The following is a 229247-nucleotide window of genomic DNA, read 5'->3' as shown; positions in this document are numbered from 1 at the left end:
ACGTGCGCGTGCCACCTTGGGCTTGAGGGTGTTGAGCGCCGCGATGACGGCGGTGGTATGGCGCTTGGCGCGCGACTTGAGCCATTTGCCCAGCAGAACCAGTGTGACGATCACCGCTGCGGCTTCGAAGTACGGGTGCGGCGTGCCGTGCTCCGCGTGCTTGAACAGCAGATAGACGCTCAGGCCGTATCCGGCGCTGGTACCCTGGGCCACCAACAGGTCCATGTTGCCGGCACCTGCTCGCACGGCATTCCAGCCCGCGCGGTAGAGGCGCGCGTCCAGCCAGTACTGCACCGGTGTGGCCAGTGCCAGCCTTCCAGTCTGTTCGGTGGCGAACCGACCATCGTGCTGCGCCGCCGCACACTTTATTGGTCGGGGACCGTCTTCCGGCCAGCTTTCTTGATTTGCATCAAGACGGCTTGAGCCCACATGTTTAGCCTTGAATTGTTTCCACAGTTCGTCTGACCAAGATGCACATTCACCGCCGCTCGCTGCGCCATGCCACCAGGATCATCCTGGCGGTGTGGCTGTTTGCATTGGGCGCCGGGGTGGCCAATGCCTGCCTCTTGAGCGAGCCTGACCACGGCGGTCACGATTCTTCAACGGTGTCACCACACCATGAATCGGTTGCACAAGGCCATCACCGCGCACAAAGCGACCCTGTTGATGCGGGATGCTTGAGGTTCTGTGATGAAGCACCGCTGGCCATCACCAAAGTCGATCAGCCCCTCGCCGACGGCAGTTCGGGTTGGGTGGGCGTGCTTTCGCGGACTGGGGCGCCAACCATGGCCACACCCACCGCAGTTCAGCTGCGGGTACACGCCACCAGACCCCCGCACATGGCTTCGCCCATCGCTGCGCGACCCCATCGTTTGACCTTGTAGACCGCTTCGCAGCCCATTGCGAAGAGCGCTCTTGCTCTCTGGGTCACCCAGATGGCGTCCCATCTCCTGTCTGGCATCCCCTTTGTTGCCGCCTGCGGCGGCTCCCCCATTCCTTCAAGAACACCATCATGAAAACCATCCACACCCTTCTCACGCTTTCGACCGCCGTCTTGCTGACCGCTTGCGCGAACCCCAACGCCCCGGCAGCGGGTCCCATGTCGGCGGCCAATGCAGATCAACACGCTGCGCATCTAGCAGCTGTGGCACCGTCTGGGGCGCCGTCAGCCATGCACGACCACATGAAAGACATGCAGGCCATGCGCGACAAGATGATGAATGCCAAGACGCCAGCAGAGCGCCAGGCCTTGATGGCCGAGCACATGAAAACCATGCACGAAGGCATGGCCATGATGAAAGGCATGAAGGACATGAAGGGGATGGGCAGCATGCACGGCAAGGCGGGCATGCCGGGAATGGCGGGCATGAAGGACATGCCCATGGACATGTCCAAGCACCATCAGATGATGGAGATGCGCATGGACCTGATGCAGACCATGATGGAAATGATGATGCAGCGCATGCCGGATGGAACCATGCCGCCCGCCGGCAAGTGAAGGAGATCACGATGAACATCATCGATCTCGATGTGCAGGGCATGACCTGCGGTGCCTGCGTCCAGCGCGTCACGACGGCCCTGGCTCCAATCGACGGTGTGCAAGACGTCGCAGTGGATCTGCGAGCTGGCCGTGTGAGGGTCACAGCTGAGGCGAACGTGGCGCCATCGCAGCTGATTTCTGCATTGGCGGCAAGGCGCTACGAAAGCGAGGTGGTCACAAATGGCGCCCCGTCGGGTCAGGCAACCGACAGTCCGCCACCGCCAGCTGCGCCCAAGGGCGGTTGCTGCTGCAGTTGACCCCACCACGGGCTTGGCAAAGCCAGCCTGAAGATTGGAGCCATGCCATGGAGTCACATCGTCATCACGAACACCGTCACGCTGGAGGCCCGGGTGCGCCGGCCTCTCTACCTGTGACATCTCCGCTGGAGGGCACGGTCTACACCTGTCCGATGCACCCGGAGATCCGCCAGGACCACCCGGGCAACTGTCCAAAATGCGGTATGTCGCTGGAGCCGGTCATGCCGGCGCTGGACGAGGCCGAGAACCCCGAACTGCTGGATTTCCAGCGCCGCTTCTGGTGGACCCTGCCGCTCACGGTGGTGGTGGCCGTGTTGGCGATGTTCGGCCACAGCTTCGGCTGGTTCGAGATGGCGACCCAGAGCTGGATCGAACTCGTGCTCACCGTGCCCATCGTGCTGTGGGCCGGCTGGCCGTTTTTTGTGCGGGGCGCACAGTCGGTGCTGAACCGCAGCCCCAACATGTGGATCCTCATCAGCCTGGGCACGGGTTCGGCGTTTGTCTACAGCGTGGTGGCCACGGTGGCGCCCCAGGTGTTTCCCGATTCGTTCGTTTCGATGGGGCGCGTGTCGGTGTACTTCGAGGCGGCGGCGGTGATCATCTCGCTCACCTTGCTGGGCCAGCTGCTGGAACTCAAGGCGCGTGCGCAAACCTCGGCGGCCATTCGCTCGCTGCTGGGGCTGGCGCCCAAGACCGCGCGGCGCATCCAGCCCGACGGGCAGGAGGAAGACGTGCCGTTGGCCCATGTCCATGTAGGCGATAAATCTCGACCTCTTCATTGCTTCTCCTTGCGCCCCTTCGGGCTTGCCGGAAAGCAACCGTGCCTCTAGTTTTGAAAAGTCCGGAATTCGGGGGAGACGTCAGAATTAAAGGAAGAGGGCGAGTAGCCCAATAAAAGCGCACGAACTGGACCAAAGCTACTGACAACGGGCGTTCAGCAGTCGGGTTGCGACGTCAAACGCAACAAGGTCCTCTTCAGTACGCGCTGCGAGATGGGCACCTTCCAGCATGGCCAGGGTCGCGGGCGCCTCGTATGCCGGATCAAGGATTGCCGATATGGACCCGTCCCTTTGGCCGAGTTCGAACGTCGCAGTGATCCATTGCAGGATCATTGCGCGGACGGCGCTGACTTTGGCGATGACCACTTCAGACAAGCTTTCCCGGCTGGTTGAAAAGGCAACGCACAGACAAACGGTGCGGCCATCATCCAGGGCTGCTCGGTACAGGGCAATCAGGGCCTTGAGGCGTGCACCGGCGGTGGCGTGGGTTGCTTCGATCTCGGCCAGGCGATGCTGCAGGTTGGTCTGATATCGCTCGATCAATGCTTCGGAAAGATTGGCCTTGGTCGGAAAATGGTGGTGGATCGACGCTTTTCGAATGCCGATCGCCTCTGCCATATCGCCATAGCTGAAGCCGTCGAAACCCCGTGACCGGGCTGCGTGTTCAGCAAAATCCATCAGGGCGACTCTGGTGTCTCTGTTCGTTGTCATTTCACCTTTCTATGTGTCCTAGGTTTGCCAGCGCCAGCTCCGATGCTTCCAGCGCCCCCTCAAGGTATCCTCCGAATTTAGGCGCCACCTCGGTCCCGGCAAGGATCAAATCGCCATCCCAAAGTCCATTGAGAACGCGGGGCAAACCGTATTGCGAGTTGACATGTGGCGCCTGTGCGTCCAGTTCGGTCGCTGTCAAGCGGTCATAAGCCCAGTCCTTGAGACACAGAATACTTGGTGTGGCGGCTTCTGGTCCGAACAGACGGATCAACTGGGCCTGTATCTGTCGGCGCAGGGCCTGTTGGTCGGATCGCGCCCTGGGCGGCACGCCGATGAACCCGAAAAGGGCATAAGGCCCGCCTGAGGCCGGGCTGGCATCATGGATTTCGACCACCGGACCATGACGACTCATGGCATCACCGGAAAGGCCAGCCTCAAGCCAAAAAGGCCGATCATAGACAGCCACGGCCTTGGCATGGCCTGCCATCCAGGTTGCGATTCCCTCCAGCTCTGTCAACGCAGCGATTGGCAGCGTCGGCGTAAAGGACATTCTTACGGCCATGCGCGGGGGCAGGGCCAGAACCACCCGCCGTGCCTGGATGCTCACGCCATCCTCAGACGTTGCGATGATCCCCGGTGCTGCCCGGGTTAGCATACGGATCGTTGTCGAAACACGGCGTCGTTGCGCCGGAACCTCATTCTCAAGGGCCGCGATCAAGGCGCCCAACCCCCCCTCCAGCCGCCAGGCCCCCTGCATTGAGGCATACCCTCGTCCACGATGAACACGGCCCTGCTCATTCTCGAAGATCACATCGCCCTGACAGAACTGATCGAACCGGGACAGCCCTAAGCGTTCGGTGAGCGCTGCGATCCTGGGTTGTCCTGGCCAAAACCACGTGGGACCCAGATCAAAATGAGCGGCACCCTCGCGCACGGTCAGGATGCGACCGCCCAAGCGGTCACGCGCCTCGACCAAAAGGAAATCGCGGCCTTGTGCAGCAAGCTTTGCAGCCAAGGCCAGCCCGGACAGGCCACCACCGATGATCAGGGTATCGGTCAGCATCGCTCAAGACACCTCGCCAGCGAAGGACAACCGATTCGTCTTTGTTGGCCACACAGTCGTCACGATAGACACCCGCGGGTCGGTAGCGGTGGTGCTGTAAGCTCTGCCGGGGAATCTGCCGTAGCCATGGCTAAGCAGCGGGTGCTTTGGCAAATGGCAGGTGTCCTGTCTTCATCCAGATTTTCGCGCCATCGCCCGTCGCCATCGCGGACAAGCTTTGGCCTTCGGGCAGGCGCAGCCAAGTGTGCTTTCCCAGTATCTCGCCTTCCACGGTGAGAGCGCCGTTTATCACCAGCAGCTCTATCCCGCCGGACACCTCAGACTTCAGAGTTGCGCCCGCCTCAAGCCTGCTGTAAGTGACGGTCTCACGATGGTCCTCATATAGCATTGCGCTGGCAATGCCATCCACCGGGGTGCCCAGTTCGGCTTCCATGTCCTTGCGAAACTGTGTGCGATCCGCCATGTCGAATTGCCATAATTTCACAAAGATCGTGCATCCCTCGTCAGAGCCTGGCGTATGGGACGTCGTTGGGGGGTTGCGCACATAGGTGCCGACAGGAAAATCACCGTGCTCGTCTTGAAACACTCCATCGAGCACGATGAACTCCTCGCCCCCCATATGGGTATGTGCCGAGAACTTGCTGTCCGGCGCATACCGCACGATGGTCGTGGCGCGGGCAACTTCGCCCCCAATTCGGTCCAGCATGCGCCGCTCTACCCCCTTCATGGGCGAGGGTCGCCATTCCAACTCGCGCGAATGCACCACAACACGCTTGGAAAAATCTGCGTTGATCTCCATGAAACCCACTCCTTTGACCCCTACAACCCGGAGATCGCGCATTATCCGGCAATCGAAGGACGGGCTGCAACCTTTGCACGCCAAGCATGGAGATTGACCAGGGACTCGGGGATTTCAACCTTGGCGAAATCCGCAAACGCCAGACCCGCAAAGGCAGTGATGTCAGCGATAGAGAAGTTGTCGCCTGCGAGAAACTCATTTTCCGACAGAACGCTATCCAGATAGGCCATGGTAGCGCTAGCAACTTCCCTCTGCTTGTTGCCCCATTCGGCGCATTGCCAGGTCTCCAGATCCGGACCAAGGCCGAGAGTAGCGTGATGGAAATAGGCGCCGACCGCGTTCATCAAACCGTTTTCTGCCCGCAGATTCATCATCGTGATGCGGGCACGCTCCTTTGGGGTTGCGCCGGTTAGGGAAGGACCATCGAAAACGCCATCGATATATTCAGTGATGGCGTTGCACTGGGCGATACAGGTGCCGTCGTCAAGCTCCAGCAGGGGCACGGTAGCATCCGGATTTTTCGCTTTGAAAGCATCGCAGCGGTGCTCGCCGCTCATCACATCCACTGGGACGAATTCAACCTTGTCCGTTGCATCCTTTTCTGCCAGAGCGATGCGGACTCGCAGTGGGTTTGGAAAGCCTTTGATGTCGTAGATTTTCATTGAGTGTTCTATTGACGATTTTTGTAACGCGTCATTGTACTACCTATCGGTAGGTTGTCAATTCTTATGTGCGGCTTTACAAACAGGCCCCAGGACCAAGCGAAATTCGCTGCTTCAGCTGAGCTGAACCGTTCGCGACATTCACATGATCGGCAGGATCAGCGCGACCCAGCGACGTCAAGTGGAACACCTTCTGCGCTGTTCGGCTCTACGACTGTGACTCGCTTTCAGGTAGTGTCATGGCGCGATCTTCTTGTCTCCACCTTGTTGTGGTGGTTGCGGCCGACAGTCATGCCGTATCTCCGCCATGGAGAAGAACGCCGGGCGCCAATGAAGACTACCGCTGATTGGAGTAGTTCGCGTAGGACGTAGTCGTGGCTGGCCAGTCCGAGAAAACGCCAATCACACCCGCCTCGCGGACGAGCACGTCGAGCACACGCATCATGTCGCCTTAGGTCTTGATGGCCGAATCGAACGTCTGGTAATACAGGCCGTTGTCGCCATCGGCCAGCAGACCCGAGCGCTCCAGGGTCCAGGCAATGATGTCCAGACCGGCCGAGCGGGCGTTTCGCGCGTACTGCGAGGGCGCGATCCACTCTGAAGTGTCGGTGCTCAGCAGGGCGAAGATCGGCGGCGCCATGATGTTGATGCCCTGGCTCTTGTACTTCACGAGTTCGGCCTAGCTGGGCAGATCGGCCACGGTGTTGGCGTCGTCCGGATACACCGCCTGACGCCCAAAGGCGCGTTCAACATCAAGTCCGGCTTTGCCGGGGGGACGTGTATGCACAGGGCCACCACTGCGTCGGTCAGGTCATCAATCGAGATTCCCATTTCAGACTTGAACCACTGCGCTGACCCGTTCAGCACACCAAAGATCAAATGGCGCGCAACCGGAACCTCGACTTGCAAGCAGCCAGTCAACGAGAGCTCTTGGAGCACGGACGTCCATGTCGCTTCGTATTCACCTTGCAGCTTCGCGATGACTTTGTGCTGCATAGCATTGAGGTAGCGCGACTCGTAGAGCACCACATGCATGAAGTCGCTGTTTGGTCCCAGAATCGTTTCGAAATGCGATCGGATCAATTGCCGCAGCGTGGTCACAGCGTCATGCTCGGCAAGTAGCACGATCATCTGGCGCGCCATCGCGCTGCGCATGCCTTCCTGAATCACTTCATGCAATAGCGCATCCTTGCTTTTGAAGTGACAAAACAGTGATCCGGAATGCATGCCGACGGCGCAGGCGATGTCGCGCGTGCTCGTGCCGTTGAAGCCGTAGCGTCGAAACAGTTTGGCCGCGGCCTTGACGACATCTTGGCGGCGATTGCCTTCATTTCGCTCCTGCGGCGTCTTGCGTGGGCGGCCTCGCGGCCGCTTGGCTGCTTCGAAAGTGGGGAGGGAGCGCACGGCACACATCATCCGAAAACGAGTAGCGAGGCCTGCCAATGATGTCGGGTCGAAAGCTCAGACGACCCCGAAAACGGCGGACGGAGGCCTCGACCGTATTGCGAACATCGGTCTCGGTCTGGGTGGTCGGTACCGGGGATGACGGCCATCGGCTCAGTATGACTTAGGCAAGCCCAATACATGTTCGCCGATGTAGTTGAGCAGCATCTCGTTGTTGATGGGCGCGATTTCCAGCAGGCGCACCATGGGCCACAACGTGATGATGTCGTAGTCGCGGTCGAATCCGTAGCCGCCGTGGGTTTGCAGCGCGGCCTCTACGGCGGCCACCGCCGCTTGCGAGCCCAGCAGCTTGGCCATGTTGGCGTGGGCACCAGCATCCTCGCCGGCGTCGAAGCGCTCGGCGGCGTTGTAGGTCATCAGCCGCGCTGCCTCGATCTGCGCCTTGGCCTGCGCCATACGGTGCTGCAGTGCCTGGTAGGAGCCAATTGGCTTGCCGAAGGGCTTACGCTCCTTCGAATAGGCTACCGCCTTGGCCAGCGCATAGTCGCCCAAGCCGATTGCGGCTCCAGCGGCCAGCAGGCGCTCCGAGTTCAGGCCTTCGAACATCAGCTTGGCGCCCTTGCCGGCTTCGCCGATCAGTGCGTCGGCGGGCAGCTTGACGTTGTCAAAGAACACCATGTACTGGCGCTCGGCGGTTTCGACCTGGATGTTGAGTTGCGTCAGCTGGATTCCGGGCGTTTTCATGTCAAGCACGAACAGCGAGATGCCGTCGGTGCGATGCTTCACCTCGCCTGCCTTGGTGGTGCGTGCGATCACCAGCATGTAGTCGGCATCGCGCGCGCCAGAAATGAAGACCTTTTGGCCATTGAGCACCCAGCCATCGCCGTCCGGTGTGGCCAGTGTGGTCATGGCAAAGCTGTTGGTGCCGGCATTGGGCTCGGTGATGGCAAAACACAACTTCTTCTCGCCGGTGCAAGTCGGCGTGACGTATTTCCTGATCTGCTCGGGTGTGCCGTGGCGCATGATCGGTACCCGGCCCAGCCCTGTGACGACCAGGAACAGCGTGGGCACGCCGGCCAAAGCCAGCGCTTCATTGAGCGCGGTGATCTCCAGTACGCCGCCTCCGGAGCCGCCATACTCTTCCGGGACGGACAGGCCGAGCAGGCCGAACTCGCCGAGCTTTTGCCACAGCTCGTCGGGGAAGCGATCTTCCTTGATGCACTGGAGGATGTAGCTGCGCGGGTACAGGGTGGTGACGCCGCGGGTGGCTTCCTGCACGTCGCGGATACGCGCGCTCAAGGCGGTGGAAGCCGTGTTGGCTATCGCGGTAGTGGCCGAGGTGTTCATGGTGTATTTCTCTGTCTTGGATTGGGGGCAGGGGCGAAAGTTGTCAAAGTGCCAAGTCGGCTGGGATCGGGACTGGAAAATCGAGCAGCATCTGCGCAAAGGCTTTGCCCTGCGAGTCCATGCGAACCGAAGCGATGCCGCCGCCGCCCAGGGCTTCGTGCATCAGAAAGTTCAGCGCGTGCGTGCCGGGCAGGTCAAAGCGCTGCACGCTGCCCTTGACGAGGTGGGCGAACCAGGCCGCCACGGCCTGCTCGGTCAGGGCGGCGCGGATGAAAGGCAGGTAGCCGGGTTGACGCGCCAGGACGCCGATGTTGGCGGCGTCGCCCTTGTCGCCGCTGCGGCCCCAGGCCAGCTTCACCAGCGGCACTATGCGCGTGCCGCGCGCATAGGCGTCGGCGGCAGGCAGCGGGCCGCCGACCTGGGGCAGGGTCGCCGGATCAAACGCCTGGCCGTGCCATGGCGGTGCCGCCACGGTCTTGTCGCCCATGTCGATGCTCGCGGCCAGCTGGGTCTTGGGGATCAGGCAGGAAAACAGCCGAACCACCGGTTGCACCTTGGGTCGACCACCGGTGAAGCCCGTGATGGCCGGGGCCGACATCAGGGCCATCGGCGCCACTTCGCGCGAAAACAGTTCGAGTGCGTCCTTGACCGGGTGGCGCACGCCGACCTTGAGCATCACTTCGCGCGCATCGGGCCGAGCGTGGGGGCCGTAGGTGTCTTCAGCGCCGATGGCCTCGACACAAGTTTCGGTGAAGTCGGGCCAACCGCGCTGTGCATAGTGTCGCCGCATGCGCGCCAGCATTGCGGCGCCGACGCGCTGCCCCTTGGCGCCGGCATTGATGCCGCCGATCATGAACAAGCTCATGGCCCGAAAGCCGTCGGCGTAGGTGACGCTGACTTTGGCCTGATCGGTCGGCGGGAGGCCGCGCGCGCCCTTGACCTCGACGCGGTCGGGGCCGATCTGCGTCAGCGTGACGCTGGTGAAGTCGCACACCACATCGGGCAGGATGTAGGCGCGCGGGTCGCCGATTTCATAGAGCATCTGCTCGCCCACCGTGGAGTGGCAGACCAGCCCGCCAGTGCCTTCGGGCTTGGTGATGACGAAGCTGCCGTCGGCGCGGCACTCGGCGATGGGAAAGCCCATGTCGTCCCAGCCCGGCACCGAATCCCAGTCAGTGTAGTTGCCGCCGGTGGCCTGCGTGCCGCACTCGATCAGGTGACCAGCCAGGCTGCCCTGCGCGAGCAGATCGTGGTCGGCGGCGGTCCAGCCAAAGGCATGGATAAGCGGCGCCAGTGTGACCGCGCTGTCGACGCAGCGGCCAGTGACCACGACGTCGGCGCCGGCATCGAGCGCCGCGGCGATCGGGAAGGCGCCCAGATAGGCGTTGGCGCTCATGACTTTTTGTGGAAAGGGGCTGCCCGCGAACATCTCTTGGATGTTGGCCGAGCGCAGGGCCTCAACCTGGGGCATCAGGTCGTCGCCCAGCACGGCGGCGATGTTCAGATCGACACCTTCGGCCTGGGCTGCAGCCACCAGCGCAGCGCGACAGGCAGACGGGTTGACACCGCCCGCGTTGGCAATGACCTTGATGCCGCGCGACTTCAGTTCCTTCATCAGGGGCTGGAGGGTGGTCACGAAATCCGGTGCATAGCCCTGTGCCGGGTCTTTGGCCTTGGCGCGGCTGAGCAGCGACATGGTGATTTCGGCCAAGTAGTCGAACACCAGGACGTCGATGTTGCCGCGCTGCACCAGTTGGGCGGCGGCGAACTCGGAGTCGCCCCAGAAGCCCGAGGCGCTGCCAATACGAAGGGTTATTTTTTTCATGGATGTCTCCGGGTTATTCGGGGGAGCGGGGTCAGCGCGGGGTGGATGCAATACTGCGCGGCCAGAACACGCGCCAGATACCCTTGGCGGTGGCGCAAACTGTGCCATTGGCATCCAGGAACTCCCCTTCGGCAAATGCCGTCGTGCGGCTGATGCGCACCACCTTGCCGCGTGCTTCGAAGCTATCGCCCACGGCGGCATTGAGGAAGGTGATGTCGAGGTTGATCGTGAACTGGCGAAGCTCGAAGGGATCAATGTCGGACGCCTCGGGCATGGCCAGCAGCGAGGAGATGATGGCCCAGCCAAGCGCACCGTCGAACATATAGGAGATGACGCCGCCATTGAGCACGGTGTCCGAACCGCCGCCGCCGCGTTGGGTGGGAAGGGCCTTAGGAAGTCGTACAACAGCTCGGCCTACAGCTGTTTCTTCAACTTCAAGCCCTTGCGCCTTCAGAAAAGGGCTATCGTTCCAGCCTTGCTTGCAAGCTGCGATGCGGTCAAGGTTGGGGGCGTTGGTATTCATATTGAGCTCCTGTGGGTTGTCTAAAAAGCGTATGGGGTTCAAAGCATCGCGAGTTGCTCGATGCGTTGCACATGGGCCGCCAACGAACGGCGCGCCAGTGGCCAGAGCGCTGCGGGGGTGTCGTCATAGGCCAGAGTTAGCCAGTCGTCCAAGCCGCCTTGCGGGACGGCGCGCATGGCCGCTAGCACCCTGGCCTCGCGCCGCAGGCGGTGCGCCTTTAGCTGCGCAATGGACTGCGCCGCCCAGCCAATGACGTGACCGTGCGCCGGCAGGATGAACTCGATACCGTCCTTCTCGCAGATCTGCGCCAGGCGGTCCAGCGAATCGAGATAGGCGCTCATGTCGCCATCGGGCGGGTCGATGATGGTGGTACTTCCGCTGAGGATGTGGTCGCCCGAAAACAGCAGACCGTCTTCTTCGAGGATGAGGCAGAGGTGGTTGGCTGCGTACCCTGGTGTATGGACCACGCGCAGGGTGCTTTTGTGCTCGCCATCGTGCAGCATCAGGCGCTCGCCGTCGGCCAGAGCTCGGTCGGGGGCGAAGACAGCCGTGGAGCGGGCAGTGGCGGCGCAAGCCAGGCCCAGCACCGGCGGAGTATGGCCTGCCAGGCGGGCGCAGGCCTGGGCCAGCGGCTGCGCGGCGGGGGAGTGGTCCGGGTGCGAGTGGGTGCAGACGATGGCCGTGATCTGGCCTGCCGTGAAAGCGAGCAGGCGCTCGATATGGTCGTTCAGCAAGGGGCCCGGATCAATGACGATGTAGCCGCTGGACGCGTCTCCAAGGATGTAGCTGTTGGTGCCGGGGCCGGTCATGATGCTGGCGTTGGGGGCGGTGAGACGATGCAGGTGCCGCAACAAGGGCACCGGCCGCTCGTGTTGCCAGTCCAGCGGGTGCTCGAGCTGGCCGTCCGGGCAGACCAGCGCGAGTTCGCCGTACGGCGCTTCATGCTCCATGAAACGCTGAAGTTGACCGCTGACCAGACCACCCCGAGGGCAGGAGTTCCACAGTGGCACGTCTTCGGTACAGGCCGCCAGGGCCTGCTCGGCTTGCTCGAAATCCGCCAACCAGTGCAGGGTGCGGATGGTTGGAAAGATCATGAAAAAGTTGCCGGCTTGGTGTTTCGTCAGCGCATCCTCGGGCCTGACCCAGACGGGCTCGAACTGTTCCATTTCGTCGGCCACCGGCTCCTGCTGGTCGGGCATCAGCGCAACGAAGAAGGCGGTGTTGAAACGCTTGGGCACGCTGCGATCGGTGGTCCAGCAGGCCAGCATGCGCGCCCGATCGAGCGTTAGTGACCAGCCCTGGCTTTGCAGTTGCGGGTACAGCGCTTCACTGCGGTCCAGCGCTTGAAGGTGGGTGCGGGTGATGGGCTTGTCATCGGCCTGCACCGCCAGCAGGATGCCCAATTCCTCGAAGGTTTCCCTCAGTGCAGCCAGTGCTGCCGTGCGGTAGCGTCCGCCCGCGTTGGGGGCGCGTGCCAGTGTATGCGCCTGGTGGTCGTCAGCGTCCACTCGCCCGCCGGGGAAAACATAGGCGCCAGGCAAGAAGCTGGCTTTTGGCGAGCGCCGGGTCATCAACACTTCGACGCCAAGCGCACCATCACGCAGCAGCAGCAGGGTGGCGGCCGGGTGCGCGGTGACCGGCTCTCTGTGGGGGTGGAGCTGCAATGTGGGGCGGACCATGGGCAGTGTCTGTTGAGCGAGGATGTGGGTTTGGGCTTCAGGCGCTGGCAGAGTGGGTGCGCAGCAAGGCGTCGAGCGTGCTTTCCAGGTGTGCGAGGGAATTGCATTCGCGCGCGATGTGGCAATAAGGGGCGTAGCGCTTCATCTCCGAATCGCCCAGGCCCCAGAACGACACCGGCTCGGGGTTGAGCCAGATGACCCGGCGCGCGCGCTGGTAGAGCAGTTGCATGACTTGAGCCTGGGCTTGACCGCGGTTGTTGCGCGCGTCGCCGAGAATCAGCACGGTGGTGCGGCGATCGATGTCCTCGAGCAACTGCGCCTCGATGTCGAGCAGCGTCTGCCCATAGTCGGTGCCACTGCCGCCCACCGCCTGCATCACTTTGTCGACCGCCTGTTCGACCGGCAGCGACTCAAAGGTGTCGCTCACCTCGACCAGGTGGTTGGTGAAAGCGAAGCTGCGCAGGTCGCTCACCTGCTCACCCAGACTGTGCAGGAACAGCAACAAAAAACGCGCGTACTGGCGCACCGAGCCGCTGACGTCGCAGATCGCCACCACGCGTGGCCGGTCCACCACTTTGGAGCGCCAGAAGGTCTCGAACATTACGCCATCGTAGGCAGCGTTTTTGCGCAGGGTCTTGCGAAAGTCGAGCTGGCCGCGCACCCGCTTCTTCTTGCGCCGCGAGTGGCGATCGGCCAGTCGCTTGGCGATTTTGCTGACGATGACGTGCATGCGCGCGAAATCACGCTTTTCGATGTTGGAGAGCTTTTGCGATTGCAGGAAGTCGTCGTGCAACTGGCGCGTCGGTGCCGTGCCGTAGAGCGCGAGTTTGCGTTCGACAAAATTGCGCACCTCCTCGAACAATTTCTTGCGCATCCGTTCGAGGTCTTTGGCACGCTCGGGCGCCAGCGTCTGGCGTTTGGCGTCAGAGATTTCGCGGTCCAGCAGCTCCAGCCCCATGGCCTGCTGGATCTTTTGGGTGTAGTAGCCCTTTTGGGTGAAAAACCAGATGTCGGTCAGGCCCACCTCGCGCGCGGCTTCCTGCATGCGCTTTGCCAGTGCCGCAGAGTCACCCGACAGCAACAACTGCGACAAGGCCTGGCCACCGCTGCCCTGACAGCCGCCCGGCCCACCGGAACCGGTTGCGGTCTGTTTGTTTTGGGCTGGGTCCGGCAGGTCTTGCGCGGCCATGGCGTCTGAAGCGGGGTTGGCGTTGGGGTCGGTGTCGGGCCTGAAGGAGGGCTTGGCCGGACTGCCTTGCGCGGCCATGTTTTCGAAGGAATTGAAACGGAAGAAGCGGTCAAAGGCCTCGTCGTACAGGGCGCGATCCGGGGTGGTTTTCGCCAGTGTCGTGCCCAGTGCGCTTTTCAGGAGGGTGCGGTCGCTCCAGCCGACCAGCGCCACGGCGCGCGCCGCATCGACCTGGGCGTTGAGGCTGATCTCGAGGTCGCTGCCGCGCAGCGCCTTGAAGAAATCCTCAAGCGTGGCTTGCACGGGGAATCTCCGCATCCTTGCGCGCTTGTTGCAGCAGGGCCGGCAGTTGCTCGCTGGCCGAGGCGATGTCCTGCTCGAACTTGAGGAAGACACTGAGCGTGCCCTTCACCATGTCCAGGCTCAAGTGTTCGGCGTGCAGCAGCAGCAGCGTTTTGGCCCAGTCGATGGTCTCGCTGACCGAGGGCTGCTTTTTCAGGTCCATCTGCCGCACCGCCTGAATGAAAGCGACCAGTTCGCGGTTCAGTGTTTCCGACAGGCCTGGCACGCGGCGCTCCAGAATGCGCCGCTCCAGCTTCGCCTCGGGGAATGGAATGTGCAAGTGCAGGCAGCGGCGCTTGAGCGCGTCGCTCATCTCGCGCGTGTTGTTGCTGGTGAGAAAAACGATGGGCTTTACCTTGGCCTTGATGGTGCCGAGTTCGGGCACCGAGACCTGAAAGTCGGACAGCACTTCGAGCAGGAAAGCCTCGAACTCGGGGTCGGACTTGTCAACCTCGTCCACCAACAGCACGCAGCCGCGCTCCTGGTGCAAGGCCTGATAGAGCGGGCGCGGCTCAAGAAAGTGCTCGGAAAAGAACAGATCGTCGTGCGCATGCAGCCGCTCGATGGAGGCCGCGAGTCCCACCGCGCCTTGCATCATCTCCCCCAGTTTGTCCTTGAGGAGTTGCGTATAGAGCAATTGCTTGCCGTATTTCCACTCGTACAAGGCCTTGGATTCGTCCAGGCCTTCGTAACACTGCATGCGGATCAGGGGCACGTCGAGAATCTCGGCCATGCCCTTGGCCAGTTCGGTCTTGCCGACGCCGGCCGGGCCTTCGACAAGGATCGGCTTTTCCAGATTGAAGCCCAGATAGACCGAGGTGGCGATTTCGCGGCTGGCAATGTAGTCGACCGCAGCCAGCCGCTGCGCCAGGCCATCGATGGAGTCAAAGTGGGGTTGGTGTAGTGTTTTCACGGGGTTCCTTGGAGAGCAGCATTTTTTCGCCGGTTTGAAGTTGTCGGGATTCGGCGATGCCGCGGGCTATGCCCTGCACCAGGCGCAGATCGCGCGCCAGGTTGAGCAGGGTCGGTTCACGGTCGTCCAGGGCCGCGGCAAAGGATTCACAGGTGCCTTGCCAGCGATCAAGCAGGCGGCGCGCGCCCAGATTGAATGCCGCCAACGCCTCGTTGGGTCCGTGCTGGTCCAGGTGCTGGGCGGCATGACGTGCAACGGGCGAGAGGGCATCGAGTTCGAGTTGCAAGCCACCCAGGTCCCGGGTCAATGCAGGGGTCCGGGCGGAGCTTTGGAACCAGCGCGCCAATGTATCCAGCTCGGCTTGCATGGCGCCGAGCATGGGGCCCAGCAGCAGGGCGTCTTCGATCGCGCGCAGCGGCCGAGCGATGGTGTCGAAAGCCTGTCCAGGCTCGCCAAGGCGCTGGCTTTCCGGCACCCGGCAGCCGACAAGTTGCATGCCGCAATGGCCGAGCGGCGCCAGTCCGCGCACTTTGTCGTCCAGTTGGCGGGTCAGGCCCGGTGTGTTGACCTCAACGACGAAAGCATCGAAGCGCCTGCGCCCCTCGTGTTCGCCGCTCACGGCCAGCACGATGACGGCATCGGCTGCCGGGCCGTTGCTGACAAAGGCCTTGTGGCCGTCAAGGAGCCAGTCGCTGCCGTCCTGAATCGCCCGGCAGCTCAGGTGTTTGGGGTGTGCGCCGGTGCCGGGCTCGGAGATCGCGAGTGCCAGTAATGTGTCGCCAAGCGCCATGGATCGCAGCAGCGCACGATGCCGGTCGCTGCGCAGATTCGGCGCCAGCACGAAGCGTCCCAGCATCTGCTGCATCATCCACGCCATGCCCAGACCCAGGCTGGCGGATTCCCGGGCGACGATGCCGGCCACAGCGCTGACCTGCACGGCGTCCGTGACGGGCGCCCCGCCGTCGCTGTCGAAGCCCACACCGAGCAGGCCGCTGGCGCCGAGATGACGCCACCAGGCACGGGGGAAGCCGTGCGCGCAGTCAGGCGCTGGCGCGCCCGACAAGGCCAGGCGCATGGCCTCGGGCAGCGCCGAAGGCGGCATGTGCTGTGTGGGTGAGGCGGCGGACTTCATCCAGGGCTTCCGGCGTAAAACCCGAGCTGGCGCGCCGCCAGGTCGCGCATCACCTCTTCGGCGCCGCCACCGATGGCGTTGACCTTGACTTCGCGGTAAATGCGCTCCACCTTGACGCCGCGCATGAAACCGGCGCCGCCGTGCAGTTGCACCGCCTCGCTGGCGCAATAGGCCATGGTCTGGGTGGCCTGGTTCTTCAGCAGGCAGATTTCGCCCACCGGCGTATCGCCCTGTTCGACGCGCCAGGCGAGCAATTCCAGCATGGCCTGGGTCGCCTCGACGCGCATGGCCATGTCGGCGAGTTTGTGGCGGGTGACCTGCTGGTCGATCAGGCGGCCGCCGAACATCTCGCGCTCACGCGACCAGGCCAGCGCCTCGTCCAGGCAGACGCGGGCAAAGCCGTTGGCGCCGGCGGCGAGAAAGATGCGCTCGCGGTTGAAATTCTTCATGATGGCCTTGAAGCCCTGGTTTTCCACCCCCACCAGGTTCTCCACTGGCACGCGGCAATGGTCGAAATACAGGGCGGCGGTGTCGGAGCACCACCAGCCCATTTTTCTCAAAGGCGTTTGCGTAAAGCCGGGCGTGCCTTTCTCGATCAGCAGCAGCGACACGCCGCCTGGCCCCGGCCCGCCAGTGCGCACCGCCACGGTGTAGAAGTCGGCGCGCATGCCGGAGGTGATGAACGTTTTCGAGCCGTTGACGACATAGTGATCACCATCCCTGCGCGCCGTGGTCTTGAGGTTGGCCACGTCCGAGCCGCCGGAGGGTTCGGTGATGCCGAGTGCGCTGATCTTCTCGCCCCGCAGCACCGGCGGCAAGACGCGCTGCTTCAGCGCCTCGCTGCCCACGTTGACGATGGGCGGGCAGCCGATGGTGTGCGACAGCAGACTCGCCAGGACACCACCAGCACCGCAACGCGCCAGTTCCTGCGCGGCGATGATGGTCATGAACAGGTCGCCGTCGTTGCCGCCGAAGGCTTCAGGAAAACCCAGGCCCAGCAGGCCGATTTCGGCCGCCTTGCGGTACAACGCGACAGGAAAGGACTCGGCTTCGTCCCAGGCATCCACGTGCGGACTGATTTCTCTGGCGACGAAGCGGCGCATCGCGTCGCGGAACGCCAGATGCTCGGGCGTATAGAAGGGACTCTTGGCAGGCAGGGTTTCGGCAGGCATGCGTTTTACTCTCCGTGGATGTGGCGTGTGTCGCGCGTGCCGAGCGGTGCGCGCCTCAATCAGGCTGCTCGACCAGTGACACCAACAATGCGCGCGTGGCAACCTGGTCGCCAGCGCGCACAGCTACCTGGTCCACCACGCCATCGCGACGGGCCAGCAGTTGATGCTCCATCTTCATGGCTTCGAGCACCGCCAGGCGTTGCCCCTTGGTGACCGTGTCGCCATGTTGGACGTCAACGGCCAGCACCCGTCCATTCATGGGTGCGAGCACGCGTGACTCCGTACTGCCTGCCGCCGCGGCCGGGGGGTCATAGGTCAGGTCTTCAAAGCTGGCACTCAGGTCGCCCAGCTCCAAGTGCAACACGCCGCCGGCAAACACCGCAGCCGCGTGCTGCTGCACGCCATCGGCGATCAGGTGCAGGCACTCGCCTTCGCGCCCGCTGAGGGTGATGTGGTGCAGCGCCGCGCCCACTTCGAGCGTGTAGCTGTGGGTGCCAGTGACCGTGATGTGCACGGCATGGCGGTGTTCGCCCTCGCCGATCAGCATCGGCCAGCGTGCCGGTCCGCTGGAGCGCCAGGGCGCGGCTGCGACCGGCGTGGCGCTGGCTTCAAACCACAGCGTGCCGGCCAGCGCCAGCGCCAGCGAGTCGGGCTGGGGCCGCACCAGCGCCGCAGCGCCGAAGTGCTGGGCGATAAAGGCAGTGGTCGTTTCGCCAGCGGCGAAGGCCGGGTGGCTGGCCACGGCTTCGAGGAAGGCACGGTTGTGGGGCAGGCCGAGCAGGCGGGTGCGTTGCAGCGCACCGATCAGGCGCCGTCGGGCTTCGTCGCGGGTCGCGCCGTGCACAATGATTTTGGCGATCATGGGGTCGTAGTGCGGGCTGACGGTCTGGCCTGATGCCAAGCCGTGGTCAACGCGCACGCCTTCGCCCGTGGGCGGGCACCAGAGCGCAACATCGCCACTTTGCGGCAGGAAGCCGTTGTACGGATCTTCGGCGTACAGGCGCACTTCGATGGCGTGCCCGTTCAAGTGCACTTGCTCCTGCGTCAGCGGCAAGTGCTCGCCACGGGCCACGGCGATCTGCCAGGCCACCAGGTCCAGCCCGGTGATGCACTCGGTCACCGGGTGTTCGACCTGCAGCCGCGTGTTCATCTCCAGAAAGTAGAAGCGCCCTTCGCTGTCGAGCAGAAACTCCACCGTGCCGGCGCCGACGTAGTTCACGGTGCGCGCAGCCGCCACCGCCGCCGCGCCCATTTGCTCGCGCAGCTGGGGCGTGACCGCCGGGGAGGGCGCTTCCTCGAACACCTTCTGGTGCCGGCGCTGGATCGAGCAGTCGCGTTCGCCCAGGTGGATGATGTGGCCGTGCTGGTCGCCGAAGACCTGGATTTCGACATGGCGCGGCTCAATCACCGCGCGCTCCAGGATGAGCTCTTCGCTGCCGAAGGCGTTGCCTGCTTCCGAGCGGGCGCTGGCCAGGGCGACCGCGAGGTCTTGCGGGTGTTCGACCAGTCGCATGCCTCGCCCGCCACCGCCCGCCGCCGCCTTGACCATGATCGGGAAACCGATCTCGGCAGCCTTCGTGAGCAGCGTGGCATCGGACTGGTCGGTGCCCTGATAGCCCGGCACGCAGGGCACGCCCGCCGCCAGCATCAGGCGTTTGGCGCCGGCCTTGTTGCCCATTTTCAGGATGGCCTGCGGGTCCGGGCCGATGAACACCAGCCCGGCGTCCAGGCAAGCTTGCGCAAAGCCGTCGTTCTCGGACAGGAAGCCGTAGCCGGGGTGTACCGCGTCGGCACCGGTGCTGCGCGCCGCCGCCAGCAGCGCCGCAACGTTGAGGTAGCTCTCCCGTACCGGCGCCGGGCCGATGCACACTGCCTCGTCGGCCAGGGCAACATGCAGCGCTTGGGCATCTGCTTCGCTGTAAACGGCCACCGTGCGGTAGCCCAGCGCCTGGGCCGTGCGGATGATCCGGCAGGCGATCTCGCCGCGGTTGGCAATCAGGATTTTGGTGAAGTTCATCAGGGTTCTCACATCCGTGCCACGCCAAAGGTGTTCGAAAGCAAGGGCCGCAACCCGGCTTCCCGACACACCGCCAGGGTGGTGGCGAGCGCGCGGCGGGTGTCGCGCGGGTCGATGATGCCGTCGTCCCACAGGCGCGCGGTGGCAAACAGCGAATGCGATTCGAGGTCAAAACGTGCCAGGATCTCGCTTTTCATGGTGGCCATGGTTTCGGCGGGTGGCTCCTTGCCGGTGCGGGCAAATTTTTCTTCGGTGACGATGCGCATCACGGTGGCGGCCTGCTCGCCGCCCATCACAGCCACCCGCGCGTTGGGCCAGGCGAACACGAAGCGCGGATCGTAGGCGCGGCCACACATGCCGTAGTTGCCGGCACCGAAGGAGGCACCTGTCATCACGGTGATTTGCGGCACGGTGGCATTGGCCACGGCCTGGATCATCTTGGCGCCATGCTTGATCATGCCGACCTGCTCCACATCCTTGCCGACCATGAAGCCGGTGGTGTTCTGCAGATAGACGATCGGGGTGCCCGACTGGCAGCACAACTGGATGAACTGGGTCGCCTTGGTGGCGCCTTGCGGATCAATGGGCCCGTTGTTGCCGATGAAGCCGCAAGGGTATCCCTCGATGGCACCATGGCCGCACACGGTACTGGAGCCGTACAACGATTTGAATTCGAGGAAGTCGGAGTCGTCGATCACCCGCGCCAGCACTTCGCGCATGTCGTAGGGCTGGCGAAAGTCAACCGGCACCACGCCCGCCAGTTGCTCGACCGGATAACGCGGCTCTTTCCAGGTCTTCACCGCGCGCATCGGCAAGCGGTCGTTCCACGGCAGCCGCGCCAAGATGTCGCGTGCGATGCGGATGCCGTCCGCATCGTCCTCGGCCAGGTACTCGGCCACGCCCGACATCGAACAGTGCATCTCGGCGCCGCCCAGCTCTTCGTCGGTGGCGATCTCGCCGGTGGCGGCTTTTAGCAAGGGTGGGCCGGCCAGGAAAGCCTTTGCACGGCCGCGCACCATGATCACATAGTCGGACATGCCCGGAAGGTAGGCGCCGCCGGCAGTTGAGTGGCCGTGCATCACGCAGACCTGTGGAATGCCCCTGGCCGATAGCCGCGCCTGGTTGGCGAAGCCGCGGCCGCCTTCAATGAACACCTCGCCCACATGCATCAGGTTGGCGCCGCCGGACTCGACCAGTCGCACCACTGGCAGTTTGTTCTCCAGTGCGATGGCTTCGGCGCGAAGGCTCTTCTTCATGCCCATCGGTGTGATGGTGCCGCCCTTGATCGCGCTGTCGGATGCGATCACCACGCAACGGATGCCCGACACCACCCCGATGCCGCAGATGATCCCGCCCCCCAGCACGTTCTTCTCGCCGTCGTCGTCGTGCATCCTGAAGCCGGCCAGGGTCGAAAACTCCAGCCACGACGAGCCGCGGTCGAGCAGCAGCGCGATGCGCTCACGCGGCAGCAGCTGTTTGCGGGCGCGGAACTTGGCTTCTTGGCTGTTCGACGTGTTGCGCACACGGTCTTCGAGCGTGCGGAAACTGTCGATCAGCGCGAGCATCTGTGCGCGCTCGCGCTGGAAGCTCTCTGACTGCGGGTCGACTTGACTTTGAATGGCGGGCATGGGCGGTTCTCGCTGAAAGGTCGCAGTGAACGAATGGGGTCACAGGCCTGCTTACAGGTCGTAAAAACGCTCACCCTGGGCGGCCATGCGGCGCAGCAACTGCGGCGGCGCGAAGCGCGCACCGTGCCGCTCTGCCAGGCTCTCGCAGACTTTGACAAAGGCGGACACCCCCTGGCTGTGGATCTGGCCGATCGGGCCACCCAGGTAGGCTGGGAAGCCCCAGCCCAGGATCGCGCCGACATCGGCATCGATTGGTGCCAGCAGAACTTTTTCTTCGAGGCAGCGTGCTGTTTCGACGGACTGGATGAACATCAGGCGCTGCTTGACCTCTTCGACCGTGGGTTGCGTGGCCGCCAGCGGGAACGCCTGCGCCAGGCCTGCCCACAGTTGTTTCTGGCCATCTTGTGGGTAGTCGTAGAAACCTTTGCCGGTTTTTTTACCCAGTCGTCCCAGCTGGTCCACCATGCGGTCGCAGACGTCGTCGACGGCGCTGCGCTGGTAGGCCTTGCCGAGGTCGGTGGCGGTCTGTTTCCTGATGCGCGCCATCAATTCGAGCGAGACTTCGTCGGCCAGCGCCAGCGGCCCCACCGGCATGCCGGCCATGCGCCCGGCGTTGTCGATCAGCGCCGGCTTCACGCCTTCGGCCAGCAGCGCCAGGCCTTCGCCGACGTAGGTCGAGAACACCCGGCTGGTGTAGAAGCCGCGGCTGTCATTGACGACGATGGGCGTCTTGCGGATCGCCTTGACGAAGTCCATGGCACGGGCCAGGCATTCGTCACTGGTGGCCTGGCCGCGAATGATCTCCACCAGCGGCATCTTGTCGACTGGCGAGAAAAAATGCAGGCCGATGAAGTTGGCCGGACGTGCGGACGCCTCGGCCAGCCCGCTGATGGGCAGGGTGCTGGTGTTGGAGGCGAAGAGGGCGCCGGGGGCGATCACCGCCTCGGCCTTGCGCGTCACGTCGGCCTTGATGGCGCGGTCTTCAAACACCGCTTCGACCACAATGTCACAGCCTGTCAGGTCGGCGAAGTCGGTGGTCGGCTTGATCAGGGTTAGCTTGGCAGTGCACTCGGCCTCGGTCATGCGCTTGGCGGCCACGCGCTTGTTCCACAGGTTCTCGCTGTAGGCCTTGCCCTTGGCCGCGCTGTCGGTGCTGCTGTCGAGCAGCACCACTTCCATGCCGACCTCGGCGGCGGCGAAGGCAATGCCCGCGCCCATCATGCCAGCCCCCAGAATGCCGACCTTGCGGTAGCTGGCCTGAGGCACGCCCTTGGGCCGGGAGGCCAGCTTGCTGGCGGCGGGGATGCCAAAGAACAGCGAGCGGATCATGTTCTTGGCCTCTTTGCCGGTCGTCAGCTTGACGAACTCGCGCATCTCGACCTTGCAGCCGGTGTCGATGTCGATCTGGCAGCCGTTGTAGACGCAGTTCAAGATCGCCTCAGGTGCGGGATAGTTGCCAAAGGTCTTGGCGCGCAGCATGGCGTTGCCAGCGGTCAAAGTGTCGTAGCCCATGGGGCTTTGCACGGCGCCGCCCGGCAGCTTGAAACCCTTGCGGTCCCAGGGCTGAACAGCGGCAGCGGCACCGTCAGTCAGCAGCCACTGCCTGGCGCGGGCCAGCAGTTGGTCGGCCGGCACGACTTCATCGACCAGACCCGCATCCAGGGCTTTTTGCGGGGCGAGCTTTTTGCCTTCGAGCAGGAAGGGCAGCGCGTTGCGCACACCGATCATGCGCGGCAGACGCTGCGTGCCGCCGCCGCCGGGCAGCAGGCCAAGGCCCACCTCGGGCAGGCCGATCTGGGCCTTGGGGTTGTCGGCGGCGATGCGTCGGTGGCAGGCCAGCGCGACCTCGTAGCCGCCGCCCAGCGTGGTGCCGTTGAGGGCCGCGACGAAGGGCTTGCCGCTTTTCTCAATGCCGCGCATCAGGGCGTGCAACTGGGTGACGAAGTCCATCATTTCGGCAACGTCCGTGATGGCGAGCATCATGTTGAGGTCGGCACCGGCGATGAACTCGGGCTTGGAAGAGGTGACGATCACGCCCTTGACGGCAGCGTCCGCGACGGCCCTGCGCACGGCGTCGGAGAAGGCAGGAATGGATTGCTCGTTGAGGACGTTCATGGGCACGTCCTGCATGGCCCAGGTGATGGTGGCGATGCCATCGGCATCAAGCTTGTAGTCAATCGTCATGTTGGTGATCCAGGTCTGTGATGAGGTTCACGTCGTGCCGAGGCTTCAGACGCGCTCGATGATGGTGGCTGTGCCCATGCCGGCGCCCACGCACAGCGTGACCAGGCCGGTCGACAGGTTGCGCCGCTCGAGTTCGTCGAGCAGGGTGCCCAGAATCATCGCGCCAGTCGCGCCCAGGGGGTGCCCCATCGCAATCGCCCCGCCGTTGACGTTCATCTTGTCGTGCGTGACTTTCATCACTTCCATGAAACGCAGCACGACTGAGGCGAAGGCTTCGTTCAGTTCATAGAGGTCGATGTCGCTGGCCTTCATGCCAGCGAGCTTGAGCGCCTTTTCCGCCGAATAGGAGGGGCCGGTCAGCATGATGGTGGGCTCGCTGCCGATGGAGGCGAACGAGCGGATGCGGGCACGGGCTTTCAGGCCCAGCCGTTTGCCGACTTCGGCGTTGCCGACCAGCACCGCAGCCGCGCCGTCAACAATGCCCGATGAGTTGCCGGCATGGTGCACGTGCACCATGCGCTCGATCTCGGGATAACGCTGAATGGCCACCGCGTCGAAGCCGTATTTCTCGCCCTGCACCTTGAAAGCAGGCTCCAGCTTGGCCAGCGACTCCAGCGTGGTTTCGGCGCGCATGTGTTCGTCGCGCTCAAGCACGATGCAACCGTTCACATCCTTCACGGGAACGATCGAATTGGCGAAGCGGCTCTCGGCCCAGGCGAGTGCGGCGCGGCGCTGGCTTTCGACCGCGTAGCTGTCGACGTCGCTGCGGCTGTGGCCGTAAAGCGTGGCAATCAGATCGGCCGAAATGCCCTGCGGCACGAAATAGGTCGGAATCGCCACCGCTGGGTCAATCGCCCAGGCACCGCCGCTGGTGCCCATGGGCACACGGCTCATGCTCTCCACGCCGCCGCCGATGACCAGTGGCGACTGACCCGACATCACCTTGGCGGCGGCCATGTTGCAGGCCTCCAGGCCCGAGGCGCAAAAGCGATTGACCTGCACGCCGGCAGCGCTTTCGTGGTACCCGGCGGCAATGGCCGCAACGCGCGCGATGTTGGCGCCTTGCTCACCGGCGGGTTCGACGCAGCCGAGGATGATGTCGTCCACGAAGGCGGTGTCCAGGGTGTTGCGGTCGCGTAGTGCCTGCAGCGCGGTAATGGCCAAACTGATGGGCGTGGTGCCGTGCAGCGCACCCGAGCTGCGGCCCTTGCCGCGCGGCGTGCGCACGGCGTCGAAAATGAATGCTTCGGTCATATTGGGTTTCCTTCTTTCTGAATCTGGGGATGCGATAGGCAAGAGGGCGGAAGAGCGGCAGGCGGCTGGCAGCAGTTGCTACAGCGTGCGGCTGATGATTTCCTTCATGATTTCGTTGGCGCCACCGTAGATGCGCGCGACGCGCGCATCCGCATAGGCGCGGGCAATCGGGTACTCCCACATGTAGCCGAAGCCGCCGAACATCTGCAGGCATTGGTCGATCACCTTGCAGTGCAGGTCGGTGGTCCAGTACTTGGCCATCGCGGCGGTGGCGGCATCAAGTTGACCGTCCATCAGCAGGCCGAGCAGACGGTCGACAAAGACCTGTGCGATCTGCACCTCGGTTTTCATTTCGGCGAGCTTGAAGCGGTTGTGCTGGAAATCGATCACGCGCTGGCCGAAGGCCTTGCGATCCTTGGTGTAGGCCAGGGTCCATTCGAGCGCGGCCTCGGCGCCCGCCACCGCGCCGATGGCGATCTGCATGCGCTCCCAGGCCAGTTCCTGCATCAGCAGGAAAAAGCCCTTGCCATCCCCGCCGAGGATGTTGCTGGCCGGCACGCGCACGTCTTCGAAGAAGAGTTCCGAGGTGTCCTGCGCCTTCATGCCGATTTTTTCGAGATTGCGCCCGCGCGTGAAGCCGGGGCGATTGGTCTCGACCAGCACCAGCGAGGTTCCCTTGGCGCCTTGCGTCGGGTCGGTCTTGGCGACAACGATCACCACGTCGGCGTTCTGGCCGTTGGTGATAAAGGTCTTTTGACCATTGATCACAAGTTCGTCGCCGTCACGGACCGCACTGGTGCGCACGCTTTGCAGGTCGCTGCCCGCGCCCGGCTCAGTCATGGCGATGGCGCCAATCACTTCGCCGGTGGCCATCTTCGGCAGCCAGTTGCGCTTTTGCGCCTCGGTGCCGTAGGCCAGGATGTAGGGTGCCACGATGTCGGAGTGCAGGCCGAAGCCAATGCCGCTGGTGCCGGCGCGCGAGACTTCTTCAATGAGCACAGCACTGTGCAGGCGCGTACCGCCACCGCCTCCGTATTGCTCGGGTATGGCGGGGCACAGCAGGCCGGCGGCGCCGGCCTTGCGCCAGACGGCGCGCGGCACGATGCCATCGTTTTCCCAGCCGGCGTGATGAGGTATGACTTCTTCTTCCAGAAAGCGACGTGCCTGGTCCCGGAAGAGTTCGTGTTCTTCACCGAAGAGGGTGCGGTTGAGCATGGGTCTGTCCATGAAGTTCGATTGGCATTGGCACTGGCATGGCCGACGGTCGCGAAGAGTTGCTCGTCCACGTGGGAAAGCGCCGGAAGCACCCAACGCACGATAGACAAACCAATCGACCAAACGCTTGTTAGATGATATAGTATACGGCATGGCAAAGGAGCAAGACAACCCACTCTCGCGCAGAGATGCGATCCTGGCGGCCGCGGCGAGCCGGTTCCGGCGCCAGGGTTTTGAGCGCACTTCGGTGCGCGAGATTGCCCAAGCCATGGGCATGACTTCAGGCTCGCTCTTCTACCATTTCGCGACCAAGGAGGATCTGCTGGTGGCGATCATGGAGGAGGGTGTTCGCGACATCATGCGGTCGGTGCGCGACGGGCTGGCTGGCGAAGTTCGCTTGCCCGAGCGGCTGCTGTCGATGGTGCGCAGCCACCTGAAGGCTTTGCTGGGTACGAGGCTCGACGCCATGACCGTGCTGCTCTATGAGTGGCGCAGCCTTTCGCCGGCCGCCCTGACCCGGGTGATGGCATCGCGCGACGCCTACGAGACCTTGTGGATGACGCCGATCAGCGAGGCTGCGGCGCTGGGCCTGGTCGATACAGATGTCGTGTTGGTGCGCCAGACAGTTCTCGGTGCCCTCAACTGGACGGCGCAGTGGTACCGGCCTGGCGGGCGTCTGGACATCGATGCGTTGGCGCAGCGCATGTACGCGATGCTGTTTCCTCGTGTGGCCGCATCGGGAGTGAGCCGTGATTGAACGGGCCGGATTCGGCTTTCATCTTACCGTTTTCAATTGTTTATTTTTAGTCACATGGAGATAAAGTGAAGATATTGGTCGCCGTCAAGCGGGTGCTGGACTACAACGTCAAGGCCCGCGTCAAGTCCGACGGTTCGGGAGTCGATCTCGCGAACCAGAAGTTGTCCATGAACCCTTTCGACGAGATCGCCTGCGAAGAGGCGGTGCGCCTCAGGGAGGCCGGTGTCGCTTCTGAAGTGATCGTTGTTTCCTGTGGCCCGGCGGCTTGCCAGGAAACGCTGCGCAGCGCCATGGCCATCGGCGCTGATCGCGCCGTGCTGGTTGAAACTGACGCCGCGCTCGAACCGCTCGCGGTGGCCAAGCTGATGCAGCATGTGGCCCAAAAAGAAGGTGTGCAGTTCGCCATCTTCGGCAAGCAGGCGATTGATGACGACGCTGGCCAGACTGGCCAGATGTTTGGCGCGCTGATGGGCTGGGCCCAGGCCAGCTTCGCCTCCAAGGTGCAGATCAGCGGCGACACGGCCACCATCACTCGCGAGATCGACGGTGGCCTGGAAACCCTGGCCATGAAGCTGCCGGCCGTGATCACGACCGACCTGCGCCTGAACGAGCCGCGCTTCATCACGCTGCCCAACATCATGAAGGCCAAGAAAAAGCCGATGGAGGTGATCAAGGCGGCCGAGCTCGGCATCGACATTGCGCCACGCACCGTGACCCTGCACGTCAGCGAGCCGCCGACCCGCAAGGCCGGCATCAAGGTGGCCGACCCGGCCGAACTCGTCAAACGACTCAAAGAAGAAGCGAAGGTGATCTGATGACAACCCTGATCATTGCGGAACACGACAACGCCGTACTCAAAGCGGCCACGCTGAACACGATTGCCGCCGCCACGCGCATCGGCGGCGACATTCATGTGCTGGTGGCGGGCCGCAACTGCGCTGCCGTGGCCCAGACTGCGGCGGCGGTTGCGGGCGTGAGCAAGGTGCTGCACGTTGACGCGGCGCACCTAGAGGCCCACCTGGCCGAGAACCTGGCCGAGCTGGTGCGCTCACGCGTGCGCGCCGATGTCGGCTACACCCATGTGCTGGCGCCAGCCACCGCCTTTGGCAAGAACGTGCTGCCGCGCGTGGCGGCCTTGCTGGACGCCTCCCAGGTGTCGGACGTGATCGCGATCGAGTCGCCCGACACCTTCCTGCGCCCGTTCTATGCCGGCAACGCGCTGGCCCGCGTGCAATCGAAGGATGCCATCAAGGTGCTGAGCATTCGCACCACCGCCTTCGACCCGGTCGGTGCGGGCGGCACGGCAGCGGTCGAGACGCTGGACGCGGCTGGCGATCTCGGCTTGACCACCCTGGTCGGGCGTGAGGTGGTGAAGCTGGAGCGCCCGGAACTCGCCGCTGCATCGGTCATCGTATCGGGCGGACGCGGACTGGGCGCGGCCGACAAGTTTCACGCCGTGCTGGAGCCGCTGGCCGACAAGCTTGGCGCGGCGATAGGCGCCTCGCGCGCCGCCGTCGACGCCGGCTACGCGCCCAACGACTACCAGGTCGGCCAGACCGGCAAGATCGTGGCACCCCAGTTGTACGTGGCGGTTGGCATCTCGGGCGCCATCCAGCACCTGGCCGGCATGAAGGACAGCAAGGTGATCGTTGCGATCAACAAGGACGCCGAAGCGCCGATCTTCCAGGTGGCCGACTATGGGCTGGTGGCGGATCTGTTCACAGCGGTGCCCGAATTGGTGACTGCGTTATAGGTTGCAGCGGATGCCGAGGTAAAGCAGAGGCCAGGCCTGTTCCTGGCAGTATGGTCGGCGGCACCGGCCAAACAATTCAAAAAGTAGGAGACATCGATCATGAGCCCATCAACCTCCGTCATCGCTGATGTGCCATCCCCTGGCGCAATTGCCCGCGTGGCCATCGGCGACTTCCTGCGCCGCTCGGCAGCGCGAGACCGCGCCAAGACGGCGTTCGTGCTCGGCGATCAGAGCATGAGCTACGGTGAGCTCGATGAGCGCGTGACCCGCTGCGCCAATGCCTTGCTGGCCGCTGGCTTGGTGCGAGGTGACCGCGTGACCACGCTATGCAATAACTCGCTTGAGTTCCTGGTGGCCATGTTCGGCATCCATCGCGCCGGCCTGATCTGGGTGCCGATCAACACCGGCCTGGGGCTGGATGACGTTCGCTACATCATCGACCACTCTGAGGCGCGCTTCCTGCTGGTGGATGCCGCTCTGCTGGTGCGCCCGGAGTTGCGTGCAGCCATCGAGGCGCAGCCCGGTCGCGGATGGGTGCTGGAAGGCGAGGGGGCTGGGGCTTTCTGCAGCTTCGCTGCAGCGATTGCTGCGCAGTCTGCCACTGAGTCCGAGGTCGAAATTCATGACCGCGACGTAGCCCAGATCATGTACACCAGCGGAACCACCGGCCGCCCTAAAGGGGTGATGCAAAGCCATTTGTCGGTGGTGATGGCAGCGATGAACAACGCGCTTGAGTTGGGGGTGTGGCGCGATGCCGTGAACATTGCCGTGCTGCCCCTCTTTCATTGCGCCCAGCACACGCTGATGTGCGGCGTGCTGGCGGGCGGCGGCACGGTGATTGTGATGCGCGCTTTCGAACCCGCCGCCATGCTCGACGCCATCGAGCGTGAACGGGTGACCTTGCTGGTGGGCTTGCCGCTGATGCACCAGGCCATGCTCGATCATCCCTCGCGCCCGGGGCGCGACCTGTCGAGCCTGCGCATGTGCGTGTACGCCATGGCGCCCATGGCCGAGACCCTGCTGCGCCGCCTGATCGCCGAGTTCTGCCCGAATTACTCATTGGCCACCGGCCAGACCGAGATGTACCCGCTCACCATGGCCTTCCGGCCCGAAGAGCAGCTTAAACGCTTTGGTTCCTACTGGGGCGCCAGTGCATTGATCAACGACACGGCGGTGATGGACGACGCGGGCCAGCTGCTCGGCCCCGGCGAGGTCGGCGAGATCGTGCACCGCGGTCCGAACGTGATGGAGGGCTACTACAAAAATCCCGAAGCCACCGCCGAGGCACGCGCTTTCGGCTGGCACCACACCGGTGACCTCGGCATGTGGGTCGATGGCCAGATGATGTTCAGGGACCGCAAGAAGGACATGATCAAGACCGGCGGAGAAAACGTGCCGTCCATCAAGGTCGAGGCCACGTTGCTGCGCCACCCGGCGGTGGCCAATGTGGCGGCGGTAGGTTTGCCGCACCCGCGCTGGGTCGAGGCGGTCACCGCCTTCGTGGTGCTCAAGCCAGGGGCGCAGGCCGACGAGGCCGAGTTGATCAACCACTGCAAGGAGCATCTCGGTGGCTTTGAGGTGCCCAAGGCGATCCGCATCGTCGATGCCTTGCCGATGACCTCCACCGGCAAGATTCAAAAGCATCCGCTGCGTGACAGCTATCGCGCCCTGTACGAGGACATTGAACGATAGGTGTCGGGAAGGTCATGGGGTGTGCAACACACGCCCGCGCCTGTGACCAGGCTGCTTGCAAGGCGTGCTTCGGCTTGAGGTCCTAACTAACCACCGTTCTGTCAATATGTTCGCATGACCTTTATCGAAACCAGCCGGTTTCCGGCAGGCGCGGACAGTCGCCCTTGATCCTTGATCCTTGATCCTTGTTCATCCCACCGTCAGAAAGGTTTTCCATGTCCGTCGTTCCTGCCATCTTGCTTGCGGTTGATGCCGACGGCATTGCGACCCTGACCCTCAACCGGCCCGATCAGCTCAATGCCTTCGATCTTGAGATGGTGGATGCTTGGCGCGCAGCACTTGAGCAGGCCGAAGCTGATGAGCGAGTCAAGGTCATCGTCGTCACCGGTGCCGGTCGTGCTTTTTGTGCCGGCGGCGATTTCGAGGAGATGGCCAAATTCAGCGAAATGGACAGCATGGGACGCAAGGATTTTCTGTACCGCCACGTGCATCGCATTGCGCTCACGCTGGAGCGGATGGAAAAACCGGTCATTGCCGCTGTCAACGGCGCTGCGCGAGGCGCTGGCTGCGACATGGCTTTGATGTGCGATATCCGTTTGATGGCCAGCTCAGCCACGCTTGCCGAGAGTTATATCAACATCGGACTGATGGCTGGTGATGCCGGTGCCTGGTACTTGCCGCGCCTGATTGGCACCGCGCGCGCGCTTGAGTTGTTCTGGACCGGTCGCGTGGTGGGGGCGGAAGAGGCCGAACGCATTGGCATGGTCAATCGCGTGGTGCCCGATGCCGAACTGATGACCGCCACCTACGATATGGCGCGCACCATTGCCGCCAAGCCGCAGCAGGCGGTACGCTTTTTTCGCCGCGCCGTCTACCAAAGCCAGACCATGGCGCTCGCCACGCACTTGGACATGGTGTCCTCGCACATGGCGGTGCTCGAAGACACGCCTGAGCATCGCGCCGGCATTGCGGCTTTCCGCACCCGCTCGCGCGCCAGCAAGTAAAAAAGGGCGGCGCCGTGCAAGGCATTCTGAGTGGCATCACCGTCATCGATCTGTCCCGCTTGATTGCCGGGCCTTACGCGGCCATGGTGCTGGCCGATCTGGGCGCGCGCGTCATCAAGGTCGAGGCGATCACCGGCGAGGAGGGGCGGCATTTTGGCCCGCCGTTTTATGGCGACTCCAGCGTCGCTTTCATGACCTGCAACCGGGGCAAGGAGTCGATCGCGCTGGACATACGCACCCCTGCCGGGCGCTCGGTGCTGGAGCGGCTGATTTCAAAAGCCCAGGTTCTGGTGCACAACTTTCGCCCCGACTTTGCCGAGACACATGCGCTGACCTACGACGCGGTGCGGCGCATCAACCCGACGCTGGTGTACTACATGGTCAGCGCCTTCGGTGAGCAGGGCGACTACCGGCTCAGGCCCTCGGTCGACAGCGTGGTGCAGGGCATGACGGGGGCCTTCTACGCCAGCGGGGAAGAGGGCAATCCACCGGTTCGTATCGGCTTGCCGATCATCGATGTGGCGTCCGGCATGTGCGGCGCGTTGGGCGTGCTGGCCGCGGTGATGCATTGGCAGCAGACCGGTCAGGGGCAGCGCGTGGAGTTGTCCCTGGTGGACACCATGTTCAATTTTCTTGCCAGCAAGGTGGGTGAATATGCGGTTGAGCAGCGCGAGCCGGTTCGTGCGGTGAACCTGCCGATTGCTGTGCCGAGCCGTCACTTTCGAGGCTCCGACGGTGCCTGGTTCAGCGTGTCGGTGGTGAATGAAGGTGCGTTCAAGCGGTTTTGCGCCGTCATCGAGCGGCTGGAGTGGCTCAACGATCCGCGTTACCAGCGCAATGCGGTGCGCATTGCCAACCGGCCGGCGCTGCTGGCTGAACTGGAGGCGATTTTCATCACCCGTTCGGCGGCTACCTGGGTGGCAGCCTTCGAGGCCGCCGATATTCCCTGTGGTCCGGTGAACACGGTGTCCGAGGCCATGGCCGACCCGGTGCTGGTCGCCCGTTTCGTGGAGCATCCTGAGATGCCGGGGCTGCCGCTAATCCCTTTTCCGGCGCAGCTTGCCGCGGGCATGCGCAAGATCGGTGACATGCTGGCACCTCCCGCGCTGGGGCAGCATACCGGGCCGGTGTTGGGCGAACTGGGCTATGGTGGGCCGGAGATTGCCCAACTGGTGCGCGACGGGGTCGTGCGCCTGCACGAAACTGCCATGGCAACCGCAGCAGTAGGGAAACCATGAGCAAAACTTCGCCCGACATTCTGTGGATCCCCAGCGCGGATCGCATCGCGGGTGCCGAGTTGACCTGTTTCCAACAATGGCTGGAACGCGAAAAAGGCGTGCGCTTTGCCGGCTACGAGGCCTTGTGGCAATGGTCCGTGGATGACTTGGAGGGTTTCTGGGGCGCCATCGTCGGCTATTTTGAGCTTCCGCTCGACGACTGGAATGGCCCGGTTCTGAGCGATCGGCAGATGCCGGGCGCGCAATGGTTTGTGGGCGCGCGCACCAACTATGCGCGGCAGGTGTTCCGGCACGCTACGGATGCCAGACCGGCCATCGTTTTTCGCAATGAAGCGGGCGAGCGGGCGGACATGTCTTGGCGCACGCTGCAGGACCAAGTGGCGGCGCTGGCGCAGTGGCTGCGCGCAGCGGGCGTGGGGCCGGGCGACCGCGTGGTGGCCTACCTGCCCAATATTCCGCAATCCATCGTGGCTTTTCTGGCCACGGTTTCCGTGGGGGCGATCTGGTCGGTGTGCTCGCCCGACATGGGGGCGCCCACGGTGCTGGACCGTTTCCGGCAAATCGATCCGAAGGTGTTGATCGCGGTCGATGGCTACCGCTGGGGTGGCAAGCGCTTCGACCGGCGCGACACCGTGGCCATGCTGCTCGACGGGCTGCCCAGCGTCGAGCGCTGCGTGCTCCTGCCCTACCTGGAGCGCAGCGCCAGCGTGGGCGCGCTGCGCGGTGGCGTGCTCTGGAGCGAGGTGGTCAGCGGCCCAGCTGAACTGCGCATTGAGTCAATGCCTTTCGACCACCCGCTGTGGGTGGTGTATTCATCGGGCACCACCGGCTTGCCCAAACCCATCGTGCACGGCCATGGCGGCATCGTGCTGGAGCAGGTCAAGCTGATGCGCCTGCACAACGACCTCGGTCCCGAAGACCGCTTCCACTGGTTTTCCACCACGGGCTGGATCATGTGGAACTGCCAGGTGGGTGGCTTGCTGGTGGGGGCGACGGTCTGCCTGTACGACGGCGCCCCGGCCTGGCCCGACTACACCACGCTGTGGCGCTTCGCGGGGGAAGTCGGCGTGACGTTTCTGGGTGCCGGTGCGGCGTTTTATGCGGCCTGCCAGAAAACAGGCGTAGAGCCGCGCGAGGTGGGCGCGCTGGGGCCGCTGCGCACCGTGGGTTCGACCGGCTCGCCACTGTCCCTGGAAAGCTACCAGTGGATTGCCAAGCATGTCGGGCGCGATGTCTGGATCAACCCGATCTCCGGCGGCACCGACTTCGCAGGGGCCTTCGTCGGCGGCGTGCCGACCCTGCCCGTTGTCGTGGGAGAAATGCAGGGGCGCTGCCTCGGGGCGCGCGTCGAGGCCTTCAACGAGCAGGGCCAGCCGGTCGTGGACGAGGTGGGTGAGTTGGTCTGCACCGCGCCCATGCCGTCCATGCCCCTCTACTTCTGGAACGACCCCGGCAACCGGCGCTATCTGGACAGTTATTTCGACATGTACCCCGGCGTCTGGCGGCATGGCGACTGGCTTCGCATCACACCGCGCGGCGGCGCAATCATCTACGGCCGCAGCGACACCACCATCAACCGCCACGGCGTGCGCATGGGCACGAGCGACATCTACAGCGTGGTCGAGGCGCTGCCCGAAGTGCTCGACAGTTTGGTGGTCGATCTTGAGTTTCTGGGGCGCGAAAGCTATATGCCGATGTTCGTCGTGCTGCGCCAGGGCGTGGCGCTGGACGCGCCGCTGATCGGGCGCATCAAGAGCGCCATCCGCGCGGCCGCGTCGCCGCGCCATGTGCCGGACGAGGTGTTTCCCGTGGCCGAGGTGCCGCGCACGCTCACCGGCAAGAAGCTCGAACTGCCGATCAAGAAGCTGCTGCTCGGCCAGCCCATCGACAAAGTGGTCAACCGCGATGCGCTGGCCAACCCCGCCAGCCTTGACTGGTTTCTTGAGTTTGCGCGCGTGCGTGCCACGCAGACCCGATAGTTTCCCCCAACCAATATCACGAAGAAACACCATGAGCGATCAGGAAGTCATTTACGACGTCAAAAATTACGTTGCCACCATCACCATCAATCGGCCCAAGACGCTCAACGCTTTCACTGGTGACACCATCAAGGACATGGAGCGACTGCTGGCCCAGGCCGGCGACGATCCGAAGGTCGGCGTGATCGTGCTGACCGGTGCTGGCGAGCGCGCCTTTTGTGTCGGCGGTGATGTCAACTGGGAAAAGGGCGAAGGTGGCAAGAGCGGCCTGCAGGACCTGGAATTCAACTTCAACCGCCAGATCGCCGAATGTCCCAAGCCGGTGATCGCGCGCGTCAACGGCTATGCCATTGGTGCCGGTCACCACATTGCCTACTTTTGTGACTTCACGATTGCCGCCGAGCATGCGATCTTTGGTCAGAACGGGCCACGCGTCGGCTCACCGGCCGGTGGCTATATCGTCTCGCACGCGGCCAATGTGCTTGGCCACAAGCGGGCGCGCGAACTGTGGATGCTGTGCCGCCGCTACAGCGCGAAGCAGGCGTTCGACTGGGGTCTGGCCAACTCGGTGGTGCCCATGGCCCAACTCGACGAAGAGGTGCAGAAGTACTGCGACGAATTGCTGTCGCTGTCGCCGACCTGCCTGAAGATTGTCAAGCGTTCGTTCTACCACCACATGGCCCCGATCATGGGCAAGGACATGAACGACCTGATCCAGGAAGTGGCACCTAACTATTTCAGTACCGGCGAGCAGCAGGAAGGGGCCAGCGCCTTTCTTGAGAAGCGCAAGCCCGACTTCAGCAAATTCCGCTAACCGGTAACCTTTGTCCTGCGCGGCTCGGCGGGGAACTTTTAGAGACTGAAAATGATGAACCAAGAACGTTACCCCGAGTTGCGTGCCGCGCTGCGCGATCTTTTCAAACGCTTCCCTGACGAGTACTTTCGCAAGATTGACGATGCCCGTGCTTACCCCGAGGCGTGTGTGGACGCGCTGACCAGGGCCGGCTGGCTGGCGGTGATGATTCCGCAGGAGTACGGCGGAGCTGGCTTGGGTCTGGCCGAAGCCTCGGTGGTGATGGAAGAGGTCAACCGCTGCGGCGGCAATGCCGGCGCCTGTCACGGCCAGATGTACAACATGGGCACCTTGCTGCGCCATGGCTCGGACGAGCAAAAGCGCCGCTACCTGCCAAAAATCGCGAGCGGCGATCTGCGCCTGCAGTCCATGGGCGTGACCGAGCCAACCACAGGCACCGACACCACCAAGATCAAGACCACCGCAGTCAAGCAGGGCGACCGCTATGTGGTCAATGGCCAGAAGGTCTGGATCTCGCGGATTCAGCACTCCGATCTGATGATTTTGCTGGCACGCACCACCCCGCTCAAGGATGTGAAGCGCAAGTCAGAGGGCATGTCGATCTTTATCGTTGACCTGCACCAGGCCATTGGCCAGGGCATGACTGTGAACCCGATCCGCAACATGGTCAACCACGAGACCAATGAGCTGTTCTTCGACAACCTCGAAATCCCGGCCGAGAACCTGATCGGCGAGGAGGGCAAAGGTTTCAAGTACATCCTGGACGGCCTGAACGCCGAGCGCACGCTGATTGCCGCCGAGTGCATTGGCGACGCCCGCTGGTTCGTCGAGCGCAGCGCCCGCTATGCCCGCGAGCGCCGCGTGTTTGACCGCCCGATTGGGCAGAACCAGGGCGTGCAGTTTCCCTTGGCCGAGGCCCACATCGAGACCGAAGCCGCTGACCTGATGCGCTGGCGTGCCTGCGAGCTGTTTGACGCCCACCAACCGTGTGGCGCAGAGGCCAATATGGCCAAGTACCTGGCCGCCAAAGCCTCCTGGGAGGCGGCCAACACCGCCATTCAGACCCATGGCGGCTTTGGCTTTGCCTGCGAATACGACATCGAGCGCAAGTTCCGCGAAACCCGGCTGTACCAAGTGGCGCCGATCTCCACCAACCTGATTCTGAGTTACGTGGCCGAGCATGTGCTCGAGTTGCCGCGCTCATTCTGAAAGAAATTGCCATGCGTCCATTGGAAGGAATGCTGATTGTCACGCTGGAGCACGCGATTGCCGCGCCGTTCTGCACCCGCCAGTTGGCCGATCTCGGCGCGCGCGTCATCAAGGTCGAGCGTCCGGGCGAGGGCGACTTCGCCCGCGCCTACGACAGCCGGGCCCACGGCTCGGCTTCCCACTTCGTCTGGTGCAACCGCTCCAAGGAAAGCCTGACGCTCGACCTCAAACACCCGGCCGCACGCGCCGTACTGCAAAAGCTGGTGGAGCGCGCCGACGTGCTGGTGCAGAATCTGGCGCCCGGTGCTGCCGCGCGCATGGGACTGGACCATGCCAGCCTGGCGCCGGTCAACCCGCGCATCGTGGTGTGCGACATCTCGGGCTACGGCGACGGCGGCCCCTACACCGCGAAAAAGGCCTATGACCTGCTGATCCAGAGCGAAGCCGGTTTTGTGTCGGTGACCGGAACGCCGGAGACGCCATCCAAGGCCGGACTGTCGATTGCCGACATCGCCGCTGGCATGTACGCCTACAGCAGCGTGCTGGCCGCTTTGCTGGAGCGCGGGCGCACGGGGCGTGGCCAACGGCTCGAAATCTCCATGCTCGAAGCCATGTCCGAATGGATGGGCTTCCCGCTCTACTACACGCTGGATGGCCAGCCGCCGCCGCTGCGTGCTGGCGCCTCGCACGCCGCCATTTACCCCTACGGCCCTTTTACCTGCGGCGACGGCAAGCAGGTGGTGCTGGCGGTGCAGCACGACCGCGAATGGGCCACCTTCTGCAACCAGGTGTTGCAATTGCCCGAGCTGACCGCACAGTACCTGGGCAACGCCAACCGGCTGGCCCAGCGCGAGAAACTGCGCGGCATCATCGAAGGTGTCTGCGCCACCCTGACCGCGGCGCAACTGGTGGCGCGGCTGGATGCGGCGCAAATCGCCAACGGCCAGCTCAACGAGATGGCCGACCTGTGGAAGCACCCGCAACTCGCGGCGCGTGGGCGCTGGACCGAGATCGATTCGCCAGGCGGCACGCTGCCGGCGCTGTACCCGCCGCACCACGTCCAGGGCAGCGAGCCGCCGCCGCCCATGGGGCCGGTGCCTGCGCTGGGTCAGCACACCGAAGCCATCCTGACCGAGCTCGGCTACGGCGAGACTGACATCGCCCGGCTGCGTGCAGACCAAGCCATCTGACTGCGAGATCGATGCCATGACCCCAGATACAAACCCGAGCGCGACGCTGGCTGCCTTTGCCGCCGATCTGTCATTCGACACCATTCCGGCGCCGGTGCTGCGCCGAACCGAAGACCTGTTCCTCGACTGGTACGCCTCCGCGTTGGCGGGCAAGGGCGCCCGGCCGGTCGAGGCCATCGAAGCCTATGCCCGCACCATGGGGCCGGCCTCCGGCCGCGCCGAGGTGCTGATCTCGCGCCGCACCACCTCGCCCCATTTCGCTGCGATGGTCAACGCGGCCGCCTCGCATTTCGCCGAGCAGGATGACGTCCACAACGGCTCGGTGTTTCATCCCGCAGCCGTCGTGTTCCCGGCGGCGCTGGCCATCGCGCAGGACATCGGTGCCAGCGGCCGCGAGTTCCTGGCCGCCGTAGTGGCGGGCTATGAAGTCGGCATTCGGGTGGGCGAGTTCCTGGGCCGCTCGCACTACCGCATCTTTCACACCACGGCCACCGCCGGCACGCTGGCCGCCGCTGCGGCGGCCGGACGGCTGCTCAAGCTCGATGCGACCACCATGCTGCATGCCTTCGGCAGCGCCGGCACACAAGCCGCCGGGCTGTGGGAGTTTTTGCGCGACGCCGCTGACTCCAAGCAACTGCACACCGCGCATGCGGCGTCCAGCGGCTTGGCCTGCGCCTACTTGGCGCGCGAGGGGCTGACCGGCGCGCGCCAGATTCTGGAAGGCGCGCAAGGCATGGCTGCGGGCATGTCGAACGACGCCGATCCGGCGCGCCTGACCGACCGCCTGGGCCAGCGCTGGGCCACGGCGGAAACCTCGTTCAAATACCACGCCTCGTGCCGCCACACCCACCCCAGCGCCGACGCGCTGCTGGCGCTGATGCAGACGCATGGGCTCAAGGCCGACGATATTGCCGCGGTGACCACCCATGTGCACCAGGGCGCCATCGACGTGCTGGGCCGCGTCACCGTGCCCGCCACCGTGCACCAGGCCAAATTCTCAATGGGCACGGTGCTGGCGCTGGCCGCCGAATACGGCTTTGCCGGGCTGAATGAATTTGAAGCGCATTACCTCGCGCCGCGCGTGGCCGCCTTGCGCGACCGCGTGACGATGCAGCTCGACGCCGAGGTCGATAAGGCCTACCCGCAGCGCTGGATCGGCAAGGTAACGGTGAGCACGCGCGATGGCCACACCTTTGGCGCGCGGGTCGATGAGCCCAAAGGCGACCCTGGCAACACCCTGACACGTGCCGAGCTGGAAGACAAGGCGCAGCGCCTGGCGGCCTACGGCAAGGGGGCCACGCCTGCAGAGGTGGAGGCACTGATCGCGCGCGTCTGGGCGGTCGCCGAGGCGCCGCACATCGAGCGCTGGTTGGCGGCATGAGCATGGCGACCAGCACCCCCGGCCTCCATGTCCTGCGGCGTGCCTATCTTTTTGTGCCCGCAGACAGGCCTGAGCGTTTTGCCAAGGCGCGCGCCAGCGGCGCCGACGCGGTGATTGTTGATCTGGAAGACGCGGTTGCCCCCGAGGCGAAGGCGAGCGCACGCGACGCGCTGGCGACGGCGCTTGATGCGTCGGCACCGCTGGTTGTGCGCATCAATGCCGCTGGCACGCCCTGGTTTGAAGACGATCTCGAACTGTGTCGCCATCCTGGTGTGGCGGCGGTGATGCTGCCCAAGGCCGAGGGTATCGATGCCGTGTGCACCGTGGTCGAGATCACCTATAAGGACGTGTTGCCGATCATCGAGTCGGCGCGCGGCCTTAGGGAAATCCACAGCATTGCGAGCGTGCCGGGCGTGATCCGCCTGGCTTTTGGCAGCGTCGATCTGGCGCTCGATCTGGGCATTGACTGTGCGCCCGATGGCGCGGAGTCAGAGCTGCTGGCTTTCCGCTCACAAGTGGTGCTGGCCTCGCGGCTGGCCGGGCTGGCCGCGCCGGTTGATGGTGTCAGCACCGCGATCGAGGACCTGCAACGCTTGCAGGCGGACACTGAACGCTCACGTCGACTCGGCTTTGGTGCCAAGCTGTGCATCCACCCGAAGCAGCTTGCCATCGTCCAGGCGGTGTTCACGCCGACCCCCGAACGGCTTGACTGGGCGCGCCGCGTCTGCAAAGCATTTGAAACGGCGGGTGGTTCCGCCGTGGCGGTTGACAGCCAGATGGTCGATCTGCCGGTGTACCAGCGTGCACAAGCCGTGCTGCGCGACGCGGGTCTGAGCGCCTGATTTTTTAAGCCCACCCCAAACCGACTGGAATTTCTCATGACCCGCAAGAACAAACCCATCCGCTCCGACATTGCGTGGAGTACCCCCGACCGCATCGAGGTGCACGGCAAAAGCCTGCCCGACGAAATTCTTGGCCATCTCAACCTGGGTGATATGGCCTTCCTGCAGATCGTCGGGCGCATGCCGACGCCGCAGGAGTCCAACGTATTCAACGCGATCGCGGTGACGCTGGTCGAACACGGCATCACGCCGAGTGCGCTGGTCGCGCGACTGACTTACGCCGGTGCGCCCGAATCGCTGCAGGCGGCGGTGGCGGCCGGATTGTGCGGCCTGGGCAGCGTGTTCGTCGGCAGCACCGAAGGCACCGCCAAAATGCTGTACGAGGCGCTGCCGCCGGGCACACGCGACGCCGATCTGGAGCGCATTGCGCGCGAAACCGTGGCGGCCTACCGAGAGCGTGGCCAGATCATTCCGGGGCTCGGCCATCCGCTGCACAAGCCGGTCGATCCGCGTGCCCCGCGCCTGTTCCAGATCGCCAAAGACAACGGCTTTTCCGGCGACTACATCCGCCTGGAACAACTGATCTGCGACGAGGCCGAACGCGCCGCTGGCAAGTCGCTTCCCGTCAACGCGACCGGCGCCATCGGCGCCATCAGCTGCGAACTCGGGCTGCCATGGAAAATCGTGCGCGGCATCGGCGTCCTGGCGCGTGCCATCGGGCTGGTAGGGCACATCCTGGAAGAGAGCAAGAACCCGATGGCGGTCGAGATCTGGCAGCGGGTCGAAGACGAGGCCACCCAGCACATCAGGCCGCAAGGCGCCTGAAGCGCTGTGGCTGGCCTTGCAGGCACGATTCGCCCGCGTCGATCTATCGATTGAATTTTGCTGGACACCACTGGAGTATTGCGCGATGAATGACACGATCCTGAGAGAAGAACCCATTCACTGGGTGCAATCACCTTCGCAGACTGCCGAGGCATCGAGCGTGGGAGCCTGGTCGACCGAAGCCGTAGTGGCGCTGTTCGATCAGCCGTTTACCGAGCTTCTGTTTCGCGCGCAGACCGTTCACCGCGAGCACTTCGACCCGACCGAGGTCGAGCTTGCCACGCTGCTGTCGATCAAGACCGGTGGCTGCCCGGAAGACTGTGGCTACTGCCCGCAGTCGGTGCACTACGACACCGGCGTAGCGGCCAGCAAGCTCATGGCGGTGGAAGAGGTGCGCGACGCGGCCGTGCGCGCCAAGGCGGCCGGCGCCACACGCTTCTGCATGGGCGCGGCCTGGCGCGCGCCCAAGGACCGCGACGTGCAAGCCGTGGCCGAGCTGGTGCGCGCGGTCAAGGACGTGGGCCTGGAGGCCTGCGCCACCCTGGGCATGCTCAACGAGGGCCACGCCGAAACCCTGCGCGACGCCGGGCTCGACTACTACAACCACAACCTGGACAGCGCCCCCGACTTTTACGGCGACATCATCACCACGCGCGATTACCAGGACCGGCTCGACACCCTGCAACGCGTGCGCGGGGCGGGCGTCCGGGTCTGCAGTGGCGGGATCGTGGGCATGGGCGAGACGCGGGTGCAGCGTGCGGCGCTGATCGCCCAGCTGGCCAACCTGGCGCCCGATTACCCCGAATCGGTGCCGATCAACAACCTGGTCAAGGTCGAAGGCACGCCGCTGGCCGATCAGGCCGAACTGGACCCGCTGGAGTTCGTGCGCATGATCGCGGTCGCCCGCATCACCATGCCGCGGGCCCGGGTGCGCCTGTCGGCCGGGCGCCAGCAGATGAGCGATGCGGTGCAGGCCCTGTGTTTTGCGGCCGGCGCCAACTCCATCTTTTATGGCGAGAAGCTGCTGACCACCGGCAACCCCGACATCGAACGCGACCGGGCGCTGATGCAGCGCCTGGGCCTGCATGCGCGCCACACTTTGGGCGCCTGAGGACCACGACCATGTTTCGCACCCTGCTGAAATCCAAAATCCACCGCGCCACCGTCACCCACTGCGAGCTGCACTACGAAGGGTCCTGCGGCATCGACGAAGACCTGCTTGAGGCGAGCAACATCCGCCCCAACGAACAGGTGCACATCTGGAACGTCAACAACGGCGAACGTTTCATCACCTACGCCATCAAGTCGCCGCGCGGCAGCGGCATCATTTCGCTCAACGGCTCGGCCGCCCGGCGCGCCAGTGTGGGCGACCTGGTGATCATCGCGGCCTTTGGCATGGTTCACGAGGACAAGCTCGACGAGGCCGTGCCGAAGCTGGTGTTCCCCGACGCCGCCAACCGCATCGTCGAGACCCGCAGCGAGCCCGCCGGTCCGCAGTCCGGCGATCCGGTCATCCTGCCCCTAGGCGCCGAGCTTTGATGCTACCTGTGTCGGCCAACGACGCCTGGCGCTAGCGCAGCCCGGCTGGGGTTTGGCACCCCTGCACCCAGATGAAGCTGCACGCGTCCGAGGGTGCTGCGCTGCCGCTGATTCCCGTGGCGCGGGCCCAGGAGTGTGGCTGCGCGACCACGGAGGCTGGTGCCATCTGAATGCGATCAGCTCCTGGTGGGTCAACCTGTTCGGGCACAACCACCCCGCCATCCGCACCGCGCTGATCGATCAGTTGCACACGCTCGACCACGTGATGCTGGCTGGTTTCACCCACGGGCCGGCGGTTGAACTGTCCGAGCGCCTGGCTGCGCTCACTGGCCTGGGCCACGCCTTCAACGGGAGCGACGGCGCCAGCGCCACCGAGAGCGTCAAAGTGATCCGCGCGGAACTGGCTTTCGGCGACGCAAAAGAACAGTGTCACCGTTTTGAGGAGGGTTCTCTTCCAACATCTGCCGGAAACGCTGTGCAGCGCTACCGTCGGCGCTCGGCTGCATTGCCACGCCGAGCGCTACCGCGAGCGATGCTTCTGACGACACATCGCGAAACTCCACTCGCCTGGTGGAACCTGTGCTGCATGCTGCAGGGACCAATGCCACCCCGATGCCGCTTTCCACAAGACTGACCAACGTCTGAACCTGCACGGCTTCCTGCGTGACCCGGGGAGTAAAGCCAGCGGTCTGGCAGACCAGCATCACCTGTGCTCTAAGGTTTACCGCGCTCGACGCTGAGTACATGATGAAAGCTTCATTGGCCAAGTCCGATAGCGCCACGCGTTTGCGCCGGGTCAGCGGATGGTGCATCGGCAAGGCGACCACCAGCCTGTCCCATTCCACCGGTCTGATTTCGATCGGTGTGGCTTCTGCCACGGGGTATCGAACGAGCCCTAGGTCCAGCGCACCAGCCTCCAGGTCGCGAAGTATCTGTGTGGTCGTGCCTTCGCGCAAGTCGAGCACCACATTCGGGTAGCGCTCGCGAAAAAGCGGCAGTACGCGTGGCAGCATCGCATAGGTGGCGGAGCCTACAAAGCCAATGCGCAATCGCCCGCCAACGCCGTTACGCAGAGCGACGACAGCGCTGCGTAACTGCTCAGCATGGAAGGCAATCTGCTGCGCATCCACCAGAATGATACGACCTGCGTCGGTAAGACGCACGCCGCGCTTGCTGCGCTCGAAAAGTGGTGCGCCGAGGTCTGCTTCCAAGCGCCGGATGCCCGTTGACAGGGGCGGTTGCGCAATGTGCAGCCGTTCCGCCGCCTTGCGAAAGCTCTGCGTTTCCACCACGGCCAGGAACTGGGTGATCTGCCGGAAGTTCATTATCAAAAGGATATCACTGACGTCTCATTTGGTATTGGACGTGGAATCTATCGATTCGTACAGTGAAGTCCATATCAACAGGAGACAACCCAACATGAAGGTTATCGTCCCCGTCAAACGCGTGGTGGATTACAACGTCAAGGTGCGCGTGAAGAGCGACGGCAGTGGCGTGGACATCGCCAACGTCAAGATGAGCATGAACCCGTTTGACGAAATCGCGGTGGAAGAAGCCGTGCGCCTGAGAGAGAAAGGCGTGGTCACCGAGGTGATCGCCGTCTCCTGCGGTGTCACCCAGTGCCAGGAAACCCTGCGCACCGCCATGGCCATTGGTGCGGACCGCGCCATCCTGGTGGAGACCAACTTGGAGCTGCAGCCCCTGGCCGTGGCCAAGCTCTTGAAGGCCCTGGTGGACAAGGAGCAACCCGGTCTCATCATCCTGGGCAAACAGGCGATCGACGACGACTGCAACCAGACCGGCCAGATGCTGGCCGCGCTCGCCGGCCTGCCACAAGCCACCTTCGCCAGCAAGGTGGAAGTCGCTGACGGTAGAGCCACCGTCACGCGCGAAGTCGACGGTGGCCTGGAGACGCTCTCCATCACGCTGCCCGCCGTCATCACCACCGACCTTCGTTTGAACGAGCCGCGTTACGTGACGCTGCCCAACATCATGAAGGCCAAGAAGAAGACGCTGGACATCGTCAAGCCCGAAGACCTCGGTGTGGACGTGACGCCGCGCATCAAGACCCTGAAGGTCAGCGAGCCGCCCAAGCGCGGCGCGGGCATCAAGGTGGCCGATGTCGCTGCCCTGGTGGACAAACTCAAAAATGAAGCCAAAGTGATCTGAGGACCGACAAATGACTGCACTCGTAATTGCCGAACACGACAACGCCTCCATCAAGGGCGCCACGCTCAACACCGTGGCTGCCGCCACCCAATGTGGCGGTGAGGTGCACGTGCTCATCGCCGGCCACAACGCCGCTGCAGCAGCCGCCGCGGCCGCACAGATCGCGGGCGTGGCCAAGGTGATCCACGCCGACGCCCCGGGCTTCGAACACGGCCTGGCCGAGAACGTGGCAGCCCAGGTGCTGATCATCGCGGCGAACTACAGCCACATCCTGTTCCCCGCCACCGCCAGCGGCAAGAACGTGGCGCCCCGTGTGGCCGCCGCAATCGATGTGGCCCAGCTCTCCGACATCACCAAGGTCATCGCAGCCGACACCTTCGAGCGCCCGATCTACGCCGGCAACGCCATTGCCACGGTGCAGGGCCTGGACGCCACGCACGTGATCACCGTGCGCACCACGGGATTCGACCCCGCAGCGGCCACCGGTGGCAGCGCCACGGTGGAAACGGCAGCAGCAGCAGCCGCCGACGACGGTAAGTCCAAATTCATGGGCAGCGAGATCGCCAAGAGCGACCGCCCCGAGCTCACGGCGGCCAAGATCATCGTCTCCGGTGGCCGGGCACTCGGCAGCGCGGAGAAGTTCAACGAGGTGATGACGCCGCTGGCCGACAAGCTGGGCGCAGCACTCGGAGCGAGCCGCGCCGCGGTGGACGCGGGCTACGCACCGAACGACTGGCAGGTGGGCCAGACCGGCAAGATCGTGGCCCCGCAGCTCTACATTGCTGCGGGCATCTCGGGCGCGATCCAGCACCTGGCCGGCATGAAGGACTCCAAGGTCATCGTGGCGATCAACAAGGACCCCGAGGCCCCGATCTTCTCGGTGGCCGACTACGGCCTGGAGGCCGATCTGTTCGTGGCCGTGCCCCAGTTGATCAAAGTGGTCTGAAATTTACATCCTCTCTCTTTACGAACGACTCCACGGAAATACCCATGACAGAACGCGAACAGACACTCGAGCTTCTCATCGATGCCGCCCGCCGCTTCACGCGCGAGGTGCTTCTACCCGCCGAGACGGTGGTGGAGGAGACGCAGGAGATTCCCCCCCACGTGGTGAAGGGCCTGCGGGAACTCGGCCTCTTCGGCATGACCATCCCCGAGGAATACGGGGGCCTCGGCCTCAGCATGTTCGAGGAGGCAAGCCTCGTTTTCGAAATCGCCTACGCGCAGCCCGCCTTCCGCTCCTACTTCGGCACCACCAATGGCGTGGGCACGTTGGGCATCGTCAACGATGGTACCGAAGAGCAGAAGCGAAAGTACCTGCCCAAACTCGCGACCGGCGAGATGATGGCGTCCTTCTGTCTCACCGAACCCGACTCCGGCTCCGATTCCGCTGCTCTGATCACCAAAGCTGTGCGCGATGGCAATCACTACGTCATCAACGGCACCAAGCGCTTCATCACCAACGCCATCCATGCCGGCGTGTTCACCGTCTTCGCGCGCACGGCTCCGAAGGAGGTCGGTTCGAAGGGTATCTCCGCTTTTCTGGTCGATCGTGACACACCCGGCATCACTGTGGCCAAGCCGTACAAGAAGATGGGGTTCGCGGGCTCTCATGAGTCCGACGTGATCTTCGAGAACTGCCGTGTTCCTGCCAGCGCCTTGCTCGGCGCGGAAGGCACGGGATTTCGCAACGCGATGATGTCGCTGGACCACGCACGGCTGCACATGGCCGCAGTGGCCACCGGACTGTGCGAGCGCCTTCTTGACGAAGGAACGCGCTACGCGATGGAGCGCAAGCAGTTCGGCCAGCCCATTGCCAATTTCCAGATGATCCAGTCCATGCTGGCTGAGAGTCAAACCGAGCTGTTCGCTGCGCGCGCCATGGTCGAGAAGGCCTCGCGGGAGAAAGATGCTGGAAAGAAGACCACCAAGGAGGCCGCATGCTGCAAGTACTACGCGACCGAGGCGGCAGGCCGCATCGCCGACCGCATGCTGCAGGTGCACGGAGGCAATGGCTACATCAAGGAATACGCCATCGAGCGCCTTTACCGCGACGCGCGCCTGCTTCGCATCTACGAGGGAAGCAGCCAGATCATGCAGCTCATCATCGCGCGCGAACTGCTCCGCGAGCACGCCTAAGGATCACACGCAACACCAACAGGAGGGCGAATTCATGAGCACATGAAAGAAGCCCATAACCTTGATTCGCCGCGACAAGACCATAACCCTAGGAGACAAGACAATGACCCCGATTCGAACCGTGCTGGGCCTCACCCTTTCTGGCCTGTTTCTCGCCGTCCCTCTTGCGAGCTTTGCGCAGGACTACCCATCAAAGCCCATCCGTATGATCGTGCCATTCTCTGCAGGCGGGCCGACCGACGTACTGGCACGGTCCCTCGCCAAGAGCATGGGGGAAGTGCTCGGCCAGCCCATCATCGTGGACAACCGCCCAGGGGCCGGAGGCAGCATCGGCATCGACGGGGTGGCCAAGGCAGCACCCGACGGCTACACCATCGGAATGGCTCACACCGGCACGACCGCGATCAATCCACACCTCTACCCACGCCACCCCTACGATCCGCGCACCGATCTGACTCCGATCACTCCCATCGTTTCGTACACCAACGTGCTGGTCATCAACCCCAAGGTGCCAGCCAACACGCTGGCCGAGTTCATTGCATGGACCAAGCGTAGTGGTGTTTCGGCCAACTACGCATCGGGCGGCAACGGCGCAACCAACCACCTCTCCGGAGAGCTGCTCAAAGCGTTGACAGGCGCGAAGCTCGAGCACATTCCTTATAAGGGCAGTGCACCCGCCCTGGTGGACGTCATGGGCGGCAGCGTCTCGGCCATGTTCGATATCCCCATCACCTCGCTGCCTCAAATCCGTGCCGGCCATGTCAGGCCGCTTGCCGTGACCAGTGTCAAGCGCAGCAGTTATCTGCCCGACGTGCCCACCATGCGCGAGTCCGGTGTGCCAGGCTTCGACGAAGCGGGTAGCGACCTGTGGTTCGGTCTGGTGGCCCCTGCCAAACTCCCTCAACCCGTCGTCGACCGGCTGTATCAGGCCGCTCTCAAAGCGATGCAGACCCCAGAACTTCAGCAGGCCATTCGTGGCATGGCCTACGAGGCATGGACCTTGCCCCCCACCGAGTTCAAGTCCTTCATGAACATCGAGTATGACAAGTGGGGAAAGGTCGTCAAACTCTCCGGCGCGAAAGTCGATTGAAAATGAGCGGACCTCTTTCTGGCATTCGCGTTCTCGATCTGACGAGTGTGATCATGGGCCCATATGCCAGCCAGCAGTTGGCTGACTTGGGTGCCGATGTGATCAAGGTCGAACCGCCTGGCGGGGACGTGATGCGTCAAGCCGGCCCTATGCGAAATCCTGGCATGGGCCACTTCTACCTGACGACCAACCGCAACAAGCGCTCCATCGTTCTCGACCTCAAGAAGCCTTCAGGTCGCGACGCGCTGCTGCACATGGCAGCCAGCTCAGATGTGCTGCTCTACAACATCCGGCCGCAGGCTATGGCTCGCCTGGGCCTCGGGTACGAAGACCTGAAGAAGGTGTCTCCGAAGATCGTCTACGCTGGCGCCTACGGATTCAGTCAGCGTGGCCCCTACGCCGCAAAACCCGCCTACGACGATCTCATCCAAGGCATGTGCGGCATCCCTTGGCTTACGGGTCAGGCCACTGGAGAGACGCCCCGGTATGCCCCCATGGTATTGGTCGACCGCGTGGTCGGTCTGCAACTGTGCAACGCCATCACCGCTGCACTGTTCTATCGCGAGCGTTCCGGCATTGGACAGCGGATTGATGTGCCCATGTTTGAAGGCATGCTTTCCATAGTGCTTGGTGAGCACCTTGCCGGGCACCTCTATAGACCGTCGACGGGACCTTCCGGATATCAACGTAGTCTCGCACGTGATCGCCGACCCTACGAGACAAGCGATGGCCATATCTGCGTCCTGGTGTACAACGACAAGCATTGGCGTAGCTTCTTCGATGCCATTGGCAAGTCCGAGGTATTTGCGCAGGACGTGCGCTTCAGCAGCCAGGGCAAGCGCCTCGAGCACATTGACCACGTCTACGGCTTTCTCGGCGAAATCTTTCGAACACGAAGCACTGGGGAGTGGCTTGCGCTGCTGGAGCACGCAGATATTCCCGCAGCACGCATGTACAGCATTGACGACATCCTGGCCGACCCTCATCTTGCGGAAACCGGATACATCCAGCAGGTCACTCATCCAAGCGAAGGGGAAATGCTAGATGTAAGCATCCCTACCGAGTGGTCGCATTCAGTACCGGAAAAGAGGCACCATGCACCCAAATTGGGGGAGAACACGGTGGAACTGTTGCGCGAATTTGGCTATTCCGACGAACACATCCGAGCGTTGTTGTCTGAGGCAGCGGTTCAACAATGAGCCTATTGCTGTTAAATTTCACTGATCTCTGATCCAAGACTACAAACGGGCAAAGAACACTTGGTCGCGCCAGGAGGCGTCGAGGCCCACCCGCACGGGGTCGGCGTCTTTGCAAGCGCGAAACCATCCTCCCATCAATGTCGTCTTGCTGTAGCCGACCGGTGCAAAGATTGCCACGATCCAATCGTGCATTGACAAGGGCTCAATCGCCCGCCGCGCAACCGTGGTCATCGTCAGGTCAGAGCCCCCTCGACTACAGTCTGGGAGGACGACGCAGCGAAATGGGGTCAGCGAAATCTCGCATTGAGTTGAATCATTTGTTCAGACACGCTCAGAAGGCGCGCAAAGACGCTGTTTCACGCTTGAAGTCCGGCCGCCCGGAATCGCGGCAGCGTCACACCGCCACCGACGGGCTCGCAAACCAGCTCGACGGCCATGTCGAAGGTGACCACCGAAGGATCTGGACCGACGAAGGCGCTGATCATCCGCGGACCTTCTTCGAGTTCTACCAGCAGCACGGCATAGGGCGTGTCCTGTTTGAAGGCCGGCCCGGGCGCCCGGTGAACCACGCTGAACGAATGCACCTTGGCGCGACCGCTGGAGGCGCGGTGCTCAAGGCGCTCGCTACCGCACTCACGGCAGATCGCCTGTTGGTAGAGCTGCACGTGGTCGCACGCTGGGCAGTGCTGCAGCAGCAGCTTGCCCCCCTGAATGCCGCGCCAATAGATTTCCGAATCCGAATCCGGCATCGGCTGCGGCTTGAGGTGGGCGTCTTTTTGGTTGATCACAGCGTGGCCTCCGTTCCCAGGATGGTGGTGGCGTTGGTCGCAAAACCGGCACCCAGGCTGTGCACCAGGCCGAGTTCAGCGTCCGCGACCTGGCGCTCGCCGCAGTTTCCGCGCAGCTGGTTGACTACCTCGTAGAAATGAAACAGCGAGCCCGGCATGCCCGAGTGCGCGAACGACAGCAGGCCGCCATGGGTGTTGCAGGGGATGGCTCCGCCGTAGGTGATCTGCCCGTCCTCGACGAAGCGCCCACCCTCGCCCTTGGGGCAGAAACCGAGGTCCTCCAGCATCATGATCACCGTGCCGGTGAAGCAGTCATAGACGCCGGCCACGTCGATGTCCTTCGGCCTGCAGCCCGCCATGTCGTAGGCCCTGGCACTCGACTGCACCGCGCCCGTGGTGGTCAGCGAGGGCATCAGGAAGATGTGCTCGTGCGTGTAGCATTCGCCGCCGCCGAGGATGTAAATGGGCTTGGCAATTCCCAGCGCCCTGGCGCGCTTGGCCGACGTGACGATGAAGGCTGCTGCGCCGTCGGAGATGAGAGAGCAGTCGAGCTTGTGGTAAGGCGTTGTCACCCAGCCGGAATTCAGCACGTCATCGACGCTCAGCGGATCGGTCATCTGCGCCCCCGGCGTGCGGCGTGCGTGTTCGCGGTGGATCACCGCCACCTTGGCAAACTGCTCGGAGGTGGTGCCGAACTCTTTCATGTGCCGATGCGCGGTCATGGCGAAGGTGTTGGCCACGGGAATGCCGAAGGGCATTTCGTATTGCTGGTCCCGGCTTTCGGTCATCGAGCGCAGGGCAAGGTCGGGGGACAGACCGGTCAGCAGGCTGTCGCCCCCCACCACCAGCACCGTCTCGGCCAGGCCGCCGGCAATGGCGGCGGCGGCGATGTTGAACATGGTGGCCGCCGTGGCGCCGGAGACCTGCAGCGTGTTGGAAAACGTTGGCTGGATGCCCAGGTATTCACTGAAAGCCACGCTGAAGCGGTGGAACGGCGAGGCAAAGGCGGAGCTTGAGAGCACGCCATCGACCTCGTGCTTGCCGATGCCGGCCTCGGCCAGCGCCTTGCCCGCTGCGTCGGCGGCCAGCGCGAGCGCGCTCTTGCCCGGCACGCGGCCGACGGCGGAAATGCCCGCACCGATGATCGCGGTTTTACCGCGAAGCGTATGCGACGAGGGTGCGGATTTGATGTTTGCCATAACTGGGTTCGTGGGTCGGAGTGGGCTCAGGCAGCCGCGGGGCGCAGGTGCTTGCGCAGTTCTGCCTTCAGGATTTTTCCTACCGGGTTGCGCGGGATGGCGTCAAGGTACTCGATGCGCTCGGGCAGCTTGTAAGCCGCCACGCCGATCTGCTTCAGGTGGCCGACGATATCCTCCAGCGCCGGCGGCTGGGCCTTGTCCTTCGGAACGACGAAGATACAGGTCTTCTCGCCCATGATCTCGTCGGGCACCGCCACCGCCGCCACCTCCTGCACGCCGGGATGGGTGAGAACCAGGTTCTCGACCTCGGCTGCGCTAACGTTGAAGCCACCGCGAATGATGATGTCTTTCTTGCGGTCAAAGAAACCGATGTGGTGAACGTCCCGCACGATGAAAAAGTCACCTGTGCGGCAAAAGCCGTCTGGGGTGAACGTGCTTATCTCCAGGTCCGGCCGCTGGTAATAGCCAGCAAACACATTGGGTCCGCGGTAGACCAGCTCGCCCACCTGGCCGGGCTGCGTGCATTCTGCACCGCTCTCATCGAGCAGCTTCATCTCTACACCCTGGATGTCCGAGGGCCACTCGACGCCCGGGCGACCCCACCACGGAAAGTGATCTGCCCGCTTGGCGAAATCGGGCACGTCTCGCGCCCCTGCAAACACCGCGGTGCCTTCGGTCTGTCCCCAGGCGTGCAGGATTTCGATGTTCCAGCGCCGCTTGAACTCCTCCATGCTCCAGCGCGAGGGTTGCGCCGAACCCGAGGCGATGCAGCGCACGCTGGAGAAGTCAAGCTGATCGACGTTGGGCAACTTGAGGATCATGTTCAGCAGGGCAGGCACCAGCAGGGTGAAATGCACCTGGTCATGCATCAACTGCTTGAGAAGCAGCGGCATGTTCAGCGGGTGATGCAAGAGCGTCGTGCCCCCGATGGCCAGCGAAGCCAGCCAGGTTGCCACACCGGTCATGTTGACCACCGGCGCGGTCGCCAGCACCCGGTCCCCTTCGTGCAGCCCGGCCGTCAGCGGGATCAGGTTCATCTGAAAGAGCCAGTTGTTGTGAGACATCGGGCAGCCCTTGGAAAGGGCTTCGGTGCCGGACGACCAGCATAGGCTGAAAATGTCGTTGGCGTCGACACCGATGGCGTCGAGCCTGGCCACGTCGGCCGCACCACGCGCCATCTCGGCAATACGCTCGATCGGCAGCGCGACAAATCCGGTCTTCTCGGCGATGGCGAGTTGATCGGCACCCTTGAAATCGCGCATCCCGAAGAAGAAGCGCGCCTCGGTGAGTTTCTTGACATTCTGGAACTCGTTGTCGCGCCACTGAATCGGCATCGGCGAGAGCACGCCGCCGGCGCGGCTGACCGCAAGAAACATGGCAACCAGTTCCCATACGTTGGGCAGTTGCACGACGACGATTTCATCCTTGCGCAAACCCATGTCCAGCAGCCCGGTCGCGATGGCGTCGACGGCCGCGGCGAACTCCCGATAGCTCAGGTTCTGTGCTGCTGTTCCGGTCAGATCAGGCCGATCAGCCGGGTCGACCACGGCGGGCCGCTCCGGCGCCTTGGCCGCCGTCTCGCGCAGCAAATCGAGCAGGGTGCGCCGGCCCCAGTGGCCGCTTTCGGTGTAACGCTTCAAGGTCTCAGCAGTGTGCAGAATCATCGCTCGGCTCCTTTGGGTGTGCTTGTCGGAATGAATCAAAGGTTCAATCGCTGGCGCGTGAGCTCAGCGAGCCGCGTCGAAACCATGGAAGCTGGAAAACGTCTCCACATCGGTTCGTTCGGTGATGAAGGCGTTCTCCGGGGCCGACAGGTCCTCGTGTCCCAGGGCGATGCCGCAAGCGAGGATTTCGTGGTCGCTGATAGGCAGTTGGGCACGCGCCACTTTGTGGTACCAAGCAAGCGCCGCCTGCGCACAGGTGTGCAGGCCCTGTGCGCGGGCGGCCACCAGAATGTTCTGGATGAACATGCCCAGATCCATGAAGCTGCCGGTGTTCAGGCGGCGATCGAGCGTGACGAGCAGGCCCACCGGCGCGTCGAAGAACAGGTAGTTGCGCAGCATCTGATGCGCGCGCGCCGCCGCATCGTCGCGGGCGATGCCCAGGCTGGCATATAGGCCAAAGCCGCAGCGCCGCCGACGATCCAGGTAGGGCTCGACCCAGGTGGTGGGGTAGTAGGCGTATTCAGGCTGGTGGCGGTCTGGCTCGTGCGTGGCCGCCTCAATGAAGGCATCGCACAGACGCTGCCGGGACTCGCCCGCCACCGCATATACCTTCCACGGCTGCACGTTGTTGCCACTCGGGGCTCGCGCCGCCACGTTCAAAATGTGCTGCACAACCGAGGAAGGAACGGACGTGGGTAGAAACCGCCTGACCGATTTTCGACTGCGAATCGCTTCATCAACATGCACGGACGGACTGCCTTTCTGACTGCGTAGAGCTACGGAGAAGAAACGACGCGGTGAGACCAGCACCGCTGGACTCCCATACTACGTTCGGATAGGATGGCAGCATGAATTCTACCAAACAACCGTTTGAATGGAGGCCCGCTCCTGAACTGATGGCGCGGTCCAACCTGACCGCCTTCTTGCACAAAGTGGGCGAATCGAGCTTCGAGAACCTGAGCGCTCGCGCCGATGCCGATCCGGCCTGGTTGATGCAAGAGGTGTTCGAGTTTTGCGACATGCGCTTCTATCAACCTTACACGCAGATGCTTGACACCTCGCGCGGCATCGAGTGGGCGCGCTGGTGTGTCGGCGGTACCACCAACATCGTGCTGAACTGCCTGGACCGGCACCGCGGAACGCCGGTGTGGGACCAGCCTTTCCTGGTGTGGGAGGGCGAAGACCCGAAAAACCGCAAGTCCTTGAGTTACCGCGAGTTTGATGCCGAGGTTTGCCGCCTGGCCGGAGCGTTGCAGTCGCTGGGCATTGCTCGGGGCGACAGGGTCGGCCTGTACATGCCCAACCTGCCGGAGACCTTTGTCGCGTTCTTTGCGGTCCTGAAGATCGGCGCCGTGTTGATGCCCTTGTTTTCGGGCTTCGGGCCGCAACCCATTGTCGCCCGTTTGAACGACGGACAAGCCAAGGCGGTGCTGACGGTGGATGGCACCTGGAGACGCGGCACCCCCGGCGTCATGAAGTCGGTGCTGGACGAAGCCCTGCGCGAGGTACCCAGCGTGCAGCACGTGGTGGTGCTGCGCCACCTGGGTGAAGCGTCCCCATGCCCGATGACGCCGGAACGCGACCACGACTGGGCCAGCCTGATCGCCGCCCAACCCCGTGACATGCCGACCGCCGAGATGGCCGCCGAGGCACCCGCCGTATTGCTCTACACCTCGGGCACCACCGGCAAGCCCAAGGGCTGCATCTGGACCCACGTGAGTTTCCTGGGCTCGATGGTCACGCGCGACATGCACATCTGCGCCGATTTCAAGCAGAGCGACCGCTTCTTCTTCATGAGCGACATGGGCTGGATGGTGGGTGCCATGTGCGCCTGCATCCCGAGCTATTTCGGCGGCAGCCTGCTGGTGGCCGAAGGCACGCCCGACTACCCCGACACAGGACGCTTCTGGCGTCTGGTGCAGGATCACAAAGTCACCTATCTGGGTGTCGCGCCCACGCTGATCCGCAGCCTGATGCGCTACGGCGACACAGAGGTCGAAAGCTACGACTTGTCTGCATTGCGCATCACCTGCTCCGGTGGCGAGGCATGGACCGAGGCGCCCTGGCGCTGGTTCTTCAAGCACATCTGCAAAGAGCGTCTGCCGTTCCTCAACATTGTCGGCGGCACCGAGGTGGGCGGCTGCAACTTCACCGGCACCCTGCACCACCCCTTGCGACCAGGCTCGTTCGGCGCGCGCGGGCTTGGCGCCGGGGTCGACATCGTGAACGACAACGGTCAGCCGGTCGGCGCGGGCCAGGTCGGCGAGTTGGTGCTGCGCAACCCCAACATCGGCTTCACCAAGAGCCTGTGGCGCGACGACGAGCGCTACCTCGACAGCTACTGGCGCACGCTGCCCGGCGTCTGGGTGCATGGCGACTTTGCGATGCACGATGCGGACGGCTTGTTCTACATCCTCGGCCGCAGCGACGACACGATCAAGGTCTCAGGCAAGCGCACCGGCCCGTCGGAGATTGAAACCCTGCTCACCGGCACCGGCAAGGTGTCAGAGGCGGCGGTGATCGGCGTGCCCGACGAGATCAAGGGCTCGGCCATCGTCTGCGTCTGCGTGCCCATGCCCGGCGTGGCGGCGGACGCGGCGCTGCAAGCTGAACTGTCTCAAGCGGTTGTCCATGGCATGGGCGCCTCCTACCGACCCAGACAGGTGCTGCTGGTCAGCGACCTGCCCAAAACACGCAACATGAAAATCATGCGTCGCGTCGTGCGGGCCGTGTACCGGGGCGACGGTCCGGGCGACCTGTCCTCGCTGGTCAACCCGGAGGCGGTGACCGAGCTGCAGGGCAAGCTGGCAGGGTAGTGGCTGGGCTGGCGAGGCCGCTCGCCCGCTAAACCGACCGTACAAAATCGGCAATAGACGCGTCTGAAGCCAGCACGCTATTGCCGATCAATGCGTTCCAGTGCGCTTCCGAGCCATGGGCAATGCGCCATTCATGCAAACGCCGGGTCAGCAATTGCAGATCGTATTCTTCGGCAATGCCAATGGCACCGTGCAGCGCGTGGGCAATGGAGGCAACCAGCACCGCCGCCTCGCTGGTGCGGGATTTGGCCATGGCAGCGGCGAGCAAGGAGGGCGTGGTCGTGTCGGTACGGAACGCTGCTTCGGCGGCTATCGAGGCAGCAGCCACATGTTCGGCCATGACGCTCAACTGGTGCTGCACCGCCTGGAACTTGCCCAGGGTTTTGCCGAACTGGATGCGGTCATTGCAGAATTGGAGTGTCATTTCGAAGACCCGTGTCATGGCCCCGCTGAGCAGGGCGGCGTGCAAGGCCGCGGCGAATGTCGGCAGCAGTGGGCCAGCGCCGGGCACGTGCGTCGCGATGCGCTCATCGGGCCAGCGCAGGTTGGCGGCAAGGCTCCCATGCACGCCGCTTGCTTCACGCTGCGCCGCTGCGCAAGGCAGCAGCAACAAGGCATCACCATCTTGGGCCAGCACGAAATCGGCCACCCGGCCGTAAGGTGTGAATGAGCACACGATGGCGCCATCGGCCTCGCGCCGCAACGCAGCGCCCAGCGTAATCATGCCGTTGGGCATCGCAAACTGCGACCCCAGCAGCGCTCGCGCCACAATCGTCTGAGCCACCGGCACCGGCACCGTGTAGCGGCCGAAGCTGCACAGTATCGGGAACAGATCGGCCAGCGGGAGGCCGGCACCGCCAGCGTCCTCGGACGCCAGCAGTTCGAGGAAGCCGGCGCCTTGCAGCGCCTGCCACAGCGCAGCGGTCGAGCCGCCCGCCTCAATCGCGCGCACCACGGCGGGCGTGCACTGATCCTCGAGGATATCTTCAATCGCTTGTGCAAACATGGAATGCTCTCGTTTTCAACGCAGGCCCAGACCGCGCGCGATCATGCCGCGCAGGATCTCGCGCGTGCCGCCGCGCAGGGAATAGGTGGGCGCAATCTGGCTTACATAAGCCACGGCGCGGTACAACTCGGCATCGACCAGGGCGTCCGGGTCCATAGCGATGGCGGCTCCGATCACGGCGGGAATGCTCTGCTCGAATTCGGTGCCTATATCCTTTACCAAGGCCGCTTCGACCAACGGGCTTTCCCCGTTGTCGAGCTTGGCCGTGACGGCGATCGACATGTTGCGCAGCGTGGCCAGGTGCGTGGCGAAACGCCCGATGGTGGCGGCATGGGCCGAGACCGCCGGTGTACTGCGCAGGCAGGTGATCCAGTGCTCCAGCAGCACGATGCTGGAGTACACCCGCTCCGGGCCGCTGCGCTCGAAGGCCAGTTCGGCATTGACTTGCGCCCAGCCGCTGCCTTCATTGCCGATCAGCGCGTCGTCGGCCAGTAGCACGTTGTCGAAAAACACTTCTGAGAAATGCGCGTCCCCCGTTAGATCCCGGATCGGGCGCACCGTCACGCCGGGCAATGCCAAGTCGACAATGAACTGCGACAGGCCCTTTTGCCGATCCTGCGACTCGCCCGACGAGCGCACCAGCGCGATCATGTAGTGGCAGTGCTGCGCATTGGTGGTCCATATCTTGTGGCCGTTCAAACGCCAGCCACCTTCGCAGCGGCTGGCCCGTGTGCCAACGCTGGCGAGGTCGGAGCCGGCATTGGGCTCGCTCATGCCGATACAAAAGAAGGCCTCGGCGGCACAAATTTTGGGCAGATAGAACTGGCGTTGCGCCTCGGTTCCGAACTTGAGGATCTGGGGCCCGCTCTGGCGGTCGGCGATCCAGTGTGCGGAAACCGGGGCACCGGCGGCCAGCAGTTCTTCCACCAGCACGAAGCGCGAGAAGGCGTCCAGGCTGGCGCCACCGTATTGCGCTGGCAAGGTCACGCCGACCCAGCCCCGTGCGGCCAGCTTCTTGCTGAAAGCGGCATTGAAACCCATCCATGAACGGGCCCGGATGTCGGCGGGCATTGGCTCAAAGCTGGATTGGAGAAAGGCCTTTACCTCGGCGCGAAATGAATTCGTCCCGGCGGGCAGGGCGGCGAACCGGAAAGCGGACAGCAGGTTGTTCAAGAAATTTTCCTCCGAGGGGTTCATTCACCGCCGAGTTGAGGCGCCGCCCCAGGCGATACATCAGATCGGGCTGCGTTCCACCAGCTGGGCGGAAATGATCAAGCGCTGCAATTCGTTGGTGCCTTCGCCAATGCACAGCAGAGGCGCGTCTCGGTAGTAGCGCTCGACGTTCATTTCCTTCGAGTAGCCATAAGCCCCGTGGATGCGCAAGGCCTCCATCGAGTTCTCGACCGCCGCCTCGCTGGCGAACAGCTTGGCCATGCCGGCTTCCATGTCGCAACGCTGGCCAGCGTCATAAGCCCGCGCGGCCTGTTCAACCAGCAGACGCGCCGCCTCCGCCCGAGTGGCCATGTCGGCCAGCTTGAGCTGGATCGCCTGGTGTTCGCAGATCGGCTTGCCGAAGGTGCGACGCAGTTGGGCATAGGCTACCGACTCCTCCAGGCAGGCGCGCGCCACACCCACGCCGCGCGCAGCCACATTGATGCGCCCAAGTTCCAGTCCGCCCATCACGTGCTTGAAACCCTGTCCTTCCACGCCACCGACCAAGTTGGCGGCCGACACGCGAAAGTTGTCGAACACCAGCTCGGCGCTGTCGATGCCTTTGTAGCCGAGCTTTTCGAGCTTGCGAGTGGACGTGAAGCCGGGGCCTTTTTCGCAGATGAACAGGCTCATGCCGCGATGGCGCGGTTGCGCTGCGGGGTCGGTCTTGACCAGCACGGCAAAGGCCTGGCCATGGACGCCGTTGGAGATCCAGGTCTTGGTGCCGTTGATGACGTAGTGGCAGCCGTCACGGCGCGCCACCGTGCGCACCGCCTGCAAGTCGGTGCCGCAGTCGGGCTCGGTCAGCGCCAGCCCGCCGCGCAGTTCGCCGCTGGCAAAGCGCGGCAGGAAACGCTGGCGCTGCGCCTCGGTGCCGTTGCGCTGCACGCAGGCGGCCATGATGAGGTGCGAGTTGATGATGCCCGAAACCGACATCCATACCCGCGCGATGCGCTCCACGACCTTGGCATAGGTGCTGGCCGACAGGCCGAGGCCGCCATATTCCTCGCGGATGATGCAGCCGAACAGGCCCATCTCGCGCATGCCGGCCACAATGTCGGCCGGCCATTCGTCGGCGTGCTCGAGCCGCTGCGCCACCGGCTTGATCTCGCGGTCGACAAAGCGCTCGACGGCGTCGAGCACCAGAGTTTCTTTTTCCGCATCAAAGGCGATGGGCGGGCTGGTAGTCATTAAAGGGATCCGGAGGTGTTGGAATGGGTCAGGGTATGCGCCAGAGTGGCGGCGTCTTCGGCGCGATCGGCCGACAGCAGCGCATCGCGCAGGCGCAGCGCCTGATCGCGCGGCAATGCCAGTAGTGCATTGCCCATGAATTTGGCCTCGATGTCAGCGGCCGTGATCGGCCGGCCCGGTGCGCCGCGGTGCGCTGACTCGCGCCAGCGCAGCTCGCGCCCGTCGTTCGTGCGCACGTGCAGTTCGCCGGAAAAGAAGGTGGGGTAATCGGCATCGGGGTCGGCCGCGTGTTCGATGCGGTCAGCCAGCGCCTGCACCTGCGGGTCGCTCAGGTTGGCGGCATCCAGTTCGGCCAGCCCCAGCTCGCCGCGCAGCAGGGCCAGCGCGACCAGGTGGTGAATGCTGAACTGCGATTCATAGACGTTGGCCGGTCGTCGCTTGGCCGCCACCGGCTCGCACACCACCGGGTGCACCCCTGGCGGCAGCAGCACCTGCACCGATGCCACCTCCTCGGCACGCAGCCCCGTCGCCCGCAGCGCCAGCGCGGCATCGATGCTGGCGTGCGTGAAGTGGCAGGTTGGGTACAGCTTTACCGCCACTTCGAGCAGCTCCCAGCGCTCGCCCAAGCCGCGCGTGCACAACGACAAATCGGCCAACAAGCCGCGCGCGGCCAAGTGACTGGCGTACAGACCAAAGCGCCCTTCATAAGGCTGTGAAGGCCCCCGAAAACCGGCACCGGCCAGCGCCGTGGCGGTCAGCCCGCTGACACCGGCCCAGCCCGGGTGCATGCGCTTGGTCCAGGCGCCGTCGCTCAGAAATTCCATGCTACCGGATGCCATCGACAGCACCACGCCTTGCGCATGCTCCAAGCCCACCTGATCCAGCCCCATCAGCTTGCCGGCCGCCAGCGCGCACCCAAAAGCTCCCACCAGGCCGGTCGAATGAAAGCCAACGTCGTGGAAGCCGCCCCCGGCCGCCGCACCCAGACGGGCAGCAACCTCAATCGCGAGCACATAGGCCGTGATCATCTCGGGCCCCGTGGCATGCCGTTGCGCTGCCAGACCCAGCGCCAACGGAAAGGCGCTGGCACTGGGGTGTGTGATCGCGCCGGGGTGGGTGTCGTCGAAGTCCAGCCCGTGGACCAGGATGCCATTCATCAGCACCGCATCGCGCAGCGGCAGGGGTGCAAAGGCGCCCATGACGGCGCTGTCACCCGCGCCACCCAGGGCGCGCAAGCCGCGGTAAGCGCAGTGCGCGAAGTCGTGCTGAGACGAGGCCAGGGCGATGCCCAGAGCGTCGAGCATCAGCAGCTTGGCCTGTTCCACCACGACTGCGGGCAACATGCCAGGCTTGAGACCGTGTGCAAAGGCGGCCAACTGGGTGGCAATGTTGTCGGTCGCGGGGTCTGTCGTGTCGGTTGGCACAGGGATTTTCCTTCTTTCTTGATGCGATCAAACGGCCGGGCCGGCGTCCAGCATGGCCAATGAAAGGGTGTACTGCTCTTGCAACTCGCTGACCCCATTGACGCTGCCCCCGACTGGCCGCAGCAAGCCGTCGCGCAGGCCGTAAACCAGCCCGTGCACCTCGACTTGCTGCCCGCGCTCCCAGGCGCGGCGCAGGGTGGTGGTGCGACACACGTTGCTGACCTGCTCAATCACGTTCATCTCGCAAAGCCGCGCCGCGCGCTCGTCAACGCCGGAAATGCCGTCGAGCCGATCAATGTGTTTCCGCGCCACGTCCTCCAGATGGCGCAGCCAGTTCTCGGCCAGACCGGTGCGGCGCTGTTCTATCACCGCCTGCACGCCGCCGCAGCCGTAGTGACCCACCACGAGAACATGCTCGACTTTCAACACCTCGACCGCATACTGCAGCACCGTCAGGCAGTTCAGGTCGGAGTGCACTACCAGGTTGCCGACGTTGCGGTGCACGAACACCTCGCCAGGCCGCAGCCCCAGGATTTCGTTGGCCGGTACCCGGCTGTCGGAACAGCCGATCCACAGGTAGCGCGGCATCTGCTGGTGCGCCAGTCGCTCGAAGTACTGCGGATCTTCCGCAGCGCAGCGCGCCGACCAGGCACGGTTGTTCTCCAAAAGAGGGGCCAGGCTGGAGATGGCATCTCCCCGCAGCGACATCAGCACCCCTTCCAAACCGGCTTGCGCTTCTCGGCGAAGGCACGCGGACCCTCCTGCGCGTCCTCGCTGGCGTAGGCGGTGCGATAAATGTTGTGCGCCAGCGCCATGCCGGCCTCACAACCGGCGCTCATCGCCGTCATGATCGATTCCTTGCCCGCCATCACCGACAGCGGAGCGTTGTCGCGGATGCGTTCGGCCAGCGCGGTGGCCCGAGCGCGCACCGCATCAGGCGTGTCTTCCAGGTAATTGATGAAACCCAGCCCATGGAAGGTTTCGATCGGATACAGGTCGCCGGTCAGCACCATCTCCATCAGCAGCGGCTGCGGCAGCATCCACAGGAGGGGAATGGCCCAGGGGCTGCCGCGCCCGGCGATACGGGTTTCTGTGATGCCGACCTGCGTGCCCTTGAGGCCTACGCGCAAATCCGAGTTCAGGCTCAGCATCATGCCGCCGGCAATCAGGTGCCCGGTCATGGCCGCGATGATGGGCTTGGCCACACGGCGCTGGCGACCGTGAAACGGGTCCCTCATCTTGGTCAGGATGTCCACGCCCTCGTCCTTCTTGACACGAGAAGCCTCGCGCAGGTCGAGCCCGGCGCAGAAAGTGCCGCAGTCGGCAGAAGTCAGGATGGCCACGTGCACATTTTTATCGGCATCGACTTCGCACCACAGATCGTGCAGCCGATTGGCAGCGGCCGGTGACAGCGCGTTACGCATCTCGGGGCGGTTGATCTTGACGGTGGCGATACCATCGCGCACGTGATACAAAACGGTTTCTGCTTCACTCATGTTTATCTCCAGGTTAAAAGATGGCTTGGCTTTCGCATGCGGCCGCTGGTTTTTGTCAGGGCCCTGGTTCAGTGGCTCACGACGGGGTCCATTTCACGCGTTGTAGACCCTGTTGCCGTCTCTGCGCGCAGCGGTGGAACGCACCAGCTCCTGAGTCAACTGCTCCATCCACTGGTCGATGGGAACCGAAGGAACAAACCTCTGGTGAATGAGCCGCAAGTAGCGTGTGTTGGCGGCCCACTCGACAAAATCAGCAAAAGGCAGTTGCTGCTGCTCCAGCAGTCTGAACTTCAGCAACACCTTGACCGCGTGATGCGCATGCCGCTCAGGGTTCTTGACAAAGGCGTTGAGGCGCTCGCGCGCGTAGGCCAGCACCTCGGCACGGTAGCGGAATACCGGGCCGTGGCCGGGAATGACCCAGCGCGGGTCAAGCCGCTCGATCAGGTCGAATGTGGCGGCCACTTCATCGAACGCGGTTTCACCATCGAGTTCCGGAAACACCACGCCGAAGCCTTTTTCCCACAAGGCATCGGCCGAAATCAGGGTTCGGGACTGCGGCTCAAACAGAATGACTGAATGGGGATCATGGCCCGGTGCCGCATGGATTTGCCACGCGGTATCGGCCAGCTGGATGTCCGTGCCCGGCGACAGAAGGCCATCGAACTTGAACCGGGGGCAGTGTTGCCCGGATGGCACATAGTTCAGGGCGACGGGGTCCCACGGCGAGACAAGTGATGCATGGCCTGGCGGAATGAGGGTTTGAAGTTCTGGGTAATTGCCCTGGAGGGCGGCATTGCCGCCGCAGTGGTCGCTGTGCAGATGGGTATTGAGCAGCAAGTCCAGCGGCCGCTGCTGCAAAGCGGCGCTGACCAGCCCGGCCGTTAGTTCCGCGTGTGTGCTGTAGCCACTGTCAACGAGTGCGCTGGATGCCGATCCAAGGAACAGAATGTTGTTGGAGGACAGCCAACCGCGCTCAAAAACCTGAATACCGTTCGGAAGTTGGATGCTGGTCATGGGCCGTCTCGGACACGTCATTTTTAACGGTGGATAACACCAGGTTTGTAAAGATGGGCGCGCATGCGGGGTTTGCCGCCGCTTATTCCGCAGTGCCCTCGGACTCAACCACGGCCACCACCAGGCCGCGCTCGACCATTTGTCCGTTCTGCACCGACAGCGAGCGCACCACCCCATCGTGGTCGGCATTGATGCGCAGCTCCATCTTCATCGACTCCATCGTTGCCACCACGTCGCCGGAACGTACGCGCTCGCCAACCGCCACATGGATCTTCAGGATCATCCCCATCATCGGCGTGCGCAACTGGCCACTGGTCTGGCGTCCGGTGATGGCCTGGTTGAGGTAAGGGGTCACGCCGATGGCGTGGGCAGTGCCGCTGCTCTGCACAAACACGGTATCGACGCTGCGCACGATGGTCAGCACCTCATGTCGATCCCCCATGCGCAAACGCCAATTGCCCCCGGCGATGGCGGTCAGTGCCAAGCGGACTCGTTCTGTGCCGATTTGCACCGTCACCTCGGACTCGGGCGAGACGGCGCCGAACCGGGCCTCGTGCGTTGTGCCGCCCGAGCGCAGCAACAGCGCCGGAACCGGCGTGAGCCGATCGTCGCCGGCGTGCATCTGCCAACCCGTCACGTCCAGGGCCGACCAGGCCCCGAATTGATTGCCGTTGCACCGCGCGTCGAGCAACCACCAAGCCGCTGCAGCGGCCAGCCGCTCCAGCGGCGCACTGCTCGCGCCCTGACTCCCCTCGGCCAGCACCTCGTCAATCAGACGGGTGTGGAAGCTGGCGTCGCGCGTGGCGGGCAGGGCCAGCAGGCGCTGCAGAAAGGCGCAGTTGGTTTCGACGCCGTGCACCTGGGTTTCGCCCAGCGCCCCACTCAGACGGTCCAGCGCCGCCTCGCGCGTGGGCGCATGCGCAATCAGCTTGGCCAGCATCGAGTCGTAGTACGGCGTGACCGCCATGCCGGCGCGCACACCCGATTCAACCCGCACGACAGAAGTTGGGAACCGAACAGCGATCAGTTCACCGGTGGAGGGAAGGAAATTTTGTGCTGAATCTTCAGCGCAGACCCGCGCCTCAATCGCGTGGCCGCGCACCTGCACTTCGCTCTGGCGCAAGGGCAAGCCCTCGCCGGCGGCAATGCGCAGCATGATCTCGACCACATCCAGCCCGGTCACCTCCTCGGTCACCGGATGCTCGACTTGCAGCCGTGGATTGACTTCGAGAAAGTGGTGATTGTCGCCCTGCACGATGAATTCCACCGTGCCGACACCGCGATAGCGCAGCCGCTGTCCCAAGCGCACCGCGTCACCGAGCATCGCCTCGCGCAGCGCCGGGGCGAGGTTCACCGCTGGAGCCTCTTCGATGACTTTCTGATGGCGCCGCTGCAGCGTGCATTCGCGCTCGAACAAGTGAATCACTTCGCCATGGCCGTCGCCGACGATCTGCACCTCGATGTGGCGCCCGCGCTCGACAAAGGCTTCGACGATCAACGCAGTGTCGCCAAAGGAACTCCCGGCCTCGCGCATGGCCGCCTCGATGGTCTCCATCAACCCGTCCAACTGCTGCACCACCCGCATGCCCTTGCCGCCGCCACCGGCGGCCGCCTTCAGAATCACCGGTAGCGGTAGTCCGCGCACGGTGGCTGCCACTTCGGCCGCATCGCGGCTCGGCAGCTCGCTGCCGCCGAGCACGGCCACGCCAGCGGCGCGGGCCTCGCGCTTGGCCGACGCCTTGTCGCCCAGGCGCTCAATGACCTCGGGCGTCGGGCCGACGAAGACGAGGCCGGCTGCCTCGACCGCGCGCGCGAAGACCGCGTTTTCGGCCAGAAAGCCAAAACCAGGATGAATGGCCTGCGACCCGGTCCGCCGGGCCGCATCAATGACCGCATCGATGCGCAGGTAGCTCTCGGCCGGCGCTGCCCCACCGATTTCGATCGACTCGCCGATCAGGTCAACGTGCAGCGCATCGCGATCAGCACTCGAATGCACACCGGCCACCGCAATACCGAGGCGCCGGCAGGTGCGTGCGATGCGGCAGGCGATTTCGCCGCGGTTGGCGATCAGGATTTTTTTGAACATGTCAGAGTCCGCTCCAGCGCGGTGGGCGCTTTTCATTGAAGGCCTTCACGCCCTCCAGCCTGTCGGCCGAGGACACCAGCACGTTGTAGGCGGCGACGTCGAGCATGTAGCCGCTGTGGAAGTCAATCTCGCCGCCGCGCGATGCGGCGAGTTTGGCGTAGTGGGTGGCCATCGGTGCGGCCAGTACGATGTCGCGCGCGTCGGCGACTGCGGCGGCCAGCGCCGTACCCGGCTCGGCCAGGTCTGTGACCATGCCCCATTCGGTGGCTTCTTCGGCCGAGAAGCGGCGCGCGGTGAACAGCAGCTTCTTGGCGCGCCGCGCGCCGACGGCGCGCACGAGGTTCTGGATACCGCCGCCGCCGGGCATGATGCCGCGCCGCAGCTCGGGCAGCGAAAATACCGCAGCGCGCGAAGCGACGATGTAGTCACACATCAACGCCAGTTCGCAGCCGCCGCCATGCGCGTGGCCTTCGACGGCGGCGATCACCGGTTGCGGGAAATCCTTGACAGCCAGCAACACCTCTTCGGCGAGCTGGTGTTGGCGCCGCCATTGACCGTCGGTCATACCGTCGCGCTGCTTGAGGTCTCCGCCGGCCGAGAATGCACGCTCACCGGCGCCGGTGATGATCAGCACACGCAGGCCGTCGTCGAAGGCCAGTTCGTGCAGGGCGTTGCGCAGGTCGATGAACATCTGCGTGTTCATCGCGTTCATCACCTCGGGGCGGTTGAGCACCAGGGTGCGGATGCCATCAGCGAGCTCGGTGCCAGGCGCGGCTTCAACGCGTAGTGTCGTGTAGTCCATGGTGCTTCAGTAAGAGCGGGGCATGCCCAGCAGGTGCTCGGCCACCTGCGCCAGCACCAGGTTGTTGGAGATCGGCGCGGTGCGGAACAGCCGGCTCTCCTTCCATTTGCGCTCGATGTCGTATTCGCAGGCCACGCCGTAGCCGCCGAAGGTGGTCATGGCCGCCTCGGCGGCTTCCCAAGCAGCCTCGCTGGCCAGGTACTTGACCATCGTCGCCTCGCGCCCGCAGGGCAGGCTGGCGTCGAACAGCGTCGCTGCCTTGTTGCGCATCAGTTCGGCAGCCTCGATGTTCATGTGGGCGCGCGCGATCGGGAACTGCACGCCCTGGTTGGCGCCGATCGGGCGGTCGAAGACGACACGCTCGCTGCCGTAGCGCGCGGCCTTGCCGACGAACCAGTGGCCGTCGCCGATGGCCTCGCTGGCCACCAGCAGACGCTCGGAATGCAGCGAATCCAGCAGGTAGTGGAAGCCCTTGCCTTCCTCGCCGATGCGGTCGTCGTCGGTGAGCTCCAGGTTGTCGATGAAGACCTGGAAGGTGTGGTGATTGATCATCGTGCGAATCGGCGTGGCCTTCAGCGACGCGCCGGCCTTCGCTATGTCGATCAGGAACAGGCTAAGGCCATCGGTCTTCTTCTTCACCGCGTCGGTCGGCGTGGTGCGCGCGACCAAAAGGTACATGTGCGAGTGGCTGTAGCGCGAAGTCCAGATCTTCTGGCCGTTGACGACGTAGCCACTTGGCACCTTGCGCGCGAATGTCTTGATCGCCAGCGTGTTGGAGCCCGCGTCGGGCTCGGTCACGCCGAAGGCCTGCAGCCGCAGGCTACCGTCGGCGATGCGCGGGAGCGTCGCGCGCTTCTGCGCTTCGCTGCCATGGCGCAGGATCGACGCCATCGTGTACATCTGCGCATGGCAGTGCACCGCGCTACCGCCGTTCTGGTTGATCTCCTGCAGGATCAGGCAGGCGTCGAGCAGGGGCAGCCCGGCGCCGCCGTATTCCTCCGGAATCAGCGCGGCCAGCCAGCCGGCCTTGGCCATCGCGTCGACGAAGGCTTCCGGATAGGCGCCGTCCTGGGCGCACTGGCGCCAGTACTCGGGGCCGAAGCCCTTGCACAGCTCCTTGACGGCGGCGCGGATCTGACCCTGGGTCTCGGTGTAGTCGAAGTTCATGGGGATCTCGGCCTTGTCTCTGTCAATCGACGACGCGTTGCTGTCGCAGCGCCGCCAGTTCATCGGCATGCAGGCCCAGCGCCGTCAACACCTCGTCGGTGTTCCCGCCCAGCACTGGCGGCGGCGGGCCGCTGCGCCCGCGACGGCCCTGCGAACTGATGGGCAGGCCCATCGTCTGGTGTTGCGGTGCGCCCGGCAGCGGCAGCGCGCCCAGCATGCCGACCGCTTGCACCTGTTCGTGCGCCAGCATCTGGGCCACGTCGTGCATCTCGCTGCAGGGCGCACCGGCCGCTCGCAGCGCCGCCGCGCAGTCTGCGGTGCTGCGCTGCCGGGTGCGCGCCTCGAGCTCGGCGTGCAGCGCCTTGCGGTGGCCGATGCGCGCCGACATGTCGATGAAGCGCGGATCCTGCGCCAGCTCTGGACAAGCCAGCGCGCTGCAGATGCGGCCAAACAGCCGGTCGTTGGCCGCAGCGATGAAGACCTTGCCGTCGGCGCTTTCGAAGAGCTCGTAGGGCGCCATCATCGCCATCGCCGAACCCATCTTGCGCGGTAGGCGCTGGGTGGCCAGATAGTTCGCGACTGGCACCATCATCCACGACAGCCCGGTCTCGAGCAGGCTGGCGTGCACGCGCATGCCTTCGCCCGTGGTGGCGCGGCGCAGCAGCGCGGCCAGGATCGCCATCGTGGCCCACATGCCGGTGCCCATGTCGATCAGCGACACGCCGACGCGCGCCGGCTCGTCACCTTCGTGGCCGCTGACGCTCATGATGCCGGCGAAGGCCTGCATCAGCGGGTCGTAGCCGGGCAGCGCGCGCATCGGGCCGACCTCGCCGAAGGCGCTGATCGCGCAATACACGAGGCGCGGATTGGTCGGCAGCAGGTGTCCGTCGCCGAGGCCGCGCGCTTCGGCGCTGCCGGGTTTGAGCGAATGCACCAGCACGTCGGCACCGGCCGCCAGGCGCGCGACCAGCTGCTGACCAATCGCGCTGTCGAGGTCAATGCAGACGCTCTTCTTGCTGCGGTTCAGCGCCGCGAAGCCGGTCGAGACGCCGGCCACTTCGGGCGGCTTCCACTGGCGCGCATCGTCGCCGCTGCCCGGGCGTTCGATCTTGATGACCTCGGCGCCGAGGTCGCCGAGGATATGGGTGCAGAACGGGCCGGCCACGTTCTGCGTCAGGCCGAGCACGCGGCAGCCGGAGAGAATGGCTTCGAGCATGTTCAATACTGTGGACTAAAAGATCACATGCGGAACACGCCGAAGTGCGTGTCGCGCGCCGGCACACGGCCCGCCAGCTCCAGCAGCAAAGCCATGGTGTCGCGCGTTTCCAGCGGGTCAATCACCATGTCGCACCACAGATTGGAGGCGTAGTTGTAGGGACTGGAAAAGCTCTCGAACTGCTCGCGTATCGGTTGCTTGAATTGCTCGCGTTCTTCGTCGCTCCAGCTTGTGCCCTCGCGCCGGTGGATGTTCTCGCGCACCAGGCCCAGCGTGGTGGCGGCCTGCTCGGGGCCCATCAGCGCGGCGCGGCCGGTAGGCCACATCATCATCACGTTGGGCTTGAACGGGCGCCCGCACATCGCCAGGTAGGCCGCTGCGTACGAGCCTCCGGTGATCAGCGTGTAGCGCGGCACGTTGGCCGAGGCCATGGCCGTCATGAACTTGGCGCCGTGCTTGGCAATGCCCTGCTGCTCCACCGCTTTGCCGACCATGAAGCCCGACACATCGGCCATGAACAGCAGCGGAATGTCGCGCTGGCAGCACAACTCGATGAAGTGCGCGCCCTTGAGCGCGCTCTCGGAGAAGATCACGCCGTTGTTGGCCAGAATGCCGATCTGGAAACCCTTGATGCGGGCGAAGCCGCAGATCATGGTGTCGCCGTACAGGGGTTTGAACTCCTGTAGTTCGCTGTCGTCGATCAGCCGCAGCAGCACTTCGCGGTTGTCGGTCGGATGCCGGTTGTCGGCGCTGACGATGCCGTAAATCTCGCGCGGGTCATGGCGGGGCGGCAGCGGCGGAACCACGTCCCAGCGTTGCTTGGCCACGGTACCTAGGTTGGCCACGATGCCGCGCACGATGGAGATGGCATGGCCATCGTTCTCGGCCAGATGGTCAGTGACGCCGCTGATGCGGCTGTGCATCTCGCCGCCGCCCAGGGTTTCAATGTCAACCTCTTCCTTGGTGGCGGCATACACCAGTTCGGGCCCGGCGAGGAACATCGCACCCTGGTTGCGCACGATCACCGCCTCGTCGCACAGCGCCGGGAGATAGGCGCCGCCAGCGGTTGAGGGCCCATGCACGGTCGCGATCTGGGTGATGCCCTCGGCCGACATGCGGATCTGGTTGTAAAAAATGGAGCCGAACTGGCCGTCGTCGGGGAAAATATGCGCCTGCTCCGGCAGGTTGGCGCCGCCCGACTGGACCATGGTGATGCACGGCAGCCGGTGCTGCCAGGCGAACATCTGGGCCCGCACATGTTTTTTTGCGGTGATGCCGTAGTAGGTGCCGCCCTTGACCGTGGCATCGTGGATCATCAGCATGCATGCGCGCCCGCACACCAGCCCCACCCCGGTGATGATGCTGCCGCCCGGCGGCACGCCCTCGTACAGGCCGTCGCCGGCAAGCTGCCCGAACTCGAGGAAGGGCGAGCCGGGGTCGAGCACGGCAGCCAGGCGCTCGCGCGGCAGCAACTGCTTGCGCTTCTTGTGCAGCAGGCGCGCCTTTTCGGGGCCGCCGATCAGGGCACGTTCGCGGCGTTCATGCAAGTCGTCAATGCGCAGCTCATAGGCTTCGCGGTTGCGCTGAAATTCGGGCGAGTTCGGCGTGGCGGTGGATGTCATCAAACTCATTTGGGCAGCCCTTCCAGTGACTCGGTATGGGTCGGTCATCAGGCAATCAGGCCACCACACGCAGCGTCGCAAAGCGCTGCAGGTGGTGGTCGGTGCTGCCCAACAGGTTGCAAAAGAGCGTCAGGCGGCGAAAGTAATGGCCGATGTCAAGCTCCTCGGTCATGCCCACGCCGCCGTGCAGCTGCACCGCTTGCTGCGCCACGAAGCGGGCTCGCTCACCAATGGCGGCCTTGGCGGCCGAGACGGCGCGCGAACGGGTGACTGCGTCGGGATGCTCGGCATGCAGGGCCGCCATCAACACCAGGGAGCGGCTGGCCTCGACCGCGGCGAACATGTCGACCAGCCGGTGCTGGATGACCTGGAAACTGGCAATCGGCACGTCAAATTGTTTGCGCGTGCCGACGTACTCGCCGGTTTTCCTCAACAGCGCGCCCATGGCACCCAGGGCGTCGGCACAGGCGGCAACAATGCCAAGATCAACCAGGTGCTCGAGCAGTCCCAGGCTTTCGCCTTCCATGCCCAGCAATGCGTCCGGGCCCAGCACGACAGCATCAAGCTGCAGATCACCAGCCCGACTGCCGTCGTAGACCTTGTAGCCCGCCACCTGCACCCCCGGCGTGTGGGCTTCGACCAGAAACAAGCTGATTCCCCGGCGTTCACTGACGGCGCCCGAGGTTCTGGCGGCCACAACAAAGCCGTCGGCCCAGGGCGCGCCCAGCACACCGCTTTTGCGGCCCGACAGCACCCAGCGGCCGCCCTTGGCCATGGCGCTGGTGTGAACATGGGCGAGGTCGTGGCGCGCATCGGCCTCGGTGTGCGCTAGGCTGACAATGCGCTGGCCCGAGACCAGCCCGGGCAGCCAGGTCGCGCGCTGCGCCGCGGTGCCCGCGCGTGCCACCGCCTGCGCGCCGAGCACGGCGCTGACGAGGTAGGGTTCGACCACCAGCGCGGCGCCCAGGGCCTCGGCGACCTGGATCGTCTCGAGCATGCCGCCGCCAAAACCGCCATCGGCCTCGGGCAGTCCGAGCCCAAGCCAGCCGAATTCCCCGAATCGCTGCCAGTGCTTGTGGCTCATGCCGGACGCCGACGCGACGATCTGGTTGCGCGCATCGAAGCGGTATTCGGCGCGCAGAAATTTCTGTGCCGCGTCGCGCAGCATCTTTTGTTCTTCGGAGAGATCAAAGTTCATGACGATCCTTACCGCGTGCCGCCGGCCAGCAGCATCTTGGCCAATACATTCTTTTGCACCTCGTCGCTGCCGCCGTAAATCGTGGCGGCGCGCGAAAAACAGTAGTGCGGCATCGCATGGGCATGGCGTCCGCTTCCAAACTCGCCGCCGTCATGCCAGGGCCAGGCTTGCTCGGCGGCGATCTCGACGCCCAGCTCGGCCAAGGTCTGTTGCACCGCCGTGCCCATGGTCTTGAGCAGCGAGGATTCCGGCCCCGGCGCCTTGCCCGAGGCGGTGGCGGCCAGCACGCGAAAGTTGGTGTGTTCGAGCGCCATCAGTTCGATCTCGGCGCGCGCCAGCTTGAGCCGCATCGCCGCGTCCTCCATCAGCGGTTGGCCACCCGAGCGGCGCTCACCTGCCGCGGCATACAAGTTGGCTAAATGCGCCTTGCAGTCGGCCACGCCGGCGATGCTGGTGCGCTCGTGTGTGAGCAGGTACTTGGCAATGTCCCAACCCTGGCCTTCGCGACCGACCAGGTTTTTTCTGGGCACCCGAACGTCGGTGAGAAACACCTGGTTCAGGTGGTGTTCGCCGTCGATCGAGACAATGGGTTTGACATCGATGCCGGAGCGGTCCATCTCGATCAGCAGGAAGGAGATGCCTTCCTGCTTCTTGCCGGTGTTGGCGGTACGCACCAGGCAGAACATGTGCGTGGCCCAATGCGCATAAGTGGTCCAGATCTTGGAGCCGTTGATGATGTAATCGCTGCCATCGGCCACGGCCGTGGTCTTCAGGCTGGCCAAGTCGGAGCCTGCACCCGGCTCGGAATAGCCTTGGCACCACCAGTCCTCGCAGCGACGGATGCGCGGCAGGTACTGCGCCTTTTGCTCTGGCGTGCCGAAGGCAATCAGCACCGGCCCGAGCATGATGACGCCCATCGACAGCCCCACCGGCGCACTGGCCGCCGCGCGCTCAAGGTCGAAAATATAGCGCTGCGTCGGCGTCCAGCCCGGCCCCCCATGCTCCTTGGGCCAGCCGGTGACCAGCCAGCCCTGGCCATCGAGTCGGCGCTGCCAATGAACGATGTCGTTCTTCTGCAGCATTTCCCCGGTGACGGTCTTGCGCTTGAGATCGGACGGTGTGTGGCCTTTGAACCAAGTGCGAACCTCTTGCTGGAACGCCATGTCTTCCGGGCTGAAATCGATGTCCATCGTGGGCCTTTATGCGTTCGGCTTGCGCTTTAGATCGAGATGCCGCCGCCGCAGATCAGCGTCTGGCCGCTTACGTAGTTCGACTCGGGAATACACAGCAGGTAGACCGATCCGGCCGCTTCCTCGGGCGTGCCGCCGCGACCCAGCGGAATGGTGCGCTCCATCATTTCCAGCAGATCAGGGTTGACGCCGACCTTGATCTTTTGGCCCTGGATGTCAATGGATGCGTCGCCGCTGGCCGAAGCTTCGGTCAGCCGCGTTTTGATCATGCCAAAAGCGACGGCGTTGACGTTCACCTTGTAACGCCCCCACTCCTTGGAGAGCGCCTTGGTCAGGCCAATGATGCCGGCCTTGCCCGCTGAGTAGTTAGCCTGGCCGGCGTTGCCGCCGGTGCCGGCGATAGACGAGATGTTGACCACCTTGCGGAACACCTCCTGCCCGGCTTCGGCTTCCTTGCGCGAGGCGACGCGAATGAACTCTGCGGCAGCGCGCAAAATTTTGAACGGCGCGGTCAGATGCACGTCGATGATCGCGTTCCATTGCTCGTCCGTCATCTTCTGAACCACGTTGTCCCAGGTGTAGCCGGCGTTGTTGATGATGATGTCCAGGCCGCCGAAGCTGTCAATCGCGGTCTTGACGAAGCGATCAGCAAAATCGCCGGCAGTGACGCTGCCCACGCAGGCCACGGCCATGCCGCCTGCCTTCTTGATGTCGGCCACGGTCTGCTCTGCTGGAGCTGCGTCGAGGTCGTTGACCACGATCTTGGCGCCTTCGATGGCCAACTTCATGGCGATCGCACGGCCGATGCCGCGGCCCGAACCTGAAACGATGGCCACTTTGCCTTCGAGTTTTTTCATGATGTGTGTCCTTGTTTTTGATGAAAAGGAAATGAAAGGGAAAAGAATAAGGAGCCGGGCTGCCAAACGGCGGTCTCAGCCTCTCAGTTCAGGGCAACCAGCGCCTCGCCGGACAGCGTGATTTCGCCTGTCGCTTTCGTAGCGCTGATTTGAACGCGCACGCAGGGTCGGCCTGCATGCTCAATCTGTTCAAGCACCTTGCCGGTGCAGCGCACGCGGTCGCCGAGATGGGTCAGGGCCGCGAAGCGCACGCCATAGCTGAGGATCTGGCGCTGCGGCACCCATTCGGTGAGCGCGCGCCCGAGGTAGGCCATCGACAGCATGCCGTGCGCGAACACATCCTTCATCCCCGCACCGTGGGCGAAGTCGATGTCGATGTGGATCGGGTTGTGGTCGCCCGACGCACCGGCGAACAGTGCCAGGGTGGTGCGGCTGATCGGCGGCAATTCCAGCACGGGCATGTCGGCACCGACATCCATGATTTTTACTTGAGCGTTCATGAATATTCCTTCAGGCGTGGCGCACGACGATCACTGAGTGCATGTCGGAGACATGCTCGCCAAGTTGATTGGTGACCTTCGTGTCGTTGACGACAAACTCGAGCGCGCCGCCCTTCTTGTCGTAGATGTCGGCGACCCGGGTCTGAAAACGCAGCGTGTCGCCAGCGCACACCGGGGCGTGGTAGTCGAAGCGCTGCTCACCGTGCAAGACCTCCCGCAGATCGATCTTGAGCGTGTCGAGCAACGTCATCAACACCCCCGAATCGCTCTCGGCGCCAAAGATGAAAGTCGGTGGCGCCACGACGTCGCGGTAGCCAGCGGCCTTGGCGGCAGTCGTGTCGAAGTAGATCGGGTCGGTGGCACCGATCACCTGGGCGAAAAAGCGGATGCGGCCCTTCTCCACATCCCACAGCGTGGGCGGCACCTCGTAGCCGATGAATTGCTTGTCAATCATGGGACTCCAGATCCTGGTCTTCTGCGCCTGTGCTCAGGCGGCCTGGTAAAGCGTGACAACACAAGCGCCGCCCAGCCCGAGGTTGTGCTGCAAGGCCACACGTGCGCCTTGAACTTGGCGTTTGTCCGCCGTGCCGCGCAGTTGGTGAGTCAGCTCATAACATTGCGCCAGGCCGGTGGCGCCCAGAGGGTGCCCTTTCGACAACAGGCCGCCCGACGGGTTGGTCACAACCTTGCCGCCATAGGTGTTGTCGCCGTCCAGCACAAACTTTTCCGCACCGCCGGGCGGGCACAGGCCCAGCGCCTCATAGGTGATCAACTCGTTCTGTGCAAAGCAGTCGTGCAGCTCAACCACGTTCACGTCCTGCGGGCCGATGCCGGCTTGCTGATAGACCTTTTGCGCCGCATCGCGCGCCATATCGAAGCCGACCACGCGCATCATGTCGTGCGACTCGAAGGTACTGGGAAGATCGGTTGCCATCGCCTGGGCGACAATGGAAACGCGAGTGTCGAGCCCGTGCTTCTTGGCGAAGGCTTCGGAGCAGATCACCGCAGCAGCGGCGCCGCAGGTCGGTGGGCAAGCCATCAGGCGGGTCATCACGCCCTCCCACAGCACAGGTGCGTTCATCACGTCGTCGACCGAGATCTCCTTGCGCAACAGCGCCAGAGGGTTGTTCGCAGCATGACGGCTGGCCTTGGCGCGAATGCTGGCAAAGGTCTCCAGTTTGGTGCCGTACTTGTCCATGTGCGCCTTGCCGGCACCGCCGAAGTAACGGATAGCCAACGGAATTTCCGGGCGCCCGACGAGTTCGGCGGTGGCCCGGTCAAACTCCTCGAACGGCGTCGGCCTGTCCTCGAACTGGGCCTTGATGGCACCTGCGGCCATCTGCTCGAAGCCCAGGGCCAGAACACACTCGACGGCACCACTTTCGACTGCCTGGCGCGCCAGAAACAGAGCCGTCGAACCGGTGGAGCAGTTGTTGTTGACGTTGACGATGGGGATGCCGCTCATGCCCACGGGGTAGAGCGCCCGCTGGCCGCAGGTGGAATCGCCATATACATAGCCGACATAGGCTTGCTGGATCATGGCGTACTCAACGCGCGCATCGGCAAGGGCCTGGCGCACTGCCCTCTCTCCCATCACGTGATAGGGTTCACTGGCGCCCGGTTTGGTGAACGGGACCATCCCGACACCGGCAACAACGACTTTCTGGTTCATCGCACTAACTCCTTGGGTTGAAATATTTCGGACGCCGACACTGAGAGGCCATCGGCCTCAACCGCCCTTGGCCTCATCGGCGTACTCGGTCTTGAGACCCCGCTTGAGGATCTTGTTGGCCACGCTGATCGGCAGCGAGCTGCGAAAGTGGATCCGCTTCGGCGCCTTGAAGCCGGGCAGGCGGCCACGACAGAACTCGATCAGTTCGGCCTCGGTCACCATGGTTCCTGGCCTGGCGATGACGGTGGCCGTCACGGCCTCGCCCCAGTGCTCGTTGGGCAGCCCGAACTCGGCGCACGGCATCGCGCCTGCGTGGGCGCCCAGGACGCTTTCGACCTCCCGGCAATAAACGTTCTCTCTGCCGGTCTTGATCCATGTCCTTCTTGCGGTCGGCGAAGAAGTAGTTGCCGGCCGCGTCGCGGAACAGGATGTCGCCGGTATGGAACCAGCCGTCGCGGCACACACGGCGGTTGGCCTCGTCGTTCTTGTAGTAGCCATTCATGATGACCGGGCCGCGCACGATCTGCTCGCCCGATTCACCGTCGGCTACGTCCTTGCCTTCATCGTTGACCAGACGCACGTCGGCGGCCACCGAGGCGACGCAGCCCACCCAGCGGCCGTCCTGGTCGGGCATCTGCTCCCAACCGTCCACGCAGCCACCGGTCAACAAAGAGGCTGTCAATTCGCTGAACCCCTGCACCGAAAAGAAGCGCGACGACGGCGCCGCCTGCTTCCATCCATCGATCATTGACTTGGGGATCGTCGAGGCCCAAGTGCCCAGCTTGGTCGCGCAGCGAAGATCCGACGCGCCGAAGTTGGGGCCAGCGGCCTTCGCCGCGCGGCGAAGGTTGTCGCTCACGTTCTGGCGGCGCAGCAGGTTCATCTCGAGTACATGGGTCAAGGCTGTCTCGTTAGGTTGAAGCTCGTTTGACGCTGATGAATGGTCTCGCCGCGAGCGGCACGACCCGATAGGTCTCACGGGTGAATGCGTCACGGACGGCTACCGTCAATGAATACGCACCAATTCCGTCCTCCGCTTACGCCGCCTCCAGTTCTGGCACAACAAATGAATGTCAGCGATGAATCATACCTAACGCTTGACAGTTTTGCAATGCCCAATTAAATTGGGTAAGCCCAAAGAGATCTTGTCCGCGCAGCTTTGGTGCGCGCCGCGGCCCGTTGACCCAACCCACGCATTGATAGGCATCCCTATATGGCCGCCACTCGCAGTTTTGCTCTCTCCGCCGACGACCGCGCCGTACTCGAAGCCGCCGACAAGTTCGCGCGCAAGGAATTCGTACCACTCGCCCGCCGCATGGACGACGAGGAGTGGTGGCCGTCGGATATCTTCCAGAAAATTGGCGCGGCTGGCTTCATGGGGGCCACCGTGCCTGCCGAGCATGGCGGCGCGGGTATGGACCTGTTCAGCTCGGGCCTGATCTGCCAAGCCTTTGCACGCTGGAACCCCGCCATCGCCTTGTCCTGGGCGGCGCACGACAACCTGTGCGTTAACAACATCTTCCGCAACGCCAACGAGGCGCAGCGCCGCCAATACCTGCCCGATCTGTGCAACGGCACAAAAATCGGCGCGCTCGGCCTGACCGAACCCGGCGCCGGCTCGGATGCGCTGGGCGCCATGCGCACCAGCGCGCGCCGCGAGGGCGATCATTACATCCTCAACGGCACCAAGATCTACATCACCAACGGCCCGGTGGCCGATGTGCTGTTGGTTTACGCCAAGACCGCGCCAGAGTTAGGTGCCAAGGGCATTTCAGCCTTCATCGTCGAGAAGAATTTCCCCGGCTTCAAGGTGGCTCAAAAACTCATCAAGATGGGTTTTCGCGGCAGCCAGACTGGCGAGCTGGTGTTCGACAACTGCCGCGTGCCGGCAGCCAACCTGGTGGGCAAGGAAAACGAAGGCGTCAAAATCGTCATGAGCGGGCTCGATCTGGAGCGCGCGCTGGTGGCTGGCTTATGCGTGGGCATCTGCGAACGTGCACTCGAATTGAGCGTCGAGTACGCCAGGACGCGCGTGCAGTTCGGCAAGCCCATCGGCAGCTTCCAGATGGTGCAGGCCATGCTGGCCGAGATGTACACCGAGATCGAAGCCATGAAAACCCTGGTCTGGCGCACCCTGGCCGAGGTCAATGATCTGGAGGTGGGCGGCGGAGGCCGCGGCGATGTGCACAAGCTCACCGCAGCGTCCATCCTCTACGCTGGCGAAGCCTGCAACCGGGTGCTCAACAAGGCCGTGCAAGTGCATGGCGGTAGCGGCTACATCTGGGAGTCCGAAATCAACCGGCTGTTCCGTTGCATCAAGATCCTCGAGATCGGTGCAGGCACATCCGAGGTGCGCAAGATGATCATCGCCGAAGAGCTGCTGCGCGGTTGATTCCCAGACCCGCATGGCAAGCGCAGCTGACCACCACACAAACAAGCAGGCCTTGAAGATGCAACCCTCGTTGACCATCCGCTTTGAGCAACGTGGTGCCGTGGCGTGGATCACGCTGAATCGGCCCGATGCGATGAATGCGCTGTCGGAGACAATGTGCGCCGAATTGCGCGATGCGACCGCGCATTGCGAGCGTGACCCGACCATCCGCGTCATCGTGCTGACCGGTGCGGGCCGTGCCTTCTGCGCCGGCGCCGACCTCAAAGGCGTGTTCGAGAGCAGCGCTGGCGGCCCCGGCCCGAGCGACCCGATGGGCGAGTTTCTCGATCTCGTCGGCGGCATGATGGATCGGCTGCGCATGTGCCCCAAACCCACCATCGCCGCGCTGAACGGTCTGACGATGGCTGGCGGACTGGAGCTGGCCATGGCCTGCGACCTCATCATCGCCGCCGAAAGTGCCCGCATCGGCGACGCACATGCCAACTTCGGCGTGTTTCCGGGCGCGGGCGGCGCGGCGATCCTGCCACGGCGCATCGGCCCCACCGCCGCCAAATACCTGCTGTTCACCGGCGACACCATGCCCGCACGCGAACTGGTTCCGCTGGGCCTGGTGAACCGTGTTGTGCCGGATGCCGAGCTGGTGTCCGAGGTCGAAAAATTCGCCTTGCGCATCGCCAGTAAAAGCCCGCTGGTGCTGCGCCGCATGAAACAGGCCGTGGCCGACGGGCTGGAGCAGCCACAGGCTTCGGCGCTGCGGCTGGAGCGACTGGTGCTCGACGCGCACCGCCATTCGCACGACATACAAGAGGGCCTCGCGGCTTTCGTCGACAAGCGCACGCCCGATTTCAAGGGCTACTGATTTCACCCACTTGTTCTAATGGACGCATTTCCATGACCAGCCCGCAAGCCGCCGTCTACGTAGTCGGCGTCGGCATGACGCCGACCGGCAAGTTTATTGACCGCGATATCAAGCAACTGACCGCCGCTGCTGTGAATGCCGCGCTGGCCGATGCCGGACTGTCCATCAGCGACATCCAGTCGGCATACTTTTCTAACGCAACCCAGGGCGCGCTCGAAGGCCAGACCATGATCCGTGGCCAGATTGTGTTGCGTTCGATGGGCTTCGAGTCCATCCCGATCTTCAACATTGAGAACGCCTGCGCCAGTGCCAGCTCGGCTTTCAACCTGGCGGTGCAGTACGTGCGCTCGGGGGCAGGCGAGATCGCGCTGGCCATTGGTGCCGAGAAAATGTTTTGCGCCGACAAAGCCAAAATGTTCAGCGTCTTCGACGGCGCCTGGGACGTGGCCACGGTCGAGGAGAACAAACGCAGGCTGCTGCAAATGGGGCACGGTATTGAGCCGCCGGAAGGGTCCATGTCCAAGGCGCCCTACAGCCTGTTCATGGACATTTACGCCGCCTTTGGTCGCTTTCACATGCGCGAGTTCGGCACCACGCAGCGACAAATTGCCGCCGTGTCGGCCAAGAATCATGGCCATTCGGTGCACAACCCGCTGGCGCAATACCGCAATGCATACACCATTGACGAGGTACTGGCCGCGCCCCCCATCGCCTACCCATTGACGCTGCCGATGTGCGCACCCATCAGCGACGGGGCTGCCGCAGTCGTCGTGTGTTCCGAAGCAGCACTGGCGCGCCTGGCAAAGCGTGGGCGCGCCATCAAGGTGTTGGCATCGGTCATTGCCACCGGCAGCACCCGCCGCCCTGAAGACCTGGATCAACACATCACCGTCAAGGCTGCCAAACAAGCCTACGAACTCGCAGGCGTTGGCCCGCAAGACATTTCGCTGGCCGAGGTCCACGATGCCACCGCCATCGGCGAAATCGTGCAGAGTGAAAACCTTGGCTTCTGTGCGTTCGGCGAAGGCGGGCCGCTCGCCGAGCGCGGCGACACCACGATTGGCGGACGCATCCCGATCAACACCTCGGGCGGACTGGAGTCCAAGGGGCACCCGATCGGCGCCACCGGGCTGGGTCAGTTGCACGAACTGGTCGTGCAGTTGCGCGGCGAAGCGGGGGCCCGCCAGGTGCAAGGGGCCCGCCTTGCCATTGCAGAAAACGGTGGGGGCCTGTTCGGAATTGAAGAAGCCGTGGCCGCCATCACCATTCTCGGTCGCTGAAGGGCAAAAATGATTGTTCACGACAAGGTGGCCACTATCACAGGTGGTGCTTCAGGCCTGGGACGCGCGGTGGCTGATGCGCTCGCCGAAGGCGGCGCGCGGTTGTCATTGTTCGACCGCGACAGCGAGCGTGGTGTACAGGCAGCCAACGAACTGGGTTCTGCCGCCATGTTCGAGCAGGTGGATGTCACCAGTGAGTCACAGGTGCAGGCGGGCATCGACGCAACCCTGGCCCGTTTTGGCGCCATTCACATTTGCATCAACTGCGCTGGCGTGCCCGACGCAGCCAAGACCTTGTCCGATGGAAAACCCTTTCCCCTGGCACTGTGGGACAAGGTGATTGCCGTCAACCTGACCGGCACGTTCAACGTGCTGCGCCTGGCAGCCGTGGCGATGGCGCGCAATGAGCCTGAGGGTGATGAGCGCGGCGTCATCATCAACCTGTCGTCCGGTGCCGCACAGGACGGCCAGATGGGACAGGCGGCCTACGCCGCCAGCAAGGCCGGGGTGATCGGCCTCACGCTGCCGGTGGCACGGGACCTGGCCGATCTGGGCATCCGCTGCGTAGCGGTTGCGCCGGGCTTGTTCGAAACGCCGATGGTCGCGGGCCTGCCAAAGAAGGTCGCACTGGCCATCGTTGACCGCATGATTCTGTTCCCGCGCCGCATGGGTCAAGCCAGCGAGCTGGCCCACCTGGTGCGCTCCATCGTCGAGAACCCCTATATCAATGCGACCTGTTTGCACATTGATGCCGGTGCACGCATGAGCACTCGCTGAACGAGACCGACAACACACCGAGACCAGCACCATGAATTTCCTCCCCACCGAAGAACAGCGCATGGCCGTGGAAGGCTTCACTCGCTTCCTGGAGACCGAACTGCGTCCGATTGTCGAACGCTACCAGCCCGACAAGCTAATTGAAAAAGAGGTGATGCTGGAGATCTTCCAGAAGATGCTGCCCTACGGCATGGGCGGCAACGGCATCATTGCCGAGGAACATGGTGGTCTGGGCATGCCCTGGCTCACCTATGCACTGATGTATGAGCAACTCGCTCGCATCTCCGGCGACGTGGCAATCTCGCTGTTGATTCAGCAGCTCGGCGCCTATTCGCTGGAGGTCTGCACGAACGTGGCCATGCGTGAGAAATATTTGCCACGCATGGTACGCGCCGAAATCATTGCCTGCAGCGGCATCAGCGAGCCCGGGGTCGGCTCCAACGTGGCTGAAGTCACCTGCCGTGCCCAGCGCGATGGCGACCACTACATTGTCACCGGGGAGAAAACCTGGATATCCAACGGCCACTACTCCGACTTTTGCATGGTCATCGTGCGTACCTCACAAGAAGGTTCTGGCGCCATCTCGATGATCTTGGTGGACCGCGCCGAACACGGCTACGAAAGCCGCAACATCGACAAGCTCGGGCTCAACAGCACCTCGACCGCTCAGCTGTTCTTCGATGGCGCGCGCGTGCCGGCCGCCAACATGATGATAGCCCCCGGCACCGGCCTGAAGAACACCATGGTGCTGTTCGAGAAAGCGCGTCCTATGGTCGGTCTTACCTCGGTGGGCATCGCACAGGCGGCGCTCGACAAGGCGGTGGCCTATTCGAAGGAACGCCGCCAGCATGGCAAGCCCATCGGCGGCCATCAATTGATCCAGGGCATGCTTGCCGAAGCCGCGACCGAACTCGACGCCGCGCGTCTGCTGGTCTACCGCGCCTTCAACCTGATCGACCACGGCGTGCGCAGCGAGGTGCAAAGCGCCATGGCCAAATGGTACGCGACCGAGATGGCGGTCAATGTCACGTCGAAAGCAGTGCAGATTCACGGCGGCAACGGCATAACCAAAGACTTCGGCGTTGAATTGTTGTTCAGAAACGCACGCATGATGCCGATTCCCGACGGCACCACCGAAATCCAGAAACTCATCATTGGCCGCGCCCTGACCGGCATCAACGCCTTCTCCTAACCCATGACCTCTAACTCCTCGATTAGCCCATCCAGCGAGGCTTCGGTGCTGCAGGCGCGGGACATCACCTTGCGCTTTGGCGGTGTCACCGCGCTGGCCGAGGTCGCCATCGATGTGCGTGACAACGAGCTGCTGGCCATCATTGGGCCCAACGGCGCGGGCAAGAGCTCTTTGATGAACGTGCTCAGCGGCTTCTATCTGCCGCAACAAGGCAGCGTTCACTACCGTGGTCAAGACATCAAAGGCCGCGCGGTGCACCAGATCGCGCGCGAAGGCGTGGTGCGCACTTTTCAGGGCACCCATTTGTTCTCCAACATGAGCGTGATCGACAACATCCTGGTCGGCCGCTACAGCAAGATGCGATCAAATCTGGCGCAGGCATTTCTCTACTTTCCCTGGACCCAGCGTGAAGAAACGCTGCACCGGGAAGCAGTCGAGGAAATCATCGACTTCCTTGAAATTGAGAATATCCGCCACCAGCCGGTAGGCGCGCTCGGCTACGGTCTTCGCAAGCGCGTTGACCTGGGCCGTGCGTTGGCGATGGAACCCAAGGTTCTGTTAATGGATGAACCCATGGCCGGCATGAACACCGAAGAAAAAGAAGATCTGGCCCGTTTCATCATAGACGTGCGCGAGGCCAAGCGCATCCCGGTTGTGCTAGTGGAGCACGACATGGGGGTGGTCATGGATCTGGCAGACCGCGTGGCGGTGCTCGACTTTGGCCGCAAGATCGCCGACGGCACGCCTGCACAAGTGCAGGCCGACCCGGCCGTGATCCAGGCCTACTTGGGAGCAGCGGCATGAGTGCGACCGACCCCGCCCCAGAAGTCGTCATGACCCTGCCGCAGAAGTTGTTCGCCCACGCCCGGGAACATCCACAGTTGCTGGCGCAGCGCGTCAAGCGCAAAGGTATGTGGCGCTGCCATACATGGGCCGACGTGTTTGATCGAACGCGCAGCATTGCGCTTGGCGCGGCGGCGCAGGGCCTGCAGCGTGGCGAAACCGCGATTGTGATCGGCGAGAACGAACCAGAGCACTACTGGGCGCTGTTTGCGGCCCAGTCACTGGGCGTCAAAATCGTATCGGTCTACCCTGACGCCACCGTCGACGAGTTGCACTACCTGTGCGAGGATTCAAAGGCCCGCTTCATCTTCGCGCAGGATCAGGAGCAGGTTGACAAGGCGCTTGCGCTGCTGGAGCGGCTGCCCGACATCCGGGGCATCGCCTACTGGGACAACTCGGGCATGTGGTCGTACCGGCATACGCTGCTGCAATCCTTTGATGACCTGACCGCTGAAGGTCGGCGCCAGCACGAGAGGCACCCGCAGCGCTTCGAACGTGAAGTCAACGCCGGCCAAGCGGACGATTTGGCACTACTGACCTACACCTCCGGCACCACCAGCAAGCCCAAGGGCGTGATGATCAGCCACCGCTGGCTGATGGACAACGCGGTTCGGATGAGGAGCGCGTTGCCGCTGGAAGCCGGCATGGAATATTTGTCTTACACGCCGCTGGCCTGGATCACCGAGCAGTTGCTGGGCGTGACCCTCGGGCTGATCACGCCGCTGGTGGTCAACTTCCCGGAAGGCCCCGACCAGGTCTTGCCCAACGTGCGCGAACTTGCGCCGCACATCGTGCTGTTTGGCCCGCGCCAATGGGAGAACATCGCCGCCACCATCGAGGCGCGCATGCTCGCCGCGAGTTGGATGGCACGCGGCATCTACCGCTGGGGCATCCGCATCGGCCATGACGTGCATGTGGCGCGACTCGAAGGGCGCGCGGCACCGTGGCTGTCGCGCCTGCTGCTGCCTGTGGCCGAGGCGCTGGCCCTGCGCCCGGTGCGCGATCAGTTCGGCTTTATTCGCAGCGATGTCGCGGTTTCAGGCGGCACCGCCATGGCACCCGACGTGTTTCGCTTATTTCACGCCATGGGCGTCCACTTGCGCAATATTTATGGCTGCTCGGAGTTTGGTCTGATTGCTGGCCACCGCGGCGAGCGCTGCGACCTCGAAACCGTGGGCCCGCTACTGGATGTGGACCCTGCCTTCGGCGCGCCGCTGGAATCGCGCATTGAGGACAATGGCGAACTGTTGCTGCGCGGAGGTACCGGCTTTCTCGGCTACTGGGGCAAGCCCGAGAAGACCGCCACCATCCAGCGCGACGGCTGGTACGTCAGCGGTGACGCAGTGCGCAAGACCGAGCGCGGAGAACTTGTCTACCTCGACCGGGTGGAACACTTGGTCAAACTCGCCAGCGGTCACCCGTATCCCCCGCAGTTCATCGAGACCCGGTTGCGCTTTTCGCCCTTTATCAAGGACGTGATGGTGCTGGGCGACGCCACCCGGCCCTGGGTTGGCGCGCTGATCAACATCGACATGGCTGTGACCAGCCGCTGGGCCGAGGAGCGGCGCATCGCATTCTCCACCTTCACCGACCTATCGCAGCGGCCCGAGGTGCGGCAACTGGTGCAGGGCGAAATCCGCCGCATCAACAAACTGCTGCCCGAAGGCTCGCGGGTGGTGCGTTTTGCCAATTTTCCGAAGGAGCTTGATCCCGACGAAGGCGAACTGACGCGCACGCGCAAGCTGCGTCGAGAGTTTCTCGAGGTGCGCTACGGGGCGCTGATTGACGGACTGTATGCAGGTGCCGCCGACATTGCCTGCGAAATAGCCGTGACCTACCAGGACGGCCGCCAGGGTGTGTTGCGCGCAACCGTGGTGGCCACCGACATCGACCAGACACACACACCATGATCATCGAATTCATCAACTACACCATCAACGGCGCGCTGCTTGGCCTGCTGTATTCGCTGGTGGCCATGGGCTTTGTCGTCATCTACCGCGCCAGCAAGGTCTTCAATATGGCAATTGGCGAGATGATCGTGCTGGGCGCCTTTCTGCTGTGGTGGGCCATCCAGTCGCGCGGCATGCATCCGGTGCTGGGCATCGCTGTTGCACTGTGCATTTCGGTGCTGATCGGGCTAGTGATTGAACGCCTGCTGTTCAGGCGCCTGATTGGCGAGTCGGTGTTCTCTATGATCATGGTCACCATCGGGCTACTGATCCTGATGCGTGGACTGGTGCTGGCGATCTGGGGTCCGCAGGAGCGTCAGTTCCCCGCCATCTTTCCCCTCACGCCAATCATCTTGGGCGAGATGATCATCCCGCGCTCGCTCGCCATTGGTGGCCTCATCGCGGTGCTGGCGGCCGTGGCGCTGCACTGGTTCTTCAACCGCAGTCGCAGCGGGCTGGCGATGTCGGCGGTGGCCGAAGACCACCAGATCGCTCTGGCCATGGGCATCAGCGTGCGCCGCTCCATCGCCTTCGCTTGGGCGCTTGGCGGCGTTCTGTCGGTCATCACTTCGATGGTCTACCTGAGCGGCAAGTCGCTGACCTTCCTGTCCTCTGAAATCGGCTTCGCCGCCCTGCCGGTGGCCCTGCTGGCCGGGCTCGAGTCCATCGGCGGTCTGCTGCTGGCGGGCATTATCGTCGGGGTCGTGCAGGGACTGACCGCCGCCTACATCGACCCGCTGATCGGCGGCAATGCCGCCGCCGTCGTCCCCTATATCTTCATGCTGGTGGTGCTGGTGGTTCGTCCGACCGGCATGTTCGGCTGGAAACGCATTGAAAGAGTCTGACCCATGGATCCCTCCGGCATTTTTTCCACCAGTTATGCGCGCGACCGCGCGCTGATCCGTACGCGCGCCCAATGGGTCACCCTGGGACTGTTCATCGCAATTCTCCTGTTCCTCCCCTGGTTCGCCTCGGCGCGTCTGGTAGCCGTAGCCAACCTGATGCTGGTCACGTCCATCGTGGTGGTCGGGCTGCAGATCACCACCGGCTACGCCGGGCAAATCAACCTGGGCCAGGCCGCCTTCATGGGCGTCGGCGCCTACGCCGCCAGCGTGGTCGAGGTCAAGGCCGGGCTGCCGTTCTGGGTGGCGGTGCCGGTGGCGGGCCTGGTAGCGGCGCTGGCCGGCTGGTTGTTTGGCATGACGGCGGCGCGCATCAAGGGCTTTTACCTCGCGCTGACCACCATCGCGGCCCAGTTCATCTTTCACTTCATTGTGCTGAATCTGCCTTCAGCCTGGCTCGGCGGCGTGAATGGCTTCAGCCTGGAGCCGGCGCGGATGGGCACATTTTTGTTCAACACCGACCGCTCGCTGTACTACCTGTTTCTTGTCGTCACCATGGTGATGGTCATCGGCGCTTTCGGTATCCTGCGCAGCCGCCACGGGCGCGCCTTTGTCGCCGTGCGCGACGACGATGTGGCCGCCGGCATGATGGGCGTTGACGTGGCCGGCGCCAAGTCGCGCGCCTTCGTGCTCGGCGCTTTTTACGCTGGCATCGGTGGTGCCCTGTGGGCCTACCAGGTGCGCTTCGTCTCGGTCGATCAGTTCACGCTGTTCAACTCGATCTGGTTCATTGCCATGATGATCGTCGGCGGGCTCGGCTCGATCGTCGGGGCACTGATAGGCACCGTGCTCATCCGTGGTGTGCAGGAAACCATCACCAGCCTCGGGCCCGACCTGGTCGAGCGCATCCCCAGCCTGAGCAGCGACCTGATCTTCGCCAGCATGAATGTGTTTCTCGGCCTCATCATCACGCTGTTCCTGCTGCTTGAACCGAAAGGCCTGATGCACCGCTGGAACATCCTGAAAACCAACTACCGGCTCTGGCCGTTTCACCACTGAGCCCGCCCGGCACAGCGAGTCGCAATCCCCCGCCCCTTTTCCTCACCACCACCACAATTGGAGACAAGCATGCAACGCAATACCTTTCTCAAACTCACGGCCGCCCTGGCCTCTGGTCTGCTGCTGAATGCGCCCGCCCATGCGCAATCGACGACGATCAACGTGGCCGCCTTTGCCGACTTCGCCGGCCCCTACGCCAACGTCATGTCCCAGATGCAGGGCGGGCGACTCGCAGTGATCGAGTGGTGGAACAAGGAAGTCGGCAGCAAACTCAACGTGCAGATCGTCGTCAAAACCTTCGACACCCGCTACGACGTGGCGCAAACCGCCAGCCTGTGGCCCGGCATCAAGGCCGAAGTCAAACCCGCGATCCTGCTCGGCCTCGGTGGCCCGGATGCCGCCGCGTTGCAGCAGCGCTTGCCGGAAGACAAGATTCCCATGGTCATGGCCACCGCCACCTACGGCTTCGGCTGGAAACCCAACCAATGGGCCCTGAACCTGCGCCCCACCTACGCCCACGAGGCGGGCGGATTCCTGGAATGGTTCCGCACCACCAAACTCGATGGCAAGCGCCCTGTCAAGGTGGCGATCATCACCTCCGAAGCCACCCCCGCTTATGCCGACATGGCCAAGGGCCTGCAAAGCTACACCAAGGCCAACCCGGACAAAGCCACCTTCGTCGAGGCGATCTGGACCGAAGTGCAACCGGCCGACCTGACCCTGGCGGTGCGTCGCCTGGTCAATGCTGGCACCGATGTGATCGTGATCCAGACCAACACCGCCCAGGCCGTGGCCACCAAACGTGCGCTGCAGGCGCTGGGCAAAAACGTCCCGATCATGCTCTCGCTGCACAACGGCGTGGTGGGATCATCTAAGGCACTGGGCGACCCGAATGGCTTTGCCGGTGATTTCGAAGTGGGCGCCATCGCCGATGCCAGCGAAGACGACACGACCGCACGCAAGTTCTACAGCATGTTGCAGGAAAAGCATGGCCTGAAATCGGGCTGGAATGCCATGACCATCATGGGCCTGGGCCAAAGCGTCGTGGCAGTGCGCGCGATTGAGGCCACCATCAAGGCCAAGGGTGCCGGCAAAGTCACTGGCGAAGCGGTGCGCGAGACCTTGATGAACAGCCAGTTCACCAGCAACGACCTGATGGGCATACTGCCAGGCGTGGACTTCAGCAACGACACCCCCTTTCCCACCGGCACCGCCAAGGTCAACATCGCGACCATGAAGGACGGCAAGGTCGTTCGGGCTGCAGCCGATGTGAACGTGCCAGTGGTGCCTAAATGGTGAATTCAGCCATTGCTGCAGCACCGGATCAACGGACCACGCCCCATGCGGCTGCCGATCCGGCGGTGCTGACTCTATCCAACGTTGAGGTGTTGTATGCCGAGGTGATCCTGGCGCTCAAGGGCGTGTCGATGAAGGTCCCCGAAGGCGGGTGCGTGGCGCTGCTGGGCGCCAACGGCGCAGGTAAGAGCACCACCCTGAAAGCCATCTCCGGCGTCATTGACTCGGAAGATGGCCGCGTCTCGGGCGGGTCGATCACCTTCGACGGCCGACCGATTCAGGGGCACGATCCGGCGACCGTGGTGCGCGGTGGTCTGGTTCATGTGATGGAAGGGCGGCGCGTGCTGCAGCACATGACGGTCGAGCAAAACCTCATCATCGGCGGCCACATGTTTCCATCGGCGCAGGCGATGCGCCAGGCGATGGACAGCGTGTACGAAGCGATTCCGCGCCTGGCCGAACTGCGAAAACGCACGGCCGGCTATCTGTCGGGCGGCGAGCAGCAGATGCTGGTGATCGGGCGCGCAATCATGGCCGAGCCCAAACTCATGCTGATCGACGAGCCGTCACTCGGGCTGGCGCCGCGCATGGTCGAGGAAGTCTTCAGCGTGCTGCGCCACCTGCGTGAGCAGGGGCTGTCGCTGCTCATCGTCGAGCAAAACACACGCGTCGCCCTGGAGATCGCCGACTATGGTTATGTCATGGAGAGCGGTCGCATCGTGCTGGAGGGGCAGGCCCAGGAACTCCGCGACAACGAGGATGTGCGCGAGTTTTATCTCGGCCTGGACCGCGAGGGGGTGCGCAAGAGCTTTCGCGAGGTAAAGCACTACAAGCGACGCAAGCGCTGGTTGGGGTAGCAGTCGGTTGGCTGGTGGTTTTAGTTCGGTTTGAGGAGCAACAACAAATGAGTGGTCCCTTGCAAGGTTTGAAAGTGATCGAGTTCGGCGGCATTGGCCCCGGACCGTTCTGCGCAATGTTGCTGTCCGACATGGGCGCCGACGTGATCCGCCTGGATCGCAAGGCCGACAAGGGAAAAGACCGCGGAGATGGCACCTTCCTTGCCAGTGGGCGGCGCAGCGTGTTGCACCGCGGTCGCCGTTCGGTGGCGGTCGACCTGAAGTCGCCCGCAGACGTGCAGCGGGTGCTGGCACTTGTCGACGGGGCCGACGCGATCATTGAAGGTTTTCGCCCGGGCGTGATGGAGCGGCTGGGTTTGGGCCCAGACGTGCTGCTGGCACGCCACCCACGACTCGTCTACGGGCGCATGACCGGCTGGGGCCAGGACGGCCCGCTCGCGCAGGCCGCCGGTCATGACATCAACTACATCGCGCTGTCGGGCGCGCTCAGCATGATTGGCCGCTCGGACGGCGGGCCAGTAGCGCCGCCGGCGATGGTCGGCGACCTGGGCGGCGGCGGCATGATGCTTGCCTTTGGCATCGTTTGCGCTTTGCTTGAAGCGCGCACCTCTGGCCGTGGTCAGGTGGTCGATGCTGCGATCACCGACGGCGCGGCGCTGCTGACCTCCATCGTCTGCGACCTCAAAGCGCTGGGAATGTGGAAGAATGAACGGCAGGCCAATCTGTTGGATGGCGGATCGCATTTCTACGACACCTATGAGTGCGCTGACGGGAAATGGATCTCGATCGCATCACTGGAACCCCAATTCTATGTGTTGCTGCTGGAGAAGCTAGGCATCAACGATCCCGAGTTTCAACGGCAACGCGATCCGGCCGTCTGGCCGACGCTCAAACGCCAGATCGCCGACATCTTCCGCATCCAGCCGAGAGCGCACTGGTGTGCGTTGCTGGAAGGGACCGACGTGTGCTTTGCACCGGTGCTGACTCTGGAAGAGGCTGCACATCATCCACACAACAGTGCGCGCGGCACTTTCTTTGAGCGAGACGGCGTGCTCCAACCTTCACCGGCACCGAGGTTCAGCCGGACGGTGACTGATCGCCCAAGCCCCGCGCCGTTCATTGGCGAACACGACGACGAACTCTTGTAGTCGAAGAATGGTGGGGGCTGGGGAAAATGGACCACAGGCATTCGACGCAGTTTCAGCCCGACCAAATCGAACGCATCAACCGCGAGCTGAAAATCCTTCCGCCGCCCGATGATCATTTGCATTGAGCCGCAGTGCTTTGCCGGGCGGTCTCCGCCGAGCACCGATCAGACCGCTTTGACCAGTGACTTGGTGTAGATGCGGTAGGTGCCGATGCCGCGCGACACGATGTCTCCGTCGAGTGCGTCGAGCGTGACCTTCACCGACACATAGGCCACCGTCTTGCCGATGTGGTCAGGCGTTGCCGATGCAAACAGGATTCCTGTGCCGACCGCACGCATGAAATCCACAGTGAGCGTGACCGTTACCGACGACTGGATGAGCTGGCCGCTGCCCGGGATCGGCCGGTCGATCAGGGTTCTGCCCCCGACCGCATCGAGCAAGGTCAGGGGCACGCCGCCGTGGAGCACGCCGTGGGGGTTGAGGTGGTCGCGCCGGATCGGCAGCCGGAAATACAGGCCGCGCTCGTTGTGCAGGATGTCGTACCCGACGAGCTGCTGAAAAGGCCCGTGGGAGTACGTTGCCGACGGAAGAGGAGGCTGCGAGGTCACTCTTGATCGACCTTGAAGTAGTCGGGCTTTCCGGCTGGCCAGAACTCGCCCCACAGCAGCATCCCGCCTTCGACGTTGAGCACCTCGCCGGTGATGAACTTGCCCGAGGGTGCGGCGAGGTAGACCACCGCCTCCGCGATGTCCTGCACGTCGCCGGCCCGTTTCATCGGATTGCACGAGTAGAAAGTGGAAACGTTTTCCTCGCGGTAGTTGTTGAAACCGTTGCTCTCGATGGCGCCTGCGCCAATGCAGTTCAGGCGGATGCCGTGCTCTGCCCACTCGATGGCCAGCGTGCGGGACAGCGCAATGACGCCCGCGCGCGAGGCGGTGGTGTGCGCCATGCCCGTGAGGCCGCGGTCGATGGCGGCGGTGATGTTGACGATGTTGCCGGGCCGGCCTTGCTCCACCCAGCGCCTGGCCGCGCCCTGCATCATGTACCAGCTGCCATTGAGGTTGGTGTCGATCACCGCGTTCCAGCCCTTGACGTTGAAGTCCATCGCATGGGCGGCAAACTGGCCGCCAGCGTTGTTGACCAGCACGTCGACGCCGCCCAAACGTTCCCACACGGCACTGAGCATGGCGTCCACCTGCTCGGGGTCGCGGATGGTCATCGGGTAGGTGATTACCTCACGGCCCGACAGCGCGCGCAGTTTTTCGGCGCAGTCCTCGAGTTTGTCGGCCTTGCGCCCGCAGATGGCGAGCGTGGCACCCAGCCGCGCGAACAGGAAGGCAATCGCCTTGCCGATGCCACTGCCGGCGCCCGACACCAGCACCACTTTGCCGGCGAAAAGGTCGTCGCGATATACCGTCGGGAGTGCGGCCAGGGCCTCGTCGCCCGGGCCGAACTTGGGGTGTTGCGAGTCAGCCGAATTCATGTGTTCACCTTGAAGTAATCGGGTTTGGCGATGGTCCAGACTTCGCCCCAGAGCACGCCGCCGCCATCCACCGTGAGCAGTTCGCCGGTGACGAACTTGCCGCTGGGCGCGCTGAGGTAGACCGCGGCCTCGGCCACGTCCTGCACGTCACCGACATGTTTCATCGGGTTGGCTCCGGCGAAGGCCTTCACCGCCTCGGGGGAGTACTGACGAAAGCCGGTGCTGGCGATCGCTCCAGGCGCTATGCAATTGACGCGGATGCCATGCTGCGCCCACTCCACTGCAACAGTTTTAGACAGGTGAGTCACCGCGGCGCGCGCAGCGCAGGTGTGCGCCACGCCCGGCATGCCCCGCTGGAAGGTGGCGACGATGTTGACGATGTTGCCCCGCGTGCCGGTGCCCTGCCAGCGGCGCGCCATCGCATGCATCATGTACCAGGTTCCGTTCAGGTTGGTGTCGATCACCGCCTTCCAGCCCTTGACGCTGTAGTCCAGCGCCCGCTGCGGGAATTGCCCGCCGGCGTTGTTGACGAGCACGTCGATGCGTCCGAAGTGCAGCCAGGCCACGTCGATCAACTGTTCCACCTGCTCGGGATCACGGATCGTCATGGGGTGCACCAGCACATCAGGGCTGCCGAGCCGGCGCAGCCATTCGGCGCAGCTCTCTAGCTTGGCTGGGTCGCGCCCGCAGATGACCAGCTTGGCGCCCAGGCGCGCGTACAGGAAGGCGATGGCTTTGCCGATGCCGCTGCCGGCGCCGCTGACCATCACCACCTGGCCTTCGAAGAGTCCGCTCTGGTAGACGGTGGGGCGGGTTGCGAGGGCTTCATCGTCGAAGCCGAAGGTGGTGTCTTCTGTCATGTTGTCCCTTCAGAATCGGAAAATTCCGTAGTGCGGGTCGGCGATCGGGGCGTGTGCGGCGGCTGAGAGTGCCATGCCCAGTGCGTTGCGGGTGTCAGTGGGCGCCAGCAGACCGTCGTCCCACAAGCGCGAGGTGGCAAAGTAGGCGTTGGATTCGCGTTCGGCCTTTTCGTACACGCGCTGGCGCAATTGCGCCATCTCGGCCTCATCGGGCGTGTGGCCCTTGCGGCGCAACTGGGCGATTTTCACGTCGGCGAAGGTGTTGGCGGCCTGATCGGGGCCCATCACCCCCATGTGCACGTTCGGCCAGGCCCAGATCATCCGTGGATCCCACGCCCGTCCGCACATGCCGTAATAGCCCGCACCGAAAGCTGCGCTGGTGATGACGGTGAACTTGGGCACCTCGCTGCCAGCCTGCGCCATCAACATCTTGGCGCCGTCCTTGGTGATGCCTTCCATTTCGTAGTTGCGGCCGATCATGTAGCCGGTGGTGTTTTGAAGAAACACGAGCGGTGTACGGTTCTGATTGCACAGCGAGATGAAGTGCGCCGCTTTCTTGGAACTGTCGCTGAACAACACGCCGTTGTTGGCGAGGATGCCCACGCGGTACCCCCAGATGTAGGCGTAGCCGCAGATCAGCGTGGTGCCATAAGCGGGTTGGTATTCGTGGAAGCGGCTGCCGTCGACGATGCGGGCAATGAGTTCGCGCTGGTCAAACTGCACCCGGTGGTCGGGCGAGACGATGCCCAGCATTTCGTCGGGGTCGTAGTAGGGTGGCTCGGCATCGCGTTCTGGCAGGTAGCTTTTCGTCGCGGGCTTGAACTGCGCAACGATCTCGCGGCAAATCGCGATGGCGTGGGCCTCATTGTCAGCCGGGTAGTCGACCGTGCCGGATACCTGGGTGTGTAAATCACAGCCTCCGATCTCGTCGGCGGTGTGCTCCTCACCGGTGGCGGCCTTCACGAGCGGTGGCCCGCCGAGGAACACGCCGCCGGTGCCACGCACGATGATGCTGTAATCGCACAGCGCCGGGATGTAGGCACCGCCGGCGGTGCAGTTGCCGAACACCATCGCGACCTGCGGCACGCCGGCCTTGGACAGCAGGCATTGGTTGCGGAACACCCGGCCACCCTCGATGTACACGCCTGACAGTTCTTCAAGGAAGGCGCCGCCGCTGTCGCACAAATGCAGGACCGGCAACTGGTTCTCCAGCGCGATGTCCAGCAGTCGTGCCAGCTTGCGTGGCGTGAGCGTGTACCAGACACCGCCCTTGACGCTGGAATCGTCGGCGTGGATCAGCACCTCGCGGCCACTGACCACGCCCAGGCCAGTGACCACGTTGGCACCCGGGACCTCGCCGTTGTAGTCCTCGCAGGCAGCCAGCGCCGAGAACTCAAGAAAGGGCGTACCGGGATCTAGTAGCAGGTCCAGCCGTTCACGTACCAGTAATTTGCCCTGCGCGCGCACGCGCTTGATCTCATGCGGCGGACGTTGGTGGCGCGTGATTTCCATGCGCTCGCGAAAATTCGCGACGATGGCGCTCATGGCTTGATGGTTTCGCCGGAACGCTTCGGATGCGGTGTCGATGCGGGAGTCGATGCGTTTCATCAATCGGTTCTCAGGGGTCTTGCAGCGTCACGAGGGTGGACTTGAGAGCGAAGGTGTTGCCAACGGCAAAGTACACAGTCTTGACCCGGGCGTCGCGCGGTGCCGTCAGCGTGGTTTCCAGCTTCATGCTTTCGATCACGATGAGCGGTTGGCCCGTGTGCACGGCATCGCCGGCTGCCACATGAACCGCGATCACCGTGCCGGGCATTGGCGCCTGCAGCAAGTCGGAAGCGGCACCGGCCCGGTCGCCGCCGGAGGCTGCGCTGAGATCGATCACCTCGACTTCAAGGGCACCGGTGGCCGCACTGTGCACGAATCGACTGTCGCCTTGCGCGGCGATCCAGACGGCTTGCGGGCGCTGATCCACGGTGACCCGCCAACGGCCATCAGGCAGCGTCTTCCCCTGCATCTCGAATTTGCGTTCGCCATGGCTGACGTGGAACACGCCATTCGCTCCACGTGTTACCACGAGGTCATGGACCTTGCCATTGATGACATAGCGGCGGCGCATCGTCAATTCCTCCAGGGTCCCATGGCGGCGTGCATCGCGGGAATGGAGTGAACGGCGCGCAACAGTTCGCGGTCGGCGAGCACCGCCGATGCCAGTACCAGGTCGATGTCATCGGGGGTGAGAGACTCGCGCAGCTCGTCGGCGCAGCGTGCCAGCATGCCGGTGTCGGCCTGCCCAGCACGGAACTCGGCATGGCGCAGTACCCGCGTGAGGTAGCGTGCGTTGGTGGTCAGACCCAACAGCACCGATTGCTCAAGCGCCAGGATGGAGCGTTCGATAGCCTGTGCACGCGTGTTTCCATGGCAAATAATTTTGGCGATCATGGGGTCAAATGCGGCAGTTACCGCCTGTCCTTCGCGCACGCCGGCATCAACCCGCACGCCGGAACCAGAGGGTGGTCGCCAGCACAGGATGTCACCGGTGGAGGGGCGAAAATCATGCTCGGCGTCTTCGGCGTAAAGCCTGCATTCGATGGCGTGACCAAGCTGCACGATGTCCGCCTGGGTGTAGCCGAGCGGCTCACCCTGGGCGACGCGTACCTGTTCGCGAACGAGGTCAAAGCCCGTCACCATTTCGGTGACCGGGTGTTCGACCTGCAGACGCGTGTTCATCTCAAGAAAGTAAAACTCGCCACCGGCGCCGTAGATGAACTCCACGGTGCCGGCGCCGCGATAGTTGGCGGCGCGGGCAATGCCGGCTGCGGCTTCGCAAATATCGTGGCGCTGCACCGGTGAAAGGGCCGGGGAGGGGGTTTCTTCAATGATTTTCTGGAAGCGTCGCTGCACTGAACATTCACGCTCCCAGAAATGCACCAACTGGCCATGCGCGTCGCCCATCACCTGCACCTCGATGTGCCGCGGGCGCTCCACATAGCGCTCGACAAACAGCCGACCGTCGCCAAAATAGCGCTCACCTTCGCGCCGTGCGGTCTCGATCTCGCGATCCAACACGGCGAGGTCACGCACGATGCGCATGCCCTTGCCGCCACCGCCGGCTGAAGGCTTGATCAGCAGCGGCGCGCCGAGCGCCCTGGCGCGCTCGACGAAGCTGGCCGGGTCATCGTCCTCGATGGCGCTCGGTGCCACCGGAAAGCCGCGTTGGGCGACGAAGCTGCGCGCGCGCACCTTGTCGCCCATCAGTTCGATGCTGTCCGGACGCGGGCCAATGAAGACGATGCCAGCAGCTTCCAGCGCACGCGCAAACGCCGCGTTTTCAGACAGGAAGCCGTAACCGGGATGCAGCGCCTGTGCCCCAATGCGCCGACACGCTTCAACCAACTGCGCGATATCGAGGTAGGCCGCCACGGGCGTCAAGCCGTGCAATTCGACCGACTCGTCAGCCTCCAGCACGGCCGGGCTATCGGCGTCCACCGCGTGGTGGGCCACCACGGTGGCGAGCCCCATGCCCTTGAGTGTGTGCAGGATCCGCAGCGCGATCTCGCCACGGTTGGCGATCAGAACTTTTTGAAACACGGGCGGAACCAGTTGTACGGCGGGTGACGAACGGCGTCTGGTGTCAATCGAGCACGGGGATGGGTTCGGACACGCGCTCGAAGCGGGAGTTTTTGGCGTCCGAGCGCAACACGAGCACGCTGCTCGGCGAGTGCCGGTCATTGGGGCCGAAACTGATGGGAGAAGCCAGCCCATCGGTGCTGAAGTTCTTGGTTGTCTCCAGCTTCTCGACGACACAGGCGCGGGTCAGCGCCTTGCCACAGCGGCGGATCGCGTCTTCCATTAGCAGCGCACCGACGTAGGCTGTGATCGAATAGCGGTTGAGCGACTTCAACTCGTCGGCTGACAGATATTTCTGTGCCAACCCCATGAACTTGGCCATGCCTGGCACCGACAGGTCGGTCAGAGGCGGGACATAGTCTGCGACGAAGTAGCCGTCGCCCGCGGCACCGGCGAGCGCCTGAACAGGGGTCAGGTGGGCCGAATGCACGGCAAGGAAGGTCAGCGACATCTGGTTTTTAGCGGATTCCTTCATCAGCATCGAATGCTCGGCTACCACGCCGCCCGACGCGAGAAAGGTCGCTCCCACCTGCTTCAGACTCAGCATCTCAGCCGAGAAGTCCTTGGTGCCACGCTTGAAGGAGATCTCGGACACGCTGTTAAGCCCCAGATCCTTGATCGCCTTCTGGTAGCCGCAACGCACGTCGCTGCCAAACTCGTCATCCTGATAGACCAGCGCAAACTTCTCCTTTTGCAACTTCTTGCTAGCGACCATGTTTTTCATGGCGGAGCTCAACTCCTGACAATAGGTTGGCCCGATCACAAATACCGTTTTGTTCGGTGGAGTGAAGTGCGCTGCTGCCACGGCCATCGCGTTGATAGTTGGCAAGCCTTGCTCGTTGATGTAGGGCAGCATGGCTTGCAGCATCGCTGAGCCCGAGGTGCCGATGAGGCCGAAGATGCCTTCCACGTCGACCAGTCGCTTGACGCCTTGCACAGCACGCTGAGGCACATAGCCGTCATCTTCCTGGCGAATTTCCACCTTGCGGCCGTTGATGCCACCACGGGCGTTGACATCCTGCTCCCATACCCGCAAGGCAAGCATGTGGGCCTTGCCCAGCAGGCTAGGTGGGCCGCTGACGGGCGTCACCGAGCCGAGGACGATTTTGGCGTCGGTCACACCGGGGTCGGCAGCAGCGGCGGTCGTGGCCGTCAGGCTGATAACCATGCTGAGCAGACTGGTGGCGGCATATCGAAAGTATTTGCGTGTCATGAAAAGGCACTCTTGGTTGAGTAATGGGGGAGGGGCTGGTGGCACGTCGTCTTGATTACTTGGAACTCAGAAATTCAGAGGCTCGCTCGAATTTCCCGGCGCTGGCATTCGCCTTGAGCAAAATGGGGCGGGTCCCCGACTGTCGAATATTGGGCCCGAAGGTCAATGGGGCCATGATGCCGTCGCTGGTGAAATTTTTGGTCTGCTCGAGCTTTTCGACCACGCAGGCACGTGTGAGGTTTTTGGCACATGCGTTGAGCGCTGATTCGAGCAACTGGACACCTACATAGGCGGTCAATGAATACCGGTTCATGTCCTTGACCTCATTGGCTGAAAAATATTTGTAGGTCAGTGCGGTGAGTTTGCCAATGCCCTGTGTTTGTATGTCGGTCACTGGAGGCACATACTCGGCGACGTACACGCCGTCTGCTGCCGGGCCGGCCAGGGCCAGTACCGCAGGCAGATGCGAAGGGTGAGCGGCCAGGCGCACGGCTTGCATCTGGTTCTTCGCGATCTCTTTGAGCATGGCGGCGGTTTCGGTGATGATGCCGCCGGTCAGCACGAAGGTGGCGCCGGCGCGCTGCACGCTCAACACCTCGGCGGAAAAATCCTTCGCCCCGCGTTTGTAGGCAACTTCGATGCTGCTTTTCAAGCCGAGCTCTTTCAGGGCCTGTTCGTAGCCGCATTTGACGTCGGTGCCGTAATCGTCTTCCTGGAAGATCAGGCCGAACTTCGATCCCTGCAGCTTCTGGGATGTGACCAGATGCTTCATGCTGGCAGAGACCTCCTGGCAGTAAGTTGCCCCGATATTGAACAGCGTCTTGTGCGGTGGGTTGAAGTGGGCGCTGTTGACGGCGATATGGTTGATGGCGGGAATTTTCTGCTCGTCGATGATGGGCAGCATGGCCAGCAACTGCGACGAGCCGGAGGTGCCGATCAATGCAAAGATCTGTTCGACATCAATCAGTTTTTTCAGACCCTGGACAGCGCGCTGCGGCACATAGCCGTCGTCCTCAATGCGAATGTCGACTTTGCGTCCGCCGATGCCGCCGCGCGAATTGACGTCCTGCTCCCAAACTTTCAGGGTCGTGGCAATGGCCTTGCCAATGATGCTGGGCGGGCCGCTCAGCGGGATGACCGCGCCAAGCACGAGTTTCTCGTTCGTGACCCCGGGATCTGCCGCCAGTGCGCTGCCGAAGGTCAGTGCGGCGAGGGCGCCGAGGCAAAAGCGCTGGGTCAGCTTCGGTAGTGTTCGCATCGCAGGTCTCCTATGGAATAAGCAGCGCGTGTGCTGCGGGGTCAGAATCGGAAGGGCCAATGGGTCCAGTAATGCTTGATGTCGCGCCATCGCCCCATCAGGCCATCGGGCTCAAAACGCAGGAACAACACAATCGCGAGTCCATAAATGACGCCTTTGATCTCATAGGCGGCAGTGGAGCCCGACCCGCCGAAGCTGGCGCCGATCATGCCGAACACGAAGCCCAGGCTTTCGTTGAGCAGGACGATGAAAGCCGTTCCGAGCAAGGCGCCGGCTACAGAACCCAGGCCGCCGACGATGAGCATGGAGAGCGCCTCGATCGATATCAGCAGGCTGAAGCTGTCGACATTCAGGTAGCGTGTGTAGTAGGCCAGCAAGCCCCCGGCGATGCCGGTGTAGAAGGCGCTGACCATGAACGCCAGCAACTTGTAGCGCACCAGGTTGACGCCCATGGCCTTGGCTGCGATGTCGTGCTCCCGAATCGCCTGGAACGCCCGGCCAATGCGGCTGCGCAGGATGTTCAGGGTGATGAAGGTGAACACCACCACAAAGCACAGCACCACGTAGTAGTAGCCACGTTCTGCCCCCAGCGCCTGACCGAACAGCGAGGGTTGCGGCACCGTCAAGCCTTCCGAGCCTCCGGTCAGGTCGCCACCGTTGAGGATCAGGTGGTTGATGATCACGGCAAATGCCATCGTCGTGATGGCCAGGTACAGCCCTTTGAGACGCAGCGAGGGTATGCCCACGATGATCCCGGCGATGGCCGCGCTCACGCCACCGGCAAAGATGGACGCCAGCATTGGCCAGCCAAGTTTGCTGGCCACGATGCCGGCCGTGTAGGCGCCGACCGCCAGAAACCCCGAGTGCCCGAGCGAGATCAGCCCGGTGGTCCCGGTCAGCAGGTTCAGGCCCAACACCCCCACCGCTGTGATCAGCAGCAGCAGAATGACGGAGACATAGTACTTGGCCAGCAGCAGTGGCGCGGCCGCCAGCAGCGCCACCAGCAGACACGACCAGACGATGACAGGAACCGAGTCGGTCAGTGCCAGCAGCTGACGATAGTTTTGTTTGAAGTTTCCGCTACGCATCAGACACGCTCGATTTCAGGTTTGCCGAACAGGCCATAGGGTCTGACCATAAGGACGACGAGGATCAAAACAAAACCGGCGATCTCCTTCATGCCGCGGCCGATATAGCCTTCCGACAGATTCTCGACCACCCCGATCAGGATGCCGCCGAGTGCGGCGCCGAACACCGAGTCCAGCCCGCCCAAGATGACCGCGGGAAAGCTGCGCAGACCTGTCGTCCACATGCCGGGATTCACGTCGTAGATCACGCCGATCAACACGCCCGCAATGGCGGCGAGCCCCGCCGACAGGGCCCAGGACAAGGCGAAAATGCGCTTGACATTGATGCCCATCAGCAGGGCTGCAGTTTGCACGTTGGCGGTGGCACGCATGGCGATACCGACCCGCGAATAGCGAAAGAAGGTCCACAGGCCGAGCAGTACGGCCGCCATCAGCCCAACGGAATACAGCTGCGCCGGGTACAGGCCGGCCGGGCCGATCTTGATGACCTCCGTTGGCAGGCCGGCATTGAGCGGCATGGGGTCTGCGCCCCAGATCAGCACCACCACCGAGCGCAGGATCACGGCCAGGCCAATGGTCACCATCACCGTGGAAAACACCGGCTGACCAAGCATCGGACGGATCAGCAAGACCTCGATCAGAAGGCCAATCAGCACCGAGGCCGCGACAGTTGCTGCCAGCATGAGCCAGAAGCCAAATTGGAAGGTGCCGGCCAGGGTGAAGGCGATGTAGGACACCAGCATCATCAGCTCGCCCTGGGCGAAGTTCACCACGCCGGTGGCGCGGTAAATCATCGCAAAGCCCATGCCGATGAAGCCGTAGAGCAGGCCCACGGCGATGCCGGAAATGACCAGTTGCAGAAAATAGTCCATCAGCCCGCTCCTGCGCCGTAGATGATCGCGATCTCTTTCGCGAAGGTTTTTTCGATGACGTTGCGGCGCACCTTCTGGGTGGCGGTGAGTTCGCCGTCGTCGTGGTCGAGTTCTTTTTCCAGGATCAGGAACTTGCGGATGTTCTCGACCCGGGCAAACAGCTTGTTCACACGCTTGACGTCCTCGTCGATCAGTTCGCGCACCTCGGGCAGCGCGGCCAGGCTCTTGTAGGTGGTGTAGGCCAGTTTGCGTTCTTGTGCCCACTTGCCGACCGTTTCGTAGTCGACCTGGATCAGCGCCGCCAAATAGTGGCGTCCGTCGCCCAGGATGATCGCCTCGCGCACATACAGGCTGTCCTTGAGCGCGTTTTCGATCTCCGAGGGCGCGATGTTCTTGCCGCCGCTGGTGATGATGATGGCCTTCTTGCGGTCAACGATCATCAGCTCGCCGTTGTCAGCCAGCGCCACGATGTCGCCCGTGTGCAGCCAGCCGTCCACCACGGTCTTGGCGGTGGCGCCTTCGTCGTGGATGTAGCCCTTGAACACGGCGGGGTGCTTGACGACGAGCTCGCCGTCCTCCGCGATCTTCCAGTTCAGGCCGTCGATGGGCAGGCCGGTGGCGCCCAGTTTGATCGCTTTTTCATGCTGGAAGAAGATCACCCCGCCGGACTCGGTCATGCCGTAGACCTGGTACACCGGAATGCCGAGGATGCGGAAGAACTTCAGTACCTCGGGCGAGACGCTGGCGCCGCCACAGAAGCCGCACTGCATGCGGTCCAGGCCGACGAATTTCTGCAGATTGCGAAACATCAGCAACCACAGAACGAAGAAGTGCAGGCGATCCAACAGACTGCGCTGGCCCCCTTGCGCCTCGACCTTTTCGAACAGACGGCGCCCGGCATCGAAGCAGCGCTGGAAAGCCCAGCGCTGAAAGCGCGAGGCGTCCTGCATGCGGATCAAAATGCCTTGCTGCAGCTTCTCCCAGATGCGCGGCACGCCCAAAAACACCGTGGGTGCGATCTCGCGCAGATTGACGGCTACCGTGTCGATCGATTCGGCGTAATTGACCACGCCACCGGTGAGCAGGTGCATGACCGTCGAGAAGGCACGCTCGGCCACGTGGCACAACGGCAGGTAGCAGACCACTTCGTAGTTGTGCCGGTCGAGCTTGAAATGGGTTTTGAGCTTGTCAACGGTGACGATCAGGTTGCGGTGCGACAGCATCGCGCCCTTGGGCGGCCCGGTGGTGCCCGAGGTGTAGACCAGCATGCAGGTGTCATCGGGCTGGGTGTCCTCGATGGCACGATCAAAGGCGCTCGCGTGCTGGGGCGATGCCGCGGCGTTTTGGTCTCCTAGCTCAAGCACGTCCTCGAACGACATCAGCTTGTCGTGTTTGTAGCCGCGCATCCCCTTCATGTCGACGCAGATGATCTTCACCAGGTCGGGCAGGCCGGTGTCGTGCTTGGCCATGGCGTCGAGCACCTTGTCGACCTGTTCCTGATCGCCGCAGACCACGAACTTGCTGTTCGAGTGGTGCACGATGTACTGCAGTTCCGGCCACGGGTTGGTGGGGTAGATGCCCACCACGACACCGCCGATGGCTTGCGTGGCCAGGTCGGTGAACATCCACTGCGGACTGTCCTCGCTGGCAATCGCCAGCCGGTCGCCCTTGTCGAAGCCCAGAGACTTGAGACCGAGGGCGAAGCGGCGCGCCGTTTCGAAATAGTGCTGCCAGGTCATCCGGTTCCAGATGCCGTAATCTTTCTCGCGAAACGCGAGCGCATCCGGAAAGCGCTGTGCCCAGTGCTGGAGCAGCTTGGGGAATGTGGTGTTGCCGTCGCGCAGTAACGCGTCCAGGTTGTCGATCACGCGGCCTCCTTGGTTTTGCTGCCCAGGTAGGCGTCGATCACGGCCGGGTTGGCCGATATCTCGGCCGGCGTGCCCTCGCCGATCTTGCGGCCGAAGTTGAGCACGCAGACGCGGTCGGAGATGTCCATCACGATGCCCATGTCATGCTCGACCATGAGGACCGAAATGCCGAGTTCGTCGCGGATGTCCAGCACGAAGCGGGCAATGTCTTCGGTCTCCTCGCTGTTCATGCCCGACACCATTTCGTCCAGCAGCAGCAACTTGGGCTCGGTGGCCAGTGCGCGTCCCAACTCGACCCGCTTTTGCAGGCCATAGGACAGGGTGCCCACCGGCATGTCGCGAATTTCCTCGATTTCGAGAAAATCGATGATCTCTTCCACCTTGCGACGGTGTTCGAGCTCCTCGCGCCGCGCCCGTCCGAAGAACCACGAGGCATCCAGCACGTTGGTGGCCATGTGGCAGTGGCGGCCGACCAGCAGGTTGTCCACCACGCTGGCATGTTTGAACACCGCCAGATTCTGGAAGGTCCGACCGATGCCGATGGCGGCCAGGCGGTGTGCCGGCATGCCGGTGATGTCGCTGCCATCGAAATGCACGGTGCCGCTGCTGGGCTTGACGACGCCGCTGATCATGTTGAAGGTGGTCGTCTTGCCGGCCCCGTTGGGGCCGATCAGGGAATAGATTTCACCGCGCCGAACGTGAAAACTGACACCGGCAACGGCTTCGACGCCGCCGAAGCGCTTGGACAGGGTTTCGACCCTTAACAATGTGTCGTTCATGTTTTTTTTCTCAGGACAGCCAGCGTTTGCGCCGCTTGTAATGCTTCACCTCGCGCATGTTCTTGCGCGATCCACCTTCGCCGAAGCCTAGGTAGAACTCGCGCACGTCGTCGTTGCGCAGCATCTTGTCGGCCTCACCGTCGAGCACCACGCGGCCGTTTTCCATGATGTAGCCATAGTCGGCAATGGCCAGCGCCATCTGTGCGTTCTGCTCCACCAGGAGAATGCCCATGCCTTCCTGGCGGCACAGGCGGGTGATGATGTCGAAAATCTCTTCGCTGATCTGTGGCGCCAGACCGAGCGTGGGCTCGTCGAGCATCAGCAGTTTCGGGGACGACATCAGCGCGCGGCCGATGGCCACCATCTGCTGTTCGCCGCCCGACAGGTAGCCCGACACCGTGCTGCGTTTTTGCACCAGACGCGGGAACAGCCCATACACCATCTCCATCTGGCGCCTGGCGTCGGTCAGACTGCGTGTGTAGCCGCCCATCACGAGGTTTTCCTCGACCGTCAACTGGTCGAACAGGCGGCGCCCCTCGGGCACCATGACCACGCCGGCGCGCACGATTTCGTCCGGCGCCAGGCCGGTCAGCTGGCGGTTTTCAAACGTGATCTGGCCACCCTTGATCTCACCGTCTTCCGGATACAGAACGCCCGAAATGCCTTTGAGCGTGGTTGATTTCCCGGCCCCGTTGGAACCGAGCAGGGCGACTATGCGACCTTTGCCGACGGCCAATGAGACCTCTCGCACCGCCTCGATGGTGTTGTCGTAAACGATCTGGACATTGGTGAGATTCAGCATGACAGGCCGCTACTTGCACTGTGCTGCGGCGACTTAACCATTGAACGGGTTTGCCGGTCGAGCGTAGTGGAGGGGTGCGCCAGGATGGCAGCCGCAGTCGTGCAGACCTTCGGCTCGGATGGGCCGGGTGCATGGGCGCGACCATGGTCTCTGGTTGCCAGGGTGCCGTTCGAGGGGGCAGTTAATTTTCTCAAAGGTTGTCTCGTGTTGGCCGTGTTGGGCAGCGTGCCTGCCATGTGCCTTGCCGTTCGGTAGGCGCGATGCCTTGTTTGCATGGCGTTAATCTAACGGTAGTTAGTCTGGCTTCAACTCGGGAAATCCCTATGCAGGTGCCATCAAGTCCGGGTGCGAGTGCGGGCGGGAACTTCTGGCCAGGTTCGCTTCAGCATGAATGCCGGTGATTCACCGTCAGCGGATTCAAGACTGAAGTGCAACACCTGCCCCCGAGTACGGTCCGCAGATGCAAAGCAGCCCACCCAAGCGCAAACGACTACCTCGCAACAAAGGAAAAGGCCGAAGAGCTCAGATACTATTGCTCCGGCCCCATGAATTTTGAACTTTCGTGGATCGTTTGCCTGTGGCAGTCGGTCCACGACTCGCGACTTCAAAGGGCCGGAACAATAGATGGACATGGTGAGCATCCATGTGCGTCCGCCCGAGATTGAAGACCGGCAGTTGCCCGGGCACGGGGAGGGTGACCTGATCAAGGGTGCTGCGAACGCCAGCGCGGTGGGCACCCTGGTGGAGTGCACCAGTCGGGCTGCTCATGCTCATCAAGCTGCACGGGTTCAAGCCCGCCAGCGCGGTCAATGTCCTGCAGGCCTTTTCTGACAAGCTGCTGAGGCTCGCTGAGCCTATGTGCCAGAGCATGACGTACGACCAGTGCCGGGAGAAGGCGATGCGCAGGGAACTGAGCCGACGCACGGACATTGCGGTGTACTTCTGTTACCCCCACAGCCCTTGGCAGCGAGGCTCTAACGAGAACTCCAACGAGCTGGTGCGCCAGTACCAGCCCAAGGGCTCGGACCTCTCAGGGTACAGCCAGGAGCAGCTCGATGCGATTGCCGATCAGATCAACAACCCGCCCTGGAAGGGGTAGGGCGCACGATCCCCCTCTGGCAGTCTATCGGGACCTCCTGCTCAATAGCACGCAACACCCACCCTCGTTCATTGAAACCCAGGGTATTGCACTTTAGATTTGAATCACTCTCGGCTACATTCCCGCGTAGTTCGGCCCGCCGCCGCCTTCGGGCGTCACCCAGACGATGTTCTGCGTCGGATCCTTGATGTCGCAGGTTTTGCAGTGCACGCAGTTCTGCGCGTTGATCTGCAGCCGGTCCGAGCCGTCGTCGTTCTTTACGAATTCGTAAACGCCGGCCGGGCAGTAACGGCTCTCGGGGCCGGCGTATTTCGCCAGATTGATCTGCACCGGCACGCTGGCGTCCTTGAGCGTCAGGTGCGCGGGCTGGTTTTCTTCGTGGTTGGTGTTGCTGACGAACACGCTGGAGAGCCGGTCGAAGGTGAGCTTGCCGTCGGGCTTAGGGTAGCTGATCTGCGGCATCTCGGCGGCCGGGCGCAGGCTGGCGTGGTCGGCCTGGGTGCGGTGGATCGTCCAGGGCGGACGCTTGATGCCAAGCCTGGGCAGCAGCCACTGTTCAATGCCGGTCATCAGGGCTCCGACGAGGCTGCCCTTCTTGAACCACTGTTTGAAGTTGCGCGACTGGTCGAGTTCGGTGTGCAGCCAGCTGTTTTCGAACGCAGCGGGGTAGGCGCTGAGTTCGTCGCCGCTGCGTCCGGCGGCCAGGGCTTCAAACGCGGCTTCGGCGGCCAGCATGCCGCTCTTGATGGCGGCGTGGCTGCCTTTGATGCGTGCGGCGTTCAGGTAGCCGGCATCACAGCCGATCAGCGCGCCGCCCGGGAACACGGTCTTGGGCAGGCTGAGCAGGCCACCGGCGGTGATGGCGCGCGCGCCGTAGCCGATGCGCTTGCCGCCTTCGATGTGGGCGCGAATGGCGGGGTGGGCCTTCCAGCGCTGCATTTCCTCAAAGGGGCTGAGCCATGGGTTCTTGTAGTCGAGCCCGGTGACGAAGCCAAGCGTGACCTTGTTTCCTTCCAAGTGGTAGAGAAAACCGCCGCCGTAGGTCTGGGTGTCCATTGGCCAGCCGGCCGTGTGTACCACACGGCCGGGTTGGGCGCGGGTCGGGTCGATCTCCCAAAGTTCCTTGATGCCGATGGCATGGCTTTGCGGATCGCGGCCTTCGTCAAGCTTGTATTTAGCGATGAGTTGCTTGCCCAGGTGGCCGCGCGCGCCTTCGGCAAAGATGGTGTATTTGGCATGCAACTCCATGCCGAGCTGGAAGCCGTCGTGCGGCAGGCCGTCCTTGCCAATGCCAAGGTTGCCGGTAGCTACTCCTTTGACCGAATCGTTGTCGTCGTACAGAACCTCGGTGGCTGTGAAGCCCGGGAAGATTTCCACGCCCAAGCCTTCAGCCTGCTCGCCCAGCCATTGGGTCAGGGCGCCCAGGCTGATGACGTAGTTGTCCTCGTTGTGGAAGCAGTCGGGCACCAGGAAGTTGGGTGTGCGCCTGGCACCGGTTTCGCTCAGGAAAAGCACGTCGTCGCCGGTAACGGGTTGGTTCAGCGGTGCGCCCAGATCCTTCCAGTTGGGGAATAGTTCGTTCAGTGCGATTGGGTCCATGACCGCGCCGGAAAGAATGTGAGCGCCGGGCGCGGAGCCTTTTTCCAGCAGCACCACCGAGACGTCCTCGCCCTTTCCAGCCGCGAGCTGCTTGAGGTGGATGGCCGTGGCCAAACCTCCGGGGCCGGCGCCCACCACCACCACGTCATACTCCATCGCTTCGCGGGGACCGTATTGTTCGAGCAGGGAGGTGGGCTTCATGCGGAGAGGGTCAAAAAGGTGGCGACCCTGGGGCCGAAGTTGACGAAAAAAAGGGGGGGGTCAGGGTCGGTTGTCGACCGGCAGCGGCGGTGCGGTGCGCGGTGCGCCGTCACGTTTGTAGACCATCACCGTGCGTTTGAAGGTGCAGACAATGACGCCGCTCTGGTTATAGCCTTCGGTGCGCACCGTGACGACGCCGACATTGGTTCGCGACCGCGACTCGCGCCTGTCCAGCACCGTGGAACGTGAATAGAGCGTGTCGCCTTCAAACACCGGATTCGGAAGTCGAACTTCGTCCCACCCCAGGTTGGCCATGACGTTTTGCGAGACATCGCTCACCGTCTGCCCCGTCACGAGGGCCAGCGTGAGGCAGGAATTGATGAGCGGACGGCCGAACTCCGTCTGCGCGGCGTAGTGGGCATCGAAGTGCAGCGGAGCCGTGTTTTGCGTCAGCAACGTGAACCAGATGTTGTCGTTCTGGGTCAGTGTGCGACCGAGGCCATGCCGATACTCGTCGCCGACCTCGAAGTCTTCATAGAATCGGCCGCGCCAGCCTTCTTTGATGGTCATTTGCTGCTCCTGCGGCGGGTTGTCCAATTTGGGAGTCCCCAGACGCAGCCGGTCAGCGTGCCACTGCGCAATGTAGGCGACATGTGGACTATTGCTGTCAGTTTCTCGGCCCGGCTTGTTGAAGTTGCCGGCAATGCATCGCGACTATGCTTTGTCATGCGTGAGAATTCCATCGAACACGATCCCCGTTATTTGACGCGAGAAGTCACGAAAAGAGCCGCGTTGGGGGTTGTACCATTCGACGGTCCAGTTCAATGCCCCAATCACGAAAAGCCGAATCATGGCCGTGCTGGTGTCGTCGCGCAATTCGCCACTGGCGAGCGCTGATTCGAGAAGCTGATCCCAATAGTCTGCGTAAGCCCGCCGCACGACCCGGTGGCGATTTTTTGCGCTGGTCGGGATTTGGCCGTAGATGCGGATGTTGGCTGACGTGAAGTCGCCATAATGCAGCATTCCCCAGAGATGGCCTTCAATGCCAGCGGCGATTCGATCTCGCCAGGGTGCACTTTCGGGAAGAGCCGCAACACGGGTGCGTACGGCATCTGCGACGATGGTGATGCCTTTGTCCAATACCTCGCCCAGGATCTGCTCTTTCGATTCGAAGTGATAGTAGATACTGCCGGCTTTGACGCCGGCAGCATCCGCAACCTCGCGCAAAGTAGTTGCTGCATAACCATGATGCCTGAATAGCCTTGCAGCTTCGAGCAGCACGCGTTCGCGTGTGGCGGGACCATCCACCTCATTTTTGCTGGGTTTTGCGTCTGTATTTGACATCATTTGACCGTTTGGTAGATCCAAATTTCGAATCGTATCAAACCTAGCTTTGGTCGAAGGGGCGGCCTTGAGCAACGTCTCGTCGCGCGGGGTTGCTCACTTGCGACCATTCGCCCACTGCCTGAAATCAGGCCGGCGTTTTTCCAGGAAAGCGCTCACGCCTTCTTTGGACTCTGCCGTGTCGTAGTACAGGCTCAGCGCTTGAAGTCCCAGGCTGCCGATCCCGCGAATGTGCTCGGTGGATGCATTGAACGAACGTTTCGCGATCGCCAGAGCCGTCGGACTTTTTTCGACAATTTCCTTGCACCAGCGGGCGACTTCGGCGTCGAGCTGGTCGTGGGGCACGACGGTGTTGCACAGACCCATGGCCAAGGCCTCCTGTGCACTGTAGCGGCGGCACATGTACCAGATCTCGCGGGCTTTCTTTTCGCCAACCACATGGCTCAGGTAAGCTGTGCCCCAGCCAGGGTCGACCGAGCCTACTTTCGGGCCGACTTGGCCAAACACGGCCTTTTCCGAGGCAATGGTCATGTCGCACAAGGTGGCCAGGACATTGCCGCCGCCAATGGCGTAACCCTGCACGCGGGCGATCACGGGCTTGGGCACGTCACGAATGGCGCTGTGAAACTCTTCCACCGGGATACCGATGGTGCCCCGGCCGTCGTACTGGCCGGCATGAGCCGACTGATCGCCGCCGGTGCAGAAAGCACGGTCACCCGTCCCGGTGAGCACAATGGCGGCGATTCGCTTGTCCCAGCCTGCTTTCATGAATGCCTGCAGCAGTTCCTCGACGGTCTGGCCGCGAAACGCATTCATCACTTCGGGGCGGTTGATCGCGATGTAGGCCACCGAGTCGAGTTCTTCGTAGAGGATGTCCTTGAATTCCATGGGTTTTCCTTTTTGTCTGTTATTTCAATGCCGCATGTCTTTCGACCGTGCCCGGGCGTTTACCCAATCATGCTGTAACCACCAGACACTGAAAGAACCTGCCCGGTGACATGGCCCGCAGCCTTCGCTGAAGACAGGAAGACGACGGCATTGGCAATATCCTGCGGCCGTCCCACCTTGCGCAACGGCAGCGCCTTGGCGACTTTTTCCAGTTGCTCCGGCGTGAACATACTGTCGGCATCAATCCACATGCTGCTTCCGCCCACTTCGTCGGTGGTACTGGGGATAGTGACGCCGGGGCATACCACGTTGCAGCGGATGCCGTAACGCCCGTTTTCCTTGGCGATCGTTTTCATGAAGCTGTTGATGGCAGCCTTGACGCCGCCATACACCGCTTCACGTGGCTCACCTTGCCGACTGGCATCAGAGCTGATGGAGACGATTGAGCCGGCGTTGCGAGGAACCATGACTTCAAGCGCGGTCTTGGTGCAGTTGAGAACGCCGAGGTAGTTGATGTTGATGATCTTTTGCCACAGATCGGGGGTCGTCTGCGTGAAGAACATCAACTGGTCCCAGCCGACGTTGTTGACGAGGACATCGACGCCGCCGAACTTGTCCGAGGCTGCCTTGAACATGGCTTGCACCTGGTCAAGTTGGGTGACATCGGTCTTGACAACCTGCGCCGACGCCGCGCCGCTCGCCAGCGCGAGTTCTGCCGTCTTTTGCGCCTGACTTTCGTCGATGTCGCCGATGGTGATGTTGGCGCCTTCCGCGGCGAAGCCGAGCACGATGCCGCGGCCAATGTTCGAGCCGCCACCCGTGACGATGACCGATTTTCCTTTTAGTTCGAGATCCATACTGATTGCTCCTTGCGCTTTAGGCGCCACATTGGTGAGGATGAAATTATGACTATCTAACGATAGTTAGATAGCGGGCGAGATTTCCTGTGTTGGATGGTGCGCCTGGCAGCTACCACTGCAATCCACTGTGGCATAGGCTGCCACCTGTCGATTCAAGAGAGGGATGAAAATCCGAGAAACAAGATGGGATGGTTCACTATCAGTGCGCAACGCGTCTGACCGTGATCCATCCCAAGGGAAGGCAATTACTGTTTGTTCTTGGCGAACTCGCCAGATTCTTTCTTCACGATGTCCTGGACCACATCGTCATACGCCGAGAACCAGTCAGTCTGGGGCACCCACTTGGCGCCGTCCCACATGTCGATGCGGGTTTTGCCGCCGCCGCCATGGTCTTTGGCGGTCACCGTCACGGGGGCGATCAGGCCTTCGGCATCAAAGTTTTTCAAGCTTTCCAGTCCGCGCTTCATTTTGTCAGGGTTGAGGGGCCAGCCACTTTGTTTGATGGCTAGGCGAGCGCCTTCGAAAACGCTGGCATAGATGGCCAGACCGGTGTTGTAGTAAACATCGTTGAGATGCTTGCGGTCACCGCTGCCCTTGTTTTTCTCATACAGGTCCTTGATGATCTGCTGAATCAGCGGGTGGCTCTGTCCACCCGTCACGTTGGTGCCGCGCTTGAGGCCTTTTGCGTTTTCCAGACCAATGTTGGCAAGGTCAACTTCGTTGAGCCAATTGACGGAAATGTACTTGTCCATCGGGATGCCGTTGCGCTTCATTTCGCGCGAGGCGACGACGTGCATGCCGGCCAGGTTCCAGCTGATCACCCAGTCGGGGTTGTTGCGGCGGATCTGGGACCAAGCGGCGGCCTGGTCATTGCCCGGCATCGGGTTGGGAACCAACTGCAGGTCAAAGCCCTCTTTGGCCGCAAGTGTCGTCAACACGCCGATCGGTTCCTGCCCGAACGGATAGTCGGGGTAGATGAACGAAATCTTCACGCCCTTGAGGTTGTTGTTGGACTTGGTTTTGATGTAGTGGATATTGTTGGCCATTTGACCCCAGTAGGTGGGCCCAATGGGGAAAATCCACTTGAACACATCACCATCGACCGCATCGCCACGACCTACAAAGGATTGCACCATCACATTGCCATCCGCCATGGCGCGCGGCAGAACGGCGCGGGAAACCGGCGTGGACAGGAAATCAAAGGCAACGGCGCCTTCGCGTTTCATCTTTTCGTAGCACTCAATGCCACGCTGCGGCTCGTTGCCATGGTCTTGAACCAGTATCTCGATTGGGTGGCCTTCAATGCCGCCTTTCTGATTCAATATCTTGGCATAGTCATTCGCCGCCTGGGCAATTTGTGGCGTCACAAAGCCGTAGGATTTACTCAGGTCATAACAAAGCGCGAATTTGACGGGCTGGGCTGGTGCCTGCGCCTGCGCGGACTGCAGACCGGCCAGCGCCAATCCCAGGCCAGCAAGAATGGAAAGCTGTTTGATTTTCATGATGATGTTTCCTGTTTAGTTATTACGGGGTGAAATGCAGTCTGTAGAAGGCACGCCGTACAGTCGTGCCCGAGGCCTGACCGAGGCGTATCGCTACTGCTTCGACTTGGCGAACTCCGCCGATTCCTTCTTGGCGCTTTCCTGGACTACATCGTCGTATGCGGAGAACCAGCCAGTCTCTGGCACCCACTTCGCGCCATCCCACATGTCGATGCGCGTCTTGCCGCCGCCGCCATGGTCCTTGGCCGTCACAGTTACAGGGGCGATGAGGCCGTTAGCGTCGAAGTTGCGCAGGCTCTCCAGCCCGCGCTTCATCTTGTCGGATGTCAGAGGCCAGCCATACTGCTTGATTGCCAGACGCGCGCCTTCGAAAACAGGAGCGTAGGTGGCCAGCCCAGTGTTGTAGAAGATGTCATTGGTATGCTTGCGGTCGCCGTTGCCCTTTCCCTTGTCATACAGATCCTTCAGGATCTGCTGGATCAGCGGGTGCTCCTGACCGCCCACCACATTAGTGCCGCGCTTGATGCCCTTGGCTGCGTCGGCGCCAATGTTCGCGATGTCCACTTCGTTGAACCAATTGACGGCGATGTACTTGTCCATCGGCATGGCGTTGCGTTTCATTTCGCGCGAGGCAACAACGTGCATGTTGCCCAGATTCCAGCTGATGACCCAATCGGGGTTGAAGCGGCGGATCTGGGACCACGCCCCTGACTGATTGTTACCAGGCAGCGGGTTCGGGAACAATTGGAGGTCGAAGCCTTCCTTTGCCGCGAGTGTCTTCAACACGCCGATGGGTTCCAACCCAAACGCGGTGTCCAGGTAAAAGAATGCGATCTTCACCCCCTTGAGGTTGTTGTTCGACTTGGACTTGATGTACTGGATGTTATTGGCTGCTTGGCTCCAATAGGTGGGCCCGATGGGGAATATCCACTTGAACACATCGCCGTCGACTGCATCGCTGCGGCCAGTAAAGGATGAAATCATCACATTGTTGTCCTGCATTGCGCGCGGCAGCAGCGCGCGCCCGACCGGCGTGGAAAAGAAGTCGAAGGTGATCGCACCCTCGCGCTTCATCTTTTCATAGCACTCGATGCCCCGCTGCGGTTCGTTGCCATGGTCTTGAACCAGAATCTCGACCGGATGGCCTTCGATGCCGCCTTTCTGGTTGAGTATCTGCGCATAGTCGCGCGCGGCCTGGGCAACTTGCGGTACGGCGAAGGCGTAAACCTTGCTCAGGTCGTAACATAGCGCAAATTTAATCGGTTCGGTCTGGGCTTGGGCCAGCGCGGGCTGGACGTTGGACATCGCCATCCCCACGCCAGCAAGAATTGAAAGCAGTTTGATTTTCATGGTGATGTCTCCTGTTTAGCTAGCACGGGGTGAAATGCAGTCTGTAGTAGGAATGCCGGTCGTGCCCAAGACTTAATGCGAGAGCTCGACGCGATGTGGAGGTGTCCATGCTACGAGAAACTAGTTTCAGGTGAGCCAGCGTTTGCGCCGACTATAGTGTTTGATGTCATGGAAGCTTCGCCCTTCGGTGCCTCCTAGATAGAACTCCTGGATGTCCGGGTTTTTCTTCATGGCTTCTGCGCTGTCATGCATCACCACGCGTCCGTTCTCGATCAGATAGCCATGCGAGACGACCTCTAAAGCTGCAATTGCGTTTTGTTCCACCAGCAGAACGGACAGGCCTTCTTCCTTGTTGATGCGCCGAACAATGTCGAAAATCTCGGCCACCAGAAAAGGCGCGAGACCAAGACTCGGCTCGTCAAGCATCAGCAGCTTGGGTTGCGTCATCAAGGCACGGCCAATGGCCAGCATCTGCTGCTCGCCGCCTGACAGGTAGCCGGACTGCGCGGTGCGCCGCTGATGCAAGCGCGGGAAATAGCTGTAAACCATATCCTTGTTACGCAGCATGTCTTGGCGGGTGCCACGAACCGCCGAGGCCGCCACCAGGTTTTCGTCAGGCGTCATGTGTTCGAACACACGCCGCCCTTCCAGCACATGCACGATACCGAGCTTGACGCGCTCCTGCGGCGCCAGTGCATCGATGTTCTGACCCAGGAATTGCACCTCACCGCGGGTTACCAGGCCGCGCTCAGGGCGCAGCAGGCCGCTGATCGACTTCAGCGTCGTGCTTTTGCCAGCGCCGTTGGCGCCCAGCAGTGCCACCATGGCGCCTTGCGGCACATCGATCGAAACGCCCTTGATGGCGAGCGATACATGATCGTAGATGACCTCGACATTGTTCAGTGACAATATCAATGCAGGTTCCGCAGTCTGGTTTTGCATCAGCGTTGGGTTGGAAGTCAAGTTGTCAGTCGCCATGATGTCGTTTTTACTTTCGGGCGTAGCCGAAGGGCCAGACCAGCAGGTAGTTGCGCAGATTGGTGTACATCTTGCCCAGCCCCATAGGCTCAACCAGCAGGAAAATAATGATCAGTGCGCCATAAACCGCATGTGGAATGTGGGCCAGCGTTTCGATCCCGAGCGAGATGCCCAGGAGCTGCGCCAGCCAGCCGATCAGACTGTTCATCAGGCCGGGCATCAACAGAATGAAGGCGGCCCCAAAATAGCTGCCGATGATGCTGCCCAGTCCGCCGACGATCACCATGGCCAGCAACTCGATGGAGACATTGACGGCAAATTGCTCCGGTGTGGCTGCTCGGTAGAAGGTGAAGATCAGGATGGCGCCGCTGATGCCGCCAATGAAGGACGAGGTGGCGAACGCCACCAGCTTGTAATACAGGCTGTGCACGCCAATGACCGCCGCAGCGAAGTCCTTTTCACGCACCGCAATGAGCGCGCGGCCAAGCCCGGTGCGGCGCAAGTTGAGCATGAACACGGTGACGATCAGGCACCAGCCCAGCGCCACGTAATAGAGTCCGGTATCCGAGGTGATGGCCTGGCCGAGCAGGCTGATGTCAGGTGCCTGCAGTGTGGCCTGGGTGCCGCCGCTGATGGCCGGCACGTGGGAGATCACCCAGTCCATCACGAACTGCAGGGCCAGCGTGCTGAGCGCCAGATACAGGCCTTTCACGCGCAGCGCCGCGAAAGCGAAAACGATGCCGATCACAGCGGCCATCACGCCGCCGAGCACCATCGCGATCTCCCAGGGAATGCCGTTGCGTACGCCGTGCACCGCCGTGTAGGCGCCGATGCCCATGATGGCGGCATAGCCGAAGTGGAACTGTCCGGTCCAGCCCAGGATCAGGTTCAAGCCGAGCACGGCCGCAGTCCACACCAGCCACGGTAACAACTGGGTGCTGAGGACGAGCGTGCTCATGGTGAATGGCGCAGTTAACGCAAAGGCCAGCAACAAGCCGATCATCCAGCGATCCGCGGGGAGCGGAAAAAGCGAGCGCGCGTTGGCGTAATTGGTATGGAAAATTCCTGATTGACGAAATAGCATGACCTTCAGATCCTTTCAATGTCGTGGCGCCCGAACAGGCCATGCGGCCGAATCAGGATGGTCAGAATCAGTATTGTGGCAACCACCAGGTCGCGGCTACCACCGCCAACCAAGGGGTCGAGATAGCCAGATGCAACGCCTTCAAGAAGGCCCAGCAGCAAGCCGGCCAGAATGGCGCCGCCGATGCTGTCAAGACCGCCCAAAACGGCGACGGTCAAGCCCTTGAGCAAAAGCAGCGCCAGCGCCTGGCTGACCCCTTGAACCGAGCCCCACAACACGCCGGCCGTGGTGGCCAGAACCGAGGACATGGCCCAGGAAAACGCCACCCCGCGTTCAACCGAAATACCGATCGACCACGATGCGATGTAATCGTCGGAGATGGCGCGCAGAACAATGCCCCTGCGCGTGCGAAAGAAGAACATCAAGACCAAAAACAGCGCGATGGCCACCACGGCGCCGACCACATAAGCCCGACTGAGCAGCACCGGCCCTAGAAACAGCGGGTCGTCGCTGATGCCAATGGACAGCGGAAGGCCAGAGCCGCCCCAGATGGCCATTGTTGTCGCGCGTATAAAGATGTCCAGCCCCAGTGTCATCATCAGGATCATGATGATGGGGCGGCCCGCCAGCCGGCGCAACGCCACCCGCTCGATGCCCATTCCGACAAAGAACATCGTTCCCATGGCCAGCGGGATGGCGACCCACATCGACACGCCCAATCCATTGGCGATGGCCAGCACGACATAGGCACCCAGCATGGTCATCGCACCTTGCGCCAGGTTAGGCACCGAGGATGACTTGTAGATGATCACGATGCCCATGGCGACCAGTGAATACATGAGCCCCGACAGCGCGCCATTGATGGCCAATTCGGCAAACAGTGAAAAATCCATAATTTAAATCTCCTGCACCGAGAGTTGGCGCTCGATGGTGCCGACTTCACCGGATTCATACGTGATCTGCGCCTTCATCGTGACCGTCTGCTGGCCGCCGTAGATCGCATCAATGATGGGCGCATAACGCTCCTCGACCACGTTGCGGCGCAGCTTGCGGGTTCGCGTGACCTCTCCGTCGTCGGGGTCGAACTCCTTGTGTAAGGACACGAAGTGATGCAGTTTCAACCCGTCTGGCAGGATGCTGTTGACGCGCTTGACCGCTGCCGTGACCAGTTCGATCACCTCGGGTTTTTGCGACAGGTCGGCATAGGACATGTAGGAAATGCCCCGTACCTCAGCCCAATGGCCCACCGGCTCCATGTCGATGCAGATGATGGCCGCCAGCGTGTCGCGGCCGCTCCCGAGCACGGCCACATCCTTGATGTACGGACTGAATTTGAGGCGGTTCTCAATGTAGTTCGGAATGTAGCGTTCGCCTTTGGAGGTATACACCACCTCCGACAACCGTCCGAGCACCACCATGTGTCCATCAGGCTCGATATAACCTGCATCGCCCGTGTACAGCCAGCCGTCCTCAAGTGCTTCACGGGTGGCATTTTCAAGTTTGTAGTAACCGGAAAACACGCTCCCGGAGCGAATCAAGACCTCTCCGTTGTCGCCGATCTTGACTTCCACACCGGGCAGCGGTTTGCCGACCGTGTGCAGGCGTACTTCTTCGGTGTCCTGCAAGGCAGTGAAGGCGCTGCTTTCAGTTTGACCATAAAACTGTCGCAATTTCACGCCCAGTGCGCGGTAAAAAACAAAAGTGTCTTCGCCAATGGCCTCGCCGCCGGTGAAAGCACCTCGCAGGCGGGTGAGGCCCAACTGGTCCTTGATCGGTCCGAAGATCAACCACTCTCCCAGTTGCCGCATCAGACGCTCTGTCAGGCTGGGCTGTTTTCCCTCGAGCTTGCGTCGTTCGGACGCCAGCGCCGAGTTCATGAAAACATCGTAGAGCCATTTCTTGAGCGGCGTCGAATCCTCCATGCGAACCTGGATGGTGGTCAGCATGTTGTCCCAGCTGCGGGGTGCGGCCAGATAGAAAGTGGGAGCCACCTCGCGCAGGTCGTGCAGCACCGTTTCCTGGCGTTCGGGGATATTGATGGTGAAGTGCAGCGCAACACCGGCGCCGACCGTGATGGCAAAGTCGCCCACCCAAGCCATGGGCAGATAGGCGAGGATGGTCTCGCCAAATGTGAAGGCGCCCCCGCGATGGGCGTTACGCACCCCCGCGAGGAAATTGCGGTGGCTCAGTACCACGCCCTTCGGCTTGCCCGTGGTCCCCGACGAGTGCACGAACACCGCCGGTCCGTCGGGCAGCGCCCGTTCGATCAAGGCATTTCGCAGTTTCGGCTCGGCACGCAAGCGATCTGCACCGATGGCCTGCAACTTTTCCCACGAAATCAGTCCGGGATTCGAATAGTTGGTCAAGCCGCGTGGCTCGTCGTAAATGATGTTCTTGATCGTTGCACCCTGATCGCCCAGATCAAGCACCTTGTCGACTTGCTCCTGGTCTTCGGCCAGGACAAAGCGGACATGCGTCTCATGCATGAAGTGACGGATTTCGTCGGGTGTTGCAGTAGAGTAGACGGGCATCGCGTAGCCGCCCAGCACGCCGGCCGCGAGCATGCCCATGTAGAGCCGGGGTCGGTTGTCGCCCAGGACCAGCAAGGCATCCTCTGCGCTAAAACCCAGGCTTTCCATGCCGGCCGCGTAGGCGAGCGTGGTGTCCAGCATCTGCGACCAGGTGGTCTCCTGCCATATTCCCAGGTGCTTTTCGCGCATGGCCACGCGATTGCCCAGTAACTCGGCGTTGCGAGCCAGAATGTGGATGAGGGTGGTGTCGGTGCCCATATCCCATGTGGTGTTGCTGCCCTTGGCAGCATCGGTTTCAGTGCTTTGCATGCGCACCCCCCAGGTAGGCCTTGATCACACGTTCATCCTTCATCACGTCGGCAGGAATACCGGTTCCGATGGTTTCACCATAGCTGAGCACCATCATGCGGTCGCAGATACCGGTGATCACATCCATGTGGTGCTCGATCAGCAGCACAGTGACATTGCGCTCGGCACGCGCATCGAGGATAAAACGGGCCATGTATTCCTTTTCCTCCTGGTTCATGCCAGCCATCGGTTCGTCAAGAACCAGAAAGCTGGGTTCGGCCACCAACGCGCGTGCCAGTTCGACGCGCTTTTTCAGCCCGATCGGAATGCTGTCCACCAGCTCGTCGCGCACGCTCTGCAGCTGCAGGAAATCGATAATCTCTTCGACCTTGAGCCGGCTCGCCATCTCATCCTTGCGACCCAGCCACCAGTAGAGGGCGGTTTTTGCCACGCCGGGCTTCATGTGGATGTGACGCCCCAGCAGGATGTTGTCAAGCACGCTCATGCCGTTGAAGAGCGCCAGGTTCTGGAACGTGCGCGCGACGCCCAGAGCTGCGACCTTGTGCGGCGCCATGCCGGTGATGTCGCGGCCATTGAGCCATATGCTGCCGACCTGGGGTGGAAAGAAGCCGGTGATGGCGTTGGTCATGGTCGTCTTGCCGCTGCCGTTGGGGCCGACCAAGCCGAAGATCTCCCCACGCTCAATGCGCAAATTGGCATCCTTCAACGCGACGAGGCCGCCGAATCGCCGCTCCAGCCCTCGGCATTCGAGGGCGGGCACTGCCGCCGCGTTGCTGGCTTTCATCGGAGTTGGCCGCTGCTCTTTGGTACTGATGGTGTTTATCACTGAGGGTGCCTATGACATAGCACGGTCGACCACCTGCCTGTGCGCAGCTTGCCGATCCGATTTTCTGTTCTGCATAAAGGCTTTCATTTTCTCACCTAACATTAGTTAGGTATATGGGGTTTCCCCTAGTCTCTGGCAGGCAGAGTTCATGTCGCAACGTGTTCTACGATGCTTCCCCGTGCGATCAGGGCATCAATGGTGGCGGCGCCGTAGCCGTGCTCCGTCAGCAGCTCACGTGTGTGTTGGCCGAAGCGCGGCGGCGCGCTGTGGGCGCGCCCCGGTGTGCGTGACAGCTTGACCGGGATGCCGATGCCAGGCACACCCTCGACCTGCACCACCATGTCCCGATGCAGGGTGTGGGGGTCCGTCAATACCTGCGGAATGGCCCTGACGGCGCCGGCCGGAATACCGGCGGCCAGTAGGTCACGGCACAGCTGTTCGCCATCCACCTCTTGCAACTGCGCCTCTAGCAAGGCGCGCAGTTCGTCGCGATGGCGAAAACGCTCGGCGTTGGTGGCAAAGCGCGGCTCGCTGGCCATGTCGGGATGGCCGAGGAACTCGCACAGTTTTTTCCACTGCCCGTTGTTGCCGATGCCCAGGAAGACCTCGCAGGTCCGGGTCGGAAACTTGTCGTAGGGCACGATGTTGGAGTGCGCATTGCCGCTGAGCCTGGGTGTCTGGCCCGACTGCAACCAGTTTGCACTTTGCGGATGCAGCAGCGACACGGCGGTGTCGTACAGCGTGGCCTCGACGAACTGCCCGCGCCCGGAGCGCTGCCGCTCGATCACCGCCAGTAGCACGCCTATCACGGCCGACAGGCCGGTGGTGATGTCGACCACCGGGACACCGACCCGCAGCGGGCCGGTGTCCGGCGTGCCGTTGACGCTCATCAGGCCGCCCAGTGCCTGTGCCACCGCGTCGTAGCCAGGCGCGCCGCCGAGCGGCCCATCGGCGCCGAAGCCGCTGACCCGGCAGTGGATCAGGCGCGGGAAGCGCTCGCGCAGCGTCTGTTCATAGCCGATGCCCCAGCGCTCCAGCGTGCCGATCTTGAAGTTCTCGATCAGCACGTCAGCGTCTGCCAGCAACTTGAGCACAATCTCGCGCCCTTCGGGCTTGGACAGGTCGATCACGATGTCGCGCTTGTTGCGGTTCAGGCCGTTGTAGTAGGCCGCCGTGCCGTCGTCGGCAAAGGGTGGGCCCCAGGCGCGGGTCTCGTCGCCAGCGGGCGGCTCGACCTTGATGACCTGCGCGCCGTGGTCGGCCAAAATCTGTCCGCAGTACGGGCCACCGAGCACGCGTGAGAGGTCAATCACCTTCAGGCCGGCCAGGGCACCAAAGGCGGGCAGGGGAGCGTTGTTACCCATGGTGGCCTGTCAATAGGAGCGCGGCAGGCCCATCACATGCTCCGCGATGTAGTTCAACACCAGCTCGCGGTTCAACGGGGCCGTGCGCAGCAACCGCACCAGACCGTACAGGTCGTAAATGCCGTATTCCTTGGTGAAACCGTTGCCGCCATGGGTCTGGATCGCCGCGTCAACGGCGTGGATGCCGGCTTCGGCACCCGCGTACTTGGCGATGTTGGAAAACTCCCCGGCAGGCAGGCCCTGGTCGAAGGCCCAGGCGGCCTTTAGCGCCATCAGTGAGGCCATCTCGATCTCGCAGCGGGCAATCGCCAGCGGGTGCTGCACGCCCTGGTAGGCGCCGATGGGGGTGTTGTTGAACACCTTGCGGTCGTTGGCATAGGCCACGGCCTTCTTCAAGGCAAAGCGTCCGACGCCGGTACACAAGCCCGACAGGATGATGCGCTCGGGGTTGAGCGTGTCGAACAGGATGTTGAAGCCTTTGCCGACTTCGCCCAGCACATCGGCCTCGGTGAGCTCCACGTTGTCAAAGAACAGCTGCCACTGCGTTTCTGGCACCGGGAAGGCAATCGGAATCAGTGTCTTGCTGATGCCTTTTTTTTTCATGTCGACCATGAAGATGGTGAAGCCGTCGGTCTTTTTCTTCACGTCAGCGCGCGCTGTGGTGCGGGTCACGACCATGGCGTAGTCGGCGCAGTTGGCGTCGGTGATGTAGACCTTCTGGCCGTTGAGCTTGAAGCCGCCCTGGCCATCGGACTTGGCGATGCTGGTGATCTCGATCGAGTTGGAGCCGGCGTTCGGTTCGGTGATGGCGAAGCAGAACTTGATGTCGCCGGAGCAGCCGCCCGGCAGAAAGCGGCGCTTCATGTCCTCGCTGGCGTGCTTGGCCAGCAGACCCATGGTCATGGTCGGGCCGACCACCAGGTTCAGCAGCGGAATGCCGTTGTTGGCCAGTCCCTCCATGAACAGCAGCATCTCGGTCATGCCCTGGCCGGCACCGCCATAGGCCTCGGGCACCATGATGCCGAGAAAACCGTCGTTGGTGATCTGCTGGTACAGCTCGGTGGGGCGCTCGTTCTTGTCGGCGTAGCCGCGCCAGTAATTGTGGTCGAACTGCTTCGAGATACGGTCGCCGTACTCGTAGATCATCCGTTGTTCTTGGGTCAGTGCGAAATCCATGGGGTGTTCTCCTGTGTGGTGGGGCGTTTTGGCTCCTTCCCCCAGCGGGAGAAGGAGCGAACTCAATCAGACCTGGGCCGAGGGGAACTTGGGCGCGCGCTTCTCGCGCACCGAGGCCACGCCCTCCTTGGCGTCTTCGCCCAGGAAGCACAGCATTTCCATCGCCAGCGAGCTCTCGAAGATCGGGCGCGCCACGTTCATCCAGCCGTTGAGCGAGCGCTTGGTGAAGCGGATCGCCTGCTGGCTGCCATTGGCCAGTTTGTTGGCCACGGCCATGGCCTTGTCCATCAGCTCGGCGCGCGGCACGCACAGGCTGACCAGACCGATGCGCTCGGCTTCCTTGCCGTTCACGAACTCGGCCGTCATCAGGTAGTACTTGGCCTTGGCCATGCCGCACAGCAGCGGCCACAGAATGGCTGCGTGGTCGCCGGCGGCGACGCCGATCTTGACATGGCCGTCGGTAATCTTGGCCTCCTCGGCCATGATGCTGATGTCGGCCAGGAAGGCGACTGCCAGACCGGCACCGACGGCCACGCCGTTGATGGCCGAGATGATGGGCTTGTCGCAGGCCATCATGTTGTAGACCACGTCCGAAGCCTCGGTCATGGTGTTGGCGATTTCCTTCGGGTTGCCGACCATGCCGGCCACCCATTCCAGGTCGCCGCCGGCCGAGAAGGCCTGGTCGCCCGCGCCGGTGATGACCGCCACCTTGGTCTTGGCATCGTCAGTGACCACGCCCCAGATCTTGGTCAGCTCCCAGTGCAGCCGGCCATTGGTGGCATTCATGACCTCGGGGCGGTTGATGGTGATGACCAGCACGCCGTTGGGCTTGTGGTCGAACTTGAGGAATTGAAAGTCAGCGTAGTTCATGTTGAGGCTCCTTGAAAAAAATTGAAAACGAAAATGAAAGGCAAAGGACGGTCAGCGCAGCTCGGCGCGTCCGTTGTTCAGCACGACGATGTCGCGTTCGACGGCGCGGGCGCGAAAGGAAACGACCTTGCCATCCACCCAGAGCTCGGTGCGTATCGTTTCGCCGGGGTAAACGGGTGACGAAAAACGCACATCCAGCGACTGCAGGGCGCTCGGGTCGCCGCCGCAGACGCGCTGGGTGAGTGCCCAGCCGGCGATGCCGTAGGTGGCCAGGCCGTGCAGGATGGGCTGCTTGAAACCAGCGGCGCTTGCCACCGCGGGTTCGGCGTGCAGCGGGTTGTAGTCGCCCGAGAGGCGGTAGATCAGCGCGGCACGCGGCTGGGTGGCGAAATCGTCGCTGTGATCAGGCGCGCGCGTGGGCAGCTCATGCACGGTTTTGACCGGCCCGGCCGGGCCGCCAAAGCCACCGTCGGCGCGGCAGAAGGTGGTCGAGGTCAGCGTGGCCAGCAGTTCGCCGCTGGTGGCGTCCGTCACCGTGCGCTCGGTGTAGATCAGAGCCCCCTTGTCCGGCCCCTTGTCGATGATCTGGCTCACCCGCGTGCGCCCGATCACTTCACCCTCGGGCGGCACCGGCCGGTGCAGGCGCAAGCCCTGTTCGCCATGCACCAGCCGCACCCAGTCAACGCCGGTGGCCGGGTCCTTGAGCCACATGCCGGGATAGCCCAGCACCACCGGCAGCGTGGGCAGCGCCAGCAGGTTCTTTTCATAGACAAAGCGCAGCTCGGTCTCGTTGGTCGGGTCGGTGCCCAGGCCCACGCCCAGTGCGTAGAGCATGGTGTCGCGCTGGGTGTAGCGATGGCGAACGTCCTCGAACGGCCATGCCATCAGTTTCTCGTAGTTGATCGCCATGGCAGATGACGTCAGACGGGATCCCAGGAGAACACGATGTTCGAGCTCTCCAGCGGATAGAAGTTCTGCTTCATGGCGGGCAACACGCGCTCGGCGATGGTCTCGGGTGTCCAGCCCTCGGCGGTGTGCATGCCGCGGATCGGGCGCGACTGGCTCATGAGGAAAATCTCGTTGCCGCGCACGGCGAAGATCTGGGCCGTGACGTCGGCTGCGGCATCGCTGGCCAGGAAGGTGGCCATGGGCGCAATCTGCTCGGTACCGAGTTTTTTTAGTTTTTCCACGCGTGCCTGCTGCTCGGGTGTGTCGGTGGGGATGGCGCCGATCATGCGGCTCCAGGCGAACGGCGAGATGCAGTTGGAACGCACGTTGTAGCGTTGCATGTCGCCGGCGATGTGGCGCGACATGGCCACGATGCCCAGCTTGGCAGCGGCGTAGTTGGCCTGGCCCAGGTTGCCGATCAGGCCGGACGTGGAAGTCATGTGCACATAGGCACCCGACTTCTGCGTCTTGAAGTGCGGGGCGGCGGCGCGCGAAGTGAAGAAGCTGCCGTTGAGGTGCACGTCGATGACGGCGCTCCACTCCTCGGGCGACATGTTGAAGAACAGGCGGTCGCGCAGGATGCCGGCGTTGTTGACGACGATGTCGATGCGCCCGAAGGTGTCGGCCGCGCATTCGATGATGCGGTTGGCCGTGGGCCAGGTCGAGACGCTGTCGGTGCTGAGAACGGCCTGGCCGCCAGCGGCCTTGATCTCGTTGACCACCTGCTGGCCGTGGCTGGCGTCATTGCCTTCGCCGCCGACCGAGGCGCCGATGTCGTTGACCACCACCTTGGCGCCTTGCGCCGCCATCATCAGTGCGATGTCGCGGCCGATGCCCCGGCCCGCGCCGGTGACCACGGCGACTTTGTCTTGCAGCATGTTGCCCTTGCTCATGAAATGACTCCTGGTTGTTGATTTGAAAAATCAGACGGTGGCGGCCGTGCCCAGCAGGGCCGTCACCTGGCTGGAGAGAACGCCGCCGTTGCCGTGACACAGGGCGATCTCTGCGCCCGGTACCTGGCGGTCGCCGGCCTCGGCGCGCAGTTGCTGCACGGCCTCGATCAGCAGGAACATGCCGTACATGCCAGGGTGACAGCACGACAGACCGCCGCCATTGGTATTGACCGGCAAATCGCCCCCCGGTGCGATGCGCCCGTTGCGCACGAAAGCGCCACCTTCTCCCTTGGCGCAAAAGCCCAGGTCTTCGAGGAACAGCAGCGTGTTGATGGTGAAGGCGTCGTACAACCCCAGCACGTCCACGTCCTTCGGTGCCAGACCGGCCATGGCAAAGGCGCGCGGCCCGGACTCGGCGGCTGCGGTGACAGTCAGGTCGGGCATGGAGCCGATCTGGCGGTGCCAGGTGGCCGCAGCCGTGCCTAGGACATAGACCGGCGGTTTGGGAAAGTCGCGTGCCCGCTCGCTGCGCACCAGCACCAGGGCGCCGCCGCCGTCGGTGACCAGGCAGCAATCGAGCACCGACAGCGGATCGCTCACCAGCCGCGAAGCCAGCACCTGTCCGATGCTGAGTGGATCTCGCGTGTGGGCCAGCGGATTGAGTTGTGCCCACTGGCGCGCTGCCACCGCGATGTGCGCCAGGTCCTCGCGCGTGGTGCCGTATTGGTGCATGTGGCGCGCTGCGGCCAGGGCGTAGCTGGAGATCGGGTAGCGTGGCTCGTATGGCGCCTCGTACAAGGGCGTTTCGGCCATCGACTTGAGCTTGCCGAAGCCCGAGCCCTGGTTGCTGCCGTAGCAAATGAGCGCCACGTCGCACTGGCCGGTGTGCAGCGCCATGGCCGCAGTGAGCAGGTGGCCCACATAAGACGAGCCGCCGACCATCGTGGCTTCGCAGAACTTGGGATGGATACCCAGATATTCGGCCACCGATAAACCTGCAAGGAAGTGATAGGACGAGCCGGTGAACAGGCCATCGACATCGGACAGCTTCAAGCCTGCATCGGCCAGCGCGCCGTGCACCGCTTCGCCCAGAATTTCGAGCGCGCTGCGACCGGGGGCCATGGGCACGCCGCCCAGGCTGGCACCCACGATGGCGGCCGCGCCGCGCAGGGGAGAGATGGTGCTCATGGAGGACCTTCGTGCTGCGCACTGCGGTGCGAGCTTGCTTGGGAACGGCCCGACGCGGCGCTCATGGTGTGGCGCCCTCGGGGATGAAGACCAGCAACTTGCCCTTGGCAGGATCGTCGATCACGCGCGCCTGCACCCGCATGCCGATGCGCACCTGGTCGGGTGCAATGCCATCGATGCGCGACATCAGCCGCGGCCCTTCGGCTAGGTCCACCAGCGCCACGTTGTAGTCGCCACCGGCTTGCGGCTTGCGGCGCACCGTGGTGCTGGAATAGACGCAGCCGACCCCGCTGGGTTCAATCCAGTCGAGCTGGGCCGAGCCGCAATGGGTGCACAGCGCGCGCGGATAAAACACATGCTGACCGCAGGCGCTGCAACATTGGATTTTAAAGCGACCTTGCGCCAACCCTTGCGCGAACAGCGCGTCCGGGCCGCAGCCGTCAAATGCCGGATAGCCCGATGCGCTCATGACGGCAACTTCAGCACGCTGGAAGCCAGGATGTTGCGTTGCACTTCGTTGCTGCCGCCGTAGATGGTGGCCGGGCGCGCATTGTAGAAGGTGGTCAACGCATCGGTTTTGCCACCGGGCAGGGCTGTGGAGCCGGGCGTGCCGCCACTCGATCCCATGACATCGACCAGCAGGTCGGCCAGCCGCGAATAGGTTTCGGTGGCGAACAGCTTGAGCATCGAGACATCGGGTCCCAGGGTTTCGCCGCGCTTGACTTGATCGATGAAACGGCCATAGAGCGCGCCCAGGTCGGACACGTCCAGCGCCAGCTTGGTGTAGCGGTCCACGAAGCCGGTGTCTTCGAACAGGCCGAGGCGCTGCGCGGCTTCCTGCACGCGCGCCAGCGCGTACTGGCTTTGTTTGGGGCTGCCCAGGAAGATGCGCTCGAATCCGAGCAGCGCCTTGGCGATGGTCCAGCCCTTGTTAAGCTCGCCGACGATGCTGGTGCGCGGCACGCGCACGTTTTCCAGGAAGACCTCGCAGAAGTCTTCGCTGCCCGCGATGTTGCGGATGGGGCGCACCGTGATGCCCGGCGTGTTCATGTCGACCAGCAAAAAGCTGATGCCTTCCTGCTTCTTGGCCGATTTGTCGGTGCGCACCAGCAGGAAAAAGTGGGTGGCGTCCTGTGCCAGCGTGGTCCAGGTCTTTTGCCCGTTGACGATAAAATCGTTGCCATCGACCACCGCCTCGGTGCGCAGACTGGCCAGGTCGGAGCCCGAATTGGGTTCCGAGTAACCCTGGCACCAGATGTGCTCACCGGAAATGATCTTGGGCAGGTAGTAGGCGCGCTGGGCGTCGTTGCCATGGTTGATCAGCAGCGGGCCGACCATGGTGATGCCCATGTCGGGCGCGCGCGCCACGCCCCAGCGCTCCTGCTCTTCAATGAAGATGATGAGTTTCTCGGGTGAGAGTCCCATGCCGCCGTACTGCGTGGGCCAACTCGGCGCGACCCAGCCTTTTTCTGAAAGCCTCAGGTACCAAGGGCCGATTTCGGACCAGCGCAGGCGCCGTTGCGGGTAGCGCCATTCGCTGGGGAAATGTTCTTCAAAGAATTCGCGCAGTGTGGCGCGAAAGCTGGCGTTGTCGAACGCATTCCAGTCAGTGGAAGTGGAGGCGGTGGTGTTCATGCGTGCTCCTGCGCGGTGGCGTTTTGGGTGAGGTTGGCGTAGCGGCGGCGCTGCTGGTTGCCATTGCCCAGCCAGGCGGCCAACACCAGAGCACGCTGCAGATACAGGCCCAGGTCGTATTCGTCGGTGACGCCGATGGCGCCGTGCAGTTGCACCGCCTCCCGCGCCACCTGCAGCCCCGCATCCGACGCGCGCGACTTGACGCGGCTTGCCAGGGCAGAGCGCGCGCTGGCGTCGGCGGCCGGGTCATCTAGCAGGGCCAGAGCCTGCGTCACCACGCTGGCAGTCAGTTCCTGCTGAATCAACAGGTCCACAGTGCGGTGCTGCAGTGACTGGAAGCTGCCTATCGGCTTGCCGAACTGGATCCGCGTTCGCAGGTAGTCTTGTGTCATGGTCAGCATGCTGCGCACAAGGGCCAGCAGTTCAACGCTGGCCAGTACCAGGGTTTCGTCGTAGGCGCGGGTCAGCGCGGCCGCGGCGGCGGCCCCTTCGGCCAGCAGGTGGCTGGCGGGCAGGCGAACGCTGTTCAAGTTGAGCTGTGCTGCATAGCTGCCGTCGGCCAGCGGCTGGCTCGACAGGGTAAGGCCGGATGCATCTGCCGGCACCCACACCAGGACCAGACCTTGTGGGTTGGTGGCGCTGACGATGTAGCCGTCGGCCCCGGCACCGGGGCGCACATGGCGCTTGTAGCCATGTATCAGCAGGGAGTCGCCCTGGCGCTCCAGCCGGGTCGCGGCCAGACCGGGCTGGTCTTTCGCGCCGGTTACATCTTCCTGCCAGGCCACGGCGGGTAGCGTGCGACCCTCGGCGAGTTCGGTCAAGAGACGCATCGATAGCTCGGTGGCACCCACATGGGACAGCAGCCGGCCGGCAAACACCAGCACCGGCACCACCGGTTCGGGCGCGACCTGAGAAGCCAGGGCGGCCGCCACCTCGGCCATCTCAGCGAAACCCTGGGCGTAGCCGCCCAATTGTTCGGGCACCAGCAGCCCGGTCCAGCCCTGCTCGGCCAGGGCGCTCCAGAAGCGGCGGTCGTAGCCCGGCACCTGTTGGCGCAGGGCGCGGGCACGGTTGAGTGGTGATTCTTTGGTGACGAAACTTAGCGCGCTTTCGCGCAGCATGGTCAGTTGTTCAGCGCGTTCGCTGTCGTGGGTGGTAGTCATGATGGGGTGGGTGCTGGCCTGGGTAAAAATTGGGTATTGCTGGCCTCAGCGGGAAGAAAATCGGTCGCGAGCTCGTGAATGTCAATAGGATTTAGGCAGGCCCAGCACCTTCTCAGCGATGAAGCACAGGATGAGTTGCGGGCTGATCGGCGCGATGCGCGGAATCATCATTTCGCGCAGATAACGCTCGACGTGGTATTCCTTGGCATAGCCATAGCCGCCCAGCGTGGCCATGGCGCGCTGGCAGGCGTTGAAACCAGCCTCGGCCGCCATGTACTTGGCAGCATTTGCGTCGGCGCCGCAGGGCAGGCTGTTGTCGTATTTCCAGGCCGCGCGCATCGCCATCATTTCAGCGGCCTCAAGCTCCATCCATGATTGCGCCAGCGGATGCTGGATAGACTGGTTCTGCCCGATGGGCCGGTCAAAGACCACGCGCTCGCGGGCGTACTTGACGGCTACCTGCAGCGCCGCCCGACCCAGGCCGACGGCCTCGCCCGCGATCAGCACCCGCTCCGGGTTCATGCCATGCAGGATGTACTCAAAGCCGCGGCCTTCTTCGCCGATGCGGTCTCCTACCGGCACGCGCAAGCCGTCGATGAAGAGTTCGTTCGAGTCGACCGATTTGCGTCCCATCTTTTCGATTTCGCGCACCTCGACAAAACTGCGGTCGAGGTCGGTGTAGAACAGGCTCAGGCCGAAGGTCGGTTTCTTGCAGTCCTCGATCGGAGTGGTGCGCGCCAGAATGAGCATCTTCTCTGCCACCTGGGCGGTCGATATCCAGACCTTCTGGCCAGACAGCACATAGTGGTCGCCTGCCCGTTCGGCGCGGGTTTTCAGACGGGTGGTGTTCAGGCCGGTGTTGGGCTCGGTGACGGCGAAGCAGGCCTTCTCCTTGCCCTGGATCAGCGGAGGCAGCATGCGGCGTTTCTGCTCCTCGTTGCCAAACACCGCCACGGGCTGCAAGCCGAAAATGTTCATGTGCACCGCCGATGCGCCAGACAGCCCCGCACCCGACTGTGAGATGGTCTGCATCATCACGGTCGCTTCACTGATGCCCAGTCCGACGCCGCCATATTCCTGTGGCAGACAAACGCCGAGCCAGCCGCCGTCGGCTAGAGCGCGGTGCAGCTCATGCGGAAAGCCGCCCAGCCGGTCCCGTTCGAGCCAGTAGCTGTCGTCAAAGCGAGCGCAGATTTTGCCGATTGCTTCGCGTATCGCTTCATGTTCCTGGTTGTGGGCGAAATCCATGGTGGTGTTCCAGTGGACTCAAATCGCCAGACCGAGGCGTGTGCCTTGGTCAATGGCGCGCAAGGCGTCGAGTTCGGCGGCCAGCTCGGCGCCGCCGATGACATCGGGCGCCAGGCCGAGCGCGCGCAATTCGGCGACCAGCGCGTTCTCGCTGTCCTGGCCGGCGCAAATCACGATGGTGTCCACGTTCAGCGTCTGCGGTACACCGTTGACGCGCAGGTGCAGCCCGGCGTCATCGATGTGTTCATAGACGCATCCTGGCAGCGTGCGCAGGCCGCGCCGCGCCAGCTCGGCCTTGAGTGCCCAGCCAGTGGACATACCCAGACTGCGTCCAGGCTTTTCAGGTTTTCTCTGCAACAGGGTGACTTCGCGTGGCGCGCTGATTGGCTGTGCCGGTTTGAGGCCACCCGCAGCTGCGGGCGAGGTATCGACGCCCCATTCAGCGTAAAACTGCTCAAGCGCCTGAGGCGCGTTGGCAGCATTACCCTCATGCTCGTCATGCAGCAGGAAGGTGGCTACATCGAAACCGATGCCACCGGCGCCGATCACCGCGACCCGGCGGCCTGCCTGCACCCGACCCGACAGCAGATCGGCATAGCTCATCACTTTCGGGTGAGCCATGCCCAGGAGCTGCGGCAGGCGCGGGCGCACGCCGGTGGCTATCACGATGCGGTCGTAGTGACCGGCAGCTAGAGATGGGGCATCCGCCCGGCTGTTGAGCCTGAGCGTCACGCCATGCCGAGCCACGCCTTGCCTGAAATAGCGCAACAGTTCGTTGAACTCCTGCTTGCCCGGCACGGCCCGGGCCAGGTTTAACTGGCCGCCAATCTCGGGTCCAGCCTCGAACAGGGTGACCGCATGACCGCGTTCCGCCGCAGTCAGCGCGCAGGCCAGTCCGGCCGCGCCGGCACCGATCACCGCCACCTTGCGCTGCATGGCCCGTGACGGCATCAGCGAGAACTCCAGCTCGCGCCCGGCGCGTGGATTGACCAGACAGGTGGCGGGGCGGTCGGCGAAGATGTAGTCGAGACAGGCTTGGTTGCAGGCGATGCAGGTGTTGATCTCATCGGCGCGGCCCTGCGCCGCCTTGCGTACGAAGTCGGCATCGGCCAGGAAGGGGCGCGCCATCGACACCATATCGGCGTCACCGCTGGCCAGGATTTCTTCGGCCAGATCGGGCGTGTTGATCCGGTTGGAGACGATGACAGGAATCGTCACTGCTTGTTTGATGCGGGCCGCCGCAAAGCGCCACGCCGCGCGCGGCACCACGTAGGCAATGGTCGGGATGCGCGCTTCGTGCCAGCCGATGCCTGTATTGAGGATGTCAGCGCCTGCGGCCTGCACCGCCTGGGCGAGCTGGATGATGTCGTCAGCCGGGGCACCGCCCTCGACCAGATCGAGCGCCGAAACCCGATACATGAGCAGAAACTGCGACCCCAGGCGTTCGCGCGTGCGCCGCACGATCTCCACCGGCAGGCGATGACGATTTTCCATGCTGCCGCCAAATTCGTCGCTGCGGTTGTTCGTGCGCGTGACGGTGAACTGGTTGAGCAGGTAGCCCTCCGAGCCCATGATCTCGACGCCGTCGAAGCCGGCGCGTTGCGCCAGTTCGGCACAGCGTACATAGTCTTCCACCGTTTGCCAGACTTCGGCCGTGCTCAAGGCGCGAGGCGCGCGGGAGTTGATCGGGGAGGGGATGTCAGAAGCGCCCACTGGCCTGGCGACTTTTGCGTAGCGCCCTGTGTGCAGGATTTGCAGAATGATCTTGCCGCCCTCGGCGTGCACCGCCTGAGGGATCGGTCTGAGCACATCGGCTTGTGCCGTCGTGATAAGCAGGGGACCCGTTTCATCCAGCAGGCCATCCTGGCAGGGGGCATAGCCGCCCGTGACAATCAGGCCCGCGCCGCCGCGTGCGCGCTCGGCATAGAACAGGGACAGCCGGTCGATCGACCGGTCCAGCGACTCCAGACGTGTGTGCATCGATCCCATCAGCGTTCGGTTGCGAAGGGTGTGCGCGCCTACCTTCAGGACGGAGAGTAGCGTCGGAAAGAAAACAGTGGCTTCGGTGGACATGGGGAACGCCTCTTTAAAAATCTAACTAACACCTGTTCGATGATATCATGCGACAACGACCAGCCATGCAATTGGCGAGCACCTCAAATTCTTCGTCCGGATTGACGGTGTGATGCAGGCGGCGATTTCGACAACAGTCAGTCAGGAGATTTACCCATGATGTTCGACGATGACCAGATTGCGCTGCGTGACGTGGCGCGCCGCTTTGCACGAGAGAAGCTCAGGCCCGATTACCAGAAGCGCGAATCGCAACCTGGCATCGACCGGGCCTTGTTCAAGGAAATGGGTTCGCTCGGTCTGATCGGTGTTGATCTGCCCGAGGAATATGGCGGCTTGGGCCTCAGTGGCGTCACGGCCGGCATGATCACCGAGGAAATTGCCTATGGTGACTTCAACGTCAGCTACATGCAGCTGCTCAGTTCGCTGATGGGCGCCATCATCCATGCCAATGCGTCCCCCGAGCTGGCGCGCACCTGGAACAGCCGGATCGTGGCGGGCGAGGCCATCGTCGCGCTGGGTCTGACCGAACCACGGGGCGGCTCGGATGCCGCCAATCTGCAACTCAAGGCGCGTCGCGTGGGCGACGAGTACGTGCTTTCCGGCGAGAAAACCTCCATCACTTTTGCCGACCAGGCCGATGCCATGGTGTTGTTCGCACGCACCGGAAAGCCCGAGGATGTCGCACGAGGCATCAGCGCCTTCCTGGTCGATCTGAATCAGCCCGGCGTGCAACGCACGCGCTTCAACGATGTTGGTAGCAAGATCATCGGCCGTGGTTCGGTGTTTTTCGACGATGTGCGGGTGCCGGTCGAGAACCGGCTGGGCGAGGAGGGCAAAGGCTTCACGCAGGTGATGCAGGGCTTTGACTTCAGCCGCATCCTGATCGCGCTGCAGTGCGTGGCCGCCGCGCAGGCCTCGATCGACGAAGCCTGGGAATACGTGAAGGAACGCCAGACCTTTGGCGCGCCGCTGGCGCAGTACCAGGGCGTGAGCTTTCCCCTTGTCGAGTTCGAGACCCTGATCGCCGCTTGCCGCCAGCTCTGCTACCACGGCCTGGCCCTGCGCGATGCCGGTCAGCCGCACACCGCGGAAGCGGCCATGGTCAAGTGGATGGGCCCCAAGACCGCTTTTGACGCGATTCACCAGTGCCTGCTGACCTTTGGGCACTATGGCTGGTCGATGGACCTGCCTCACCAGCAGCGCCTGCGCGACGTGATGGGCCTGGAAATCGGCGACGGAACGGCGCAAATCATGAAGCTGATCGTTGCCCGCGAGCGCGTGGGACGCGCCGCCGTGCAGTACGCCAAGGAGAGCAAGAAATGATTCAGACATCCCCAGTGGAGATCAGCCGTGCCGGCGCCGTTGGAATTATCGAGTTAGCCCGCCCCGAAAAATTCAATTGCCTGTCGATGTCCGTTCATGCGGCCATCGAGGCCGCCATCGACGGATTCGAGAAATCCGACTCCGGTGTGCGCGCCATTCTGATCCGGGCGCAAGGCAAGCACTTCTGCACCGGCGCCGATCTGGATGAGGTGAAGTCGCTGCGTGGCGATCCAGCCAGGCTCAAGCACTTCATCAGCTATGGTCACAGCGTGCTCAAGCGCCTGGAACGCAGCGATTTGCCGGTGGTGGCGGCCTGCCAGGGTCTGACCCTGGCCGGTGGCAGCGAACTGATGCTGGCCTGCGACATCATCTTTGCGGCCAAGGACGCGCGCTTTGGCGACCAGCATGCCCAGTTCGGCCTGATTCCCGGGTGGGGCGGCAGCCAGCGCATGCCACGCATTGCGGGTCTGCGCCGTGGCCTGGACCTGTTCTTTTCGGCGCGCTGGATCGATGCCGCCACCGCCGAGCAGTGGGGGCTGGTGAACTATGTGGTCGAGCCTGAGCAGTTGGGTGAAGCGGCGCTGGCGTATTGCAGCAAGATCGCCACGCGCAGCCGCATCGGCATGGCCACCATGAAACGTTTGGCACGGCAAGGCATGGAGGGTTCGTCGGAGGTCGGTCTCCAGCTTGAGGAAGACCTGGCCAGCGCGGCTCTGCTCGATGACGACGTCAGCGAAGGTCTGGCGGCCTTCGAGGCACGCCGTACACCGGTGTTCAAGGCCTGAGCGGCTGAATGCTTTGTCTCGCGAATAGGCGCAATCACATATGACCATCCTTTCCTCCCGCATATCGACTTCCGACGACGAATTTCGGCTCAACCAAAAAGCCTACCAGGCCGTGATTGCGGACCTGCAAAGCCGTCGCCAACTGGCGCTGGCCGGAGGCCCCCCGAAAGCGCGGGAAAAACACCTGGCGCGCAACAAGATCCTGCCGCGCCATCGCGTCGAAGTGCTGCTCGATCCAGGTTCGCCTTTCCTAGAGGTCGGCATGCTTGCCGGCGAGGGCATGTACGACGGCGTGCCGCCGGGTGCCAGCATCATCACCGGCATCGGTCTGGTGCAGGGCCGTCCGTGCATGATCATTGCCAACGACGCCACCGTGAAGGGTGGCACCTACTACGGCATGACCTGCAAGAAGCATGTGCGGGCGCAGCAAATTGCCTGGGCACACCGCTTGCCCTGCATCACGCTGGTGGACAGCGGTGGCGCCTTCCTGCCTGAGATGGCCAACATCTTTCCCGATGTGGGGCAGTTCGGCAGCATTTTCAACAACCAGGTACGCATGTCGGCCGAGGGTATCCAGCAGATTGCCGTGGTGATGGGGCCTTGCACGGCGGGTGGCGCCTACATCCCGGCGCTGTGCGACGAGGCGGTGATTGTCAAGGAACAAGGCTATATGTACCTCGGTGGCCCCGAGTTGACCTTTGCCGCCACCGGCGAGACGGTGGATGCAGAGTCGCTGGGCGGCGCCAAGATGCACTGCAGCGTCAGCGGTGTCACTGATCATATTGCCGAAGATGACCGCCACGCGCTGGCCATCACGCGTGAAATCGTACGGGACCTGGGTGAGCAGCCCAAGCCACGCTGGACGCGTCAGCCGTCGGTGCCTCCGCGCTTCGATCCGCGCGAGATTTACGGCATCATCAGCCGCGACACCAAAATCCCGACCGACACGCGCGAGATTCTGGCGCGTTTCGTCGATGACAGCCGGTTCCAGGAATTCAAGCCGATGTACGGCGACACCCTGCTGACCGGCTTTGCTCGCATTCATGGCCACGAGGTTGGCATCCTGGCCAACCAGGGCGTGCTGTTCCCGGAAAGCGCGATGAAGGCGGCGCACTTCATCGATCTGTGCTGCCAGCGAGACATCCCGCTGCTGTTCATGGCCGACGTGACCGGCTTCATGGTCGGGCGCGCCGCCGAGCAGGCTGGCATTGCCAAAGCCGGGGCCAAGATGATCACGGCGATGGCCTCGGCCAACGTGCCCAAGTACACCATCATCATGGGCGCCTCTTACGGTGCAGGTTACCTGGCGATGTGTGGCCGCCCGTTCAACCCGACCGCGATGTTTGCTTGGCCGACCGGCCGCGCGGCCATCATGGGTCCGGATCAGGCCGCCACGGTGATGGCACTGGTGCGCAGACAGATCAACAAGACCGAGGGAAAAGAGTGGACGCCCGAGGAAGAAGAGGCGTTCAAGGCGCCGGTACGCAAGATTTACGAAGACTTCCAGCCTGCTGCGAACTTCTCCTCGAATTTGTGGGTGGACGGCATCATCGATCCGGTGGAAACACGCGACGCCATGGGACTGCTGCTCGACCTCGCATCCCGGACTGCCGCCAAACCGACGCCGTTCGGTGTCTTCCGTTTTTAACCAGGACGCCAGCCATGCAACGCATCCACACCGTCTTGATGACCCACTTCGCCGCAGGAGTTGGGCATGCTTAAGAAAGTCCTCATTGCCAACCGCGGCGAGATCGCCTGCCGCATTGCCCGCACCTGCCGCAAGCTCGGCCTGGAAGTGGCCACCGTGCACTCCAGTGCCGACCGGTTTGCCCGCCATGTGCGTGAGATCGGTGAATCGGTCGAACTCGGGGGTGCAGCGCCCAGCGAGAGTTATCTGAACATCGATGCCATCATCGCGGCGGCCCGGCGTGTGGGCGCCGACGCCGTTCATCCGGGCTACGGTTTTGTCTCGGAAAATCCGGCCTTTGTGCGCGCACTGGATGCGGCTGGCTTGACCTTCATTGGACCCCGGGCCGACACCATCGAGCGCGTCGGCGGCAAAGCCAGTGCCAAGCGCGAGGCAGCCCGTCTCGGCGTGCCGGTCATTCCCGGCAGCGAAAGCGGCATGACCGACCCAGCCGAGGTGTTGAATCTGGTGCGCGGTATGAAGCTGCCCGTGCTGCTCAAGGCCGTGGCTGGTGGCGGTGGCCGTGGCATGGCGGTGGTCGAGACGCTGGAGGGGCTGGAGTCGCGCATCGAGAGTGCCATGCGTGAGGCCGAAAAAGCCTTCGGCAACGGCGAACTGATCGTCGAGCGCTACCTGCCGCATGTGCGCCACCTGGAGGTGCAGGTGGCCGGTGACGGCCAGGGCCACGCCATTCACCTGTTCGAGCGCGAGTGCACCTTGCAGCGACGCCATCAAAAAGTGATCGAAGAAGCGCCGTCAAGCGGTCTGAGCCCGCGTCTGCGTGAAGCTATCCTGGCCGATGCGGTCAAGCTGGCCTCTGGCGTGAATTACCGCGGCCTGGGCACGGTTGAGTTTGTCGTCACGGGTGAAGAATATTATTTCCTGGAGGTCAATCCTCGCTTGCAGGTCGAACACCCGGTGACCGAAGAAGTCACCGGCCTCGATCTGGTCGAACTGCAACTGCGCATTGCCGACACGGACAGCCTGCCGCTGGCGCAAGCCGACGTGCGGTGCACCGGTCACGCCTTCGAGGCCAGGCTGTGCGCTGAAGACGCCGCTGCGGGATTTTTGCCGGCTACCGGGCGGTTGCAGGTGGTCGATTTTTCGCGCGCGGGCGTGCGCGTCGAGTCCGGGGTAGACAGTGGCGACGAAATCTCGCCGCACTACGACTCGATGATCGCCAAGCTCATCGCGCACGGGCCCGACCGCGAGTCGGCGCGCCGGGCGCTGGTGGCCGGATTGCGCGAAAGCACGGTGATCGGCCTGGTCACCAACCTGGAATTTCTGCATGAACTGCTGGAATGGCCGGAGACCCGCGATGCCACATTTCACACCCGCCTGATCGACGAGCGCCACGCGCAGCGCGGCGTGGTGGCTCCCGCCGCGCCGCCTCTTGAGCATCTGGCTGCTGCCGCGCTGCACTGGCTGGCGCAACGGCGTGCCGAGTCGTCCGCGCTGGGCTGCTGGACCCTCTGGGACGGTTTCACGGGCTGGCGCCTGAGCAGTGGGCCGATTCAGGCCGCACCCCAGCCGGTCCTTGTGTTGAAGGCGGGCGCGGCGGAATGGCCCGTGCGGTTTTCGATGCGCGATGACCAGGGCAGCAGTGCGCTGGTCATTGGCGAGCAAAAGGTGCGCGCTACGCTGCAGCCGCTCGCGGGCGGACGCTTCCTGCTGCAATGTGGTGGGCGGGCGCTGGAACTGACGATCCGGGGCGACGCGTGGCAGGCCGAGCTCGCCAGCGCGTTGGGCAGCAGCTTGTTCACGGCACGACCCTATCTGGGGGGGGGCGCCGGTGACGCTGCCGCCAGCGGTCAATTGGGCGCGCCAATGATGGGCAAGGTGGTGGCGGTCAAGTCGGCGGTCGGTGAGAAGGTTTCCATCGGCCAGACCGTGATCGTGCTCGAATCGATGAAGATGGAGCTGCACGTCATGGCGCCATTCGAAGGCAGCCTGAGCAGCCTGCGCTGCCGGGTCGGCGACATGGTTGAGCGCCACCAAGTGCTGGCCGAAGTCAGCCCGGCTTGATCGAAGGAGGTACAAGCGATGAGCAACTTGCCTACCTCCGTCGAGTTCCATGAGGAGGGACCGCGCGAGGGCTTCCAGATGGAGCCAAAAACCTATCCGCTGGCGGACCGCGCCGCGCTGATTGATGCCTTGAGCCTCTCGGGTCTGAGGCAGATCCAGGTTGCGTCCTTTGTCAGTGCGCGCGCGGTGCCGCAGATGGCCGACACGTCCGAATTGTTCGCCGCCATCATCAAGCGCCCTGGTACCCGCTACACGGCGCTTTGGCTCAACGACAACGGCTTCGAGCGGGCGCGCGCCTGTGAACAGGTGGATCTGGACGGCAAGCTGATGTTCTACACAACCGAGCCGTTTTCGCAGCGCAACAACAATTGCAGCGTGGCCGAGATGCGTGAACGCCAGCTCGGCTGGCTGGACCGCTACATCGCCCTGGGCATTCCGGTGGAAAAGGCCTACGTGATCACGGCCTTTGGCTGCAATCTCGGTGGCGCCGTGCCGCTGTCGGTCCTCACCGATCAGGTCCGCTGGCTGGTCGATGCCTGCGCCGACCGGCGTGTGCCGCTGCCGGCGGTCTACTTGGCCGACACCATGGGCTGGGCAAATCCCGAGGAGATCAAGCGCCGCGTCGGCGCGGTGCGCGCGATCCTGCCGGAGGCTCAGATCGGCCTGCACCTGCACGACACGCGCGGCGTCGGCGGTGCCAACGTTTATGCCGCCTTGCAAATGGGCGTGCGGCTGTTCGACAGTTCGGTCGCCGGTCTGGGCGGCTGTCCGTTCGCGGGTCACACGCACGGTGGCGCGGCCGGCAATATCTGCACCGAAGACATGGTGTTCATGTGCCAGGAACTGGGCATCGAGACCGGCATCGATTTAGAGGCGCTGATCGAGGCGTCCCTTCTGGCCGAACGCGTCATCGGCCGCACCCTGTCGGGCCATGTGATGCACAGCGGCTCGCTCAAGGGATTTCGCGCCGGCCAGCGAATGCAAGAGATTTGTGGGGCGGTGCGCTGAATCACATGACAAGGAGAAGGTCATTGGTCGAGTACAGGACAAGGTCATTCTTGTGACGGGCAGTGCGATGGGCATGGGCCAGGTCCACTGCGAGCTGCCTGTCGCGGACATGAACGCCGGGATTGGCGAAACCGTCGCGGCGGGCGTTCGCCAGCGCGGCGGAGTGGGACCGCATGTTCAACGTCAACGTGCGCTACCCCTTTTTCGGCACGCGGACGGGGGTGCCGACGATGAAGTAGGCAGGTGGTGGCTCGATCATCAACATCCTGTCTATCTACGGCCGTTAGGCGCACCCTGTGCCTATGGGGCTTCCAAGGGCGAGGTACGGCTGTTCAGTATGGCCAGCGCGCCCTATCTCGCCCCTTTCAATATTCGTGTCAATTCGGTTCACCTTGGCGCCATCGAGACGCCGATGACCAAGGACTTGTTGAGCGATCCGGCCGATCACAAATCGCTGCTCGGCACCACTCCAATTGGGCGGGCGGTGCAGCATCAGGAAGTGTCGGCGGTGGTGCTGTTCCGGGGCCTCCGATGAGTCGTCCACCGTCATGGGTGCCGAGTTGGTGGTCGATGGTGGCTACGCCGCGGTCTGACCGCGCTTCAAAGGACGAAACAGGATGTCCGTGATTCAAACGCTGGTCGATGTGCAAGGTCCGAGCTTCCGCGACAACCTTGCACACCACGCGGGCCAGATCGCTCTTCTGCGCGCACGCCTGGCCGAGGTGGCCACCGGCGGGCGCGACGCGCACATCCAGCGCCACCGCGAGCGCGGCAAGCTGCTGGTGCGCGAGCGCATCGACTTCATCGTCGATGACGGTAGCGCCTTCCTGGAACTCTCGCCGCTGGCGGCCTGGGATCAGTATGGCAACGAGGTGCCGGGTGCGGGCATCGTCACCGGCGTCGGGATGGTGGCCGGGCGGCCCTGCATGTTCATTGCCAACGATGCCACCGTCAAGGGCGGCTCGTTCTTCCATGAAACCGTTAAAAAACACATACGGGCGCAGGAGATTGCCCAGCGCCTGCGCCTGCCTTGCCTGTACCTGGTGGATTGCGGCGGCGCCTTTTTGCCGGAGCAGGACCGCGTGTTTCCCGACAAGGACCACTTCGGCAACAGCTTCCACCGCCAGTGCCGCATGTCGCAGGCTGGCCTGCCGCAGCTCTCGGCCGTGTTCGGCGGTTGCACCGCGGGCGGCGCCTACATTCCCGCGCTGTCGGACGAAGTGGTGATGGTGCGCGGTAACGCACGCATTCATCTGGGTGGCCCGTCCATCGTCAAGATCGCGATCAACGAAGTGGTAGACGGCGAAACCCTGGGCGGCGCGGAGATGCACAGCCGTGTCTCCGGTGTCAGCGACCACCTGGCCGAGGACGAGCATCAGGCGCTGGCCATGCTGCGTCAGATCGTCGCCAGCCTGCCGCCCGAGCCGCCCATGGTGCCGCCGCTGCCGCCCAGCGCACCACGTTACGACCCGGTTGAGCTCGATGGCCTCGTACCGGTCGACCCCAAACAGCCCTACGACGCGCGCGAAATCATTGCGCGGCTGCTCGACGGCAGCGCTTTCCACGAGTTCAAACCGTTGTGGGGAGATACGCTGGTGACCGGCTTTGGCGCGATCCACGGCCAGCCGGTCGCCATCCTCGCCAACAACGGCGCGCTGCTGTCCGAGTCGGCCCTGAAGGGCGCGCATTTCATCGAACTGGCCAACCAGCGCGGAGTACCGCTGCTGTTTTTGCAGAACATCCCCGGCTTCATGGTTGGCACCGAGGCCGAGCGTGGCGGTATTGCCAAGCACAGCGCCAAGATGGTGTATGCCATGGCTTGCGCGCGCGTGCCCAAGCTCACGTTGGTGGTTGGCGGCTCTTATGGCGCCGGCAACTACGGCATGTGCGGCCGCGGCTTTGAGCCCGAATTCCTGTTCGCCTGGCCCAGTGCCAGAGTTGCCACGATGAGCGCCGACATTGCCAGCAACGTGATGGTCGAGCTGGCGCGCTCTAACCTGCGCGGCCCGGCTGATGAGGCGCGGCTGCTGGATATCGAACGCAAGGTACGCGAGCAGTACGCGCGCCAGAGCGATCCCTATTACGCCACCTCCCGGCTGTGGGACGACGGTCTGATCGAACCCTCGGCCTCGCGCGACGTGCTGGGCCTGGCGCTGGCGCTGGCGGCGCGCCGTGCGTTGCCGAGTACGGCAACCCCTGTTTACCGCATGTAAGAGAACCTCTATGAACACCCCCACCTACGAGACCCTGCAACTGGTCGTCGACGCGCGCGGCGTGGCCCGCCTCACGCTCAACCGCCCCGACACTCATAACGCGCTCAACGCCACCCTGATCAGCGAGTTGCGCCGTGCCGTCGATTGGCTGGCCGTAGCGCCGGGCGTGCGCGCGGTGGTGCTCACCGGCACCGGCAAGACCTTTTGCGCCGGTGGTGACCTGGGCTGGATGCAGGACAACATGAAAAAGAGCCGGACCGAGCGCGTGGGCGAAAGCGGCGATCTGGCGCTCATGCTGCGCGCCCTGAACGAGCTGCCTATGCCCGTCATTGGCCGCATCAATGGCCCCGCGTATGGCGGCGGCGTCGGCATGATCTCTGTCTGTGACATCACGATCGCGGTCGATACCGGCATCTACTCGCTGACCGAGGTGCGCCTGGGCCTGCTGCCGGCCAACATCGCGCCCTACGTTGTGGCGCGCATGGGTGAAGCCAACGCCCGGCGCACCTTTCTGACGGCGCGCCGCATGAGCGCGGCAGAGGCGCAGCGCCTGGGCCTGCTCTCAGAAGTGGTGGCGGCCGATCAGCTCGACGCGGCCATTGAACGCGAACTCGCCGACCTGCTGCAGTGCGCGCCCGGCGCGGTGGCGGCCACCAAGAAGCTGGTGGCCTATGTGCAGGCGCACGATCTGCCCACCAACATGATCTACACCGCTGACAAGCTGGCCGACGCCTGGGAAACCGAAGAAGGGCGCGACGGCATTGCAGCCTTTTTTGGCAAGCGGCTGCCGGTGTGGCGGCAGGTCTGAGTGTTGGCATGAAGGCGTGCGACTGATGTTTAACACCCTCCTGATTGCCAATCGCGGGGAGATCGCCTGCCGCATCGCCCGCACCGCGCGCCGCATGGGCTTGCGCACGGTGGCGGTCTATTCCGACGCCGACCGCGAGGCGCTGCACGTGGCCCTGTGCGATACGGCCGTGCGCATCGGAGCGCCGGAGGCCGCGCGCAGCTACCTTGATGCCGCTGCCATCGTGGCCGCGGCGCGTGCCGCCGGTGCGCAGGCCATCCATCCGGGCTACGGCTTTTTGTCGGAAAGCCTGGCCCTGATTGACGCCTGCGAAGCCGTCGGGCTCATTTTTGTGGGCCCCTCGCGCGAAGCGATTCGGCGCATGGGCTCGAAGATCGAATCCAAGCGCATCGCGCTCGGAGCCGGCGTGCCGGTGGTGCCGGGCTACCACGCCGACGACCAGGACTCTGCGGTCTTGCAGGCGGCGGCCGGGGGCATCGGCTACCCGGTGCTGATCAAGGCCTCGGCCGGCGGCGGCGGCAAGGGCATGCGGGTGGTGCGCAGCGCGGCTGACTTCTCGGCCGCGCTGGATACCGTGCGACGCGAAGCGAAGGCTTCGTTCGGCGACGACCGCGTGCTGCTGGAACGCTACCTCGACGAGCCACGCCACCTCGAAGTGCAGTTGCTGGGCGACAAGCACGGGCATCTGGTCCATTTGTTCGAGCGCGAATGTTCGATCCAGCGCAACCACCAGAAAGTGATTGAGGAAGCGCCCGCGCCACACCTGCCTCCCGCCGTGCGCGAGGCCCTGTTTTCGCACGCGCTGACGATCGGGCACGCCATCGGCTACGACAGCACCGGCACCATCGAGTTCATCCACGACAGCCGCAGCGGCGACACCTTCTTCCTGGAAATGAACACCCGGCTGCAGGTCGAGCACCCGGTGACCGAGTTGACGGTCGGTATCGATTTGGTCGAATGGCAGCTGCGGGTGGCCACTGGTGAGCCGCTCGGCTTCGCCCAGCCGGACCTGACGCAGCGCGGCTGCGCGATCGAGGCGCGTGTCTGCGCGGAGAATCCGGCGGCGGGTTTCGCGCCCGAGATCGGCGCCCTGATCGACTACCGCGAGCCGCGCGGCGAGGGCGTTCGGGTCGACAGCGGCATGCGCAACGGCAGTCACGTTACGCCTTATTACGACTCCATGCTGGCCAAGGTAATTGCCCATGCCGACGACCGGCCGACCGCCGCACGGCGGCTCGCCACGGCATTGGACGACACGGTGCTGCTCGGCGTGCACAGCAACCTCGGTTTTCTGGCCGATCTGCTGCGCCATGACCACTTCGCGCAAGTACTCACCACACATTACATCGAACGCGCCTTTCCCACAGGCTGGCAGCCGCGCACGGACGATGGGCTGGCCATCGCGGCTGCCGCCGTGCACGGCGTGCTGATCAAACAGGCGACGGCCGGGCGCTCGGCCTGGCAGTCGCTCGGGGCCTGGCGCGCGGCCGGCGCTGGGAGTGGCACTGGCAGCACACAGGTGCTGCTCGAAGACGAGCAGCGCTGCGTGCATGAAGTCAGCGTCTCGCCGCAGGGTGACAGCTGGCGTGTGTGCGTCGGCGATCGGGAGTTGACCCTGGCGGCGGTATTGGTCGGCGACACCCTGGCGTTGCAGTGCGACGGCCTGACGGTTCGCTTCACGGTGGCGGTGGAGCAGCACGCCAAGCAAGGCGAACGCGTGTGGCTCTCTGGCCTGAGCGGCACGTGGGCCTGGCGCCGGCTCGATCGCTGGCAGCGCGCACTCAAGGGCGCGGCGGGTGCCGATGAGCTGGGCGGCAATCTCCTGCTCGCCCCCATGCCCGGTCTGGTGACGCAGGTGCAGGTCAGTGTAGGCATGAGTGTGAACGCGGGCGACACGCTGGTGCAGATGGAAGCTATGAAGATGGTGCATACGCTGAGCGCGGTAGCGCCGGGACGTGTGGCCGAGCTGCGTTGCCGCGTCGGCGACGCGGTGCGCGGTGGTGATGTGCTGGCGATCATGGAAACAATCGAATCCGAGGAAAAGCAATGAACGAGCCGATTTATTTTGACGAGCAACACCGGCAGTTCCGGGACAACCTGCGCCGCTTTGTCGAGCAGGAAGTAGTGCCGCACGCCGCGCTCTGGGAAGATCAGGGCATGGTGCCGCGCGCGCTGCTGCGCAAGATGGGCGAACTGGGCTATCTGGGCATACGCTACGACGAAAAGTACGGCGGCTCGAAACTCGACACCGTGTACAGCGCCATCCTGGCCGAAGAACTCGGCCGTTCCACTTACGGCGGCTTCGCCGTGACGGTGATGGTGCACACCGACATGGCCTCGCCGCACCTGGCCAACTTTGGCACGCCAGAGCAGCTCGCACGCTACCTGCCGCCCATCATCGGTGGCGAGAAGATCTGCGCTGTGGCGGTCACCGAGCCCGATGCCGGCTCCGACGTGGCCGGCATCCGCACACGCGCGGTGCGCGACGGTGAGCACTGGGTCATCAACGGAAGCAAGATGTTCATCACCAACGGCGTGCATGGCGACGTGTACTTTGTCGCCGCCAAGACCGATCCGAGCGCCAAGGGTTCGCGCGGTATCTCGATCTTCATCGTCGAGAAGGGCACCCCGGGTTTTCGGGTCGGGCGTGCGCTCAACAAGAGCGGCTGGCTGTGCAGCGACACCGCCGAGCTGGTGTTCGAGGACTGCCGCGTGCCGTCCGCCAACCTGCTGGGCGAAGAGAACAAGGGCTTCTACCAGATCATGCGCAACTTCCAGAACGAGCGCATGGTGCTAGGTGCGCAGGTGATGGGCGAGGCCGCACGCGCGATCGAGCTGACGCTGGCCTATGTGCGCGAGCGCAAGGCCTTCGGCGCCACGCTGTGGGACAAGCAGGCGATTCGCCAGCGCATGGCCATGCGGGCAGCGCAGGTGGCGGCGGCCCGCCAGTTGGTTTACCACGCGGCCTGGCTGGACGCGCAGGGGCGCGACTGCGTCAAGGAGGTGTCGATGGTCAAGGCGCTGTGCGGCGAGCTGGTCAACGATGTGGTCTATGACTGCCAGCAGTTCCACGGCGGCTTCGGCTACATGCGCGAGGCCGCGATCGAGCGTATGGTGCGCGACGCACGCGTCCAAGCTATCGGTGGCGGTGCCACCGAGGTCATGCTCGAAGAAGTGGCGAAACGGTTGTGAACATGAGCACCTCTCGAGCTACTTCAGTCATTGACGGGTTGGTCGAGCTGCCTCTGAAGGAGGTCCTGCCCGGCATCCTGATGTTCACGCTGCCGGTGGACTATGGCATCGACCACGTCAACATCTACCTGATTCGCGACAGCGAGGGTTGGTGCCTATTCGACACGGGTGCCGATTGCGAGGCGGCGCGGGCCTTGTGGCTGCGCGCATTGGAAGGCCCGCTGGCGGCTGGCTTGACGCGCATCATCGTCTCGCACCACCACCCCGACCACCTCGGGCTGGCGGTGTGGCTGCACGAGCGCACCGGGGCTCCGATCCTGATGCGCGAGGAGGAGGTGGCGGTGGCGCGGCAGACGCACGTGGTCAGCATCGATGACCGCGCTTACTGTATCGACTTCATGTGCCGCCATGGGGTGGCGCCGGAAGATGCGCATCAGGTGGTGGGCGGGGTGTTGCAAAGCAATATGGCCTGTGCCGTGCCGACTCGCGTCGAGCCGCTCGAAGCCGGCCAGACCTTGCACATCGGCGATCATGCTTTCGACGTGCTGGTGCTTGGTGGACACAGCATTGCCCAAATCTGCTTGTACGAGCCCAAGCTGAAATTGCTGCTCACGGGCGACCAGTTGCTCGAGCGCATCACACCCAACATTGGTGTCTGGCCCTATGGCGAAACCGATCCGCTGCCACGTTACCTGGATAGCCTGCGCACCATTGCGGGACTGGACATCGAGTACGTCTTGCCAGCCCACCACGGCGTCTACCACGCCGGGGTCGAGCGCGCGCATGGACTGGTGGCGCACCACCAGAGGGCACTGCGCAAGTTCTTGGCGCGTCTGGGCGAGGGGGGCATGAATGCCACCGAACTCGGCTACGCCGTTTATGGCGCGCAGAGCGACCCGCTGCATGCTTACCTGGCCATGGGCGAAACCCTGGCGCACCTGCTGTGGCTGCAGCGTGCCGGCCATGTGCGCCATGAAGAAACGCCAGCCGCGACCCGCTGGTATCCGGTGACGGCGGCCAGCGAAGAGCCCACCCTCACCTTGTCTGGAGACATGTCGAGATGACAGAAACACACATCATCAAAGAAGAAGAAATCGCCAAGCGATGGCAAAAGTTCGCCCATGTGTCGCCGTATAACCGCGAACTGGGCTTCCTGCCGCACGCGGTGCACACCGACTGGTGCGTGCTCAAAGTCGAGTACCAGGAAGCACTGGTGGGCGATCCGCAGACCAGGGTTTTGCATGGCGGAGTCATCACTGCGCTGCTCGACGCCGCGCTCGGATTCGCGATTTTCGTCAAGCTGCCGGAGATACGGCCGATGGCCACGCTGGACTTGCGCATCGACTACCTCAAGCCCGCGACGCCCGGGCGGGCGATTCTGGGGGGAGCCGTTTGCTACAAGTTGACTGCAGAACTGGCGTTCGTCCGTGGCGCCGCTTACCACGACACGTTGGACGACCCAATAGCCACCGCAGTCGGCATTTACATGTTTACTTCCGGGCGACCGGTATTGCGCAACGAGGATGTGCCACGATGAAATGGACCGAACAAATTGACCATGCGCGCGCCCAGGGTGACTGGAGCGAAGTGATCCAGGCGGTGCCCTTTGCGCGTTTTCTGGACCTGCGCATTGATGTCAAGGGCGAGGAGTTCACCTGCGTCTTGCCTTTCCAGGAAAAACTGATAGGCAACCCCATGCTGCCGGCTCTGCATGGCGGTGCCACCGGAGGGTTTCTGGAATGCGCCGGATTGTTCTACCTGCTGTGGCACATGGACAGCCGGGACTTGCCCAAGACCATCGATTTCAACATTGATTACCTGCGCTCGGGCCGTCCGCAGGACACCTATGCCAACGTCGTGATGGTCAAGCTGGGCCAGCGTGTGGCGAACCTGCGCATCCAGGCATGGCAATCCAGCCCCGATAAGCCCATCGCCCTTGGCCACGGCAATTTCATGCTGCGAGCCTGAGGGTGCAGAAAGGAAATGTCCATCATGTCTCAATCTACCTACCGTTCCGTGTTCCGCCCTGGCCTGTTTGTTGGTCAAACCGTTATCGTCACCGGTGGTGGCAGTGGCATTGGCCGCTGCACCGCGCACGAACTGGCCAACCTAGGGGCCAGCGTCGCGCTTGTCGGTCGCCGCGTCGAGAAGCTGGAAGCTGTGCAAGCTGAAATCACGCAGGCCGGCGGCCGGGCCAGTATCCACGCTTGCGACATTCGCGACGAGGCGGGCGTCAAGGCCATGATCGCCGACGTGATCGCACAGCACGGCAAGATCGATGGTCTCGTCAACAACGCGGGTGGCCAGTACCCGCAGCCGGTCAAGGACATCAGCCTGAAGGGCTGGGATGCGGTGGTGCGCAGCAACCTCACCGGCGGCTTCCTGGTGGCGCGCGAAGCCTTCAACCAGTCCATGGAGTTCCATGGCGGCGCCATTGTCAACATCATCGCCGACATCTGGGGCGGCATGCCGACCATGGCGCACAGCGGTGCGGCGCGTGCCGGCATGCTGTCGTTCACCGAGACGGCGGCTTGCGAATGGGCCTGCGCCGGCGTGCGTGTCAACGCCGTGGCACCGGGCTGGATTGCCAGCAGCGGCTTTGATACCTACAGCCCCGAGATGCAGGCCGAACTGCGCAGCCTGAAGACCAAGGTGCCGCTGCAACGTTATGGCACCGAGGCCGAGATTTCGGCGGCGATTGTGTTTTTGCTGTGCGAGGCGGCGGCTTTCATCACGGGTTCTTGCATTCGGGTCGATGGTGGCGTGCCCAATGCCCGACCGACCTGGAAATTGCAGGCTCATGATCGATCCAAACCCTTCAATGGCTTTGCGCTGGCCGAACCGCCAAAGTGCCTGAGCGTCAAGGATCAATGACATGGAAGTGACTATGCAAACCCCAATCACCCCTTCGAACGATCCGTCGGCTTATCTCGCGCCCGGCCGCTACGTGGACAGCGATCACTCGGCGGTGATCGCGTTCGCGCACCGGGTGGCCGACCCTGCCATGGCGCCGCGCGAGATCGCAGTCAAGCTCTATTACGCCGTGCGTGACGAGTTTCTCTACGACCCCTACTGCTTTGACACCACGGTCGAGGGTTTGAAGGGCAGTCGCGTGATCGAGGCCGGGCGTGGCTTTTGCGTGCCCAAGGCGGCGCTGCTGGCAGCGGCAGCCCGCGTCCTGGGCGTGCCGGCACGGCTGGGCTATGCCGACGTTCGCAACCACCTGAGCAGCAAGCGCCTGCAAGACATGATGGGCACCGATCTGTTCGTCTTTCACGGTTACACCGAGCTGTGGGTTGACGGGCAGTGGCTCAAGGCCACGCCCGCCTTCAACCGCTCCTTGTGCGAGAAGGCCGGTATCCATCCACTGGAATTCGATGGCCGCGCCGATTCGGTCTTTCATGAATTCGATGTCAGCGGCCGCAGGCACATGGAGTATGTGCACGACCACGGCACTTACGCCGACTTGCCGCGCGATGAACTGCTGGCCTCTTGGCGCGCACATTACAAAACCTTCGCCGACTGGGGACAGACCGCGGACAGCGGGGCCGACTTCGCCCAGGAAGTGGGGCCGTCATCATGACGACGCGCCGGGAATTTCCCGGCTTTGCCGGTGGCTCTCTGGTGGCCGACGTCTATGGCCCAGTCGGCGCGCCCACGGTGTTGCTGCTGCACGGTGGCGGGCAAACCCGCCATGCATGGGGCAAGGCGGCAAAGGTGCTGGGCGATGCGGGTTGGTACACCGTGGCGCTGGACTTGCCGGGCCACGGCGACAGCGCCTGGGCCAAGGATGGCGATTACCGCATCGAGACGCTGGCCGACACCATGTGCTGCATCTGGCGCGAACTGGGCACACCGCTGGCGGTGGTCGGTGCCTCGCTGGGTGGCCTCATCAGCATGGCCACCGTGGGCCGCGCCGATGCGCCGCCGATCAACGCGCTGGTGCTGGTGGACATTGCGCCGCGCATGGAAGAAGTCGGTGTCGAGCGCATCGTGCGCTTCATGCGGGCTCGGCCCGATGGTTTTGCGTCACTTGAAGAGGCCGCCCAGCATATCGCCGCCTACCGGGGCCGACCCATGGAAGGACCGGTTGAGGGGCTGAAGAAAAACCTGCGCATGAATGCGCAAGGTCTCTGGAATTGGCATTGGGACCCGCAACTGATGAGCGAGGCCAACCACAACCACCGGCGCGATGCGGACGGCTACGAGCGCGCTTTGCGCGGCCTGCAGGCGCCCACTTTGCTGCTGCGCGGCCAGCGCAGCGACGTCATCAGCGAAGAAGATGCGCGCGCCCTGGTGCAAACCCTGCCGCGGGCGCGTTTTATCGATCTGAAGGGTGCTGGTCACATGATCGCTGGTGATGCCAACGACGCCTTCGCCGCCAGCGTGGCGGCGTTTCTGCACGAAGTGATGCCGTCGACACAGTCCCCGTCGGGTGAAATCTGAACCAGGAGCCTGAAATGAGTTTGCGATCTTTTACGCTGCACGATCTCATCAACCGCAACGCGCGGTTGTACGGATCGAACACCGCTCTGGTGTTCGGCAATCAGCGGATCACGCACGCCCAGTACGCCGGGCGCACAGCGCGCCTGGCAGCCGGTCTGGCGGACGCAGGCGTGGGCCAGGGTGACCGGCTGGCGATACTGGCCCCCAACTGCCTGGAATACGTCGATCTGTTCGGCGCCGCAGCCCAGTTGGGCGCGATCGTGGTGCCGATCAACTGGCGGCTGTCGGCCGAGGAGGTCGCCTATGTCATCGAGGACGTGGCACCGCGGGTGCTGATCGTGGCCGATGAATTCCAGGCCCTGCTGCCGCAGCGCGGTTTGGACGACACGCTGCGCTACACGCTGGGCGCCGCGCCAGCGCCATGGCAACCCGTCAGTGAGCTGTATCGGGAGTGCGATACGCAGGCGGCGGATCTGCCCGGTCTGGCCGACGACAGCGGTTTGCTCATCATCCACACCGCCGCCGTGGGCGGTCGGCCGCGCGGCGCGCTGCTCTCGCACCGCGGCCTGATTGCCGCCAGCCTGCAGACGCAACTGGCCTGGCACCTGACGCCGACGGACGTCAATCTGGGCGTTTTGCCGCTGTTTCACGTGGCCGCCATCGGCTTCATGCTGGCCACGCAGCAGGCGGGCGGGGCGACGCTGCTGTTGACACGTTTCGATCCGCCCAGTCTGGTCAAACATATCGACGAGGACGGGGGCAGCCTGATCGGCACCTTTCCACCGATGCTGGGTGCCCTGCTGGACGCCGCAGCCGCCCAAGGCTCTTCACTGGCCAGGTTGCGCGTGGTGTCGGGGATCGATGTGCCCGAGACCATCGCGCGCTTGCGCACCACCTGTCCCCAGGCGACCTTCTGGAGTGCCTACGGCCAGACCGAGACCTCGGGCTCGGTCAGCCTGGCGCCATTTGACGAGCGCCCCGGCAGCGCCGGGCGTCCCACCGCGCTGAACATGGTCGCGGTGGTGGACGAACTGGACCGCCCGTTGCCCACAGGCGCCACCGGCGAAATTGTGGTGCGGGGGCCGATGGTGTTCCAGGGCTACTGGCGCTGTGAAGCAGACAACGCCTTCACGCTGCGCAACGGCTGGCACCACACGGGCGACATGGGGCGCGTCGATGCCGAGGGCTACCTCTGGTACAGCGGGCGTTCACCGGCCAAGGAGTTGATCAAGCCGGGGGGCGAGAACGTTTATCCGGCTGAAGTCGAGCGGGTCATTATGGAGCACCCGGCGCTGGCGCAGGTGGTGGTCCTCGGTGTGCCGGACGTTCAGTGGGGCGAGGCGGTCAAGGCTGTCTGCGTGCTGAAGGCGGGGTGCACGCTGAGTGCCGAGGAGTTGATCGAGTTTGTGGGCGGTCGCATCGCACGCTACAAAAAACCCAAGCACGTGGTGTTTGTATCGGCACTCCCCTTGGGCGGTGCCGATAGCATTGACCGCGCGGCCGTCAAGGCCGCGCACGGTGGCGCCTGATGGCCATGTCAGCCCGGTGTGCTCAAACCGCCGTTGACGCTGAGCGTCTGGCCGGTGATGGCATCGGACTCCGGTCCGGCCAAGAACGCCGCCGAGTTGGCGATGTTCTGGCAATGCACTGGAAACAGCATGCGCTTGCGCGGGTTCTCGATCATGCCCGCACCATGGCCGTCTTCGAGCGCTGGCGAGCCCGGACCCCAGCGCGGCTCGGCATCCCAGATGTAGCTCATCGCCACCGCGTTGACGCGAATGCCGTCGCGCCCCTGTTCACGTGCCAGCACGCGGCACATTTGCATCATGCCGCCTGTGGCACCGCCAATGAAAGATTCGCCGACCGTGGCCACGCGGCCCGCGGCGGTACCCACCGCGACGATCTTGCCGCGACCGTGCAGTGCCATGACGCGGGCGGCCGCCTGGATCGCATACACGCGGGTGAGCCAGTGGGCGCGGATGTAGTTGTCGAAGCCGCCGTCGCGCATTTCCTTGAAAAGGCGAAAGAACGGCAAGTCGGCACTGGCATCTGCGCCGCTGGCCACCAGGATGTCAAGGCGACCGTGGCGCTCGGCAACTCGATCCACCATGGCATGAACCGCATCGCTATTGGTCAGGTCGGCTTGTTCAAACGTGGCGCTGTAGCCGTTCGCAGCGATCTCGTTGATCACCGCCTGCCCGGCTTCGGGATTGCGGCCGTTGACGACCACGTGCGCGCCGCGCCGCGCCAACTCCAGCGCTATGGCACGACCGATGAAGGCCGTGGCACCGGTGACGAGGGCGATCTGGCCCTGAAGTGGACCGCCAGTCAAGGGTGCTGGGTTCATCCGCTGTTCTCCGGCGCTGGATACATAAAAACCCGACTTTGTCAAAACAGCGGGACAGGCCGATCGAGGGATTGCCCGCAGAGGACCACTTTCATCCATCACCACCCCCCATCCATCACCGGACTTCAAAATGACCAAGCTGACCGACAGTGCCAAGTCGCATCATTTCAAGACGCACCGGCGCACCATCAGCGAAACCGACATCGTCACCTTCGTCAATGTGGTCGGCTTGCATGAACCATTTTTCATCGACATGGAGTACATCCGGGAGAACATGACCGGATCGCATCGCAGCCGCTTTGCGCCCGGCCCGATGGTCATCTCGCTAGGCATGGGGCTGCTGGCGACTTACGTGGCGGGCATCATCAAGGGCACGCTCAAAGGCCACGAAGTCGGCCCGTTCGGCGGTATGACCGGCGTACAGGCGCGCCTGCGCGGTGCGCTGTTTCCGGGCGACACCATTCATGTCGAAGGGGAGGCCCGGTTGCTCCCCACGACCTCGCGCGGCTACACCCTGATGGAGTTGCAACATTTGGTGATCAATCAGCGTGGCGAGACCATTGCCGACTTCACTGAAACCATTACTTTTTTGCCTGCTGCTCCGGCTCCATGAATTTTGAACTTTCGTGAGTCGTTTGCCTGTGGCAGCCCGTCTACGACTCGCGACGTCAAAGGGCCGGATCAACAGTACAGACCGGGTGGACCGGGATATTCAACACTAGGAAACTTCCAACTATGACAAAACGAGAAGCTGTGATCGTCGGCGTTGCCGACCTGCCACTGAAGGACGGCAAGGTCCTTGCGCCCATGTCGGTCCTGCAGGCCCAGGCGCTGGTCGCCCGCGACGCCTTGAAGGACGCCGGCATCGCCATGCACGAAGTCGATGGGTTGCTGACCGCCGGCATGTGGGGGGTGCCCGGTCCGGGCCAGTTGCCGACCGTGACGCTGTCGGAGTACCTGGGGATTACGCCGCGCTTCGTCGACGGCACCAACATCGGCGGCTCGGCCTTCGAGGCGCATGTGGCGCATGCCGCCACCGCCATCGAGGCTGGCCGCTGCGAGGTGGCGCTGATCACTTACGGTAGCCTGCAGAAGAGCGAGATGAGCCGCAACCTCGCCGGGCGCCCGGCGGTGCTGACCATGCAGTACGAGACGCCTTGGGGCATGCCCACGCCGGTGGGCGGCTATGCGATGGCGGCCAAGCGCCACATGCACGAATATGGCACCACCTCCGAGAACCTGGCCGAGATCGCGGTGGCCACGCGCAAGTGGGCGGCGCTCAATCCGGCGGCCACCATGCGCGAGCCGCTGTCGATCGAGGATGTGCTCCAGAGCACGATGATCTCCGACCCGCTGCACCTGCTCGATATCTGTCTGGTCACCGACGGTGGTGGCGCGTTGGTCATGACCACCGCCGAGCACGCCAAGGCGCTCGGTCGCAAGCCGGTGTTCGTGCGCGGTTACGGCGAATCACACACCCACTGGACCATCGCCGCCATGCCCGACCTAGCGCGCCTGACGGCCGCCGAAGTGGCCGGTCGGGACGCCTTTGCCATGGCGGGCATCCGGCATGACGCCATTGACGTGGTTGAGGTCTATGACTCGTTCACCATCACCGTGCTGCTGACGCTCGAAGCGCTGGGCTTTTGCAAGCGTGGCGAGGGTGGAGCCTTTGTCGCCAACCAGCGCACCGCGCCGGGCGGTGTATTCCCGCTTAACACCAACGGCGGCGGTCTGTCTTACGCACACCCCGGCATGTACGGCATCTTCCTGCTGATCGAGGCGGTGCGCCAGTTGCGCGGTGAATGCGGCCCGCGCCAGATCCAGGACGCCGTGACCGCGCTGGTCCACGGCACCGGCGGCACGCTCTCCAGCGGTGCCACTTGCATTCTCTCCACCCGGTGAACACCATGTACGACAAACCCCTGCCCGTCATCGATGGCGAGAGCCGCTCCTATTGGGACGCCCTGAAACAACATCGCCTGACACTCAAGCGCTGCCATGACTGTGGCAAGCACCATTTCTATCCGCGCGTCCTGTGCCCGCACTGCCATTCCGACGCCGTCGAATGGGTCGATGCGCGCGGCACCGGCACCATTTACAGCTACACCATCGCGCGCCGGCCGGCCGGTCCGGCCTTCAAGGCCGACACCCCCTACGTGGTGGCGGTGATCGACCTCGACGAGGGCGCGCGCATGATGACCAACATCGTCACCGACGATGTGGAGGCGGTGCGCATCGGCCAGCGTGTGACGGTGCAGTACGACGACGTGACCGACGAGGTCACGCTGCCGAAGTTCCGGCTGTTGTAGCGCCGAGGTTTCCCATATGGACTTCACCATCGATCCCGATACCGTGGCGATTGCCGAGGCAGTGCTGCGCTTCGTGGAGCGCGAAGTGCTGCCACTGCAGCAGCGCCACCACGATCTGCTGGGCAGCGAACGCACTTTGTTCGACGCCAGCGGCCGTTATGTGCCCGAGGCGCTGGCGCTGCGCCAGCAGGTGCGCAAGCGCTCCGCGGAACTGGGCTTCTACACCTTGTTCGGCGACGAAAAACTGGGTGGTGGCGGGCAGGGCGCGCAGGTCATGGCCCATGTGCAGGAGAGCCTCAACCACTGCGTGGGTCCGGCCCAGCCGCTGGTGCAGACGGTGGTGCTGCCCTCGCCCTTCACCAACGGTCTGTCGCCTGTGCTGCGGCATCTGAAGCCGGACATCTTCGCGCAGTATCGCGACGACATCGCCAGCGGCGACAAGACCCTGTGTTTTGGTCTGAGCGAGCCCGATGCGGGCTCCGATGTATTCGGCATGCAAACCCGCGCCGTGCGCGACGGTGACGAATGGGTGCTCACCGGCACCAAGCAGTGGATAACCAACTCGCCCTACGCCGATTACGCCATGGTGTTCGCGCTGACCGACCCCGAAGCCGCAGCGCGCCACAAGGGTGGTGTCACCGGTTTCTTCGTCGACACGCGCGCGTCAGGTTTTTCAGTGCCGCGCATCATCAACACCATGGGTCACCTAGGCGGCGACACCGGCGTCATCGTGCTCGACGGCGTGCGTGTGCGCGACGACCACCGGCTCGGCGACGTCGGGCACGGCTTGGCGGTGGCCATGGACGGCGTCAACGCCGGGCGCATGGGCATGGCTGCATCCTGCCTGGGCTTGGCCCGCTGGGCGCTGGACCAGGCGGTGGACTACGCCAAGGTGCGAAAAACCTTTGGCGTGCCCATTGCCGAGCACCAGGCCATCCAGCTCATGCTGGCCGACAGCGCGATGGACATCTACGCTGCCAAGACCATGATTCAGAACTGTGCCTGGCGCCTGGACAGCGGCCGCTCAGCCAACGCACAGGTCAGTATGGTCAAGGCATTTTCGACCGAGATGCTGGGGCGCGTGATGGACCGCAGCATCCAGATCCACGGCGGCATGGGCCTGACCAACGAACTGCGCCTGGAAGAGGGCTACCGCTTCGCCCGCGTGATGCGTATACCCGACGGTACGGGCGAAATCCAGCGCCGCACCGTCGCGCGCCAACTGCTGACTGGACAGGCCGACCTGTAGGCTGTGTGGATCCTCTGCAATGCCCAACCCGGAGGCAGATTGACATGATGAAAAAGAACGAAATGAAGGAACACGAACTGTTTGCGGGAGGCCATCGGCTGGCCGCCACCACCTGGGGTGATGTGGGCAACGGGCAGCCGACCATCGTGATGATGCATGGCGGTCTGGACTGCATCACCACCTGGAAAGACCTGCCTCAGGTGTTGGCCGAAGCCAGCGGCTGGCCGGTGCTGGCCTATGACCGGTATGGTTATGGGCGATCCGAGAGTCTGGTGGGTGGGCGCGAGCCCAGCTACCGGCGTGAAGAGGCTGGGCCGGTGCTTGGCGAGGTGTTGCGCCACTTTGGAATCCACAAGGCGTTGATGTTCGGCCACAGTGATGGAGGAGCCATGTCGGTGCTGGCTGCGGCGGCGCATCCTGAGCTGGTATGCGGCGTTTTTGCCTGCTCGCCAACCATGGCTGTGGATCAGTTCATGGTGGACGCCATGGCCGTCGCGCGGCGCGCGTTTGAGCAAGACGGCTTGCGCGAAAAACTTCGTCGCCACCATGGCGACAACACCGACACCATGTTCTGGGGCTGGTACGAGCCCTGGGCCAGCCCGCAGGCACTTCAATGGGACATGAGCGTCGAGCTTGCCGCAGTGCGTTGTCCGGTCTCCGTGTTGTTCGGCAATGACGATGAATATGGCTGGCGGCCCAGCGCGATTGCATTGTTTCGCCACGGTCTGATGCCGCTTGAAGTGACGGCGCTGCCTGGAGTTGGTCACCATCCGCAGCAGCTGGCCCGTGGGGAGACCAGGAGCATGTTGCAGCGCTTGTTTTGCCGCATTGGGCGCAGCCCTTCCGCGGAGAGCAAAAACGCCGACCAATGAGGGGTATTGCACGTCTCTTTTTTTTCCGCACGCCAGCCTGCCCGCACCAATAAACGCTGTTAGTGTCGATCAGCGCACGCTTGGCGAGCCAGCATGCCTGCCAGCGGCGAGAGGTCGGTCAGTTCGTCGAGCCGTGCCACCAGGTCTATCAGCTCGTCGCACTCGTCAGGTATGAGCACAGACTTGACCAGCAGGCGAAACTTTTCCTCCAGGCGCTGCTGCTGCTCCAGCAGGTCGCTGGCTGGGCGCCCACTGTCGTAGCGTTGGCGCAGCACTGTGCCGCTCTGAGTCTCGATCACCACCTCGCTGAGGGTGAGGTCCGGGCATTGAGGTGCGAGCAAAACCTGCACCCGATCACGCAGCGCCACCACCTCGGGCGCGTATACGGCTTCGTCACTGAACGCGTCCAATCCGGCGGTGTCGACCCCGGCCAGCGCCATCGCTACCGTGTGACGGAGACTGAACTTGGCCTCCAGCCCGGTGCGCGGCTCCGCGATGTTGCATACACCCTCGCAGGCGGAACTGGCACGCACCGTCACGCGGCACACGTCATCAACCCGCAGTGCGTGTTGCAGGCGCAAGTGGCTCGCGGCCTCAATGGCGGCATGTGTGCCATAACAGGCGGCGTGGAACTTGAACAGGTTGTGGCGCAGATGCCAGCCGCCGTTCGGCGTGGCCACCGCAGCTCCCAGCGACGCGGTACCACCGTGCGTGGCGATGAGGCCTTGCGGACATTCAATCGCATCGGCACGGCTGGTGAAGCCGCGTGCGGCCAACTGGGCCGCCTGCAGGCCGTCGGCACTGGCCCGCCCGGCATGCAAGGGTTTGCACATGGTGCCGAACATCGATTTCAGCCCAGCCGCCATGGTGCTGGCGATGCCCAGCGCGGTCGCGGTGTCGTCGGCATCGAGTTGCAGCAAGCGTGCGCAGGCGGCGGCCGCACCGAGCGTGCCTAGCGTGGCTGTGGTGTGGAAGCCGTTGGAATACTGTGCGTCGCCGCACACCAACCCCAACTGGCACATGGTTTCGTAGCCGGCGGCGAAGGCCGTCATGAAGTCGCGTCCGCTGGCGCCGCGCGATTCGGCCAGGGCGAGCAAGGCCGGGATCAGGACCACCGAGGGGTGGCCGGTGCAGGCCATGTTGACGTCGTCATAGTCGAGTGCGTGCGAGGCCGAGCCATTGATCAATGCCGCCTGCCGGCTGGAGGTCGTCATGGCGTGCCCGACGACGGTGGCCTGGGCATGCCCACCCTGTTCACGGGCTTCTTCGGCCAGCATGTGAACCAGTGGCTCGCACGCGCCAGCCAGCGTCACCCCGATCCAGTCGAGCAGGCATTGCCGGACCCGCAGGCGCACGTCCTCCGGGAGATCGGTGTAGCACAGGTCAGCGCAGCGCGCGGCCAGTTCCCGCGTGATGTCAGCGATTTGGATAGCGGACGACGGTGCGGGTTTTCTGGTTGTGGTCATGCTCATTTCAGTGCCCCTTCCAGACCGGTTTGCGCTTTTCCCGGAAAGATTGCGGGCCTTCCAGGGCATCTTCACTGAGGTAGACGGCATCAAACGCTCGGTTGGAGGCGCGCAGCGCGGCGGTGCGGCCCATCTCGGTGGACAGGCGCACCATTTCTTTGGCCGCGCGCACCGTCAGTGGCGCATTGGCCATGAGCCGGGTCGCCAGCTCTTTGGCCCCTTGCAATGCTTGCCCCTTGGGCATCAGGCGGTTGATGTAGCCGAGTTCGTAGGCGCGCTGCGCTGTCAGCGGGTCGCCGGTCATCGCGACTTCCATCAGAATGCGCTGCGGCAGCATGTGGATGACCGGCGAGGCCCACGGCATGCCGCGCCCGACCTTGGCCTCCGTGATGGCGAATTTGGCGGTTTGGTCGGCCACGCACAGGTCGCACATCTGCGAGAGCAGCCAACCGCCTGCATAGGCATAGCCCTGCACGGCAGCGATGACGGGCTTGGTGACCTCGATGTTGTCGCCGAGCACGGCGATGAAGCCCGCTGGCGGGATGCGCAGTTGAGTGTCTGCGGCTTCCACCAGGTCCATGCCGGCGCAGAAATTGTCACCGGCGCCGGTGAGGATGGCCACCTGCGCCTGCCCGTCAGCTTCGAAGCGGCGCCAGACCTCAAAAAAGCCTTCGCGCACGGCGCGATTCAGCGCATTGCGGCGCTCGGGCCGGTTGATGGTGATGACGGCAATGCCGTCGTTCACTTCGTAAAGCAGTTCATTGTTCATGGGGGTGTCTCCTTTTGAAGTTTGTGCCTGTTACCGCGAGCGGCGGGTCTGGGGCATTGGTCTGGCTTGATTCGTTGCCACCTCACGCGATTCCGGTCCCGCACGGTAGCCGAGTGCCCCCGAGATGCTTGCGGCGAGTTCCATCACCAGGTGCTGCAGCGCATCGGCGACGGCGCGACCGCGCTCGATCGGCGCGGCGATGATCAGCGCTGCGTTCACGCGCCCGTCAGGTTCGAAGATCGGGGCCGAAAAGCCGGCAACGTCAGGTGTCACTTCTCCGAATGTGACCGCCACCCCTCTCACCCGGGCTTCCTCGATGATCCGCGCCAGTTGCGCCGGGTCGGTGACCGAGTGCTCGGTCATGGCCCGCAGATCGGCCCGGCGCAGGTAGTCACGCCGCCATGCCTCTTCCTGGAACGCGAGCAGCACGCGCCCGGCGGACGAGGCAAACAGCGGCCGTGTCGTGCCGACTGGCACGGCGTATCGAATCGTCCGGGTGCTCTCGAAGATCGGGTTGTAGACGAGCCGATCTGCGGTGCGGTCGATTCTGGCGATCAGGGCGGTCTCGCCGGATCGCGCCACTGCCTCCCGCAGGAAGGGCAGGGCCACAACGTCGAGCGAGCGGGCCGACACCAGAGATGCCCCTAGTGAGAACGCCTCGGGGCCCAGTTCATACAGGTCATTGCTGCGCTGCAGGTAGCCATGCGCCGTGAGGCCGCGCAACAGCGAGAGTACGCTGGTTTTTGGTGCATTCAACGCCAAGCACAACGGGGTCAGGGCCAAGCCAGCAGGGCGGTCGGCCAGTATCCGCAGCAGCCGCAGCACGCGGGTCACGGCCATGGGAGAAGCCTCCGCGCGGGTATTGATGCCTGTGCATTCGCGCAAGCTGGCCGTGGGCATGTTCATAGAATCGAAGCCTCCTTGTGTTCTGATATGGGAACATTTGTTTGGTAATCAGAATATCGTTAGGATGGACGGCCGTCAATCCGGTTTTTCCTCAGCACTCGGCGCTGAGGCAGCCTGGCATCGAGAAATCAGAGGAGACACAGATGACAAGCCAACACAAGCAGGCAGCACCCGCCGGGCCACTCGAGGGCGTGCGGGTGATCGACCTCAGCGCGGTGCTGATGGGGCCCTACGCCACCCAGATCTTTGGCGACCATGGCGCGGACGTGATCAAGATTGAATCCCCTGAGGGCGACTCGACACGCTGGATCGGCCCCGGACGCCATCCCGGCATGGGTCCGCTGTTCCTGCACCTGAACCGCAACAAGCGCAGCGTGGCGCTTGACCTCAAATCGCCGGAGGGCGCGGCTGCGATGCGGCGCCTGATCGAAGGCGCCGATGTCTTCGTGCACAACCTCCGCCCGGCCTCCATCGCCCGGCTCGGGCTGGACTACGAGAGCATCTCGATGATCAATCCACGCATCATCTGGTGCGGCGTGTACGGTTACGGCGAGGACGGTCCCTACGCCGGCCGCCCGGCCTATGACGACCTGATCCAGGGCGCGGTCGGCATCGCCGCCTTACAGCAGCAAAGCGGGGCGAGCGAGCCGCGCTACGTGCCGCTGACGATTGCCGACCGCATGGTCGGCCTGCATGCAGCGCACAGCGTGGCCATGGCGCTGTACGGGCGCGAGCGCAACGGACGCGGCTGCCGCATCGATGTGCCGATGTTCGAAACCATGGCCAGCGTGGTGCTTTCGGACCACCTATATGGGCGCACCTTCGAGCCGCCCAGTGGTGACGCTGGCTACGTGCGGCTGTTGTCGCCCGGGCGCCGGCCATACGAAACCAGCGACGGCTACATCTGCGCGCTGGTATACAACGACGGCCACTGGCAGCGTTTTCTGCATGCCATCGAGCGCGACGATTTGCGGGTCGATCCGCGCTTCGCCGACTTGGCCAGCCGCACCCGCCACATTGACGAGGTGTACGGCTTTCTGGGCCAGACGCTATGCGTGCAAAGCACCGCGCACTGGTTGGAGCTGTTCGAAGACATCGACGTGCCGGCGGTGCCTCTGAACACCGTCGAATCACTGTTGGATGACCCACACTTGGCGGCGGTGGGCTTCTTCCGTCAGGTCGAGCACCCGAGCGAAGGAGCGATGCGTACCTTTGGCGCGCCAGCGCGCTGGGTGGGTTACGACGTCAGCAAGCTGGCGCCCGCGCCGCGATTGGGGGAGCACACCGAATCGGTGCTGCGCGAATGCGGCTTTGATGCAGTTGCGCTGGCGTCCTTGCTGGTTGGTGGCGCAGCGGTTCCACTCCTCGCCGATGCGGAGGTGTCAGAATGAGGCTTCCGGCATCAAACGCGACTCGACTGGTCAGCGCGTTGGGCCCCAATTCCGTGGATGGGCAAATGCAAGGATAGCGTTGATGAAGCGGGCTGGAAGATGCTTTTTTGACCATTGATGACCCTGCCCGTATCGCGTTCATCGACATCCACCCCGACCAGAAGGCGCTCAACGCGGTGCAGTTCTCGTGCAACGCCCACGCCTACTACGCCAGTCTGGGTGTGCGCATCTAGCTCCCGCTCATCGACAACGGAGCGGCCTTCCGCTTAAGAGACTTCGCACAGGCCTGCCAAGATTTGGGTATTTGTGACCGATTACCAGCTCGTGGCGGTCCCAAACCAGCGGCAAGGTCGAGCGCTTCATCCAGTCGGATCTGAGCGAATGGGTCTATGGCTTCGCTTACCAGAACTCCAGCGAGCACACTGCTGCGTCGGACCATTGGAATCACCACTACAACTGGCACCTTGGAGTTGGAGTTGGAGTTGGAGTTGGAGTTGACCCGATTTCGTGACCTGCTCGGCGGTGTGTTCAAACCGGCCAAGCGCGCAACCTATCCAAACAACACCGGTCTTAGAGATCCAGTACCAACAAATTGGAACGACAACCCGACACACAGATCATCATCGACTTGTTGGCTGCTCGCTCTTGCTGTGTCAGGATGCTGTCCCGGTGATCCACCTCGCCAGCCAGAACTTTGGTTTCGCAGGCACCGCAGATCCCCTCCTTGCAGCTGTAGCTAGGAATGATGCCCGCATCCATCATGGCGTCGAGAATGGTCGAACCAGCCGGCACTTGAATGATCCTCTGACTCCGGCGCAGTTCTACGGTGCAGCCATTGGCGTTGAAGGGCGGCGTCCCCACAGGTTCCACGGCGGCGAACCGTTCCAGATGCACGTGGGTGTATCCCAGACCGTCGCAAGCCTTCTGGAACGCGTCCAGCATGGGGCCGGGGCCGCAGCCATAGAAATGGGTATCGGCCGGATACGCTGCCAGCAGTGTTGGCAGGTCGGGAGACGCACCGACTTCGTCATCGAAGTGGTACCGCACTTTGAGCTGGCCTGACTCCATCGATTCCAGCACTTGCAAGAACGCAGCATCCCGGCGGGAACGAGCGAAATAGAGCAGCTCGGCAGATCGACCCAGCGAAGCCAGTCGATTGAGCATGCACAGCATAGGTGTGATGCCGATGCCACCTGCAACCAGCACGGAGTGCTGAGCACGTTCTTCCAGCGGAAAATTGTTGCGAGGCACCGAGATGTCCAGAACATCGCCCACGCGAACCTTCTCGTGGACATACTTCGACCCCCCACGGCTCTGACGATCCTTGAGAACGCCCACCACGTAGCGTTGCTTATCGGTGATCGGGTTCATCAGCGAGTAGCTGCGAACCAAGCCGTTTCCCAGATGAAGGTCGATATGTGAGCCAGCGGCATGAGGTGGGAAGACAGTGTCTGGTGTGGCTGGCCTAAATTCGACACTAACAACGCCGGGGGCTTCAAGCCTCATGTTGTAGACAAGTGCAGAAAGCTTGGATGTTGACATTGCGGAGTTCTAGACAAGAACCTTGGGGAACATGTCCCCAATAGCTACATGATGTGCAAGCCACCGTCGACCATCAGCGTGGTCCCGGTGATGAAGGAGGCCTCGCTGGACGCTAGCCACACGATGGGCCAGGCAATCTCTTCCGGCGAGGCCCAGCGCCCGATCAGCGAAGTATCCTTGCGCTCGGTCCTGAGCTGCTCGACGCTCTTGCCCGAGCCCTGCGCGCGGCCGACGTGAAAATCCGTCAGCGTGGAACCGGGGCACACCGCGTTGGCGCGCACGCCGTGCGACGACTCCTCAAACGCGAGGCTGCGCGTGTAGGCCAGTTGCGCGGCCTTGGTCGCGTCGTACAGCGCCATGCCCTTGCGGCCGGTGACCGCGTAACACGACGAGACGTTGACGATGCTGCCCGCGCCCGATTGCCGCAGCGCCGGCAAGGCCGCGGCGCAGTAGTTGGACATGCCCACCAGGTTCACGCCCACCATGGCCTGCCACTCGGCGGGCGTGGCGTCGGCGGCGGCCGAGTAGTTGCGCATGGCGGCGTTGTTTACCAGGATGTCCAGGCCACCGAGCTGCGCGTTGCATTGCTGCACGGCGGCGCGCGCGGCGACCTCGTCGGCCACGTTGGCCGCCACGCACAGCACGCGCGCGCCGGGCAGGGCCTGCACGATGGCTTGGCGGGTGCGCTCCAGCGCCTGGGCGTCGGCATCCACCAGCAGCACGGCCGCGCCTTCGCGACAGAACAGCGTGGCCGCCGCGGCGCCAATGCCGGCACCGCCGCCCGTGATCAGCGCGGTCTTCTCAGCGAGTCGGGGTGCGCTCATGTCGGCTCACTCCGCCTTGGCGCCGGTGTCCTTGATGACCTTGCCCCAGCGCACGATCTCGGTGCCGATCCAGTCGCTGAACTGCTTGGGCGAGCTCGCGACGATTTCGAACTCCATCTCGTGCAGGCGCTTCTGGATGTCGGGCGAGTTGAGAATGCGCACCATCTCCTCGTGGTAGCGGTTGATGATGGCCGGCGGCGTGCCGGCCGGCGCGAGCAGACCGATCCACGAGGTGGCCTCGAAGTCCTTCAGCCCCGACTCGCTGAGAGTCGGGATGTCCGGTGTACTCGGAAAACGTTTCGGGCCGGTGGAGGCCAGCAGCTTGAGACGCCCCTCCTTCACGAAGCCCTGCACGTTGCCGGGCACGAAGAAGCCGGCCTGGATGTTGCCCGCGATCAGATCGGCCACGGCTGGCCCGGCGCCGCGGTAGGGAATGTGCGTCATGCGGAAGTTCGCCCCCGACTTCATCATTTCCATGGTGAGGTGCGAGGCGCTGCCCATGGCCACCGAGCCGTAGGCATACTTGGTCGGGTTGGCCCTGGCCTTGGCGATGAAGTCCTTCACATCGGTGATGCCGGTGGCCGGGTTCACCACCAGGTATTGCGGCGACTTCACCGCCAGCGTGATGGGCGCGAAATCCTTGGTAGGGTCGTACGGCATCTTGTCGAACAGGGTGACGTTGATCGCCAGCGGCCCGTTGTAGCCGATCAGCAGGGTGTGGCCGTCCGGCGCGGCGCGGCTCACCTCGTATGCACCGATGTTGCCCCCCGCACCAGGTTTGTTCTCGACCACAAATGGCTGGCCGAGCGCCTCCTGCAGCTTCGGCCCGATCAGGCGAGCGAGCACGTCGTTGGTGCTGCCGACGATGGGCACGATGATGCGCACCGGCTTGCTGGGCTTCCAGTCGGACGCGCCTTGCGCCCAGGCGGCAGTGGCCGCGCAGGCCCCGAGCGCGACAGCCGCCGCGAGTTTCAGGTGGGTTTTCATAGGTGTCTCCGGTGCTGTCTGTCGTGGGGTGGAAAAGTGAAGTCGCTCAAAGGCTGAAGACCGGTTTTTTCGTCGCGTCGGCGAGCTGCTCGCGTGCCCACGCAACGGGGTCCTGTTCCTTGGGCAGCAGCACTCCGGCGGGGCGCACGTGCTGTGCGCTTGGGTCCAGCGCGGGCGGGGTCTGGCCATCTGCCAAGCCGAGCGCGGCCTCATGCAACATGCGGCGCGCCATCACGATAGCCTTGTCAGTGGGCAGTAGCTTTTCGGCCTCGTGATTCTGGATCGTGCCCATGCTTTCCTGCAGCGAATAGTCCTGCGCGGAGAAGCCGAACACGCCGCTGTAAGAGCGGTCTTCGCGTTGCGCCACGCGGTCCATGCAGTAGTCGTTGTCGCGGTTTTGCTTGGGGATGAAGCTGCCGGGCGCTTCGTATTCGACATGAATGCCCTTACCTTCTTCCATCGCGGTGCGTTCTTCGTCGGTGAGGGGATGGGCAGGCTGCCAGTTGATGCTCCAAGCCCAGCAGCTATGGTCGTCGATCGGCACCCACACATGCCCGCCCAGCGCATGCTCGCCAAACGGCGCGATCAGCGTGAACCAGGGGAACAGCCACTGCGTGATGCGCCAGTAATACGAATCGGGTTCGCCGTTGCGGCGGCCGAACAGACTCAGGCCGAAGGGCGTCTGCTCGATCTCGAACTTCACGTTGCCGTCGGCCTTGATGTAGTCCAGCGCCTTCACTCCCTGGTGCATCGGGTCGGTATCCACCTCGTAGCGGTGCACGTAAGAGACGTGTGCGGTGTCGATGCCGCCTTCCATGGCCTGCAGCCAGTTGCTGTACTGCAGGCGCTTGGAGACATACACATGTTCGGGCGGCAGCGTGCACCACTCCAGCTCGGGCGGTGCGGGCTGCTGATCGGCCGGGCCCATGTAGGTCCACACGATGCCACCGCGCTCCACGCAAGGGTAGCCCTTTATGTGCATGCGCGCGCAAGCCTGAGGCGCGGACGGCACGTCCACACATTGCCCCATGCCGTCGAACTTCACGCCGTGGTAGGCGCAGCGGATGCCGTTGTGCTCGTTGCGGCCGAAGTACAGCGACACGCCTCGGTGCGAGCAGAATTCGCCGATCAGGCAAGCCTTGCCATCGCTATTGCGAAAGGCGAGCAGCTTCTCGCCCAGCAGTTGCACGCGCACCTGCGGCCCGTCGGCTTCGGGGATTTCGCTCGATGCCAGTGCCGGCACCCAGTAGCGGCGCATCAGGTTGCCCATGCGCGTGCCGGGACCGACGCGGGTGAGCGCTTCAGACATTTCCTTGTTCATAGACAGGTCTCCAAAATTGATCGGCATGTCCACTGCATGACATTACAGTCCATTTTACGGACCGATTGAGCTCTGTCAAGTTTTGAATAGTCAGTCCATCAAGTGGACTGGTTGGCGGGTACCATGATAGAAGTGCAACCTTGGGTGGAGTTATGGGACCAACTGAAAAACCGGGCGAGAGTGTCCGGGCCGTGGACAGAGCGCTGGAAATCCTCATGGCGTTCACGGCAACCGACCACCAACTGACAGCGGGTGAGCTGCTCAAGCGGGTGGACCTGAGCCGTCCAACCCTGTACAGGCTGTTGCGCACGCTGGAACACAGCGGGTTCATCGTGTCGTCCGGTGATCCTCAGCGCTTCGAATTAGGTCCCTCGGTGGCGCACCTTGCACACGTGTGGAGCTCCAGTCTTGACATAGCGACCCTGGCGCAACCGATGCTGCGCCGCTTGTGGGACCAGACGGGCGAGACTGTTGCCTTGCTTGTTCACCAGGGCAACAGTCGAATCTGTGTGGCCGAATTGCCCAGCGCACAGCCGCTCAGTTTCAAACGCGGCTTGGGCTATCGGGAAGACGTGACGTTGGGCGCTAGCGGGCGTGCCATCCTTGCCCATGTTCCCACACCCGAAAGCTATCTGAACAAGAGCAGAGAAACCGTCAATGTATTGGCCTATCTCGACAGGCTGCAGCAGATCCGGGAACAGGGGTATGCGATAAGCCGGGACGAATTGATCCAGGGCGCGGTGGCGGTTGCTGTGCCGTTTTTTCTGGGGAACGACAAAGTCATGGGGTCTTTGGCCGTTTTCGGTCCTGGTGTGCGCGTGGACCAAGCGCGTGTCAGCGTATTTGTTACGCTCCTCAAGGAAGAAGCACGGAAACTCTCGCAAGCACTTGGGCAGCGCTAGCTAGCTTCAAGGGGTCGGCCGGGGCGACACTGATTCTCATACACCCAAGTGCTGCTCCAGCAGTTCGGGCTTCGACAGGAGCTCTTCGGAACTGCCTTCAAACACCACCTCGCCCTTGACCAGGATCGCGTTGCGGTCGGTGATCTGGCTGACGTGTTTCCAGTTTTTGTCCACGATGATGCTGCTGATGCCGCTTTCGCGGATCAGACCGCAGATGCGCCAGATCTCGCGCGCGATCAGGGGCGCCAGGCCTTCGGTGGCTTCATCGAGGATCAGCAGGTCGGGGTTGGTCATGAGCGCACGGCCGATGGTGAGCATCTGCTGCTCGCCGCCGCTGAGCTGCTGCCCGCCGTGGTTCAGGCGCTCGGCCAGGCGCGGGAACGTTTCCAGCACGCGCTCGTAGGTCCAGTCGCGCTGTCCCTTGGTGCCGGCACGCGCCGACATCACCAGGTTTTCCCTCACGCTCAGGTTGCCGAAGATGCCACGGCCCTCGGGCACGTAGGCCAGGCCCATGCGGGCGATCTCGAACGTGGGTGCGCCGGTCATGTCGCGGCCTTTCACATGCACCTGGCCGCTACTGGGCTTGACGATGCCCATGATGGATTTGAGCAGCGTGGACTTGCCCATGCCGTTGCGGCCCATCAAGCCAATGGTCTGGCCCTGGCCGACGGTGAAGTCAATGCCGCGCAGGATGTGGCTGGCGCCGTAGTGGGTGTTGAGACCCTTGGCCTCAACCAAGGCGTTCGTCAATGCGCTCATCAATGCTCCTCACCCAGGTAGGCTGCCTGCACGCCGGCATCGCCGCGCACGTCGGCCGGCGTCCCGCTGGCGATCACCTGGCCGTTCACCATCACGGTGAGCTGGTCGGCCAGGGTGAAGACCGCGTCCATGTCGTGTTCGACCAGCATGATGGCGTGGTCCTTTTTCAAGCGCAGCAGCAGCGCCACCATGCTCTCGGCCTCGGCCTGGCCCATGCCGGCCAGGGGTTCGTCGAGCAGCAGCACGGTGGGCTCGGTCGCCAGCGTCATGGCGATCTCCAACTGGCGCTGCTCGCCGTGGCTGGTGGTGCCGGCCACCACGCTGGCGCGATTTGACAGACCGGCGAGTTCGACCGCGCGCTCGCAGCGCTCGTTGACCGCGCCCATGGCGCTGGCCGAGGACACCCAGCGCAGCGGGTTCCACGGCACATGCCGTTCGCGCGACTGTGCGGCCAGGCGCACGTTGTCCCACACGGTGAAGGGCAGGAAGATGTTGGTCTTCTGGTAGCTGCGGCCCAGGCCCAGGCGCGAGATTTTCTCGGGGCTCTTGCCGGCGGTCTCGACGCCGTTGAGCGTGATGCGGCCCGAGGTGGGCGGCAGGTCGCCCGAGAGCAGGTTGGTCAACGTGGACTTGCCGGCGCCGTTGGGGCCGATCACCGCGTGGATACGACCGCGGTGCAAATCGACCGACACGTCGTTGACGGCGGCGAGGCCGCCGAAGCGCTTGGTGAGGTTGCGGGCGGAGAGCAGGAGTTCGCTCATGGCGCACCTCGCTTCTTCGTCATTTGACTGACAAGACCCAGCAGGCCGCGCGGCGCCAACACCACCACCAGCACGATGAAACTGCCCATGAGCAGTTGCCAGTGTTTGGTGAGGTCCTTGAAAAAGTGCATCACGTATTCAAACGCGAAGGCGCCCACGATGGCACCGGCGAAGTTGCCCATGCCCCCGAGGATGACCATCATGATCGCGTGCGCGCTCATGTGGAAACCCATCAGCTCCGGGTTCACATAGCCAGTCTGCGCAGCCCACAGGAATCCCGCCACACCGGCCAACGCACCGGCCAGCGTGAAGGCCGCGAGCTTGTAGCCAAAGGTGCTGTAGCCCACCGCGCGCATGCGGTGCTCGTTCACGCGGATGCCGGCGAGCACACGGCCAAACGGCGAGAACAGCAGTCGGCGCAGGAAGGCATAAACCAGCACCAGCAGCAGCAGCGTGAAGTAGTAGAAGGTGGTCTTGTTTTCCAGGTCGATGCCGGTCCAGCCGAACAGCGAAGCGTCGGGCCGGAAGTTCACATACACCCCGTCGGACCCGCCGAGCGCCTTGTTGTCGAAGAACAGGAAGAACACCATCTGCGCAAACGCCATGGTGACCATGATGAAGTAGATGCCGTGGGTCCGCACCACGAAGAAGCCGATGATGAGCGCGGCCAGCCCTGCGCCCAGTGCCGAGACGGGCAGGGCCCACCACAAGCTGATGGGGGTGTCGGCCGGCGTCAGGAAAGCCAGGGCGTAGCCGGCGAGACCGAAGTAGGCCGCGTGGCCGAGCGACACCAGGCCGCTCACGCCCTGCAACAGATCGAGGCTCATGGCGAAGATTGCCAGGATCATCATTTGCGAGAGCATCTGCTGGTAGAACTCGCCACCCGTGAGCGGGATGAGCGGAAACGCAGCGAGCGCGATGGCGCCCAGCACCAGGACGGCCTGGATGCTGCGTGGCATCTTTTCGAGTTGTGCTTTCGGAGAGCTCATTGTTTGAAGAGCCCTTCGGGCTTGTAGAGCAGCACGAGTGCCATCAACATGTAAACCGCCATGCCCGCGATTTGCGGCACCAGCACCTTGCCGAAGGTGTCGACCAGGCCCACCAGCAGCGCAGCCACCAGTGCACCGCGCACCGAGCCGATGCCACCGATGACCACCACCACAAAACACATGATCAGCACCGAGCTGCCCATGCCGGGGTAGACGCTGGCAATGGGTGAGGCGATCATGCCGGCGATGGCGGCCAGCGCCACGCCCAGCGCAAACACCACGCCGTGGATCAGGCGGATGTTGATGCCCAGCGACTCGGTCATCTCGCGGTTGAAAGCCCCAGCGCGGATCTTCATGCCCAGACGCGTTTTTGAAATCAGCAAATACAGGCCGAGCGCGAGCGCGATGCACACACCCGACATGACCAGTCGGTACACCGGGTAGGAGAGGTTCTCGGTCAGCGGGATCGACCAGTTGAGCATTTCCGGCACCTGCACTGCGTGCACGTCGTCGCCCCAGAGGATGGAGCGCACCTCTTCAAAGATGTAGATCAGGCCGAAGGTGAGCAGCACCTGGTCGAGGTGGTCGCGGTGGTAGAAGTGCCGGAACAGCGACCACTCCAAAAACCACCCGAGGGCCACAGCCAACACCGTTCCCAACACAATGGCCAGCACCAGGCTGTCGAACTGGCCGACCAGGAACCAGGCCATGTACGCGCCCAGCATGTAGAAGCTGCCGTGCGCCAGGTTGACCACACCCATGATCCCGAAGATCAGCGTGAGGCCCGCGGCCAGCATGAACAGCAACAGGCCGTACTGCAGGCTGTTGAGCAACTGGATGAGGAAGTTGGCGAAATCCATGAGTTAAGGAACAAAAGGACGAAGAAAAGCGGCGGAACATCTTTTGGACGAACTCCGCCGCTGGAGGACAACCGGGGCGCGAAAGACTCAACCCATGCGGCAACCCGTGGCGGGATCGGCCACAGCCTTCTGAGCAATGCCGATCACCTTGTTGTCCTTGTTGACCACCTGGCGCAGGTAGATGTCCTGGATCGGGTTGTGGGCCTTGCTCATGGTCCATTTCCCGCGCGGACTGTCGATGGTGGCGCCTTCCAGCGCTGCGTACAGTGCCGGTTTGTTCGACAAGTCGCCTTTGACTGCGTTGGCACCCTTGACGAGCAGCAAGCCCGCGTCGTATCCCTGAACGGCATACACATCGGGCTGCGCCTTGAACGCCTTTACATAGTCGAGGCGGAACTGCTTGTTGCGCGGGATATCCAGCGAGTCGCTGTAGTGCAGCGTGGTGAGAACGCCCTCGGCAGCTTCGCCTGCTGCATCGAGCACGCCCTCGGTCAGGAAGCCCGAGCCGTACAGTGGGATCGTCTTGTTCAGGCCGGCCGCAGCGTAGTCGCGCAGGAACTTGGCTGCACCGCCACCGGCGAAGAAGCAAGCCACGGCGTCGGGCTTGTAAGACGCAATCTCGGTCAACAGCGACTGAAACTCCACGTTGGGAAAGGGCAGGCCGAGCTTCTTGATGATGGTGCCACCGGCTTCGGTGTAGCTCTTTTCGAAACCCTCAAAGGCCTCGTCGCCTGCGGCGTAGTTCCAGGTGATCCACACCGCCTTCTTGTGGCCTCGGTCGACCATGGCCTTGCCCAAAGCCAGGGTAGGCTGGGCGTTGGTGAAGCTGGTTCGAAACACATTGGGCGCACACTGGGCCCGGGTGGCCACGTGCACGCCGGCATTGGGAATGATGTTGAGAACTCCTGTATCGCGTGCGACCTTGTGAATGCCCATCTGCACGCCCGAGTGCACCGAACCCACCAGCACGTCGACCTTGTCACGCATTACCAGGCGGGTCGCGTTCTCGATGCCCTTGGCCGGATTGGATTCGTCATCGACCTTGAAGAACTCCACCTCGCGGCCACCGAGCTTGCCGCCGTTTTGCGCCAGCGCCAGCCGGAAGCCGTTTTCGACGGCGATACCGGGCTGGGCAAAGGTACCTGTGAACGGCAGCATCAGGCCAACCCGCAGATTGCTGGTTTGCGCCTGCGCCCACCGGGGCAACAAAATGCCGCTGGAGGCCGCGCCGATCAGCGCGGCTCCTCGTGTCAAAACAAAGCGCCGTGAGTTCATCTGTGTCTCCTGTTGTGGTGGGATCGGGAAAACATCAGGCAGCGGATTTTTCCGCAACCAGCAACCGATCGATGATGCGGCGGGCTTGCACGCCACCGCCATCGATGTTCAGGCTCAGTAGCTTGCGCCCGGCGTTGCGCTCCAGGTTCTGCTGCTGCATCTCCAGCATCTGGAGGTCCTCGGAGAAAACTTTGCTCAGGCTGGTGCGGATCTGCTCGCTCAACGCCTGGTCCTGCGCATTGAAGTTCCTGGCCATGCCCCAAAAGTACCAGGTCGAGGACTCGGTTTCAGGTGTGATGAAGTCGATGACTGTGCTGGAGGCTTTGACCTTGGGGTCTGCATTGAAGCCGCCCTTGCCCGCGTGCGCCACACCCACATCGATCAGCACATGGCTTGGCGGATAGAAGCGGCAGATTTGCCACCGGTCCACTGGAACATCGTCGGCCAGGTTGTTTCCGCGCAAGCCCGCACGCCAGAATGGCGGCGCCATGATGCCCTCCATGTAACGCTCGGTGATGGCGCAGTCTCCATCCATCCGCGTCTTGGGCGGCGACTCATCGATTTCCTTTTGACCAATTGAGTTCGGGTGCAAGTAAGTCTCGTGAGTCAGGTCCATGAGGTTGTCGATCATGAGCCGGTAATCGCATTTGACGTGGTACAGCCCACCGCTGTAGGCCCACTCGGGGTCATCGGCCCAGGCCAGATGGTGGATCTTGGAGGGGTCGGCCTCTTGCGCATCGCCAGGCCAGACCCAGATGAACCCGTAGCGCTCCACTACGGGATACGTCCGCACGGCGGGGAAGCCGCCCACGCGTTGGCATGGCATGGCAACCGTCTTGCCATCGCAACCCATTTCCAGACCGTGGTAGCCACAAACCAGTTTGCCGTTTTCAACCTTGCCCAGCGACAACGGAGCACCGCGGTGGGGGCAAAAGTCTTCGACAGCGGCCACCTTGTTGTCGGGGCCACGGAAAAACACGATGGACTCGCCGCAAATCTTGCGGCCAAGGGGCTTTCCATCGAGTTCGCTGGGCGTAGCGCCTACATACCACGTGTTTTTGGGAAACATGATTCGTTCTCTCCTATAAGTACTAAGGATTCGGGCAGGCTTGTGGAGTCAGCCCTTGGGTGGATCAAGCACACCTACGTTCTGATAGATGTGTTTGATCTCGGTGAAATCGATCAACGCGTCAAAGCCGTGGAGACGGCCCAAGCCACTGCGGCGATAGCCGCCGGTCTCCGCTTCAGCGCACAGCTTGTTGTGGTCGTTGATCCAAACGGTGCCGTTGCGCAGCGCTCGAGCGATACGCCAGGCGCGCGCGCCCTGCTCGGTCCAGACACTCGCGGACAACCCGAACTCGGTGTGATTGGCCCGCGCCACCGCTTCGGTTTCGGTTTCAAACTTTTCCAGCACGACCAAGGGGCCGAAAATCTCCTCTTGGACAAAAGATGCACTGGCATCCCGGTGCGCGACCAAGGTGGGCGAGACAAACCCGCCAAGCCGCAGGTTTCCGCCGAGACGCTGACCGCGCAGGATCACTTCGTCTGCGTCGTCCATCGCCTGCTCGATGCGACGTTGCACCAACTCAGTGGTAGAGAGATCGATCAAGGGACCCATCTGGGCGCCCGGGGTATTTCCGGGCGCCACTTTGATTGCCGCCAGTGCATTGGCCAGCGCTTTTTTCATCGCCTCATAGCGTGACGCGTGAACCAACACCCGGCGCGCCGCCGTGCATTGCTGACCAGAGATGACCGTCGCAGCGGCAGCCAGTTGAGGCGCGATGTGGTCGATATCGGCATCTTCAAAAACCAGGCAGCATGACTTGCCACCCAGTTCGAGCGACAGTTTCTTCATAGTGGGAGCAGCGGCGGCCATGATGCGCTGCCCCGTCAGGTTGGAGCCCGTGAAGCTGACCACATCCACCTCTGGCGAGGAGGTGAGCAACTGCGCCACGTCGTGGCCTTGCTCACTCACCAGGTTCACCACACCGGGCGGCAGTCCAGTCACGTCGGCCAGTTCCCTGATCACCGCAGCGGTGATGAGTGCGGACTGCGGTGCAGGCTTGACCACGCAAGTACAGCCAGCGGCCAACGCGGGGGTGATCGACCGGATAAGCAGGATCACGGGAGCGTTCCAAGGGACGATGATGCCGGCGACGCCGGCCGGCTCTTTCAGCATCGTGGAAAATACGCCGGGTTCCACCTCGAGCACGTGGCCTGGTATGTGCCGGGCCAGACCCGCGTAGTAACGGATCTCCGAGATGGCTCCCATCAGCTCACCCCGCGATTGCGCGATCACCTTGCCATTCTCTTGCGTTAGCAGTTGGGCCAGTGCTTCAGCCTTGTGCTCTAGCCGGCTTGCCCATTCGTTCATCACGTTCTGCCGCAGCCGCGGCGACTGGGCCCACGTGGGCTTTTCAAAGGCTCTGCGTGCAGCCGAAATGGCCGCCTCTGCGTCTGCCCGGGTGGCAGCGCTGAAGCAACCGATCTGGCTGCCGTTGGCCGGGTCCAGGCTGGGCACTTCGAGGCCCTGGCTGGCGGGCATCCACCGGCCATCGATCAAGAGTTCTGCTGTGGCGTGCATAGGAGTGCTCAATGTGTGACCGATCCGCCATCAACCACAATCACCTGACCGGTGACAAAGTCACTGTCGGCGCTGGCGAGGTAGATCAAGGTGCCGGTCAGGTCGTCGGGTACCTGATCACGCTTGATGCAGCGGGACGAAACGATGCCTGAAGCGATTGAGCCTTGCCAGTCGGGATTTGCGCTGACATTGGCGCTCAGGGTCAGGCCCGGCGCCAGTGTATTGACGCAGATATTGTCGTTACCCAATTCACGCGCCAGACAGCGCGCCATCGCCACCACGGCGCCCTTGGAGGTGACGTAGTGCAGGAAGAGCGGCGTGCCCTTGAAAACCGTGCCGGAGGCGATGTTGATGATCTTGCCGTAGCGCTGCTGACGCATCACGGGGCTGACCGCTCTGGCGCACTCGAAGGAGCCGCGCACGTTGACGGACATCACCTTGTCCCACTCGGTCGACTCGATCTGCTCGAACGGCTTGAGGGCAAGGTTGCCGAAAATTGCGGCGTTGTTGACCAGCACGTCAATGCGGCCGAACGCCTGAAGTGCGGACCCAACCATCTTCTCCACCGATTCGCGGGACGTCACGTCTGTGTGGACAAACACCGCCCGGCCACCCTTCTCAATGATCTGGTTGACCACCCCGGTGGCGTCCAGCACATCGGCACAGACCACGGAGGCACCTTCTTGAGCCAATGCACGAGCGTATGTCTCTCCGATACCTTGCGCCGCGCCGGTCACGATCGCAACCCGGTTGGCCAGCCGTGGGGTGTTTTCTTTGGGCAGTTGATTCATGGAGTGTCTTTATGTCTTGGTAGTTTTTGTGTGCTTTTCGATCAAGGCCCGGGCTGTTGACAAAAGATCGCGACCATCGAAGCCGCGGCTCTCCATGTCCTTGACCCATTCGACCTCTACCTGGCTTGCTGCGCGCCTGAACTCTTGGGCTTCGACCTGCCCGAAGTTATGGGTCACGTTGCCGCGTGCCTCCACCAACTTGCGGGCAGGGTCGTCGCCACATTGGTGGGCGCGCCCCAAGGACGCAGAAGCGGTTATGCCCGAGTTGGGGTCCAGCACCTTCCGGACATCTGGCGGCAGGGACTCGTACTTCCGTTTGTTTGTTGCCGTCACGAATGTCGTGGTGTAGAGCGCGCCACTGCCTGGATCGAACTGACTGTGAAACTTCGTTAATTCGTGCACCTTTACGGAGGGAACGACATCCCAAGGGATCACGCAACCGTCGAGAGGCCCCTTTTGCAGTGCGTCGGGAATCTTGGGCAGCGGCATGCCCACAGCATTGGCGCCGAGGTATCCCAGCATCTTCGTAGTTTGTCTGGTTGGACCGCGCATTTTCAGGCCGCGCAAGTCGTACGGAGCCTCAAAGAGGCGGTCGCGGGTGTGGAGCATCCCCGGCCTATGAACCTGCACTGCAATGGGATGCACTTCCTTGTGTTCGTTGGACGCTTTTGTCTTGATGAACTCCCAGAAAGCCTTGGAAGTAGCCTCGGCGTTGGTCGTCATGAACGGCAGGACAAACACCTCGCTGCAAGGAAAGCCTCCAGGTGAATAGCCGGTCAGTGTCCAAACGATGTCAGCCACGCCATCCCGTGCCTGGTCGTATGGCTGCACAGGCGCGCCATCAAGCTGCATCGCGGGGTACGCCTCAAACCGGATGCGCCCATCTGATTCCCGTTGCACCTTTTCCATCCATACCTTGTTCATGCTGACCCATACGTTGGACATGGGAGACATGAAAGTGTGAAATCGCAAAGTGATCGACTGCTGAGCAAAGCCTGTCAGCGAGGGAGCGCCCAAGGCCATCCCTACTGCCAACTGAACGATGGTTCTGCGGTTGATCATTTGGTGAATTGAGGAGAAGGCGTGAGTACCTAGGAAGTGAGACTTGATCCAGTTCGCAATCCGGATTGTCCGTCTGGTGATTATGTTGTTCATTCTACGGTTATGTTCACTCCACGAAATCAGGGTAAACACTGGGGGCGTCGTGAGCGGTTACCAAAATGACCTTCGATGTTGTTAGGCTGGGTCGGCACGAAACATCCGGCGCTATCGCCAAATCCACAAGATCACGACGAGAACCGCAAGGACCGAGTCCTCATGTGCGCCACAGCCAAGCACCAGCGTGCAGGCCGTGGGATGTGTGGAGTCCTCGGACCTGCTCGTGCTAGATGACCAGTCTCTGGCCCGGCGCATCGCCGACATCAGCGACGAACTCCTCTATGCCATCGTTCACCAGCGCTACAACCTGCGCCGCGCCATCGTCATCACCTCAAATCTTTTGGTGCAGGACCTGAGCAAGTACCTGGCTGACGTCACCATGGCCACCACCATCCTTGATCGACTGATACACCGCTGCTCGACGCTGGGGTTCGAAGGCAAGAGCTACCGTCTGAAGCAGTCCGCCTCACGAATCGCGATCGCACCCGAACAGTCGGAATTCGAACGACTTTGTTAGCGCAGTTTGGGTTGACCATAGGAGGAGACTGTCAAATTTAAGAAGTCACTCGCTCAGCGTGGAGTTCAGCAGGTAAATCGTGCGAAGCAAGGCCTCGGGACTGGCAATTCCCTTGCCGGCGATGTCCATGGCACTTCCATGCCCGACACTGGACAGCACGACGTTGCCTCCCACGCTGAGGGCACTTGCGGCGTGGGGCGCCAGCAACTTGATTGGAATGTGACCCTGGTCGTGGAAGACGGCCACATAGAGATCGTGCTGCCTGTTTGCCAACAGCGTGTCTGCACCTGTGGGCCCACTGACATGGTGGCCTGCTGAGCGCAGCTGCGCCACCGCAGGCACCATCAAGCGAGCGTCCTCCGGTCCGAAAAGCTCACCTTCGGATGCGTGTGGATTGATACCGAACATGCCGATGCGAGGCGTTTCCACGCCCAGCCGCTGACACGCGACGATGCCTGCCTGAGTGGCGCGCACGATCAGGTCGGTGCTCAGACGATCAAGTGCTGTTTGAACGCTCTCGTGGAGCGTGACGTGCACGATGCGTAAGCCCGCCCCCACCAGCATCAAGAAAACGGAGTCGGCAGATTGGCCGCACACACGCGCCACAAGAGAGGGGTACCCGCTGAACGCTATACCTGCCTGCGTGATCGCTGTCTCGTGGTGAGGACAGGCGATCACGGCGTCGAACTCGCCAGCCTGCGCAGCCTGAATGGCCGCCGTAGCGCTGGCCACCGACGAGGCGCCAGCGGCCGCGTCGATGCGACCAGGTACAGCTGCAGCCGGATCGAGGGCGCCTACCTCGTTGCAACGAACACCATCTAGCATCCCGCTAAGGTTCAATTGCTCGGCGCAGCGGCGCAGCACCGAATTCGGGCCGAACAGCGTGATACGGTCGCGCTCAGACTCTGTCAGAGTGGCAAGTGCCTTTAGCGTGATCTCCGGTCCGATGCCGTTCGGATCGCCGATCGAGATGGCCAGGCGCGCAAGGCCGCTCATGCAGCCTTTGGTTTATGTTTGGCAATGAGCGCCTTTGCGCCAGCCAAGAGCTTGGCACCGTCCTGCCCGCGCTTGTCCATCTCCTGGACCCATTCGCTGGCGATGGTGCCAGTCAGTTTGACAAACTCGCTGGTTTCCGATTCGCTGAACACGTGTACCTTGTTGCCTCGATCGGTCGCCATCTTGCGACTGATGGGGTCATGATCTTGTTGCACCTTGCCGAACCAAGCCGAGGTTTCCAGGCCCGAGTTGTCGTCGATCACCTTTTTGATATCCGGAGGCAACGATGTATATTTTCTTTTGTTCATCACCATCACAAACGCCGTGTTGTAAAGAGCTGGCTTGCCGGGCGCGAACTCGCTGTGGTGCTGAACAAGCTCATGCACCTTGACCGAAGGAATCACTTCCCAAGGCAAGGCTGCGCCGTCAATGACGCCTTTGGACAGCGCGTCTGGAATCTGTGGCAGCGGCATGCCTACCGCGGATGCTCCTGCTGCTGCGAGCAACTTAGTCGCTTGGCGGGTCGGCCCTCGCATCTTCAGGCCGCGCAGGTCGGAAGCGCTGTTGATGGCCTTGCTTTTCGAGTGCAGCACTCCTGGACCATGGGTATGAAAAGCGAGTGGTTGGACGTCCTTGAACTCATCGCTGGCGTGGGTTTCGAGGTACTCCCAGGCGGCACGCGACGCTCCGATGCCGTCCATGGTCATGAACGGCAGTTCGAACACTTCGGTCCGAGGGAATCGACCGGGGGTAAGTCCAGCCAAAGTCCATACGATATCGACAACACCATCCCGTGCCTGGTCGAAAAGTTGACTTGGTGAGCCCCCCAGCTGCATGGCAGGAAAGCCCTCGAAGCGGATACGTCCGCCCGAGTCGTTCTCCACTTTCGACATCCATGCCTTGTGTGCATTGAGATAGACATTCGAGGTCGGCGCCATGAAGGTATGGAACTTCAGGGTTACCACTTGCTGGGCGAAGACGCCAAGGGTGGGGGCTCCAAGGGAAGCGGCTGCCGCCGCCGATTTGATGAGGGTTCTGCGTTGCATCATGAGGTTGTCTCCTGGATTGAAGGGAAAGGCGGGTCCGGCCCCCTGGGCGGTGCTGGCTTCTTGTAGTACTGGTGATCAAGCAGGGCTTGCCTGCGAAACGAATTTAGTGACGAGGTAGCCGTCGAAGGTTTCGCTGCCGCCTTCGCTGCCGATGCCGCTGTCCTTCACGCCACCGAACGGCGTCTCGGCCAGCGTGATGCCGAAATGGTTCACGTTGACCATGCCCACCTCGAGGCCGTTGACCATGCGCTCCGAGGTCTTGATGGAGCCGGTGAAAACGAAACCGGTGAGGCCGAAGGGCAGGGCGTTGGCGCGCTTCAATACCTCGTCGGTGTCCTTGAAGCGCGTGATCGGCGCGACCGGACCGAAGGGTTCTTCGACCATCAGGCGCGCGTCGTCGGGAATGTCGGTGAGGATGGTGGGCGGGTAGAAGTAGCCAGGGCCAGCGAGCCGCGTGCCGCCGCTGGCCAGCTTCGCGCCACGCTCCAGCGCATCGGCCACCAAGCCTTCCATGGCATCGACCCTGCGCAGGTGCGCCAGGGGGCCCATCTGCGTGTCCTTGTCAATGCCGTCGCCCACCTTCAAGCCACCGTAGGCTTTCGTGAAGGTGTCGAGAAAGCGGTCGTACACCTTCTCCTGCACGAAGAAGCGGCTGGGTGCAATGCACAGCTGCCCCGCGTTGCGCGCCTTGAAACGCGCCAGCAGATGGGCCGCGTCGTCCACGTCGGCGTCGTCGAACACCACCACCGGCGAGTGCCCGCCCAGCTCCATGCTGATGCGCTTCATGTGCAGGCCGGCGAGCGACGCCAGCTGCTTGCCCACCGGCACCGAGCCGGTGAACGATACCTTGCGCGAGATCGGCGAGCGGATCAGGTGGTCCGACACCTCGGCCGGCACACCCCACACCACGTTGAGCACGCCCGGGGGCAGACCCGCGTCGTGGAACATGCGCGCGAGCGCGATCACCGCGCCCGGCGAATCCTCTGGCCCCTTCAGCACAAGCGTGCAACCCGCGCCGATCGCCGCCACCATCTTGCGGATGGCCTGGTTAAACGGAAAGTTCCAGGGCGTGAAGGCCACGCACACACCCACGGGCTCGCGCAGCACCAGCTGGCGCACGTGGGGCAGGCGTGCGGGGATCACGCGGCCATAGATGCGGCGGCATTCTTCGGCGTGCCACTCTGCGTGTTCGGCACAGGTGGTCACCTCCAGCAGCGCCTCGCTCAGCGGCTTGCCCTGGTCGAGAGTGATCTGGCGGGCGATCTGCGGTGCGCGTTCGCGCGTGAGCTCGGCCACGCGGCGCAGCACCTTCGAGCGCTCGAGCGGCGAACTCTTGCGCCAGCTCTCGAAGGCGCGTTGCGCCGCGTTCAGTGCGCGGTCAAGGTCGTCGCGGCGCGCGTGCGGCAACGAGCCGATCACCTCGCCGTTGGCGGGGTTGATGATGTCCTGGTGTTGGCGGTCGCCGCCTTCGATGAATTCGCCATCGATGTAGAGGAAAGGCTTGCCGTATGCGGTGTCGGTCATGGTGAGTCAACCGATCAGATGAATACCGAGCCACCGTCGACGGCGATGGTCTGGCCGGTGATGAAGCCCGCGCCGTCGCTGGCTAGGAAGAGCAGGGCGCCCACCAGGTCTTCAGGCACCTGGTCGCGCTGCAGCGAGCGGCTGGTCTTGCGCACCACGTCGCCCATCTTGCTGTGCAGGTCGTTGTCGAGCACACCGTCGCTCAGCGTGAAGCCCGGGGCAATGGCGTTGACGGTGATGTCGTCCTTGCCGAGTTCGCGGGCTAGCGAGCGCGTGAACGCGATCACCGCGCCCTTGCTGGCCACGTAGTGCAGCATGTTGGGCGTGCCCTTGATCGGCGTGGTGGACGCGATGTTCACGATGCGGCCGAACCCGTTCTTGCGCATTTCGGGCACGACCGCTTTGGCGCACACGAAAGGCCCCAGGGTGTTGACCTCCATCACCCGCATCCACTCGGCGTCGCTGATCTGGTCGAACGGTTTGAGCGTGAGCGTGGTGAACAGGCCGGCGTTGTTCACCAGCACGTCGAGCCGGCCGAACGCCTTCACGGCCTGTTCGACCATGCCCGCCACGTCGGCGGGCTTGACCACATCGGTCTGCGTGCCGATAGCCTTCAGGCCCTGGGCACTGAGGCGTTCGGCCGCTTCGACGGCACCGCGCAGGTCGGCGATGACGACCTGGTGGCCCGCGCGCGCGAGGGCTTCGGAGAAGGCGAAACCGATGCCGCTGGCGCCGCCAGTGACCGCGATGACCCGGGATGCTGCTGTCATGTGTTGTCTCTTTCTGTGGGAAGGTGTGGATGTCGAATGGGACTGAGGGAGCTCAGGTCGGTGCTAGCACCGGCGCGAGGGCCGTGCGCGCGCGCATGTGGGCGGCAGGGTCGTTGAGGGATTCGACGGCGCTGAGTTGATCGCCGCGGTAGCGCAGCACCGAAAAGCGGCCGCTGGCCGGATCGCCCTCGATGTCGCTGCGGTCGCCCGGCGCGGCCAGGCCGGCCATCTGCAGCCGGCAAGGGCCTTGCTCGCTCCAGAACCAGGGCACCTTGGCGTACGGCAGGGGTTGACCGCACAGGCGCGCGGCGATGCAGCGCGCCTGGTCAACGGCGTTCTGTACCGACTCGATGCGCACGCGGGAGCCGCCATCGGCCGCGAACGGAAAGTTCGCGCAGTCGCCGAGCGCGGAGATGGCGGCGTCGCTGGTGAGCAGCAGCTCGTCGACCTCGATGCCATTGCCCACCGCCAGCCCGGCGTCGCGCGCCAGCTGGTCGTTGGGCGTGACGCCTACCGCGATAACGATGAGGTCGGCGACGATGCGGCCACCGCCGAGCAGGCGCAGGCCGGTGGCGCGGCCGTCCTCGCCTTCGATGGCGTCGAGCTGCGTGTTCAGGTGGAATTGCGTGCCCTGGGCTTCGTGGAAGGCTTGCAGGTGTCGCGCCATGGGCTCGGAGAGGGCGCGCAGCAGGGGCCGTGCCGTGGCCTCGATCACGTGCATCGGCAGGCCCTGGCCGCGCGCCACGGCCGCGAGTTCCAAGCCAATGAAGCCGGCGCCGACCACGGCCACCGAGCGCGCGCGGGCCAGTTGCTCTCGGATGCGCCGCGCGTCCTCCAGACCGCGCAGCACGTGCACGCCGGACAACCCCGCTCCGGGCACGCACAGGGTGCGCGCGGTCGCGCCGGTGGCCAGCACCAGGTGGTCGTAGGGCAGGGTCTGGCCGCTGGAGAGGTGCACGCCACGCGCCGCGCGGTCGATGCGCGCCACGCGCGTGCCGCCGAGCACGCGGGCATCGATGCGCTGGTAGAACGGGGGCGGGCGCAGCAGCAGGCCGGTGTCGTCCACCTTGCCTTGAAGGAAGGCCTTGGACAGCGGGGGGCGCTGGTAAGGCAGGCCGGGCTCGTCGCCGACCAGGGTGATGGGATCGGCATAATCCGAATCGCGCAGCGAGGCCGCGAGCTGGAAGCCGCCCTGCCCGGTGCCGACGATGACGGTGCCGTGGGCCATCAGACCTGCCGCTCCGGGATGTGCACGATCAGCTGGTCCACGCCGGGCGCCAGCGCGAGCTGGCAGCCCAACCGGCTGTGTTCGCGGCGCTCGCCCGCGGCGCTGGCCAGCATTTCGTCCTCGACGTCGCTGATGGGCGGCAGGAAGCCGATCGAGGCCGGGTCCACGTACACGTGGCAGGTGGCGCACATGGCGGAGCCGCCGCACTCGGCGACGATGCCGGGAATGCCGTGGCCGACAGCGGTCATCATGACGGTAGCGCCGGGACTGGCGGGCACGGCTTCTCGGGAGCCGTCGGGTTGTACGTAGACGATCTGGGGCATCGTGGGTTTCTCTCTTCTAGTTCGAATGGGGCGGGATGTCAGTGCACGGCGGCCAGCAGCGGCTCGACCGTCACGGGCATGCTCTTGAGCCCGCGCACCGTGTTGTTGAAGTGCTGGACCGGTTCGCCGTCGAGGCGGATCGAGGCCACGCGGCGGGCCAGTGCGGTGAGCACGATCTCGCCTTCGAGGCGCGCCATCATCTGGCCGGCGCAGCCATGAATGCCCGTGCCGAAGGCCATGTGGCCGGTGGCGCGGCGGGTGATGTCGAAGCGGTCGGCTTCGGGCCAGCGGCGCGGGTCGCGGTTGGCCGAGGCGATGAACACCACGATCTTCTGGCCCTGCTTCACGGTGATGCCGCCGAGTTCCACGTCCTGGGTGCTGGTGCGGTAGAAAGAGTGGAAGGTGCTGTCGTAGCGCAGTACCTCTTCGAGTGCCTGGCGCGCCAGCGAGGGGTCGTCGCGCAGCAGGGCCCATTGACCGGGGTTGCGCGCGAAGCTGGTGAAGGCGTTGCACAGGGTGAACACGGTGGTGTCCAGCCCGGCGGAGAGCAGGGTGCGAACCAGCATGCCGGCCTCGTCGTGGCCTATCTCGCCCGCGTCGGCGGCGGCGAACAGCTGGGCGCCCAGGCCGTCGGGCGTGAGCGCGTCGCGCTGGCAGACCTTGGCGATCCAGTTCACCGCTTCGCCCGAGCTGTTCATTCGGTCTTGGAAACGCTCGTTGATCGGGCCGAAGCCATTGAACACCATGTCACCGTAGGGCAGCAGGTGCTCGCGCCCCTCGGCGGGCAGGCCCACCGCGTCGCCGAAGGCCTTAATGGGAAAGGCCTCGCACAGTTCTTTGGCGGCGTCGAACGAGCCGCGTTCCACGAGCTCGTCGACCATGCGCGCGGCCACGTCCTCGAAAGTGGCGCGCAGGCGTCCGATCGATGCGGGCGAGAGCACGCGCGCCACCACCTTGCGGGTGCGGCTGTGGTGGGGCGGGTCTGCTTCGAGAATGATGCTGGGCTTGCGCCAGGGCGTCTCGGTGTGGAAGTTGGCAAGGCCCACGCCCGCGCTGGAACAGAAGATGTCGGGCTGAGACAGGATGCGCTGCACTTCGTCGTGGCGTGCGACCGCAAGCACGCCGTAGCGCTCCAGCCAGGCCCAGGGGCCGAGTTCGCGCAGCTGCTCGTAGTGGGGATAGGGGTTGGCCAGCACCTCGGTGGCGTACGGGTCGAAGTCGCTGGTGGGAACGTTGTCGTAGGGGTTCGGATGGGTCATGGAATGGCTCTTCTTCGGGTGTGCTTCAGTCGGTCAGCGCGGAGGTGCGGGGCTGGGCCACCACGAACGCGTCGCAGAAGAACGCATCGGGCGGCAGGCCGCGGGTTTCGACGAAATCGCTGCGCGCCGCGCTCACCATGGCAGGCGCGCCGCAGGCGTAGACCTGGTGGCCGGCAAGACTGTCGTGGTCTTGCAGCACGGCCTGGTGCACGAAGCCGGTGCGACCGCTCCAGCCGGCCTCGGGTTCGGAGAGCACGGGCACGAAGCGCAGGCCGGCCTGCTCTCCCCAGCCGCGCGCCAGGTCGAGCAGGTACAGGTCCTTCTCGGTGCGCGCGCCCCAGTAGAGTGCGATCTCGCGTGCCTGGCCCCGGCGCAGGCCGTCCTCGACCATCGACTTGATGGGTGCGAAGCCGGTGCCGCTGGCGAGCATCACGATGGGCGCGGTGCTGCCCTCGCGCAGGTGAAAGTCGCCATGCGGCAGTTCGACCCGGAGGTGGTCACCCACCTTGAGGTCGTGCGCGAGCCAATGCGAGAACGCGCCGCCTTCCAGCATGCGGATATGCAGCTCGGCGCCATCGTTCTGGTGCGGCGGGTTGGCCATGGAGAAGCTGCGGCGCTGGCCGTCGGGCAGCAGCACCTGCAGGTACTGGCCGGCCTTGAACTTCACCTTCTCGCCCGCCGGAAAACGCAGCTTGAGGCGCGCCACGTCGCTGGCCAGAAAGTCGATGCGCATGACCCTGGCGGCGAGCTGGCGGCGCGCGTTCGGATCGGTTTTCTCGATCTGGCGCGGTTCGATCTCGATGTCGGTGAGCGGGCGCGCCTGGCAGAACAGCACCTGTCCGTGCGCGATCTCGTCCGCCGTGAGCGTATGCTCACCCGCCGCGCCGGGGTTCACCCGGCCCGAGACGACGCGGCCCTTGCAGCTGGCGCACACGCCCGAGTTGCACGAGAACGGCATCTCGTAGCCGGCCTGTCGCACTGCGTCGAGCACTGTCTGACCAGCGGCGCAGGGGATGGCGGTGGCCATCCCGGCGATGCGTATGAGGTGCGGGGTGCTCACGGCTTGCTCACAGGGGAATGGCCAGCAGCGTGTCGATGTTGTGGCTGTCGCAGACCACCACACGGCTGGCCAGGCGCAGGGTATCGCCTCCATCGATCACCAGCTCGTCGAGGTAGCGCCCGGTGGCGAAGAGGCTGGTCTCGCCGCCACGCATGATGCGCACCACCACAAACGGGGTTTCGCTGCGGCGCCCGCGCGGCGTGTCCTCCAGCAGGGAGGGCAGGCCTACCAGGTGGCGGTAACGTTGTTTCTCGTAGACGTTGGCGGTGCGCAGTGAGAGCACGCGGTCGTTGAGCATGGCGCGCGAGTCGGCGTAGATCAGGCTGGCTTCCATGCCTTGCGCATGGTTGTCGGCGGTGGTCACGCGGTAGAGGCAGTGTTCGGTGAAGAACTGCGTCCAGGCTTCGAGCTCGTCGTTGTCGATGCAGCGCGCGCAATGCGCGTTGAGCGCCAACGCGCTCGCGGTGTCGATCACCGCGTTCATGCATCCGCTCCCATGTGCAGGCGGTAGGCTTTCCAGAAGCCGCGCACGGACGCTTCCGTGGTGCGGCTGCTCTGCGAGCGCACGCTGTCGCCGCCCATCTCGACGATGGCTTCCTGCGCGCCAGCGGAGGCAATGCCGCGTTGCACAAAGCCGCCCACAGCGCCGTCCTCCATCGATACGAAGCCGGCCGGCCCGATCAGGTTGGACTGCTTGTGACGCATGGTGCGCAGCTCGGGTGTGTCGTCCTGGAAGCCGAGGTACACCCAATTCAGGGCGGTGGTCTCCAGGCCTTCGGGCAGCACCTGGCGTACCGCGATGGTGTTCTGTATCTGCGCCAGCACGAAGCCCGGAAATACCGAGAGGATCTGCAGCGTCACGCCATCGCCGAACTCGTCTATTCCTTTCAACAGCGTGGCGTCCTCGAGCTTGAAGTCGTCCTTCTCCGAACGCAGTTCCTCGGTCTTGTAGTCCTCGCTATTTTCGGCGATGGGGTCGATGGCGGAGAAGCTGATGTGGTTGCCGCCACATTCGCTCACCACCACGCCGCCCTTCTGCGAAAGGCGGTTGAGTCGGAACGTGGTGAAGAACACGTGCAGCAGGCTCGCGTGGTACGTGTCGCGCACGTTCTCCACGTAGAGCTTCCAGTTGTTGGGCAGCGTCTGCTTGAAGCGGCCGAGGATCTGCACCGGCTTGTGCAGCACGCGCGAGATGCCGCGTGCGATTTCCGGGCCGAGGTAGTCCTCCAGGTCGGGCACGTCGTCGCTCAGGCTGCCAAATACCAGGCCACAAAACACACTCGTTCTCAATTTGCGCGGACCATGACTCTTCATGCAGAAAGCAGGGTCCATGCCGCCTTCTCCGTTTACGCCGTTCTGGAACGCGATGCCCTTGAGGTTGCCCTGGCGGTCATAACGCCATGCGTGGTACACGCACTGGAAGTCACGCGCGGTGCCGCCGTCGTCCAGGACGATCAGTGCGCCGCGGTGCGAGCAGCGGTTCTCGAACGCGTACACCTCGCCGTCGCTTTCGCGCGCCACCACCACCGGCATGCGGCCGAGGAACGTCGTGCGGTAGCCGCCGGGTTGTGGCAACTCGGCTTCGAGACACAGGTAGTTCCAGGTCGCGCCTTCGAAGATGCGCTGTTGCTCGGCGTCGAGCACGGCCGGTTCCTGGTACAGGTGGTATGGCACGCGGGTGAGGTTCCCAGGTGGCCAGAAGGTTAGGGGTGCGCTATTCGCAGGGGCGGTGACGCTCATGATGCAGTGGGGTTCTTGCCTTGGAAGAATTCGGATACCGAACTTTTGACCGTTTGGTGAACCGCGACTGTATTTTTTGAGTTGATGAAGGTCAACAAAATCCGGCAAAATGTTCGAATACCGAACTTATTCAACTTCGAGTGGGCCGCAAATGGACGATGAAGCGCGTGCAGTTGACAAGGAATACGTCATGGGTCTGGAGAAGGGCCTACTCCTGATCGAGGCCTTCGGCGTCAGCAATTCGCCTCTGACGCTGACCGAAGCGGCCGATATCACAGGCCACAGCAAGGCCTCGACTCGCCGCGCCCTGCTTACCCTCGTCAAGCTAGGCTACGCGCGAGCATCGGGGCGGCATTTTTTTCTCGAGCCGCGCACCTTGCGGCTGGTGCACGCCTACGTGAACTCTACGCCCCTGACCAAGGTGGCGCAGCCCATCCTGGAGATCACTAGTGAGCGCACGCGCGAGTCCGCGTCGCTGGCGGTGCTGGACTCGCAGTTTGTCGTTTTCGTTGCACGCTCAACTCAGCGGCGCAGCTTGTCTTTCGGACTCGGTATCGGCGCGCGATTGCCCGCCTATTGTTCTGCAACCGGGCGAGTGCTTCTCGCGGGTATGTCAGACGAGGAGGTTGAATTCCGCCTTCAGCGAATGAGTCGCCAGGCGATTACGCCGAAAACAAAGACTGACGTGGCGGCACTGATGAAGGAGGTGCAGGCTGCGCGCGAGTGCGGTTATTCGATGAGTGACGAAGAGCTGGAAATTGGCTTGCGTTCCATTGCCGTGCCGGTGCGCAATGGAAAGGGTGAGTTGCTGGGGGCTATGAGTCTTTCCGTGGCCACTTCGCGCATGTCACGCGACGATGTCGTGAACAAGTTGATGCCAGAACTTGAAGTGGCACGAAGGACGTTTGCACTGCAGTTGTAGAGCCCGCCTGTTGGCTTCCGTTGAAAACTGACCCCCGTAGAGCGGCAGAGATCAGTGGAACTCAACACGACGTATCCAGATCGTCCAAAGGGAATGATCAACTCGCGCAGAAAGGGGCTCTGACCGACCTTGCGGCACGTGAATGGTGAAGTCTTCAAGGTGGCGGCGCCGGCGCGGATCCGCGACCGAGGTGCGTGCGCACGCGCTCGATCGTGGGCCGCTTGCGTTGGGCAAGCACGCCGTCGGCCGCGGCCCAAACGTCATCGACTTGGACGCCCCGGGAGACTCTCGTACTTTTCGTTGGCATCGCCCTGCTCTCTGATATAAATTAGTGCCGATAAGATATATTTATCGACACCTATCTCCCTGACAGCTCACAAGGAGCGGCCGGATTTTTGTCGCTTCACAACACTCACCGGGCGCCTGCTCACGCTACAGAAAACGTTTGCGCCCCGGTCGCAGAAACTGATCGATGTGACTTCGCACGCAATTTCTCTGCGGGACTTTTGCGGGACTGGGCTCTGAAATACATGTCTAAACAGGGTAGTTTTGGTACAATGAGCGGTCAAAGAGTCTATATAAATCAACATCTTACAGATGATCTGGTAGCTACGAACCAAGGGGTCGTGGGTTCAATTCCTGCCAGCCGCACCAAATAAAAGCCCGCAGCCAAAAGCTGCGGGCTTTTTCCTTTTGGGGAAGTTGCGTCACATGAGCAAGGCATTCACCCGCGAATCTGAGTCCACCGAGGACGACGACGATCTGCCCGAGCCGCCGGTGCCGGACGGCAAGAACTACCTCACGCGGACCGGGTACGACCGGCTGCGCGCCGAACTTTTCAGCCTGATCGACGAGGAGCGGCCGCGCATCGTGGATGTGGTGCACTGGGCCGCGGGCAACGGCGACCGTTCTGAGAATGGTGATTACCTTTATGGCAAGAAGCGCCTGCGCGAAATCGATCGGCGCATCCGCTTTCTCACTCACCGGCTGGAAATCGCCGAGGTGGTCAACAGCTCGTTGCACCACGGCAGCGACCAAGTGTTCTTTGGCGCCACGGTCAGCTACATGGATGCGTCCGGCCTGAAGTCCACGGTCACCATTCTGGGAGCGGACGAGGCCGACAGCGCGCAGGGCCAGATCAGTTGGGTGTCGCCGGTGGCCAGGGCCTTGCTCAAGGCGCGGGTGGGTGACGTTGTGCACCTGATGGTGCCGGGTGGCCAGCAGGAGCTCGAGATTCTTTCAGTGGAATACCCCGCGCCTCCCGCGAGCAGTTGAACTGAACCCTTCAGGGCTTGAAGCGCTGGGCCTTGATCACCGAAGTCGTTCGCTTGAGGCTGCGCAGCACGTCGGCCAGATGCTGCCTGTCCCGCACCGCCACCGTGAAGCGGATGTCGGTGGCGGTCTGAGCCGGTTCTTCGCCCATGTCCACATGGGTGATGTCGGCTTCGGCGGCAGCGATGGACGATGCCACTCGAGCCAGCACGCCTTTGCCATTCGCCACGGTCACGACCAGCGCGGTTTCGAACGAACGCACCGGTTCATCGGCCCACTCCACTTCGAGGAATCGTTCACTGTCGCGCAGCAGCAGACGCTTGCCGGTGGGGCAGTCTTCGGCGTGCACCACCAGTCCTTCGCCGCGACCCAGGTAGCCAACGATGCCGTCGCCCGGAATGGGCTTGCAGCAGGGCGCGTATTGCACCGACATGCCCTCGCTGCCGTCGAGCGTGACCACGCCCTGCGACACCGATTCGTCTCGGCCACTGGCATAGCGCTCGGTGCTGATGAGAAGGGCATCGGGTTTGAGGCCGGTCTCGGCCAGCAGCACGGCGAGCTTTTTGGCCACCATGCTGGCAATCCGTTTGCCCATGCCGATGTCGGAGAGCAGTTCATCGCGCGACTTGCTGCCGGTGAAGCGCAGCAACTTCTCCCACGTGGCGCTGTAGGGGCCATCCTCGGCTGGCAGGCTGGCGAGGCCTTCCGACCGCAATGCCTGGCTGAGCATGCGTTCGCCCAGGTCGTTCGACTTGTCCTGAGCCACGGTCTTCAGGTAGTGGCGAATCTTGGAACGGGCGCGTCCGGTCTTCACAAAGGACAGCCAGGACGGATTGGGTTCGGCGTTGTCCGCCGTGATGATTTCCACCACGTCGCCATTGGTGAGTTCGGTTCTGAGCGGGCGCTGCTCGCCATTGATGCGCGCAGAGACCGTGTGGTCGCCCACGTCGCTGTGGATCGCGTAAGCGAAATCCATCACCGTGGCGCCGCGCGGCAACGCCATGATCTTGCTCTTGGGCGTGAACACATAGACCGCGTCCGGGAAGAGGTCGATCTTGATGTGATCCCAGAATTCGGAGGCGTCGTGGGTTTCCTGCTGGATGTCGAGCAGCGATTGCAGCCATTGCGTGCCCAGCCGCTGCGACATGTCACTGCCGGGTTCGCTGGCCTTGTAGAGCCAGTGGGCCGCCACGCCGGATTCGGCCACCACGTCCATCGCGTGGGTGCGCAACTGGAACTCGATGTTGGTGCCAAAGGGCCCGATCAGCGTGGTGTGCAAAGACTGATAGCCATTCACCTTGGGTATGGCCACGTAGTCGCGGAATTTGCCCGGCAAGGGCTTGTAAAGCTGGTGCAGCACGCCGAGGCCGGTGTAGCAGTCGGTCAGCTCCGGCACCACGATGCGGAATCCGTAGATGTCGGTCACCTGGGAGAACGACAGGTGCTTGGTGTCCATCTTGCGATAGACCGAGTACAGCGTTTTTTCACGGCCCAGGATGCGCACGCCCATGCCGTGCCGCCCGAATTCCATCTCGACCTCGCGCTGCACGCGGGCGATCAGGTCGCGCCGGCGGGTGCGCGACTTGTTCAGGGCCTTCATCAGCACCTCGTAGCGCCAGGGGTGCAGGAACCTGAACGCCAGATCCTGCAGCTCGCGGTAGGTGAAATTCAGGCCGAGGCGGTGAGCAATGGGTGCGTAGATTTCCAGCGTCTCACTGCTGATGCGCTGCCACTTGGAGCGCGGCATGTCCCCCATGGTGCGCATGTTGTGGGTGCGGTCGGCCAGCTTGATCAGGATGACCCGCACGTCTTTGGCCATGGCCAGCAGCATCTTGCGGAAGGATTCGGCCTGGTTCTGCTCCCGGGTATCGAATTCCAGCTTTTCCAGCTTGGTGAGGCCGTCCACCAGCTCAGCAACTGGTGCGCCGAAACGCTGCACCAGTTCCTCCTTGGTCACGCCGCAATCTTCGATGGCGTCGTGCATCAGGGCTGCCATCAGCGCCTGAGCATCGAGCTTCCACTCGGCGCACTGGGCCGCCACCGCGATCGGGTGTGTGATGTAGGGATCACCGTTCTTGCGCAGCTGTCCGAGGTGCGCTTCGTCGGCGAAACGGTAGGCCTGGCGGATGCTTTCGATCTCGGCAGGGCCCAGGTAATCCAGCTTTCCCAGCAGCGCGGCAAAGCTGGCCGCAGCTGCGCTGGCGGCGGGATGTGCCTGGTCTACAGGAGGAGAAAGTGTGCCGTTGTCGGCCGTGGACATCATCCCGGTACTTTAGCGTGAGACGCCAGCTCGCGCCTCAGAGGGATTTCAGGCGAAAAAAAACACCGCGAAGCGGTGTTTTTCGGGTCCCGAAGGATGTCGACGAAGACTCAGAGCGGAACCTTCTTCAGCATCTCCAGACCAATTTTGCCTTCAGCGATTTCGCGCAGCGCTGTGACGCCTGGCTTGTTCTTGCTTTCGATCTTGGGAGCGTGGCCCTGACTGAGCATGCGCGCGCGGTAGGTGGCGGCCAACACGAGCTGAAAGCGGTTGGGGATCTTTTCCAGACAATCTTCGACGGTGATGCGGGCCATGGGCGTGCTCCGGGAAATGGGCGGGATATCAGAGGATGTTGAGCGCTTTGAAGGTATCGCCGCGGGCGATACGCTGGGCGGAAAACTTGAGCCGCTGGGCATGGACGATGGCCTTGAGGTCAAACAAAGCCCGCTCGAACAACTCGTTGATTATAACGAAATCGAATTCTCTGGCATGCGCCATCTCGGTAGCGGCATTCACCAGACGCAGTTCGATGACCTCAGCGCTGTCCTCCGCCCTTCGCTCCAGCCGGGACCGCAGTTCTTCCAGGCTGGGCGGCAGAATAAAGATCAGCACCGCGTTGGGGAAAATGCGTTTGACCTGAATTGCGCCCTGGAAATCGATCTCCAGCACCACATCGGCGCCTTGGTTCATGCGTTGTTCAATGGCCTGTTTGGAGGTGCCGTAGCGGTTGCCATGCACCATGGCCCATTCGAGGAACGCACCCTGAATGACCATGTGGTCGAACGTTTCCCTGCTTACAAAGTAGTACTCCCTGCCGTGCAGCTCCTGGCCCCGGGGCGGGCGGGTGGTGTGCGAGACCGACGGCACCACCCGCGAGTCGAGCTCCATGAGCGCCTTGACCAGGCTCGATTTGCCGGCTCCGCTGGGTGCCGCGACGACGAACAGGTTTCCTGGGTATTCCATTACGAGGCACGAAGTTGGGTTTCGCCGCCGGGCCGCCCCATGGCGAAACGCGCCCCCATGGGGGGCAGCGACCCGCGCAGCGGTAGAGCGTGGGGGTGGTAATTCACTCGATGTTCTGTACTTGTTCGCGCATCTGCTCGATCAGCACCTTCATGTCCACCGAGATGCGGGTCAACTCCAGATTGGACGACTTCGAGCCCATGGTGTTGGCTTCGCGGTGCAGCTCCTGGATCAGGAAGTCCAGACGCTTGCCCACTTCGGCGCCCTTTTTAAGAAGGCGCTCGATCTCAACCAGGTGCGAATCAAGCCGGGTCAGCTCCTCGGCCACGTCGATACGGATGGCGAAGGCTGTGGCTTCGGTCAGCGCACGGTCCTGGGCCATGTCCGAGGTGATGGTGTTGCCCAGCGCCGCTGCGTTGCCCGCGCCAAGGGCCTCGTTCCAGCGGTCGATGAAGCGCTGGCGCTGTTGCGCGACGAGCTGGGGAATCAGGGGTTGCGCGTCCTTGGCCAGCTTGCGCAGCTGGCCAAGGCGGTCCAGCAACATGGCGGCCAGGCGCTTGCCTTCGCGTTCGCGCGCATCGATGAGCCCGTCCAGCGCGGTGCTGGCCAGGCCCACCAGGCCATCGTTGAGTTCCCCGGTGTTGCCTTGCTGGCGCGCGGTGAGCTGCAATACCTCGGCCACGGACAGCGGAGCCGCGGTGGGCAGCCAGGTGCGCACCGTGTCCTGCAGGCCCAGGAGTTTTTGCAGATCTTGCGCACCAGGTGGGCGGGGCAGGGCATCGGCCCGGCCTTCGATCCAGGCGCGCACCTCGACCTTGCCGCGTTTCAGGCGCGCCGCGAGCATGTCGCGCAAGGCCGGCTCGGTTGCTCGCAAGTCGTCCGGAAGCTTGAAAGTGAGGTCGAGGAAGCGGCTATTGACGGAACGGATTTCCACGCCCAGGCCGGGCCTGGACTCGCGTGCCGACTCGCCTGGCCCGGGGGCAGCAGGCCCTCCGAGGTGGGCCGTGGCGTAGCCGGTCATGCTGTAAACTGGCATTGAACTATGCCCCATCGGGTTGAGTGGTCCAAAACGAGGCGTTCCGGAAACCATCCGAATTATGTCAAAGGTCAAACCCGCACCGCTGCCACCTGACACCGTGATCGGTGGCTATCGCATCGTCCGCAAGCTGGCGGCGGGTGGTTTTGGTGTGGTGTATCTGGCTGTGGACACCGAAGGGCAGCAGGTTGCCGTCAAGGAATACCTTCCCTCGTCGCTCGCTTCGCGCGGCCCCGGCGAATTGCTGCCGCAGGTGCAGCCAGAAAAACTTTCGCTTTACCGCCTCGGCCTGAAGAGCTTTTTTGAAGAAGGCCGGGCGCTGGCTCAAATTTCCCACCAGTCGGTGGTGAGCGTGCTCAACTTCTTCCGCGAGAACGAGACCGTGTACATGGTCATGAACTTCCTCGAGGGTGCGTCCCTGCAGGAATTCATCATCACCGCGCGCGAACTCAAGAAGCAGAAGGTGTTCCGCGAGTCGACCATTCGCTCGTTGTACGACGAGGTGCTGCGGGGTTTGCGCATCGTGCACCAGCACAAGATGCTCCACCTGGACATCAAGCCGGCCAACATTTTTGTGACCGACGACAACCGCTCCGTGCTGATCGACTTCGGCGCCGCGCGCGAGGTCTTGAGCAAAGAAGGCAATTTCATCCGCCCGATGTACACCCCAGGCTTTGCGGCGCCCGAGATGTACCGTCGCGACTCCAGCATGGGCCCGTGGACCGACATTTACGCCATTGGCGCCTGCATCTACGCCAGCATGCAGGGCTATCCTCCGAACGACGCGCCTCAACGGCTTGAGAAAGATCGGCTCTCGCTGGCCCTTTCACGCTTGCGCGGTGTTTACTCCGACAATCTCATCGAGGTGGTGGAGTGGTGCATGTCGCTTGATCCCTTGTCGCGCCCGCAGTCGGTGTTCGCGCTGCAAAAGGAACTCAGCCGCGAGACCGAGCGCAGCTACACCAAGCTGACCGTGGCTGAGAAGATGCGCCTGCAGTTCGACAACATCGTCTCCGACAACAAGAAGGCGATGCGCAAGTCCACCGCTGCGGGTACCAAGTTTCGATGAAGTTCTCGGTCTACCAGATCAGCCGCCAAGGGGGCCGGGAGCGAAACGAAGACCGCATGGGCTATGCCTACACCCGGGAGTCAGGCTTGTTTGTGCTGGCCGACGGCATGGGTGGGCACCCTGAGGGCGCCATGGCTGCACAGCTCGCCTTGCAGACCTTCTCCGCCTACTTCCAGAAGGCGGCCAACCCCACGGTCAAGGAAGTGCCGGAGTTTCTCTCCAGTGCGCTGATGGCCGCGCACCACCAGATCATTCGTTACGCCGCCGAAAAAGGCATGCTCGACACCCCTCGCACCACGCTGGTGGCGGGGATCATGGAACGCGGCCACGTGCACTGGGTGCATTGCGGTGATTCGCGCCTGTATGTCGTGCGCCATGGCCAGATGCTGACGCGCACGCGAGACCACTCCTACATGGAGCAGCAGGCGCACCTTGGCCGCTCCACCGATCACATCAACCGCAACATCCTGTTCACCTGCCTGGGGTCGCCCGCCAAGCCGGTGTTCGACCTCTCCGGCCCGGTGTTGCTCCAGCAAGGCGACCGCGTGCTGCTGTGTTCCGACGGCCTCTGGGGCACCGTGACCGACGAAGAGATCACCGCGGAGCTGTCGAAGCGGCCGCTGGAGCAGGCTGTGCCCGAACTGGTGGAAATGGCCCTCAAGCGAGGCGGGCCCCGTTGCGACAACGTGACCGTGCTGGCCATGGAATGGGAGACGGCCGACGAGTTCCAGGCCACCCGTGTGTCGACCGAAGACATCGAGGACGGCGTGTTCGCCTCCACCATCCAGTCGGGCGTACCCGACCCCTCCATTGAAGACATGGACGACGCGGCGATCGAACAATCGATTGCCGAGATCAATGCCGCGATCCGCCGCACGGCAGAGCGCAACACCTGAGGTTTTCTCCATGAGCGCTGCGCCGGGCCGCCCCAAGCGAGCTCGCACCGCAGTGCCTACCACGTAGGTTCCATATGAGTGAATACACACGACCCGGCCAGCGGGCCGCCGATGCCTTGCGCCCGGTGCGCATCACCCGTCAGTACACGATGCATGCCGAAGGCTCGGTGCTCATCGAGTTTGGCCACACGCGTGTGCTGTGCACCGCCTCGGTGGAAGAACGGGTACCGCCGCACAAGCGCGGCAGCGGCGAGGGCTGGGTGACGGCCGAATACGGCATGCTGCCGCGCGCCACCCACACCCGCAGCGACCGCGAGGCGGCCAAGGGCAAGCAAAGCGGGCGCACGCAGGAAATCCAGCGACTCATCGGCCGGTCGATGCGCGCGGTGTTCGATCTGAAAGCGCTGGGGGAGCGCACCATCTCGCTTGATTGCGACGTGATTCAGGCCGATGGTGGCACGCGGACCGCCGCCATCACCGGGGCTTTCGTGGCCGCGCACGATGCGGTGTCGACGCTGCTGGCCAGCGGCAAAATTGCGGCCTCCCCGATCAAAGACCATGTGGCTGCGATTTCGGTCGGCATTCTGCAGGGCACGCCACTGCTGGACCTGGAGTACGTGGAAGACTCCGCCTGCGACACGGACATGAACGTGGTGATGACTGGCGCGGGGCACTATGTGGAAGTGCAGGGCACCGCTGAGGGCGCCGCCTTCACCCGCCTCGAGATGGATGCGCTGCTGGCGCTGGCGGAAAGTGGCATTGGCGAACTGGTGCAGATGCAACGCGCTGCGCTTGGCCTGAATGCGGTATGAAACTGGTCCTGGCGTCCAACAACCCAGGCAAACTCGCCGAACTGCAGGCGCTGTTTGCACCCTTGGGCGTGGAGCTGGTGCGCCAGGCAGACCTGCACATCCCAGAAGCGCCTGAACCCCACCGCACTTTCGTCGAGAACGCACTCGCCAAGGCCCGACATGCGGCACGCGTGAGCGGCCTGCCCGCACTGGCCGATGACGCTGGCCTGTGCGTGGAGGCTTTCGGGGGTTTGCCCGGCGTGGACACCGCTTACTACGCCACGCAGTTCGGGTACCCCAAGGGAGATGACCACAACGTGCGCGCCCTTCTGGAACAGATGGCCCAGGTGAGCGACCGCCGTGCTGCGCTGGTGAGCACGCTCGTGGCACTGCGCAGCGCAGACGATCCCGAGCCCCTCGTGGCCACCGGCCGCGCTCCCGGGCTCATCACGCGAGCACCGGTGGGCGAGGGCGGTTTCGGCTTTGATCCGGTGATGTACATCCCTGCTTTCGACAAAACTTTCGCGCAGTTACCCACCGATGTGAAAAACGCCAACAGCCACCGGGGCCGCGCGGCGCAGCGCATGCTGGAGTTGATGCGTGAGCAGTGGTTTGCGCCAGCTGTCGCGCCATGATCCAAGCGAACGACGTCCGCCACTGGATGCGCCCGGGCACATTGCAACTGCAAAGCCTGCCGCCTCTCTCGCTGTACATCCACCTGCCTTGGTGTCTGAAGAAGTGCCCCTACTGCGACTTCAACTCGCACGAATGGAGCGCCACTGCTAGCGCGGGCGAGGCCATGCCCGAACAGCGCTACCTCGACGCCTTGCGTGCGGACCTGGAGGCCTCGCTTCCGTTGGTCTGGGGTCGCACGGTGCACAGCGTTTTCATCGGTGGCGGCACGCCCAGCCTGTTTTCACCCGAGGCGATTGACCGTTTGCTCGGCGACGTGCGCGCGCGCCTGCGGCTGGACGCCGATGCCGAGATCACGCTCGAAGCCAACCCGGGCACCTTTGAGAAAGACCGCTTCCGCGCGTTCCGGCAGGCCGGCGTCACGCGCCTGTCCATCGGTGTGCAGAGCTTCAACGACGGGCACCTGAAAGCCCTGGGCCGTGTGCACGACCGCGCACAGGCGCTGGCGGCGGTGGAGGAGGCGGCGCAGGCCTTCGACACCTTCAACCTCGATCTCATGTATGCGCTGCCCGGGCAGACCCGGGCCGACCTGGAGACGGACGTGCGCACCGCGTTGTCGTTCTCGCCACCGCACCTGTCGGTCTACCACCTCACGCTCGAACCCAACACCTACTTCGCCAAGTACCCGCCCACGCTGCCGCCGGAAGACGAAGCCTGGGCCATGCTCGACCGCATCACCGAGCTCACAGGCGAAGCCGGCCTGCAGCGCTACGAGGTGTCGGCCTACTCGCGAGAAGGCCACCGCTGCGCGCACAACCTGAACTACTGGCAGTTCGGCGATTACCTGGGCATCGGCGCCGGAGCGCACGGCAAACTGAGCTTTGCGCACCGCGTGAGCAGGCCTGTGCGCGTGCGCGAGCCGCGCCTGTACATGGAGCGCGCGCTGGCAGGTGATGCGGTGGCCAGTGCAGAAGAGGTCAAGCGCGCCGAGCTGCCCTTTGAGTTCATGCTCAATGCCCTGCGCCTGCGCGAAGGGTTCGAGCTTCAGCGCTTCATGGAGCGCACCGGGTTGCCGCTGTCCAGCATCGAGCCCGCGCTGAAGCAGGCACTGGAGAAGGGCTTGATCGAGCGCGACGCCGGCCGTGTCTGGCCGACCGAGCGCGGCTTCGATTTCCTCAGCGACCTGCAGGCGCTGTTTCTTCCCTAGCGGGTCTGCACGCTGAAACCCACCCGGGTGGAGCCGCCGCTCGACTCGGCGGCCGGGAAGCCGTCGTGCATGCGCGCGATGGCCGCCACGATGGACAGGCCGAGCCCGTGATGGGGTTTCTCCAGCTCGCAGCGCGAGGTGTCGGCGCGGAAGAAGCGGTCGAACAGGCGCGGCAGGTGTTCCGGCTCGATGGCCGGACCGACGTTCTCGACCCAGAGTCGCACGCTCTCGCTGGACTCGCGCACGATGTGCACGCCCAGCCTGGATCCCTTTTCGGCATACCGGATGGCATTGCCCAGCAGGTTGGAGAGAGCGCGCTTGAACAGGGGTTCGTCCAGCGAAACCTCTGCGTCGCCCTCGATCGCAACACTGAGTTGCTTTTCCTCGAGGGGTGCCTCGTGGAACTCCGCCACCTGCTGCACCAGTTGCGCCATGCTCACCGGCACCCCGCGCCGGGCTTTCACACCGCGGTCCGCCTGCGCCAGAAACAGCATGTCATTGACGATGGCGGCCATGCGGTGCAGCTCCTCCAGATTGGAGTGCAGGGTGTCTTCCAGTTCCGCCACGCCGCGTTCTCTGCTCAGTGCCACCTCGGTCTGGCCGATCAGGTTGGCCAGCGGTGTGCGCAATTCGTGCGCCACGTCGGCATTGAAACCTTCGAGCTGCACATAGGTTCGCTCGACACGGTTCATCAGCCCGTTGAACTGGTCGATCAGAGGCTGCAATTCCTCCACCGGCTCGGCCAGTGTGAGCCGTTGGCCCAGGCGGCGCGCGTCGATGGCCTTGGTCTGTCCCGCCAGATCGAGCAGGGGCCGCAGGCTGCAGCGAACGCGCCAGAAGGTGCCCCAGCCGACCAGCGCTGCGCCGGCGATGACAGAGCCGATCAGCAGCAAAGCCATGCGCCGCGCGGTCTTGGCGTCCTGCGAACAGTCAAGCACCAGTTTCCCCACCAGTGCAGTGCCACCCGAGACCGGCACGGTGAAATCCATGGGTCGCGAGGCCGGGTTGTTGACTTCGAAGGTGGGCGCCGCATCGCGGTAAAGCTCGCTGCCATCCGCACGGTTCATCTGCACGAACGTGCCCGGTCGCCGTTCGGCCAGCCAGGCGAGCTTGGCCTTGATCTCGGCTTCACCACCCTGAGCCTCGGCATCGCGCACCACGTCGACCAGCACGGCGGAGTAGCTTCGCAGTTCTTCCTCGTGCTTGGCCGTGAACAGCATGGTGGTCGCACCATAGATCATCGCCAGCAGCACGCCGAGTCCGATGACGGTCTGAATCGCCAGCAACAGCGAGAGGCGCCGTCCGATGGAATACGCGCAGGGCACCTCGGCGGGCTTGTCGCTCAGCACCGGTGCGGTATCCAGCGCGGTGGTGTTCATGCGCGTTCCTCCAGCACATAGCCCATGCCACGCACGTTGTGCAGCAGCTTCGGCTTGAAAGGATCGTCCATCTTTGAACGCAGGCGGCGCACGGCCACTTCCACCACATTGGTGTCGGAGTCGAAGTTCATGTCCCACACCTGCTCGGCGATGGTGGTGCGCGAAAGAATCTGCCCTTTGCGTCGCGCCAGCAGCGCCAGCAGCGCGAACTCCTTGGCGGTCAGGTCCAGCCGATGTCCCGCCCGCCAGGCCTTGCGGCTGAGCAGGTCCATCTCCAGGTCGCTCACCGCCATGCGGGTGTTGGATGCTGCCTCCGTGGCTGGTGGGCCACGTCGCAGCAACGCGGCCACGCGCGCGAGCAGTTCGGAGAAAGCAAAGGGTTTGACGAGATAGTCGTCTGCCCCGGCCTGCAGGCCGTGCACGCGGTCCTCCACGCGATCGCGCGCTGTGAGCATCAGCACCGGGGTGTTGCGCTTCTCGCGCAGCGCCGCCAGCACACCAAAGCCATCGATACCGGGCAGCATGATGTCGAGCACCACGAGCTGGTAGTCGCCTTCAAGCGCGAGGTAGCGCCCCTCGATGCCATCGCGCGCCACGTCCACGGTGTAGCCGGCCTCGGACAGACCGCGCTTGACGTAGTCCGCCAGCTTGGATTCGTCTTCGATGACCAGCACACGCATGTAGAGGGCCCTTGCAGGGGTGATAGGATCGGCGCCCCTCAGGGCACCACAAGTCCCTGAATTGTCGGGGATTGCCCGGTTTTTCTGGATTACGAATTGGTAATTCTCCTGTTCGGAAAACGACAGACCGGGTTTCTACAGTCTCTCCTGTGCCGAACACAAAGCGGCACGAATCCCCGATCCAACCACCCTCTCACAAGGAAATCATCATGAAGCTCTCTACCCGCATCCTCCTGCCCATCGCCCTGACCGTTGCCGCTGGCGCCTCCTTTGCCGAAGGCCCTATCCAGGGCAATGAAGTCTTCTCCTTCACCTCGCAGGCCAGCCAAGCCGATGTCCGCGGGCAAGCCATTGCCGCTCGCAACGCCGGCCTGATCGCCAACGGCGAGATCACCCCGGTGCAGAAAACCGAAGCCGTGGGCAAGACCCGCGCACAGGTGGCCGCTGAGACCGCTGAAGCCCGTCGCCTGGGCCTGCTGAACATCGGTGAAGAAATGAAATTTGCGACGCCTGCCCAAGCCGAGCAGATTCGCATGGCTGGCCTGCAGGCCAATCAGGTCGCTTCCAAGTAAGCGCCACCGGCAAGGCCGGGCATGACCCAGCAAACCAGACAAAACGGGCCTTTTCAGGCCCGTTGGTCTTTTGTGCGCCTGGCGGAGACGGTGAGATTCGAACTCACGGACGGTTGCCCGTCGGCAGTTTTCAAGACTGCTGGTTTAAACCACTCACCCACGTCTCCGGGTGCGAAAGCAATGGCCGCGATTCTAGCCTGCGAGCTTCAGGCCAGGGCAGGAGCTGCCTCGCGCAGCATGCCGCGCGTCTCGATGAACTTCACCACCTCGTCCACGCCGGAGCGTGTCTTGAGGTTGGTCATGACCCACGGACGGCGCGCGCTGTCGGGACGCATGCGCGCGGTGTCGGCCTTCATCACCTCCAGATCGGCGCCCACGTGCGGGGCGAGGTCGGTCTTGTTGATGACGAAGAGGTCGCTCTTGGTGATGCCGGGGCCACCCTTGCGAGGAATTTTCTCGCCTGCTGCGACGTCGATCACATAGATGGTGAGATCGGAGAGTTCCGGGCTGAAGGTGGCGGCGAGGTTGTCGCCGCCGGATTCGATGAACACCACGTCAGCGTCGGGAAACTGCTCCAGCATGCGGTCGATGGCCTCGAGGTTGATCGAGGCGTCTTCGCGAATGGCGGTGTGCGGGCAGCCACCGGTTTCCACGCCCATGATGCGCTCGGCCGGCAGCGCGCCGCTCACGGTCAGCAGGCGCTGGTCTTCCTTGGTGTAGATGTCGTTGGTGATGGCGACCAGGTCGTAGCGCTCTCGCATCGCCTTGCACAGCATCTCCAGCAGCGTGGTCTTGCCCGAACCGACCGGACCACCGATGCCCACGCGCAGTGGCGGCAGGGATTTGGTGCGGTGAGCGATGTGGTGCAGGGCATTCATCGGTGTCTCCTTGTTGTTGTCACGAGCGGAAAAGGCGAGAGTACTGCGTTTCGTGGCGCGCGGAAAGAATCGCCAGCAGGGGCGTGAAGGCCTGTCGGCGTTCGTCGGGCAAGGCCAGCGCGTGGTCCACCGCGCCGGGAATCTGCTGTGCCATGCGCGCGAGCATGCGCTGACCGGCGCTCTGCCCCAGCGGCACCGATTTGATGGCCGCCTGGACCATGTTTTCCGTCCAGCCGAAGGCATAGCCCAGCAGGCAGTCGCGCAGGCTGGCATCGGCGTGCGCGGCGGCGCAGGCGCAGGCAACGGGGTAGGTGGGCGGGTCCAGGCGCGCAGCCTGCAGTTGCTCGAACACCCCGTTGCCCAGTTCGCCGAGCTGGCGCGACCATTCGAGCAGCGAACGTCCCATCTGTTCGCTCTGCAGACGAAATTCGAGGGTCTCGCGCGTCTGCAACATCCATTGGTTGAGCGCCCGAATGCGCTCGAGGTCGTTGCGCCGCCACGCCGGAATGGCCTGGGCCACCACCGCCAGGTCGGCACGCGCCAGCCCCAGGTGGAGCTGATCGGCGAGCCAGTTCGCGGCGCTCTGCTCGTCGGTGACCAGACCCGCATCCACGGCGGCTTCCAGCCCCTCTGAATAAGAGAAGCCACCGACCGGCAGCGCCGGCGAGGCCAGCCAGAGAATCTGCAGCAGGCCCGCCGCCGAGCGCGCGGGCTCGCCCGCGCCGTCAGCCGTGGTCATGCCCGTGCGTGGGGTGCGCGTGGCCGTGATCGTGGTGATGCCCGTGCCCCTGCGTGGCGCCCTGCGCACCATAGGCGCCACCCTCGGGCTCGAACGGTTCGCGCGCCTCCACCACGGTGAGGTGCATGGCACGCAGCATGTCGGCCAGCACGTGATCGGGTTCGATCTTGAGGTGGTCCGGCCGCAATTCGATCGGTACGTGCCGGTTGCCCAGGTGGTAGGCCGCGCGCATCAGATCGAAGGCCTGGTCCTGTGCGGGGTGGTCGGGGCAGGCGGTGATGCGCATCACCGGCTGCGGAGCGGCCACCACGCGCAGCAGCGAGCCGTCTTGCGTGAGCAGCACATCGCCGCCCCGCACCACGGTGCCGCGTGGCAGGAACACGCCCACGTGGCGCTCGTCGGAGGCGGTGGCGTCAAAGCGGCTTTTCTGGCGCACATCCCAGTCCAGCACCAGTTGCGCAGCGCGCTGCACCAGGGTGGGTGCGAGGCCCTTGCCTTGTGAAATCAGCTTGGAGACTTGAAGCATGGGCCTGGGATTCAAAACAGAAAGTAACGTTGCGCCATGGGCAGCACGGTGGCGGGCTCGCAGGTAAGCAACTGGCCGTCCGCGCGCACGGCGTAGGTCTGCGGGTCGATCTCCATTTTGGGCAGCAGACTGTTGTGCACCATGTCGGCCTTGGTCACGCCGCGGCAGCGCTGCACGGCCACCAGCGGTTTGTGCAGGCCGAAACGCTCGCCCACGCCGGCTGAAAGCCCGGCTTGTGAAACGAAGGTGAGGCTGCTCCTGGCGAGCGCACCGCCGTAGCTGCCAAACATGGGCCGGTAGTGCACGGGCTGGGGAGTGGGAATGGATGCGTTGGGGTCGCCCATGGCGGCCAGCGCGATGCTTCCGCCCTTGAGCACGATGGTGGGCTTCACGCCGAAGAAGGCAGGCTTCCACACCACCAGATCAGCCCATTTGCCCACTTCGAGCGACCCGACCACATGCGAAATGCCGTGCGCGATGGCGGGGTTGATGGTGTATTTGGCGATGTAGCGTTTGACGCGGAAGTTGTCGTTGCGCGGGCCGTCCTCGGGCAGGGTGCCGCGCTGGCTCTTCATCTTGTCGGCCGCCTGCCAGGTGCGGATGATGACCTCACCGACGCGTCCCATGGCCTGGCTGTCGCTGCTCATCATGCTGATGGCGCCCAGGTCGTGAAGGATGTCCTCCGCCGCAATCGTCTCGCGGCGGATGCGGCTTTCGGCAAAGGCCAGGTCTTCAGCGATGCCCGCGTCCAGGTGGTGGCACACCATCAACATGTCGACGTGCTCGTCAAGCGTGTTGACCGTGTAAGGCATGGTGGGGTTGGTGGAGGAGGGCAGGAAGTTGGCTTCCCCCACCACGCGCAGGATGTCGGGGGCGTGGCCTCCACCCGCGCCTTCGGTGTGGAAGGCGCACAGGCTGCGCCCCTTCGTGGCCGCGATGGTGTTTTCCACAAAGCCCGATTCATTCAGCGTGTCGCTGTGGATGGCGACCTGCACATCGGCTTGTTCGGCCACGCTCAGGCAGTTGTCGATGGCCGCCGGCGTGGTGCCCCAGTCTTCATGCAGCTTGAGGCCGATCACGCCGGCGTTGATCTGCTCGTGCAGCGCGGCTGGCAGGCTTGCATTGCCCTTGCCCAGGAAGCCCAGGTTCATTGGCAGGCCATCGGCGGCCTGCAGCATGCGTTCGATGTGCCAGGGTCCAGGCGTGCAGGTGGTGGCGAAGGTGCCAGTGGCGGGACCGGTGCCGCCGCCCAGCATGGTGGTGATGCCGGAGGTGAGGGCCTCGTCCACCTGCTGCGGGCAGATGAAATGGATGTGGCTGTCGATGCCGCCGGCCGTGACGATGTGGCCTTCGCAACTGATGACCTCGGTGCCCGGACCGATGACGATGTCCACTCCGGGCATGGTGTCTGGGTTGCCCGCCTTGCCGATGGCCACGATGCGCCCGCCCTTCAAGCCGATGTCGGCCTTGACGATGCCCCAGTGGTCGACGATGACCGCGTTGGTCATGACCGTGTCCACCGTGCCTTCAGCACGCGTTCTTTGCGATTGCGCCATGCCGTCGCGAATGGTCTTGCCGCCGCCGAACTTCACCTCTTCGCCGTAGCCGCCGGCATTGAGAGTGAAATCTTTTTCGATTTCGATCATGAGACCGGTGTCTGCCAGTCGCAGGCGGTCGCCGACGGTGGGGCCGAACATGTCGGCATAGGCGCTGCGGGAAATGGTGCTCATGGCTGTTTTTGTCCTGCGATGGTGTCGGCATGGGTGGCCGCCTCGTTGCACGATGTGTAAATCCCATACACACAAGGTTGCACGTTGCATCAAACCCTAACGGATGTCGGCGCTGACATGACCTACGATTCAACCGGTCAACTCAGCACGGATCGTGCCAGCCATTGTCCACCGCAAAGCGGGTGCGACGCCGGAATTGCCTCCTTCCCACACTCACAGAACCATCCCCATGCACGACCGCGAGCTTCGCCTGATTTCTTCCTTGCGCTCTGGCGCTGCTGTTCTTGCACTCATGGGTTTGGCGGCCTGCGGTGGCGGTGGTGGAGACGGAGATGGAGGCGGCTCGTCCAGCGCGCCTGGAACGGTTGTCACGCCGGGTACCCCCGGCACGCCAGGCACGCCTGGCGGTCAGGTGACCGTACCGGCAGCGGGCCTGGCTGTGGACACCAGCCAGCCCGACCAGGTGGTGGGCACGGGCACACCGGCCAGTTGTACCGGCCAGGCGGTGGTGAACGCGGTGGCACAAGGCGGAAAGATCCGCTTCAACTGCGGCCCTGATCCGGTCACCATCACCCTGGGCAGCACGGCGAAAGTGTTTAACAACCGGCCTGATGTGACGCTCGACGGTGGAGGGCTGGTCACGCTGAGCGGTGGTGGGGCTCGGCGCATTCTGTATCAGAACACCTGCGATGAGGCGCAGGTGTGGACCACCACGAACTGCGACAACCAGGAAACGCCTCGTCTGACGGTGCAGAACATCCGTTTTACAAACGGAAATTCGACCGGACAACTGACCGACGGCGGAGGCGGGGGCGCAATCTTCGTGCGCGGCGGTCAGTTCAAGATCGTCAACAGCGTGTTCACCAACAACCGTTGCGAATCCACCGGCCCCGACATGGGCGGTGGCGCCGTGCGCGTGCTCGACATCTACCAGGGCCGTCCGGTGTATGTGGTGCAAAGCACCTTCGGCGGCGCAGCGGGCCTGGGCAACAGTTGCTCCAACGGCGGTGCCTTGAGCAGCATCGGCGTCTCGTTCAGCATTTACAACAGCGTCCTCTCGCACAACTTCACGCTCGGCACGGGCGCCAATCCTCAGCGGCCTGGCACCCCTGGCGGTGGCAGTGGTGGGGCGATCTACAACGACGGAAACACCTTCACGCTGGCGATTTATGGCACACAGGTGACCGACAACACCGCAACAGAAGGCGGGAGTGCCGTCATTTATGTGAGCAACAACCTGACAGGCCTCATGACACTGACCGACTCGGTGTTCGCGCGCAACCCGGTGTCTCGTTTTGGTACCAATGGCTTGCCAGGCTTCTTTGTGCTGGCGGCGCCTGGTCAGCCGGTGGTGACGCGCACTACCATCACCAATTGAGCCGGGAGAAGGTGGACGCTCAGCTGAGCGCGCCCTGAACCAGGCCGCGAAAACCGTACACGGTGCGCCCGCCCGCGTAGTCCACCAGCTCCACGGTGCGTTGCTGACCGGGCTCGAAGCGAACAGCGGTGCCGCTGGCGATGTTCAGTCGCATCCCCTTCGCTGCGCTGCGGTCGAAGTCGAGCGCTCCGTTGGTTTCGGCAAAGTGGTAGTGCGAGCCCACCTGAATGGGCCGGTCGGCCGTGTTTTTCACCACCAGAGTGAGCGTGCGGCGACCGGGATTGAGCGTGTGCTCGCCCGCGTCGGTGAAGAGTTCGCCGGGGATCATGCAAAGGTCCTTGGTTCAGCCGGCCAGCAGACCCCAGCCCATGTTGAGCCCCATCAGGGCCACAATGCCGCCGACCACGCCGGGCAGCCAGTGGCCGGCGCGCTTCAAACCCAGGCCCAGGCCGATGCCCACTGCGTGCAGCGCTGCTGTGCCCAGCACCATGCCCGCCAGCGCGGCACCCGTGGCGAGTTCCTGGCCGTGGGCCGCTCCGTGGAACAGCGCGAAGGCGCCCACCAGCACCGCGCCCGTGGTTTCGGGCAGCTTCACCCGCGCCGCCAGCAGCAAACCCACCACCAGCAGGGAGGCAGCGATCATCGGTTCGATGGCCGGAAACGCCACACCCGCCTGCGCCAGCAGCGCGCCGGCCAGCAGCAGGGCAGCGAAGGATATCGGCGCGATCCACAGGCGCCGTGTGGTCATGGCGCTCCACACGCCCACAGCGAGCATGGCGGCCAGGTGATCGAACCCGGTGATGGGGTGCAGGAAGCCGGTGAGCAGGCCTCCATAATCGTGGGCATCGCCCACGTGCGCCGCAGCTGAAAACGACAGGGCGGCAAGCCCGAGGGCGATGAGGTGTCTGTATTTCATGGCAGGGCTCACGGTATGGGTTGGTGCACGGTCACGAGCTTTGTGCCGTCGGGGAAAGTCGCTTCCACCTGGATGTCCGGGATCATTTCGGCGATGCCTTCCATCACGTCGGCGCGGGTGAGCACGTTGCGCCCTTCGCTCATGAGCTGGGCCACGCTCTTGCCGTCGCGCGCGCCCTCCATCACCGCAGCGGTGATCAGCGCAATGGCTTCGGGGTGATTGAGCTTGAGGCCGCGCCCGCGTCGCCGCTCGGCGAGCAAGGCAGCGGTGAAGATCAGCAGCTTGTCTTTTTCTCGGGGCGTGAGTTCCATGGTGGTGCGGGCGTTCTCTTCTGGCTTGCTTGAAGGGGCTGGTCAGCAATTCCCGTGCCCCGGCGCGCTGCGTGGCATGAAAGCTGCACAAACCCCGTGTGAACAACGCCTTGCCCGATTCCCCTGCACTGGACCCGACCGAGCCTGCGGCGCCGCAACGCATCATAAAGGTGCGTCGGGATTACAACAGCTGGGTCGGCAGTGAGACCATGGAAGACTACGCGCTGCGCTACACGCCGCAGCGCTTTCGGAAGTGGTCGGAATGGCGCGTGGCCAATACGGCGTTCGGCGCCGCTTCGTTCCTGATTCTTGAAGCCGTGGGCGCCACGCTGCTGGTGCAATACGGATTTGTGAACGCGGCCCTGGCGATTCTGTGCACCGGCCTCATCATCTTTCTGGCCGGCTTGCCCATCAGCATCTACGCCGCGCGCCACGGCATCGACATGGACCTGCTCACGCGAGGTGCGGGCTTCGGCTACATCGGCTCCACCATCACCTCGCTGATCTACGCCTCGTTCACCTTCATCTTTTTCGCGCTGGAAGCGGCCGTCATGGCCTACGCGCTCGAACTTGCACTGGACATACCGCCCGCCTGGGGCTACCTCATCTGTGCTCTGGTGGTGATTCCACTGGTGACGCATGGCGTCTCGGTCATCAGCCGTTTCCAGGTGTGGACCCAACCCCTGTGGCTGGTGATGATGGTGGTGCCTTTCGTGGCCGTGGCGGTCATGGCACCAGAGACATTCACCAACGTGGTGCGGTACGGGGGCGAGTCTGGTGCGGGCGCGGCCTTCGACTGGCACCTGTTTGGTGCGGCGCTCACCGTGGGCATTGCGCTCATCACGCAGATGGGCGAGCAGGCCGACTACCTTCGATTCATGCCCGCCAAAGAGCCCGGCAAGGCCTGGCGCTGGTGGCTGGGCGTGCTCGCGGGCGGGCCCGGCTGGGTGGTGCTGGGGGTCATCAAGATGCTGGGGGGCGCGCTGCTCGCGTATCTGGCCATCAGCCACATGGTGCCGCCCGAGCGCGCGGTGGACCCGAACCAGATGTACCTGGCGGCCTACGAGTTCGTGTTCTCCGATTACGGCTGGGCGGTGGCGGCCACCGCGCTTTTCGTGGTGGTTTCGCAGCTCAAGATCAACGTCACCAACGCCTATGCCGGCTCGCTCGCCTGGAGCAACTTCTTCTCGCGCATCACCCACAGCCACCCGGGGCGCGTGGTGTGGGTGGTGTTCAACACGCTGATTGCCTTCATGCTGATGGAGATGAACGTGTTTCAGGCGCTGGGCGAGGTGCTGGGCCTGTACTCCAACATCGCCATCGCATGGATCATGGCCGTGGTGGCCGATCTGGTGATCAACAAGCCACTGGGCTGGTCGCCCAAGGGCATCGAGTTCAAGCGCGCTTACCTCTACGACATCAACCCCGTGGGTGTGGGTGCGATGGGGCTGGCATCGGCTCTGTCCATCGTGGCGCACATGGGGCTGCTGGGACCGGGTGCACAGGCGTTTTCGGCGGTGATCGCGATGGTGACCGCGCTGGTGGCGGCACCGGCGATTGCGTGGCTGACGAAGGGGCGGTACTACATTGCGCGGGCGGAAGTGAAAGGTTGCGGGGGGTGCGAACAAGGAGTGCTGGCGCGCCACACGCTCCAGCGGTGTGTCATCTGCGAGCGCGAGTACGAAACACCCGATATGGCGCATTGCCCGGCTTATCAGGGCAACATCTGCTCGCTCTGCTGCACGCTGGATGCCCGTTGTGGCGACCTCTGCAAGCCGCATGCGCGCCTGTCCGAGCAATGGATCGGCGCGCTGCGCCACGTGATGCCGCGCAGCGTGTGGCCGTACCTGGAGGCGGGCCTCGCGCACTACCTGTTGCTCATGATGGTGATCGCGCCGGTTCTCGCAGCGGTGCTGGGCCTGCTCTATCGGCAGGAGGTGGAGGGTCTGAGCCAGGGTCTGGGTGTGGCTGCCAACGTGTCGCTGCTGGACGCTGCTCTGCGCTCGGGCTTCGTGCGCGTTTACGCGGTGCTGCTGCTGATCGCCGCCACCGTGGCCTGGTGGCTGGTGCTGGCGCACAAGAGCCGTGAAGTGGCGCAGGAAGAGTCGAACCGGCAGACGCGGTTGCTGATGCAGGAAATCGAATCGCACCAGCGCACCGACGAAGCGCTGCAGCACGCACGGCACGCGGCCGAGCAGGCCAACCAGGCCAAGACACGCTACATCTCCACCATCAGCCACGAGCTGCGCACGCCACTCAACAGCATCCTGGGCTACGCGCAACTGCTGCAGGAAGACACCGGTATGGCACCGCACCGCGCGCAGGCCATTCGGGTGATCCACCGGGGCGGCGAGCACCTGCTCTCACTGATCGAGGGCACGCTGGACATCGCGCGCATCGAGTCTGGCAAGCTGGCGCTGGATGTGCGGCCCATGGCCTTTGCCGGCGTGATGCAGGAAGTGGCCAGCATGTTCGAGTTGCAGGCCGCTGCCAAAGGCCTGCGCTTCGTTTTCGAGACCGGCGCGCGCCTGCCCGACGCGGTGCGGGCGGACGAAAAGCGCCTGCGCCAGATTCTCATCAACCTGCTCGGCAATGCCGTGAAGTTCACGCGCGCGGGCCAGGTTCGCCTGCGCGTGACGCATGCGCGCGAGATGGCGCAATTCGAGGTGCACGACACCGGGCCGGGCATGAGCGCGCAGGATCTGGAACGCGTGTTCGAGCCGTTCGCGCGTGGGCAGGGCGACGCGGTGGGCTCGGTCACGGGAAGCCCGGGCACGGGCCTCGGCCTCACCATTGCCAAGATGCTGACCGATCTGATGGGTGGCGAAATGACGGTGCGCAGCACGCCCGGGCAGGGGACCGTGTTCACCGTGCGCCTCTTCCTGCCCGAGCTGCATGGCGTGGTGTTGCCCGGCCCGCAGGCGGTGGCGCAGTTTGCCGGCTACAGCGGCGAACGGCAGCGCGTGCTGGTGGTGGACAACGAAGAGGCCGACCGCGAGCTGCTCTCGCGCTGGCTGGCGCCGCTGGGTTTTGAAGTGATGCTGGCCACCAGCGGGCTCGATGCGCTGGCGCTGCTCGACGGCCTGCAACCCGGCGCACCGGGAGCGCCGCACGCGATCTTCATGGACCTGGCCATGCCGGGCATCGACGGCTGGGAAACGCTTCGCCGCTTGCGTGCGCGCGGCTGGGGCAGTGTGCCGCTGGCCATCGTGTCGGCCAATGCTTTTGACAAAGGACTGGACAACGAGCTGGGCCACAAGCCGCAAGATTTTTTCGTCAAGCCGGTGCGGCGGGACGACCTGCTCCACTGGCTCGGCCAGCGCCTGGCGCTGGCCTGGATTTCGGAAGCGGTGCCCGATCAGCCGGCGGCATCGCTGTCCATCGCTGCGCCCGCCAGCCGCGCCGAACTCGCACCCCTGCTCGAACTGGTGCGCCTGGGCTACTACAAGGGCATCGTGCAGTGGCTCGACGAATGGGTGCAGCGTCGCCCCGAGCAGGCCGCATTCGCCCAGAGCCTGCGCACACTGGCGCGAGAATTCCGCTTCGAGACCATCGAGCAGCAGCTGCTGCAACACCATGCCGCACCCGGTTGAACCCCACGCCCGCTCCGCAGGCCTCGCGCCCGCGCCGCTGCAACTCACCGACTCGCTGGTGGTGCTGATCGTCGACGACGTGCCCGACAACGTGGCGCCGCTGCACGACGCGCTCGATGAAGCCGGCTACACCGTGCTGGTGGCGCTGGATGGCGAGAGCGCCATCCGCCGCGCCACCCAGGCCCTGCCCGACGTGGTGCTGCTCGACGCCGTGATGCCCGGTATTGACGGCTTCGAGGTGGCGCGCCAGCTCAAGGCGCAGCCGGCCACGGCGCACATCCCCATCATCTTCATGACCGGCCTCACCGACACCGAGCACCTCGTGGCCGCGCTCGATGCCGGTGGTGCCGACTACGTGACCAAGCCGATCAAGCCGCGCGAGGTGATGGCGCGCATGGGCGTGCACCTGCGCACCGCACGCCACGTGCGCCAGGGCGCGGTGGAACGCAGCCAGGCGCGCAACGCGCTCGACGCCTTCGGCTACGCCACCATCACCGTGCGCGAGCGAGACGGCCGACTGATGTGGCAAACCCCGCTGGCGCGCGACCTGCTGCGCAACTACTGCGGCACCGAAGCACCGGCCACGCCACCCGCCGTGCTGCAGTGGCTGCGCCGGCACCTCGGCGAGGCGCTCGATCAGCGCGAGCCGCCGCGCCTCACGCTGGAGAACGGCCCAAGACGACTCACCTTCCGCCTGCACCAGCGCGTGGGCGACCAGGACGGTGAAGGCGCCGGCGAAGAGGGCGCAGAGGAAGGCGGCGACTGGCTCATCGTGATGCAGGAAACATCAGACGCGAGCGTGCTCTCCAGCCTGGCCGGTTCCTTCGGCCTCACCGCGCGCGAGGCCGAGGTGTTGTACTGGGTGGTCAAAGGCAAGATCAACCGCGACATCGGCGACATCCTGGGGGCGAGCCCAGCCACAGTGAAGAAGCACCTGGAACGCATCTACGCCAAGCTGGGGGTGGAGACGCGAACGGCGGCGGCGGCGATGGCGATTAACAGGGTGCCCTTGTTGCAGCCGCAGCATGGGGGGTGAGAGGACACGAGTTGGGCTATTTGTGTGGGCGGTATTTGAGTGTGTGTTCCAGCGCGCTCAACTCGGCATCGTCTCGCTGGTCTGCCTGCATGGCCTCTTGCTTTTTCCGGCGCAGATCAAAGTCCAGATACAGCGCTTGCGTGCTGCTCTCCATTTGTGCATGGCTGACTTTGCCTGCATGGTTGAGCACTGGAAAGCCATTGCTTTCGATGATTTGGTCCACGTTCTGACGCCAGAAGCTCGTGCGAATTTCCTGGCGATTCTTGGTGCGCAGCTCTGCGGTTTCCAGGAAGATGATCACCAGCCGGTTCAGGGTATCGATTTCGTCCGCAGTCAGGTAATTCTTGGCGACCAAGATGTCTTGCTTGCGCACCTGGTCGCCTTTCCAGTGCAGCAAGCCAAAGTGCGGGTCGGCGGGGTCGGCTCGTTCCGAGATAAGTTCGGCTGCGGTCTTTTGGGTCACAGCGAACAGCAACTGGTTTTGTACCGTGGCAAAAAACGTCTGCGTGTTCTGGTCGGTCTTGTCGTAGTCACTGCTCAGTGACAACAGGTCGCGCACTTTTTGGTAGAAGCGCTTTTCCGAGGCCCGTATGTCCCGGATTCGTGCCAGCATCTCATCGAAGTAATCCGGGCGATCATCCGGGTTCTTCAGTCGCTCGTCGTCCATCACGAAGCCCTTGATCAGGTACTCCTTGAGTGCTGTGGACGCCCAGCGGCGGAACTGCACGCCACGCGGCGAACGCACCCGGTAGCCGACGGCGAGAATGGCATCCAGGTTGTACAGGGTGAGTGGGCGTTGAACCTCTCTGGATCCCTCGGTTTGAACTACCGAGGATTCCTCGGTAGTTGCCTCGCGGCTTAGTTCGCCGTCTTCAAAGACGTTTTTGAGATGCAGGCCTACGTTGTCTGTGCTTACGTCAAACAGCTGGGCCATTTCCCGCTGAGAAAGCCAGACGGTCTGGTCCTTGTTTCGCAGCTTGATCTGGCTGCGCCCGTCTTCTGTGGTGTAGAGGATCAGGTCGTTCATGTTTTGCGGAAAAGGGTTCAAGGGCAGCTCGAGGCGAATGTCGACGCGTCAACGAAGTTCTCGGCACAAAGGTTCCTTGAGATTGTGACGGTTTGCCCTACGACGCCAAACCAACTCCGGCACCGCCCCGCCACCCACGTACGCCACCCGGCGTACATACACCGACAGCCCCTCTCCCTAGCATCCAGTTGTCCGCTGTGCCACGTCCGAAGAGGGCAGCCGGCGGCGCCAATACCCACCCCTTCACGGGACCACCGGAACACTGGAGAAGCGCATGTCGAACCCCACCCGAAACGCCCGCCGTTTTACCCTCAAGACCCTCTCGGCCGCCGCCATGGTGGCCACGCTGGGCGGCCTGTCCGCCTTGCCAGCCCACGCACAGAGCACCATCAAGGTCGGTGTGCTGCACAGTCTGTCGGGCACCATGGCCATCTCGGAAACCGTGCTCAAGGACACGGTGCTCATGGCCATCGATGAGATCAACGCCAAGGGTGGTTTGCTGGGCAAGAAGCTGGAGCCCGTGGTGGTTGACCCCGCGTCCAACTGGCCGCTGTTCGCCGAAAAAACCAAGCAGCTGCTGACGCAGGACAAGGTCGCCGTGGTCTTCGGCTGCTGGACGTCGGTGTCGCGCAAGTCGGTTCTGCCGGTGGTGGAAGAGGCCAACGGCCTGCTGTTCTATCCCGTGCAGTACGAAGGCGAAGAGCTGAGCAAGAACGTGTTCTATACCGGCGCCGCGCCCAACCAGCAGGCCATTCCCGCCGTGGAGTACCTGATGAGCAAGGACGGCGGCAGCGCCAAGCGCTGGGTGCTGCTGGGCACCGACTATGTGTACCCCCGCACGACCAACAAGATTCTTCGCGCGTTCCTCAAGGCCAAGGGCGTGAAGGAAGAAGACATCATGGAGGAGTACACCCCGTTCGGTCACTCCGATTACCAGACCATCATCGCCAACATCAAGAAGTTCGCCTCCGCGGGCAAGAAGACGGCGGTGGTCTCCACCATCAACGGCGACTCCAACGTGCCGTTCTACAAGGAACTCGGCAACGCCGGTCTTTCCGCGAAAGACGTGCCCGTGGTGGCGTTCTCGGTGGGTGAGGAAGAACTGCGTGGCGTGGACACCAAGCCGCTGGTGGGTCACCTGGCCGCCTGGAACTACTTCATGAGCATCAAGAGCCCGGCCAACACCGAGTTCACCAAGAAGTGGGCTGCGTACGCCAAGGCCAAGAACATCCCCGGCCACAAGGACAAGCCGCTGACCAACGACCCGATGGAAGCGACCTACATCGGCATCAACATGTGGGCCCAGGCTGTCACCAAGGCCAAGTCCACCGAAACCGACAAGGTGATCGCCGCGATGGCGGGCCAGACCTTCAAGGCGCCGGGTGGCTTCACCAGCACCATGGACAAGGAAAACCACCACCTGCACAAGCCGGTGTTCATCGGCGAGATCAAGGCAGATGGCCAGTTCAACGTGGTGTGGAAGACGCCGGGCCCGGTGGTGGCCGATCCGTGGAGCGACTACATCGCCGAGAACAAAGGCAAGAAGAACGTGCCTGAAATGAAGAAGTGATGTGATGCAGATGGCACCGGCATCCATGGGCATGCCGGTGTCCGTGAATCGTGCTGTTCCGCTGGGCGCGTGCCTGGCGGAACACCTTGAATCCCCGACCTGAAAGACGGACCCCATGCGTCCCACCCCCATTCTCTGGCTGATGCGCCTGCTGCTGGCTCTGTGCCTGGCCGTTGGCGCGCCGGCTCATGCGCTTACACCAGCCGACGCGCTGGCGGTGGTCGATGGCGACACCGATACCCGCATCGACACCCTGAACCGCCTCGCTGCCGAACCGGACGAGAAGGCCTCCGCCCTGATCAAGGCCATGTCCGAAGAAGCCGTGCGCGTGCAGGGCGAGCGCGTGCTGCTGGTCGATGGCGACGGTGCTATCGACGCCGTGAACGGCGAGAAGCTCGCCACGCTGCCCGAAGACGCCAGCGACATCATGATCAACAACCGCCTGCGCAGCGCAATGGAAACTGCGCTGGCCGGCATGGAACTGGTAGGCGCACCGCCCGAGCGCCAGCGCGAAGCGGCGCGCACCTTGCAGCGCACCGCCTTTGAAGAACCCGACACCAGCCAGCTGGCGCTGATCGACAAGGCATTGGCCGGCGAGCTCGATGCCCGCGCGCGGCAGACGCTGGAACTGGCGCGTGCGGCCGTTTTGCTGGCCAGCGAAGACCCGGCCGAGCGGCTCTCTGCCGCGCAGAAGCTCGGCGAGGCCAAGCAGCCCATCGTGCGGCCGCTGCTGCTGGCGCAAATGGACAAGGAGGAAGACGCGAAGGTGAAGGCGGCGCTGAAGGCATCGCTCTCCAGCCTGGACACGACGCTGGCCATTGGCAGCGCGCTCGCGCAAGCGTTCACCGGCATCAGTCTTGGCTCCATCCTGCTGCTGGCCGCCTTGGGCCTGGCCATCACCTACGGGCTCATGGGCGTGATCAACATGGCCCACGGCGAGCTGATCATGATCGGCGCCTACGCCACATGGCTGGTGCAGACCTTCTTCCGCCAGTCGCTGCCAGAGTATTTCGACTGGTACCTGCTGGTCGCCATGCCCGTGGCGTTCCTTGCGTCTGCTCTCGTGGGTGCGGCCATGGAGCGATCGGTGATCCGCTTCCTTTACGGCCGGCCACTGGAGACGCTGCTGGCCACCTGGGGCATCAGCCTGGTGCTGATGCAGGCGGTGCGCAGCCTGTTCGGCGCGCAGAACGTGGGCGTGGAAAACCCCTCGTGGATGAGTGGCGGCATCACGCTGCTGGGCAACCTCAACCTGCCCTGGAACCGCATCATCATCATCGGCTTCGCGCTCGCCGTGTTGGTGGGCGTTGCGCTGTTGATCGGCAAGACGCGGCTCGGCCTCTTCGTGCGCGGCGTCACGCAGAACCGCCCCATTGCCGCGTGCATGGGCGTGAACACCGCTCGCATCGACACCTACGCCTTCGCACTGGGCTCGGGCATTGCCGGGCTGGCCGGCTGCGCGCTCAGCCAGATCGGCAATGTGGGCCCCGACCTGGGGCAGAACTACATCGTCGACTCCTTCATGGTGGTGGTGCTCGGTGGCGTGGGTCAGCTCGCGGGCACGGTGTACGCCGCGCTCGGACTGGGCCTGCTGAACAAGTTCATCGAGGGCTGGGCCGGCGCCGTGCTGGCCAAGATCGCGGTGCTGGTGTTCATCATCGTGTTCATTCAAAAGAGACCCCAGGGCATCTTTGCCATGAAAGGACGTGAGGCATGAGCGCCCCGGTTTCACTGCCTGCTGCAGGTCCGCTGCTCACCCGCGCCGGCTGGAGCGCCTTTGTGGTCGCCTTGCTGGTGGTGTGCGCCCTGGCACCGCTGCTTAACTTGTTCGTGCCCGCAGGCAGCGCCTTTCACCTGAGCGACTACATGCTGGGCCTGATCGGCAAGATCATGTGCTACGCCATCTGCGCGCTGGCGATGGATCTGATCTGGGGCTACACCGGCATCCTCAGCCTGGGCCATGGCCTGTTCTTCGCACTCGGGGGCTACGTGATGGGCATGTACCTCATGCGCCAGATTGGCACCGATGGCAACTACAAGAGCGAGCTGCCCGACTTCATGGTGTTCCTCGACTGGAAGGAACTGCCGTGGCACTGGGCGTTGAGCGACAGCTTCATCGCCACGCTGCTGCTGATCGTGCTCGTGCCCGGCGTGGTGGCGTTCGTGTTCGGCTACTTCGCCTTCCGCTCGCGCATCAAGGGTGTGTACTTCTCCATCATCACGCAAGCACTCACTTTTGCCGCGCTGCTGCTCTTCTTCCGCAACGAGACCGGCTTCGGTGGCAACAACGGCTTCACCGACTTCAAGCGCATCCTGGGCATGCCGCTCGCCACACCGGGCATGCGCATGACCTTGTTCGTGCTGACTGGCCTTACCTTGCTGGGTTTCTACCTGTTTGCGCGCTGGCTGGTCAACAGCAAGTTTGGCCGCGTGCTGCAGGCGGTGCGCGATGCCGAGAGCCGCGTCATGTTCTGCGGCTACAACCCGCTGCCTTACAAGCTCACCATCTGGACCATCTCGGCGGTGATGTGCGGCGTGGCCGGCGCGTTGTATGTGCCTCAGGTCGGCATCATCAACCCCGGCGAGATGAGCACGGCCAACAGCATCGAGATCGCGATCTGGGCAGCGGTGGGTGGCCGCGCCACGCTGGTGGGGCCGATCATCGGCGCCTTCATCGTCAACGGTGCCAAGAGCTGGCTCACCGTGAGCTTCCCGGAGTACTGGCTGTATTTCCTGGGCGCGCTGTTCATCGTAGTGACGCTGTTCATGCCGCAAGGTGTCGTGGGGCTGGTGAAGAAACTTCGTGGCGGCAAGGGAGAACGCGCATGACGCCCGATCTGATGGAAGAGGGCGCGCGGCGCCTGGAGAAGCTCGGTGCGCAGGCGCCCGGCGGCAACACCGAATCGGGCGGCCGCGCCGCAGGCTTCTCGCGCCTGGTCACGCCCGGCGAGGTGGACACCACGCACGGTCGAATCCTTTATCTGGAAGGTGTCAACGTGAGCTTCGATGGCTTCAAGGCCATCAACAACCTCTCGCTGGACATCGCGCCGGGTGAACTGCGTTGCATCATCGGCCCCAACGGCGCCGGCAAGACCACGATGATGGACATCATCACCGGCAAGACCCGCCCCGACTCCGGTCATGTTTTCTTTGGAAGCACCATCGATCTTCTGCGTTACCGGGAAGCCGAGATAGCGTCCATGGGCATCGGCCGCAAGTTCCAGAAGCCCACGGTGTTCGAGCACCTCAGCGTGTTCGAGAACCTCGAGCTCGCCCTGGCCACCGACAAGCGCGTGCGCCGCTCAATGGTGTTCAAACTCACCGGTGAAGAGAAAGACCGTCTCGGCGAAGTGCTGCAGACCATTCACCTCGCCGACAGCGCCGCTCGCCTGGCCGGCAACCTCAGCCACGGGCAGAAGCAGTGGCTGGAGATCGGCATGCTGTTGATGCAGGACCCCAAGCTGCTGCTGCTGGACGAACCCGTGGCCGGCATGACCGATGAAGAAACCGAGCGCACGGCACAACTCTTCCTCACGCTCAAGGGCAAGCATTCGCTGATGGTGGTGGAGCACGACATGAGCTTCATCCGAACGATTTCGGAGAAGGTCACGGTGTTGTGCGATGGGGCGGTGCTGGCTGAGGGGACGCTGGATCAGGTGCAGGCCGACGAACGCGTGATCGAAGTGTATTTAGGCCGATGAGGACATCGTTATGAGCCTGCTCGAAGTCAAAGACATCAACCAGTACTACGGTGGCAGCCACATTCTGCGCAACGTGAGCCTCACCGCCGAGCTCGGTCAGGTCACGGTGGTGCTGGGGCGCAACGGCGTGGGCAAGACGACGCTGCTCAAGTCGCTCATGGGGCTGGTGCCCATCAAGAGCGGGAGCATCACGCTGGATGGCGAGTCGATCGCTGGCACCACGCCTTACGAGCGCGCGCGCCGGGGGGTGGGTTTTGTGCCGCAGGGGCGCGAGATTTTCGGCCGGCTCACGGTGCACGAGAACCTGCAGATGGGCCTGGCCACCAAGAAGGGCGGGACGCCGATACCGGCGGAGCTGTACGAGCTGTTTCCCGTGCTCAAGCAGATGCTTGGCCGGCGTGGCGGGGACCTCTCCGGCGGGCAGCAGCAACAGCTGGCGATTGCGCGCGCGCTGGCGGCGGGGCCAAAGCTGCTGATCCTGGACGAGCCCACCGAAGGCATCCAGCCGAACATCATCAAGGACATCGGCAAAGTCATCCGCATGCTGGCCGATCGCGGCAACATGGCCATCGTGCTGGTGGAGCAGTACTACGACTTTGCCGAGGCGCTGGCAGACCGTTATCTGGTAATGGAGCGCGGCGAGGTGATCGCTTCTGGGCCGGGCAGCGAGATGGCCGAGAAGGGCGTGCGCCAGCTGGTCGCGATCTGATCAGGCGGGCTGGGCCGCGTCCAGAAGACCTTCCCGGTGGACCGGTTTGTAGCCTGCAGGCAGCGACACCGCACCGGGTTCGGACGCGCCTGCGGTCTGCTCACCCAGGCGGGCCATGCGGGCATCGGTGTGAAAGAGCTGCCGCAGGGCTTCGGCCCGTTCGTGCAGTGCGGGGTAGCCGCTCATGCGTTCGCTGTAGCGCTGCAGCACCTGGTGCGCCGATTCGATGAGTTTCGCGTTGCCGGTGCGCTCGCCAGCGTCTAGCAATTGCTCCACTGTGCCTTGCGGGTCTCCCTTCAGGCTGAGCTTCATGGCGTCCTGTGTGATGCGCAAGACCTCGGCATGGCCGGCGCGGATGCGCTCGGCGTGGTCGGCTGTGCCCGTGGCGGCGCAGGCCAGCAGTTCGGTCATGGCGCGGTTTGTGCAGAAGCGCAGCGCCATCGTATCCACCGCGGCTTCAGCCTCGTACAGCGGCAGTGAGCGCGCCACCAGCCGGTTCATGAGTGTCAGCAGGTTGCAGGCCGATTCAAAGTCGAAAGCGGGCGCGAGCACGTCGTTGGCCAGCCGGCGCACATCGTCCTGGGCCCGCGCGGTCTGCTGTTGTTGCAGTGCCAGCAGGCTCTCGGCCATGTTGAGCAGCCGGTGCGGTCGCGCCGGGTCGTGGCTGCGGTCGCGAAGGCGCGTGAGTTGCTCCACGATGCGCTGCAGGCCGCGCTGATCGTTGTTGTCCAGCCGGGCAAAGGCCAGCAGCATCAGCGCCTGCGGGTCGAACATCTTGGAGTCCAGGCCCAGCCGAGTCGCGCGGTCGAGCAGTTCCACGCCTTCGCCTTTCTCGCCGGTGTAGTAAGCCAGCATGCCGTGTTTGAGCAGGCGGCTGATGGAGCCCGGCGTGAGGCGCGTGGCCATCTGGTAGGTGGACAAGGCGTTCTGGAAGTTGCCCAGTTCGAACTGCGCGCGGCCCATCACGTCGTAGGCATCGGCGTAGGCGTCGTCGTCGCGAATCAGGCTCTCCAGCGTGGTGGTGGCCTTGGCGGGCTGGCCGCTCTCCAGTTGAGCGCGCGCCACGCCCAGGCGGGCCCAGGGCAGGGTCTTGGCTTCGATCACGGTTTCAAACAACGTCTGCGCCTCGGCCAGGCGGCCCAGGCGAAGCAGCAACTCGGCGCCGATGCGCGCGGCGTAGAGCCAGTAGGTCTCACGGGCCTCGAAGCGCTGCTGGCACAAGGTGGCGGCGTGGTCAAAGTTCTGCGCGTCGATGGCCGAGAAGATGGAGCGCAGCGCACGCTTGCGTTCGCGCGCCTGCAGGATGCGGTCGGCCAGGCGCGCGGCGGTGTGGGGTTTGAGCAGGTAGGCGTCCAGCGCGGATTCGGCCGCCTCGGCCACCTTGCTGTAGGAGGCTTCGGCCGTGATCATCACGAACACGGTGTGGAAAGGCAGCAACTGGTTGCGACGCAGGTCGTCCAGCAGATCCTGGCCGGAGCCGGACTCGCGTTCAAAACGCTGTTCGCAAATGACGACGTCGAAACTGCTTGCTTCCAGCTTGCGCCGCGCGTCCACCAGTCGGGAGCATTGGGCTACCGTACCCAATCCCAGCTCGCGCAGTTGAGCGATCAGGATGGAGCGCGACTGGAGGTTGCCTTCGATGACGAGGGCACTGGCGTCGTGAAGGCTGCTGGAGGCGGCGGGCATGGCGGGAAAACAAAAAGAAACGGACGCGGAGAGGCCTTCTGCACCGATTGTGTGCCGTGCACCCTTGCGGAAAAACTCGAAAGAGCAGGGTAAAAACTGCGCTGTTCCGGGTTGCCTTATACGTGCCAGATCCGGGGCGGCACGCTTGCCAGGCCCCAGGCATGGGCGCGCAGCGCGGCCCAGACGCGCTGGAACAGCGCCATCAGCGGCTCCACCAGCGGCGCCACGGCGCGCAGCACCAGCATCTGCGGGTTGGGGCAGGTGGCACCGGCCTGGATGCCGTGCGGCTGAGCCTCTAGCACGCCGCGAACCACCTCCAGCAGCAGCTCGCGCCGATCGCGGGTGAGCGCCGTGCCGCAGGCCAGCCAGAGCGTGCCCAGGCAGCGCTGCCCGCCCAGCCCCAGCGGAGAGGTCAGCAGGCGGGTGTCGGCCGCGTCGATGCGCGCCTGCTCCAGCCAGAGGCCCGGTACCTCCAGCCGCTGCGTGAGGCTGCCGCGCTCGAAGGGCTGGCCGGCGGTGGGCAAGCCCAGCGCGCACACATCCCACCCCAGCCATTCCGCGCCCGGCGCCAGCGTGGCGGTAAGCGTGTTGTGCGCATCGCAGCCGGAGTAAGCGATGGTTTCCAGCGGCAACCATTCCAGCCGGGCGCCTTCCTCGAGCGAAAGCGCAATCTGCTGCGTGGCGCGGGGTCCGTCTGTGCGATAGAAGCGGGTGGCGCCAGGCGTGGAGATCAGCGCGTGCGTGTCCACGCCGGCGTTCACGCGCACATCGAGCAAGTCGCCACCGACCAGACCGCCCGGCGGGTGGATCACCACGTTGTGGCAGATGCGCTCGCCCTCGGGGTACAGGCTTTTCAGGATGCGCAACGGCCCGGTGTGTTCATGCCGTAGCACCGTGCGTTCGCTTTCGCGGCGGTAGTTCAGATCGAGACGGGCGTGCCAGGGCATGCGGGCGAGTTTACGTGGGGCACGTCCTTCAGGTTTTCCAGAAACCCCGGTGCGGTTCGCTTGCTTCATCGATGAGCACGGGCCCGATGCATTCGATGGCGTGCGGTGAGGAAGCAAACACATCGCGGCACGACAGCTCGGCATCACGCTGCTCCGCGCGTTCACCACGAAACACACGCAGGCTCACGGCGTCGATGCCGAACACCACGCGCCCGATGTTGCTCCAGAAGATGGCGCCGGCGCACATTACGCAGGGCTCGGCCGATGAATACAGCGTGGCGCGCGCGAGGGTCTCGCGGTCCACCACCGGGCTCAGCTGGCGCACTGCGTTGGTTTCGGCATGGCCCGTGCAGTCGCCCGTTTCGCTGGTGTTGCACCAGGCTTCGGCCAGCACGCGGTCGTCTTCAGACACCACCACCGCGCCAAAGGGCCGGTTGCCCCGGTCGCGCGCTACCTGTGACCAGGCAATGGCCTGGCGCAGGTAGCGACCGTCGCGTTCGTTCAGGTCTTGCTCCGAGCTCATGCGGTGTACATGCGCTCACTCAGCGGCGGCAGCATGGCGCGGTTGAAGACACCTTCCACACCGGGCCGCGTCTTCAGCCCGAACACCTCCACCACCTCGTCCACCTGTTGCTCCAGCGTGCGCTTGAGCACGTCACCCACACCATGGCTGCGCGTGTCGGCCGCAGCGATGTATTGCCGCGTGATGCGCCAGCGCTCCAGTTCCACGGCTTCGTTGAGAATGGGCTCGCGCAGCTTGGTGGCGGCGATCGCCGCAGCCGGGTCGGCCATGCTTTCTCGGATGGCGCGGTTGGTGGCGCGCAGGAAGCCGGCCACGGCTGTGGGGTTCTGCGTCACCATGGCGTTGCTCGCCAGAATCGCGTTGCCATACAGGTTCACACCAGCCTGCGTGTACTGCAGGATCGAGAGGTCGTCCAGCTTCATGCGCGCGAACAAGGACACGGCCGAGTCGTGGAAGTAGGTGGCACCGTCCACGTCGCCTCGCACCACCACGTTGTCGCGCGAGGCGAAGTCGGTGGTGGACCACTGAAAGTAGTCGTCCTTCACGCGCAGCTTGCGCGCCACCATGGGCCAGGCACGGCGCGTGGACTCCACCGCCGCCGCCGCGATCTTCTTGCCCTCGAGGCTTCGGAAGTCGGTGGTGATGCCACGGTCCTTGCGGCCGATGATCGCGAACGGTGCGCGGTTGTAGTACTGGTAAACCGCCTGCACCAGCGGCGTGCCGATCTGGCTGGCCTGGAACTCCACCAGCGAGCTGATGTCGCCCAGACCCATCTGGTAGACGCCGCTGGCAATGCGTGTGATGGAGGCCACGGAGCCGGAGCCCACATCGATGCTCACGTCCAGGCCTTCGTCCTTGTAGTAGCCGCGCTGCTGCGCAAGAAAGAAAGGCGAAGTCTGGCCGGTGATGCGAAAGTCCAGCGTGAACTTGATGGGGGTGAGCTTGGGCGTGGACTGGCTCCACACGGCGGGCGCGGTGAGGGCCGACACAGCGGCTGCGGAGGTGGTGAGAAAAAGGCGGCGTTGCATGGCGTGCTCCGGTAGGGACTTGTTTCAACCCCGGCGAACCACATGGCCACAGGGGACGTACAAGAGCAATTTCCGGGCGGGTGGTGGGACACCAGCTGAACGCTTCTACTCTGCGAACGCCTTCCATGCACAAGCTGTGCCAGCAAAAAATCACCACGCTGGTGCACCACGATGGCCTGTCTTTTGCTAGCATCTGCAGCCAGAGTAGAAGCGTTCAACTTCGCGCCATGCGAAGCGGGAAATTGCTCTTGAGACACCTCAAGCCATTTCTTTCAGGAGCGCTTCCATGCTGGTCACCCAACAGCCTGTTTTCCGCCGCTACTGGCACGCCGTCATGCCGCTGACGATGCTGGCCGACGGTCCCCAACCCTTCACCCTGCTGGGCGAGAACATCGTTCTCTTCCTCGACGAACACGGCGAACCCGCCGCGTTGAAGGACCGCTGCTGCCACCGCACGGCGCGCCTGAGCAAGGGCTGGTGCAAGAACGGCAACATCCAGTGTGGTTACCACGGCTGGGTCTACAACCGCAGTGGCAGGGTGATCCAGATTCCACAGTACCCGCCGGAGCGGGAAATTCCGAAGGACTACGGCACCACGGCCTACCACTGCGTGTCGCGCTACGGCTATGCCTGGGTGGCGCTCGAAGATCCGGTGGCCGACATCCCGGAGATGCCGGAGTTCGGTGCGGAGGGATGGCGCACGATTTTCCAGTTCTACGAGACCTGGAGCACGAGCCCGGTGCGCGCGCTGGAAAATTCGTTCGACAACTCGCATTTCAGCTTCGTGCACCGCGCCACCTTCGGCGTGGCCGCATCGCCCGCGCCGAGCAAGTACGAGTTGATCGAGAACGAAGCGGGCTTCTATGCGGAAACAGTGATCGACGCCGTGAACCCGGAAAAATTCCAGCGCATCAGTGGTGTGAAGGATGCGATCACACAGCGGCACATGCGCAACGCCTACTTTCAGCCTTTTTCGCGCCGGCTCGATATCGAGTACCCGAGCGGCATTCGCCACATCATCATCAACGCCTTCACCCCCATCGACGATGGCCGCATGCAGTTGTGCCAATGGCTGTTCCGCAACGACACGGAGGCCGACTGCCCGGCGCAGATGCTGATCGATTTCGACGACGAGATCACGCGGGAAGACAAGGACATTCTGGAGTCGACGGACCCGGACGCAGTGGTGGATCTGCGTCGGCGCGGAGTGGAGTATTCGATGGACTCGGATCGGCCGGGGATTCTGATTCGGCGGAAGTTGATGGGCTTGTTGTCGGGTGCCGGGGAGGTTGAAGTGCATCGGTGATGCATGCGTACCATTGGCAGAGCGCCAACGAGGTCTGAGGTGGCCATGGGGTACGGCGCAGCGAAATAAAGGGGGAGAGATGGCGAAGCCGACTCGGAGGACATTCGCGATGCCGTGCCCCGTGGTCGCCTCAGGCCGGAGCAACCGGCGGCAGCAACTTAACGAGACGACCAGAAACCCCGGTGAGGCTCCAGCATCTCAGCTTCAAGAGAGGGCACGGGCCCGATCACCTCAATGGTCTTCTGCCCACGCGCCAGCACCTCTCGGCAGGGCAACGACAACGTGGGGTTTTCTTCGTGGCTACCGGTGAGCGCCAGCAAGGATTCTTCGCTCGCCCCATACACCACCCGCCCGATGTTCGCCCAGTAGAGCGTGCCCGTGCACATGGCACAAGGCTCGAACGTGGTCACCAGCGTGCAGCGCGCGAGGTACTCGCCCGGCCAGTTGTCTGCGGCCGTTCGAGCCAGCGTGGACTCCGCATGGTTCACGGTGTCGATGTTGCCCTGCTCCGCCAGCACCGTCTCATCGTCTGGTGCCACCAGCAAGGCGCCGAAAGGATGGCGCCCCATGCTCGCTGCGCGGCGGGCCACCTCGTTTGCACGGCGCAGGTGCCGCGCCACCTGATCGTCGGTCACGTGTTCTGCGAACCCCGGTGCGCCCAGCCCGTCGTGTGCTTCTCGATGAAGCTGAAGAGCTCGTACATCACCATGGCCATGATCCCCACCACCAGCAAGCCGCTGAATGCCAGGCCCATCTGCATCGACGAGCCCGCCGAAATCAACAGGTAGCCGATGCCCTCGTTCGATGCGGTCATCTCCGACACCGTGGTGCCCACGAAGGCCAGCGTGATCGCCACTTTCAGAGACCCGAAAAAGTAGGGCATGGAGCGCGGCAGGCCCACCTTGGTCAGCACGTCCCAGCGCTTGGCGCCCAGCACCCGCAACACGTCTTCCAGCTCCGGCTCCAGCGTGGCGAGACCGGTGGCAATGTTCACCATGATGGGGAAGAAGCTGATGAGAAAGGCGGTGAGGATGGCCGGGCCGACGCCGATGCCGAACCACACCACGAGGATCGGCACGAAGGCCGCCTTGGGCAGTGCGTTGAACGCCGTCATGAGCGGATAGACCGCTGCGTAGGCCAGGCGCGAGCTGCCGATGAGAAAACCCAGCAGCACGCCCACCACGATGGCGATGCCGAAGCCCGCCATGGTCACCCAGTACGTGCGCCAGGCGTGGCCCAGGATGGTGGTCTTGTGTTCCAGCGTCTGTTCCCAGATGCGCGATGGACTCGGGAAGATGAATTCCGAGACGCCGAAGCCGCTGGTGATCACTTCCCAGATGACGATGATCGCCAGCAAAAGGAGAAACGGGGACCAGCGTTCGAGGTGTTTCTTGTTCATGGCGTGATTCCCTTCACTGGTTGACCGGTGTGCGCATGGCGCCGATGTGGCCGCGCAGCTCCAGCACGATGTCGGAGAACTCCTTGGTGTAGGTCACCTCCAGATCGCGCGTGCGGGGGATCGGGATCTCGCGCTGCACCACAAATCGGCCCGGACTCTTGCTCATGCAGTACACCGTGTCGGCCAGAAACACAGACTCGCGCAGATCGTGTGTGACCAGGATGACGTTGAAGCGCTGCGCCTCCCACAGGTCGCGCAGCGTGCACCAGAGTTCTTCGCGCGTGAAGGCATCGAGCGCACCAAAGGGTTCATCGAGCAGCAGCATCTTGGGTTCGTGAATCAGCGCGCGGCAGATGCTGGCGCGTTGCTGCATGCCGCCCGAGAGTTCCCAGGGAAACTTCTTCTCCATGCCGCCCAGGCCGACGCTGGTGAGCAGTCTGCTCGCGCGCTCCACAAATTCTTTCTTGCGGTCCTTGAATTCGCTGCGAAAGGGCTCCACGATCTCCAGCGGCAGCAGCACGTTGTCGAGTGTGGTTCTCCAGGGCAGCAGCGAGGGTGCCTGGAAGGCCATGCCCGAAATCTTCAGCGGCCCGGTGACCGACTCTCCGTCGATGCGGATCTTGCCCATGCTGGGCATGCGCAGGCCGGTGGTCAGCTTCATGAAGGTGGACTTGCCGCAACCCGATGGCCCGACGATGGCAATGAACTCGCCGCGCTTGACCTTGAGGTTGATGTCTTCCACCGCGAAGACGTTCTTCGCCAAAAGATCTTCGTTGTAGGCCAGCCAGACCTGGTCGAAATCGACAAAGGGCTTTTCGCTGGAGGCTTCTTGCATGGGGTCTTCCTGAAAAAAAGGCCAGCCGCCGAGGGGTGGCTGGCCTGGACCAGAGAGGCGGGCTTCTGGCCTTATTTCTTGGCGGGCGGCAGCACGTTGAGTTCGGCGGCCGTCGGCAGCATGGAGCCGTTCCACACCGCAGCGGGGTCGATTCGGGTCTTGGTGTTGTAGGCGTCGGAAACCTGCGATGCCATCAAGGCGAGGCGGCCCGGGTTGACCTGGCCAAAGCCTTCCTTGCGTGCATCGGGGCTCGCCACCACCGAGTCGATGGCCATCGCCAGGCGACGGGTTTCCAGCGACACGTTGATGATGCCGTCGCGCGCCTTTACGGTCTCGATGCTGGCGGCCGGGTTGGCCATGACTTCCTTGGCGCCCTTGGCGAACGCGGTCAGGAAGGCTTTCACGGCGGCCGGGTTCTCCTTGATCATCTTGGGGCTGGCGATGATGACGTTGCCATACAGCTTCACCCCGTAGTCGCCGTACGGCATGATCACCACGTCTTCGGGCTTCACGCCACGCGCTTCCAGATTGAGCAGGGACGTGAACGAGAAGCCGGTGATGGCGTCGATGTCGCCGCGCACCAGCATGGTTTCACGCAGCGGTGGGTCCATCGAGGTCCAGTTCACGCTGCTGATGTTGTTGGCCTTCTGGAAGATCGGGTAGGCCTTTCGGCCGGCGTCGAACACCGGCGCGCCAAGCTTCTTGCCATTGAGATCGGCAGGCTTGCTGATGCCACTCTTCTTGAGCGCCAGCACCGCAGCGGGCGTGTTGTTGTAGACCATCATCACGGCCACCGGCTTGTTGGGTGCATCCGGGTTGTTGGCGTGGAACTCCATCAGCGCGGCGAGGTCGGCAAAACCCATGTCGTACGAACCGGAAGCCACGCGGGTGACGGTGCCGCCAGAGCCGTTGCCGGAATCGATCGTCACGTCCAGGCCGGCGGCTTTGAAGTAGCCCTTGGCGGCAGGTTGCAGGAACAGGGCAGCGGGGCCTTCGAAGCGCCAGTCGAGCTGGAACTTGATGGGTGTTTGCGCGTGCGCGCTACTGAATGCGGCCGCCAGGGCCAGGGCAGCGGTAGTTTTGACGAAGTGGCGTTTGTTCATGTTTTCTCCAGGGTGGGTCGGGTTGCGGTGGGAGGCACTGCCATCGCCCGCGCATGCCGTTTCATCAGCAATAAAGGTGCCAGCGGTGCACCTGCGTGGGAATGGCCGGCCAGAGGCCGTTTGAGCACAGAATTTGTATACAGATTCTTGTGCTCCGGGCTTCGCGCGTCATCGGGGCCAACCCTGAATGGTGCGCCCCAAGTCGGTGCCTGCACCGGCTTGGGGATGATGCCTTAAAAGAAGGCGGCGCTGGTCCGCTCAGTGCGCTTCGGCCTGCCGCGCGGCATGCACGGCTGCCGCGGTGTCGCCCCGGCTGCCGTTGAAGAACAGATTGAGCGCCACGGCACTGAGGGAGGCCAGGAGGATGCCCGACTCGATCAAGGGGTGGATGGCGTGGGGCATCCATTGCTTGAAGCTGGGTGCCACCAGCGGAATCATGCCGAACCCGATCGACACGGCGACGATGAAGAGGTTGTTGCGGTTGCCCTTGTAGTCCACGCTGGCCAGAATCCGGATGCCGGTGGCTGCCACCATGCCGAACATCACCAGGCCCGCGCCGCCGAGCACGAAGGTGGGCAGCGACTCGACCAGCGCGGCCATCTTGGGCAGCAGGCCGAACACGATGAGGATGACGCCCCCGGCCACACAGACAAACCGGCTCTTGACGCCGGTGACGCCGACCAGACCCACGTTCTGAGAGAAGCTGGTGTAGGGGAAGGTGTTGAAAATCCCGCCGATCAGCGTGCCCAGGCCGTCGGTGCGCAGGCCAGCAGTGAGTGCCTTCTGATCGATCTTGCGGTCGGTCATGTCGCTGAGCGCGAGGAACATGCCGGTGGATTCAATCATCACCACGATCATCACCAGGCTCATGGTGAGGATGAGGATGGGGTCGAAGATGGGCGTGGCAATCTCGAACGGCAGCACCAGATCGAACCAGTTCGCCTTGCCCACTTTCTCGAAAGTCATGAGGCCGGCGGCGGTGGCAATGGCGCCGCCGATGACGATGCCCAGAAGCACCGAGATGTTGGCGATGAAACCGCGAGCAAACTTGGCGATGAGCAGGATGGCGGCCAGCACCACGGCAGCAATGGCGATGTGCGGCATCTGGGCATAGGACGGATTGGGCACGCTGCCGACGATGGCCATGCCGGGTGGCACGGGAGGCACGGCGCCGCTGGCAGCGGCCTGCTTCACCGAATCGAGCCACTGCAGGTGTTGAGGGTTGGGCACGCTGGGTGCGGTGGGACCGAAGGGGTTGCCGAAAACCCAGTTGATCCCGATGCGCATGAGGCTGATGCCGATGACCGCGATGATCGTGCCGGTGACCACGGGTGGAAAGAATCGCAGCATGCGACTGACGATGGGCGCGATGAGGATGGAGACCACACCCGCGCCGATGATGGAACCGAAGATCAGCCCCGCACCCTGCACGCCGGGGTTGCTGTTGGCCATGGCGACCATGGGCGCCACGGATGCAAACGTCACGCCCATCATCACGGGCAGTTTGATGCCGAACCACTGCGTGGCGCCGAGCGACTGAATGAGCGTGACGAGGCCGCAGCAGAAGAGATCGGCCGAGATGAGCATGGCCACCTGTTCGGGGCTGAGCTTGAGTGCGCGGCCCACGATGAGCGGCAGGGCAACCGCGCCGGCGTACATGACCAGCACATGCTGCAAGCCGAGGGCGGTGAGTTTGCCGGTGGGGAGGACTTCGTCGACCGGGTGGACTGTGGTGGACATGGATTGCTCCTGAGGTGCGTGCAAAAAGTGTATACAGTTTATGTGTGCGATCTGATGTTGGTCTGCTAGGGGAAACCCGGTTTCTGACCGGTGGTTTTGTGGGTCCGGTCATCGGCGACCATGGGGCACGGCTCCGCGGATGTCCCCCGGTCCGGCTTCACCGGCCCTCCTCCTTTATTCCGCTGCGCCGTGCCCCATGGCCGCCGATGACCTCGTTGGCGCCTGCGAGGTTGAAGCCGGAAACAAAAAAGGGACGCCGAAAGCGTCCCTTCAAATCGAGCAAAAGAGGCTCAGTTCCGCGCAGCCCCGCTGGCCGCAGCCAGAGCCGTCATGTTCAGCACCCGCCGCACCGTGGCCGCCGGCGTGAGAATGTGGACCGTCTTCGCCGACCCCATCAGGATGGGTCCGACCGTCACGCCACCGCTGGTGGTCGTCTTCATCACGTTGTAGAGGATGTTGGCCGCGTCCAGGTTCGGGCAGATCAGCAGGTTGGCAGAACCCGTGAGCGTCGTCTCCGCCAGATAGGCACTGCGAATCTCCGGTTGCAGCGCCGCATCGCCATGCAGCTCACCATCGCACTCGATGTCGGGGTGCGCGGCCACAAACAGATCGCGAGCGTGCGCCATCTTGCGCGCCGATGCGCGCTTGCTGGAGCCGTAGCTCGAATGCGAGAGAAAGGCCACCTTGGGCGGCAAGCCGAAGCGCTGCACCTCCTGCGCGGCCATCCACGCGATCTCGGCCAGCTCTTCGGCGCTCGGCAATTCATTGACGTAGGTGTCGGCGATGAACACCGGCCCGCGGTCCGTCATGAGGGCGTTCACCGAGGCGTACAGCCCGGCGCCCTCGCGCCGTCCCAGCACATGGTCGATGCGCTCCAGGTGCGTCATGTAGCCGCCCACCAGACCGCAGATGAGCGCATCGGCATCGCCCAGCGCCAGCATGAGCGAGCCGATAATGGTGTTGGAACGCCGCACGGCGGCCTTGGCCACCTCGGGCGTGGCGCCGTGGCGGCCCATGATCTGGTGGTAGTGCTCCCAGTACTGGCGGAAGCGGGGATCGTCTTCCGGGTTCACGTTCTGCACATCCTGCCCCAGCTTCATGCGCAGGCCGGCCTTCGCGATGCGAGCTTCGATCACCGCTGGCCGGCCAATCAGGATCGGCACGGCGAGCTGGTCGTCGATGGCCAGTTGTGCGGCCCGCAGCGCGCGCTCGTCTTCGCCGTCCGCGTAGGCCACGCGTTGCTTCGCGGGCATGCCCTTGGCCGCGTTGAAGATCGGCTGCATGAGGATGCCGGTCTGGTAGACGAAGCGCCCCAGCTGCTGGCGGTAGGCGTCCATGTCGGTGATCGGCCGCGTGGCCACGCCCGAATCGGCGGCGGCCTGCGCCACGGCCGGCGCGATGCGCAGGATCAGACGCGAATCGAAAGGCTTGGGGATGATGTAGTCGGGGCCGAAGCTGAGGTCCTGGCCCGCGTAGGCGTTGGCCACTTCCTCACTGGTCTCGCTCTTGACCAGATCCGCGATCTGCCGCACGCAGGCCAGCTTCATTTCTTCGGTGATGCGTGTGGCGCCGCAATCGAGCGCGCCGCGGAAGATGTAGGGGAAGCACAGGACGTTATTGACCTGGTTCGGGTAATCGCTGCGGCCCGTGGCGATGATGCAGTCGGGCCGCACCGCCTTGGCGAGCTCGGGGCGGATCTCGGGTTCGGGATTGGCCAGCGCGAGCACGATCGGTTTGGTGCCCATCGTCTTCATCATCTCGGCGGTCAGCACGCCCGGCGCCGAGCAACCCAGGAACACGTCGGCTCCATCGACCGCATCGGCAAGCGTGCGCTTGGCGGTCTTCTGTGCGTAGCGCGCCTTGGATTCGTCGTAGCCCCCGGGGCGGCCTTCGTACACCACGCCCTTGGAGTCGCACACAAAGATGTTCTCGCGCGAGACGCCGAGACCAACCATCACGTCCAGGCAAGCGATGGCGGCAGCGCCTGCGCCACTCACCGCCAGCTTGACCGAGCCGATGTCTTTGCCCACCAGCTCCAGGCCGTTGAGCAATGCGGCGGCCGAGATGATGGCGGTGCCGTGCTGGTCGTCGTGGAACACCGGAATCCCCATGCGCTCGCGCAGCTTCTTCTCGATGTAGAAGCACTCCGGCGCCTTGATGTCTTCCAGGTTGATGCCGCCCAGCGTGGGCTCGAGCGCGGCAATGATGTCGACCAGTTTGTCCGGGTCCTTCTCGTCGAGTTCGATGTCGAACACGTCGATGCCGGCAAACTTCTTGAACAGGCACCCCTTGCCTTCCATCACCGGCTTGGCCGCTAGCGGACCGATATCGCCCAGACCGAGCACGGCCGTGCCGTTGGTGATCACACCCACCAGGTTGCCGCGTGAGGTGTACTCGGCCGCCATCGAGGGATCGGCTTCGATTGCGAGACACGGATACGCCACACCGGGCGAGTAAGCCAGCGAGAGATCTCGCTGGTTGGACAGGGGTTTGGTGGGATGGACGGAAATCTTGCCGCGCGAGGGCGTGCGGTGGTATTCGAACGCGGCGTCGCGCAGGGCTTCTTCAGCGGGTGTCATGTTGTCTCCAGGGGTCCGGGTTAGCGTCCGGACGATTGTGTCACGCAGGGCGTGAAAGCAGTTCGTGCAGCGTGCGCGCAATCACCTTGGTGGCGCGCCGCAAGTCTTCGAGCACCAGATGCTCATCGGCGCGCTTGGCGTTCGATTCGCGCACCGTGCGCGGGCCGGCACCGTAGATCACGCCAGGTATGCCTCGCTCGACGTAGAGGCGCACGTCGGTGTAGAGCGGCGTGCCCAC

210 protein-coding genes, 1 tRNA gene and 6 pseudogenes (2 of these 217 running past the window's edge) are annotated in these 229247 nt (G+C 63.5%); 81 read left to right on the top strand and 136 right to left on the bottom strand.

The window, feature by feature from the left end:
• Positions 1-294: the start of a hypothetical protein gene (locus CAP37_RS22055; protein ID WP_256926971.1), read on the bottom strand. The gene continues 327 nt to the left of window position 1, outside the view; 294 of the gene's 621 nt are visible here — the first part of the coding sequence; it begins with the start codon at positions 292-294; its stop codon lies beyond the left edge, outside the window.
• Between the two features lie 718 nt (positions 295-1012).
• Between CAP37_RS22055 and CAP37_RS14690 the strand changes: the two genes are divergently transcribed.
• The 3 genes and pseudogenes from CAP37_RS14690 to CAP37_RS14680 all read left to right on the top strand — a co-directional run.
• A complete protein-coding gene (locus CAP37_RS14690; RefSeq protein ID WP_069047374.1) occupies positions 1013-1498 on the top strand; it encodes a hypothetical protein in 486 nt (161 codons plus the stop codon).
• Positions 1499-1509: 11 nt separating this feature from the next.
• Positions 1510-1797 (top strand): heavy-metal-associated domain-containing protein, encoded by a 288-nt coding sequence (locus CAP37_RS14685; RefSeq protein ID WP_056278500.1) that lies wholly within the window; start codon positions 1510-1512, stop codon positions 1795-1797.
• Positions 1798-1844: 47 nt separating this feature from the next.
• Positions 1845-2567 (top strand): annotated as a pseudogene (locus CAP37_RS14680) (heavy metal-binding domain-containing protein); the annotation flags it as partial.
• 147 nt (positions 2568-2714) lie between these two features.
• On the opposite strand, the gene CAP37_RS14675 reads toward CAP37_RS14680, so the two are convergent.
• The 19 genes from CAP37_RS14675 to CAP37_RS14585 form a co-directional block, all read right to left on the bottom strand.
• Positions 2715-3254 (bottom strand): TetR/AcrR family transcriptional regulator, encoded by a 540-nt coding sequence (locus CAP37_RS14675; RefSeq protein WP_200959415.1) that lies wholly within the window; start codon positions 3252-3254, stop codon positions 2715-2717.
• Positions 3255-3288: 34 nt separating this feature from the next.
• A complete protein-coding gene (locus CAP37_RS14670) occupies positions 3289-4350 on the bottom strand; it encodes an FAD-dependent oxidoreductase (RefSeq protein WP_086124730.1) in 1062 nt (353 codons plus the stop codon).
• Between the two features lie 130 nt (positions 4351-4480).
• Positions 4481-5149: a cupin domain-containing protein gene (locus CAP37_RS14665; RefSeq protein WP_086125007.1), complete on the bottom strand. Its 669-nt coding sequence runs from the start codon at positions 5147-5149 to the stop codon at positions 4481-4483.
• 41 nt (positions 5150-5190) lie between these two features.
• The gene (locus CAP37_RS14660; RefSeq protein ID WP_086124729.1) at positions 5191-5811 is read right to left on the bottom strand and encodes a glutathione S-transferase family protein; all 621 of its coding nucleotides are present in this window, start codon (positions 5809-5811) and stop codon (positions 5191-5193) included.
• Between the two features lie 451 nt (positions 5812-6262).
• Positions 6263-6481 carry a hypothetical protein gene (locus tag CAP37_RS21825; RefSeq protein WP_218776855.1) on the bottom strand — a complete coding sequence of 73 codons (219 nt, stop codon included), beginning with the start codon at positions 6479-6481 and terminating at the stop codon, positions 6263-6265.
• The gene (locus CAP37_RS14650) at positions 6478-7224 is read right to left on the bottom strand and encodes a TetR/AcrR family transcriptional regulator (RefSeq protein ID WP_235501463.1); all 747 of its coding nucleotides are present in this window, start codon (positions 7222-7224) and stop codon (positions 6478-6480) included. Before CAP37_RS14650 ends, CAP37_RS21825 begins: the two co-directional genes overlap by 4 nt.
• A gap of 144 nt (positions 7225-7368) precedes the next feature.
• Positions 7369-8562: an acyl-CoA dehydrogenase family protein gene (locus CAP37_RS14645; protein ID WP_056278480.1), complete on the bottom strand. Its 1194-nt coding sequence runs from the start codon at positions 8560-8562 to the stop codon at positions 7369-7371.
• 43 nt (positions 8563-8605) lie between these two features.
• Positions 8606-10387, bottom strand: coding sequence for an acyclic terpene utilization AtuA family protein (locus CAP37_RS14640; RefSeq protein ID WP_056278478.1), 1782 nt, complete (start codon positions 10385-10387; stop codon positions 8606-8608).
• Positions 10388-10418: 31 nt separating this feature from the next.
• The gene (locus CAP37_RS14635; protein WP_082586013.1) at positions 10419-10910 is read right to left on the bottom strand and encodes a PaaI family thioesterase; all 492 of its coding nucleotides are present in this window, start codon (positions 10908-10910) and stop codon (positions 10419-10421) included.
• A gap of 38 nt (positions 10911-10948) precedes the next feature.
• Entirely contained in the window at positions 10949-12589 is a 1641-nt protein-coding gene (locus CAP37_RS14630; protein ID WP_056278472.1) for an MBL fold metallo-hydrolase, read from the bottom strand.
• Positions 12590-12626: 37 nt separating this feature from the next.
• A complete protein-coding gene (locus CAP37_RS14625; RefSeq protein WP_056278469.1) occupies positions 12627-14081 on the bottom strand; it encodes a VWA domain-containing protein in 1455 nt (484 codons plus the stop codon).
• A complete protein-coding gene (locus tag CAP37_RS14620) occupies positions 14065-15033 on the bottom strand; it encodes a MoxR family ATPase (RefSeq protein ID WP_069047335.1) in 969 nt (322 codons plus the stop codon). Before CAP37_RS14620 ends, CAP37_RS14625 begins: the two co-directional genes overlap by 17 nt.
• On the bottom strand, positions 15005-16165 hold the full coding sequence (locus CAP37_RS14615; RefSeq protein ID WP_056278464.1) for an acyl-CoA dehydrogenase family protein: 1161 nt from the start codon (positions 16163-16165) through the stop codon (positions 15005-15007). The genes CAP37_RS14620 and CAP37_RS14615 overlap by 29 nt, the downstream gene beginning before the upstream one ends.
• Positions 16162-17337, bottom strand: coding sequence for an acyl-CoA dehydrogenase family protein (locus CAP37_RS14610; protein WP_056278460.1), 1176 nt, complete (start codon positions 17335-17337; stop codon positions 16162-16164). The genes CAP37_RS14615 and CAP37_RS14610 overlap by 4 nt, the downstream gene beginning before the upstream one ends.
• A 55-nt stretch (positions 17338-17392) precedes the next feature.
• On the bottom strand, positions 17393-19354 hold the full coding sequence (locus CAP37_RS14605) for an acetyl/propionyl/methylcrotonyl-CoA carboxylase subunit alpha (protein ID WP_056278457.1): 1962 nt from the start codon (positions 19352-19354) through the stop codon (positions 17393-17395).
• 8 nt (positions 19355-19362) lie between these two features.
• Positions 19363-20982, bottom strand: coding sequence for an acyl-CoA carboxylase subunit beta (locus CAP37_RS14600; RefSeq protein ID WP_056278454.1), 1620 nt, complete (start codon positions 20980-20982; stop codon positions 19363-19365).
• A 51-nt stretch (positions 20983-21033) separates the two neighbouring features.
• Entirely contained in the window at positions 21034-23166 is a 2133-nt protein-coding gene (locus CAP37_RS14595; protein ID WP_056278451.1) for a 3-hydroxyacyl-CoA dehydrogenase NAD-binding domain-containing protein, read from the bottom strand.
• A gap of 45 nt (positions 23167-23211) precedes the next feature.
• The gene (locus CAP37_RS14590; RefSeq protein ID WP_056278449.1) at positions 23212-24420 is read right to left on the bottom strand and encodes an acetyl-CoA C-acetyltransferase; all 1209 of its coding nucleotides are present in this window, start codon (positions 24418-24420) and stop codon (positions 23212-23214) included.
• A gap of 78 nt (positions 24421-24498) precedes the next feature.
• A complete protein-coding gene (locus CAP37_RS14585; protein ID WP_056278445.1) occupies positions 24499-25635 on the bottom strand; it encodes an acyl-CoA dehydrogenase family protein in 1137 nt (378 codons plus the stop codon).
• 151 nt (positions 25636-25786) lie between these two features.
• Here CAP37_RS14585 and CAP37_RS14580 point away from each other — a divergent pair, with 151 nt between their 5' ends.
• From CAP37_RS14580 to CAP37_RS14505, 16 genes and pseudogenes are all read left to right on the top strand, one after another.
• Positions 25787-26392, top strand: coding sequence for a TetR/AcrR family transcriptional regulator (locus CAP37_RS14580; RefSeq protein WP_086124727.1), 606 nt, complete (start codon positions 25787-25789; stop codon positions 26390-26392).
• Between the two features lie 65 nt (positions 26393-26457).
• Entirely contained in the window at positions 26458-27207 is a 750-nt protein-coding gene (locus tag CAP37_RS14575; protein ID WP_056278441.1) for an electron transfer flavoprotein subunit beta/FixA family protein, read from the top strand.
• Positions 27207-28145: an electron transfer flavoprotein subunit alpha/FixB family protein gene (locus CAP37_RS14570; RefSeq protein WP_069047330.1), complete on the top strand. Its 939-nt coding sequence runs from the start codon at positions 27207-27209 to the stop codon at positions 28143-28145. The genes CAP37_RS14575 and CAP37_RS14570 overlap by 1 nt, the downstream gene beginning before the upstream one ends.
• 99 nt (positions 28146-28244) lie before the next feature.
• Positions 28245-29837 (top strand): AMP-binding protein, encoded by a 1593-nt coding sequence (locus CAP37_RS14565; protein ID WP_056278436.1) that lies wholly within the window; start codon positions 28245-28247, stop codon positions 29835-29837.
• 185 nt (positions 29838-30022) lie between these two features.
• Positions 30023-30841 carry an enoyl-CoA hydratase/isomerase family protein gene (locus tag CAP37_RS14560; RefSeq protein WP_256926970.1) on the top strand — a complete coding sequence of 273 codons (819 nt, stop codon included), beginning with the start codon at positions 30023-30025 and terminating at the stop codon, positions 30839-30841.
• A gap of 14 nt (positions 30842-30855) precedes the next feature.
• Entirely contained in the window at positions 30856-32079 is a 1224-nt protein-coding gene (locus CAP37_RS14555; protein WP_056278429.1) for a CaiB/BaiF CoA-transferase family protein, read from the top strand.
• The gene (locus CAP37_RS14550) at positions 32076-34058 is read left to right on the top strand and encodes an acetoacetate--CoA ligase (protein WP_056278426.1); all 1983 of its coding nucleotides are present in this window, start codon (positions 32076-32078) and stop codon (positions 34056-34058) included. Before CAP37_RS14555 ends, CAP37_RS14550 begins: the two co-directional genes overlap by 4 nt.
• A 31-nt stretch (positions 34059-34089) precedes the next feature.
• Complete coding sequence (locus tag CAP37_RS14545) at positions 34090-34872, top strand: enoyl-CoA hydratase-related protein (RefSeq protein WP_056278424.1); 783 nt, start codon at positions 34090-34092, stop codon at positions 34870-34872.
• 51 nt (positions 34873-34923) lie between these two features.
• Entirely contained in the window at positions 34924-36081 is a 1158-nt protein-coding gene (locus tag CAP37_RS14540; RefSeq protein WP_056278421.1) for an acyl-CoA dehydrogenase family protein, read from the top strand.
• 11 nt (positions 36082-36092) lie between these two features.
• Positions 36093-37271 carry a CaiB/BaiF CoA-transferase family protein gene (locus tag CAP37_RS14535; protein WP_056278417.1) on the top strand — a complete coding sequence of 393 codons (1179 nt, stop codon included), beginning with the start codon at positions 36093-36095 and terminating at the stop codon, positions 37269-37271.
• Between the two features lie 16 nt (positions 37272-37287).
• Complete coding sequence (locus CAP37_RS14530; RefSeq protein ID WP_056278598.1) at positions 37288-38652, top strand: MmgE/PrpD family protein; 1365 nt, start codon at positions 37288-37290, stop codon at positions 38650-38652.
• Positions 38649-39494 (top strand): CoA ester lyase, encoded by an 846-nt coding sequence (locus CAP37_RS14525; protein WP_235501458.1) that lies wholly within the window; start codon positions 38649-38651, stop codon positions 39492-39494. The genes CAP37_RS14530 and CAP37_RS14525 overlap by 4 nt, the downstream gene beginning before the upstream one ends.
• 36 nt (positions 39495-39530) lie before the next feature.
• On the top strand, positions 39531-40319 hold the full coding sequence (locus CAP37_RS14520; protein ID WP_056278412.1) for a citryl-CoA lyase: 789 nt from the start codon (positions 39531-39533) through the stop codon (positions 40317-40319).
• An 85-nt stretch (positions 40320-40404) separates the two neighbouring features.
• On the top strand, positions 40405-41430 hold the full coding sequence (bioB, locus tag CAP37_RS14515) for a biotin synthase BioB (RefSeq protein ID WP_056278408.1): 1026 nt from the start codon (positions 40405-40407) through the stop codon (positions 41428-41430).
• Positions 41431-41441: 11 nt separating this feature from the next.
• Positions 41442-41858 carry an aspartate 1-decarboxylase gene (panD, locus tag CAP37_RS14510; protein WP_056278406.1) on the top strand — a complete coding sequence of 139 codons (417 nt, stop codon included), beginning with the start codon at positions 41442-41444 and terminating at the stop codon, positions 41856-41858.
• 71 nt (positions 41859-41929) lie between these two features.
• A pseudogene (locus CAP37_RS14505) lies at positions 41930-42234 on the top strand (aminotransferase class III-fold pyridoxal phosphate-dependent enzyme); the annotation flags it as partial.
• Between the two features lie 4 nt (positions 42235-42238).
• Here CAP37_RS14505 and CAP37_RS14500 read toward each other — a convergent pair.
• The gene (locus CAP37_RS14500) at positions 42239-43183 is read right to left on the bottom strand and encodes a LysR family transcriptional regulator (protein WP_086124726.1); all 945 of its coding nucleotides are present in this window, start codon (positions 43181-43183) and stop codon (positions 42239-42241) included.
• A 94-nt stretch (positions 43184-43277) separates the two neighbouring features.
• Here CAP37_RS14500 and CAP37_RS14495 point away from each other — a divergent pair, with 94 nt between their 5' ends.
• The 5 genes from CAP37_RS14495 to CAP37_RS14475 all read left to right on the top strand — a co-directional run bounded on the left by CAP37_RS14495 (position 43278) and on the right by CAP37_RS14475 (position 48455).
• The gene (locus tag CAP37_RS14495; protein ID WP_086124725.1) at positions 43278-44027 is read left to right on the top strand and encodes an electron transfer flavoprotein subunit beta/FixA family protein; all 750 of its coding nucleotides are present in this window, start codon (positions 43278-43280) and stop codon (positions 44025-44027) included.
• A 10-nt stretch (positions 44028-44037) separates the two neighbouring features.
• Complete coding sequence (locus tag CAP37_RS14490; protein ID WP_086124724.1) at positions 44038-44973, top strand: electron transfer flavoprotein subunit alpha/FixB family protein; 936 nt, start codon at positions 44038-44040, stop codon at positions 44971-44973.
• Positions 44974-45017: 44 nt separating this feature from the next.
• The gene (locus tag CAP37_RS14485; protein WP_056278394.1) at positions 45018-46166 is read left to right on the top strand and encodes an acyl-CoA dehydrogenase family protein; all 1149 of its coding nucleotides are present in this window, start codon (positions 45018-45020) and stop codon (positions 46164-46166) included.
• Between the two features lie 61 nt (positions 46167-46227).
• Positions 46228-47256 (top strand): tripartite tricarboxylate transporter substrate binding protein, encoded by a 1029-nt coding sequence (locus CAP37_RS14480; RefSeq protein ID WP_143435943.1) that lies wholly within the window; start codon positions 46228-46230, stop codon positions 47254-47256.
• Between the two features lie 2 nt (positions 47257-47258).
• Positions 47259-48455: a CaiB/BaiF CoA-transferase family protein gene (locus tag CAP37_RS14475; RefSeq protein WP_056278389.1), complete on the top strand. Its 1197-nt coding sequence runs from the start codon at positions 47259-47261 to the stop codon at positions 48453-48455.
• Positions 48456-48494: 39 nt separating this feature from the next.
• Here the strand turns inward: CAP37_RS14475 and CAP37_RS21740 are convergent, their stop codons facing one another.
• The 5 genes from CAP37_RS21740 to CAP37_RS14455 all read right to left on the bottom strand — a co-directional run bounded on the left by CAP37_RS21740 (position 48495) and on the right by CAP37_RS14455 (position 52853).
• Complete coding sequence (locus CAP37_RS21740; protein WP_179190211.1) at positions 48495-48686, bottom strand: hypothetical protein; 192 nt, start codon at positions 48684-48686, stop codon at positions 48495-48497.
• Positions 48687-48811: 125 nt separating this feature from the next.
• Entirely contained in the window at positions 48812-49243 is a 432-nt protein-coding gene (locus CAP37_RS14470) for a Zn-ribbon domain-containing OB-fold protein (protein WP_082586009.1), read from the bottom strand.
• Positions 49240-50442: a thiolase gene (locus CAP37_RS14465; protein WP_056278386.1), complete on the bottom strand. Its 1203-nt coding sequence runs from the start codon at positions 50440-50442 to the stop codon at positions 49240-49242. The genes CAP37_RS14470 and CAP37_RS14465 overlap by 4 nt, the downstream gene beginning before the upstream one ends.
• Positions 50443-50468: 26 nt before the next feature.
• Positions 50469-52106, bottom strand: coding sequence for a class I adenylate-forming enzyme family protein (locus CAP37_RS14460; RefSeq protein WP_086124722.1), 1638 nt, complete (start codon positions 52104-52106; stop codon positions 50469-50471).
• Between the two features lie 63 nt (positions 52107-52169).
• Positions 52170-52853 carry a nitroreductase gene (locus tag CAP37_RS14455; protein ID WP_056278382.1) on the bottom strand — a complete coding sequence of 228 codons (684 nt, stop codon included), beginning with the start codon at positions 52851-52853 and terminating at the stop codon, positions 52170-52172.
• 101 nt (positions 52854-52954) lie between these two features.
• Between CAP37_RS14455 and CAP37_RS14450 the strand changes: the two genes are divergently transcribed.
• Positions 52955-54922, top strand: coding sequence for an AMP-binding protein (locus CAP37_RS14450; RefSeq protein WP_056278379.1), 1968 nt, complete (start codon positions 52955-52957; stop codon positions 54920-54922).
• Positions 54923-54950: 28 nt separating this feature from the next.
• Here CAP37_RS14450 and CAP37_RS14445 read toward each other — a convergent pair whose 3' ends face one another.
• The 20 genes and pseudogenes from CAP37_RS14445 to CAP37_RS22180 form a co-directional block, all read right to left on the bottom strand.
• On the bottom strand, positions 54951-55928 hold the full coding sequence (locus CAP37_RS14445; RefSeq protein WP_056278375.1) for an acyl-CoA dehydrogenase: 978 nt from the start codon (positions 55926-55928) through the stop codon (positions 54951-54953).
• A gap of 15 nt (positions 55929-55943) precedes the next feature.
• Positions 55944-57101: an acyl-CoA dehydrogenase family protein gene (locus CAP37_RS14440; RefSeq protein WP_086124721.1), complete on the bottom strand. Its 1158-nt coding sequence runs from the start codon at positions 57099-57101 to the stop codon at positions 55944-55946.
• 60 nt (positions 57102-57161) lie between these two features.
• Positions 57162-58331: an acyl-CoA dehydrogenase family protein gene (locus CAP37_RS14435; RefSeq protein WP_086124720.1), complete on the bottom strand. Its 1170-nt coding sequence runs from the start codon at positions 58329-58331 to the stop codon at positions 57162-57164.
• Positions 58331-59755 (bottom strand): MmgE/PrpD family protein, encoded by a 1425-nt coding sequence (locus CAP37_RS14430; RefSeq protein WP_086124719.1) that lies wholly within the window; start codon positions 59753-59755, stop codon positions 58331-58333. The genes CAP37_RS14435 and CAP37_RS14430 overlap by 1 nt, the downstream gene beginning before the upstream one ends.
• Before the next feature lie 27 nt (positions 59756-59782).
• Positions 59783-60463, bottom strand: a complete 681-nt coding sequence (gene can / locus CAP37_RS14425; RefSeq protein WP_200959413.1) for a carbonate dehydratase — start codon at positions 60461-60463, stop codon at positions 59783-59785.
• Complete coding sequence (locus CAP37_RS14420; RefSeq protein WP_086124718.1) at positions 60463-61251, bottom strand: enoyl-CoA hydratase/isomerase family protein; 789 nt, start codon at positions 61249-61251, stop codon at positions 60463-60465. The genes can and CAP37_RS14420 overlap by 1 nt, the downstream gene beginning before the upstream one ends.
• Before the next feature lie 93 nt (positions 61252-61344).
• Positions 61345-62265: an MBL fold metallo-hydrolase gene (locus CAP37_RS14415; RefSeq protein WP_056278357.1), complete on the bottom strand. Its 921-nt coding sequence runs from the start codon at positions 62263-62265 to the stop codon at positions 61345-61347.
• Between the two features lie 82 nt (positions 62266-62347).
• Positions 62348-64351 carry a biotin carboxylase N-terminal domain-containing protein gene (locus tag CAP37_RS14410; protein ID WP_056278355.1) on the bottom strand — a complete coding sequence of 668 codons (2004 nt, stop codon included), beginning with the start codon at positions 64349-64351 and terminating at the stop codon, positions 62348-62350.
• Position 64352: 1 nt separating this feature from the next.
• Positions 64353-65153: an enoyl-CoA hydratase/isomerase family protein gene (locus CAP37_RS14405; protein WP_056278352.1), complete on the bottom strand. Its 801-nt coding sequence runs from the start codon at positions 65151-65153 to the stop codon at positions 64353-64355.
• A 6-nt stretch (positions 65154-65159) separates the two neighbouring features.
• On the bottom strand, positions 65160-66320 hold the full coding sequence (locus CAP37_RS14400) for an acyl-CoA dehydrogenase family protein (RefSeq protein ID WP_086125006.1): 1161 nt from the start codon (positions 66318-66320) through the stop codon (positions 65160-65162).
• 22 nt (positions 66321-66342) lie between these two features.
• Positions 66343-67536, bottom strand: coding sequence for a CaiB/BaiF CoA-transferase family protein (locus CAP37_RS14395; RefSeq protein WP_056278349.1), 1194 nt, complete (start codon positions 67534-67536; stop codon positions 66343-66345).
• A gap of 23 nt (positions 67537-67559) precedes the next feature.
• On the bottom strand, positions 67560-69167 hold the full coding sequence (locus CAP37_RS14390; protein WP_056278346.1) for an acyl-CoA carboxylase subunit beta: 1608 nt from the start codon (positions 69165-69167) through the stop codon (positions 67560-67562).
• 46 nt (positions 69168-69213) lie between these two features.
• Positions 69214-70356, bottom strand: a complete 1143-nt coding sequence (locus tag CAP37_RS14385) for an acyl-CoA dehydrogenase family protein (RefSeq protein WP_056278343.1) — start codon at positions 70354-70356, stop codon at positions 69214-69216.
• A gap of 8 nt (positions 70357-70364) precedes the next feature.
• Positions 70365-71546, bottom strand: coding sequence for an acyl-CoA dehydrogenase family protein (locus CAP37_RS14380; RefSeq protein WP_056278341.1), 1182 nt, complete (start codon positions 71544-71546; stop codon positions 70365-70367).
• Between the two features lie 29 nt (positions 71547-71575).
• Positions 71576-72403: an SDR family NAD(P)-dependent oxidoreductase gene (locus tag CAP37_RS14375; RefSeq protein WP_056278339.1), complete on the bottom strand. Its 828-nt coding sequence runs from the start codon at positions 72401-72403 to the stop codon at positions 71576-71578.
• 83 nt (positions 72404-72486) lie between these two features.
• Complete coding sequence (locus CAP37_RS14370) at positions 72487-72903, bottom strand: MaoC family dehydratase (RefSeq protein WP_056278336.1); 417 nt, start codon at positions 72901-72903, stop codon at positions 72487-72489.
• A 10-nt stretch (positions 72904-72913) separates the two neighbouring features.
• The gene (locus CAP37_RS14365; RefSeq protein WP_056278333.1) at positions 72914-73357 is read right to left on the bottom strand and encodes a MaoC family dehydratase N-terminal domain-containing protein; all 444 of its coding nucleotides are present in this window, start codon (positions 73355-73357) and stop codon (positions 72914-72916) included.
• A gap of 33 nt (positions 73358-73390) precedes the next feature.
• Positions 73391-74575, bottom strand: coding sequence for a lipid-transfer protein (locus CAP37_RS14360; RefSeq protein WP_086124716.1), 1185 nt, complete (start codon positions 74573-74575; stop codon positions 73391-73393).
• 57 nt (positions 74576-74632) lie between these two features.
• Complete coding sequence (locus tag CAP37_RS22185; protein ID WP_056278329.1) at positions 74633-74878, bottom strand: hypothetical protein; 246 nt, start codon at positions 74876-74878, stop codon at positions 74633-74635.
• A gap of 196 nt (positions 74879-75074) precedes the next feature.
• Positions 75075-75458: pseudogene (locus tag CAP37_RS22180) on the bottom strand (hypothetical protein); the annotation flags it as partial.
• A gap of 330 nt (positions 75459-75788) precedes the next feature.
• Between CAP37_RS22180 and CAP37_RS14345 the strand changes: the two are divergent.
• From CAP37_RS14345 to CAP37_RS14290, 12 genes are all read left to right on the top strand, one after another.
• A complete protein-coding gene (locus tag CAP37_RS14345; RefSeq protein ID WP_056278324.1) occupies positions 75789-76967 on the top strand; it encodes an acyl-CoA dehydrogenase family protein in 1179 nt (392 codons plus the stop codon).
• A 58-nt stretch (positions 76968-77025) separates the two neighbouring features.
• A complete protein-coding gene (locus CAP37_RS14340; protein ID WP_179190210.1) occupies positions 77026-77826 on the top strand; it encodes an enoyl-CoA hydratase/isomerase family protein in 801 nt (266 codons plus the stop codon).
• Positions 77827-77858: 32 nt separating this feature from the next.
• Complete coding sequence (locus CAP37_RS14335; RefSeq protein WP_056278322.1) at positions 77859-79106, top strand: thiolase family protein; 1248 nt, start codon at positions 77859-77861, stop codon at positions 79104-79106.
• Positions 79107-79115: 9 nt separating this feature from the next.
• Positions 79116-79883, top strand: coding sequence for an SDR family NAD(P)-dependent oxidoreductase (locus CAP37_RS14330; protein ID WP_086124715.1), 768 nt, complete (start codon positions 79116-79118; stop codon positions 79881-79883).
• A gap of 31 nt (positions 79884-79914) precedes the next feature.
• A complete protein-coding gene (locus tag CAP37_RS14325; RefSeq protein ID WP_056278316.1) occupies positions 79915-81075 on the top strand; it encodes an acyl-CoA dehydrogenase family protein in 1161 nt (386 codons plus the stop codon).
• Positions 81076-81078: 3 nt separating this feature from the next.
• Positions 81079-81879 (top strand): ABC transporter ATP-binding protein, encoded by an 801-nt coding sequence (locus tag CAP37_RS14320; RefSeq protein WP_056278313.1) that lies wholly within the window; start codon positions 81079-81081, stop codon positions 81877-81879.
• The gene (locus CAP37_RS14315; RefSeq protein WP_056278310.1) at positions 81876-83828 is read left to right on the top strand and encodes a long-chain fatty acid--CoA ligase; all 1953 of its coding nucleotides are present in this window, start codon (positions 81876-81878) and stop codon (positions 83826-83828) included. Before CAP37_RS14320 ends, CAP37_RS14315 begins: the two co-directional genes overlap by 4 nt.
• Positions 83825-84712: a branched-chain amino acid ABC transporter permease gene (locus CAP37_RS14310; protein ID WP_172823112.1), complete on the top strand. Its 888-nt coding sequence runs from the start codon at positions 83825-83827 to the stop codon at positions 84710-84712. The genes CAP37_RS14315 and CAP37_RS14310 overlap by 4 nt, the downstream gene beginning before the upstream one ends.
• 3 nt (positions 84713-84715) lie before the next feature.
• Positions 84716-85768, top strand: coding sequence for a branched-chain amino acid ABC transporter permease (locus CAP37_RS14305; protein ID WP_056278306.1), 1053 nt, complete (start codon positions 84716-84718; stop codon positions 85766-85768).
• Between the two features lie 69 nt (positions 85769-85837).
• Complete coding sequence (locus tag CAP37_RS14300) at positions 85838-87067, top strand: ABC transporter substrate-binding protein (RefSeq protein WP_056278303.1); 1230 nt, start codon at positions 85838-85840, stop codon at positions 87065-87067.
• A complete protein-coding gene (locus CAP37_RS14295) occupies positions 87061-87921 on the top strand; it encodes an ABC transporter ATP-binding protein (protein ID WP_086124714.1) in 861 nt (286 codons plus the stop codon). The genes CAP37_RS14300 and CAP37_RS14295 overlap by 7 nt, the downstream gene beginning before the upstream one ends.
• Positions 87922-87968: 47 nt before the next feature.
• On the top strand, positions 87969-89069 hold the full coding sequence (locus CAP37_RS14290; protein WP_056278300.1) for a CaiB/BaiF CoA-transferase family protein: 1101 nt from the start codon (positions 87969-87971) through the stop codon (positions 89067-89069).
• A gap of 164 nt (positions 89070-89233) precedes the next feature.
• On the opposite strand, the gene CAP37_RS14285 is transcribed toward CAP37_RS14290, so the two are convergent.
• The 13 genes from CAP37_RS14285 to CAP37_RS14225 are packed head-to-tail and all read right to left on the bottom strand — an operon-like array spanning position 89234 to position 102922.
• Positions 89234-89677, bottom strand: coding sequence for a PaaI family thioesterase (locus CAP37_RS14285; RefSeq protein ID WP_056278297.1), 444 nt, complete (start codon positions 89675-89677; stop codon positions 89234-89236).
• The gene (locus CAP37_RS14280; RefSeq protein WP_056278294.1) at positions 89674-90552 is read right to left on the bottom strand and encodes an SDR family oxidoreductase; all 879 of its coding nucleotides are present in this window, start codon (positions 90550-90552) and stop codon (positions 89674-89676) included. The genes CAP37_RS14285 and CAP37_RS14280 overlap by 4 nt, the downstream gene beginning before the upstream one ends.
• Positions 90549-91412 carry an SDR family oxidoreductase gene (locus CAP37_RS14275; RefSeq protein WP_008905438.1) on the bottom strand — a complete coding sequence of 288 codons (864 nt, stop codon included), beginning with the start codon at positions 91410-91412 and terminating at the stop codon, positions 90549-90551. Before CAP37_RS14275 ends, CAP37_RS14280 begins: the two co-directional genes overlap by 4 nt.
• Before the next feature lie 9 nt (positions 91413-91421).
• On the bottom strand, positions 91422-93020 hold the full coding sequence (locus CAP37_RS14270; protein ID WP_086124713.1) for an acyl-CoA carboxylase subunit beta: 1599 nt from the start codon (positions 93018-93020) through the stop codon (positions 91422-91424).
• Positions 93021-93030: 10 nt separating this feature from the next.
• A complete protein-coding gene (locus CAP37_RS14265) occupies positions 93031-93531 on the bottom strand; it encodes a biotin/lipoyl-containing protein (protein WP_056278288.1) in 501 nt (166 codons plus the stop codon).
• Positions 93532-93533: 2 nt separating this feature from the next.
• Entirely contained in the window at positions 93534-95003 is a 1470-nt protein-coding gene (locus CAP37_RS14260; protein ID WP_086124712.1) for an acetyl/propionyl/methylcrotonyl-CoA carboxylase subunit alpha, read from the bottom strand.
• Between the two features lie 43 nt (positions 95004-95046).
• Positions 95047-96255, bottom strand: coding sequence for an ABC transporter substrate-binding protein (locus CAP37_RS14255; RefSeq protein ID WP_056278283.1), 1209 nt, complete (start codon positions 96253-96255; stop codon positions 95047-95049).
• A gap of 55 nt (positions 96256-96310) precedes the next feature.
• Positions 96311-97513, bottom strand: a complete 1203-nt coding sequence (locus tag CAP37_RS14250; RefSeq protein ID WP_056278280.1) for an ABC transporter substrate-binding protein — start codon at positions 97511-97513, stop codon at positions 96311-96313.
• A 41-nt stretch (positions 97514-97554) separates the two neighbouring features.
• The gene (locus CAP37_RS14245; protein WP_056278277.1) at positions 97555-98601 is read right to left on the bottom strand and encodes a branched-chain amino acid ABC transporter permease; all 1047 of its coding nucleotides are present in this window, start codon (positions 98599-98601) and stop codon (positions 97555-97557) included.
• Positions 98601-99473, bottom strand: coding sequence for a branched-chain amino acid ABC transporter permease (locus tag CAP37_RS14240; protein ID WP_056278272.1), 873 nt, complete (start codon positions 99471-99473; stop codon positions 98601-98603). The genes CAP37_RS14245 and CAP37_RS14240 overlap by 1 nt, the downstream gene beginning before the upstream one ends.
• Entirely contained in the window at positions 99473-101341 is a 1869-nt protein-coding gene (locus CAP37_RS14235) for a long-chain fatty acid--CoA ligase (RefSeq protein ID WP_086124711.1), read from the bottom strand. The genes CAP37_RS14240 and CAP37_RS14235 overlap by 1 nt, the downstream gene beginning before the upstream one ends.
• Entirely contained in the window at positions 101338-102120 is a 783-nt protein-coding gene (locus CAP37_RS14230; protein ID WP_056278265.1) for an ABC transporter ATP-binding protein, read from the bottom strand. The genes CAP37_RS14235 and CAP37_RS14230 overlap by 4 nt, the downstream gene beginning before the upstream one ends.
• Before the next feature lie 10 nt (positions 102121-102130).
• On the bottom strand, positions 102131-102922 hold the full coding sequence (locus tag CAP37_RS14225) for an ABC transporter ATP-binding protein (protein WP_056278262.1): 792 nt from the start codon (positions 102920-102922) through the stop codon (positions 102131-102133).
• Between the two features lie 627 nt (positions 102923-103549).
• Here CAP37_RS14225 and CAP37_RS22050 point away from each other — a divergent pair.
• A pseudogene (locus CAP37_RS22050) lies at positions 103550-104009 on the top strand (IS30 family transposase); the annotation flags it as partial.
• A 126-nt stretch (positions 104010-104135) separates the two neighbouring features.
• Here CAP37_RS22050 and CAP37_RS14215 read toward each other — a convergent pair.
• From CAP37_RS14215 to CAP37_RS14105, 23 genes are all read right to left on the bottom strand, one after another.
• Complete coding sequence (locus CAP37_RS14215; RefSeq protein ID WP_086124710.1) at positions 104136-105821, bottom strand: electron transfer flavoprotein-ubiquinone oxidoreductase; 1686 nt, start codon at positions 105819-105821, stop codon at positions 104136-104138.
• Between the two features lie 60 nt (positions 105822-105881).
• Positions 105882-106391 (bottom strand): MaoC family dehydratase, encoded by a 510-nt coding sequence (locus CAP37_RS14210; protein ID WP_056278252.1) that lies wholly within the window; start codon positions 106389-106391, stop codon positions 105882-105884.
• A 144-nt stretch (positions 106392-106535) separates the two neighbouring features.
• On the bottom strand, positions 106536-107240 hold the full coding sequence (locus CAP37_RS14205; RefSeq protein ID WP_236944069.1) for a TetR/AcrR family transcriptional regulator: 705 nt from the start codon (positions 107238-107240) through the stop codon (positions 106536-106538).
• A 21-nt stretch (positions 107241-107261) separates the two neighbouring features.
• Entirely contained in the window at positions 107262-108053 is a 792-nt protein-coding gene (gene badI / locus CAP37_RS14200) for a 2-ketocyclohexanecarboxyl-CoA hydrolase (RefSeq protein WP_056278247.1), read from the bottom strand.
• Positions 108054-108112: 59 nt separating this feature from the next.
• Positions 108113-108910 carry an SDR family NAD(P)-dependent oxidoreductase gene (locus tag CAP37_RS14195; protein WP_008905455.1) on the bottom strand — a complete coding sequence of 266 codons (798 nt, stop codon included), beginning with the start codon at positions 108908-108910 and terminating at the stop codon, positions 108113-108115.
• A gap of 248 nt (positions 108911-109158) precedes the next feature.
• Positions 109159-110415, bottom strand: a complete 1257-nt coding sequence (locus CAP37_RS14190) for an ABC transporter substrate-binding protein (protein ID WP_056278244.1) — start codon at positions 110413-110415, stop codon at positions 109159-109161.
• A gap of 93 nt (positions 110416-110508) precedes the next feature.
• The gene (locus CAP37_RS14185; RefSeq protein WP_008905457.1) at positions 110509-111765 is read right to left on the bottom strand and encodes an ABC transporter substrate-binding protein; all 1257 of its coding nucleotides are present in this window, start codon (positions 111763-111765) and stop codon (positions 110509-110511) included.
• Between the two features lie 126 nt (positions 111766-111891).
• Positions 111892-112743, bottom strand: a complete 852-nt coding sequence (locus tag CAP37_RS14180) for an ABC transporter ATP-binding protein (protein WP_082586007.1) — start codon at positions 112741-112743, stop codon at positions 111892-111894.
• A 10-nt stretch (positions 112744-112753) separates the two neighbouring features.
• Complete coding sequence (locus CAP37_RS14175; protein WP_235501455.1) at positions 112754-113701, bottom strand: branched-chain amino acid ABC transporter permease; 948 nt, start codon at positions 113699-113701, stop codon at positions 112754-112756.
• Between the two features lie 131 nt (positions 113702-113832).
• Entirely contained in the window at positions 113833-114720 is an 888-nt protein-coding gene (locus tag CAP37_RS14170) for a branched-chain amino acid ABC transporter permease (RefSeq protein WP_056278238.1), read from the bottom strand.
• 3 nt (positions 114721-114723) lie between these two features.
• Positions 114724-116667, bottom strand: coding sequence for a long-chain fatty acid--CoA ligase (locus CAP37_RS14165; RefSeq protein WP_086124709.1), 1944 nt, complete (start codon positions 116665-116667; stop codon positions 114724-114726).
• Positions 116654-117451 (bottom strand): ABC transporter ATP-binding protein, encoded by a 798-nt coding sequence (locus CAP37_RS14160; RefSeq protein WP_008905462.1) that lies wholly within the window; start codon positions 117449-117451, stop codon positions 116654-116656. The genes CAP37_RS14165 and CAP37_RS14160 overlap by 14 nt, the downstream gene beginning before the upstream one ends.
• Before the next feature lie 188 nt (positions 117452-117639).
• Positions 117640-118857 carry a CaiB/BaiF CoA-transferase family protein gene (locus CAP37_RS14155; RefSeq protein WP_056278232.1) on the bottom strand — a complete coding sequence of 406 codons (1218 nt, stop codon included), beginning with the start codon at positions 118855-118857 and terminating at the stop codon, positions 117640-117642.
• Between the two features lie 9 nt (positions 118858-118866).
• A complete protein-coding gene (locus tag CAP37_RS14150; RefSeq protein WP_056278231.1) occupies positions 118867-120033 on the bottom strand; it encodes an acyl-CoA dehydrogenase family protein in 1167 nt (388 codons plus the stop codon).
• A 66-nt stretch (positions 120034-120099) separates the two neighbouring features.
• A complete protein-coding gene (locus CAP37_RS14145) occupies positions 120100-120903 on the bottom strand; it encodes an enoyl-CoA hydratase/isomerase family protein (protein ID WP_056278228.1) in 804 nt (267 codons plus the stop codon).
• Positions 120904-120954: 51 nt separating this feature from the next.
• Positions 120955-121812 (bottom strand): MaoC/PaaZ C-terminal domain-containing protein, encoded by an 858-nt coding sequence (locus tag CAP37_RS14140; protein WP_008905466.1) that lies wholly within the window; start codon positions 121810-121812, stop codon positions 120955-120957.
• Positions 121813-121823: 11 nt separating this feature from the next.
• A complete protein-coding gene (locus CAP37_RS14135) occupies positions 121824-122744 on the bottom strand; it encodes an SDR family oxidoreductase (RefSeq protein WP_008905467.1) in 921 nt (306 codons plus the stop codon).
• 30 nt (positions 122745-122774) lie between these two features.
• Positions 122775-123932, bottom strand: coding sequence for a thiolase (locus CAP37_RS14130; protein ID WP_056278218.1), 1158 nt, complete (start codon positions 123930-123932; stop codon positions 122775-122777).
• Between the two features lie 61 nt (positions 123933-123993).
• Complete coding sequence (locus tag CAP37_RS14125; protein ID WP_056278216.1) at positions 123994-124401, bottom strand: Zn-ribbon domain-containing OB-fold protein; 408 nt, start codon at positions 124399-124401, stop codon at positions 123994-123996.
• Positions 124398-125567 (bottom strand): acyl-CoA dehydrogenase family protein, encoded by a 1170-nt coding sequence (locus CAP37_RS14120; RefSeq protein ID WP_056278213.1) that lies wholly within the window; start codon positions 125565-125567, stop codon positions 124398-124400. Before CAP37_RS14120 ends, CAP37_RS14125 begins: the two co-directional genes overlap by 4 nt.
• Positions 125564-126730, bottom strand: coding sequence for an acyl-CoA dehydrogenase family protein (locus CAP37_RS14115; protein ID WP_056278211.1), 1167 nt, complete (start codon positions 126728-126730; stop codon positions 125564-125566). The genes CAP37_RS14120 and CAP37_RS14115 overlap by 4 nt, the downstream gene beginning before the upstream one ends.
• Before the next feature lie 81 nt (positions 126731-126811).
• On the bottom strand, positions 126812-127978 hold the full coding sequence (locus tag CAP37_RS14110; RefSeq protein ID WP_056278207.1) for an acyl-CoA dehydrogenase family protein: 1167 nt from the start codon (positions 127976-127978) through the stop codon (positions 126812-126814).
• 18 nt (positions 127979-127996) lie between these two features.
• A complete protein-coding gene (locus CAP37_RS14105; protein WP_069047284.1) occupies positions 127997-130051 on the bottom strand; it encodes an NADPH-dependent 2,4-dienoyl-CoA reductase in 2055 nt (684 codons plus the stop codon).
• Between the two features lie 156 nt (positions 130052-130207).
• Between CAP37_RS14105 and CAP37_RS14100 the strand changes: the two genes are divergently transcribed.
• The 17 genes from CAP37_RS14100 to CAP37_RS14020 all read left to right on the top strand — a co-directional run bounded on the left by CAP37_RS14100 (position 130208) and on the right by CAP37_RS14020 (position 149067).
• Positions 130208-131374, top strand: a complete 1167-nt coding sequence (locus CAP37_RS14100) for an acyl-CoA dehydrogenase family protein (RefSeq protein ID WP_056278202.1) — start codon at positions 130208-130210, stop codon at positions 131372-131374.
• A complete protein-coding gene (locus tag CAP37_RS14095; protein WP_056278198.1) occupies positions 131371-132159 on the top strand; it encodes an enoyl-CoA hydratase/isomerase family protein in 789 nt (262 codons plus the stop codon). The genes CAP37_RS14100 and CAP37_RS14095 overlap by 4 nt, the downstream gene beginning before the upstream one ends.
• Positions 132160-132199: 40 nt before the next feature.
• Positions 132200-133807, top strand: coding sequence for a carboxyl transferase domain-containing protein (locus CAP37_RS14090; RefSeq protein ID WP_056278196.1), 1608 nt, complete (start codon positions 132200-132202; stop codon positions 133805-133807).
• A 66-nt stretch (positions 133808-133873) separates the two neighbouring features.
• Entirely contained in the window at positions 133874-135871 is a 1998-nt protein-coding gene (locus CAP37_RS14085) for a biotin carboxylase N-terminal domain-containing protein (protein ID WP_056278193.1), read from the top strand.
• 18 nt (positions 135872-135889) lie between these two features.
• The gene (locus CAP37_RS14080) at positions 135890-136879 is read left to right on the top strand and encodes a hydroxymethylglutaryl-CoA lyase (RefSeq protein WP_069047283.1); all 990 of its coding nucleotides are present in this window, start codon (positions 135890-135892) and stop codon (positions 136877-136879) included.
• A 109-nt stretch (positions 136880-136988) separates the two neighbouring features.
• Positions 136989-137414, top strand: a complete 426-nt coding sequence (locus CAP37_RS14075; RefSeq protein ID WP_256926969.1) for an SDR family oxidoreductase — start codon at positions 136989-136991, stop codon at positions 137412-137414.
• A gap of 82 nt (positions 137415-137496) precedes the next feature.
• Positions 137497-139092 (top strand): acyl-CoA carboxylase subunit beta, encoded by a 1596-nt coding sequence (locus CAP37_RS14070; RefSeq protein ID WP_086124708.1) that lies wholly within the window; start codon positions 137497-137499, stop codon positions 139090-139092.
• 10 nt (positions 139093-139102) lie between these two features.
• Positions 139103-139900 (top strand): crotonase/enoyl-CoA hydratase family protein, encoded by a 798-nt coding sequence (locus tag CAP37_RS14065; protein ID WP_069047281.1) that lies wholly within the window; start codon positions 139103-139105, stop codon positions 139898-139900.
• A gap of 25 nt (positions 139901-139925) precedes the next feature.
• The gene (locus CAP37_RS14060; RefSeq protein ID WP_056278178.1) at positions 139926-141950 is read left to right on the top strand and encodes a biotin carboxylase N-terminal domain-containing protein; all 2025 of its coding nucleotides are present in this window, start codon (positions 139926-139928) and stop codon (positions 141948-141950) included.
• Entirely contained in the window at positions 141947-143092 is a 1146-nt protein-coding gene (locus CAP37_RS14055; protein ID WP_056278176.1) for an acyl-CoA dehydrogenase family protein, read from the top strand. Before CAP37_RS14060 ends, CAP37_RS14055 begins: the two co-directional genes overlap by 4 nt.
• Positions 143093-143094: 2 nt before the next feature.
• The gene (locus tag CAP37_RS14050; protein ID WP_056278172.1) at positions 143095-144156 is read left to right on the top strand and encodes an MBL fold metallo-hydrolase; all 1062 of its coding nucleotides are present in this window, start codon (positions 143095-143097) and stop codon (positions 144154-144156) included.
• Positions 144153-144629 carry a PaaI family thioesterase gene (locus CAP37_RS14045; RefSeq protein ID WP_056278169.1) on the top strand — a complete coding sequence of 159 codons (477 nt, stop codon included), beginning with the start codon at positions 144153-144155 and terminating at the stop codon, positions 144627-144629. Before CAP37_RS14050 ends, CAP37_RS14045 begins: the two co-directional genes overlap by 4 nt.
• Entirely contained in the window at positions 144626-145060 is a 435-nt protein-coding gene (locus CAP37_RS14040) for a PaaI family thioesterase (protein ID WP_056278166.1), read from the top strand. The genes CAP37_RS14045 and CAP37_RS14040 overlap by 4 nt, the downstream gene beginning before the upstream one ends.
• 24 nt (positions 145061-145084) lie before the next feature.
• Complete coding sequence (locus CAP37_RS14035) at positions 145085-145966, top strand: SDR family oxidoreductase (protein WP_056278584.1); 882 nt, start codon at positions 145085-145087, stop codon at positions 145964-145966.
• Positions 145967-145979: 13 nt separating this feature from the next.
• Positions 145980-146675, top strand: a complete 696-nt coding sequence (locus CAP37_RS14030) for a transglutaminase family protein (protein WP_235501454.1) — start codon at positions 145980-145982, stop codon at positions 146673-146675.
• Positions 146672-147538 (top strand): alpha/beta fold hydrolase, encoded by an 867-nt coding sequence (locus CAP37_RS14025; RefSeq protein ID WP_086124707.1) that lies wholly within the window; start codon positions 146672-146674, stop codon positions 147536-147538. Before CAP37_RS14030 ends, CAP37_RS14025 begins: the two co-directional genes overlap by 4 nt.
• A 14-nt stretch (positions 147539-147552) precedes the next feature.
• Positions 147553-149067 (top strand): AMP-binding protein, encoded by a 1515-nt coding sequence (locus CAP37_RS14020; protein ID WP_056278157.1) that lies wholly within the window; start codon positions 147553-147555, stop codon positions 149065-149067.
• Between the two features lie 8 nt (positions 149068-149075).
• On the opposite strand, the gene CAP37_RS14015 is transcribed toward CAP37_RS14020, so the two are convergent.
• Entirely contained in the window at positions 149076-149885 is an 810-nt protein-coding gene (locus tag CAP37_RS14015; RefSeq protein ID WP_056278154.1) for an SDR family NAD(P)-dependent oxidoreductase, read from the bottom strand.
• A 130-nt stretch (positions 149886-150015) separates the two neighbouring features.
• Here CAP37_RS14015 and CAP37_RS14010 point away from each other — a divergent pair, with 130 nt between their 5' ends.
• The 5 genes from CAP37_RS14010 to CAP37_RS13990 all read left to right on the top strand — a co-directional run bounded on the left by CAP37_RS14010 (position 150016) and on the right by CAP37_RS13990 (position 154318).
• Complete coding sequence (locus CAP37_RS14010; RefSeq protein WP_056278151.1) at positions 150016-150498, top strand: MaoC family dehydratase; 483 nt, start codon at positions 150016-150018, stop codon at positions 150496-150498.
• 122 nt (positions 150499-150620) lie between these two features.
• On the top strand, positions 150621-151790 hold the full coding sequence (locus CAP37_RS14005) for an acetyl-CoA acetyltransferase (protein ID WP_056278147.1): 1170 nt from the start codon (positions 150621-150623) through the stop codon (positions 151788-151790).
• Between the two features lie 5 nt (positions 151791-151795).
• Positions 151796-152197, top strand: a complete 402-nt coding sequence (locus CAP37_RS14000; protein ID WP_034694630.1) for a Zn-ribbon domain-containing OB-fold protein — start codon at positions 151796-151798, stop codon at positions 152195-152197.
• Positions 152198-152213: 16 nt separating this feature from the next.
• Positions 152214-153446, top strand: a complete 1233-nt coding sequence (locus CAP37_RS13995) for an acyl-CoA dehydrogenase family protein (RefSeq protein WP_056278144.1) — start codon at positions 152214-152216, stop codon at positions 153444-153446.
• A 44-nt stretch (positions 153447-153490) separates the two neighbouring features.
• Positions 153491-154318, top strand: a complete 828-nt coding sequence (locus CAP37_RS13990; protein ID WP_082586005.1) for an alpha/beta fold hydrolase — start codon at positions 153491-153493, stop codon at positions 154316-154318.
• 59 nt (positions 154319-154377) lie between these two features.
• Here CAP37_RS13990 and CAP37_RS13985 read toward each other — a convergent pair whose 3' ends face one another.
• Genes CAP37_RS13985 through CAP37_RS13975 form a run of 3 tightly spaced genes read right to left on the bottom strand, consistent with a single transcriptional unit; the run spans position 154378 to position 157459 of the window.
• Positions 154378-155790, bottom strand: coding sequence for an MmgE/PrpD family protein (locus tag CAP37_RS13985; RefSeq protein ID WP_179190209.1), 1413 nt, complete (start codon positions 155788-155790; stop codon positions 154378-154380).
• A 1-nt stretch (position 155791) separates the two neighbouring features.
• Entirely contained in the window at positions 155792-156553 is a 762-nt protein-coding gene (locus CAP37_RS13980) for an enoyl-CoA hydratase-related protein (RefSeq protein ID WP_069047276.1), read from the bottom strand.
• 30 nt (positions 156554-156583) lie between these two features.
• A complete protein-coding gene (locus tag CAP37_RS13975; protein ID WP_235501286.1) occupies positions 156584-157459 on the bottom strand; it encodes an IclR family transcriptional regulator in 876 nt (291 codons plus the stop codon).
• 143 nt (positions 157460-157602) lie between these two features.
• On the opposite strand from CAP37_RS13975, the gene CAP37_RS13970 reads away from it, so the two are divergent.
• Both CAP37_RS13970 and CAP37_RS22045 read left to right on the top strand, forming a co-directional pair.
• The gene (locus CAP37_RS13970; RefSeq protein ID WP_069047275.1) at positions 157603-158850 is read left to right on the top strand and encodes a CaiB/BaiF CoA-transferase family protein; all 1248 of its coding nucleotides are present in this window, start codon (positions 157603-157605) and stop codon (positions 158848-158850) included.
• A gap of 107 nt (positions 158851-158957) precedes the next feature.
• Positions 158958-159083 (top strand): hypothetical protein, encoded by a 126-nt coding sequence (locus tag CAP37_RS22045; RefSeq protein WP_256926968.1) that lies wholly within the window; start codon positions 158958-158960, stop codon positions 159081-159083.
• Positions 159084-159420: 337 nt separating this feature from the next.
• Here the strand turns inward: CAP37_RS22045 and CAP37_RS13965 are convergent, their stop codons facing one another.
• From CAP37_RS13965 to CAP37_RS13950, 4 genes are read right to left on the bottom strand one after another with little or no spacing between them, the layout of a single operon-like run.
• Positions 159421-160392, bottom strand: a complete 972-nt coding sequence (locus CAP37_RS13965) for a PDR/VanB family oxidoreductase (RefSeq protein WP_086124705.1) — start codon at positions 160390-160392, stop codon at positions 159421-159423.
• 44 nt (positions 160393-160436) lie between these two features.
• Positions 160437-161216: an SDR family NAD(P)-dependent oxidoreductase gene (locus CAP37_RS13960; protein WP_056272130.1), complete on the bottom strand. Its 780-nt coding sequence runs from the start codon at positions 161214-161216 to the stop codon at positions 160437-160439.
• A 6-nt stretch (positions 161217-161222) separates the two neighbouring features.
• A complete protein-coding gene (locus tag CAP37_RS13955; RefSeq protein WP_086124704.1) occupies positions 161223-162203 on the bottom strand; it encodes a tripartite tricarboxylate transporter substrate binding protein in 981 nt (326 codons plus the stop codon).
• A gap of 46 nt (positions 162204-162249) precedes the next feature.
• Positions 162250-163524, bottom strand: a complete 1275-nt coding sequence (locus CAP37_RS13950; protein WP_056272119.1) for an aromatic ring-hydroxylating dioxygenase subunit alpha — start codon at positions 163522-163524, stop codon at positions 162250-162252.
• A 152-nt stretch (positions 163525-163676) separates the two neighbouring features.
• Here CAP37_RS13950 and CAP37_RS13945 point away from each other — a divergent pair, with 152 nt between their 5' ends.
• Complete coding sequence (locus CAP37_RS13945) at positions 163677-164426, top strand: IclR family transcriptional regulator (RefSeq protein ID WP_086124703.1); 750 nt, start codon at positions 163677-163679, stop codon at positions 164424-164426.
• 36 nt (positions 164427-164462) lie between these two features.
• Here the strand turns inward: CAP37_RS13945 and CAP37_RS13940 are convergent, their stop codons facing one another.
• From CAP37_RS13940 to CAP37_RS13900, 9 genes are all read right to left on the bottom strand, one after another.
• Positions 164463-165185, bottom strand: a complete 723-nt coding sequence (locus tag CAP37_RS13940) for an ABC transporter ATP-binding protein (RefSeq protein WP_370870142.1) — start codon at positions 165183-165185, stop codon at positions 164463-164465.
• A complete protein-coding gene (locus CAP37_RS13935) occupies positions 165185-165946 on the bottom strand; it encodes an ABC transporter ATP-binding protein (protein WP_086124702.1) in 762 nt (253 codons plus the stop codon). The genes CAP37_RS13940 and CAP37_RS13935 overlap by 1 nt, the downstream gene beginning before the upstream one ends.
• The gene (locus CAP37_RS13930; RefSeq protein ID WP_086124701.1) at positions 165943-166935 is read right to left on the bottom strand and encodes a branched-chain amino acid ABC transporter permease; all 993 of its coding nucleotides are present in this window, start codon (positions 166933-166935) and stop codon (positions 165943-165945) included. Before CAP37_RS13930 ends, CAP37_RS13935 begins: the two co-directional genes overlap by 4 nt.
• The gene (locus CAP37_RS13925) at positions 166932-167795 is read right to left on the bottom strand and encodes a branched-chain amino acid ABC transporter permease (RefSeq protein WP_086124700.1); all 864 of its coding nucleotides are present in this window, start codon (positions 167793-167795) and stop codon (positions 166932-166934) included. The genes CAP37_RS13930 and CAP37_RS13925 overlap by 4 nt, the downstream gene beginning before the upstream one ends.
• An 87-nt stretch (positions 167796-167882) precedes the next feature.
• Positions 167883-169070, bottom strand: a complete 1188-nt coding sequence (locus tag CAP37_RS13920; RefSeq protein WP_056272102.1) for an ABC transporter substrate-binding protein — start codon at positions 169068-169070, stop codon at positions 167883-167885.
• 34 nt (positions 169071-169104) lie between these two features.
• Positions 169105-170139, bottom strand: a complete 1035-nt coding sequence (locus tag CAP37_RS13915; RefSeq protein WP_056272099.1) for an aromatic ring-hydroxylating dioxygenase subunit alpha — start codon at positions 170137-170139, stop codon at positions 169105-169107.
• A gap of 48 nt (positions 170140-170187) precedes the next feature.
• A complete protein-coding gene (locus tag CAP37_RS13910) occupies positions 170188-171654 on the bottom strand; it encodes an aldehyde dehydrogenase family protein (RefSeq protein WP_056272096.1) in 1467 nt (488 codons plus the stop codon).
• Positions 171655-171662: 8 nt separating this feature from the next.
• Positions 171663-172445, bottom strand: a complete 783-nt coding sequence (locus CAP37_RS13905) for an SDR family NAD(P)-dependent oxidoreductase (RefSeq protein WP_056272093.1) — start codon at positions 172443-172445, stop codon at positions 171663-171665.
• A 9-nt stretch (positions 172446-172454) separates the two neighbouring features.
• Positions 172455-173507: a TRAP transporter substrate-binding protein gene (locus CAP37_RS13900; protein WP_086125001.1), complete on the bottom strand. Its 1053-nt coding sequence runs from the start codon at positions 173505-173507 to the stop codon at positions 172455-172457.
• A 310-nt stretch (positions 173508-173817) separates the two neighbouring features.
• Here CAP37_RS13900 and CAP37_RS13895 point away from each other — a divergent pair.
• Positions 173818-174120: pseudogene (locus CAP37_RS13895) on the top strand (ATP-binding protein); the annotation flags it as partial.
• Between the two features lie 45 nt (positions 174121-174165).
• Here CAP37_RS13895 and CAP37_RS13890 read toward each other — a convergent pair.
• The 10 genes from CAP37_RS13890 to CAP37_RS13845 all read right to left on the bottom strand — a co-directional run bounded on the left by CAP37_RS13890 (position 174166) and on the right by CAP37_RS13845 (position 184069).
• Positions 174166-175116 (bottom strand): PdxA family protein, encoded by a 951-nt coding sequence (locus CAP37_RS13890; RefSeq protein ID WP_056272090.1) that lies wholly within the window; start codon positions 175114-175116, stop codon positions 174166-174168.
• The gene (locus CAP37_RS13885) at positions 175113-176165 is read right to left on the bottom strand and encodes a TRAP transporter substrate-binding protein (RefSeq protein ID WP_056272088.1); all 1053 of its coding nucleotides are present in this window, start codon (positions 176163-176165) and stop codon (positions 175113-175115) included. The genes CAP37_RS13890 and CAP37_RS13885 overlap by 4 nt, the downstream gene beginning before the upstream one ends.
• 75 nt (positions 176166-176240) lie before the next feature.
• Positions 176241-177689 (bottom strand): NAD-dependent succinate-semialdehyde dehydrogenase, encoded by a 1449-nt coding sequence (locus tag CAP37_RS13880; RefSeq protein ID WP_086124698.1) that lies wholly within the window; start codon positions 177687-177689, stop codon positions 176241-176243.
• Between the two features lie 14 nt (positions 177690-177703).
• The gene (locus CAP37_RS13875; RefSeq protein ID WP_056272082.1) at positions 177704-178459 is read right to left on the bottom strand and encodes an SDR family NAD(P)-dependent oxidoreductase; all 756 of its coding nucleotides are present in this window, start codon (positions 178457-178459) and stop codon (positions 177704-177706) included.
• Between the two features lie 52 nt (positions 178460-178511).
• The gene (locus tag CAP37_RS13870; RefSeq protein WP_086124697.1) at positions 178512-179687 is read right to left on the bottom strand and encodes an NAD(P)/FAD-dependent oxidoreductase; all 1176 of its coding nucleotides are present in this window, start codon (positions 179685-179687) and stop codon (positions 178512-178514) included.
• Positions 179687-180010: a 2Fe-2S iron-sulfur cluster-binding protein gene (locus CAP37_RS13865; protein WP_056272074.1), complete on the bottom strand. Its 324-nt coding sequence runs from the start codon at positions 180008-180010 to the stop codon at positions 179687-179689. The genes CAP37_RS13870 and CAP37_RS13865 overlap by 1 nt, the downstream gene beginning before the upstream one ends.
• 38 nt (positions 180011-180048) lie before the next feature.
• Positions 180049-181269, bottom strand: coding sequence for a cytochrome P450 (locus CAP37_RS13860; protein ID WP_056272071.1), 1221 nt, complete (start codon positions 181267-181269; stop codon positions 180049-180051).
• Between the two features lie 25 nt (positions 181270-181294).
• Positions 181295-182329, bottom strand: a complete 1035-nt coding sequence (locus tag CAP37_RS13855; RefSeq protein ID WP_236944066.1) for a 2Fe-2S iron-sulfur cluster-binding protein — start codon at positions 182327-182329, stop codon at positions 181295-181297.
• Positions 182330-182336: 7 nt separating this feature from the next.
• Positions 182337-182804, bottom strand: a complete 468-nt coding sequence (locus CAP37_RS13850) for an aromatic-ring-hydroxylating dioxygenase subunit beta (RefSeq protein WP_373271092.1) — start codon at positions 182802-182804, stop codon at positions 182337-182339.
• Positions 182805-182809: 5 nt separating this feature from the next.
• Positions 182810-184069: a Rieske 2Fe-2S domain-containing protein gene (locus CAP37_RS13845; RefSeq protein ID WP_086124696.1), complete on the bottom strand. Its 1260-nt coding sequence runs from the start codon at positions 184067-184069 to the stop codon at positions 182810-182812.
• A gap of 151 nt (positions 184070-184220) precedes the next feature.
• Between CAP37_RS13845 and CAP37_RS13840 the strand changes: the two genes are divergently transcribed.
• Entirely contained in the window at positions 184221-184991 is a 771-nt protein-coding gene (locus CAP37_RS13840; RefSeq protein WP_056272060.1) for an IclR family transcriptional regulator C-terminal domain-containing protein, read from the top strand.
• Positions 184992-185145: 154 nt separating this feature from the next.
• On the opposite strand, the gene CAP37_RS13830 is transcribed toward CAP37_RS13840, so the two are convergent.
• Positions 185146-185298, bottom strand: a complete 153-nt coding sequence (locus tag CAP37_RS13830) for a DNA-binding protein (RefSeq protein ID WP_082585723.1) — start codon at positions 185296-185298, stop codon at positions 185146-185148.
• 404 nt (positions 185299-185702) lie between these two features.
• Between CAP37_RS13830 and greB the strand changes: the two genes are divergently transcribed.
• On the top strand, positions 185703-186266 hold the full coding sequence (gene greB / locus CAP37_RS13825) for a transcription elongation factor GreB (protein WP_086124695.1): 564 nt from the start codon (positions 185703-185705) through the stop codon (positions 186264-186266).
• Positions 186267-186276: 10 nt separating this feature from the next.
• Here greB and CAP37_RS13820 read toward each other — a convergent pair whose 3' ends face one another.
• The 4 genes from CAP37_RS13820 to CAP37_RS13805 all read right to left on the bottom strand — a co-directional run bounded on the left by CAP37_RS13820 (position 186277) and on the right by CAP37_RS13805 (position 190522).
• Positions 186277-188526 carry a bifunctional (p)ppGpp synthetase/guanosine-3',5'-bis(diphosphate) 3'-pyrophosphohydrolase gene (locus tag CAP37_RS13820; protein ID WP_086124694.1) on the bottom strand — a complete coding sequence of 750 codons (2250 nt, stop codon included), beginning with the start codon at positions 188524-188526 and terminating at the stop codon, positions 186277-186279.
• A 107-nt stretch (positions 188527-188633) separates the two neighbouring features.
• Complete coding sequence (gene rpoZ, locus CAP37_RS13815) at positions 188634-188837, bottom strand: DNA-directed RNA polymerase subunit omega (RefSeq protein WP_056272051.1); 204 nt, start codon at positions 188835-188837, stop codon at positions 188634-188636.
• A 28-nt stretch (positions 188838-188865) separates the two neighbouring features.
• Positions 188866-189486, bottom strand: a complete 621-nt coding sequence (gmk, locus tag CAP37_RS13810; protein WP_086124693.1) for a guanylate kinase — start codon at positions 189484-189486, stop codon at positions 188866-188868.
• Positions 189487-189589: 103 nt separating this feature from the next.
• Entirely contained in the window at positions 189590-190522 is a 933-nt protein-coding gene (locus CAP37_RS13805) for a YicC/YloC family endoribonuclease (RefSeq protein WP_086124692.1), read from the bottom strand.
• Positions 190523-190583: 61 nt separating this feature from the next.
• Between CAP37_RS13805 and CAP37_RS13800 the strand changes: the two genes are divergently transcribed.
• The 5 genes from CAP37_RS13800 (at position 190584) to hemW (ending at position 195118) form a co-directional block, all read left to right on the top strand.
• Positions 190584-191591, top strand: a complete 1008-nt coding sequence (locus tag CAP37_RS13800; RefSeq protein WP_086124691.1) for a serine/threonine-protein kinase — start codon at positions 190584-190586, stop codon at positions 191589-191591.
• Positions 191588-192487, top strand: coding sequence for a PP2C family serine/threonine-protein phosphatase (locus tag CAP37_RS13795; RefSeq protein ID WP_086124690.1), 900 nt, complete (start codon positions 191588-191590; stop codon positions 192485-192487). Before CAP37_RS13800 ends, CAP37_RS13795 begins: the two co-directional genes overlap by 4 nt.
• A 74-nt stretch (positions 192488-192561) precedes the next feature.
• Positions 192562-193299 carry a ribonuclease PH gene (gene rph / locus CAP37_RS13790; RefSeq protein WP_086124689.1) on the top strand — a complete coding sequence of 246 codons (738 nt, stop codon included), beginning with the start codon at positions 192562-192564 and terminating at the stop codon, positions 193297-193299.
• Positions 193296-193913: an RdgB/HAM1 family non-canonical purine NTP pyrophosphatase gene (gene rdgB / locus CAP37_RS13785; RefSeq protein WP_086124688.1), complete on the top strand. Its 618-nt coding sequence runs from the start codon at positions 193296-193298 to the stop codon at positions 193911-193913. The genes rph and rdgB overlap by 4 nt, the downstream gene beginning before the upstream one ends.
• The gene (gene hemW / locus CAP37_RS13780; RefSeq protein ID WP_086124687.1) at positions 193910-195118 is read left to right on the top strand and encodes a radical SAM family heme chaperone HemW; all 1209 of its coding nucleotides are present in this window, start codon (positions 193910-193912) and stop codon (positions 195116-195118) included. The genes rdgB and hemW overlap by 4 nt, the downstream gene beginning before the upstream one ends.
• On the opposite strand, the gene CAP37_RS13775 is transcribed toward hemW, so the two are convergent.
• The gene (locus tag CAP37_RS13775) at positions 195115-196497 is read right to left on the bottom strand and encodes a heavy metal sensor histidine kinase (protein ID WP_086124686.1); all 1383 of its coding nucleotides are present in this window, start codon (positions 196495-196497) and stop codon (positions 195115-195117) included. The genes hemW and CAP37_RS13775 overlap by 4 nt on opposite strands.
• Positions 196494-197177: a heavy metal response regulator transcription factor gene (locus tag CAP37_RS13770; protein ID WP_086124685.1), complete on the bottom strand. Its 684-nt coding sequence runs from the start codon at positions 197175-197177 to the stop codon at positions 196494-196496. The genes CAP37_RS13775 and CAP37_RS13770 overlap by 4 nt, the downstream gene beginning before the upstream one ends.
• Positions 197178-197386: 209 nt before the next feature.
• On the opposite strand from CAP37_RS13770, the gene CAP37_RS13765 reads away from it, so the two are divergent.
• Positions 197387-197749, top strand: a complete 363-nt coding sequence (locus CAP37_RS13765) for a DUF4148 domain-containing protein (protein WP_086124684.1) — start codon at positions 197387-197389, stop codon at positions 197747-197749.
• A gap of 79 nt (positions 197750-197828) precedes the next feature.
• On the opposite strand, the gene CAP37_RS13760 is transcribed toward CAP37_RS13765, so the two are convergent.
• The 5 genes and pseudogenes from CAP37_RS13760 to ureC all read right to left on the bottom strand — a co-directional run bounded on the left by CAP37_RS13760 (position 197829) and on the right by ureC (position 201622).
• Positions 197829-197916, bottom strand: a tRNA-Ser gene (locus CAP37_RS13760).
• 39 nt (positions 197917-197955) lie between these two features.
• Entirely contained in the window at positions 197956-198627 is a 672-nt protein-coding gene (ureG, locus tag CAP37_RS13755) for an urease accessory protein UreG (RefSeq protein WP_086124683.1), read from the bottom strand.
• Between the two features lie 19 nt (positions 198628-198646).
• Positions 198647-199366, bottom strand: a complete 720-nt coding sequence (locus CAP37_RS13750) for an urease accessory protein UreF (protein ID WP_086124682.1) — start codon at positions 199364-199366, stop codon at positions 198647-198649.
• Positions 199356-199892 (bottom strand): annotated as a pseudogene (ureE, locus tag CAP37_RS13745) (urease accessory protein UreE); the annotation flags it as partial. The pseudogene ureE and the gene CAP37_RS13750, both read right to left, overlap by 11 nt.
• Positions 199893-199903: 11 nt before the next feature.
• A complete protein-coding gene (gene ureC, locus CAP37_RS13740; protein ID WP_086124680.1) occupies positions 199904-201622 on the bottom strand; it encodes an urease subunit alpha in 1719 nt (572 codons plus the stop codon).
• Positions 201623-201851: 229 nt separating this feature from the next.
• On the opposite strand from ureC, the gene CAP37_RS13735 reads away from it, so the two are divergent.
• Entirely contained in the window at positions 201852-203000 is a 1149-nt protein-coding gene (locus CAP37_RS13735; RefSeq protein WP_218776854.1) for a hypothetical protein, read from the top strand.
• A gap of 19 nt (positions 203001-203019) precedes the next feature.
• Here CAP37_RS13735 and CAP37_RS13730 read toward each other — a convergent pair whose 3' ends face one another.
• Genes CAP37_RS13730 through CAP37_RS13720 form a run of 3 tightly spaced genes read right to left on the bottom strand, consistent with a single transcriptional unit; the run spans position 203020 to position 204227 of the window.
• Positions 203020-203328: an urease subunit beta gene (locus CAP37_RS13730; RefSeq protein WP_086124679.1), complete on the bottom strand. Its 309-nt coding sequence runs from the start codon at positions 203326-203328 to the stop codon at positions 203020-203022.
• Positions 203329-203343: 15 nt separating this feature from the next.
• Positions 203344-203916, bottom strand: coding sequence for a HupE/UreJ family protein (locus tag CAP37_RS13725; RefSeq protein ID WP_086124678.1), 573 nt, complete (start codon positions 203914-203916; stop codon positions 203344-203346).
• 8 nt (positions 203917-203924) lie between these two features.
• Entirely contained in the window at positions 203925-204227 is a 303-nt protein-coding gene (locus CAP37_RS13720) for an urease subunit gamma (RefSeq protein WP_086124677.1), read from the bottom strand.
• Between the two features lie 110 nt (positions 204228-204337).
• On the opposite strand from CAP37_RS13720, the gene CAP37_RS13715 reads away from it, so the two are divergent.
• Together CAP37_RS13715 and CAP37_RS13710 are read left to right on the top strand one after the other, a co-directional pair.
• The gene (locus CAP37_RS13715) at positions 204338-207820 is read left to right on the top strand and encodes an ATP-binding protein (protein WP_373271082.1); all 3483 of its coding nucleotides are present in this window, start codon (positions 204338-204340) and stop codon (positions 207818-207820) included.
• Positions 207804-208856 (top strand): response regulator transcription factor, encoded by a 1053-nt coding sequence (locus CAP37_RS13710; protein WP_086124676.1) that lies wholly within the window; start codon positions 207804-207806, stop codon positions 208854-208856. The genes CAP37_RS13715 and CAP37_RS13710 overlap by 17 nt, the downstream gene beginning before the upstream one ends.
• Before the next feature lie 16 nt (positions 208857-208872).
• Here CAP37_RS13710 and CAP37_RS13705 read toward each other — a convergent pair whose 3' ends face one another.
• Complete coding sequence (locus tag CAP37_RS13705; RefSeq protein WP_086124675.1) at positions 208873-209883, bottom strand: virulence RhuM family protein; 1011 nt, start codon at positions 209881-209883, stop codon at positions 208873-208875.
• A 274-nt stretch (positions 209884-210157) separates the two neighbouring features.
• Between CAP37_RS13705 and urtA the strand changes: the two genes are divergently transcribed.
• The 5 genes from urtA (at position 210158) to urtE (ending at position 215863) form a co-directional block, all read left to right on the top strand.
• Positions 210158-211453: an urea ABC transporter substrate-binding protein gene (urtA, locus tag CAP37_RS13700; RefSeq protein ID WP_086124674.1), complete on the top strand. Its 1296-nt coding sequence runs from the start codon at positions 210158-210160 to the stop codon at positions 211451-211453.
• Between the two features lie 115 nt (positions 211454-211568).
• Entirely contained in the window at positions 211569-213170 is a 1602-nt protein-coding gene (gene urtB / locus CAP37_RS13695; RefSeq protein ID WP_373271081.1) for an urea ABC transporter permease subunit UrtB, read from the top strand.
• Entirely contained in the window at positions 213167-214282 is a 1116-nt protein-coding gene (gene urtC / locus CAP37_RS13690) for an urea ABC transporter permease subunit UrtC (protein ID WP_086124673.1), read from the top strand. Before urtB ends, urtC begins: the two co-directional genes overlap by 4 nt.
• On the top strand, positions 214279-215154 hold the full coding sequence (gene urtD / locus CAP37_RS13685) for an urea ABC transporter ATP-binding protein UrtD (RefSeq protein WP_086124672.1): 876 nt from the start codon (positions 214279-214281) through the stop codon (positions 215152-215154). Before urtC ends, urtD begins: the two co-directional genes overlap by 4 nt.
• A gap of 16 nt (positions 215155-215170) precedes the next feature.
• Entirely contained in the window at positions 215171-215863 is a 693-nt protein-coding gene (gene urtE, locus CAP37_RS13680; protein ID WP_086124997.1) for an urea ABC transporter ATP-binding subunit UrtE, read from the top strand.
• Here the strand turns inward: urtE and CAP37_RS13675 are convergent, their stop codons facing one another.
• The 4 genes from CAP37_RS13675 to CAP37_RS13660 all read right to left on the bottom strand — a co-directional run bounded on the left by CAP37_RS13675 (position 215864) and on the right by CAP37_RS13660 (position 220047).
• Positions 215864-217549: a response regulator gene (locus tag CAP37_RS13675; protein ID WP_086124671.1), complete on the bottom strand. Its 1686-nt coding sequence runs from the start codon at positions 217547-217549 to the stop codon at positions 215864-215866.
• A 116-nt stretch (positions 217550-217665) separates the two neighbouring features.
• Positions 217666-218496, bottom strand: coding sequence for an urease accessory protein UreD (locus tag CAP37_RS13670; RefSeq protein ID WP_086124670.1), 831 nt, complete (start codon positions 218494-218496; stop codon positions 217666-217668).
• A gap of 28 nt (positions 218497-218524) precedes the next feature.
• Positions 218525-219019, bottom strand: coding sequence for a nucleoside deaminase (locus tag CAP37_RS13665; protein WP_086124669.1), 495 nt, complete (start codon positions 219017-219019; stop codon positions 218525-218527).
• A complete protein-coding gene (locus tag CAP37_RS13660; RefSeq protein WP_086124668.1) occupies positions 219016-220047 on the bottom strand; it encodes an ABC transporter substrate-binding protein in 1032 nt (343 codons plus the stop codon). The genes CAP37_RS13665 and CAP37_RS13660 overlap by 4 nt, the downstream gene beginning before the upstream one ends.
• Positions 220048-220333: 286 nt before the next feature.
• Here CAP37_RS13660 and CAP37_RS13655 point away from each other — a divergent pair, with 286 nt between their 5' ends.
• Positions 220334-221353, top strand: a complete 1020-nt coding sequence (locus CAP37_RS13655) for an aromatic ring-hydroxylating dioxygenase subunit alpha (protein ID WP_086124667.1) — start codon at positions 220334-220336, stop codon at positions 221351-221353.
• A gap of 158 nt (positions 221354-221511) precedes the next feature.
• Here CAP37_RS13655 and CAP37_RS13650 read toward each other — a convergent pair whose 3' ends face one another.
• From CAP37_RS13650 to CAP37_RS13620, 7 genes are all read right to left on the bottom strand, one after another.
• On the bottom strand, positions 221512-221988 hold the full coding sequence (locus tag CAP37_RS13650) for a nucleoside deaminase (RefSeq protein ID WP_086124666.1): 477 nt from the start codon (positions 221986-221988) through the stop codon (positions 221512-221514).
• A complete protein-coding gene (locus tag CAP37_RS13645; protein ID WP_086124665.1) occupies positions 221985-222752 on the bottom strand; it encodes an ABC transporter permease in 768 nt (255 codons plus the stop codon). Before CAP37_RS13645 ends, CAP37_RS13650 begins: the two co-directional genes overlap by 4 nt.
• Positions 222753-222765: 13 nt before the next feature.
• Positions 222766-223587, bottom strand: coding sequence for an ABC transporter ATP-binding protein (locus CAP37_RS13640; RefSeq protein ID WP_086124664.1), 822 nt, complete (start codon positions 223585-223587; stop codon positions 222766-222768).
• 71 nt (positions 223588-223658) lie between these two features.
• On the bottom strand, positions 223659-224690 hold the full coding sequence (locus tag CAP37_RS13635) for an ABC transporter substrate-binding protein (RefSeq protein WP_086124663.1): 1032 nt from the start codon (positions 224688-224690) through the stop codon (positions 223659-223661).
• A gap of 258 nt (positions 224691-224948) precedes the next feature.
• Positions 224949-226430: a nucleobase:cation symporter-2 family protein gene (locus tag CAP37_RS13630; protein WP_086124662.1), complete on the bottom strand. Its 1482-nt coding sequence runs from the start codon at positions 226428-226430 to the stop codon at positions 224949-224951.
• Positions 226431-226720: 290 nt separating this feature from the next.
• On the bottom strand, positions 226721-229009 hold the full coding sequence (locus CAP37_RS13625) for an NADP-dependent malic enzyme (protein ID WP_086124661.1): 2289 nt from the start codon (positions 229007-229009) through the stop codon (positions 226721-226723).
• Between the two features lie 40 nt (positions 229010-229049).
• Positions 229050-229247, bottom strand: the 3' end of a protein-coding gene (locus CAP37_RS13620; protein ID WP_086124660.1) for an ArgE/DapE family deacylase. 1053 nt of this gene lie beyond the right edge of the window; only the last 198 of its 1251 coding nucleotides appear in the window; its start codon lies off the right edge, out of view; its stop codon occupies positions 229050-229052.

The organism is Hydrogenophaga sp. IBVHS1 (assembly GCF_002127265.1).
Classification (GTDB): Bacteria; Pseudomonadota; Gammaproteobacteria; order Burkholderiales; family Burkholderiaceae_C; genus Hydrogenophaga.
This window is presented reverse-complemented; position numbering and strand designations above follow the sequence as displayed.

Bases quoted from the DNA above. Each gene is read 5' to 3' on its own strand.
- CAP37_RS14520 (WP_056278412.1), top strand. From the start codon at position 39,531: ATGACCCGCAAGAACAAACCCATCCGCTCCGACATTGCGTGGAGTACC.
- CAP37_RS14580 (WP_086124727.1), top strand. From the start codon at position 25,787: ATGGCAAAGGAGCAAGACAACCCACTCTCGCGCAGAGATGCGATCCTG.
- urtA (WP_086124674.1), top strand. From the start codon at position 210,158: ATGTCGAACCCCACCCGAAACGCCCGCCGTTTTACCCTCAAGACCCTC.
- CAP37_RS14015 (WP_056278154.1), bottom strand. From the start codon at position 149,885: ATGAACCCAGCACCCTTGACTGGCGGTCCACTTCAGGGCCAGATCGCC.
- CAP37_RS14075 (WP_256926969.1), top strand. From the start codon at position 136,989: ATGAACGCCGGGATTGGCGAAACCGTCGCGGCGGGCGTTCGCCAGCGC.
- CAP37_RS14035 (WP_056278584.1), top strand. From the start codon at position 145,085: ATGTCTCAATCTACCTACCGTTCCGTGTTCCGCCCTGGCCTGTTTGTT.
- urtC (WP_086124673.1), top strand. From the start codon at position 213,167: ATGAGCGCCCCGGTTTCACTGCCTGCTGCAGGTCCGCTGCTCACCCGC.
- CAP37_RS13640 (WP_086124664.1), bottom strand. From the start codon at position 223,587: ATGCAAGAAGCCTCCAGCGAAAAGCCCTTTGTCGATTTCGACCAGGTC.
- CAP37_RS13645 (WP_086124665.1), bottom strand. From the start codon at position 222,752: ATGAACAAGAAACACCTCGAACGCTGGTCCCCGTTTCTCCTTTTGCTG.
- CAP37_RS14565 (WP_056278436.1), top strand. From the start codon at position 28,245: ATGAGCCCATCAACCTCCGTCATCGCTGATGTGCCATCCCCTGGCGCA.
- CAP37_RS14195 (WP_008905455.1), bottom strand. From the start codon at position 108,910: ATGGATCTCGAACTAAAAGGAAAATCGGTCATCGTCACGGGTGGCGGC.
- CAP37_RS14040 (WP_056278166.1), top strand. From the start codon at position 144,626: ATGAAATGGACCGAACAAATTGACCATGCGCGCGCCCAGGGTGACTGG.
- CAP37_RS14490 (WP_086124724.1), top strand. From the start codon at position 44,038: ATGACTGCACTCGTAATTGCCGAACACGACAACGCCTCCATCAAGGGC.
- CAP37_RS13880 (WP_086124698.1), bottom strand. From the start codon at position 177,689: ATGACCGACACCGCATACGGCAAGCCTTTCCTCTACATCGATGGCGAA.
- CAP37_RS14550 (WP_056278426.1), top strand. From the start codon at position 32,076: ATGAGCAAAACTTCGCCCGACATTCTGTGGATCCCCAGCGCGGATCGC.
- CAP37_RS14070 (WP_086124708.1), top strand. From the start codon at position 137,497: ATGTCCGTGATTCAAACGCTGGTCGATGTGCAAGGTCCGAGCTTCCGC.
- CAP37_RS14055 (WP_056278176.1), top strand. From the start codon at position 141,947: ATGAACGAGCCGATTTATTTTGACGAGCAACACCGGCAGTTCCGGGAC.
- CAP37_RS13885 (WP_056272088.1), bottom strand. From the start codon at position 176,165: ATGATGCAACGCAGAACCCTCATCAAATCGGCGGCGGCAGCCGCTTCC.
- CAP37_RS13840 (WP_056272060.1), top strand. From the start codon at position 184,221: ATGGACGATGAAGCGCGTGCAGTTGACAAGGAATACGTCATGGGTCTG.
- CAP37_RS21740 (WP_179190211.1), bottom strand. From the start codon at position 48,686: ATGACCACGGTTGCGCGGCGGGCGATTGAGCCCTTGTCAATGCACGAT.
- CAP37_RS14180 (WP_082586007.1), bottom strand. From the start codon at position 112,743: ATGGCGACTGACAACTTGACTTCCAACCCAACGCTGATGCAAAACCAG.
- CAP37_RS14445 (WP_056278375.1), bottom strand. From the start codon at position 55,928: ATGTTTGCACAAGCGATTGAAGATATCCTCGAGGATCAGTGCACGCCC.
- CAP37_RS13735 (WP_218776854.1), top strand. From the start codon at position 201,852: ATGCACGACCGCGAGCTTCGCCTGATTTCTTCCTTGCGCTCTGGCGCT.
- ureG (WP_086124683.1), bottom strand. From the start codon at position 198,627: ATGAATGCCCTGCACCACATCGCTCACCGCACCAAATCCCTGCCGCCA.
- CAP37_RS14335 (WP_056278322.1), top strand. From the start codon at position 77,859: ATGACCAGCCCGCAAGCCGCCGTCTACGTAGTCGGCGTCGGCATGACG.
- CAP37_RS13875 (WP_056272082.1), bottom strand. From the start codon at position 178,459: ATGACAGCAGCATCCCGGGTCATCGCGGTCACTGGCGGCGCCAGCGGC.
- CAP37_RS14535 (WP_056278417.1), top strand. From the start codon at position 36,093: ATGCGTCCATTGGAAGGAATGCTGATTGTCACGCTGGAGCACGCGATT.
- CAP37_RS14325 (WP_056278316.1), top strand. From the start codon at position 79,915: ATGAATTTCCTCCCCACCGAAGAACAGCGCATGGCCGTGGAAGGCTTC.
- CAP37_RS14345 (WP_056278324.1), top strand. From the start codon at position 75,789: ATGGCCGCCACTCGCAGTTTTGCTCTCTCCGCCGACGACCGCGCCGTA.
- CAP37_RS13710 (WP_086124676.1), top strand. From the start codon at position 207,804: ATGCCGCACCCGGTTGAACCCCACGCCCGCTCCGCAGGCCTCGCGCCC.
- CAP37_RS13965 (WP_086124705.1), bottom strand. From the start codon at position 160,392: ATGTCAACATCCAAGCTTTCTGCACTTGTCTACAACATGAGGCTTGAA.
- CAP37_RS14245 (WP_056278277.1), bottom strand. From the start codon at position 98,601: ATGCGTAGCGGAAACTTCAAACAAAACTATCGTCAGCTGCTGGCACTG.
- CAP37_RS14095 (WP_056278198.1), top strand. From the start codon at position 131,371: ATGATTCAGACATCCCCAGTGGAGATCAGCCGTGCCGGCGCCGTTGGA.
- CAP37_RS14010 (WP_056278151.1), top strand. From the start codon at position 150,016: ATGACCAAGCTGACCGACAGTGCCAAGTCGCATCATTTCAAGACGCAC.
- CAP37_RS14570 (WP_069047330.1), top strand. From the start codon at position 27,207: ATGACAACCCTGATCATTGCGGAACACGACAACGCCGTACTCAAAGCG.
- CAP37_RS14280 (WP_056278294.1), bottom strand. From the start codon at position 90,552: ATGAATTCGGCTGACTCGCAACACCCCAAGTTCGGCCCGGGCGACGAG.
- CAP37_RS13765 (WP_086124684.1), top strand. From the start codon at position 197,387: ATGAAGCTCTCTACCCGCATCCTCCTGCCCATCGCCCTGACCGTTGCC.
- CAP37_RS14690 (WP_069047374.1), top strand. From the start codon at position 1,013: ATGAAAACCATCCACACCCTTCTCACGCTTTCGACCGCCGTCTTGCTG.
- CAP37_RS13655 (WP_086124667.1), top strand. From the start codon at position 220,334: ATGCTGGTCACCCAACAGCCTGTTTTCCGCCGCTACTGGCACGCCGTC.
- CAP37_RS13635 (WP_086124663.1), bottom strand. From the start codon at position 224,690: ATGAACAAACGCCACTTCGTCAAAACTACCGCTGCCCTGGCCCTGGCG.
- CAP37_RS14290 (WP_056278300.1), top strand. From the start codon at position 87,969: ATGAGTGGTCCCTTGCAAGGTTTGAAAGTGATCGAGTTCGGCGGCATT.
- CAP37_RS13955 (WP_086124704.1), bottom strand. From the start codon at position 162,203: ATGAAAACCCACCTGAAACTCGCGGCGGCTGTCGCGCTCGGGGCCTGC.
- CAP37_RS14330 (WP_086124715.1), top strand. From the start codon at position 79,116: ATGATTGTTCACGACAAGGTGGCCACTATCACAGGTGGTGCTTCAGGC.
- CAP37_RS13660 (WP_086124668.1), bottom strand. From the start codon at position 220,047: ATGCAACGCCGCCTTTTTCTCACCACCTCCGCAGCCGCTGTGTCGGCC.
- CAP37_RS14370 (WP_056278336.1), bottom strand. From the start codon at position 72,903: ATGAACGCTCAAGTAAAAATCATGGATGTCGGTGCCGACATGCCCGTG.
- CAP37_RS14300 (WP_056278303.1), top strand. From the start codon at position 85,838: ATGCAACGCAATACCTTTCTCAAACTCACGGCCGCCCTGGCCTCTGGT.
- panD (WP_056278406.1), top strand. From the start codon at position 41,442: ATGTTTCGCACCCTGCTGAAATCCAAAATCCACCGCGCCACCGTCACC.
- CAP37_RS14215 (WP_086124710.1), bottom strand. From the start codon at position 105,821: ATGAAGCCCACCTCCCTGCTCGAACAATACGGTCCCCGCGAAGCGATG.
- CAP37_RS13865 (WP_056272074.1), bottom strand. From the start codon at position 180,010: ATGCCCCAGATCGTCTACGTACAACCCGACGGCTCCCGAGAAGCCGTG.
- CAP37_RS13930 (WP_086124701.1), bottom strand. From the start codon at position 166,935: ATGAGCTCTCCGAAAGCACAACTCGAAAAGATGCCACGCAGCATCCAG.
- CAP37_RS14115 (WP_056278211.1), bottom strand. From the start codon at position 126,730: ATGACTACCACCCACGACAGCGAACGCGCTGAACAACTGACCATGCTG.
- CAP37_RS14495 (WP_086124725.1), top strand. From the start codon at position 43,278: ATGAAGGTTATCGTCCCCGTCAAACGCGTGGTGGATTACAACGTCAAG.
- CAP37_RS14140 (WP_008905466.1), bottom strand. From the start codon at position 121,812: ATGGCGATCAACTACGAGAAACTGATGGCATGGCCGTTCGAGGACGTT.
- CAP37_RS14615 (WP_056278464.1), bottom strand. From the start codon at position 16,165: ATGAAGTCCGCCGCCTCACCCACACAGCACATGCCGCCTTCGGCGCTG.
- CAP37_RS14125 (WP_056278216.1), bottom strand. From the start codon at position 124,401: ATGAGCGCATCGGGCTATCCGGCATTTGACGGCTGCGGCCCGGACGCG.
- CAP37_RS13705 (WP_086124675.1), bottom strand. From the start codon at position 209,883: ATGAACGACCTGATCCTCTACACCACAGAAGACGGGCGCAGCCAGATC.
- CAP37_RS13630 (WP_086124662.1), bottom strand. From the start codon at position 226,430: ATGTCCACCACAGTCCACCCGGTCGACGAAGTCCTCCCCACCGGCAAA.
- CAP37_RS13945 (WP_086124703.1), top strand. From the start codon at position 163,677: ATGGGACCAACTGAAAAACCGGGCGAGAGTGTCCGGGCCGTGGACAGA.
- CAP37_RS14650 (WP_235501463.1), bottom strand. From the start codon at position 7,224: ATGTGTGCCGTGCGCTCCCTCCCCACTTTCGAAGCAGCCAAGCGGCCG.
- CAP37_RS14020 (WP_056278157.1), top strand. From the start codon at position 147,553: ATGAGTTTGCGATCTTTTACGCTGCACGATCTCATCAACCGCAACGCG.
- CAP37_RS14295 (WP_086124714.1), top strand. From the start codon at position 87,061: ATGGTGAATTCAGCCATTGCTGCAGCACCGGATCAACGGACCACGCCC.
- CAP37_RS13975 (WP_235501286.1), bottom strand. From the start codon at position 157,459: ATGAACATGCCCACGGCCAGCTTGCGCGAATGCACAGGCATCAATACC.
- CAP37_RS14415 (WP_056278357.1), bottom strand. From the start codon at position 62,265: ATGACCAGCATCCAACTTCCGAACGGTATTCAGGTTTTTGAGCGCGGT.
- CAP37_RS14420 (WP_086124718.1), bottom strand. From the start codon at position 61,251: ATGAGTGAAGCAGAAACCGTTTTGTATCACGTGCGCGATGGTATCGCC.
- CAP37_RS14005 (WP_056278147.1), top strand. From the start codon at position 150,621: ATGACAAAACGAGAAGCTGTGATCGTCGGCGTTGCCGACCTGCCACTG.
- CAP37_RS13910 (WP_056272096.1), bottom strand. From the start codon at position 171,654: ATGCACGCCACAGCAGAACTCTTGATCGATGGCCGGTGGATGCCCGCC.
- CAP37_RS14225 (WP_056278262.1), bottom strand. From the start codon at position 102,922: ATGCTGAATCTCACCAATGTCCAGATCGTTTACGACAACACCATCGAG.
- CAP37_RS13970 (WP_069047275.1), top strand. From the start codon at position 157,603: ATGACAAGCCAACACAAGCAGGCAGCACCCGCCGGGCCACTCGAGGGC.
- CAP37_RS13995 (WP_056278144.1), top strand. From the start codon at position 152,214: ATGGACTTCACCATCGATCCCGATACCGTGGCGATTGCCGAGGCAGTG.
- CAP37_RS14390 (WP_056278346.1), bottom strand. From the start codon at position 69,167: ATGAGTTTGATGACATCCACCGCCACGCCGAACTCGCCCGAATTTCAG.
- CAP37_RS14255 (WP_056278283.1), bottom strand. From the start codon at position 96,255: ATGACACGCAAATACTTTCGATATGCCGCCACCAGTCTGCTCAGCATG.
- CAP37_RS13990 (WP_082586005.1), top strand. From the start codon at position 153,491: ATGATGAAAAAGAACGAAATGAAGGAACACGAACTGTTTGCGGGAGGC.
- CAP37_RS14485 (WP_056278394.1), top strand. From the start codon at position 45,018: ATGACAGAACGCGAACAGACACTCGAGCTTCTCATCGATGCCGCCCGC.
- CAP37_RS14375 (WP_056278339.1), bottom strand. From the start codon at position 72,403: ATGAAAAAACTCGAAGGCAAAGTGGCCATCGTTTCAGGTTCGGGCCGC.
- CAP37_RS13720 (WP_086124677.1), bottom strand. From the start codon at position 204,227: ATGGAACTCACGCCCCGAGAAAAAGACAAGCTGCTGATCTTCACCGCT.
- CAP37_RS14670 (WP_086124730.1), bottom strand. From the start codon at position 4,350: ATGCTGACCGATACCCTGATCATCGGTGGTGGCCTGTCCGGGCTGGCC.
- CAP37_RS14380 (WP_056278341.1), bottom strand. From the start codon at position 71,546: ATGGACATCGATTTCAGCCCGGAAGACATGGCGTTCCAGCAAGAGGTT.
- CAP37_RS14585 (WP_056278445.1), bottom strand. From the start codon at position 25,635: ATGCTCAACCGCACCCTCTTCGGTGAAGAACACGAACTCTTCCGGGAC.
- CAP37_RS13915 (WP_056272099.1), bottom strand. From the start codon at position 170,139: ATGTTTCCCAAAAACACGTGGTATGTAGGCGCTACGCCCAGCGAACTC.
- CAP37_RS14105 (WP_069047284.1), bottom strand. From the start codon at position 130,051: ATGTCCACCGAAGCCACTGTTTTCTTTCCGACGCTACTCTCCGTCCTG.
- CAP37_RS13805 (WP_086124692.1), bottom strand. From the start codon at position 190,522: ATGCCAGTTTACAGCATGACCGGCTACGCCACGGCCCACCTCGGAGGG.
- CAP37_RS14475 (WP_056278389.1), top strand. From the start codon at position 47,259: ATGAGCGGACCTCTTTCTGGCATTCGCGTTCTCGATCTGACGAGTGTG.
- CAP37_RS14340 (WP_179190210.1), top strand. From the start codon at position 77,026: ATGCAACCCTCGTTGACCATCCGCTTTGAGCAACGTGGTGCCGTGGCG.
- CAP37_RS14045 (WP_056278169.1), top strand. From the start codon at position 144,153: ATGACAGAAACACACATCATCAAAGAAGAAGAAATCGCCAAGCGATGG.
- CAP37_RS14120 (WP_056278213.1), bottom strand. From the start codon at position 125,567: ATGAACACCACCGCCTCCACTTCCACTGACTGGAATGCGTTCGACAAC.
- CAP37_RS14110 (WP_056278207.1), bottom strand. From the start codon at position 127,978: ATGGATTTCGCCCACAACCAGGAACATGAAGCGATACGCGAAGCAATC.
- CAP37_RS14240 (WP_056278272.1), bottom strand. From the start codon at position 99,473: ATGGACTATTTTCTGCAACTGGTCATTTCCGGCATCGCCGTGGGCCTG.
- CAP37_RS14090 (WP_056278196.1), top strand. From the start codon at position 132,200: ATGACCATCCTTTCCTCCCGCATATCGACTTCCGACGACGAATTTCGG.
- CAP37_RS14175 (WP_235501455.1), bottom strand. From the start codon at position 113,701: ATGAGCACGCTCGTCCTCAGCACCCAGTTGTTACCGTGGCTGGTGTGG.
- CAP37_RS14525 (WP_235501458.1), top strand. From the start codon at position 38,649: ATGAGCATGGCGACCAGCACCCCCGGCCTCCATGTCCTGCGGCGTGCC.
- CAP37_RS14320 (WP_056278313.1), top strand. From the start codon at position 81,079: ATGACCTCTAACTCCTCGATTAGCCCATCCAGCGAGGCTTCGGTGCTG.
- CAP37_RS14405 (WP_056278352.1), bottom strand. From the start codon at position 65,153: ATGGACTACACGACACTACGCGTTGAAGCCGCGCCTGGCACCGAGCTC.
- CAP37_RS14410 (WP_056278355.1), bottom strand. From the start codon at position 64,351: ATGTTCAAAAAAATCCTGATCGCCAACCGCGGCGAAATCGCCTGCCGC.
- bioB (WP_056278408.1), top strand. From the start codon at position 40,405: ATGAATGACACGATCCTGAGAGAAGAACCCATTCACTGGGTGCAATCA.
- CAP37_RS14265 (WP_056278288.1), bottom strand. From the start codon at position 93,531: ATGCGCCGCCGCTATGTCATCAATGGCAAGGTCCATGACCTCGTGGTA.
- CAP37_RS14030 (WP_235501454.1), top strand. From the start codon at position 145,980: ATGCAAACCCCAATCACCCCTTCGAACGATCCGTCGGCTTATCTCGCG.
- CAP37_RS13665 (WP_086124669.1), bottom strand. From the start codon at position 219,019: ATGAGCTCGGAGCAAGACCTGAACGAACGCGACGGTCGCTACCTGCGC.
- CAP37_RS14395 (WP_056278349.1), bottom strand. From the start codon at position 67,536: ATGCTCGAAGCCATTCTCTCCGGCTGCCGCGTGCTCGGCCTGACGCAG.
- greB (WP_086124695.1), top strand. From the start codon at position 185,703: ATGAGCAAGGCATTCACCCGCGAATCTGAGTCCACCGAGGACGACGAC.
- CAP37_RS14060 (WP_056278178.1), top strand. From the start codon at position 139,926: ATGTTTAACACCCTCCTGATTGCCAATCGCGGGGAGATCGCCTGCCGC.
- CAP37_RS13950 (WP_056272119.1), bottom strand. From the start codon at position 163,524: ATGAACAAGGAAATGTCTGAAGCGCTCACCCGCGTCGGTCCCGGCACG.
- CAP37_RS14250 (WP_056278280.1), bottom strand. From the start codon at position 97,513: ATGCGAACACTACCGAAGCTGACCCAGCGCTTTTGCCTCGGCGCCCTC.
- CAP37_RS13985 (WP_179190209.1), bottom strand. From the start codon at position 155,790: ATGAGCATGACCACAACCAGAAAACCCGCACCGTCGTCCGCTATCCAA.
- CAP37_RS14025 (WP_086124707.1), top strand. From the start codon at position 146,672: ATGACGACGCGCCGGGAATTTCCCGGCTTTGCCGGTGGCTCTCTGGTG.
- CAP37_RS14185 (WP_008905457.1), bottom strand. From the start codon at position 111,765: ATGAAAATCAAACTGCTTTCAATTCTTGCTGGCGTGGGGATGGCGATG.
- CAP37_RS14360 (WP_086124716.1), bottom strand. From the start codon at position 74,575: ATGAACCAGAAAGTCGTTGTTGCCGGTGTCGGGATGGTCCCGTTCACC.
- gmk (WP_086124693.1), bottom strand. From the start codon at position 189,486: ATGGAATACCCAGGAAACCTGTTCGTCGTCGCGGCACCCAGCGGAGCC.
- CAP37_RS22185 (WP_056278329.1), bottom strand. From the start codon at position 74,878: ATGCCGTGCGCCGAGTTCGGGCTGCCCAACGAGCACTGGGGCGAGGCC.
- CAP37_RS13625 (WP_086124661.1), bottom strand. From the start codon at position 229,009: ATGACACCCGCTGAAGAAGCCCTGCGCGACGCCGCGTTCGAATACCAC.
- CAP37_RS14230 (WP_056278265.1), bottom strand. From the start codon at position 102,120: ATGAACGACACATTGTTAAGGGTCGAAACCCTGTCCAAGCGCTTCGGC.
- CAP37_RS13770 (WP_086124685.1), bottom strand. From the start codon at position 197,177: ATGCGTGTGCTGGTCATCGAAGACGAATCCAAGCTGGCGGACTACGTC.
- CAP37_RS14665 (WP_086125007.1), bottom strand. From the start codon at position 5,149: ATGGAGATCAACGCAGATTTTTCCAAGCGTGTTGTGGTGCATTCGCGC.
- CAP37_RS13890 (WP_056272090.1), bottom strand. From the start codon at position 175,116: ATGAGCGGCCTTGCGCGCCTGGCCATCTCGATCGGCGATCCGAACGGC.
- CAP37_RS14610 (WP_056278460.1), bottom strand. From the start codon at position 17,337: ATGCCTGCCGAAACCCTGCCTGCCAAGAGTCCCTTCTATACGCCCGAG.
- CAP37_RS13920 (WP_056272102.1), bottom strand. From the start codon at position 169,070: ATGAACTCACGGCGCTTTGTTTTGACACGAGGAGCCGCGCTGATCGGC.
- CAP37_RS14640 (WP_056278478.1), bottom strand. From the start codon at position 10,387: ATGAAAAAAATAACCCTTCGTATTGGCAGCGCCTCGGGCTTCTGGGGC.
- CAP37_RS14080 (WP_069047283.1), top strand. From the start codon at position 135,890: ATGAGCAACTTGCCTACCTCCGTCGAGTTCCATGAGGAGGGACCGCGC.
- CAP37_RS13730 (WP_086124679.1), bottom strand. From the start codon at position 203,328: ATGATCCCCGGCGAACTCTTCACCGACGCGGGCGAGCACACGCTCAAT.
- CAP37_RS13800 (WP_086124691.1), top strand. From the start codon at position 190,584: ATGTCAAAGGTCAAACCCGCACCGCTGCCACCTGACACCGTGATCGGT.
- CAP37_RS13870 (WP_086124697.1), bottom strand. From the start codon at position 179,687: ATGGCCCACGGCACCGTCATCGTCGGCACCGGGCAGGGCGGCTTCCAG.
- CAP37_RS13750 (WP_086124682.1), bottom strand. From the start codon at position 199,366: ATGACCACGGCTGACGGCGCGGGCGAGCCCGCGCGCTCGGCGGCGGGC.
- CAP37_RS13925 (WP_086124700.1), bottom strand. From the start codon at position 167,795: ATGGATTTCGCCAACTTCCTCATCCAGTTGCTCAACAGCCTGCAGTAC.
- CAP37_RS13725 (WP_086124678.1), bottom strand. From the start codon at position 203,916: ATGAAATACAGACACCTCATCGCCCTCGGGCTTGCCGCCCTGTCGTTT.
- CAP37_RS14365 (WP_056278333.1), bottom strand. From the start codon at position 73,357: ATGATTGACAAGCAATTCATCGGCTACGAGGTGCCGCCCACGCTGTGG.
- CAP37_RS14050 (WP_056278172.1), top strand. From the start codon at position 143,095: ATGAGCACCTCTCGAGCTACTTCAGTCATTGACGGGTTGGTCGAGCTG.
- hemW (WP_086124687.1), top strand. From the start codon at position 193,910: ATGATCCAAGCGAACGACGTCCGCCACTGGATGCGCCCGGGCACATTG.
- CAP37_RS14600 (WP_056278454.1), bottom strand. From the start codon at position 20,982: ATGCCCGCCATTCAAAGTCAAGTCGACCCGCAGTCAGAGAGCTTCCAG.
- CAP37_RS13900 (WP_086125001.1), bottom strand. From the start codon at position 173,507: ATGATCAACCGCAGAACCATCGTTCAGTTGGCAGTAGGGATGGCCTTG.
- CAP37_RS14460 (WP_086124722.1), bottom strand. From the start codon at position 52,106: ATGATTCTGCACACTGCTGAGACCTTGAAGCGTTACACCGAAAGCGGC.
- CAP37_RS14450 (WP_056278379.1), top strand. From the start codon at position 52,955: ATGAATTCTACCAAACAACCGTTTGAATGGAGGCCCGCTCCTGAACTG.
- urtB (WP_373271081.1), top strand. From the start codon at position 211,569: ATGCGTCCCACCCCCATTCTCTGGCTGATGCGCCTGCTGCTGGCTCTG.
- CAP37_RS13820 (WP_086124694.1), bottom strand. From the start codon at position 188,526: ATGATGTCCACGGCCGACAACGGCACACTTTCTCCTCCTGTAGACCAG.
- CAP37_RS14545 (WP_056278424.1), top strand. From the start codon at position 34,090: ATGAGCGATCAGGAAGTCATTTACGACGTCAAAAATTACGTTGCCACC.
- can (WP_200959413.1), bottom strand. From the start codon at position 60,463: ATGTCGCTGCGGGGAGATGCCATCTCCAGCCTGGCCCCTCTTTTGGAG.
- CAP37_RS13960 (WP_056272130.1), bottom strand. From the start codon at position 161,216: ATGAGCGCACCCCGACTCGCTGAGAAGACCGCGCTGATCACGGGCGGC.
- CAP37_RS14530 (WP_056278598.1), top strand. From the start codon at position 37,288: ATGACCCCAGATACAAACCCGAGCGCGACGCTGGCTGCCTTTGCCGCC.
- CAP37_RS14085 (WP_056278193.1), top strand. From the start codon at position 133,874: ATGCTTAAGAAAGTCCTCATTGCCAACCGCGGCGAGATCGCCTGCCGC.
- CAP37_RS13940 (WP_370870142.1), bottom strand. From the start codon at position 165,185: ATGAGCGCATTGACGAACGCCTTGGTTGAGGCCAAGGGTCTCAACACC.
- CAP37_RS14435 (WP_086124720.1), bottom strand. From the start codon at position 58,331: ATGACTACCAGCCCGCCCATCGCCTTTGATGCGGAAAAAGAAACTCTG.
- CAP37_RS14130 (WP_056278218.1), bottom strand. From the start codon at position 123,932: ATGAGCACCATCTCTCCCCTGCGCGGCGCGGCCGCCATCGTGGGTGCC.
- CAP37_RS14270 (WP_086124713.1), bottom strand. From the start codon at position 93,020: ATGAAACGCATCGACTCCCGCATCGACACCGCATCCGAAGCGTTCCGG.
- CAP37_RS14275 (WP_008905438.1), bottom strand. From the start codon at position 91,412: ATGACAGAAGACACCACCTTCGGCTTCGACGATGAAGCCCTCGCAACC.
- CAP37_RS14165 (WP_086124709.1), bottom strand. From the start codon at position 116,667: ATGCAAAGCACTGAAACCGATGCTGCCAAGGGCAGCAACACCACATGG.
- CAP37_RS14590 (WP_056278449.1), bottom strand. From the start codon at position 24,420: ATGACCGAAGCATTCATTTTCGACGCCGTGCGCACGCCGCGCGGCAAG.
- badI (WP_056278247.1), bottom strand. From the start codon at position 108,053: ATGGAATTCAAGGACATCCTCTACGAAGAACTCGACTCGGTGGCCTAC.
- urtD (WP_086124672.1), top strand. From the start codon at position 214,279: ATGACGCCCGATCTGATGGAAGAGGGCGCGCGGCGCCTGGAGAAGCTC.
- CAP37_RS13935 (WP_086124702.1), bottom strand. From the start codon at position 165,946: ATGAGCGAACTCCTGCTCTCCGCCCGCAACCTCACCAAGCGCTTCGGC.
- CAP37_RS13845 (WP_086124696.1), bottom strand. From the start codon at position 184,069: ATGAGCGTCACCGCCCCTGCGAATAGCGCACCCCTAACCTTCTGGCCA.
- CAP37_RS13795 (WP_086124690.1), top strand. From the start codon at position 191,588: ATGAAGTTCTCGGTCTACCAGATCAGCCGCCAAGGGGGCCGGGAGCGA.
- CAP37_RS14065 (WP_069047281.1), top strand. From the start codon at position 139,103: ATGAACACCCCCACCTACGAGACCCTGCAACTGGTCGTCGACGCGCGC.
- CAP37_RS14150 (WP_056278231.1), bottom strand. From the start codon at position 120,033: ATGGATTTCGCACTGACCCAAGAACAACGGATGATCTACGAGTACGGC.
- rph (WP_086124689.1), top strand. From the start codon at position 192,562: ATGAGTGAATACACACGACCCGGCCAGCGGGCCGCCGATGCCTTGCGC.
- CAP37_RS13905 (WP_056272093.1), bottom strand. From the start codon at position 172,445: ATGAATCAACTGCCCAAAGAAAACACCCCACGGCTGGCCAACCGGGTT.
- CAP37_RS14465 (WP_056278386.1), bottom strand. From the start codon at position 50,442: ATGGCAAACATCAAATCCGCACCCTCGTCGCATACGCTTCGCGGTAAA.
- CAP37_RS14385 (WP_056278343.1), bottom strand. From the start codon at position 70,356: ATGAACTTTGATCTCTCCGAAGAACAAAAGATGCTGCGCGACGCGGCA.
- CAP37_RS13860 (WP_056272071.1), bottom strand. From the start codon at position 181,269: ATGACCCATCCGAACCCCTACGACAACGTTCCCACCAGCGACTTCGAC.
- CAP37_RS14675 (WP_200959415.1), bottom strand. From the start codon at position 3,254: ATGGATTTTGCTGAACACGCAGCCCGGTCACGGGGTTTCGACGGCTTC.
- CAP37_RS14315 (WP_056278310.1), top strand. From the start codon at position 81,876: ATGAGTGCGACCGACCCCGCCCCAGAAGTCGTCATGACCCTGCCGCAG.
- CAP37_RS14190 (WP_056278244.1), bottom strand. From the start codon at position 110,415: ATGAAAATCAAACAGCTTTCCATTCTTGCTGGCCTGGGATTGGCGCTG.
- rpoZ (WP_056272051.1), bottom strand. From the start codon at position 188,837: ATGGCCCGCATCACCGTCGAAGATTGTCTGGAAAAGATCCCCAACCGC.
- CAP37_RS14605 (WP_056278457.1), bottom strand. From the start codon at position 19,354: ATGAACTTCACCAAAATCCTGATTGCCAACCGCGGCGAGATCGCCTGC.
- CAP37_RS14635 (WP_082586013.1), bottom strand. From the start codon at position 10,910: ATGAATACCAACGCCCCCAACCTTGACCGCATCGCAGCTTGCAAGCAA.
- CAP37_RS14145 (WP_056278228.1), bottom strand. From the start codon at position 120,903: ATGAACTACGCTGACTTTCAATTCCTCAAGTTCGACCACAAGCCCAAC.
- CAP37_RS14685 (WP_056278500.1), top strand. From the start codon at position 1,510: ATGAACATCATCGATCTCGATGTGCAGGGCATGACCTGCGGTGCCTGC.
- CAP37_RS14500 (WP_086124726.1), bottom strand. From the start codon at position 43,183: ATGAACTTCCGGCAGATCACCCAGTTCCTGGCCGTGGTGGAAACGCAG.
- CAP37_RS13775 (WP_086124686.1), bottom strand. From the start codon at position 196,497: ATGAACACCACCGCGCTGGATACCGCACCGGTGCTGAGCGACAAGCCC.
- CAP37_RS13980 (WP_069047276.1), bottom strand. From the start codon at position 156,553: ATGAACAATGAACTGCTTTACGAAGTGAACGACGGCATTGCCGTCATC.
- CAP37_RS14170 (WP_056278238.1), bottom strand. From the start codon at position 114,720: ATGGATTTTTCACTGTTTGCCGAATTGGCCATCAATGGCGCGCTGTCG.
- CAP37_RS14660 (WP_086124729.1), bottom strand. From the start codon at position 5,811: ATGAAAATCTACGACATCAAAGGCTTTCCAAACCCACTGCGAGTCCGC.
- CAP37_RS14135 (WP_008905467.1), bottom strand. From the start codon at position 122,744: ATGAGCAAGGGCAACATGCTGCAAGACAAAGTCGCCGTGGTCACCGGC.
- CAP37_RS14400 (WP_086125006.1), bottom strand. From the start codon at position 66,320: ATGAACTTCGACTACACCGAGACCCAGGGTCAGATCCGCGCCGCCGTC.
- CAP37_RS14155 (WP_056278232.1), bottom strand. From the start codon at position 118,857: ATGGGTAACAACGCTCCCCTGCCCGCCTTTGGTGCCCTGGCCGGCCTG.
- ureC (WP_086124680.1), bottom strand. From the start codon at position 201,622: ATGAGCACCATTTCCCGCAGCGCCTATGCCGACATGTTCGGCCCCACC.
- CAP37_RS14000 (WP_034694630.1), top strand. From the start codon at position 151,796: ATGTACGACAAACCCCTGCCCGTCATCGATGGCGAGAGCCGCTCCTAT.
- CAP37_RS14595 (WP_056278451.1), bottom strand. From the start codon at position 23,166: ATGACGATTGACTACAAGCTTGATGCCGATGGCATCGCCACCATCACC.
- CAP37_RS13675 (WP_086124671.1), bottom strand. From the start codon at position 217,549: ATGCCCGCCGCCTCCAGCAGCCTTCACGACGCCAGTGCCCTCGTCATC.
- CAP37_RS14160 (WP_008905462.1), bottom strand. From the start codon at position 117,451: ATGAAAGCCAGCAACGCGGCGGCAGTGCCCGCCCTCGAATGCCGAGGG.
- CAP37_RS14210 (WP_056278252.1), bottom strand. From the start codon at position 106,391: ATGACCATCAAAGAAGGCTGGCGCGGCCGATTCTATGAAGACTTCGAG.
- CAP37_RS14645 (WP_056278480.1), bottom strand. From the start codon at position 8,562: ATGAACACCTCGGCCACTACCGCGATAGCCAACACGGCTTCCACCGCC.
- CAP37_RS14100 (WP_056278202.1), top strand. From the start codon at position 130,208: ATGATGTTCGACGATGACCAGATTGCGCTGCGTGACGTGGCGCGCCGC.
- CAP37_RS14310 (WP_172823112.1), top strand. From the start codon at position 83,825: ATGATCATCGAATTCATCAACTACACCATCAACGGCGCGCTGCTTGGC.
- CAP37_RS14540 (WP_056278421.1), top strand. From the start codon at position 34,924: ATGATGAACCAAGAACGTTACCCCGAGTTGCGTGCCGCGCTGCGCGAT.
- CAP37_RS13830 (WP_082585723.1), bottom strand. From the start codon at position 185,298: ATGCCAACGAAAAGTACGAGAGTCTCCCGGGGCGTCCAAGTCGATGAC.
- CAP37_RS14630 (WP_056278472.1), bottom strand. From the start codon at position 12,589: ATGGTCCGCCCCACATTGCAGCTCCACCCCCACAGAGAGCCGGTCACC.
- CAP37_RS13670 (WP_086124670.1), bottom strand. From the start codon at position 218,496: ATGCCCTGGCACGCCCGTCTCGATCTGAACTACCGCCGCGAAAGCGAA.
- CAP37_RS14305 (WP_056278306.1), top strand. From the start codon at position 84,716: ATGGATCCCTCCGGCATTTTTTCCACCAGTTATGCGCGCGACCGCGCG.
- rdgB (WP_086124688.1), top strand. From the start codon at position 193,296: ATGAAACTGGTCCTGGCGTCCAACAACCCAGGCAAACTCGCCGAACTG.